The organism is Streptomyces sp. NPDC046821 (assembly GCF_040645335.1).
Lineage (GTDB): Bacteria > Actinomycetota > Actinomycetes > Streptomycetales > Streptomycetaceae > Streptomyces.
Genome location: NZ_JBEYYB010000001.1, coordinates 55,268 through 277,388 on the forward strand (window position 1 = coordinate 55,268; position 222,121 = coordinate 277,388).

A 222,121-nucleotide genomic window follows, 5' to 3' on the forward strand; every position below is an offset into this window, starting at 1 on the left:
GTTCTGGACGACGCCGAGCAGGAGTACGCCGGTGAGGGCGCCGAACATGGTGCCCTTGCCGCCGTCGAGGCTGATGCCGCCGATGACCGCCGCCGCGAACACGGTGAAGATCATGTTGTTGCCCTGGTTGGCGCTGATGGCGCCGACGTAGCCGGTCTGCATGATCCCGCCGACCGAGGCGAGGACTCCGGCGACGACGAACACCCCGAGCATCACGCGCTCGACGCGGATGCCGGCGGCGCGGGCCGCGTCGGGGTTGCCGCCGATCGCGTACAGGGCGCGTCCGACGCGGTGGTACTTGAGGACGAAGCCGGCCACGCCGAAGGCGATCGCGGCGAGCCACACCGACATCGGGACGCGCAGGAACGTGGTGGTCGCGAGGGAGAAGAACGCGTCGGGCATCCCGAACAGCGTCTTGCCCTTGGTAGCGCCGACGAGCAGGCCGCGCAGGACGATCAGCATCGCGAGGGTCACGATGAAGGCGTTGAGCTTGAACTTCACGACGAGGATGCCGTTGAAGGCGCCGATGACCGCGCCGACGGCGAGGATCGCGAGCAGGGCGAGGACGGTCGGGAACTCGGTGCCGAAGCCGGACTGGGCGGCGGGCAGGACGAGCAGGGCTCCGAGGGCGGGCGCGATGCCGACGACCGACTCCAGGGAGAGGTCGAACTTGCCCGTGATGAGGACCAGCGACTCGGCGAGCACGACCATCGCGAGCGCGGCGGACGCCCCGAGGATGGAGATGAGGTTGCGCTCGGTGAGGAACGAGTCGTTGAGGACCGCTCCGAGCACCATGAGCAGCAACAGGGCCGGTACGAGGGCGAGTTCACGGGCCCGGCGCAGCAGGACGTTCTTCGCGGGGCTCGCGCCGGTCAGGCGTACGGAGGTGGCGGGCGAGGCAGACGGGGCCTTGATGTCAGCCATGGTCCACTCCTTCGATGGAGGCGATCAGCTCGTGGTCGTGCCAGCCGGCCGCGTGCTCGGCGACGACCTTTCCGTGGAAGAGGACGAGGACCCGGTCGCAGCGGCGCAGGTCGTCGAGCTCGTCGGAGACGACGAGGACGGCGGTGCCGTCCTCGCGGGCGCTGTCCATGCGGGACAGCAGGGACTCCTTGGACTTCACGTCGACGCCCGCGGTGGGGTTGATGAGGACGAGGAGGCGGGGGTCGGAGGCAAGGGCGCGGGCCATGACGACCTTCTGGGCGTTGCCACCGGAGAGGTCGGACACGGGCTGCTCGGGGCCCTCGGCGTGAATGTCGAGGCGCTGGATCAGCTCGGCGGCGAAGCGGCGCTTGCGGTCGGTGGCGACGAAGCCGTACCGGCCGAGCCGTCCGAGGACGCTCATCGTGGCGTTGTCGCCGATGGTCATGCCCGATACGAGTCCCTGGTCGTGCCGGTCGCGGGGTACGCAGCCGACGCCGGCCGCGAGCGCGGCGCCCACATCACCGAACGGGAGCTTCTTGCCGTCCAGTTGAGCCGTTCCGGCGGTCGGGGTGTGCAGGCCCGCGAACGCCTCGGCGAGCTGAATCTTGCCGCTGCCGCTGGATCCTGCGAGCCCCACGACCTCGCCGCTGCGGACGGTCAGGTCGACGTCGTCGTACGCCTCCGAGGTGAGGCCGCGGGCGTCGAGGAGGACGGCGGCGTCGGGCTGGTGTTCCGCGGCGGCGCGGGCGGCGGCCCGCTCCTCGGCGATGACCTCGCCGGCCATCGCCTCCACCAGGGCGGCGCGCGGCAGTTCGGCGACGGGAGCCGTCGTGATCCAGCGGGCGTCGCGCAGCACGGTGACCGTCTGGCAGACCTCGTACACCTCCTGGAGGTGGTGCGAGATGAACAGGAACGTGACGCCGGATTCCTGGAGTGCGCGCATCCTGGTGAAGAGGCGTTCGATCTCGCGGTTGTCGAGCTGAGCGGTGGGCTCGTCCAAGACGATGAAGCGGGCGCCGCCGCTCAACGCCCGTGCGATCTCGACCATTTGGCGGTCCTCGACCTTGAGGTCCGCGGTGCGGGCGCCCGGGTCGACGTGGATGTCCCAGGTGTCGAGGACGCGCGCGGCCTCCTCCTGGAGAGTCCGCCAGGAGAAGAACCCGCGGCGGCTGCCGGGCTGCCGGTTGATGAACAGGTTCTCGGCGACGGTCAGTTCGGGGACGACGGTCGGCTTCTGGTAGACGCAGGCGACCTTGGCGCGCCACGCATCACGGTCGCCGAGCGGGGGCGCGGGCTCGCCGTCGAACAGGACGGTGCCCGCGTCCGGCGCCTGGAGTCCGGTGAGGACCGTCACCAGGGTCGACTTGCCCGCGCCGTTGCGGCCCACCAGGGCGTGGGATTCGCCGGGCAGGACGGTCAGCCGGCCGTCGCGCAGGGCGACCGTGGGTCCGTACCGCTTGGCGATGCCCGACGCCTCGACGAGGGGGGTGGTCACGGGTGTGCTCATTTGACCGTGTTTCCCCAGAGCTTCGGGTCGTCGACGTTGTCCTTGGTGACGAGCGGCGCGGGCAGCTGGTCCTCGAGGATGCCGCTCGGCAGCTTGACGATCTCGGAGTCGTGGTCGGTGGGACCGGGCTTGAACGTCTTCCCCTGCATAGCGGCCTTGATGTAGTACATGCCGTACTTGGCGTAGGCGTCGGCGGGCTGCGAGACGGTGGCGTCGATCTGGCCGGCGCGGATCGCGGCGAACTCCTGCGGGATGCCGTCGTTCGAGACGATCGCGATGTGGCCCTTCTCGCCCGTCTTCTTGAGCATTCCCTTCGACTTGAGGGTCTGGAGGGTGGGAGCGAGGTAGACGCCGCCCGCCTGCATGTAGATGCCCTTGATGTCGGGGTTGGCATTGAGGAGGGTGTCCAGCTTGGACGCGGCGGTGTCGGACTCCCACTTGGCGGGGATCTCCAGGACCTTGAGGCCCGGGTACTTCTTCTTGGCGCAGTCGCGGAAGGCCTGCGAGCGCTCGCGGCCGTTCACGGAGGCCAGATCGCCCATGATCTGCACGACCTTGCCGGTCTTGACCTGCCCGCCGAGGTAGTCGCAGGCCTTCTCGCCGTACGCGACGTTGTTGGCGCGTACGACCATCGCGACCTTGCCCTTCTCGGGCGCGACGTCGACGGCGACGACGGGGACGCCCTTGCGTTCGGCCTGGTCGAGGCCCGCGGAGATCGCGGCGCTGTCGAGGGGCGCGACGACGAGGCCCTTGACGCCCTGGTTGAGCTGGTTGTTGATGTCGGTGATCTGCTGCGAGGGGTCGCTGTTGGAGTTGACCGTCTTGAGCGCGTCCACGCCTTCCGACTTGGCCATCTTCGGCACGTAGTCGTTGTACGACTGCCAGAACGGCGAGGTCAGGAGGGGGAGGACGACACCGACCTTGCCCTTTCCGTCGCCGCCCTTGCCGCCGGAGGCGACGTCGTCCTTCGTGCTGCCGCACGCGGTGAGCACCAGGGCGGCGCACGCGGCCACCGCCGCCGCGCCCACGATCCGCGACCTGTTCCTCATGCGCACTGTTCTGCCGGCCATCTGACGGCTCCTCATCCAGCGGGATCGAGCGACTTCTCGTACCTGATGGCGAAGATATTTATCAGACCACTTGGCGCCCACAACACCCCTCGTCGCCAACTTTTCCGCGTTTCCGGCCGTAGTGGTCCGACCACTTCTCTGGCTAGACTGCGGCGCACCCGGCACTATTCGAGGAGCGTCCGTGGAACAGACCGCCCCCCAGAAGGGCACCGTGACGCAGCGGGCCATCGAGCAGATCAAGGCGATGATCGGCGAGGGCCGCCTGGAGCCGGGCCAGCGCCTGCCGACGGAGCGGGACCTCGCCACCCAGCTCGGCATCTCGCGCAGCTCGATGCGCGAGGCGATCAGGGCGCTCACGGTCCTGGGCGTGCTTGAGGCCCGGCACGGCTCGGGCATCTACGTCACGCAGCTGGAGGCCGGGGATCTCCTGGAGACGTTCGGCGTCGTCGCCGACCTCTCGCGCGGGCCGCGTCTGGTGGAACTGCTGGAAGTGCGCCGGGTCCTGGAGTCTACGGCGACGGCGCTCGCGGCGGCCCGCATCACCCCGGATCAACTCGCCGAGGTGGAACTGCACTTGGCGGCGATGGCCGCGACGGACGACCCCGAGGAGATCCTCTCCCACGACCTCGCGTTCCACCGCGCGATCGCGACAGCCGCGGGCAACGAGACGATGGCGGCGATCCTGGAGGGCCTGTCCTCACGGACGTTCCGGGCCCGCGTCTGGCGCGGCTACCAGGAGGAGGGCGCCTTCGAGCGCACGGGCCGCGAGCACGCCCGGATCCACCGCGCCCTGGTCGACCGCGACCCGGAGGCGGCACGGGCCGCGGCGGCGGCTCATGTGGGCGAGGTCGAGACGTGGATGCGGGGGCAGTTGGATGCGGGGCCGGTCTGATCCAGCCGGTCTGACCCCGATGAGCTCGCCGGGCCTCCCGACGCACCCCGCGCCCCCGCATAGGCCGACCCGGCAAGTCGGCGCGACGCCCCCACATTGGCCGGCCCGGTAGGTCAGCGCGACGTCCCCAGGACCTGGCAGGTCAGCGCGGCGCCCGCGCACAGGCCACCCCGGCGCGCCCCCCGCGTAGGCCACCCCGCCAAGTCAGCCCGCCGCCCGCGCCACCAGCGCATCAAGCAGCAACCCCAACGCCGTCTCGAACGAGTTCTCCCCCATGAGCGGCAAGTACTCGCGCACGGCGGCCAGTTGAGGATGAGCGTCGGCCGGCAGTGACTGGTACGTGTCCCGCCAGGCGCCGTCGTCCCGGGCCCGCCGCTCGGGCGGCAGCGCCAGATGGGCCGCGTCGAGCGCCGCGTGCCCGAGCGCCGTGTCGACGAACGCCGCGTAGTACCGCACCGCCGTCGCCTCGTCGAAGCCCGCGCCAAGCAGCAGTCCGATCCCGGTCTCCACGGCCCTGACCTCGTGGACGCGCCGGGTCACCCGGTACGCGGCCAGCGCGGCGATCCGCGGGTGCTCGCGGTAGCCGCGGTGGATGCGCCGGGCCATGTCCCGCAGGTCCGCGACCCAGTCGTCGCTGCTCCGGAACCCGGCCATGCTCTCGCCGATGACCCGGTCGGCGACGGCGAGGAGCAGGTCGTCGGTGTTGTGGAAGTACCGGTAGACGGCGCTCGGGTCGCAGCCGAGAGCGGCGCCGAGCCGGCGCACGCTCAGCGCGTCGGGCCCGTGCTGCGCGACCAGGCGCAGCGCGCAGTCGACGATCATGTCACCGGAGAGCACCACGCCCGACTTGGTCGGTCTGCGCCGCTGCCGCTCCGCCGGAATCCGTCCCTCAGCCATCGCAGATCCCCTCATTTCGCTGCCCGCCCCTTCCGCGCGCCCCGCTATGTCAACACCATTGACGCAACATGACAAGGCCTGTTTGATCGCACCCTCCCTCCCCTCCTCCGGTCTCAGGAGTGTCCGCATGAGCAGCGAACCACCAGGCCTGCGCCGTTCTCTCAACGTCGTCGACGGCGTCGCCATCGCCGCCTCCAGCACGGCCGCCACCACCAGCATCGGAATCGGCATGGGGGCGCTCGCCGCGACCGTGGGCCTCCAGGCCCCGGCGATCCTGCTCGTCGCCTTCATTCCGATCCTGGGCATCGCCGCCGCGTACGCCCGCCTCAACCGCGACGAGCCGAACATGGGCAGCGGCTACGTCTGGGTCGGCAAGTCGCTCGGCCCGTGGCCCGGCTTCATCACGGGCTGGGTCACACTGGTCGGCACGGTGATCTTCATGGCGTACACCGGTGCCGTCACCGGTTCGGTCTTCCTCCAGTTCGCGAACAAGGCGGGCCTGCACGAACTCGCCGGGCTCGCCCTAGACCCGAACTCGACGGCGCTGAGCACGCTGGTCGGCCTGGTGATCCTGGCCGTCGTGACGTACACCGCGATCACGGGCGTGCGCCAGGCCACCCGGCTCCAGACCTGGCTGCTCGTCTTCGAGTACGCCGTCCTGCTGGTGTTCTGCGGCTGGGCCCTGGTCTCCGGCCACCACGCGTTCCAGTGGTCGTGGCTGAACCCCTTCGCGATCAGCGACGGCACGGCGTTCGCGCAGGGTCTGGTGCTCGCGGTGTTCTTCTTCTGGGGCTGGGACGCCGCGTTCAGCGTCACCGAGGAGACCAAGGACATACGCGACGCCGGCCGGGGCGGCTTCATCGCCCTGTTCACGATGCTCGCGATGTTCCTCTACGGGGCCGTGGCCTTCCAGCGCGAGATGAGCCTGCCCGAGCTGATCGCCCAGGGCCCGCAGGGCCTGACCCACCTGGGCGCGAAGCTCGCCGACGAGCCCTGGGCCACGCTGCCGCTCCTCGCGCTGCTGTTCTCGGCCGTGGCCTCGCTCCAGTCGAGCGTCATCCCCACGGCCCGTGGTCTGCTCGCCATGGGCCGCGACCGCACGATGGGCCAGGTGTGGACGAAGGTCAGCCCGCGTTACGAGTCGCCCGCCGTGGGCACCGTCCTCATCATGTCGATATCCGCCGGCGTCTCCCTGCTCGCCCTGGTCATCCCCCAGCTCAACCAGATGATCCTCGCCGCCGTGAACTCCATCGGCCTGGTCGTCGCCCTGTACTACGGCCTGACGGCGCTCGCCTGCGCGGTCCGCTTCCGCGAGGCCCTGCGCGGGCCGGTGTCGGGGGCGCTGCGCGCGGTCGTGGCACCCGCCGCGAGCGGGATCGTGCTCCTCGTCATCGGCGTGTACCTCGCCTACTCGTACCTGACGATGAGCGACCACTTCGAACTGAGCCCGGACAACGGGTGGTTCATGCTCGCGGTGCCTGTCGCGATCGTCGTCTCCGGCCTGGTGATGGCCGCGTACGCCCAGCGCGTGCGCCGCTCCCCGTACTTCGTCACGGGCCGCGGCACGCCCCCCGAGCCCGAGGCGGTCCCGCTCACCGCCGACCGGACCTGACCACCCGCTCCTACGAAACTCCTCCGCACCGAAACACAGTCAGGAGTCACACCCCATGTCCGACACCGCCCCCGCCGATCTGGTCTTCACCGGCGGCCCGGTCCACACCCTCTCCCCCGCCCGTTCGCGCGCCACCTCGGTGGCCGTGCGCGGCGAGCACATCGTCGCCGTGGGCCACGACGAGGTACGCGCACTCATCGGCCCAGCCACCGAAGTCGTCGACCTGGCAGGCAAGTTGCTCATCCCGGGCTTCCAGGACGCGCACGCGCACCCGGTCGGCGGGGGCATGGAGATGGGCCAGTGCGACCTGAGCGGCGCGACGACGCTCGACGAGTACCGGCGCATCGTCAGCGCGTACGCGCGGGCGCACCCCGACGACGAGTGGATCACCGGCGGCGGCTGGTCGATGGAGACGTTCCCCGGCGGTCTGCCCACGGCCGCCGAACTCGACGCCCTCGTGCCCGACCGTCCGGTCTACCTCGTCAACCGCGATCACCACGGCGCCTGGGTCAACTCCCGTGCGCTGCAAGCCGCCGGGATCGACGCCCGTACGCCCGACCCCGCCGACGGCCGTATCGAGCGTGACGCCGACGGCACACCGACCGGGATGCTCCAGGAGGGCGCGGCGAACCTGATCGGCCGGCTGCTGCCGCCCGTCACCCTGGAGCAGAAGATCACGGGGCTCCTTCGCGCGCAGGAGCTGATGCACTCGCTCGGTGTCACCGCGTGGCAGGACGCGCTCCTCGGTGAGCACGCCAATCTCACGGACCCGACGGACGCGTATCTCGCGGCGGCCGGGGACGGGCGGCTCACCGCGCGGGTCGTCGGTTCGCTGTGGTGGGACCGGGCGCGGGGCATCGAGCAGATCGACGAGCTGGCGGCGCGGCGCGCGGCAGGCACGCGCGGGCGGCTGCGCTGCACGACGGTGAAGATCATGCAGGACGGCGTCGCCGAGAACGGTACGGCGGCTCTCCTCGGCCCGTACCTCGACGGCTGCGGCTGCGCCTCCGACAACAGCGGCATCAGCTTCGTCCCGCCGCTCGACCTCCAGAAGTACGTGACCGAGCTGGACGCGCGCGGCTTCCAGGTGCACTTCCACGCGCTGGGCGACCGGGCCGTGCGCGAGGCGCTTGACGCGGTCGAGGCGGCGCGGCGCGCCAACGGGTTCACCGACACCCGCCCCCACCTGGCGCATCTCCAGGTCGTCCACCCCGATGACATCGGCCGGTTCCGGGAGCTGGGCGCGACGGCGAACATGCAGGCCCTGTGGGCGGCGCACGAACCACAGATGGACGAGCTGACGATCCCGTTCCTCGGGCCGGAACGGAGCGCGTGGCAGTACCCGTTCGGCGATCTGCACCGTGCGGGAGTGACGCTCGCGGCGGGCAGCGACTGGCCGGTGAGCAGCCCGGACCCGATCGAGGCCCTCCACGTCGCGGTCAACCGCGTCCTGCCCGACGCGGACCCGGGCACCCCGGTGTTCCTGCCGGGTCAGCGCATCGGCCTGGACGCGGCGCTCACCGCGTACACGGCGGGCAGCGCGTACGTGAACCATCTGGACGACGTGACCGGTTCGATCACCCCGGGGCGCCTCGCGGACCTGGTGGTCCTGGACCGCGACCCGTTCGCGGCGCCCGAGGACGAGATCGGCGCGACGCGCGTCCTGGAGACGTTCGTGGGCGGCGAGCGGGTGTACGCGGCCGGGTGACGGGGGGTGTGGGGCGGCCCGCTTTTCTGCGGGCCGCCCCTCTCTCACACCCGGGAGCGGTAGAGGCCGAACAGCGAGATGTGCGGGTCGTTGCGGTACTGCGTGAGGCGCATCCGCCAGACGCGGGCCGTGACCGGCGCCGGCAGGACCAGGACACGGCTCGCGCCGATCGTGCCGGCCCGCGCGACCTCGGTCCAGGCGCCGTCGACCTGTGCCTCGACGACGACCTGTTCCACCTGCTGGCCGTGCCGGATGTCCTCGGCGAGCCTGATCCGGTCGACCTCGCGCGCGGTGCCGAGGTCGACGGTGCGGGTGCCCTCGCCGTCGTCGCTCACGCGGCCGCCGGCCGCCAGGTTCTCGGGCAGTTCGCGGTCGATGCGGTCGCGGAACTCCTTGAGGCGTGCCACGTCCTCGGCGGGGAGCAGACCGTTCTTGTCCGGCGGGATGTTCAGGAGGAGCACGGAGTTACGGCCGACCGAGCGGAACCAGATGTCGGTCAACTGATCGACACTCTTGGGGTGTTGGTCCGCGTGGTAGAACCATCCGGGCCGGATGGAGACATCGCACTCGGCGGGCCACCACTGCAGGTACTGGGCCACGGAGCGCGACTGCGCGAGAGCGTCCCGGCTGCCCTGGTCCGGCCCGTTGTAGCGGAGCGCGTAGTCGATGCTGCCGTTGCCCGTGTCCTTGACAGGGATGACGCTCCATTCGTTCTCGCGCGCGAGCCCGCCCTCGTTGCCCACCCAGCGCACATCGGGCCCGCGCACGGCCACGGTGGCATTGGGGGCGAGCTCGCGGATCACCGCGTACCAGCTGTCCCAGTCGTACGTCTCGACCTTGCCCTCCGGGATGCGGCCCTGCGAGCCGTCGAACCACACCTCGTCGACCGGCCCGTACTCGGTGAGCACCTCGTAGAGCTGGTTGAGCATGTGGGCGCCGTAGTCGGTGGCGTCGAGCGTGAACGTCCGCAGGGCGCTGCCGGCGCGGTCGTCGCCGTCGACGAGGGTCGGGATGGTACGGGTGGAGCGCTTGCTGCCGTTGGCGTAGACGCCGTCGGCGTACTGGTTCTCGTCGGCGGGCGAGATGTAGACGCCGACCTTGATGCCGTACTTGCGCATGGAGTCGGCGAAGGAGCGCAGCACGTCGCCTCTGCCCTGGCGCCAACTGCTCGACGCCACACTGTGGTTGGTGTAGCGGGAGGGGTAGAGGACGAAGCCGTCGTGGTGCTTGACCACGAGGATGGCGAGCTTGAAGCCGCCGTCGCGCAGCGCGCGGGCCCACTGGTCGGTGTCGAGTCCCGTCGGCTGGAAGATGTTCGGGTCCTCGTCGCCCGTGCCCCATTCCAGGCCGGTGTAGGTGTTCACACCGAAGTGCAGGAAGGCGGTCTGCTCCAGCTCCTGCCAGGCGATCTGCCGCTTCGTGGGCCGCACGCGGGCCGCCTTGGCGACGAGCTGCTCGGGCGTGTCGTCGGGGCTGATCGGGATGCGGTAGTTCGGCTCGGCGGGACCGGAAGCCCCGGACGGCGCCGCGTAGGCGAGGGACCCACTCGATACGGCGGCGGCCGTGGCGACGGCGGCCGCGAGGAAGACACGACGGTTGACGGTGTGCTCAGCCATTCCACTCCACCCTCAGATTCATCGGACGTCTGATGATGGAGCGGGGCTGCGATGGCGTCAATGGGCCGAACCGAGGCGAGAGTTAAGAGAGTGATCCGATGACCTCTCGGCGGCGGTGACGCGTCTACGCAGGCAGGCGCGTGACCTCGGCATGTTACTTGCGGGCTGCGAGGAGGACGCCGATCTGGCTGCCGCGGTGCGCCTGCGGGAGGCGATCTACCACCTGGTGCTCGCCTCCGCCAGCGCCTCCCCGCTCGCGCCGGAAGACTGCGCGGTACTCAACCGCGCCACCACCCGCAGCCCGGTGCGCCAGGAACTGCGGCCCGACGGCACGGTGGTCCGGCACGGCACGATCGCCGCCGTGCTGTCGACGCTGGCCCGGGACACCGTGGAACTGCTCACCCAGCCGGCCGGTCAGATCAAGGAGTGCGCCGCACCCCGCTGCACCCGCCTCTACGTGGACCGCTCCCACCGCGGCTCACGCCGCTGGTGCGACATGACGCGCTGCGGCAACCGGGCCAAGGCCGCGGCCCATCGCTCCCGCCACCACGCCTGACCGCCGGACGTCACACGTCACAGCGAGCGGTACATGATGTGCAGCCCCACCCGACCGTGCCGTGGGTGGTCGAAGGCGTCCGGGACGGTGCCGAGGATCGTGAACCCGAGGGAGGTCCAGAGGCGGACGGCGGGGTTGGTCTCGACGACGGCGTTGAACACCATGGCGCGATAGCCGTCGGCCTTCGCGCGTTCGAGGACGTACTCAGCGAGGGCGCGTCCGATGCCGCGACCGGCGTGCGCAGGGTCGACCATGAAGCCCGCGTTCGCGATACTCGCGGCGGGCCCGCCGTAGTTCGGCTTCACGTAGGCCGAGCCGACGACGACACCGTCGAGCTCGGCGACGTACACGCGGCGGCCGGGGCCCATCCAGAGGGTCCGGGCCTGCGGCTCGGGGGTCTGCGGGTCCCACCCGTAGGTCTCGCCGGCCTCGACGATCTGCCGCCAGAACGGCCAGATCCGGGCCCAGTCACTGTCGTTCGCGTCCCTGATCAGCATGGGGCCGAGTGTGGCAACTGCCCTGCCGGGAAGCCAACGGATAGCGATAGCGGCATGACGCCAGGCGTCGGAGTCATACCGGAAAACGGCGAAGCCCCAGGCCGGGGGCGACCTGGGGCTTTCGACTTAATCAGTCCACGCTGGGCAGGATGTGCGGCTCGGCGAGGTCGTCCTCGTAGCCGGCGAGCCTGATCGGGGCCGAACGGGCCCAGACGTCGAGGCTGCCCAGCTTCTCGGGCCGCCGCCTGGCGCGTTCCTTGCGTTCGCCGTGGCGCTGCTCGCGATTGGTCTTCTCTGGTGTCACCGCGCACTCCTTGTGTGTCGGGTAACCCTTCCGGCGCTGCCGGCCCGGCGTTCCCGTCGGGCGTCCGGCGCCCGGTCGGGCTTGGTTTCTTTACCGGTTCGGGCGCGGTGGCGCCGATTTCCTGCATGTTCGACCCGTGGTGACCGGGTCGTCCCGTGACGGACCACGGGTGCTGGTAGCACCCCGTTGTGCTGTCCGTCCGCTACAGAGTACCCATATGAGCAGGCCCCCGCTCGATGGCGCCGAATCCTGGGATGCGTCCGAACGTCACCAGGTGTTCATTTGGCCATCGGCCGCATGACACCCAAATGGGAATGAACGCGGACAGATCGGTCGGTCTCGGGTGATCGACTACTCCGAGTCGGTGATGCGCCCGACGGCCGAACAGCACGTCCGATCAGGTGAATTGAGGAATCCGGCCCCACTCGGGGTGTCCGGATGAGCGGCGCGCAACCGAATCGGGCAGTACGGCGCGAATCGTTCGCCCCAATGTGACGGAGGTCTCAGCCCCAGATGGTTTGGGCGAGCGAGATGCCCGCGAAGGCCGCACCAAGCCCGACGGCGACGCTCGCGACCACATTGGCCACGGCGAACACCCTCGCCCCGTCCTCACCAAGACGAAGCGTCTCGTACGAGAACGTCGAGTACGTCGTGAGCGCCCCGCACAGCCCCGTACCGATGAGCAGCTGGACGTGCGAGGAGGCGGCGCCCTCCGCTACGGCGCCGGTCAGCAGGCCGAGCACGAGACAGCCGCACATGTTCACCACGAACGTGCCCCACGGGAACACGCTGTCGTGGCGGGTCTGCACGGCCCGGTCCGTGAGATAGCGGAGCGGGGCGCCGACCATCGCGCCGGCGATCACGAGCAGCCAGTTCACGCCTTCGCCCCGCCGTCGTCGCGGCCCACGTACCGGATGACCTCGCAGTCGTCGAGGATGACCAGGCCCTCGGACACCAGCTCGTCGAGCTGCGGCAGGAACGCGCGGACCAGCTCCTCGGTGTCGACGATCACGACGGCCACCGGCAGGTCCTCACTGAGCGAGAGCAGCCGCGAGGTGTGGATCAGCGAGGACGCGCCGAACCCCTCGATGCCCCGGAAGACGCTCGCGCCCGCGAGCCCCGCCTTGTGCGCCCGGTGCACGATCTCGCTGTACAGGGGCTTGCGGTGCCAGGTGTCGTGCTCGCCGATGAAGACCGTCACGCGCAGGGCCCGGCCCGTCAGTCGTGTCATCGCATCCTCCACGCCAGTACGCGGCGCGCCAGCGCCACCGCGAGCCACACCGCGGCGAGCGCCACCAGGAGCGTCACCGCGAGATAGACCAGGCCCGCCCGGACCCGGCCGCCGTCCACCAGCCGCTGGATGTCCACCGCGTACGTGGAGAACGTGGTGAAACCGCCCAGGACGCCGGTGCCGAAGAACGGCCGCACAAGGCGGTGCGCCGCCCACACGTCGGTGATGACCACCATGAACACACCGATCACGAAACAGCCGAGCGCGTTCACCCACATCGTCGTCCAGGGGAACGCTCCCGCGGCCGTCGGCCACAGCAGCGCGGCGCCGTAGCGCGCGCTCGCCCCGACGGCACCGCCGACGGCCACCACCGCGACGACCGGGCCCTGCTCGCGCAGCCTCGCGCGGTGACGGACGGGAACCCTCAGACCGGCGCCAGGGTCCGTCGGCTCGTTCACCGTCGGTGGCTGCCGGCGCGTCATCCGTGTGTGTCTCCTACTCGGCCCAGGGCCGCCCCACCAGCGGGATCATGGCCCGCGAACCAGCCTATCCCGGTCCCGCGAGCGCCGTTCACGTGGCGTTGGCTCCGGCGCAAGACGGCCATGTTGTCCTGCGGGGACACCGTCATCCGGAACCCGGGAGGAGTCACCCATGACACGGGTCGAGCTGCACGACGTCGACGAGCTGATGGATCTCCTGTACGCGTGCCGCGGCGCGTGGGACACCCCTGACCGCAGCGGCGACCCCGTCGACCTGCACGAGCACGCGCTGCAGACCGCCGCGCTGCTGCGCCGGTCCCGCCCCAGCGACAAGGAACTCCAGCTCGCGGGCCTCGTGCACGACATCGGCCACCTGCTGCGTCCGGGCGACGACGCGGGGCACGCCGACACCGCGGCGGACGCGGTGCGCCGGCTGCTCGGCGGGCGCGTCGCCCGTCTCGTACGGCTGCACGTCCCGGCGAAGCGCTATCTCGCCATGTCGGACCCGCTGCACGGCCTGTCACCGCAGAGCGCCCGCACCCTTGAGGCGCAGGGCGGGCCGATGACGCCGCACGAGGCGGCGGCGTTCGCACAGGATCCGCTGGCCGAGGACGCGGTGACGCTCCGTCAGGCGGACGACGCGGGAAAGGTCGTGGGCCTGGACGCCGGGATCCTGGAGGACTGGCGCCCGGTGGCGGAGCTGGTGGCCGAACGGGTTCGCCACAACAGCCTGGAGCGGGTCCACTCCGCGAGCCATTAGCGTGTCCGCACCGCCTAGGAAGACGTCACCAGCTTCACACCATCCCTACGCACACGACCGCGACAGCTGACGCCCCGTCATGAGACCTTACGCGCATGGATACTCAGCGCTCGCTCGCGGGCAGGGTGGCCGTCGTGACCGGGGCCTCGCGTGGGATCGGCCAGGCCGTCGCCGTGGCGCTCGCGGAGGCCGGGGCCCGGGTGTGCGTCACGGCGCGTGACCCGGAGGGTGTGCGCGAGAGTGTCGACGCGCTGCGTGCTGCCGGTGCCGAGGCCACCGGGGTCGCCGGTTCCGTCGCGGATCCCGCGCATCTGTGGGCGGTGACGGAGCGCGCCATGGAGGCGTACGGGCGGCTCGACATCGTGGTGAACAACGCGGCGACGAACCAGCCGTACGGGCCACTGATGGAGGCGGATCCGAAGGTCTGGCGCGAGGCGTTCACCGTCAATGTGGAGGCGGCGCTGCGGCTCGTGCAGTGCGCGTGGCGGGCCTGGATGTCCGAGCACGGCGGCGCGGTCGTGAACGTGTGCACGGAGGGCGCCACCCACGTGGGCCGCAACCTGGGCGCGTACTGCACGAGCAAGGCGGCGCTGCTGCATCTGACGCAGCAACTCGCGGGCGAGCTGGGCCCGTTGGTGCGGGTCAACTCCGTGTCGCCCGGCCTCGTCCGCACGGAGATGGCGCGCTTCGTGTGGGAGCGCGCCGAGGAGTCCGTGGCGGCGGGTCTGCCCGCGGGGCGGATCGGGCAGCCGGAGGACGTGGCACGGGCGGTGCGCTGGCTGGTGTCGGACGAGGCGTCCTGGGTCACCGGTACGGACCTGCTGGTGGACGGCGGTACGCGGGTGCGCGCCGCGTCAGCGGGCGGCGCCGCTCACGCCGTCCACCAGCCGGGGTCCTACCACTTGCCGGGCGCGTAGTCCTTCAGGAAGACGCCGTACAGATCCTCGCCGGCCTCGCCGCGGACGACAGGGTCGTAGACGCGGGCCGCGCCGTCGATCAGGTCGAGCGGGGCGTGGAAGCCCTCGTCGGCGAGGCGCAGCTTGTCGAAGTGCGGGCGCTCGTCGGTGATCCAGCCGGTGTCGACGGAGGTCATGAGGATGCCGTCCGTCTGGAACATCTCCTGGGCGCTGGTCCGGGTCACCATGTTCATGGCGGCCTTCGCGGCGTTCGTGTTGGGGTGACCCGCGCCCTTGTAGCCGCGGCCGAAGACGCCCTCCATCGCCGAGACGTTCACGACGTACGCGCGACCGCTCGCCGCCTTCTTCGCGGCGTCGGCCATGGCCGGGCGCAGCTTGCTGATCAGGATGAACGGCGCCGTGTAGTTGCACAGCTGGGTCTCGAGGAGCTCCACCGGGGAGATCTGCTCGATCGTCTGCACCCACGTGTTGCTGTCGACGACGTCCGGGACGAGGCCGCCCGCGTCGATGGCGCTGCCGTCGCGGTGCCGGGCGATGGAGGCGTTGCCCGCGACCAGCGCGAGGTCGGCGACCTGCTGGGCGTCGATGCCGGAGATACCGGCGGGCAGCGCGGCCAGGCCGTCGACCGCTCCGGAGTTGAACGCGCCGATCACGTGGTGGGCGGGCAGCTCACCGGCCGGCAGCGGCGCGGTCTCGCCCTCGACGAGCGCGGCGTACGCGGAGGGCAGCCGGCGTACGGTCTGCGTCGCGTTGTTGATCAGGATGTCGAGCGGGCCCTGCTCGGCGATCTGGTCGGAGAGGGCGACGGCCTGGGCCGGGTCGCGGAGGTCGATGCCGACGACCTCCAGGCGGTGCATCCAGTCCGCCGAGTCGTCCATCGCCTTGAAGCGGCGGATGGCGTCCTTGGGGAAGCGCGTCGTGATCGTCGTGTGCGCACCGTCACGGAGCAGTCGCAGCGCGATGTACATGCCGATCTTGGCGCGGCCGCCGGTGAGCAGGGCGCGCTTGCCGCTGAGGTCGGCGCTGACGTCGCGCTTGGCGCGGTTCAGGGCGGCGCACTCGGGACAGAGCTGGTGGTAGAAGTAGTCGACTTCCACATACCGGGTCTTGCAGGTGTAGCAGGAGCGCGGGCGCTGGAGGATGCCGGCGAGCTTGCCCTCCTCGACGCTGGAGGACGGCAGGAGGCCTTCCGTCTCGTCGTCGATGCGCTCGGCGGAGCCGGTGGCGGTCGCCTCGGTGACGGCCTTGTCGTGGGCGGTCTTCGCGGCGCGGCGATCCTGGCGGCGGCGCTGCTTCACGGTGCGGTAGATACCGGCGGTGGCGCGGCGGACCTGGATCGCGTCCGGGTGGTCGACATCGAGCTTGTCCAGCTCGTCGAGCACGCTGAGGCAGACGGCCAGCCGCTCCGGGTCGATCCCGGGGCCGAACGATTCCGATCCCTCGGTGGCCACCACGTCGTCCGTGGCGCCCGTCGGGGTGTCCTCTGTCATCGTCATGCCGGTGCGTTTCCTCGCGTCACTCGGACCGCGGCGTGCTGTGAGTGACCGCGGAAGCTCCCAAAAGGCGGAACCTTACGACCCCCGTCGACACTCCGCCAAGTGGGTAGTTTATCCCGCTCACGGGCCCGGCCAGGAGCGTCCGGCCTCGGACCTTGGTCACAGCGGCCGGACCTTGGTCACAAAAGCGGGACCTTGGTCACAAAAGCCGGAGGGCCCGCCGGACGGTCCTGGTACGTCGGTCATGTACCCGGTCTTCGTCCGGCGGGCCCGGGGCCCTTCAGGGTGCGGCCCGCTCAGGGGCCGGGTCAGTCCTCCCAGCCGCACCACATGTCGGGGCATCCCGAGTTGTAGGCGTCGGTCAGGGTCTCGGTGAGCGCGGCGCCGGTGGCGTCGGTGGCGGTGGTCTTCAGGGAGACCTTGGCGGTTCCGGCGGCCGGGACGGTCACCTTCCAGCGCCCGTCGGCACCGCGGACGGCGTCGGCCTGGTGCCAGGTCGTGCCGTCGGTGGCGTACGAGACCTTGAGCGAGGCGAGCGGAGCGGTGCCCTTCGCCGCGCCGACCGTGTAGGTCAACGCCTTGTCCTCGTCGACCGAGTTGGTGCCGCTGAGGGGCAGGTCGTAGTCGAGGTCGAGGAGCTTGGCCGGTGTGGCGTGTGCCACGTGCTCCGAGCGCAGGCGCCACTCGCTGGTGACGCGGGTGCCGAGCATCCACGTCACCGGGTCGCCGCCGTCACGCTGAGCGTCCACGGTGAGGCGGTACCAGCGGTCGGCGCGCGGCAGGTCGAACACGGCCTTGCCGGGGCTGTCGTTCTTGTCGATCACCGTGCCGTCGTCGGACGCGAGGACCGTCGTGCCCGTGTCGGCCTCCGGCGCGTAGTCGGACTGGTGCCCGGCCGCGTCGGAGAACACCGGGAGCGAGACGCGCAGCTTGTCGCCGTCACGCACGACGTTCGAGTCGCCGATCGCCGGGTTGAACGGCGCCGACATCCAGTCGTCGGAGTAGGCGCGGTCCGCGCTGTACACGGTGGGCGCGGTGAGCTGCGTACCGAGCGGGAAGACGCGGTCGTGGACGTCGTACTGGTAGTGGAAGGTCGCCGTGGTCCACGGCACGCCGGGCGTCACGTAGACGTCCTGCTCGGCGGGGACGCGGTAGCGGGTCGTCTGCTGGGCGAGGCGCAGGCCGTGCGAGCTCGTCCAGGCGTACAGGTCCTTCGGGTCGCCGGGGTAGCCGTGGGTGCGCTCGATGGTGTGGATGCGGGCGAGGTCGGCCTTGCGGTCGTACCAGTCGGCGCCCGCGGGGAGCGCGCCGTCAGTCTTGTGGAAAAGGAAGTACGCGGTCGGGGAGGTGTCGACGCCCTCGACGGTGAGGGTCAGCGGGCCCTTGGCGAGGCGGTCCTTCAGGAGCGGCATCGACTCGTCGCTGACCTGGGCGATCGGGGTCGGCTTGTAGACCGAGATGCCGTAGCCGCGGTAGAGGATGAGAGAGACGCCCGCGTCGGTGAGCTTCTTGTAGATGGGGTCGTTCTTGTCGCCCCAGACGCTGGTGGCCTTCCAGAGCACGATCGCGCCCTTGAGGTCCTTGCCCTCCAGCTCCGCGTCCGTGCCGCCGCCGATGTCGACGACCTTGCCGGTGACGCTGCCGGTCCAGCGGTAGATGCTGTACTGCGAGAGCTGGAGTCCGAGGTCCTGCGGGGTGCCGCCGGGTTCGTGCGCGTCGATCTCGCGCTGCTGCCACGAGGTGGTGCCGAACATGGTCAGTCCGTCGTAGTTCTGCCCCTCGGGGGTGGGGACCACCTGCACCTCGTACGGGCCCGCCGCGCTGGTCGCGATGAGGCCGGTGTCGCCGCCGCCGACGGAGGAGACGAGGCCGGTCCCGCCCGCCGTGGTGATGCGCGCGCCCGCGTCGTCGACGCCCATGCGGACAGGCTTCGCGCCGTCCGTCGAGAGCTGCACGGAAGCGTTCTCGCCGACGGTGACGCGTCGCACGGAGTGGATGGCGGTCTCGCCCACGGTGGTGTAGCCGACCGTGTTGTACTCCCAGGTGGTGACTAGGAGGCGGTAACTGCCGCGCGGGATCGTCAACTTGCGCGAGGTGGTGTTGTTCACGCCGGTGAGCCAGGAGTCGCCGGTCTTCTCGTTCTGCAGGACGACGGTGGTCGACGTCTGCTGGGCGCCGGCGCGCGGGGCGGGGCCGGTGAGGGTGAGGACGCCGGTCTCTTCGGCCGACGTCACGGACACGGGGACGCTGACGCTGCCCTTGCCGGGCCAGTCGGCGATGACGCGTCCGCCGGTGGAGGCGCCGGGGCCGACCTGGGCGAGGGCGAGCTTGACGGTGCTGGTGGCGGTGCCGTTCGCCGGGACGGTGACCGTCGCCTGACCGGTCTTCACCACGTCGCCCTGGGCGGAGAGTTGAAGGGTGACGGGCTTGGCCGTGGTGTTCGTCCAGGTGATCTCGCGGCTCTCGTCACTGCCCGACGCACGGGCGGCGAGCGTGCTCGGCGTGGCCGTCACACTCGCGTCCATGGCGGCCGGTACGTCGGTGAGGCCGCCGCCGGTCTGGTCGACCGTGGTGCCCTTGACCTCGCTCGCGGTACCGACCAGCGCGGCCTTGAGCTGCTGCCCGGTCCAGTCGGGGTGCTTCTGCTTGAGCAGCGCGGCTGCGCCCGCGACGTGCGGGGTCGCCATCGACGTACCGGACAGGGAGGCGTACGAGCTGTTGACCGCTGCGTCGGCGAGGGTGCCGGCGGCGCGGGCGGCGACGATGTCGCTGCCCGGGGCGGCGATCTCCGGCTTGACGGCCCAGCGGCCCTGGCGCGGGCCGCGTGACGAGAACGACGACAGTTCGCCGGACTTCGTGACGGAGCCGACGGTGAGCGCCTCGTCGGCGGCACCGGGTGAACCGATGGTCTGGTCACCGGTGTTGCCCGCGGCGATCACGAACAGGGTGCCGTGTTCGCGCGAGATGCGGTCGACGGCGGCGGACATCGCGTCCGTGCCGTCGGACGCCTGGCTGCCGCCGAGGCTCATGGACACGATGTCGGCGCCCTGGGCTGCCGCCCACTCCATGCCGGCAAGGATCCAGGAGTCGTATCCGCTGCCGCTGTAGTCGAGGACCTGGCCCTCGATGAGGTCGGCGCCGGGGGCGACGCCCGCGTAGCGGCCGCCGGAGGCCGCGCCGGTGCCGGCCACGGTCGAGGAGACGTGGGTGCCGTGGCCCTGCTCGTCCTGGACGCCTCCGCCGTCGCCGGTGAAGTCCTGTTCGGCGACCACCCGGCCCTTGAGGTCGGGGTGGCCCTTGTCGTAACCGGTGTCCAGGACGGCGACCTTGACGCCCTTGCCTGTGACGCCGCGCTTGTGGGCCTCGTCGGCGCCGATCTGCGGCACGGACTCGTCGAGGCTGGCCTTCACACGGCCGTCGAGCCACACCTTGCCGATACCGGCGGAGCGCGCGGCGGCCGACGCGGTGGCGAGCTGCCGCCAGACGGCACCCGTCTCCTTCTTCGGCACGCTCAGCACGGCGGACTTGGCGATGTCGAAACGGTCGGCCACGCGCGCGTGCTCGGGTGCCCTCGGGCCGCCCGCGACGGACGGCGCGTCCCCGACGACGAGGCGCAGCGTGCTCGCGTCCTGGTCGTTGTAGCCGTCCGCCGCGAGTTCGGTCACGTCGAAGAGCCGCTGGTCGACCCGTCCGCTCGCGATCTGCTCTGCGGCGTCGATCGGTACGGCGTACTCGTGTCCGTCGACGTGGTGGCGCGTGAAGCCCATGCCCTCACGGCCCTCGCCGGGCACGATGCGGTCGATCTGGAGCGAGTCGCCCTTGCCGCTGTAGGTGACGACGTCACCGGTGAGCAGGGTGACGGTGTGGCGGCCGGTCGGGGTCGCCCGGGCGCCGGGGTCGGTGAATACGGGGCCTTTGGCGCCGTCGGGCGGTACGTCACCGGCCGCGGTCGCGGGCATCGCTGCGCCGACGAGAAGGGCGGCGAGCACCGCGGCGCCCGCCGCCGACCATCTCGCGCGCCGCGCGGAGCGTTCTGTTCTGTGTGTCGGGTCGTGGGGTATCGAGGGTCGCGCGGAAGGCGCTTTCCACGAAGAGGGCACTGTCCAACTCCCTTGTCCACCGGGTCGGTTGGACGGAAGGATTCCAGCGCGGGGAGCGGGGCGGTGCCCCTGGGAACGGGCGGAAACGCGCCGTGGCGACTTGCCGCCATGGGGGACGTCCTGTCGGGGCGGGTCGTATTGGCATCGGCCGCGGGCGGCCGGGGGCCGTCAGCGGGGCCACGTGCGCCTGGCGGCCGGACGATGGGCATGGACACCGGTGCCGGGCGGCTGGGCGGCACCCCGGCCAACCCACTTGAGCGGGCCAGGCCTGATCGCGGTGCGGCTGACATGAGCGGATGCGCCGGCGCGCGGGCTGCCCGGCCGCAGAGGGGTTGGTCGAGGTCCGGTCCGCCTGAGGTCAGCCGGGCCACAGCCATGCGCACCCGTCAGCGCGACCGCGTGCACAGCAGCCCGCTCCCGTCAGCCAGACCGCTCCCCCGGCCCCGACGCCACCCCGTCAGCCAGACCAACTCGCCCAGCCCAGCCAGCACCCCCGTCAGCCGGACGGCTCCCCCACAGCCGACACCCCCCTCAGCCCCGCCCCTCCCCCGCCTCGCACACCCGCACCAGATCCGCGAGCTCCTCCCGGATCCCCGTCGCCAGCACGTCCAGGTCAGGGACCGCCGCTGCGTCGGCGACCAGGCCGTAATGCACGCTCCCCCGGTACGTCGAGACCGCGACCGCGAGGGACTGGCCCTGGGCGAGAGGGGCGAGGGGGTAGACCTCGGTGAGGGGGCAGCCGCCGAGGCGTAGGCCGAGGCTCGGGAGGGGGACGCTCGTGACGAGGATGTCGAAGAGAAGGCGGGCCGCCTGGGCGACGACGGGTCCGCCGATCCGGTGGCCGATCGGCGGTACGTGGTCGGCGAGCAGGGCGACGGCGCCCGCGCCGCGCTGCGGTCCCGCGTCCTTGTTGTGGTCCATGGCCGTACGGACGGTGCGCAGCCGCGCGAGCGGGTCGCCCTCGTCGACGGGCAGTTTCACCAGATAGCCGGACAGCCGGTTGCCCTGCGGGTGGGCCGTTCGGGGCCGCCGCCGCGACACGGGGATCAGGGCGCGCGGCCGTACCCCGTCGCTGCCGTCCCCGCGCTCGTCGAGCCAGCGCCGCAGCGCTCCCGCGACGACGGCGATGAGGACGTCGTTCACGGTGCCGCCGACCGTCTTGCGGACCCGGTGCACGTCGTCGAGTTCGAGGATCACGCCCTCGGTGCGCCGGGTGCCCGTGGCGCGCGAGGAGAGCGCGGGCGAGGTGCGGACGTCCAGGGTGGCAGCCACGACGGAGGCGCCGATGTCGAGCGCCATGGCGGCGCTGGACGCGGTCTCGCGCACCAGGCCGGGCAGCTTGCGCGGGTCGAGGTCGCCGAGGTGGAGGTCGATGATGCCGGGGAGCGGCAGCCGGGGTCCGCGCGACGCCGGGGCCGGTGGCGCCGACCGCGAGACGGGCAGGTCCATCGGGTCCATGACGCCGGCGGCGAGCGTGAGCGCCCGCAGCCCGTCGGCCAGCGCGTGGTGGAACTTGAAGAGGACTGCGAACGAGGCACCGTCCTCGCTCGGCAGCACGTGGGCCTCCCACGGCGGCCGGGACCGGTCGAGAGGCCGTTCCATCAGCGCGCCGGCCGCCGCGTGGAAGTCGGCGACGGGCTCCGCGAGCCGCACATGCCTGACCGGGTCGAAGTCGGGTACGGGTTGCCGGGCCGCACCGCCGACGGGAATCCGGACTCCCTTGATCCGCATCCGCAGACCGGGCACACCGGCGGCGCGCGCGGCAAGGAGTTCGGCGGCGTGCCGGGCGTCACCCGGCGAGCCCGCGGTGAACACCCCCAACGCCCCCAGGTGCATGGGGTGTTCGGCGGTCTCGATGTTCCAGAACGCCAGGTCGAGGGGGGCGAGGAGGTCCGGGCTCTGCGCGGGCCGAACCTGCTGAGGCTGCGATGAGTTCTGAGACTTCACTGGGGCCGCTCTCACGTCGACGACGGGATGGGGGCAGTCAACCGTTGGCCGGTGATTACGGTCAAGTACGATCAAGCTACGCACAGTAAACAACAGATGAAGTCCCGCCGCCGGGGTGGACATCGACGAGGCGGCGGGGTCGGCATCGGCCAGGCGGCGGGCACCCGTTCGCGCGTCAGGCGGCCACGCGACAGCCCTTCCCCAGCGCGATCACGCCACCCTTGGACACCGTGTAGAGCTCGGCGTCACGCTCCGGATTCACGCCGATGGTCGCGCCCGGAGGGACGTCGACGTTCTTGTCGAGGACGGCGCCGCGCACCACGGCCCCCCGGCCGATCCGGACGTTGTCGTGCAGGACGGAGCCCTGGACGACGGCCCCCTCCTCGACCGTCACCCCCGGCGAAAGGACGGAACGGGTGACCTGCCCCCGGATGACGCAGCCGGGACTGACGATGGACTGGCCCGCGATCCCGCCCGCGAGGAACTTGGACGGCGGCAGCTGCCCGGGGTGCGTGTAGATCGGCCAGCGCTGGTTGTCGAGGTTGAAGGCGGGCTTGTCGGAGAGCAGGTCGAGGTGGGCCTCGTAGTACGCGTCGAGGGTGCCGACGTCCCGCCAGTAGCCGTGCTCGTACGGACTCTCGCCGGGGACGTGGTTGCCGTCGAAGTCGTAGAGCTGGGCGACGCCCCGCTCGGTGAGCATCGGCAGGATCGAACCGCCCATGTCGTGAATGGAGTTGGGCATCTCCGAGTCCAGCTGCAACGCGTCGATCAGGGTCTTCGTCGTGAAGATGTAGTTGCCCATCGACGCGAAGACCTGGTGCGGCGAGCCCGGGATGCCGGGCGGGTCGGCGGGCTTCTCCAGGAAGCTCTCCACGCGCGTACCGTCGCCCGCCGGGCTGATGATCCCGAACGCCGAGGCGTCCGCGCGCGGGATGCGGATGCCCGCGACCGTGACCCCGGCGCCGCTCTCGATGTGCTGGCTCAGCATCTGGCGCGGGTCCATGCGGTACACGTGGTCGGCGCCGAACACCGCGATGTAGTCCGGCTGTTCGTCCTGGACCAGGTTCAGTGACTGCAGGATCGCGTCCGCGCTGCCGAGGTACCAGCGGGGGCCGAGGCGCTGCTGCGCCGGGACGGGTGTGACGTAGTTGCCGAGCAGGCTCGACATGCGCCAGGTCGTCGTGACGTGCCGGTCGAGCGAGTGCGACTTGTACTGGGTCAGGACGCAGATCCGCAGGATGTCCGCGTTGACGAGGTTGGAGAGGACGAAGTCGACGAGGCGGTACGTGCCGCCGAACGTGACCGCTGGTTTGGCCCGGTCGGCGGTCAGTGGCAGCAGCCGCTTGCCCTCTCCGCCGGCCAGCACGATCCCGAGCACCGAAGGTCCACCGCGCATCCCAGCCCCCAGATTCACGTTGACGATCTACTTCGCTTTGGCGTCTACCTCGCCTTGAGTCGCTTTTGGCGTCTACGTCGCCTTGAGGATCTCGTCGTACACATCGGCCGTACGCCGGGCCACCGTGTCCCAGCCGAACTCGCGCCGCGCGCGCTCCCGGCCCGCCACCCCCATGCGGGCCGCCTCGGCGGGGTCGCCCACCAGCCGGTTCAGTGCCTGCGCGAGCCCGCGCTCGAACGCGTCCGGGTCCTTTTCCTCGTACGGCACGAGCAGCCCCGTCGACCCGTCGGCGACGACCTCGGGGATGCCGCCGACGGCGGAGGCCACGACGGCGGTGCCGCAGGCCATCGCCTCCAGGTTCACGATGCCGAGCGGTTCGTACACCGACGGGCACACGAACGCCCTTGCGTGGGTGAGGAGTTGGACCACCTCGGTACGCGGCAGCATCTGCGGGATCCAGTGCACTCCGTCGCGCGTGGCGCGCAACTCGTCAACGAGGGTGCGGAATTCCTGCCCGACGGCGGGGGTGTCGGGCGCTCCGGCGCACAGCACGAGCTGCGCCGCCGGATCGAGCCCCTTGGCCGCCCGCAGGAGATGCGGCACGCCCTTCTGCCGCGTGATGCGCCCGACGAAGACGACGTACGGGCGGTCCTGGTCGAGGCCGATCCGGTCGAGGACGTCGGTTGCCGGGTCTGGGCGGTAGAGGGCGGAGTCGATGCCGTTGTGGACGACGCGGACCTTCTCCGGGTCGATCGCCGGGTAGCAGGCCAGGATGTCGTCGCGCATGGCTCCGGAGACGGCGATGACCGCGTCGGCCGCCTCGACCGCCGTGCGCTCGGCCCAGCCGGACAGGGCGTAGCCGCCGCCGAGTTGCTCGGCTTTCCAGGGGCGCAGGGGTTCGAGCGAGTGGGCGGTCACCACGTGCGGGATGCCGTGCAGCAGCTTGCCGAGGTGGCCCGCGAGATTGGCGTACCAGGTGTGAGAGTGGACGAGTTCGCGGCCTTCGAGGGCGGCGGCGATGGAGAGGTCCACGGAGAAGGTGCGTAACGCGTCGTTCGCGCCGTCGAGGGCCTGCCAGGGGCGATGGCGTCTCAGCCCCTCGGAGCGGCCCTCGCCCCACGTATGGACGTCGAGGTCGACGAGAGGGCGTAACTCCCTTGCCAGGAACTCGACATGGACGCCCGCTCCGCCGTAGACGTCCGGCGGGTACTCACGGGTCAGCAGGCCTACCTTCATGCAGAACCACCGCAATCCGTCGGTTCCCCGGCCACGAACCCTCATGGTCACCCAGAAGCGGCCGGTGGGGAAGAGTGCTGCGGGGGCCGCCCGAAGCAGCAGTCGCCGCAGAGTCCGCCGCCGGGGGCGCGGTAGTACAGGCAGCAGCTCGTGCGGCGGAAGGCGGACCCGGTGCGCGTGCCGGTCGTGGCGAGGCGCGGGTCCTCGAAGAGCTCGGCGGTCAGGAGGCGGGCGCGGGTCGCGACGTCGGGGCGATGGGCGCCGCGTGCCCAGCGGCTGATCTCGCGGGCGGCACCGGCGAGCGCGGACCCGGCGTTGCCGCGCAGCAGCGGGGCCGAGATCCGGTGGCGGGCGCGGAGGGCCGCCGACAGGGGCTCCAGGTGACGGTCGAGGACGAGGGCGCAAAGGGTTTCGGCGTCGGCGGGCAGGTCGCTCGGACCCATGGCCAGAAACAGGTCATCGGGCGCGCTCGCGTCCGGGTTCCAGTGCAGCCGCTCGGGGGCGAGGTCCGGGACGCGTCCGAAGAGGGCCGCGCTGCCGAGCGCCACCGACCACAGGCGTGCCGCGAGTCCGAGTTGGGCCACCGACACGGCGACCCGCGCCTCGGACACGGAGAGTGCCCGCGCGACCTTCGTGACACGGAACTCCAGGGCGTCGCGGCCGACGCGTCGGTACGCGTCCCCCAGCGTCACAAGGTCACTTTCCGTGTCGCTCGCGTCACTCGCGTCACGCAGAGCGAAAAATCCTCCGAGGGACCCCAGTTCGCGCAGGTCGATGGGTGCTGTCACCGGATCAGTACAGCAAGTGGGCGTCCGCAGGTCATGGGTGGGGTGCCGGCGGATCAACCATGGGGCGTAGGACCGGCACGGGTCGTACTCCATCGGCAGTAGGAACCGGTGCGGCCTCTGGTACGACGACGTGAGCGCGAGAAAGAGAGATCGTAGAGGTATGGAAGAGGATCGTCCGCCGCGCCTCGCAGTGCGCCGCGCCGTGAGGAGCCGCTCATGAGCGCCCTCACCCTGGCCGTGCTGCTCTCCCTCGTCTCCGCCGTCGCGTACGCGGCCGGGGCGATCCTGCAGGAGCGGGTCGCGGAGTCCACACCCGAGCACGCGTACGCGCCCCTGCACCGCCCGATGTGGTGGTGCGCCGTCGCGCTCAACGGCCTCGGAGCGCTGCTGCACGTGGCGGCTCTGGCCTACGGCCCGCTGAGCCTCGTACAGCCGCTGGGCGCGCTCACGATCGTGTTCGCGTTGCCGATGGCGGCCCTGTTCGTGCACCGCAGGGCGGGCGCGACCGCCTGGCGCGGCGCGATGATGGCGGCGGTGGGTCTCGCGGGTCTCCTTGCCCTCACGGGATCGGCGACCGACCACTCCTTCGAAGGGGCTGAGCGGTTCCTTGTGGCCGTCGTGACCGCCGGCACGGTCGTCGCCCTGATGGCGCTCGCCCATGCCGTGCACCGCCACCCTGTCGTGCGCAGCGTGCTGCTCGCGGCGGCGGCCGGTGTCGCGTTCGGCATCGCGTCGGTGTTCACGAAGTCCGTGGCGGTGGACTGGCGGGAGGGCGGCTCGCTGGTGCAGTTCTCCAGCTTCGTGGTGATCGCGGCGCTCGCCACGTCCGGGCTGCTTCTGTCTCAGGCCTCGTACCGGGGTGCGGGTCTCGCGGCGCCGCTGTCGACGGTGACGGTCGTGAACCCGGTGGTCGCGGCGGCGGTCGGGCTCACGCTGTTCGGTGAGTCGTTCCGCTACGGCGTGACGGGCACGGCGCTCGCGCTCGGCTGCGGTGTCGTCGCTGCGGGTGGCCTGATCCTGCTGACGACGGAGCGGATCAGCGGGGACCGGCAGGGGGCCGGGGAGACGGCCGCCGCGACGATGCCCGCCCAGTCGTCACCCGCGGTCACCGGCGACGAGCCGCTGACCCGGCGCGTCGAGGCTCCGCGAAAGGACGCCGCGTCCCGCCGCGGCCACAAGAAGACCGGTCATTACGAGGAGTGGCGCCGGCCCCGCGACAAGCGATCACGGGACGAGCGCATCAGATCCTGACGCCGTGCGCCCGCAGATACGCCAGCGGGTCGACGTCCGAACCGAAGCCGGGCCCCGTCCGCACCTCGAAGTGCAGATGCGGGCCCGTGCTGTTGCCCGTGGAGCCGGACCGGGCGATGCGCTGGCCCGCGACGACCCGCTGCCCCGCCTTCACACTGAGCGCCGAGAGGTGCCCGTACTGGCTGTACTTGCCGTCGGCGTGCCGGATCACGACCTCGTAGCCGTACGAGCCGCCCCAGCCCGACGAGACGACGTGACCGGCGGCTACGGCCCTGACCGTGGTACCGGTGGACACTTCGAAGTCGACGCCGGTGTGGTAGCCCTTCGACCAGGAGGAACCCGACGCGCGGTACGGGGTGCCGATCCCGGCGGAGACAGGGGCGATGACGTCATGCGTGACAGCCGGCGCCTGCTTCTTCGGGTGGTGCGCGGTGGCGGTCCGCTCGGGCTTCGGCTTGGGCTTTGGTTTCGATGTATGCGGGGGCGTGGCTGCCGACGGGCGCAGGGTGAGCCGCTGGCCCGGCAGGATGAGGTCGGGGTCCGGGCCGATGGTGCGGCGGTTCTTCTCGTACAACTGCCGCCAGCCGCCCCGCACTTCACGGGAGTCGGCGATGGCCGAGAGGCTGTCGCCGCTGACGACGGTGTACATCTCGGCGGTGCCGGCCTTCGACTGGGGCGTGGTCTCGGGCTTGACGTCCTTGATGGCCCCCTGCGGACTCTCCCCGGTGGCGCGTGCCGCCTGCTCCGCTCCGTCGTATGCCTCCCAGGTCGCCGCCTGCGCCGCTCCCGCGCCGATGAGGGGGATCGCGATGCCCGCGCCGCCCGCCGTGACGGTGAGCGATGTCCGGTTGATCAGGTTCCGCTGATGCCGGCGATGCCTGCCGTGTTCCGTCATGGAAGCCCCCCTCACACGCCTCGGAAGCGGCAAGCTAGCGCTCCCGCGTACGCGTGACAAGACGCGTCTCAGCCACGCAAGTGCCGTGGCAGCCAGTCGAGTTGGGCGGCCTGGTGGAAGTAGCCGCCGCCCTCGTGATCGTTGAAGGCGTACACCTTGATCGCCTTGTCCGGCCCGGCGTAGGCGTTGAACGCCGCGAAGACCGTGGAGGGCGGGCAGGTCTGGTCCTCCAGGCCCACCGAGAAGAGGGCGGGCGCGGTGCCACGGGCCGCGAAGTGCACGCCGTCGAAGTACGAGAGCGTACGGAAGACCTGCTCGTCGGCGCCGATGTGCGTCTTGAGGTAGTAGCCGATCTCGCGGTACGGGTTGCGTTCGGTCAGGGTGGCCGCGCGGGGGAAGTGGCACAGGAACGGCACGTCGGCCGCGACGGCGACGAGGTCCGGCACGAGCCCGCCCACCGCAATCGCGATGCCGCCGCCCTGACTGGCGCCGAGCACGGCGACGCGCGAGGCGTCGACCAGCGGGTGCGAGCGGGCCGCCTCGACGGCACGCACACCGTCGGTGAAGACGCGCCGGTAGTAGTACGCGTACGGGTCTTCGACGCCGCGCGTCATGAAGCCGGGGTGCGAGGGCCCGCTGCCGACCGGGTCCGGGGTGTCCCCCACCAGGCCCGCGGAGCCCTGACCCCGGGTGTCCATGACGAAGTGCGCGAACCCGGCGGCGGCCCACAGCAGATGCGTGTGCGGCAGGCCGCGGCCGCCGCCGTAGCCGATGTACTCGACGACGGCGGGCAGCGGCCCGGTCGCACCGGCGGGCAGGACGAGCCAGCCCTTGACCGGCTGCCCGCCGAACCCGGCGTACGTGACGTCGAAGACGTCGACGGTGGTCAGCGGCACGTCGACCGGCGTGAACGTCGCGTCGAGGTCGTGTTCGCGCGCCTCGGCCAGGGTCTTGTCCCAGAACGCGTCGAAGTCCTCGGGTTCCTCCAACACCGGCCGGTAGGTGCGCAGTTGGTCGAGGGGAAGATCGAAGTGGGTCACGGGCGGCTCCTTGTCGTGAAGGCCGGCGGGCGCCGCGCGGCGGCTTCCGCCCGGGTCTTCGGAGTGAGCGTGGAAGAGCTTCCGAACGAGTTGGTTCGGTGCGGTCACGGAGAGCGTCGAAACGTCACGCTACGCCTCACCGCGCTACAAATGAACAGGAACGATCACTCTGTACTTCAGGAACCACAGGAGCGACAGACATGAGCACTTCAGCCCAGATCGGCGTCACGGGGCTCGCTGTCATGGGGCGCAACCTCGCCCGCAACTTCGCCAGGAACGGCTATACGGTCGCCCTGCACAACCGCACCGCGTCCCGCACACATGACCTGGTGGCGGAGTTCGGCGGCGAGGGCGACTTCGTCCCGACCGAGACCGCGGAGGAGTTCGTGGCCGCGCTCGAACGTCCCCGGCGCCTGGTGATCATGGTCAAGGCGGGCGGCCCCACGGACGCGGTGATCGAGGAGTTCGCGCCGCTCCTGGAGCCCGGCGACATGATCGTCGACGGGGGCAACGCGCACTTCGCCGACACCCGGCGCCGCGAGCGCGACCTGCGCGAACGCGGCATCCACTTCGTGGGAACGGGTGTCTCCGGCGGCGAGGAGGGCGCCCTGAACGGGCCGAGCATCATGCCGGGCGGCAGCACGGAGTCGTACGCGGCGCTGGGTCCGATGCTGGAGAAGATCTCCGCGAAGGCCAAGGACGGCGCCCCGTGCGTGACGCACGTCGGCCCGGACGGCGCAGGTCACTTCGTGAAGATGGTCCACAACGGCATCGAGTACGCCGACATGCAGCTCATCGGCGAGGCGTACGAGCTGCTGCGTGATGTGGCGGGCTACTCCCCGGCTCAGATCGCCGGCATCTTCCGGACGTGGAACACGGGCCGGCTCGACTCGTATCTGATCGAGATCACGGCCGAGATCCTGTCGCACGTGGACGCGGATACGGGCAAGCCGTTCGTGGACGTGGTGCTCGACGAGGCGGAGCAGAAGGGCACGGGGCGCTGGACCGTGCAGATCGCCCTCGACCTGGGCGTTCCGGTGTCGGGCATCGCAGAGGCCGTCTTCGCGCGCTCGCTGTCGGGGCACGCGGATCTGCGGGCCGCGTCGAAGGGCCTGCCGGGCCCGACGCCGACCACGCTGAGCGGGCCGGAGGCGGCGGCCTTCGCCGACCGGGTCGAGCAGGCGCTGTACGCGTCGAAGATCGTGTCGTACACGCAGGGCTTCCACGAGATCGCGGCGGGCAGCGAGGCGTACGACTGGAACATCGACCTGGGTGCCGTGGCCTCCATCTGGCGCGGTGGCTGCATCATCCGGGCCGCGTTCCTCGACCGGATCACCGCCGCGTACGACGCCCGGCCCGACCTGCCGAGCCTGCTCTCGGACAAGACGTTCGCCGAGGAGATCGGCGCGGCGCAGGACGACTGGCGTGCCGTCCTGGTCGCCGCGACGACGGAGGGCGTACCGGCACCGGGCTTCGCGGCGGCGCTCGCGTACTACGACGCGCTGCGTGCGGACCGCCTGCCGGCGGCGCTGACGCAGGGGCAGCGGGACTTCTTCGGAGCACACACGTACCGGCGCACGGACCGCGAGGGGTCGTTCCACACGCTGTGGGGCGGGGACCGGTCGGAGGTTCGGGTGTAGGGCGTAGATCTTGCCGCTTTGGCAAGCCGCTCTGGTCTCTCCGGCCTACGCGGGTGAGGGCTGGGGCTCGGGAGCGGACGGTTCCGGGTCCGGGTTCGGGGGGCTCGGGACGGGGGGTGGTGAGGGCTTCGGTGTCGGTTCCGGGGCCGGCGGCGGGGGCGTCGGGACCGGAGGGGGGAACGGCCCCGGATCCGGGACGTCGGGCCCTGGTGCGGGCGGGGTGACGGGGTCGGGGATGGGGTGCGTCATCGGGATTCCTCCAGAGGGTCGGCGGCCGGCCGCGCTCCGGCGGGGCATTGGCCGGTCCCTGCCACTGTCTCCCGGCTCGCGTGCCCACGCCCGCCGGGTCCACTCCTCCCCCGGCCCGGCGCTCAGCCCTGGATACGGCTGAGGCGTACGACGGGAATGTCCCGCTCGGTCTTCTTCTGATAGCCCTCGTACGGGGCGAAGGTCTCCACCAGATGGGGCCATACGCGGGCCTTCTCCTGCGGTGACAGGGTCTCGGCGCGGGCGGCGAACCGCTCGGTCCCGACGCGCAGCCGGACCTCCGGCTCGGACCGGAGGTTCAGGTACCACTGGGGGTGCTGGTCGGCGCCGCCGTACGAGGCGACGATCAGGTAGTCGTCGCCGTCCCGGTCGTAGATGAGCACGGTGCGGCGCCACTGCCCCGTCCGGCGCCCCCGGTAGTCGAGCAGCAGGCAGGGCGCGCCCTGGATCGTGGTGCCCTCGGTGCCGCCGGACTCCTCGTAGGTACGGGCCTGCTCGGCCACCCAGCCGGTGGGGCTGATGACGACGTCTCCGGTGCTGTCCTGGGTCATGCGGCGCTCCTCGCTCACGGGCTTGCCGGGGGCAACTCGACTCAGGGTAGGCCGACTTATGGGCTGCCGCGCGGGGGCCGGGGCGAGTCTGGGGCCGGGCCGGGGCCCCCAGGCCGAGCCGGGGCGGAGGGGCGACGACATCGCCATCACCCCTCCGCCCCGGCTCGGCCTACGCGGTCACCAGCGGTGGGGGTTCGCCACGATGGCACGCTTCGCGGCGGCCATCAGCTCGGGCGGGGCGACGGGGGCCTCGCCCGGGTGACGCGCGGCCCACTTCACGACGAACGGGCACAGCGGCGCGACGGCGATGCCCTCGCGGGCGGCCATGGAGTACAGCTCGCGGGCCAGCGATCCTGCGATGCCCCGGCCCTCGTTCTCGGGCTCCACGATGGTGTGCACGGGTACGAGGGCGGTCTCGGGGGCGTCGAGGACGAAGTACTGGATGTACCCGAGGGCTTTCCCGTCCGGCTCTCCCGCGGTGTGGGCCTCGAGGAGGCCCTTGTCCCGAAGGTCTCGGATCTCGATGTCACTCATGGGCTGGGCTCTCCTCGCGTCTGTGACGGGACGGTCAGACCGTGGCGGCCGCCACCGCCTGGGGGCTACGCTCCTGGTCCCCGCCCGGCACGGGCTCGGACGGGTCGGCGCCGAGGGCCACGATCCGGTTCTCCCGGTCGACGTGCACGACCTGGGGCCGCAGCGCACGCGCCTCGGCGTCGTCGACCTGAGCGTAACTGATGATGATCACCAGGTCACCGGGGTGCACGAGGTGGGCCGCGGCCCCGTTGATCCCGATGACACCGCTCCCCCGCTCCCCGTCGATGACGTACGTCTCCAGACGGGCACCGTTGTCGATGTCGACGATGTGCACGAGCTCACCGGGCAGCAGATCGGCGGCGTCGAGCAGATCCCGGTCGATGGTGACGGACCCGACGTAGTGCAGGTCGGCCTGGGTGACGGTGGCACGGTGGATCTTGGACTTGAACATGGTACGCAGCATCGAGCTACTCCTGGACCTAGGCTCCCTGCCTGCGTTTTTGCAGGTCAAGGGCTGTTTCCACACCTTACAACGAGTCGCAAGTCCGGGCAGCTTCCGCCAGGTTTTTCAGGACTGATGCTGACCACTTGCTGACCTTTCTGGCACTCCATCAGATGAACTACGGGCCTGTACCGACCACACGGCTCGCTGACGCAGCGACGCTCGTAGCGTACTCAGCTCCCCCCGATCGATGTCCGTGATCACCGTCACTCCACGGCCCACGGAAGCGCGATCGTCACCTGGGGCGACCGCATATCCGCAAGCAGCGGCGCAACCAAACCGGCTGCCGCCACGACCATGAGGCCCGTGCCCAGCAACAGAACCCTGAGCTCCAATCTCAGACCGTCTCGAGGAGCCTCTCGCCAATGGAATCGCAGCCGAATCCCGCCCAGCCCCATTCAGACGTTGCCGCGCCATCCAGGCACCTCCCCGTCGAACCCGTCCTTATGGACACTTCTCAGGTGGCCACAATGCTCAGCATGTCCACGAGCTGGGTCTATCGAGAAGCATCGAAGCTGGGTCTCAAGGGATACAAACTCGGCCGCGGGCGGAATGCCAAGGTGCTTTACAAGAGGTCCGAGATCTTCAAACGGCTGGAACAGCAGAGGATCCGCTAGAAGGCTCCCGACGACTCCCCGACTCGGCCCAGACTTCGCGCCACACAGCCGTGCGATAACGGGTCAACGACGTCCCGGAGCGGGGCCCAGCTAGGCCGCTTGCAGCAGTCCCGAGCGGGACCAATCGATCAGAAGCCTGACGCACGGCTCACACCGGTTCCGGTGGCGCTGCATTCGCGATGCACGCCGCGCCGAACGGTCGCTCGGCGCCGAACGCTCGCAACGAGCCGGACGACGGGCCCTCAGGTCGTGGGGTCCTCAGGCAGCGGGAGCGTGCTCCAGGCCGTCACTGCGGTCGGCATGACGACCACCGCGTCCGTCTCCGCGGCTTCGGTGCGCATCCGGTTGAGCAGGGTGTCGATGTCGCCGATGGTCGCTGCGCGGTCGCCGGCGTCGGCGTTTCCGGGCAGAGCCGCCTGGGACAGCGCGCGGTAGGTCTGGGCGACGAGAGGGAGAACGGTGTCGTGTTCGGCGCCACCCATCGGTGTCGTCGCCGACAGACCGGGCACGGCCAGGCCCGCCCGGCGGAAGAGGCCGTGTAGGCGCACTCCTGTTCCGAGGCTGTTGCCGTTCACCGTGAGGGCGGCGGCGATGGCCTGGAGGACGGCGCCGGTGAGCGGGATGTGAGGTTCCACGCGAAGCGGGAAGTTGTCGAAGTCCTGGAAGGCGATGAGTCCGCCGGGTCGTACGAGCCGGGACAGACGGCGCAGCGCCGTCACCGGGTCGGGAAGGTGGCCCAGGACCAGGCGGCCGATGACGGCGTCCACCCGCCCCCCGAAGTCGACGTCGACGTCGGGCAGGGTCATCGGACGGAACGTCACCGTCGCCTCGCCTCCTCGGGAGAGGGCGCGAGCCCGTGCCACTTCCAGGGCGCGTGGCGCCGCGTCGACTCCGACGACCGAGCCCGCCGACCCGACGATCTTTGCCGCCAGGAACGTGACGTCGCCGGCTCCGCAGCCGACGTCGAGGACACGCATACCTGGGCGCAACCCCGCGGTCAGCAGGGCCTGTTCGGTGATCGGGTCGTACAGGCGGGCCTGCAGCACGAGCCGGTCGGTCTCCGTGGATGAGTGACCGAGCAGGTATGCCGAGTCCGGCCGAGCTGCCGCGGTCATCGCTTCTCACCTCCGGCGGTAAGTGCCGGATCGGTGGTCTCGGACTGGCTGAAGAATGTGTTCCATCCCTTGATGAGCGACACCAGATCTCCGCAGTAGCTCCGCTCGGCCTTGATGTACGTTCCGCTTCCCGACCCGAACGACCAGGCGACGGCGTTCATCTCCTCGGGGTCGAAGGAGGGGGCCTTCTCGAAGAACATGGTGAGACGGTCGCCGACTGTGGGACGACTCCCCTCGGGAAGCTTCAGGGCGTAGAAGGCGACCCGCTCGATCGCCCCGTCGCCGGGCGAGAGCGTCACGGAGAACGTGTACGCGCCCTGGGAGAGGAACGTGGCCATCTCCCCGTAGAGACGGCGGTCCGGAGGTGCGGCACCGGCCAGTGCGGTGAAACTCCGGCACTGGTCCTCGGTGAGGGGGCCGCGAGCCCGGAAGTAGAGGTTGACCGTCCCGTTGTCGTAGTCCACGCAGACGTGCCGTACGAAGTCCAGTCCCAGGCTGTGGAATAGCGGGCCGCGTTCCCGGATCGGTAACGGCACGGGCTCGACAGCGAGCACATCGCCGACCGGCCGGGTGCCGCCCAGGTAGAGCCACGTCTTGGTGAGCCCACGGGCGGCGTCGAAGTCACACGACTGCTCGGGGGTGCCGTCGTACAGCGTGTTCCACGCCTGCACCAGGTCGCCGAGCCGGTCGTCCGCCGCGATGAACCCCGCGCGCCTGGCCACCGCGACGGTGTCCGTGGAACGGCGTGCGTAGAAACGGTAGTTGAGGTCGCCGCCAGGACGGTCAGTGGCCCGCCACAGAACGGCCCCCTCCGCGAACATCGGGCCGTAGGCGTCGAGCACCGCCTGCGTCGCGGCCTCGGAGTAGGGTGCGCCGATCGCCTCGGCAGTGGCACGGACGTGTTCCAAGAAGTGCGGTGCGGAGAACTGCTGAGGATGCACGGTGAGGTCCTCTTTCCAGGCTGCCAGGGACAGCACGGTAAGCCGGGCCGGCACACGTGTCGATATGGCCTCGAACAGGGCCACGCGGCCTAGGCCGTGCCCAGCCACGCCTCAGAGTGAATCTGATCCAGGACGGCATTGAAGTTCATCAACTGGACCTCGACAGCCGGCGACTCCCCTCTCATCAAGGTTTCCTCCCGTGGCTCGCCAGAAAACGAGCCGGCGTGACACAGCGAAATGCCACGCAAGGCAAAGCCCCTGACAACCAGAGAGTGGACTCGGCCGCCAGGGGCTTCAGAACCCACGCCCTCCGAATGGGACGTGGTGTCGGCGTGTTGTGAGGTTTAGTTGGCCTGCCACCAACAGGTGACGACCTCTGCGTACGGGTCGGGAGCTTCCTCCCGCGCGAAGTGCCCGGCATAGATGATGTCCAGCTTGCTGACCGGCAGCCGATCGTGGAGGAACTCGGCGTTCTCCACCGGCACCACCTCATCGTCGCGACCGATCAGAATCTGCACAGGCGTCTCGGCACCCGGCAGCAACCCGCTCAGAACTGGCAACTCCGCCGGATACGCCCGAACATACGCCAGCTGCTCGACGAACCGCTGCTCCCCCATATACGCCGCCGGATCGTCCTCACGCAGCGGCGGTCACCCACGCGGCTGACGATGAGCATGGTGATCCGCTCGACCAACGCGTGCGGCAGGTCGAGTGCGGCAGGGTGGGGAACCAACGGGGCTTCTGTGCCAACGGGTTGGGACTTCGAACACCCCCAACGACACAGGAGCCTCGTGCGCTGCGGGTCCCGCCGCCGTGAGGCGAGCGGTCAGTCACACACCTGGCGCGGCGGCACTTCCGCCACCGACTGCGGGAGGGTGTGTCACAGGCCCGGCAGCTCATTGGATCAGGTCGGTGTGCGGATGCTCGGGGGAGGCCGGGCAGACGTAGATCTGCATGTTGTCGGTGCTGCCGACTTCGACCCTGGTCGGCTGCGAGGGGTCCTGGCCACAGCAACGACCGGCAGTTTTGACGGCGATGGCGACGGCCTGTTCTTCGCAAGGCGCCCAGCTGTGTCCCTCACCGCCGTCCCATTCGAAGGAAGCGATGGTCAGCAGCGGGACCATCTGCACATCACAGACAGTGCAGCATCGGGGGTTGGGGTCGGTGCGGCCCCACGGAGGCCAGCCGCCGACCTTCCATCCGGGCGCGTCAGCCAGATGGACGTCATAGAAGTCCCGCGGATATTCCGCGTAGGAGCTGTCCACATCGGCGCCGGCTGCCTGCCATCTGCTCCAGTCCTCCACCATCAGCAGCATCTGCGGGCTCAGATCGAGGCTGGCGGGGTACTCGGTGATCGCTTCCGGTGCCAGCACGCACGGTTCCGGCATATAGCCCGGATAGTTCACCTCGTACGGCTCGGGCGGTGTGGCGAGGATGTCGACGACCTCGGCCGCGGACCGCCAGAACAGCGCGGTCGCCGGCTTCCAATCCGGAACGTGGTCGTAAGGGCACCACAGAACCTGGAGCAGATCGGCCTGTCCGGGCGGCCGCAGCAGGGGTACGTCGCGCAGATACAGCTGGGCCACGGGCAGCATGGGGACCGGGCAGTCCGCGGGCAACGGGGGACCGGCAGCGAATCGCTCCGCGAGCCTCACGGTGTTCCGCTCCTTGATCGCCGCCTCCTCTGGCGTTGCCCCACGGCCATTGTGATCACGATGCCACCGGGCCTGCATGTGTCTCTTGAGCCGCACGTCGTCCGGCGACTTACGGAACCCACTGTCACGGTGCAGGTGCGAGGCTTGGCAGTGCGGCCACGGCTCCCCAGCCGGCCACAGCAACGGCCCCCCGACCGAGCTCTCCCCGACCGAAGGTGCCCCGGGACGCGGGTGCAGCCGAACCGCAGGACGCGCCAACGGCGCCAGCTCGGGAAAGACCGCGGTCACGTCCACGGGCCGCGGCGGAGTAGTACGTAGGAAAACCATGTCGGTGATCCTGTCACCAGCCACTGACAACCCCTGGCCACCTCAACCAGCTTCGGTGGCACCGGTGTTCAGGTGGTCGAGTCCAACGCATGCAGCCTCGGCCACAGCGACAGCGACAGCGACAGCGACAGCGACAGCGACAGCGAACCTTCCTACGTTGATCCCGGCATTGACAGGAAGGGAAGCGAGCAGAGGCCCTCGAGCCGGCCCTGACAAAGTCCGGGCATGTTGGCGGTAGCGGATCGCGACCCTCATGCCCGGCACAGTGGGAGCCATCACAGACCCAACCGTGACGCCGCAACGTCGCCCCTTCCGGTGACTCGCTCGGCCGCAAACGTTCGCCCCACCCGGAGACACCAACGGCCGGTCTTCCACGCTCGTTCTGCCGTCGCCACCGTCGGCCCCGAATCAATCACAGTCCAGCCGGGTAATCCGCGGCGCCAGACCACTGACGCCGCCAAACGCGTTCCGTACCACCTCACCCACGGCGACGAGCGCGACGCTCAAGGCGGCCGGCTCGTCGCACTCGACGCCTCCCAGATGCGCGAGGCCATCGACCGCTCCGTCGCCACGATCGAGATCTGCGACAGCCGAATGGTCAACTCGGACGTCTGCCTCGGCGACATGGTCACCGAAAATGCCTCGGCCGGCTGCTACACCCTCGGCACACAGCAGTGGGTGTGGAGCACTTCGCGCGGCACACCCGAACTGGCCTGTGCTGCGACCCTTGAACAACCGGGCACAGGGAAGACGGAGTGTTGTGCCTGACTGACCGACCGCCGGCCCCGGAGTGTTCTTTTTCGTACCGCGAGGCACTCGGCACCGCTTCCGCAGCCGCGGTTACCACGCGGCCAAGATGATCTTCTTCTTCACCCCGGGTGGCATGGAGGAACTTCTCCTCGCGGGCGCCACACCCGCCGAGCCGGGAGTGGCACCGCCCACCCGGGACCTGAGCCTCGGGAAGCCCCCGACGGAGCTGATGGGGCGCTACGCCACCGAGAACCTCCCCGACCTCAGTTAGCTCCTCCCCACGGTGCCGCTCATGGGCGAATGCCGAACGGGCCGAGTTGTCCGGCGTCGATGCGCAGCGATTCGAGCAGTGCGAAGGCGTTGTCGGCCGTGAAGACGTCGGCGGCGGCCAGCGATCCGCTGTACTTGGCGATCACCGGGTCGGCCGCCTGCTGGGCGACAGCTTCGAGGTAGGTCTTGAAGACGGCCCAGGAGTTCCCGGACGGCCCGTACTTCTGGAAGTAGGGCGTGGGGTCCACCGTCGACGAGGCCTTGCGGACGGAGGCGTCGAGGTCGGCCATGTACTGCCGCTGCGTGTCGCCGTCGGCGCGGACTCCGAGGCGTCCGAGGTGGCCGCCGACCAGGGTCTGCCACGGGTAGTCCATCGCCACGTCCTGCGCCTTCACCCAGGCTGGTATGTCCTGCGAGACGGCGAGGTTCTGGAACGGCACCCAACCCGGGTACAGCACGTCCACGACCATCAGCGTCGCGTGGTCGGGGGCGTGGATGAAGATGTTGTCGGGCGAGTGGTTGGGACCGTGGTAGGCAAGTTCCAGTCTCTCGCCGCCCACCTTCAGGACGTAGCGGTCGTCGAAGGTCACCGTCGGGGCAGGCCTGTTGGGGTCCCTGTCCAGGCGCAGCAGACGGCGGGTCTCGGTGTGGCCGATGCGCACCACGTCCTTGCCCAGGATGACCGAGGCCCCGATGTGATCGGCGTGGGAGTGGGAGTACACCAGGTGTGTGACCTTGCCAGGCATTCCGTTGGCCCTGGTCACCTGCTCGATGGCGCGCAGCAGGCTGTGTCCGATAGTGGGCGGCGCGTCGACGAGCACGACGCCCTCACGGGTGGTCAGGAACATTGCCTGGTAGTAGGAGTCGGTCACCCAGTAGAGGTTCCTCGTGATCGGGCCCACGAAGTAGCCGTCCGCGTTGAGCGCGGGACCGACCGAGGCCGAGGGGACCGGCGCGTAGTCCGGCAGGGCGGACGCGTCTGCTGCGGCTGCGGTGCCGGGCAGCGCGCCCGCGAGCAGAGCGGCCGCGGCAGGCGCGGCGGCGGCGACCGTCGTTCCCTTCAGGAACGTACGGCGACTTGATCTGTGGGGTTCCGTGGACTTCGTTGCCATGGGCTTTCCTTCGTGACGAGGGTCTTCGGCCGCGGTGGGATCAGGACGTCGCCTCGGCCGCCTCGACGATCAGTTCGGCGGTCCGGTCCGGGTGCGACACCATGACCGCGTGCGAGGCACCGTTGACGGTGACCGTGTGGGCGTGGGCACGTCGCGCCATGAACGCCTCGGCGGCCGGGGGAATGGCCTTGTCGGCGCCGGCGACCAGGTACCAGGACGGGAAGGTCTTCCACGCGGGCGCGCCGCTCGGCGCCGCGAGCGCCGCCACGCCCACCGGACGCTGTGTCGCCGCCATGTCGGCGGCCGTCTCGGCCCGCACATCCGCGGCGAACACCCACCGGAAAGCCGACTCCTTGACGACGGCTTCCGGTGCGCTGCCGCCACCGGGCAGCGGGTACGGGTGGATGTTCAGGTTCGCACCGAGGCTGCTGCCGGGGAACTTGCCGGTGAGGTCGAGCGCGGTCTCGTCCTGATCGGGGGCGAAGGCAGCGACGTACACCAGGGCCCTGACGTTCGCATGGCCGGCCGCGGCGTTGGTGATGACCTCGCCGCCGTACGAGTGCCCGACGAGAATCACGGGTCCCGGGATGGTGTCCAGGACGCTGGAGACGTACGCCGAGTCGCCGTTGAGGTCGCGCAGCGGGTTGGCCGGGGCGAGGACCGGGTAGCCCTGGCCCCGGAGTCGCTCGATAACTCCGTCCCAGCTGGACCCGTCGGCGAACGCCCCGTGCACGAGGACGACGGTGGGCTTGGGGGCTTGACCGGTCGACACCGTCACGACCTTCGCCGGCAAGGGGTTCGCACCCGCCGAGGCCGTCACAGTGAGAAGGGGGAGCAACAGCCCGGTGAGGGCAAGTCCTGTCGCTGCGTGCATCTTGACCGGAGCGATGTCATGACCTTCCGTTCAGGAAGTCGAGCAGGGTCCGCGTGAGTTCGGCCGGGTGTTCCTCGTAGATCCAGTGGCCGGAGGCGGGGACGACGACGCCGGTGACGTCGGTGGCGTACCGGCGGACCTGGTTCGCCACCGCGTCGCCGAGGCTGTGGTCGGCGCCGATGGCCAGCACGGGCATAGGGAGCTTCGTCCTCGCGTAGACGGCGTTGTCCGCCATGTCCTGCGGGAAGGCGCGGAACCAGGCGAAGCTGGCGTTGAGGTGTGCGCGGTCCTCGAGGTAGCCGGAGTAGACCGATACGTCCTCCGGAGTGACCGAGCCTTTCTGGACTTCGAGTTGGTCGATGAAGCGGTCGGTCCAGGTCCTCTCGCGGCCCACGACCATGTCTTCGGGGAGGCCGTTGGTGACGTTGAAGAACCCGAAGTTCCAGACTCCGGGGCCGTTCGGCGTCAGTGCAGGGAACTGGTAGATGCCCGGATCCGGGATCGGTGCCTCGCTGAGCACGAGCTTGGTGACATCGGCGGGGTGCGCGGCGGCGTAGGAGTAGGCGACCATGGTGCCGATGTCGTGGCCGACGATCCGGACGTCGTGGTCGCGGCGGAGGCCGACGAGGAGTGCGTGGATGTCCTCGGCCATCGTCTTCTTGTCGTAGCCCGCCGCGGGCGCGTCGCTCTTGCCTGCGCCAGGCAGGTCGGGGGCGATGACGGTGTAGTGCTCGGCCAGCGCCGGCATGATCCGGTGCCACTCGTACCAGGTCTGCGGATAGCCGTGGATCAGGACCAGGGTCGGTCCGTGGCCGCCTATGACGTAGTGGAGTCTGAGCGAGCCCGCGTCGGACTTGTGCTCGCTGAAACCGGCGGGTATCTGCTCCACCACGTGCTTCGTAGACGCGGAATCGGGCACGGCCGCGACCGTGGTGCTCATGGTGGCGGCGCCGAACACCGCGGCGACAGCCAAGGCCAGTACGGCCCGTCGCCGCAGGAAGGCAGGTATGAACTTCACAGGACGCTCCAGTGATCAGGAGTGGGGTGGTCGCCCCGGACGCCTCCGCGTCACAGGGTCTTGATGAGACCGCCGTCGATGACGAAGTCGGCGCCGGTGATGTTTCCGGCGCTCTCGCCGGCCAGGTACAGAACGAGGTCGGCCACTTCTTCGGGTCGTGTGAAGCGGCCTGTGGCGGAGTCGGCGGTGGCCCGCTTGGTCACTTCGTCGGCGGCCATGCCCGACGCCTGTGCGACCGTGGCCGCGACGCCTGACTCACCGAGCCACAACGGGGTGGCGACCGGGCCGGGGCTGACGGTGTTGACGCGGATGCCGCGCGGCCCGACCTCCTTGGACAGGGCCTTGCAGAAGTTCGCGAGCGCCGCCTTGGCCGCGCCGTAGTCGATCACCAGTGGGTCGGGCAGGACGGCGTTGACGGAGCATACGGTGACGATGCTTCCGCCTCCGTTCTCCAGGAGTGACGGCAGCGCTGCTCGCGTGGCGCGCACGGCGGACAGGAAGTTGAGGGTGAACGCCGAGGTCCAGTCCTCGTCGGTCACCTCCAGGAATCCGCCGGTCCGCGGTCGCACTCCCCCGACGTTGTTGACCAGCACGTCCACACCGCCGAACGCGGCCGTGGCGGCGTTGATCAGCTTCGCGGGGCCGGACGGCTCTGCCAGGTCGACCTCCACCGCTACGACCTGGCTGCCGGCGGCGAGCTCCCCGAGTTCGGCGGAGATCGACCGGGAGCCGGCCACCACTTGCGCGCCGGCGCCGGCCGGCGCGCGGGTGATGGCGAGGCCGATCCCCCGGCCGGCACCGGTGACGACCGCGGTCTTGCCGGCGAGTCCGAGTTCCATTGGCAGATCCTTTCGAGTCCGCCCGCTTGCTACAGGCCCTGCCTGCGCAACCAGGCCAGCGCGGTGTCGGCGACCTCGCGCCAGCCGCTGTCGATGGTGAGCGAGTGTCCCCGGTCGGGGAATTCCTTGATGTCGGTGACGGCATCGGAGTGGCGGTACTGCTTGAGCGTGGCCCGAGTCACGGACTCCGGCACGGTGTGGTCCTTGCCGCCGCTCATCAGCAGCAGGGGCCCGCGCTGAGCGTTGGCGGTGTCGACCTCGGCGGGCGAATGCGGGTTGAAGTTCGCCAGCGCGGCCTCGAACAGCGGCTTGCCCGGCGCGGGGATCGACCAGCGTTCGTACAGGTCGTCGGACTCTGCCTCGGACAGTGCGTTGCCGAAGGCGAAGCGGAACTGTTCGGCTGTCAGGGACACCGAACGGTGCTTGTTGGCGGGGTTCTTGAACACTGGCAGGGTGGCCCGCAACGCGGACAGCGGGACGGGAAGGACGCCCTTGATCTGGGCGGCGTCGATGGCGACCGCCGCGGCGGCCAGGTCCTGGCCGAGGAGCTTCTGGGCGATCATGCCGCCGAAGGAATGGCCGATGACGATCGGGAGCCCGTCCATCCCACGGATGATCGCGGCGTAGTGCTCGACGGCGTCGTCGATGCCGCGGTCGGCGATGCTCTCCGGGTTGGCGCGGGCCTCGGGGACCGTGTCGGGCTCCCCCGGCCAGCCAGGCGCGGACGCGGTGTAGCCCTCGCGCTCGAACATCTCGGTCCACGGGCTCCAGGACGTGGCGTGCAGCCACAGTCCGTGGATGAACAGGACGGGCATCGGTGTGGTCATGGCCGCCTTCTCCGGGGGTGCCAGGGTTTTGTTGTCGGCATCAACACACCATGGGCGGTGCCTTCTTCGAACCGGGGGAACACCCCAGTCCTTCGAGGTGCGGGCCGGAGAAGGGAACTGCGGTCAGCCGTCGGGGCACGCGCTGACCGGCTCCCGGGATCCCGTTGCCGGGCCCCGGTGCCTGCGTCGAACGCTACTGTCCGGCCGTCGGCTCGCCCGGCTCCGACACGATCACGGCGACCCGCCTCGGCGTCAGGTCTCGTCGTCGTGCAGGACGGACCGCAGCCGGCGCCGCGAGGAGATGTCGAGCTTCCGGAAGATCTTGTTGAGGTGGTATTCGACGGTCGACGCGGTGATGAACAGCCGCGCGGCGATCTCGGCGTTCGTGGCTCCGTCGGCGGCGAGTCCTGCCACCCGCCGCTCCTGGGGCGTGAGGACGTGTTCGGTCTGCGCGGTGCGGTTGCGGACACGTTCACCGGTGGCGAGCAGCTCGATCCGGGCCCGCTCGGCGAACCCTTCGGCTCCGATCTTCGTGAACGTCTCGTGTGCCGCCCGCAATTGGTCCCGCGCGTCGGAGCGGCGCTTGCGTCTGCGCAGCCATTCGCCGTACAGCAGGTGAGAGCGGCCCAGCTCCGCCACCACGCGCGTCCGGCTGAGGTGTGCCATGGACTCGGCGTAGAACTCCTCCGCCTGGTCGTCATCGGCCATCAGAGCCCGGCAACGAGCCAGCAGGCCCAGCGCCCAGGCCGTGCCGCTGGCCGGCGCGCGCTCCTCCAGAAGGGCCAGGGCCGCCTTCGCGGCCTGGTGGTCGCCGCACCGCGTACCGGCTTCGACGATCTCGTGTAGCGCGCGGGTTCCGGTGCTGGGGTTGTCCTTCTCGAACGGCACGCGCGCGCAGGCCAGTGCCTCCGCATAGCGCCCGTGGCTGTTCTCCAGCACCGCAAGGCAGTTCATCGCCCAGTCGCCGTAGTTGTCGTTCCCGTACTGGCGTACCCAGACGTCCGTGATGACGTTCACGGCGGAGCGCAGTTCGGCCTCGCGGCCGCTCCAGGCGAGCAGTTCGATGCGGTGCACCAGGCCCTGCGACGGTACGCCGATGGCGACGGCCAACTCGTCCGACTCGTCCAGGCACGCCTCGGCCTCCGCGTACCGCCCGGCCCGCAGTTCCCAGATCGCCTGGCACACGAGCGTCATCTTCAGGGCGCCCAGCGCACCCATGTCGCGGTCGTGGGCCTCCAGCAGCTTCGACACCTCGTATCCGGCCACGTCGTCCCACAATTCTTCCGCCGCGACCATCGCGAGAACCGCGAGGGGCATGCCGCCCTCGGTGATCTCGCCGCCGCTCCTCATGACCCGCAACGCCTCCCGGAACAGCGGTACGGCGGAGGGGTGGTCGACGTGCAGGCGCGTGGCGAACCCTTTGAGGAGCAGGTCGGTGACGGTACGGCCCGCCGACCGCATCGCCGGTGAGCTGAGTACCGCGCCGGCGAACTCTCGCGGTGTCGTGCCGACGGTGCTGCTCGATCCCTGGAGCGCCGCCTCGATTCCGGCGGACAGCAGCCGGCGGGCCAGTGGGGGGTCGAGTGCCGCGATGGGGCGGGCGGCGTCCAGCATGAGCGTCGGTATGCCGCCGAACCGCGCGAAGTACAGGTCGATGGTGGCCCGGGTGTGCCGGGCGTGTGCCTGCAGAAGGCGGTCGCCGGATCCCAGCGCGGGCTCGGCCCGGTCGAGCATGGCCTGCGCGGACGCCGGATCCCCCAGGACGAGGAAGGCACGCGCCGCCTCGACGAACCGGATGGCCCTGTCGGTGACGGACAGTTCGGCCGCTCTGGACAGGAACGCCGCCTGCTCGGCGTAGCCACCGCGGGCCCGTGCGCGTTCCGAAGCCGTTTCGAGTTCCGCGGCGACTGCCTCGTCGAGCCCGATGGTGGCCTCCGCCCGGTGCCATGCCCGGCGGTCGGGGTCGCGGACGGGATCGCTGGCGACAGCGAGCGCCTCGTGCACCCGGCGTCGGTCCGCGGCTTCCGCACCCCGGTAGACGGCGGACCGGATCAGCGGATGCCGGAACTCGAACGACCGGTCATGGGTGAGGATGCCCGCGGACACCGCGGCGTCCGCGGCCCGCGCGGGAACTCCGAGATACCCGGCCGCGAGCCACAGGAGCATCGGCTCTTCGGGGGGCGCGGCCGCGAGGATCAGCAGCAGTGCCTGGGTGTCGGCGGGAAGGGCTCGGATCCGGCACAGGAAGTGGGCTTCCAGGAGCCGTCCCGCCGGCAGCGGTGTGCTCAGCGGCGCTGTGCCGGCGAGGTGTTCCGGTGTCAGGCTGTCGGCGATCTCGATGAGGGCCAGCGGATTTCCACCGGTGTCGCGGACGATCCGGTCGGCCACCGCCGGGTCGAGGCGTCCGCTGACCATCGCCGAGAGCAGATCCCGCGCGTCGGCCTCTGGCAGGCCGGTCACCGCCATGGCCAGGAATCCGTCGAACGGGCTGGGCCCTTCAGGGTTGTCGCGGCCCGCGAGTACGAGGCCGATGGTGTCAGCGTGAAGTCGGCGTCCGACGAAGGCGAGGACCTCGGCCGACTCGCGGTCCAGCCATTGCACGTCGTCGACCAGACACAGCAACGGCTGGTCCCGGGCGGCGTCGCCGAGGAGCGTGAGCGTGGCCATGCCGACGAGACAGCGGTCCGCGGGGGTTCCGGCGATCATCCCGAATGTCGATTCGAGGGCCTCGCGCTGTGGCACCGGAACGGCGTCGAGGCGCCCGAGGAAGGGACGGAGCAGACGGTGCAGGGCGGCGAATGCGAGATGTGTCTCCGACTCCACTCCGGCGATCCTGACGAGGCGAAGATCCTCGGAGGTCTCCGCCACGTGGTCCAGCAACCTGGTCTTCCCGATGCCCGGCTCGCCGAGCAGTGCCACCGCGCAGCTCATTCCTTCACGGACGCCGGCCAGCAGGTCCGAGACGACCCGCAGCTCCTCCGACCGGCCCATGAGCGGAGCCTGGCGGGCCCGGGCCCCGACCGGTATGTATCCAGCCATCATTGACCGCTCTCTGGAAACCGAGTCGAAGATGCGGCGCGATGGTGGGCGCCTCGCTCAGGAGAACACCTGCCCCTACCGGAGGCACTAGGGATGGACCCTAGTCATCGCGTTTGGCAGAGAGGGCCGGCTGCCGGTGCTGGTCACGGCCTTGTCCCGTGCCCGCGAAGGGCTTCGGCAAGCTGGCGGCGGGAGGAGATCCCGAGTTTTCCGTAGATGCGGGACAGGTGGTACTCGACGGTCTTCTGGCTCACGTAGAGCTCTGCGGCGGCTTCCTGGTTCGTTCGCCCGCTCGCGATCAGGTGCGCTATGGACAGTTGGCGGTCGGTCAGCGCCAGCAGGTCGTCGGGGGCGGCTTCTGGCGCGGTGAGTCCACTCGTGGCCAGATCCGCCTCGCAGCGCTCGATGAAGGGTGCGGCTCGTAGCGCGGTGAAACGGCCGTGAGCTGTCCTCAGCCACTTGGCGGCATCGCGCCGTGGGGCGGAACCGGTGGCCAGAAGAAGCCTTCCATAGGCGTGTTCGAGCATGGCCCGGTGCAGCGGGGAGGTGTCGCCGTCGGTTTCCTCTGCCGCGAGGGCCGCAGTCGCCTGCTCGTAAATGGCGAGAGCGTCGCGTGGACGGTTTTCGGCTTCCGCGAGCAGACCGGCGAGCCGGGCCGTCACGACCCGGAGGTAGCCGACGCCATCGAAGTTCTCTTGCAGGTCACGCAGGGCGCCGGCAGCAAAATCGAGTCGCCCGGAACCCGTCAGAGCCTCGACGAGCAGCGACTGCTGCCACAGCCAGAAGGGCTTGTACCGGAGCCGGAAGGAGCCGTCCTCGGAATCCGGCGGATCGTCGAGCAGAGGCCTGAGGGAGCGAAGCATCGCCTCGAAGTCGGCCCGGGCTTGCGCAACTGTCGCTCCGGCCATGGCGGAGTAGACGATCTCCACCGGGGCGCCAAGGGTTTGCGCAAGCTGCGAAAGGGTTTCCAGGTGTTGCTGGGCGCTGTCCCACTCTCCGCGGCCTGCCTCGACACAGACTGCGGCGAAGCGGGCCGCCGCGTCGCCCATGAGCTGATCCTGGGTGGCGGCGACGGCCAGAGCCCGGTCTGCGGCGGACTCACTGGCGTTCCAGTCACCGGCGAGATAGTGGACCACGGAGAGCAGCGAGAGCGTCAGCGGGCTGAATTTGGATCCGGCGCCCTGCTGGTCGCGTTGGACCACGGTCCGGAGATCGGCACGGGCCGGGGTGAGTTCTCCGAGGAAGAGCCGCAGCACTCCGCGCGTGGCGAGGGTGTCGAGATGGTGGTTCGGTACGGCGGCGCTTTCGGCCGGCAGATGCGTGAGGTCCCGCAAGGCCACGCGTGGACCCTGGTGCCAGAGCCGCCCGGTCGCCAGGGCCGCCCTGACGAAGTCGGTGGTGGCCGGGTCGAGATCGCCGATCGCCAGGGTTCGGCGGGTTATCTCCACCGTCTCGGCACCCCGGCCGTTCCACAGCGTGATGTTCGCCAGGAACGTGCCGGCCAGGACGGAGACCCAGCCGGACTCCGCACGCGACAGAGCCTCCTGCCATGCCTGGCGCAGATGTGCCTCGGCGACGGGGAACCGGCCCGCCATCATGTCCATGCCCCCTAGGACGCAGCTGCGCAGCGGCCCCGGCGAGCAGTCCTCGACCTGTGGCCGCTGCTTCGCGGCCCAGACCGGCTGCATGGTGAGCAGCGACTGGGCGCAGGCGGTGAGCAGTCGGCGTTCGCAGTCCTCGCGGTCCTCGGACAGCGACGAGGCCCACAGGAGGCGGGTCGCGGCCAAGGCATTGCGGCCGTTCGCGGCCTCGCTCATGCCGGACTGTTCGAGCTCGTCGGCGAGTCGGGGGTCCGTGCTGGTGGCCGCGGCGACCCGGTGGGCCCAGCCGGCGGCTGTGCTCACGACGCTCACCGCGCCCGCGTGCAGGGCACGGCGTCGTTCCGGGGCGAGCCCGTCGTAGACGGCGTCGCGCTGGAGGGCGTGCACCAGGGCGACAGGGCTCTGGGGTTCCGACGGCCACCACAGGGCGAGTCCGGCGGTCAGCGCGGGCCCGAGCGCGCGGCCCGGGTCCACGAGCCCGGCGAGCCGGCCGGCCGTCGACAACGGAACCCGTGCGTCCAGGACGGCCATCGCCTCCAGCAGGTCCACGGATTCCTGAGGGAGTCGGTCCAGCTGGGCCCGGATCCCGACCCGGAGCGACCTGGGTACCGGCCACCGCTCCGGCGACCCGTCACGCAGAGCGTCGGCGGGAACCTCCGCCAGCACGGTGCGGACGTACAGCGGATGTCCTCGGGTGTACGCGTACAGCCGGTCGATGAAGCCCTGTGCCGGCCGACCCTCGACCATGCCCCGGGCCAGCCGCGCGACGTCCGCGTCGTCGAGCCCGCCGAGTTCGATTTTCGCCGCGCGGTCCAAGGAGCGCAGCAACCTGTCGAGGGCTTCGGCGGAGCCCTCCGCATCCGGCCGGGTCATCAGGATCGTCAGGACCCGGTCCGCCCACAGTCGGCGCAGGGCGAAGCTCAGCGCCTGCACCGAGAGTTTGTCGGCCCACTGGACGTCGTCCACCACCACGGCTACCGGTTTTCCGGACTCCTGGAGCGCGCCCAGCAGGAGCAGCAGCTGCCCGCCGACCGCGTGCGGAGCCGCCCCGGCAGGTGGGTCCTCCGTCAGCAAGGGGTACTGCTCCAGCAGCTCGCGGTCCACGCCACGCACCAGATGGCCGATCACACCGCCCGGGAGATCGGTCTCCGAGGGACAGCCTGTCGCCCACAAGATCGTGAAGTCGTCCAGAGACGCGGCGAACCGGCGCACGAAGGCGCTCTTGCCGATCCCGGCCTTTCCCTCGATCACCGCCAGCCAGGACTCGCCGTCCTTCGCCCCTGCCGCGTAGTCCCGCAGCCGTTCGGTTTCCGGCGTGCGGCCCACGAACAAGTCGTCGGAGACGCCGCGAACCACGCGCGTGGCACTCACAGCGCCGTGCCCGTAAGCACTGACATACCCGAGCCTCCAAGGACTGGACCGGCCTCGTCGCTCTCGACGCCGACACGGATCATTCTGAACCGTTCCTCCCCAGTACAGGCAAGGGGCCGGGCCCTGAACCGCCGCACGGGGACACGTGATTCGGCGCCGCACCACACCCTCCCCCGCCGCAGTCACACCTCAGTCGAATGACCTCCGTAGCCCCCACCTGTCCAACCGCAGTCACACGACCGATGTGGCCTGCCTGTCTCGACGCCGACACTCAGCGAGAGACGAAACAAGGACAGCATGAAAGGTACGGCGATGAGTGAGAAGAAGCAGCCCATCTTCGACGCCTCGGAGACCGCTCTGGCTCTGATCGACTATCAGGACGGGGTACTTGACCTGATCTTCGAGCAGGACCGCAGGGTCATCGAGCTCAACACCCGCTACCTGGCGAAGTTCGCCCAGGCCATCGGTGTCCCCGTGGTGCTCAGCACCGTCGGCGTCGAGATGGGTGTCAACGGGCCCACCATCAAGACGATCCGGGCCGAGCTTCCCGACGTCGAGGAGATCGACCGGTCCCAGATGAACGCCTGGGAGGACGCGAACTTCGTGAACGCGATCAAGGCGACCGGTCGCAAGAAGGTCGTGATGGCGGGCATCGTCACGTCGGTGTGCCTGACCTTCCCGGCGATCGACGCGATCGCCGACGGGTACGACGTCGCGTTCGTCGCGGACGCGGTGGGCGACGCTACCAAGGAGATCCATGACACCTCGGTGCTCAGACTGGTCCAGGCGGGCGCCGTGCCGGTGACCACGATCGCGCTGATGGCCGAGTGGTTCCGGGACTGGAAGTCACCACTCGCAGACGCGGCACGCGAGCTGTGGGTGCCGTACAAGGAGGAGTGGGCGGCGCTCAAGCGGGACCCGCAGTTCGTGGAGCCCAAGGGACTGGTGTGACGTCAGGTCCACGTCGTCACCCGCTCATCCGGCCCCCGGACCGAGACCGTTCCCGTATCCCGCAGACAGAGGAAGCGCACATGTTCCGGAACATCGTCGTCGCCGTCGACTCGAGCCCCACGCGGCACTGCGCGACACGCGCGGCCGCTGAATGGCCCGGCTGACCGGCGCCAAGGTCCACATCGTCCACGTGGCCGAGTCGGCGATCGCCTGGGACACCGTCGTTCGGATCGAGGAGGACGACGCGGCCGGCGAGATCCTCGGGGAAGCCCTCGCGATGGTGCGTGACATGGGTGTCGCGGCCACGGGCGAGGTCTTCCCCGTCGCGCCGGCGCAGGTTCCCCGGGCGATCTCCCGCGCCGCCGAGGACGTGGGAGCCGACCTCATCGTCCTCGGCCCGCACCACCGCGGCTCGGTAGCCGCCTTCTTCAGCCCCCGGGTGAGCGACGCGGTGTCGCACACGAGCCGTATCGCCGTACTGCTCGCCCCGGAAGGTGGTGGCCCTGGTCAGAGCTGATGACGGTCATGCGGGATCACGCCGGGCCGTCCAGCGCGGTCAGTGCGTCGCGCAGGGCGGCCCGGGTGGTGATCCCCAGTTTCGGATACACCTTGTACAGGTGGGCGCCCACCGTCCGGTGCGATATGTAGAGCCGCTCGCCGATCTGCTTGTTGCTCAGCCCCGAGGCGGCAAGGTGCGCGATCTCCAGCTCCTGCGGGGTCAGCAGGGGCGGGGTCGCCGTGGGGAGGGTCGGCTGGCCGGTCGCCCGCAGTTCCGTACGGGCGCGTTCCGCCCAGGGCGCGGCGCCGAGGCGGGAGAAGGCGTCCAGTGCGGCCGTAAGGGGAACACGGGCCGAGCCCCTGCCACCGGAGCGGCGCAGGCGTTCGCCCAGGGCGAGGCGGATCCTGGCCGCTTCGAAGACCCAGCGCTCCGCGCCCGGCACCGACAGCGCCTGCTCGAAGTGCGCGACGGCCGTGGCATCGTCCGCTTCGCACAGGCCGGACGCCCCCGCGACGAGCATCGCGTACCGCTCCGACAGGCGGTCGACCCGGAGCTCGCGCAGGGTACTCAGGTGCGCCGCGGCCTCGGCGTCGCGGCCGGTACGGACAGCGGCTTCGACCAGGTCGTAGACACCCCACAACGCGTGCGCGACGTACGGGGCCATGGTCCCGGCCGGGGTGAGCGCGGTGGCATGGCGGTAGGCGGCTTCGTAGTCGCCGGCGCCCAGGCACACCAGCGTCCGCGCCTGGTGCGCGAAGGCCACGGCGCTGCCGACACCACGCCGTACACCCCAGCGCTCCATCCGCTCGGCCAGAGCCTCGCCGGCCTTCGTCTCGCCTCTCGCCCCGTGCAGGAGTACCTGGTTGTACTGGAAGTACCAGGCGAAGAAGGGGTATTCGGTCTCGCACAGAGCCGCCCCTTCGTCGGCGAGCCGCTGGGCCTCGGCCCACTCGCCGGTCAGGAAGTCCTCCATGCACAGGTGCATCAGCGCGCCGAGATGGCGGCGTACCTGTCCGCTGCCGTCCCTGCCCTGGCGCACCAACTCCCAGAGTCGGTCGCGCAGTTCACCGACCCGGTCGATGTACACCGTCGCGGTCGCGCCTCGCACAAGTACGGTCGGATCGGTCGTGCGGAGCAGCAATTCGCGGACCTGCCTCACATCGCTCAACGCCTCGACCCCTGTGCGCGCCGGATCGGGGAACGTGCGTGCCGCCATGGCGAGTACGGGTGGCGGTGACGGCTTCAGGCGGCCCACGGCGTTGACGAACGGGGCCCACAGATCGGCGCGACCGCTCCACCAGCAGACCAGCTGGAGGGTGTGCAGCGCGTCGATGAGTGCGGGGTCGTCGGCGTCGTAGTCCGGTCCGGCGGCTTCGATGGCGCCGACCAGCAGCCGGTAGGCGGTGATGAGTTCGGCCTCGGTGTTGATGAGGACGTAGACCGCCGCTGCCGCCGCGTACAGTGCGGCGCTCGAACCGGGCTCGGCGGCCTGCGCCCGTTGCAGCAACTCCGAGGCTCCGGCCACGTCGCCGGTCGCCTCGGCTCCGAGGTAGGCCGCTTCCGCGAGCCGCCGCGCCCGGTCGTCGGCCACGGGGCTGAGTTCGGCGGCCCGGGTCAGGGCCGCGACGGCTCCGATGGCGTCGCCACGGTGGAGCACGGAGTGGGCCGCGTCCTGCAGTCGTAGGGCGACCTGTTCGTCGGGCTCGATGGCGGCCTCGGCGAGGTGCCAGGCCTGTCTCTCCGGGCGTTCGGCGAGGGCTGCCGCCAGCGCCTGGTGCGCCGCTCGCCGCTGGGCCAGCGTGGACGCTTCCACGACTGCCGAGCGGATCAGTGGGTGGCGGAACGCCACGCGACGCGTGGCACTGTCGGTCCGTACGAGACGTTCCTGCTCGGCGGGCGCGAGGTCCTCCAGGACCGCCGCGTCGGTGCCGACGGCCCGGTGGAGTACGCGCAGATCGCCCGTGCCGTCCAGAGCGGCCAGCAGCAGGAGCCGGCGTGCGTCCGCTGTCAGGGCGGCGACCCGGGTGACGAACAGCTCGCGCAGGCGCTCGCCCAGCGGCAGCACCATCGGCAGGTCTTCCTGTGCGGTCCGCTGGGACGCGGTGAGTTCCCTCGGCAGCTCCATCAGGGCCAGTGGGTTGCCGCGGGCCTCGGCGACCACCCGCGCCCGCACCCGGGCGGCCAGGCCCGGGTAGCGGGCGGCGAGCAGGAGATGCGCCGAGTCGTCGTCGAGCGGCTCCAGTTCGGTCTCGTACAGACCGCTGTGGTCGAGCAGGTTCGCCCCGCCGGCGCGTGAGGCGGCGAGGAAGCCGACGGTGCCGCCGGAAAGGCGGCGCGCGACGAAGCCCAGGATCACCGCGCTCGCCCGGTCCAGCCAGGGAAGGTCGTCAACTATCAGGAGAAGTGGCCGCTCGGCCGCGAGCTGCCGCAGCAGCGTGAGGGTCGCGTTGACCAGGAGCAGCCGGCCCGGCACGGGACCTGCGCCGAAGCCGAGTGCGACCAGGAGTGCTTCGCGGTACTCGGACGGCAGCCGCTCGATGTCGTCCAGGACCGGGGTGAGGATCTGGTGGAGTCCGGCGAACGAGACGTCGGCCTCGAATTCGACGCCGTTGGCGCGCAGTACGCGGCAGTCCGCCTCGCCCACCGCCTCGGCCACCGCGTCGAGCAGGGTGGTCTTGCCGACGCCGGCCTCACCGACGATGTGCAGGCCGCGGCCGGAATCGCCTTCGAGGAACCGGCACACCCACTGCACGTCCTGGATACGGCCGACGATCTGCGACCGTCGATGCGACGGTTCACTGTCCTTCATGGCTGGCGCCTCGCCTCCCCTTGTCCACAGGTCAGCGTGCTCGGCCTCCCCCGGTTTGCCGCCCGTAGTGAGCCCTGGACTTGTCGTGGGCACCCCCGGGAGTGCCCACGCCACACCCCTGACACGTACGCGTCAGGCGCTCTTGCCGCTGATGGTGTCCAGGAACCGGCCGAAGTTGCCCTCGGACCAGTGCTCGACGGACTGGCGGCCCGCGACGCGGTCGATGGAGATCCCGGTGAGGGACACGGTGCGACCGGACGGCGGAATCCCCAGGATGGTCCCGGTGTGGACGCCGCCGATGCGCCAGCGCGTGACAACCTTGTCGCCCTCGACGATCTGGTCGAAGACGTCCATGTGGAACCCGGTGAGCGACGACTGCAGTTCGAGGTCGCCGGCGACCCAGGCGTCACGGGTGTTGGGGCCGTCGAAGCCGTGGAGCACGAGGTCCTTCGAGATGTACCGCTCGAAGCCGGCGGCCAGGTCCCCGTTGTACGTGGCGTAGAACTCGGCCATGAGGCGGCGGGGCGAGGCGCTGTCGAGCGAGTCGGCGTTGCCGTCCTGGCCGTCCGCCATGGCGGGAGTGGCCACCGCGGCGAGGGCCGCGGCGGAGCCGAAGGCGGTCAGGGCGCCGATCATCCTGCGCCGGCTGGGAGCCGATACCGCGTCGGCGGACTTCTGTACGGACATGGCTGTCTCCTCGTATGTGCGGGTGGGCGTGGTCAGTTGGCGCGGAGCGGCGCGAGGGCGTTGGTCCAGGCGATGACCTGGTCGAGCGTGGTGGTGAGGGTGGCGCTCTGGATGTCGAGGGGCTTGAAGTCGCTGAAGTTCTCGAAGTCGTTGAAGAGGGAGAGCGCGACCTGCGAGCGCACGTCGGCCATCTGGAGTTCGCCGGCGATGAGTCGGAGGTGCTCCACGGCCCGTGTTCCGCCGGTCGCCCCGTAACTGACGAAGCCGACGGCCTTGTTGGTCCACTCGCCGTAGAGGAAGTCGATGGCGTTCTTGAGCGCGCCGGGGACCGAGCGGTTGTACTCGGGCGTGACGATCACGAAGCCGTCGAACGAGGCGATCTTCTGCGCCCATTCCTGGGTGTGCGGCTGGTCGTACTGTCCCATGGACGGCGGATAGATCTCGTCGAGCAGCGGCAGCTTGAAGTCCGCCAGGTCGACGAGTTCGAACTCGGCGTCGGTGCGCCGGGCCGCCTGCTGGTACACCCAGTGCGCGACGGCCTCGCCGTTGCGGCCGGGGCGGGTGCTGCCGAGGATGATGCCGATCTTGGTCATGGTGGTCCTCTCCGTTTGGTTCACGAGCACCGAACAAGTGCTTGCCGCGTCAAGCATTTCCTTGACGCAGCAAGTACATGAGAGATTCCTTGACGTGTCAAGTAGAAGTCGGGGGTTTCCTTGCGCAGTCAAGGAGTTACAGTGAAGCCATGCCCACCGCCCCGAAGCAGCCGCAGCGCCTGGAACCTCTCAGTCCGACCGAGGACGCGTTCGTCCGTGAGCTGAGCCGGGTGATGGTGGCTCTGCCGCGCGTGGTCGACGCCGACATCGCGCGCGAGGCTCAGCTACCGCTCTCCGAGTACACGCCGCTGATGCACCTGTCCGAGGCTCCGGGCAAGGCCATGCGGATGAACGAACTCGCCGCCGCCTGCAGTCTCTCGCTGAGCGGCATGACCCGCGTCGTCATTCGCCTGGAGAAGCAGGGATGGGTCGAACGCACCAAGAGCGACCAGGACAAACGCGGCTGCAACGCAGTCCTGACCGACGAAGGACTCGCCCGCCTGGAGCGCGCCTGGCCGACGTTCCTGTCCAGTGTGCGCCGCAACCTGGTCGACCATTTCGAGGGTCATGATCTCGACAGCCTGACGGCCGCCCTGCGCCATGTGGCGACCCCGGGGGACACATCCGGCTGATGCCCTGTGTCGCCGAGGGCAGCTCAGCCTCCGGGCTCCTTGAGGAGCGCTCTCTTGGCGGCCGCGCTGAGCCATTCCTCGGCGTCGTCGAAGCTCCACCGCCGGTGGCCGACCAGGCTGAACCAGGCGTCCTGACCGAGATGGAACCAGAGCAGGTCGACAGCGCGCGGATGGTCCAACTCGGCGCGCAGCGCGCTGAGTTGACCGAGTCGCTCGACGATCGCCGCCAGTGCCTTCACATAGTCGGCCGTGGCCTCTTCGAGGGCGGCCGCGGCGGCCGGCTCGGAAGGACACTGGGGAATCACCGCGGCCAGCGTGGGCCAGTGCAGCTCGTGGGCCACACGCGTGCCCCGGGCAGTGATGTCGATGACCTCACGCGGGTCGTCAGTGGCGGCGATCGCCCGCTGGGCGATCTCGACGTGAGGGTCGCTCACCGCGGGAAGCAGCAGTTCCCGCAGCATGTCAGCTTTGCCGCCGGCACTGGCGTAGACGGTCTGGACCGCGACCTGGGCAGCGTCCGCGATCTGAGCGACGGTGACACCGGTGTAGCCGTGGCAGACGAACAATTCCTCCGCCGCGGCCAGGATGGCCGCCCGCGTCGCGGCAGCCCCTTCGGCCCGAAGACGAGAGCGGTAACTCCTGCTGCCCACCGTTCACCTCACGCAACGCCCCGCCTGGTCGCTTCCGACTCTATCGGCCCCGGCCTTTCCAGAAGCTTCGGGAAGTGAGGGGCCGTACGCACGCATCACCGCAGCCGGGATCAGCGTGATCCGCCGGTGGCGAGCCGCATGAGGTCGGTGGAGAAGTCGACGTCGGCGACGCCTCGTTCGGCGCGCGTGGCACTGCCGCCGAACTGGTGCTGGTATCCGTCCCAGCCCCCGTCGGCGATGGACCGGCCGACGCCCGCACGCAGCAGGAGCACCAGCTCAGTAGCCGCCCGTTCGATCCGGCGGCCCAGAGCGGAGTCGCCCCAGTCCTCGGGCGCGGCGAACAGCGACGTAGGCGTCGGCAGGGCACGCAGGAAGGCGAACAGCGGGCGCAGCTGCTCGTCGACCACCATGGCGTGGCGAGAGGTTCCAGCGGTGGCCGCCAGGATGACGGGTTTGGCGATGAGCAGGTCGTTGTCGAGGATGTCGGCGAACGACTTGAAGAGTCCGCTGATACCGGCCTTGTACACGGGCGTACTCGCGATGACGCCGTCGGCGGCGGCCAGGCGCTCGATCGCGGACTGCAGACGCTCACCGGGAAAGCCGGACACGATCGCCTGGGCGATGTCGACGGCGAGGGGACCGAGCTCGATGACGCTCACGGTCGCCTCGGCTCCGGACGCCCGGAGCAGGTCGACGGCCTTCTGCGCCGTCCGGCCTGCGAGCAGCCGGGTCGACGAGGGGTCGCTGACGCCCGCGCTGACGACCACCAGTTTCACGGAGGTGTCTTCAGCGGGTTCAGGCAAGGACAGGTCGCTCGACGTCATGGAGGATCCCCTTTCGTTCGCGGCGCGCAAGTTGTCGGCCACGGTCACACGACCTGCGGGAAGCTGGCCGGCGCGTTCGGGTCGCTGTCCTGGTACGGGGACGTGCCGGACAGGTTGTCCCCGCGGTTCGGGTTCGGACGCGGGCGCCGCGGTTCCGCGTCCCCGTACTTCGCCCTGACCAGGGTGGCGTGAGTGGGAGCGTCGGGCACGTGAGCAGCGCGCCGGGATTCCATTTCCTTGCGGAGCACGGGCACGACCTCGGTGCCGAGGAGTTCGACCTGTTCGAGAGCCATCTCGACGGGCAGGGCCATGCCGTCGACCGAGAAGAGCTGCCGCTGGTAGTCGCCGAACCCTTCCTGGAAGGTGAGGACCTTGTCAATAACCTGCTGGGGGCTGCCGACGGTCAGCGGTGTGCGCACCATGTAGTCGTCGAGCGAGCTGCCCTTGAAGACCGGATACTCCTCGAAGTACGGCCGGAACGTCCTGATGGCGTCCTGAGAGCGGCGGGCGATGAACGCCTGGCCGCCGAGACCGACGATCGCCTGCTCCTTCGTGCCGTGCCCGTAGTGCTCGAAGCGGGCGCGGTAGAGGTCCACCAGCGGCTTGAAGTGCAGGTTCGGCGCCAGGATGTGATTGGCGAAGAAGCCGTTGCCGTAAAACGCGGCCTGTTCGGCGATCTCGGGCGAGCGGATCGACCCGTGCCAGACGAAGGGAGGTACGTCGTCCAGGGGCCGCGGGGTGGCGGTGAAGCCCTGGAGCGGGGTGCGGAACTCGCCTTCCCAGTCGACGACGTCCTCGCGCCACAGGCGGTGCAGCAGGTTGTAGTTCTCCAGGGCCAGGGCCACCCCCTTGCGGATGTCCTTGCCGAACCACGGGTAGACCGGCACGGTGTTGCCGCGCCCGACCATGAGGTCGAGCCGCCCCTTCGCCACGTGCTGCAGCATGGCGTAGTCCTCGGCGAGTTTCACCGGGTCGTTCGTGGTCACCAGTGTCACGGCGGTACTCAGGATGATGTTCTCGGTCAGCGCTGCGATGTGTCCCAGCAGAGTGGTGGGCGAGGACGGGATGAACGGGGGGTTGTGGTGCTCGCCGAGCGCGAACACGTCGAGGCCCACCTCGTCGGCCCGCTGGGCGATCCGCACCAGGTTGCCGATGCGTTCCGCCTCACTCTGGGTGTGGCCGGTGACGGGATCGGGGGCGATGTCGCCGACCGAGAAGATTCCGAACTGCATGATGCTTGCCTCTCTCGGTGGTCAGAGTTTCCGCGCGGCAACGCGACCGCGTGTGCGTCCTCGGTCAGGAGGACAGCCGCCCCCGCTTGATCAAGGAGGCGAACTCGACGGCGCGCCGGGTCTGGAACTCCATCGCGGCGAGTTCGACCTCGCCGGGCGGCTCCTCACCGGTGGCGGCGACGTGCCCGGAGCCGTACGGGTTGCCCGACCGGAACTGGATCGGGTCGGCGTAGCCGGGCGGAACGATGACACAACCCCAGTGGTAGAAGGTGTTGTTGAGGGCGAGGATGGTGGACTCCTGGCCGCCGTGCCGGGTGCTCGTGGCCGTGAACGAGGACGCCACCTTGTTCATCAGCAGGCCCTGGGCCCAGAGCGGTCCGGTGGTGTCGATGAACTGCTTCATCTGTGAGGCGGGCAGCCCGTAGCGAGTCGGCGCTCCCAGCAGGATCACGTCGGCCCAGGCCAGGTCGTCGAGCACGGCCTCCTTGACGTGCTGGGTGACTTCGAGGTGCGCCGACCAGCCGGCGTTGGCGGCGATCGCCTCGGCGGGGGCGAGCTCGGGCACCTTGCGCAGGCGCACCTCGGCGCCGGCCTTCTCGGCGGCGGTGGCCGCCGCCTTGGCCAGGGCGAAGACGGTGCCGGTTGACGAGTAGTAGATCACCGACACGTTGACGGACGCGGACAGCTCTGCACCGACGGTTTCCATATCAACTCCGCTTGTTTCTTGGGGACTTCTGTCAGGGGTCGGCCACAGCACGGTGGCGCGCCGCCCGGTTCACGTGCCCAGCGTCGGTGCCGCGGCCGGCCGTCGGCATCGGTCATGCGACCACGGTTCCGACGGCCGGACCGGGGCAGTCATCCGACTGAGTTCCAACCCCGCCCCAGGGCCTCCTCACCATTGGATAGAGGGGTCTCCATCCATTAGGGTGCCGACCATGGAGCTCCGGATTCCCCCGACGAGCGCGCGGCGCCCCGAACTCGTCGGCCGGACGGAAGAACGCGATGCGTTGTCCGAGCTGCTCGAAGCCGCGTGTGCCGGGAAGAGCCAGGCCCTTGTGGTGCGCGGCGAGCCAGGCATGGGCAAGTCGACCCTGCTCGACCATCTGACGAACCGGGCCGACGACTGCCGTGTGCTTCGCGTCGTCGGAATGCAGTCCGAAATGGAGCTGATCTTCGCGGGTCTGCATCAGCTCTGCACTCCCCTGCTCAACCGACTGGACCGGCTGCCGCCACCACAACAGGCCGCGTTACGAACGGCGTTCGGCCTGTGCGAGGGCCCGCCGCCCCAACCTCTCCTGATCGGGCTCGCGGTGCTCAGCCTCCTGTCCGAAGCCTCCGGTGACCAGCCGCTCATGTGCGTGGTCGACGACTTCCAGTGGCTGGACCGGACGTCGGCCCAGACGCTGGGCTTCGTCGCCCGGCGGCTCTCGGCGGACCCGGTCGCCATGATCTTCGGTACACGGACCGTGTGCCAGGAACTGGAGGGCGTCCCCGAACTGCTCCTGGCCGGACTGCCTGCCCCGTACGCGCACGAGCTTCTGGACTCCGTACTGACCGGCCCGCTGGATGAGCGGGTGCGGGACCAGATCGTGGCCGAGTGCGGAGGGAATCCGCTCGCGCTCCTCGAATCGCTGCGCGGTGCGACGCCGGACCGGCTGGCCGGTGGCTTCGGCCTGCCGGCCGCGGTGTCGCTGTCCGGCCGGCTCGAAGAGAACTTCCGGCGCCAGTTGGCGCAGATGCCCGCCGCCACCCGACAGCTGCTGCGGCTGGCCTCCGCGGACCCGTCAGGTGACGCGCTCCTGCTGTGGCGCGCAGCCCGCACGTTGGGAATCAGCCTCCACGCGGCGACGCCCGCGGTCGAAGCGGGCCTGGCGGAGTTCGGTACGAGGGTGCGGTTCCGCCATCCTCTGCTGCGCTCGACGGTCTACCGGTCAGCGACGGAGAAGGAGCGGAAGGAGATGCACCTGGCCCTGGTGGCGGCCACCGATCGGGACGTCGATCCCGACCGCCGGGCCTGGCACCGCGCACAGGCCGCCGCCGAGCCGGACGAAGACGTAGCGGCGGATCTGGAGCGGTCCGCCGACCGTGCCTACGCCCGCGGCGGGCCGGCCGCGGCCGCCGCGTTCTTGGAGCGGGCGGCACTGCTGTCCGCTGATCCCGTGCGGCAGACCGAGCGGAATCTGGCGGCCGTCCAGGCCAATGTGCAGTCCGGGTCCTACGAACGTGCCCTGGAGCTGCTTGCCGCCACGGAAGCGGAGCGCCTCGACCCGTTGCAGCGCGCTCGGGCGGAGCTGCTGCGCGGCCACATCGCCTTCGCATCGGGCCTTGGCAACACCGCCCCGCGGATCCTGCTCGAGGCGGCCGGCCAACTGGTGCCGCTCGACGTGGGCCTGGCCCGGGAGACGTACCTGACCGCGTGGATGGCCGCCGTGTGCGCGGGTGGCCTCGCCACCGAGGGAGGAAGTGTCCCCGACATCTGCCGCGCCGCTCAACGGGTTCCCCGCTCACCACAGCCGGACAAGGCCGAACTGATCCTCGACGCGATCTCCTCGGTGGTCACGGACGGCCCGGCGGCGGCCGAGCCGGCGCTGCGCCACGTGGTGAACGCCTTCACCGCGGCGGAGACGACGACCGAAGAGACCTTGCGGTGGGGCTGGTTCGCGCACGCGGCGGCCATCGCTCTGTGGGACCACAGTGCCTGCCGCTCCATGCTGGAGCGGGAAGCCGAGGTGATGCGGACGGCGGGAGCGCACAGTCTCCTGCCCATGGCTCTGTCCATGCTGGCCACCGTGACGGCATGGAGCGGGGACTTCCCCGAGGCGGCGACCATGATCGCGGAGGCGGACATGGTGTGCGAGGCGACCAGGGCACCCGCCGCGCTGTTCGCTCCGATCGTCCTCGCGTGCCTGCGCGGCGACGAGACCACCGCGCTCCCCCTGATCCAGGCGTCCGTCGCCGACGCCCGAACCAGCGGAACGGGCGTGTTCCTGACCTACGCCGACTGGGCGGCCTCGATCCTCTACAACGGCCTGGGCTGTTACGAGGACGCGCTGGCGTCCGCCACCCGTTCCCGCGACAGTGCGCCGTACCTCTTCGTCGCGAACTGGGCGCTGCCCGAGCTGATCGAGGCGGCCGTGCGCTCCGGACACCCGGACTTCGCGCACAGTGCTCTGGAACAGCTGACGGCATCGGCCGCCCCTGGCGGCACCGATGTCGGCCTCGGTCTGCTGGCCCGCTCGCGCGCCCTGCTCAGTGACGGCGAGAGCGCCGAATCCCTCTACGGCGAGGCGATCGACCGCCTGAGCCGGACCCCGCTGCGCCCCGAACTCGGCCGCGCCCACCTGCTGTACGGGGAGTGGCTGCGCCGCGCGGGCCGCCGCACGGACGCCCGCGTCCAACTGCGCACCGCCCTCGGCCTGTTGGCGGGCATGGGAGCCGAGGCGTTCGCCGAGCGGGCCCGCCGCGAGCTGCTGGCCACCGGTGAACGGGTGCGCCGCAACAGAGCCACATCGGTCGACTCGCTCACCTCGCAAGAGGCGCTGATCGCGCGCCTCGCCCGTGACGGCCTCACCAATGCCGAGATCGCGGCGCAGCTGTTCCTCAGCCCGCGCACCGTGGAATGGCATCTGCGCAAGGTCTTCGGGAAACTCGGCATCACCTCGCGCCGCGAACTCACCTCGGCCCTGACCCGCGCAGGCGAGGTGCTCACGGCAGTCGAATGACCGATGTCAGCCGTTCCTGGGGACGGGAGGCTGAAGGAGAGGCGGCACCCGGCCCGCCCCCTGCGCGAGCAGACCTCCGCATGAGGAATCGCCATGCCCCACATCACGATCGGCCCTGACATCGGCGGCACCGTCGAGCTCCATTACGAGGACCGTGGCACCGGCCGGCCCGTGGTACTGGTCCATGGCTACCCGCTCGACAGCCGAAGCTGGGACAAACAGGTCCCGGCCCTGCTGACAGCCGGATACCGGGTCATCACATACGACCGCCGTGGCTTCGGCCGCTCGTCACCCGCTTCCGACGGCTACGACTACGACACACTCGCCGCCGACCTGAACTCCGTGCTGGACGAACTGGACTTGGGCGATGCCGTCCTCGTCGGCCACGCGGCGGGAACCGGGGAGATCGCGCGTTATCTCGGGGAGTACGGTTCGGCGCGCGTGGCCAAGGCGGTCTTCCTCGCCCCGCTGCCGCCCTTCCTGCTCCGGACGGATGAGACGCCGCACGGTGTCGATCTCACCTTCTTCGACGAGTTGATGGCCAAGGCTCGGAGCCGGGACAGAGGTGCCTACTTCACCGAGCTGTGCGACCTGTTCCTCAACACGGCCAAGACGGCCGGCACGGGGTGGGACGGCGCCGGGGAGACGTTCCTGGACATCGCCGCCTCGACATCCGCGCGCGCGTGCGTGGCGGTGATCCCCGCCTGGATCACCGACTTCCGCGCCGACATCGCTTCGATCGACGTACCGGCCCTGATCGTCCACGGCGCCGGTGACCGGCTGCTCCCCGTGGACGCGACCGGCAGACCACTGCGCACGCTTCTGCCGCGGGCCACGTACATCGAGATCGCCGACGCCCCGCACGGCCTGCTGTGGACCCACGCGGACGAGGTCAACGAGGCCGTGCTGGCGTTTCTGGGGGACACGGAGAAACCCCGCACCTGAGGTGGTGCGGGGCGGGTGCTCCCGTGGGTGGCGGTGAGGGGAGAGCGGGCCGACAGGGCGGCTCTACATGAAATCGGGTGCCTTGACGACGCCCGCGGTGACCTGGTCCATGACGTAGTCGGTGTACATGGCCGCGGTGCCACCGCGCCGCGCCATCACGGCGTTGATCTTCTGCTTCTCCGGGCGGGTGTAGTCGGGGGCCCACTCGGCGGCGACCGCGACCCAGTTGACGGGCTTGGCGCCGGCCATCACGAGCCGGGTCTTCGCGTCCTCGTGCGCCTCGGGCGTCACACCGGCCGAGGCGTCGGTCACGAAGTACACCTCGTACCCGTCCTTCAGCGCACCGAGAACGGTCTGCGCGAGGCAGACGTCCGTCGACAGGCCCGCCATCACGAGCTTGCGGCGACCGGTGGCCTCGACAGCCGCCCGTACCTCGGGGTGCGACCACGCGGCCGTGGTGGTCCGGTCGATAGGGGTGATCTCCGGGAAGGCCGCCCTGATCTCCTTGAAGATCGGGTCGACCAGCGGGCCGCCGGTCGCGCCGACCGTGGTGAGCACCGTCGGCACGCCGAGCGCACTGGCGGTCTCGGCCAGCCCGGCCACGTTGTTGATCAGGTCCGCGGGCGACCGCGGCGTCGTCATCAGCGCGACCCCCGGCTGGTGGTCGATCAGGACGACGGCGCAGTTGTCGATGGTGAGTTCGTTCGGGTTCTCGCTCACGGTTCTCGTCCCCTCGGTGGATGCGGTGGCTTTCGCTCCTGCTGAGAACCGAGTTTCGTGAACGGGGGCCGGCACCACATCGGTCAAGTAACTGGAGGTGTGGACGTACGCAGCCCGCAGTCATTCGACTGACGTGTGACCGAGGCCGCCGGCCGGCCCGTCACCCGTAGAGCGAGCGCGCTCCCGGGCTGCCGGCCTTGAAGCGCTGCCCCGCTGCGATCTCCTCGCCGACCACCGACCAAACGGTCTCGTCGTCCTGGAAGGGGAGCGAGTCGATACTGCTCGTCTCCTGCTGGATTCGTTCGACCTCGCTCGCCAGGCGCTCGAAGTCTGCTTCCTCCTCGTCCTCGTCGCCGCTGAAGGTGAACTCGTCGAGCAGGCGCTGGAAGCGGAGGGTGACCTGGATGAGGGAGGAGGCATCCGTGTGGAGTTCGACCACGGTCTCCTCGTCAGGGTCGAAGGCGTGCACCTTGCCAGACACGGAGTCGAGGGCGACGTGGGCGTTGAGGAGCCAGCCGATGACGGGCCATTCGCCCGCGTCCTCAGGGGCGTCCTCGAAGTCGTCGGTGTCCACGACGTCCTGGACGAGGGGCAGTAGGCCGTCGTCCTCGTCGGGCTCTCGCAGAAGAAACGTCCCGGTAGGTACGCCGACCGTCTGCAGGAGACGCGCGCCCTCGGTGTCCGCGGCTGAAGAAGGGAAGGCGGTGGCGGGCAGGGTGGCGAGCCGGTCCTCACCGAAGATCTCGACGAGTTCGCTGCGAGTGACGTCGAAAAGCACTGGCGGAACTCCGAACTCGGCGGCGGATCGCGCGCCGTTGGACTCTCAATGGACGGAAACGGTCACTACAACACCCTTGCGGATCAAGGCGCTTCCGGCGACTCCGATTCCACCCCGCCCGCTCACCCGCCCTCTTACGGAACGAACGTCCCTCGGCCTTGGCGCCGCTGATCGCCGCCGTCATCACGGGGACAGCTCGCGGCTGGTCGCCACGCAGACTCGAAACCATCGTCACTGTGAAGGGTGCGGCGCGGGTCCTGGGCGCGCCAGGCGATGTGGTCCCACAGGGTGCTCGTCGCCGCCTGGGCGAACCAGCCCCAGCACAGCTTCCTCAACGGGTACGGTCGGCTTTGTGGAGGCATCGACCACATGCCGCCGTTTCGGTGCCGCGACGGAGAGGCTGTCAGCAACCAGGAGGGTCAACGCGCCCACGATCAGCTCGCGCGTCTCCGGCTGAGCTAAGGGAGAGACGTCGCGCCAAACGGGAGAACTCGAACAGCCGCCGCCCGCGAAAGCGCGGGGCACAATGCCCTTCCCGATCATCCTCAAGCGGTGTCGACTACCTGCACAGCTCGATCAGTTCGCCGGCCAGCCAGCCACCGGGCCGCGACCTCAGTCAGGTCGAGCAGGGGCTCGTAGCCAGCCGCATCATCGGTGATGTGACGCTTGGCCAGTAACTGGCCGCTGTCGTCGACCAGGGCGATGCCGTGCGTGCGTTCCGCCCAGCCGATGCCGCAGTAGGTCGGGATGTTCCTCCCCTTGTTGCTGTTTGCGCTGGTCATGAGCTCATGCGGAACGACTCAGTAGCTGTTCGTGGGACCAGCTCACGCCACGGGCCTCGGTCTGTGTTGGAGCTGAACCAGCTCGGGCATCACGCGGGGTCGCCGTCAGGCACGCTCGCACCACAGACGCCAACGAGTCATCAGGCAAGCGGTGTTGACGCTGGTGGCGGTCGCGAGGGCGCCGGATCTCGCCGCTCTGGGTAGAGGAACCAAGTGCCCGGACTTCTCAAGGCGTCAGCCCGGCGCACACGTGATCGCCCGGTGCGAGCCGCGGCGGGGCGCGGTCTGCACGGCGCGGTCAGCGCTGGTGAGCACGACGGGCTGCCCGGCCTGCACGGGGTGCGCGGTATCGCGCTCCACCAGGCCGATCGCTTCCAGGCGCTGCAGCTGGGCGTAGGGGATGCGAGTGCGTGCGGGAGTCGCCACCGCGAGGCGATGGGCGACTAGTTGCTCGTGTAGCTTGGCGCCCTGGGCGATGGTGGAAGGGCCACGATTTCCTTCGTCGCGATCTGTCGGGACGCCTGTCGAGGGGCTTCGGCCTCAGCAGCCACGACTCCGACGTGTGGTTGCCGGGTCGGGTCTTGAGCGGCCGTCGGTGTTGTCCCACGACCGGGTTGATGGACCAACGGGGAGGCCGTGTGAGTGCCGGGCTGATGGGTCGACAAGCCGAACGGGCCGCGCTCAGTCAGTTCGTCGAAGCCGTCCGGCGTGGTGAGGGCCGCGCCATGGTGGTGCGCGGTGAGGCGGGCGTCGGCAAGACGGTCCTGGTGGACGATCTGGCCCGGCTGGCATCGGGTTCCGGATGTCAGGTGATCCGTGCGGTCGGCGTGCAGTCGGAGATGGAGCTGGCCTTCGCGGGGCTGCACCAGCTGTGCGCGCCGGTGCTCGACCAGGTCAAGGGGATCCCGGGACCACAGGACCATGCGTTGCGAACGGCCTTCGGACTGGCGGACGGCCCACCGCCGGACCGGTTCCTGGTGGGTCTGGGCGTCCTGAGTCTGCTGTCGGAGTTGGCAGGTGAACGGCCGGTCATCTGTGTGGTCGACGACGAGCAGTGGCTGGACCGGGCCTCGGTGCAGGCCCTGGGGTTCGCGGCCCGGCGCCTGGCCGCCGACCGGGTCGGGCTGCTGTTCGCGGCCCGCGAGCCCGGCGCGGAGCTCGTCGGCCTGCCGGAGCTGGAGATCGGCGGGCTGCCCGCCGACGACGCGCGGGCGCTGCTGGCGACGGCGCTGGCCGGCCCGCTGGACGAGCGGGTCCGGGAGCTGATCATCGCTGAGACCCGGGGAAATCCGCTGGCCCTGTTGGAGCTGCCGCGCGGGTTGAGCCAGGCGGAGTTGGCGGGCGGATTCGGCCTTCCCGGCGTGACGTCGCTGGCGGGGCGGATCGAGGACAGTTTCACCCGTCGGCTGGCGACGCTGCCCGCCCCGACCCGGCAGATGTTGTTGGTGGCCGCGGCCGACCCGTCCGGGGACCGGGCGCTGGTGTGGCGGGCGGCCCGCCGGCTGGGCATTCCCGTCCAGCACGCGGACGCGGCGGTCCAGGCCGGGCTGGTGGAGTTCGGCCTACTCGTACGGTTCCGGCATCCGCTGGTCCGCTCGGCCGTCTACCAGTCCGCCCGGGAGTCGGACCGCCGGGCGGCGCACGCGGCCCTGGCGGAGGTCACCGACCCGGAGCTCGATCCCGATCGCCGGGCCTGGCACCGGGCCCAGGCCGCGGACGGGCCGGACGAGGACGTCGCGGCGGAGCTGGAGTCCTCCGCCGGCCGGGCTCAGGCCCGCGGCGGCATGGCCGCGGCGGCGGCATTCCTGGAGCGCTCCGTGCTGTTGACCGCCGACCCGGTGCGGCATACCGAACGCGCGCTGGCGGCGGCCCAGGTCAACATGCAGGCCGGTGCGTTCGGCCAGGTCCTGGAACTGCTGGACCGGGCCGACGCGGCGTCGCTCGACGAGTTCCAGCAGGCCCGGGCCGAACTGCTGCGTGCCAATGTGGCTTTCGCGTCGGGCCTGGGCAACGGCACCGCGGAATTGCTGCTGAAGGCGGGCCGGCTCCTCGAGCCGTTCGACCTGAACCTGACCCGCGAGACCTATCTGTCCGCCATGGGCGCGGCCTTCGTGACCGGGCAGCTGTCCGAACGCGGGGTGCTGTCGGAGATCTGTCGTGCCGCCGAGGCCCTTCCGGTGTCGCCGGGTGAGCCACGCCCCCTGGATCTGCTCCTGCACGGTCATGCGGTACTGATCATGGACGGCCACGCAGCCGCCGTCCCGATCATGAAACAGGCGGCGAAGGTACTCACCGGCATTCCCGTCGAGGATGTGCTGCGGTGGGGCTGGATGGCCACGAACGCCCATCCCATCGTGTGGGACTTCGAGGGGTTCCGGGGCATCTGCGAGCGGCAGGTGCGACTCGTGCGGGAGGCCGGTGCGCTGGCGCAGTTGCCGCTGTACCTCAACCAGCTGGGCATCGTCTGTCCATGGATGGGCGACCTGGCCGGCACGGCCGCGCTGGTCGCGGAGACCGAGAGCGTGGCGACGGCGATCGGGAGCCCGATCGCCCCCTTCACCCTGATGCGGTTGCAGACGCTCCAGGGACGGGAAGCCGAGGCCTCCGCGCCGATCACGAGCGCGATCGAGCAGTCCGCGGCCGGCGGGCAGGGCATCGCGACGGCGTGGGCACACTGGATGGCGGCCGTGCTGTACAACGGACTCGGCCGCTACGAAGAGGCGGCGTCCGTCGCCGGGCTGGCGGTGACGGAGAGTCTTGACCCCCACTTCATGGCGATCTGGCCGTTGCCGGAGCTCGTCGAGGCCGCGGCCCTGTCCGGCGACCTCGAGTCGGCCGGCCGGGCGATGGAGCGGTTGACCGCCTCGACCCGACCGGCCGGCACCGACTGGGCACTGGGTATCGAGGCGCGGTGCCGCGCCCTGCTGAGCGACGGTGCGGACGCCGAAGATCTGTACACCACGGCGATCACCTGCCTGGGACAGACCGAGGTCCGCCCAGAACTTGCCCGCGCCCACCTGCTCTACGGCGAGTGGCTGCGCCGGGCCAGGCGCCGCACTGATTCCCGCGCCCAGCTGCGGACCGCTCATCGACTGTTCGAGGAGATGGGCATGGAGGCGTTCGCCACCCGCGCTGCGCGGGAGCTGCGGGCCACCGGCGCGACGGTGACCAAGCGCGCGGTCACGGCCCCCAGCACGCTGACCGCGCAGGAGGCGACCATCGCCCGGCTCGCCCGCGACGGCCACTCCAACCCCGAGATCGGCACCCAGCTATTCCTGTCGGCTCGCACGGTGGAGTGGCATCTGCGCAAGGTCTTCACCAAGCTGGGCATCGGCTCCCGGAACGAACTGCGCGCCGCGTTGGTCCGGCACGGTCTGGACAGTCACTAACGAGCTCGTGCATGGTTGGCGGTGGCGCGTCGACACCTTGATCGTTGATCATGATCCGTGTGGTGGGGAATCGGGCCCGTGCAGCGATCATCCGTAGCCGGCGGATCACCGGGCTCACGCCCGAAGTGATCGCCGAACTCGTCGCATAGATCGGCCCGTTGTGGCACGAGCGCCACCAGACGACACTCGCGGCGCGACCTCAACGCAGAGCCGCGATGTTCTGGTGATCAAGGTGGCAAGAGCCGTGTAACGGGAGACTGTTACGCACGGTTCTTTGGGAGCCCGGGGGTGAGATTCCCCCGGGCGACCCGACATCTACTGAGTTCATGGCGCACAACGGACATTCCCCCGACATCGTGCAGTCTCAGCGCGAGTGCGGGTGTGAGCAGTTGCGGTACAGGAAATCCCGGTGAGAACGATCATGGTCGGCCAGCACACAGGATGCGGCTGCTGCTGGGGTTCGCGGAAAGCCGCCGGTTGCTCGTCGCCGCTGGCTACGGTCCGGCTCGTGCCGGTGGAGTTTCTGACTGATGAGCAGGCCGAGGCGTACGGGACGTTCACCGCGGCGCCCACGCGCCCGGAGCTGGAGCGGTTCTTCTTCCTCGACGATGACGACCGCGATCTGATCGCGCGGCGTCGTACGGATGCGCACAGACACACGACGGCCGTACGAACCTTGAGCTGAGCGGGACGCTTGAGGTTAATTATCTGAGTCCGACGGGCCGGCGATACCCCGTGCTCAGGACGGTGGCGTCACCACTCGTCGTGGTAGCGGATCACCCGGAAGCTGCCCACGACCCCGTCGTCGACGAAGGGGGTTCCCCAGCGGCTCCCCCGGTCGCTTTGGGTCGCGACACCATAAGTGGCGCCGTAGGGGCCGACCGTGGCCACCGGCCCACCGTTGTCGCAGCTGAACCCGCGGTAGACCTCGACGATCGCGTCGCTGTCGTTGTCGATGCTGAAACTGGTCGAGCCCAGTCCACTGGCAGCGGGGACGCAGCCCTCCGCGAGGGCGGAGTACGTGCGTTCGTTGAATTGGATTCTTCCCTCCTTCTTTCCGTCGTAGCCACGGTCGCGGTCCTCGTGGCCACGACTCTCGTTCCCCCCGCCGTCGGTACGGTCGGTACCGGCGCGAGCCGCCGCGGGGGCGGCCTGCTTGGCGGGCGGGGCGGCCCGCTTGGCCGGTGGTGCGACGTGCTTGGCCGGTGGTGCGACGTGCTTGGCCGGCGGGGCGGCCCGGGTCGATTCGGACTGCGCGGCATAGGTGATGCCGGTGGTGGCAAGGACCGCTGCGCCCACTGCGGCGGCGGACACGACAAAGATTCGCGTGGGCATGTCACTCCTCCCTCTTTCAGAGACGCCGGCTGGACAGCCGACCTGCGACGAACGTAGTAATCAGCTCATCAGCTGTCATTTCAGGACGGTTCAAGGTGTGGCATCAGGCTGCTGAGCGAGTGGAATCCCTGCGCGCAGTGCATATTTCGGGGCTTTCTGGCATGGCGCCAGAATCCGGGTCCAGGCGAGGTCGCGGTGTGGCCGAGCGGGCGGTCGCGGTGCGGCCAGGGCGGCGGTACGGCCGGGCGGCCGCACATCTGGCGGCGGCAGGCCCCGTCCGGAGGGAAAGCGGCTCACCCGGTGGGGCGGTACGAGCGCTGCCGTCGGCCGTCGTGCACCAGGATGCCCTGGGCCTCCATCCGGCGAAGGTGGTACAGCACGCTCGAGGGGCTGCTGAGTCCGACCGCACCTACAAGGCGCTCGCCGACGCTCCGGCGGGCAGCAACACGCGGCTGCGGCGGCAGCTGATCGACCTGTCCTTGCGGCTGGTGCGGGATGTACCGCGGGAGCGGCGCGAGGACCTGCGGCGCCGGGCCGGGCGGGAGGAGCCGTGACCCGGGTCCGGCGGTCCTGGGACGTCACCGAGCGGCAGCGGTCGATCCTCGCGGCGATACGCGCCCACATCGCCGATCACGGCGAAGCACCGACCGTCCGGGAGATCGCCACGGCGGTAGGCCTGTCCAGCCCTTCGTCCGGGCTGTACCAACTACGCCGCACGGAAGAAGCGGGCGACCTCCGGCGCGCCCGCGGCGCCGGCCCACGGGACTATCGCCTCGGCTGATGTGAGACGAGACCCGTCGGCTGAGTGCCCTCGTCGTCTTGGGCTTACGAGCTCGTGCATGGTTGGCGGTAGCGCGTCGAAGGCCGCGGGAGGGCCGCTGTGTTCACCTTCGCGTACCGCTCGCCGTCGTGGCAGCTTGCTGGTGGGAGAGTAGTCCGGCGACGGCTTGGATGATGTCGCTCATGTGCTCGCGGCGGCCGTGGTGGCAGGCGAGGGACCGCCAGTTCTTCAGATGGCCGATCCCGTGCTCGACCCGGATACGCCGTGAGGAGTGGGCCTTACGCTGACGTTCATGCATCTCCTCGTACCACTCGGGCGGGTTCTTCTTGAACTTGCGGTGTGGTGGCGTCACCACACGGCCGCCTGTCTGGGCACCCAGTCCCTGGTAGCCGGCGTCGGCCATGATCTCTACGGCTGGGCCGTCGGCCAGGAGCTTGACCAGGCCCAGCTTCCGGGCGTGCGTGATATCCGCGGTACTGGCCGGCTCGGCCGGACTGCAGAACAGCAGCCGCCCTGCGGCGTCCGTGACGACCACGGACTTCACGGCGTTCTGCTTGTTCTTCCCAGAGGTGAACTTCTCCCGGTCCTTGCGCCCGGCGGCGGGGCGGCGCACCCGGACCTCGGTGCCGTCGATGATTCCGGTGCGTCCTTCGGAGCCTGGGTAGTCGATGACGTCGGCGAGGCCGCGAAGCCGCTGGCCGGGGGCGACGGTGCAGCCGCGTTCGGCCAGCAGGGGCCGTATTTCACCAATCGCACGCGTGATGGTGGAGCGGTCGACGTTGAACCAGCAGGCCAGCACGTCGTGTGTGGCGCCGTGCCGCAGGTGCACCAAGGTGGCCAACAGTCGGTCCGCGAAGACCAGTTTATGTTTGGCGCCGGCGCCCACGGCTCTGCGCCGAGGTCGCGCCGCGAGTGTCGTCTGGTGGCGCTCGTGCCACAACGGGCCGATCTCTGCGACGAGTTCGGCGATCACTTCGGGCGTGAGCCCGGCGATCCGCCGGCTACGGATGATCGCTGCACGGGCCCGATTCCCCACCACACGGATCATGATCAACGATCAAGGTGTCGACGCGCCACCGCCAACCATGCACGAGCTCGTTAGGCCTCGACGGATTCCACAGCCTCAACGGACGTCGTCGGCGTACCAGATGGTGCCGGTGCGGCCGGGCGAGGACTCCAGATACAGCACGCCCTCGACCGCGTCGCCGAACCCTGAGCCGCCGTCGTGCCGCGCCCTAGCGGGCACTACGGCGTTGACGCGGACGTCGTAGTCGGCGTATTCGGCGGCCGCCGCCCTGGTGGCCGCGGTCAGACCACCGACGGCCAGCGAAGTCAGCACTCCGTGCGCGCTGCCCGCCTCCGCCGGGGCGGTCACGACGTTGACGACGTGACCGCCGTACCGGACGGCCAACTCGCTGATCGCCCGGTGTGCCAGCCGGATCAACCCGGCCAGCGTGCCGTCGAAGACAGCGAGAGAGGCCGGGGTGTAGTCGGTGAACGGTTTTGCCGTGCCGACACTCGCGGTGCCCACGACCGTGTCGATGCGGCCGAACCGGTCGAGCGCTGCGTCCACGACAAGGTCGGCCGTGTCGCGTTCGGCGACGCCGCCCTCGATGGCGAGTACTCCCGGGTCGTCGGCCGGCCCGATCGTCGGAGCGCTGGCCACGACCGACCAGCCTCGCGCCCGGTAGGCGGCCACCAGCCCGGCGCCGACGTTCCCGCGGGCATCGGCGACGATGGCGACCTTCATGGGTACTCCAATCGCGGGTGGCGCTCACCTGACGATCCCCGACCGGGCCCGCCGCTTCGCACTCGTGACCGCGTCCGGCCCTGGTTGATGCCAGGGCGGGCCGCCGGCCGTCGGCTGCCGCGGTCGAGCATGGCCGGTGGAGGCAGGTGGAGGTGGGGGCCGCCAGGTCAGTCCGCCTGCTGCCGCAGCGTCCCGATCGTCGTTCCGAGGTCGGTCTCCACGCCGTCCGGCTGCTGAAGTCCGTGCTGGAAGAGCAGCTTGGCGAACCCCGCGTTCTCCGGGCGCCCCGCCGTGGCGAAGAACGCCCGCAGCCCGGCCGCGAATTCGTCGTCGGCCGGCATGGTGGCGACGTCGACCAGCTCCTTGATACCGGTCAGGGCCTCCTTGTCGAAGGCAGCGATCCGGCGGGCGAAGGCGTCGGTGACGTCCGCGATCTCGGCGTCCGGAACCACCCGGTTCACGTAGCCGTACTCCGCGGCCAGGGCGGCCGGGATGTCATCGCCGCCGAGCAGGATCTCCAACGCGCGGCCCCGGCCGGCCAGTCGGCCGAGCCGCGCCATCGGGCCGCCGCCGGGGACGGCCCCGACGCCTATCTCGAACTGACCCAGGACCGCCTTCTCCGACGCGAAACGGATGTCGGTGGCGAGCACGAACTCACTGCCCGCGCCCCGGGTGCGCCCGCGGATCTCCGAGATCGTGGCCACGGGCAGCCTGCTGAGCCGGATGAAGTTGTCGACGTAGGGGTTCAGGCCGGTCGGGCCGGGCGCCATCCCCGCCACCCGGGCGTTGTCGGCCAGGAAGTCCCAGTGGGCCATGAAGTAACCCGGCTTGTCGCTGCGGAACACGACCACGGTCAGGTCCGGGTCCTGCTCGACGCGGTCGATGAGCGCGCCGAGCTGGTCGACGGTGTCCGGGTCCAACAGATTGACCGGGCCGTTGTCGAACGTCACCCGCCAGTAGGTCGGCGAGACCCGGTCGACGTGGAACTGCTCTGCGGTACTCATGACTTCGACTCCTGAGTGTGGGTGACGTCGGTGCGGCGGGACTCTTCCGATGACGACGGCTCCGGGGCAGGCCCGCCGGTCGCGGCGTCGACGCGGGCGCCGAAGCCCGGACACAGCGCCGTCATGTGGTCGCGGACCGGTCCGGACCGTCCCGCCGGGAGCGGGAGCGGGAGCGGGGCCCGGGCCGGGGCCGAGGTCGGTCTGACGAGGACGCGGGCGGCGGCCACGAACCCGATGCCGATGCCCAGCGCGAAGATCAGCAGCGTCACGCGCGGGCCGAGATGCTGTTCGAGGAGCCCGGCGCCGACCACCGGCAGCGACACGCCCAGGTAGCCGGCGGTGAAGAAGGCGGCCAGTGTGCCGGCCCGGTCCTCCGGGCCGGTGATGGAGATCGCCACGCTCAGGCTGCCGCGCAGGACCGCGCCTTGGCCGGCGCCCGCGACCAGGCTGGAGACCAGGAAAAGCGCCAGTCTCGGCGGCGACGTCCAGACCGACGCCACCAGCAGGCACAGGCCCGCGAGGACCAGGACGATGCCCACGGCCACCAGGTGGTGCGCCGACCAGTGGGTGGTCGTGGTCTGCACCAGGACCCCCGCGCCGAACGTCAGGAAGATCGCCAGGCCGGTCAGCGCGGGGTTGGAGTGGTGGAAGGACGCGGCGAGCAGCGTCCCGGTCAGCCCGGCGAACAACCCGCCGACCGCGAACGACGCGAACGCCCCGGTGACGGCCGCCATGAACGGCCCGCGGGCGTGCGCCGGCGCGGAGATCCGTTGCGGACGGTACTTCGGCCGCGGGTGGACGGCCGCGCGGGTTTCCGGCGTCAGGCCCACCATGGCGAGCGCGGCCAGGAGGAGGACAAGAAAGATGATGAACGGGAGGGTGAGCCCGTGCACGGTGTAACGGGCGATGAGCCCCGCGATCAGCGGGCCGCAGGCCAGGCCGCCGACGTTCGCAGCGGTGCTCACGATCCCGGCCCGCCGGCTAGGGATTCCGTCCGGGCCGGCGTCCAGGTCCGCGATGAAGGCGGTGGCCGTGGCGACGACGCCGCCGACCGCCAGGCCTGTGAGGACCCGCGCGACGAGCAGGCCCGGAAGCGAAGTCCAGGTCAGGAAGACCACTGCGGCGGCGACTGCCACGGCGACAGCCGGCAGCAGTACCGCCCGCCGGCCGTACAGGTCCGACAGATGCCCCGCGAGCAGCAGGCTGATCACGATGCCCGCCGCATAGACCGCGTAGACGACCGTGATCGTGAGCGGCGAAAGATGATCACGGCGATCGTAGAGGGCGTAGAGGCTGCTCGGCACGGTCGAGAACGCGCTGACGGCCAGAAAGGCGAAGGCCACCGCCCACCGGGCCGAGTGCCGGGACAGCTGGAGGAACGACCGGCCGGACGGTGACCGGGACCCATCGGTGACGTGGTGAACTGCCATCTTTCGATGGTCGGCGCCACGCGCGGCGCGTCGCACCCGGGCAAACGACTGGTCGAGCACCCGGGCCCCCGGCGTACCGGGACGCGGACATGCCGCCGCGCAGTCGCTTCCGCCTCCACCGGCTCGCCCTGACAAGTCCAGGGTCCTGCACCAGTGGGTTCATCGGCGCCCCCGGCCTTCCACGGCGGGACAGTCGAGTGGAATCAACGGGAGGTAGGGCATGTGCAGTAACGACCCTTGGCCGGCACTGCTCGGACGGCAGGACGAATGTCGCACCTTGAGCCGTCTCTTGGCGTCCGTCCAGTGCGGCCACAGCCAGGTCCTGGTACTGCGCGGCGAGGCCGGGATCGGGAAGACAGCTCTGCTGGAGTTCCTGGTGGGCCGGGCCGCGGGCTGCCGAGTGGCCAGGGTGGCCGGGGTCGAGTCGGAGCTGGAGCTCGCCCACGCCGGCCTGTACCAGCTGTGCAGCCCTTTTTCAGACCGGATGGGGAGCCTGCCGGGCCCCCAGCGGGCGGCGCTCGACACGGCGTTCGGGCGGCGGCCGGGCAACCCGCCGGACCGCTTTCTGCTGGGCCTGGCGGTGCTGTCACTGCTCTCCGAAGTGGCCGAGGAGCAGCCGCTGATCTGCGTGGTCGACGACGCCCAATGGCTGGACCAGGCAACAGCGCAGACGCTGGCATTCGTGGCCCGGCAGCTCGCCGCGCAACCGATGGGGCTGGTCTTCGCGGTGCGGACGACCGACGGGGAATCGCAGCTGGCCGACCTGCCCGGGCTCGAAGTGCGCGGTCTGGGCGTCGACGACGCGGCCACACTGCTGACCAGCGCGATGCCCGCGACCCTCGATCTGCGGGTACGCAACCGCGTCCTCGCCGAATCCAACGGCAATCCGCTGGCCCTGCTGGAGCTGCCGCGGGCGCTGACGGCGGCGGAGGTCGCGTTCGGCGCCGACCCGCGGTCGGGCGGAGCCGCCGCCAGGTCGACGGCCAGTCGCCTCGGGCACGGCTTCGTCCGCCAGTTGGAGACACTTGCCGACCTGCCCCGGCGCGTCCTGCTGCTCGCGGCCGCGGAACCCGTCGGGGACATTCCGCTGTTCCTGCGCGCCGCCCGGCGCCTGGGTATCAAGGCCGACGCAGTAGCCGCCGCCGAATCCGCGGGCCTGATCGAGCTCCGTGACCATGTCCGGTTCCGGCATCCGCTGGTCCGCCCGGCGCTCTACCGATCGGCGACAGCGGCGGAACGGCGGACAGTGCACCGGGCGCTGGCCGACGCGACCGACCCGGATCTCGACCCGGACCGCCACGCCTGGCACCGGGCCGGCGCCGCGCTGGGTCCGGACGAGGACATCGCGGCCGACCTCGAGCACTCCGCCGACCGCGCCGCCGCCCTCGGCGGGCTCGCGGCCGAGGCCGCCTTCCTGGAAGTGGCAGCGAGGCTGACGGCCGACCCGACGCACCGGGCTCGGCGCTCGCTCGCCGCCGCCCGGGCCAAGGCGACCGCGGGCGCGTTCAACGCCGCGTTGGTTCTGCTGGCGGGCGCGGAAGCCGGACCGCTAGACGAAGCCGGGCAGGCTCGTCTTGCTCTGCTGCGGGCGCAGATCTCCCACAATTCCAGCCATGGGAACCGGGCTCTGCCCGGTCTGCTGGCCGCGGCCCGCCGGCTCGAGCCGCTGGACGCGAAGCTGGCCCAGGACACCTACTTCGACGCGCTGGCCGCCGCGCTGTTCTCCGGACGCCTGGCCTCCGGTCCCGCCTCGGGGATGCGCCAGGTGGCCCACGCGGCCCGGACGGCGCCCCGGTCGGAGCCGCCCGGCAAGGCCGACCAGCTCCTGGACGGGATGTCCGTGCTGTACACCGACGGGTACGCGGCATCGGCACCGTTGCTGCGCGATGCCGTGCGGGCCTTCGGCCGCGAGGACATCACCCGCGAGGAGGCGTTCCGGAGCGTCTGGGTCGCGGCCGTGGCCGCCCTCGACCTCTGGGACGACGTGCACTGGGGCGTGCTGAGCCAGCGGCATCTGGAAGTCGTCCGCCAGGCCGGGGCGGTCAGCCTGTTGCCCGTCGCGCTCGCCACCCGCGCCCTCTACGACATCCACAGCGGTGATCTGGCCGCGGCCGCGGCCCTGGTCGCGGAGAGCGAGTGGGTGGCCGACGTGACCGGCGGCGAGAACGTCCTGACACCGATGCCGGCGGCGTGGTTGGCGGCTCTGAGAGGGCACGAGAAGGAGGCCGAGCAACTGATCCGGACCACCTTGGACGCCGCCGTCGGCGTGGGTCAGGGAGGCGCGTTGAGCATGATGTACTCCGCGCGCGCCACCCTGTACAACAGCCTCGGCCGCTACGAGGAGGCCTTGGCCTCGGCACGGACGGCGGCCGCCGATCCGCTGGAGCCGGGTGCCACCAAGTGGGCGATGGCCGAGCTCGTCGAGGCGGCTGTACGCAGTGGCGCCCTCGAGGACGCCGCCGACGGCTTCGAGCAGTTGTCCGCCATGACCCGGGCGAGCGGTACCGAACTGGCGCTCGGCGTCGAGGCGGCCCGAGGCGCGCTGTTGCACGACGACGACAAGGCCGAGGACCTCTACCAGGAGGCGTTGGAGCGGCTCGGCCGAACCACGATCCGGGTCGAGCTCGCCCGCGCGCGTCTCCTCTACGGGGAATGGCTGCGCAGACGGGGCCGTCGGGTCGATGCCCGGGCGGAACTCCGTACGGCTCACGAGAGCTTCACCGCGATGGGGTTGGAGGCGTTCGCCGACCGCGCTCGACGGGAACTCTCGGCCACCGGCGAGAAGGTCAGCAGACGCACGATGGAGGCCCAGGTCGACCTGACGCCGCAGGAAACCTACATCGCCCGGCTGGCCGCGGCCGGGTTGAGCAACTTGGAGATCGGCGCCGAGCTGTACCTCAGCCCGCGAACCGTCGAGTGGCACCTGCGCAAGATCTTCACCAAGAAGGGGGTCCGCAGCCGGCGCCATCTGCGGCGACTCGTCGACCAGTAGCGACGTTTCGGAAGACTGCACGGGGCGGTCCCGGCCAGCGTCTGGCCGGCGTTGTCAGCGGTCGGTGCCGGGCGTGGAGCGGGCCGGAGGAGTGGACAAGGCCTCGACGATCTCGCGTGTGGTGACGACCGCGCTGGCGTATCTCGGCAGGTTGACCACGAGCGCGGCGTGCATCTCATCGTCGGTGAAGCTGGCCGTCGCGTCTTTGACGACCGTGACGTCGTACCCCAACTCGGCGGCGAAACGCGCCGTCGCCTCGACACAGGTGTTCGCGACCAGACCGATGATGATCACGCGGTGGATGCCATGGGCCTTCAGCTGCTGATCCAGATCGGTGTTCGCGAAGCCACTGGAGCACCAGTGTTCGTGGGCGACGATGTCACCCGGCTGCGGTTCGAACTCCTCGCGGATCTCGCCGCCGAACTTGCCGTACTCGAAGCCCTTGGAGCGCCAGGTCGCCTTCTGGATCGGCGCGATGTACTTCCAGGTCTCGTAGTCACCGGGCCGGTAGCGGTGATGCAGCGCGTAGAAGACGCGCACACCGGCATCGCGCGAGGCGTCGATGACTTCCCGCATGTGGGGCACGCAGTTGTTGGCTTCGGCCACTCCTTTCAGACGGTCCCAGAACAGCCCGCCCTCGGAGATGAAGTCGTTGTAGGGGTCGACCACGACAAGAGCCGTGATCCCGGCGTCGTAGGACAACGAGGTCATGATCGCTCCGATCCGGCCCGGGCCCGCGCGTGCCTTTCGATGCTCTTGGCGAATCCTGGCGTCTCCTCGCGGTTGTGCGCCTCGGAATTGGGCCGCCGGGCGGTCCGGAAGGTATCGAAGTCGAGTCCTTGTCCAGCCAGGAAGTCGAGCATCTCCGGCGGCGCGGAGCTGCGGAAGCGGTTCGTGAACTGGCAGGTCCGATCGTCGATCCGGGTGACCTTCAGTTCCCAGGTCACGTCGATCTTCGTCCGGCCGGTCGAGGTGAACAGGTCCGAGTGCGACACGAGCCGGAGGTGATCGGGCTCGGCGATGTCCTCGACGTAGTGCTGGACGATGATGGTGCCGCCGACCACTTCGACGTTGATCGACATCCGGCGGCCGTCCGGCGCCGTCGTCGAGCCGGCCGCGTAGTGCGCGTGTGAGCAGGCCTGATAGTCGGCGTCGGCGAGCGAGAAGCACCACGCGGGGATGTCGACCTGCTCGATCGGCGCGTCGATCGTGGCTGTGCAGCTCGTGTCCACCAAGGTCGTGTCGTCGGTGGCGGCGGCCACGGACTCGTCCGTCGTGAGGGACATGCCGGCCTCCTTTCAGGTTCTTTGATGTCACGCAAACTATTCGTCCGGGCCACGAGTCGCGCCCGTCGAAAACCCTGGCCGCCGGATCGGTGATCGCGGTCCAGGGAAATCGACCGGGGCGATGGACCCGGCGGACGCGGGACTGTGGCGGTAGATCAGTGCAGCCCGAAGACGCACTCGGCTGCCGGAGGGCGACGCTGCCCGACTACGCCGTCCAGACCTCCATCGACAACCTGCCCGTCCTGGCGATCGGCGGCATGGAGAGCCAGGCGGACGGGCCGGCAAAGGCGATGAGGGCGCGGCGTCGCACGTCCAGGAATTCGTCCGTCCGGTCGGCCACCGGGTGATGGAACAGGCACCCGACTCCATGCTGGACGCGCTGACCGAGTTTCCTCGCGCCGTACCGGAAGGAGAAACACAAGGGTTCACTGGCCGCCGCGCACGGCTGGCGGACACCGAAGCGGTCGCCCTTGGCGACGCGGGTGACGTCAAGGATCGCGCCGCGGTACTCGGTCGCGTCGTGGTCGCTGCGACCGCGATCGACCTCGGATCACGCCTGTGCCGCTCGCACGCCTGATCCGGTCCATTCACCAGCCCAGGGCAGAGGAGATCCCATGAATTTCGAGACACTCACCGAACGTCAGGAAGGGGCCGTCCGCTTTGTGGAGATCGCGGCCCCGCCGATAAACCTGCTGGGACCCGAACTGATCCGCGATCTGGTATCGGTCATTCAGCGAGCCGAGGCCGACGACGGCACCCAGGTGCTCGTGTTCACGAGTGCGGACCCTGACTATTTCATCTCGCACGTGGACGTGATCCGGGTGGCCGACGGCCAGGCGGAGGCGGCGAAACTGACCGGCGAACCGTCCATCTCCATGGTCTTCCGCCACCTGAGCACCAGCCGTCTGGTGACCATCGCGCAGATCGAGGGCCGGGTGCGCGGTGTCGGCAGCGAGTTCGTGCTGGCGTGCGACATGCGGTTCGCCGCGCGGGAGTCAGCCGTCTTCGGCCAGTTCGAGCCCGCGTTCGGGGTGATTCCCGGGGGTGGCGCCGCGCAGCATCTCACGCGTCTGATGGGCCGGGGGCGGGCGCTGGAGGTGATGCTGAGCGCGCAGGACTACGACGCGGACCTCGCCGAACGGTACGGCTGGATCAATCGGGCGCTGCCGGCCGACACGATCGGGGAGTTCGTCAGTGCGCTCGCTCATCGGATCGCCGGATTCCCGGCCACCGGTCAGGTCGTCGTGAAAAACCGGGTCAACGCGATCGCGCTCGCGCCCGCCGACGAATTCCGTCGCGACGCCGAACTCTTCGTGGAGGGTGTCGGCACCCCCGAAGTACAGGGCCGGATCCAGGCGGCGCTGAAGGACGGTCTCCAGACCAGGGAACCGGAAATAGACCTGGCTGCGTTCTTGACGAGGTGAAGGCCGGCCGGTTCCGTCAGGATCCAGCCGGCAGTCGCGTGCCGTCGTCGTCGATGTCACAAGGCAAAAAACGGCTGTCCGCCGTCGATGTCGTAGGTGGCCGCGGTGAGCAAGGTGTTGGCCATGATGTGGCCGGCGAGAACGGCGACGTCCTCGGAACCGACGACGCGGCTGATCGGCAGGTTCGCCCGCAACTCGACGCGGCGCGCGTCGAGTTGGTCTCCGGGCAGCCTTGCCGACAGGGCGCCGACGTAGCCCGGCCGCGGTGAACACCGGAAGCGCCGTGGTCGCAGCCAAGGCTATTCCCAGGCTTCTGCTGGTTCGGCGCCCATGGTGTGGAAACTTCCTCCTTGGCCGTGTCGGTGTCGTGCCGACCGGCGCGCCTAGGCCCCCGACGGGAGGGCGCCTTTCCGGGGGTCTCCCGCCGGGTGGGGTGTCAGGACCTGGACGTCGAGCTCACGTGTGAGTTTTCCGTCCAGCGCCGCCAGCAGTCCGGTGAGGGCGGGGCGTTTCGCGTGTTCCGCCTGGGCCTGCGCCGACTCGTACTTCTCGATCATCATCAGGCGGTCGTCGCCTTCGAGCAGTGCGTAGAACTCGACCCCCGGCTCCTCGTGGACCTGGAGGATCGCCTTCTCCACGGCGCTGACCACCTCGGCCCGGTGCTCCGGTCCGGGGAAGATGGTGACGATCACAACGACGCTCATATCCGGTTCCATCCTTCTCGGGTCACTGCGGCAGTTCGGAGCCGGCCTGTTCGGCGGCGATGTACTTGGCGTACCAGTCCGGCCAGTTCGGGTCGGCCGCGCCGATCCGCTTCTCGTGTTCGCCGTGAGCCGTCGCCGCACGCTGCATCGCCTTCGACAGGTCGTCCACGGAGTGGAACGACGTCATGCCGGTGTCGATCCGCCCTGGCAGCCGTGTCGTGATCTCTTGCAGGATCCACGTGTTGCCGTCCGGGTCGTTGAACTGTGCGCGTGAGCGGTAGGTCCGGCGCTCGGGGTCCAGGCCGGGGGTCAGGCCGTCCGCGCCGAGGTGGAAGAACTCGCCTACCTCGACGCCTGCGGCGACGAGTGCGTCGCTGGCGGCGACGATGTCGGACACCACCAGGTATCCCTTGGCCGAGCCCGGCGCCGCGTCCGTCAGCGTCTTGCCGAACTGGATCGAGGCCGCTGACCCGGGCGGCGTGATCTGCACGACGCCGGGCGGTGTGACGTCCAGCCGCCAGCCCAGCCGGGCGGTATAGAACTCCTTCGCGCGCTCGACATCAGCGACCGGGATGATGAGGACTTCCACCTTCATGTCGATGTCCATGACCATGACGGACTCCTTGTGTGTGTCGGCAGCGCTGTTGAACGACGGGCAGGGCCGGAAAGTCACCGTTCGCAGGACCACGCGGTGAGCGGCATCGCCGAGGGGCCGCTTACGGGAGCACCTCCAGCAGTCGTTCCGCGAGAGCGGCTGCCGACGCCGGGTTCTGCCCGGTGTACAGATTGCGGTCCACCACCGTGAACGGCTTCCACATCTCGCCCCGGACGAACTCCACGCCCAGCTCCTTCAGTTCGTCCTCCAGGAGCCACCGCGCCCGGGAGGCCAGGCCGACGGCGTCCTCCTCGTCATTGGTGAACGCCGTGACCCGGTAGCCGGCGAACGGGGACACGCCGTGGATCCGGGTGGCCAGCAGAGCGGCCGGGGCGTGACAGACCACGGCGAGCGGCTTGCCGGAGGCGAGCGCGGCGGTCAGCAGCCGGCCGGCGTCCGCGTCGCCGCACAAGTCCTCCATGGGGCCGTGGCCGCCAGGGAAGTAAACGGCGTCGTAGTCCTCCAGCCGGGCGTCCGCCAGCTGGATCGGACGCCGGATCTCCTCGGCGGAACGGATGACCGCCTCCAGATCGAGGGCGATCCGAGCGCTGCCCGCCATCTCCGGCCTCAGGCTCATCATGTCCACCATCGGCGTGACACCGCCCGGTGTCGCGACCACGACCTGGTGGCCGGCCTCCGTGACCGCCTTGTAGGGGGCTGCGAACTCCTCGGCCCAATAGCCCGTCGCGTACCGGGTGCCGTCTTTGAGAGTCCAGTACGTCGCTCCGGTCAGAACGAACAGGATCTTCGCCATCGTCGATCACTCCTGACTTCCGGGATCGGGAACCGATGCCTCCACAGTCGCCCAGATCGCGCTCCGAAGACCCAGGCAGACTCACTGGTTCACGAAGGTCGGGGGTCCCGGGCCGCTTCGCTCAGGCTGTGGCGGTGCGGACCATCTGGCCGGGGCGGACTGAACCTTCGCTCCTATGTCCCGGGTCCCGGTTCATACGCGGCGCCCGGGACATGTGGGCATCTTCCGAATACGGCAGAAGGGGCGGGACGCACCAACGGCGCGCTGTCCGGGCTCGATGCGGGGCCGGTCGTCGCCCTTGTCGATGCTGCGGACGCCGCCTGGGACGCGTTGGAGTGGGCGGCCGCCGAAGCCGCCTGGCGGGGGCCGAGTTGCGGATCGCCGTGCCGGCCCGTCGTGTTCCGCCCGGTCGGGTGACCGATGCCGGATCCGCGGTGTCTCGATGCCGCCGCGGCGCAGGCCCGTGCGACGGTGTTCCACGCGCGGCCTGGGGTGGTGGGACTGGGACACCCGCGGCCCCCGTCCGCCCAGGGCGGCGGCCAGGGAGGATGCCTGGGGCGTCGTTCCGGAAACGCGCTGAGACTGACGGCATCACGTCAACTTCGGCCCAGGGAGGGGAAGATGCTCCGCAGAACAGACTTCAGCCGCCGCCGTTTCCTAGGCACTGCGACAGCGACAGCGGCCGCCGCCCAGCTCGCCGCCGGGACCTCGGCGAGAGCGGCTTCCAGAGAAGGTCGCAGGCTTGGCGACACCGCCGTGCGGCCGTTCCGCGTACGCGTCCCGGGCAGGGACCTGTCGGACCTGCGCCGCCGCATCGCGGAAACCCGCTGGCCGGACCGGGAGACGGTCTCCGACACCACGCAGGGTGTACCGCTCGCGCTGATGCGGGACGTCGCGGGCTACTGGGGCAAGGCGTACGACTGGCGGAAGGCGGAGGCCGTACTCAATGCCCTGCCGCAGTTCCTGACCGCGATCGACGGTCTGGACGTCCACTTCCTCCACATCCGCTCCCGGCACCCGCACGCCCTCCCTCTGATCGTGACGCACGGCTGGCCCGGCTCGGTGATCGAGCAGCTGAAGATCATCAAGCCGCTCACCGACCCCACCACGCACGGCGGGACCGCGGCGGACGCCTTCCACCTGGTGATCCCCTCGGTCCCCGGGTACGGGTTCTCCGAGCGGCCGACCGAGACCGGATGGGGCCCGGAACGGGTCGCGAAGGCCTGGGTGGCGCTGATGAAGCGCCTGGGCTACGACCGGTTCGCGGCCGCCGGAGGCGACATCGGCGCCATCATCAACCTCGCGATGGCCCACCAGGCACCGCCGGAACTGCTCGGCATCCACACCAACCTGCCCGGCACCGTCCCCCCGGACATCGCCCGGGCCATGCTGGTCGGCGACCCGGCGCCGGCGGGCCTGTCGCCCGATGAGCGCAGGGCGTACGAGAACCTCGCCGACCAGAGCGCCAAGCACCTCGGGTACTACGGCGAGATGGCCACCCGCCCGCAGACGCTGTACGGCCTGGCGGACTCCCCGGTCGCCCTTGCGTCCTGGCTGCTCGACCACGGCGACCACGACGACCAACCGGCCGCGGCGATCATCTCCGCACTGCGCGGCACGCACGAGAACCTCACGCGCGACGACGTCCTCGACAACATCACGCACTACTGGCTGACCAACACCGGGGTGTCGGCGAACCGCTTCTACTGGGAGAACAAGACCCGGGTCACCAACGCCGCCGACGTCTCCATTCCGGCCGCGGTGAGCGTCTTTCCCGGCGAGATCTACCAGGCGCCGCGCAGTTGGACGGAACGGGCCTACCACCGACTCGTCTACTTCAACACCGTCGCGAAGGGCGGCCACTTCGCCGCGTGGGAGCAGCCGGAACTCTACGCCGCCGAACTCCGGGCGGGTCTCCGCACGCTGCGGCAGGGCTGACGGGCGGGCGGGCCGGGTGGGATCGTCCCGCCCGGCCCGCCGCCAGTGGTGCCGGCGTAGCCCGCCAGGCGTTCTGGCGAAGCTCCCCGCTCACATAGCCGTACGCGGCCGCCGTCTCGGCCGTCAGTTCGTCGCCTCCGAGCGGGATCTCCAGCGCCCGCTCGGAGGCGAACCGGATGTCGGTGGCCGGCACAAGCTCGCTACGCGCTCATGCGCCCACGGTCACGCCGGTACCCGGGGTTACGCCAGGACATTGTCGAGTACGTGGCGAAGCTCGCGGCGCGAGCTGATCTGGAGCTTGGCGTAGATGTTCCGCAGGTGCCACTCGACCGTGCGGGCGCTGATGAACAGCTGCGTGCCGATCTCCGGGTTGCTCCGACCTTGGCGCGCGAGGCGGGCGATGAGCATCTCCTGTCCGGTGAGCGCGCTGCCGGCCACGGCCGCCGCTGCCTGGACGCGTTCGCCGTTGGCCTGCAGCTCGCGCCGGGCACGCTCGGCGAAGGCTCCGACGCCGATCGCGGCCAGCAAGTCGTGGGCCTCCTGCAGGTGCGTACGGGCGGCGGTGCGGCGGCCCTGGCGGCGCAGCCACTCGCCGTACAGCAGGTGCGCGCGGCCCAGATCGGGCCGGTAGTTGGTGCGGGAGAGGCGTTCGATGGCCTCGCGGTAGAGCTGGTCTGCGCTTTCGCCGTCGCTGAGGAGCGCGCGGGAGCGGGCCTCGATGCCGAGGCCGAAGTCGGTACCACCGGCCCGGGTGGAGTGCGCGAGGGTGGTCATGGCCTCGGTCGCGAGCGAGGGGTCTCCGCTGCGTACCGCCGCCTCGATCAGCTCGGGCAGTGCCCAGAGGGAGACGTAGAGCGCGCCGAGGGCGTCCTCTCCGGCCTTCCTGGCCGCTTCCAGTGCTTCGGTGTAGCGGCTGAGCCCGTTGTAGAGGATCGCGGTGACCCAGTTGGCGTACCCGACGGTGAGGCCTTGTCCCCCGGCGGTCGCCGCGGTGATCGTGGCCTCGATCAAGGGGAGCGCGGCGGCTTCGTCGCCGCGGATGGCGGGCAGCATCAGCGCGGCGAACGGCGGCGCGCGGGTGCCGGTGGCCTCGGCCACGGTGTCGGCCTCGGTGATGAGCCCCGCCGATGCGGCCAGGTCCCCGGCCCACGTGGTCGTGGCGCCGAGCCCGACCAGCACGACGGGGAGCAGGTCGAGGGCCCCGGCCGCGCGGACCACCGCGGCCTGCCGCTCCACCAGCGCGCGCCAGGCGTCCATGTCCCACAGGGAGATGGCGGCGGACTGCGCGTACGACCCCAGCCGCATGTGGTCGGCGGGGTCGACGTCTGCGGCGGAGAAAGCGTCGACCGCAGCCCGCAGCCTGTCTTTGGCGGCCACCGTCCCGTCGGTGACCAGCAACGTAAGGGCGTCCAGCACGAGTTCGGCCCGGCCCGGCCGCGACGACCAGGGCAGCTCGCGGGCGGTCCGGCATACCTCCAGCAGGTTGCCCACCCCCGCCAGGCGGCCGGCGAACACCGCCGCGACCCACGCGGTCAGATAGGTCTCGCGGGCCAGGTCGAGGTCGAGCGCCTCCAGCCGGCGAGCGGCCTTGAGCAGCAGCGGGGGCGCGTCGTCGCCCATCCCCGAGAAGAAGGCGACCTGCCCGCGCAGGAGGTCGGCCCGGGCGCCCTGCAGATCGTCCGACAGCCCTTTCTCCGCTTCGGCCAGCAGTTGCAGGACCTGGTCGTACGCACCGGCCCGCAGGCCGGCCCGGGCCGCGGCGAGGATCCGCTCGGTGCGCCGGGCGGGTTCGGCGGTCAGCACCACGGCCCGCTCCAGGAACGCCGCAGCCGCGGCCGGCCCGCCGCGGGCCTGCGCCCGGTCCGCCGAGCGCTCCAACTCGGCGGCGATGTACTCGTCCGGCCCGTCCGCGGCCTGGGCCCGGTGCCACGCCCGCCTGTCCGGGTCGGCGTCCGCGTCGGTCGCCTCGGCCAGCGCAAGGTGGGCTGCCCAGCGGTCTGCGAGCGCGGCCGAGCGGTAGGCGGCCGAGCGCAGCAGCGGATGCCGGAACCAGACGCGCGCGCCGAACTCCGCCAGCCCGGCGGCGACCGCGGGCCGCGCCGCCGACAGCGGGATGTGTATGTGCCGGGCGGCCCGCCACACCAGCGCCGTATCACCGGACGGATCGGCCGCCGCCAGCAGCAGGAGCCGTCGCGTGTCCTCGGGCAGCGCCTGGAGCCGGCGGGTGAAGCTCGCCTCGATCCTGGCCGACAGCGACACCGCGTCCGTCAGCCCGTACCCGCCCGCGAGCCGGGGCCGGGGCAGGCCGCGCAGCAATTCGAGCAGCGCGAGCGGATTGCCGCCTGTCTCCATCAGGATCTGGTCCCGTACCCGCTCGTCCATCGGCCCGGGGAGGGCCGACCCCAGCAGCGCCCGGGCATCCTCCCGCGGCAGGCCGGGGACGACCATCTCCGGCAGACCCGCCAGCTCCTCCCCGGTGGTGCGGGTCCCGAACACCAACCCGATCGGCTCCGCGGCCAGGCGCCGGGCCACGAACCCGAGCGCCTGCGCCGAAGCCCGGTCGATCCACTGCTGGTCGTCGATCACGCACAGCAGGGGCCGCCGCTCCGCCGCCTCCGACAGCAGGCCGAGCACAGCCAGCCCGATCAGGAAGCGGTCAGGCACCGGCCCCGCGTCCATGCCGAACGCCACCCGCAGCGCGTTCGTCTGCGGGGCGGGCAGGCCGTCGAGGCGGTCGAACATGGGGGCGCAGAGCTGGTGCAGACCGGCGAAGGGAAGCTCCATCTCCGTCTGTACGCCGGTGACCCGGACGACCTGGCAGCCCTCCGCCCGCTCCGCGAGGAAGTCCAGAAGCGCCGTCTTGCCGATCCCCGGATCGCCGCGCACCACCAGGACCTGGCTGCCGCCGGCCGCGATGGCGTCCACCAGCCGCAGCAGCACGGCGCGCTCGTCGTGCCGGCCCAGCAGTACGGCAGCTCCACCGGTACGCCACGGACCCTCAGCCATCAGGACCCCCACCCCACACCCCCGCTGGTCCGCCCAGGCGGAACGGGAGGACGACTTCCCGATCTTGCCACGTGGTCCCCGGCCGGGGCCAGGGCGCGGGCCAGGGTGCGTCCCGGGGGTGCCGGGCACCCCTCCCGCGCGATGGTGGGACCAGTCATCCTTCGAAGGAGGTTCCCATGAGTCCATCGTCGGTCCCGGAGAGCAGCGACTGGGCCGGGCTGTCGCGACGCACCCTGGTCGGCAGTGCGGCTGGCGTCGCGGCCTCGCTGGCCGTCGGGCCGGCGACGCCCGCCGCCGCGGCAACGGGTCCGCGGGGCCCCGGTTCGGTGTCCGGAGTGCCGCGCCTCCCGGCCGGGTTCACCCGCACCTTCAAGAGCGTCCTCGTCGATACGGGCGCTGTACGCCTGCACGCGGTGGTCGGTGGCTCCGGCCCCGCACTCCTGCTGATCCACGGCTGGCCGGAGAACTGGTACGCCTGGCGCCTGGTGATGCCGGAACTGGCCCGGCACTTCCGGGTCGTCGCCGTCGACCAGCGCGGCATGGGGATCTCCGGCAAGCCGGCCGACGGGTACGACACGGGCACACTGGCCGGCGACCTGGTCGCGCTCATGGACGCCCTCGGCCACCAGCGGTTCTCCGTGGTCGGCCACGACACCGGCATGGTGATCGCCTACGCGCTGGCCGCGGACCACCGCGACCGGGTCGACCGGCTGGCCGTCGCGGAGACCACGCTCCCGGGCGTCGTGCAGGGGCCGCTGCTGTTCGTCGACGCGCCGACCAATGACGTCATCTGGCACATCCCGTTCAACCGGATCCACACGACCAACGAACTGCTGGTCCGCGACCGGGAGGACATCTTCTTCGGTTTCGAGTTCGCGCACCGGACCGTGAAGCCGATGCCGGACTACGTCCTGGACTATTACATCGGCGGCTTCGCCGCGAGCCGGGACGCGCTGCGCGGCAGCTTCGAGTTCTACCGGGCGATCGACGCCACCACCGCGCAGAACAAGGAGCGCGCCAAGCAGATGCTGACGCTGCCGGTGCTGGCGATCGCCGGCGGCATGAGCTCCAAGGACACGGTGTTCAAGACGATGTCCGCCGCCGCATCCGATGTACAGAGCCTGATCGTCCCCGACTGCGGGCACTTCGTCGCCGAGGAGAAGCCGGACGCGCTGCTGGCCGGGCTGCTCCCGTTCCTCGCCCCGTGACCAGGACGGACAATCAGGCCCCGCCGAGCCGGGCGTCGATGCCGGAACTTCGCCCGGGGGCCGAACTCGACGAGCCCCGCTTCGACCCCCAGTAATCCCGTCGATGACCGCCGCCGAATGTCAGACGGACGCAGTCAGCGGCTCATGCACCTCGCCGGATGGCGACTGCGGCCGGTCGTCCGAAAGGCGCGCGGTCACCGGCTCACGCTCCGCGCCAGATGTTGTCGAACGCGGCATCCTCGACGGACCTGCGTTGGCGCTCGGCCTCCAACTCCAGCTCCGCGCCGCCGACCGCCGCCAGCACCGCCACCACCGGGTCCGACAGACCCGAGACATCGACGGCCGGCTCCTCTCCTCGCCGGAGAGCCGCGGCCAGGGCCAGGAGGACCGGTTCGCCCTCCTTCCAGCGGGCGGCCGCGACCCGGCGCGCCTCCGACTCAGCGGTCTGCGGTGGGCTGGGCATCAAGCGGTGCGGCTTGCGGGCGAGCAGGCCTTCGCCTTGCAGCACGGACACGTACTCCGCGGCCAGACCACTCCCACGACGCCACAGCCAGTCGTCCACCAGCTCGTACGGCTCCGCACGCACCAGCAGCGACACAGCCTGGCTCAGCATGTCGTCGCCGTGCGCGGCCGCGAGTCCCGGCACGATGCGCTCGCCCTGCACGGCGAGGGCTTCCATGTTCATGAGGTCGATGAGCTCCGCACCGGCGAGCGCAAGCGACAGGGCCCCCTGGTCCGCGGGAACTCCGTGTTCCCTGTCCAAGGAGATGAGCAGCAGGTCACGTGCGGTATTCATGAGCGCTCCCACTGAAGATGTCGGTAAGCGTACGAGGCCGCGTCCCAGTTCGCTCAGGAGACGCGTCGCAGTACGGGATTCGACCGGATGCCCCCCGCGTTACCGCGATTCGGCGTCTGCCGGCCCCGTGAGTGCAACGCGTAACCCGGTCTCCCGCTTCCCTGGCCCCGCGTGCCTGACAGGGCTCCCTACGGAGGTCACGAACCGTGGTCGCTAGCAGCGCCATCGAGCAGTTGTACTGGGCGCTGGTCACGCGCTGCGAGGGCCGCACCCGCCGGTGGGCGGGGGTGGCTCTCGTCGTGTCAGGCGGAGGTCACCAGCCCGCGACGTCGACGACAGCCTTGGCGAACCCCCGCGGATCCTCCTGCGGAACGTTGTGCCCGACGTCGAGCACGCGATGGTCGTACTTGCCGGTGAACATGCCGCGGTAGGCGGAGCCGTTGCCGGCCGGCGTGAACGGGTCGTAGCGACCGTCGATGGTGATCGTGGGCACGGAGATGGTCGGCGCCTGCTGGAGAACGTGCTCGTAGCGCTCGTACTCGGGCTCGCTCGGGGCCAGGCTCTGCCGCCAGCGGTAGTTGCCGATCACGATGTCGACGAAGTCGGGGTTCTCGAACGCCGCGGCTGTGCGGTCGTAGGTCTCCTGGGAGAAGTCCCACGTGGGTGAGTTGAACTTCCAGACGAACTGGCCGAAGTCGTGGCGGTACTGGGTGAGGCCGGCGACGCCGCGTTCCGTGGCGAAGTAGTACTGGTACCACCAGGCGTTCTCGGCGGCGGGCGGCAGGGGTTTGCGGTTGGCGGCCAGATTGGTGATGAGGTAGCCGGTCACCGAGACCAGGGCTTGGCAGCGGCGTGGCCACAGCGCCGCGATGATGTCTGCGGTCCGCGATCCCCAGTCGTAGCCCGCGAGAATGGCCCGCTTGATCCGGAGGGCGTTCATGAGCTCGATCGTGTCGAGCGCGAAGGCGACCTGGTCGACGTTCCGCCGGGTGTCTTCCGACCGGAACCGAGTGGTTCCGTAGCCGCGGAAGTACGGGACGATCACGCGGTAGCCCTCCCTCGCCAGCAGCGGCGCGACCTCTTCGTAGCTGTGGATGTCGTACGGGAAGCCGTGCAGCAGGAGCACCGGGCGGCCGTGCGCGGGGCCGAGTTCGACGTAACCGATGTTCAGAACCCCGGCCTCGATCTGTTTCACCGGCCCGAAGGGCCCGGCCGCGGCGGACCGCGTACCGGTCGTCCGAGGCGCACCCGGCTGCGCGGCGGCCGCGGCAGGCGTGGCGGAGCCGAGCGGAGCCAGTGCCGCGGTCCCCGCGGCCATGCTCAGGAAACGCCGTCGATCAGGATGGGAACCCATCAGTGACCTCCTCGGGTCGGGTTCGCTGGTGGTGGACCCCACCCTGCTGTCGCGGGCCGCGCGTCGCACCCGGGTACCACCCGGGTCAGCACCCGTGCGCGGGCGAGGGTCTCCGCGGGTGCCGGGTGATCGACGGGGTGGCACTGCTTTGTCATGCCCGAGGTCGAAGAGCAGCGAGCTCCCCCTCTCCGTCCCTTGGTCGGCCGAGACCCTGACGAACGGCATCGCCCCGCCACGCCTCTGGAGCTGCTGTACGACCTGAGTTCGTCGTCGCGTTCGGTACCGCTGCGGACCAGATGACCCGCTATCTGGCAGCAGGACAGATCTGCACCGCGATCGCGGGACCCCGCATCGCGGTGACCGCGGTGGTCGTGGCGTGGACCGACTACTCCTGGTTCGCGTCGGCGTTCGATGGTTCCGGACGGTCACGGTGATCGGCCACGAGACCGTCGGACACCGACACCTGGCGGATGTCTTGCGCCAGTCCTGAGCGGTCCCGGTCGGGGGGAACATGGCGACTCGCTCACTCCGGTAGTTCGGTGCCGGCTTGCTCGGCGACCATGTAAGCGGCGTACCAGTCAGGCCAGTTCGGATCAGCCTCGCCGGTGCGCTTCTCGTGCTCACCGTGGGCCCGAGCCGCCCGTTCCAGCGCGGCCTTCAAATCGTGGACCGAGGTGTAAGAGGTGACGGTCGGGTCCACCCGTCCCGGGAGCCTGGCCGTGATCTCCTGCATCACCCAGATGTTGCCGTCCGGATCGTTGAAGGTGGCGCGGCCCCGGGCGGCGTGGCGTCGAGGCGCCATCCAATGCGCTGGTAGAACTCCGTGGCGCGGTCGGTATCCGCGACGGGGATGATGACCACCTCGACCTTCTGGTCGAACGTCCCGACATCCTCTGACCGGCCTGCTGCTGCGTTCTGGGTATCCGTCGAACTCATCCTGGCGCCTTCCTCGGTGGTGGGTGGGTCTCCACCACCACGGTCGTCCACGGAACGCCGCCATGCACCAGGGTGAGGCACCGGCTGTGCCACTGGGGTGAGCCTGCCCGTGGCTGGACCCGCTACTTCGAGTCGAGTCGCTCGACCGCGACGAGTGCCGCATCGTCGCCGAGATGACCGCCCACGTACTTCTGGAGATCAGCCCGCAGATGGCCGAGCAAGGTCGGCGGGTCCTCCCCCGCCCATGCCGAGAGCCGCTCCTGCAACGGGTAGAAGGCACGGGCAGCGTCGCGTGCCTCGACGACTCCGTCCGTGTAGAGCAGCAACACATCGCCGACATCGAAGGGGAAGGTCTCCACGGTCACATCAGGAGTGACGACGTCGGACAGCCCCAACGGCGGCCCCGCATCGACAGTGTCGAGAGGGATCACCCGCCCCTGCCTGAGAAGCAGCGGTGGCGGATGTCCACAGTTCACCAGTCGTACGACCGGCTCGCGGTCGGGGATGTCCAGCACGAGAACGGTGACGAAGCCTTCGTCCACCATCTCGGCCGTCTCATCGTCATCAGGCCACTCCCCCGTCTCCCCTGCCATGCCTGCAGCGCCCTCCGCCACCGAGCCGACTCCTGCCTCCAGATGACCGACGAGTTCCGGCAGTTCCTGCACGCGGTTGGCGGTTACCCGGAATGCGCCCAGGACGAGCGATGCCTCACTGATCGCGTCGAGCCCCTTGCCTCTCGCGTCTCCGATCAGGAGCCGGGTTCCGGATGCCGTACGGGCCGCCGCATACAGGTCCCCTCCCATCTGCGCCTCCTCCTCGGCCGCCAGGTAGACCGAGGCGATACGCAAGGGCCCCGCCCTGTCGGGGAGCGGGCGCAGGACGACACTCTGGGCGGCGTGAGCGATCGAGCGCAGCCGCCGCACGGTGTTCTCGTCCCGCTCACGCAGATAGGCGAAGAACGTCACGATGATCGAGATCAGGACCAGCGCGACGACCTGGTACAGGTGGTTGAGGTCCGTGAGACTAGTCCGCGCGACCGCCACCACCGACTGCGCGACCACCGCGACCGCGCCCACGAACGCAGTCATACGCGGCCCCGCGAACGACGCGGTCAACGCCGGCGCCGCCACCAGGAACGGCCCCAGATGGACGTCGGGAGGCGCCAGAACGTCCACCAAGGTCACGACCGCGATGAGCACGAAGGGCGCGGCGATCAGCAGCCGCCCGCCACGCCGGGAGAGGTGGGGGTCGAAAGCTCGCCGGCGGTGCTCCATGGGAAAGACTTACATCACCTGAACGCACCTGTCGTGTTGACCGGCCCAAGGGCGCACCACGTCCCACTCGGGCGCCCCCGCGGGTGGAACTCAGGTCGACAATGTGCTTCCGGGACCAGCGCCGCGATGGCATCAACCTCGTCGGAACGGAGCCGGATACGACCGGCGACGAGGTTCTCCTCCAGGTGGCGGACGCCGGTCGTGCCTGGGATGGGCAGCACATGCGGACCGCGGTGCAGCTGCCAGGCCATGGCGATCTGGCACGGGGCGGCCCGGTGGGCGGCCGCGATCGGGGTGATCGCCATCGCGGTGCGGAGTTGTTCGGCGCTGACGTCGGACATCCCGATGTGGCGGATGAGGCCGCTCCGCCGCATCTCCGCGAGCGTGCCGATGATGTCCTCGAGCGGTACGTCGGTCATGGCCGGTGTGTGCGGGTAGTACAGGTCGATGTGGTCCAGGACCAGGCGGCGCGAACTCATGTGGGCCGCCTGACGGAGGTAGTTCCGGTTGCCCACCGCGCCGATGCGCTGCCGCTGTCTGGCGCAACCTGGACCCCACGACAACATAGAAGCCCAAACCAAGTTGTCCGGAAGGCTGCGCTGACACACCGTGCCCTACCCGGGATTTCAGCGAACTGGGGCCCACACACAGCGAGTTGGATAGCCACCCCTCACACCCCGGCGAGCTCTTTCCACCTCGCCCTCGCCCCACCCCGCTTCCGGGACGCCGGCAAGAACGGGATCTGCCAACGCTTCCGGGAGCGGCATCAGCCCGCCGTGCCGTACCTGAGTCCGTCCAAAGTGAGGTCGAGGAGGCGTTCGGCCTGCTCGCGCTGTTCGGGCTTTCCCGAGGCCAGGGCTACGCCGGTGAGGGCGGCGAACATGTCGGCCGCGCTGATGTCGGACCGGATCGTCCCGGCGGCGGTCGCGGCATCCAGGAGCGACGCAAGGGCGGTCATCATCAACTCGCGGCTGTGGGCATACGGATTGACGCCCGAGTCGACGACGGCGCGCAGCGCCTCGGCCATCCCCAGTTTCGCGGTGGCGTAGTCGATGAAGCGCCCCATCCAGGCGCGCAACGCCTCACGCGGCGGCATGGCCGCCAGGAGCTCAGGGGCGGCGTCACACAGCCGACTCAGCTCGTTGCGATAGGCAGCCTCGATCAGCGCCTCACGCGTCGGGAAGTTCCGGTAGAGGGTGCCGGATCCCACGCCCGCCTCCTTGGCGATGCGCTCGAGGTGCGCGTCCAGCCCCTCCTCGGCGAAGACCCGCACGGCCACGGACAGGATCTTCTCCCGGTTACGCCGTGCATCGGCCCGCATCGGCCGCCCCGTACCTGCGCTCATCAAAAAGGCTCCTCCCTCGCCGGCATTGCTAAGTGGAGGCATCTCCGGTTACGGTTTTCTGGAACCGGCGGCGCCTCCACTTACTGAGTGTAGGGCACCCACCGCTGCGTACGCATGGCGCGTGAACACCCACTCAGAGGAGAAAACGATGAGCCTCCCCCTCGAAGGCAAGGTCGCCGTCATCACCGGCGGAGCGTCCGGCGTCGGACTGGGAATCGCCCACGAATTCGTCGACCAAGGCGCCCAGGTCGTCATCACCGACCTGCGGCAGGAGGCGCTGGACAAGGCCGTCGCCACGATCGGTGCGAACTGCTCCGGCATCGTCGCCGACGTCACCCAGCTCGCGGACATGGAAGCCGCATACCAAGAGGTCATCGCACGCCACGGACGCCTCGACGCCGTCGTGGCCAACGCCGGCATCGGCGCCCACGCCCCACTCGGCGCCATCACCGAGGAGCAGTTCGACCGGACCTTCGGCGTGAACGCGAAGGGTGTCCTGTTCACCATCCAGCCCGCGATCCCGCTGCTGCCGCCAGGCGGCACCGTCGTCATCATCGGCTCGACCGCCTCCATCCAGCCCCCGGCCGGCATGGGCCTCTACGGCGGCGCCAAGGCCGCGGTGCGCGCCTTCATCCGCTCCTGGATCCAGGACATCAAGGGCTCCGGCATCCGCATGAACGTCCTCAGCCCCGGCGCCGTCGACACCGAATCCCTGCGCAGCGCCCTCGGCATGGCACAAGGCTCCGACGCGGTTCCCGCAGCGGTACGGAAGATGGGCGAGGGCAACCCCACCGGCCGCATCGCCGACCCCCGCGAGATGGGCAAGGCCGCAGCTTTCCTCTCCAGTGACGCCTCCAGCTTCATCACCGGCGTCGAACTGTTCGCCGACGGCGGCATGGCCCAGGTCTGAGGCCCTGGAGGGGCGGACCGGCTGCCGCCCGTCAGATGCCTCGCCCCAGGCGCCAGGTGATCGAAGGACAGATGGCCCGTCACCATGTCGGTGACGGGCCATCAGGCTACGTCCCGGCTGTTCAGAACGTTTCTGGAAGCTTCGCAGGACCGATTCCTCGACGCAGTACGAGAGACCACACACCCGCCGCTCACTGGCCTCCGTTCCTGCTCAGGGCACCGAGTACGTGGCCCAACTCATTCGGCATCACGGCAATGAGAACAGTGCCTTCGACGAAGTGCACTCAACAATCGTGGACCCACCATCGATCCGGGAGTGATACGCAGCCGAACCGGCTCGGCTGCGGGACTCCCAAGCCATCACGGAGGGGCTGATCGATTCGGCCCCGCAGCCACCGGCCTTCAAGCGCGGGATGCATAAGCAAGCAGGAAACCCGGACGCTACGAGTAGACCCACCAGTTCGATCACCGGAGCGTTGAAGCAGCGCTCAAATCCGCGTAGCCCCTCAACGGCCGCCTCCTACAAGCAGGTTCGCTTTCGGTCGGCCTCCAGAATCTGCGGGTTGAGGCTGCTCCGACTCGGCGACCAGCCGCACGGCCCGTAGCCCGTGCGCGCAGGCTTGAACGCCTTAGCCGGTGAGTTGCTGGCCTCCGTCGACGTCGTAAGTCGCGCCCGTGAGCGCGGTGTTGGCCATGAGGTGCACGGCGAGCGCCGCCACGTCGTCCGGTACGACCACACGGCCGATCGGCAGCGTGGCGCGCAGTTCCTCGCGACGGGCGTCGAGATCGCCACCGAGCAGCCGGGCCGACAAGGGTGTGTCCACGAAGCCGGCGGCGATCAGGTTCACCCGGATCGGCGCGAGTTTCGAGTGCGAGGCTGGCCGTGAACGCGGGCATCGCGGCGGTGACCGCAGGGGCAACCCCCATCGCTGCTCGGATCCGGCGGGCTCCCGTACCGCCCATGAGCAGCAACGTGCCACCCGGCCGCACGACGCCGGCGCAGTGGCGCGCCACCTCGAGTGCGAGCACCATGTGCCCGGTGATCGCCTGGCGTGCCTGCTCGGCATCCATGTCCAGGAGCGGGCCGTACGAGGGGCTTCCCGCAGTCACCAGCACGTGGTCGACCGGCTCCGGCAACTCCTGGAAGAACCGCTCCAGTTGCGTCGAGTCGTGGGCGTCGAACGCCGCGGTGCTGGCCGCATCGGCCTCCTTGGCCGCGGTGCGCAGCCGTTCCGGGTCCCGTCCGGTGAGGATCACCGAGGCGCCCTGATTGCGGGCGAACCGTGCGGTCGCCAGCCCGATGCCGGAGCTCCCGCCGATGACGACGAGTGTCTGCCCGAGCAGGGGCAGTCCGCCGCCGCTACTGCTCCCCCCAGCCGCTTCGGAAGTCATGAGTCCTCCTGTGCTGTGGCGTGCGTCGTGGTCCCGTCTGGCGCTGTGGCGTGTGTCAAAGTCCCGTCCGGGTTCCCGTCCAGGCTCGCTCACCGTTGGAGTGGTTGCGCCAGGTCACCCTTGACATGCCTGGTGCGCTCGTCGGCGAGGACCTCGACCCGGTCGTTCGCCAGGGCGTCCATGGTCTGCTCCGCCACGTCCGCCGCACTGATCTTCGGCGCATCGGTGAAACTGCTGAGATCCGTCTGCACGAAACTGGCGTGGACCCCGACCACGAGCGTTCCCTGCTCGCGCAGGCCCTCCCGCAGCGCACCCGTCAACGACCACTGGGCCGCCTTGGAAGCCGCGTACCCCGGGTACTCCGGCCGGGAGACCCACGAAGCGGTCGACAGCATGTTCACCAGGGCGCCGCCGCCGTTGCGGGCCAGCACCGGGGCGAAGGCGCGAGACACCGCCCACGTGCCGAAATAGTTGATCTCCATGGCCTCACGCGCACCACCGAAGGAACCCGTCAGCAACTTGGTCTCAAAACCCCCGACACCCGCATTGTTGACGACGATGGTGACGTCACTGGCGGCCGCAGCCGCCGCGGCGACCTCATCCGGTGCGGTGACGTCCAGGCGCAACGGAGAAAGCTCCCCGTCGCTCACACTCGCCGGATCGCGGACACCGGCGTAGACCTTCGCGGCTCCCCGCTCGAGCAGCGCACGAGCGAACGCCTGGCCGATGCCACGATTGGCCCCTGTCACCAGGGCGACCGATCCTCTGATCTCCATCGCGCTTCCTTCCCGCTGCGGCCTGCCGGCTGCCGAGCACGGCAGGCACCTGGGTGAGGGACGATTGCCACACGGGGTACCCACGTAGAGGGCCTTCTTCAACACCATGCATCGAACGCCGCAGCGACGCATGTGAGCCGACCCTCGAGCAGGACCCGGTTCGCCGTCGGTTGTGCCCGTCACCTTCGTTCCGGCCATCTTCGAAAACGACGCCTGGTTCGGTGCCGCGTGCGGATGCTTCGGCGAGCACGACGCCAGATCCTGTGCGTCAGTCGGTAGACACCGACGTTCCCGGCACACGCCGGTTCAGCCGGTCGGCAACCGTCTTCAGCAGCTCGTCGGAGAAGTCGCCGTCGGCCACCGCGCGGGCCATCAGGGTGGCCCCGACCATGGCGCTCAGGGCGACCATCGCCTCGGCCCGGGCATCCTCGGAGTCGCCGTCGAGACCGGCGAGCAGGTCCAGGTAGGTGCGGACCTGACGCTCGTACGCCTCCTTGAAGTGCTGGTCACCACGGCCCGCGGCGGCGCCGAGGGTGACCAGGGCGCAACCTGTGCCCGGTGAGTCGCGGTGCCGCTCGGCGAGATAGGCGTCGACGACACCGGCCCGCGGCGCCTCCTCGCTCTCCCGCGCGGTTTCCTCCATCTTCGCCGTGCCCTCGGTCAGGGCCAGTTCGGTGGCCTGGGCGATCAGCTCGTCGCGGGAGGCGAAGTGCTTGTAGAAGCCGCCGTGCGTCAGCCCCGCCTCCTTCATGAGGTCCGCGATGCCGGGGCGGGTCACGCCTTCCTCCCTGACCTTGCGGGCCGCTATCTCCAGCACCCGGTCCCGGGATGCCGCCTTGTCGGCCTTCGAGTGCCCCATGGCGGGCTCCTTCGGATGGATCGCTTGACTTTCTGGATGATGAGGATAATCCTCAAGGTGGATGATGTCCATCATCCAGAAATTCAGGCACCAGAAGCCGAGCGACAGATTCGAGGAGCCATGTCCGAGACGTACGACCCCCGACACACCGCGGTCCTGCTGGTCGACCCGTACAAGGACTTCATCTCCGAGGGCGGCAAGGTGTGGCCGCGAGTGGAGCCGGTGGCCGAGGAGGTGGGCCTGCTCGACCACCTGCGCTCGGTGGTGGCCGGCGCACGCGAGGCCGGCGTTCAGCTGGTGTTCGTCCCGCACCGCCAGTGGGAGCCGGGTGACTACGACACCTGGAACCACCCCAACGCCAGCCAGCTCAAGATCTCGGAGCAGCACACCTTCGCCCGCGGCACCTGGGGCGGGGAGTTCCACCCGGATTTCCAGCCGCAGCCCGGCGACATCGTCGCCCACGAGCACTGGGCGCAGAGCGGGTTCGCCAACACCGACCTCGACCTCCAGCTCAGGCAGCACGGCATCACCCACGTGGTGCTGATCGGTCTACTGGCGAACACCTGCATCGAGTCCACCGGCCGGTACGCCATGGAGCTCGGCTATCACGTGACGCTGGTGACCGACGCCACCGCGGCTCTCCTCCCCGAGATGATGCACGCCGCCCACGAGCTGAACGGCCCCACCTACGCCCACGCCATCGTCACCACCGACGAGATCACCACCGAGTTCAAGGGAGCCGTACAGTCATGAAACTGACCGGAGAACTGCTGATCGGAGCTGCTTCCGTGCCCGCCACGGCGGGGACGATGAAGGCGCTCGACCCCGCCACCGGGGAGCACCTCGAACCCGACTTCGCCTTCGGCGGGGCGGCTGAGGCCGACCGGGCCCTACGCCTGGCCGACGAGGCGTTCGACAGCTACAGCCACACCGGCCTGGCCGAGCGGGCCGCGTTCCTCGACCTCGTCGCGGACAAGTTGGAAGCGGTCAAGGGGGAACTCGCGGCCCGCGCCTCGCTGGAGACCGGCCTGCCCGCCGCCCAGTTCGAGGGCGAGATCACCCGGTCCGCAGCGACGTTCCGCAAGTTCGCCGTCGTCGTCCGCCAGGGCCGGTTCCTCCAGGCGACGGTCGATCCCGCGCAGCCGGACCGGCAGCCCACGCCGCGTATGGACCACCGTCTACAGAAGGTGCCGCTCGGCCCGGTGGTGATCTTCGGTGCGAGCAACTTCCCGGTCTCGTACTCGGTCGCGGGCGGCGACACCGCGTCGGCCCTGGCCTCCGGCAGCCCCGTGGTCGTCAAGGCCCACAACGCCCACCCCGGCACCTCCGAGATCCAGGGGCGCGTCATCCAGGAGGCCGTAGCCGAGTCGGGACTGCACGAGGGTGTGTTCTCGCTGATCCGGGGCGCCGGCAACGAGATCGGTGAGGCGCTGGTGGACCACCCGCTGGTGCGGGCCGTGACCTTCACCGGCTCCGAGGGTGGCGGCATGGCCCTCTACCGCCGGGCCCAGCAACGACCCGACCCCATCCCGGTGTTCACCGAGATGACGAGCGTCAACCCGACCTTCGTCCTGCCCGGTGCCCTGGCGGCCCGGGGAGCGGAGATCGGCGCAGGCATCGCCTCACGCGCGCAGTACAACGTCGGGCAGGCCTGCCTGAAGCCCGCGATCCTGCTCGCCGTGGACGGCCCCGGCTTCGAGGAGTTGCGTGCGGCCGCGATCGCCGAGGTGGAGAAGACGGCCGCGCGGACCATGCTGACGCCCGCCATCCACGACACCTACGTCCGCAACGTCCAGCGACTGGAGGAGAACGGCGCCACCCGAATCGGCGCCGGACCGACCCCGGTGCGTGGGTGGGACGGTCAGTCCCTGCTGTACGAGACCACCGGCGAGCAGGTGCTGGCCGAACCGTCTCTGCGCGAGGAGGTTTTCGGCCCCTCCGTCCTGCTGGTCCGAGTGACCGACGTGGAGCAACTGCTCGCCGTGGCCCGCGCGTTCAGGGGGCAGCTGTCGGCCACGATGCACGCCGAGCCGTCCGACCGCGCCGCCGCGTTGCGGCTGCTGCCGATCCTGGAGCGCCGTACGGGACGCATCGTGGTCAACGCCTTCTCGATGCCGCAGGAGGTGTCGTACGGAACCGTCCACACGGGCCCGTTCCCTGCCACCTCGGACAGCCGCTTCACCTCGGTCGGGATGAATGCGATCGACCGCTTCCTGCGGCCGGTCACCTACCAGGGCTTCCCGGACGACCTGCTGCCCGAGCCTCTACGTGAGGGCAACCCGCTGCACGTGTGGCGCCTGGTCGACGGTGAACCCACCCGCGACTGAAGAAGGAAGTGCTGAAATGTCAACTCACCTATGTACAGCGGAAGTTGACGAACAAGAGCCGGACCGCGAAAAGGTACGTGACCGCCTACTCGGCGCGTGGGAACTCGTTTCCTACACCGCGACCGCGGCGGACGGCGAGGTCGTCCACCCGCTCGGCCCTGACCCTCACGGCCTGATCGTCTACACCCCGGACGGATACATGTCCGCCCAGCTGGGCCGCGCCGACCGCCCACGCGCGGGATCCGACCGCCTTGAGGAGACTACGAAGGACGAACTGGCGCAGGCGACGAAGACCTACGTCGCCTACGCCGGCTCGTTCGAGGTGGTCGATCCGGTGACCGTCGCGCACCACGTCACCACCAGCCTGTTCCCGAACTGGACCGGAGGGACGCAGACCCGGACGGTCGCCTTCGATGGCGAGTTCCTGAATCTCGGCATCACCACTCCCGTCCGCCTCTGGGGTGCGGACCGCACGGCCGAACTCATCTGGCGCAGGCCGAACTGAGCCATCGGCGAAGCCTGCGACAACGAATGCGATGAAGGAGTAACCATGGAAATCAAGGGATCAGTCGCCCTCGTGACGGGCGCCAACCGCGGGATCGGCCGTGCCTTCGCCCGCGCTCTGCTCGACCGCGGCGCGGCGAAGGTGTACGCGGCGGTCCGTGACCCGGAGAGTGTGCTCGATCCGGACCTGGTGCCACTACGCCTGGACGTCACCGACCACGAGCAGGTCACCGCGGCGGCCGCGGCGGCGGGTGACGTGTCGATCGTGATCAACAACGCCGGGACCGGGGGCGCGGGATCCGGGCTCCTCGGCGGCACCTTCGACGGGGCGCGCCAGGCGATGGAGGTCAACTACTTCGGCACCTGGGCCGTGTCCCAGGCCTTCGCCCCGGTACTGGCGCGCAACGGCGGCGGCGCGTTGGTCAACATGCTCTCGCTGGCATCATGGGTCGGGCGGCCGGATTTCCCGGGTTACGCGGCCTCCAAGGCGGCGCAGTGGTCCCTGACGGACGCCCTGCGGCAAGGCCTGCACGAGCAGGGCACCCTGGTCGTAGGCGTGCACGCGGGCTTCGTCGACACCGACCTGAGCGCCTGGACGAACGAGCCGAAGATCAGCGCCGAGACCGTGGCAGAGCTGACCATGGAGGCACTGGCGGGCGACCAGCCGGAGGTCCTCGCCGACCCGGAGACCCGCAAGGCCAAGGCCGCCCTGTCGCTCCCACCGAACGCCGTGCCGGCGACCTGACGCAGCGGCCTGAACCCGATGAAGTGCCCCGGACCCTACAGCGGTCACGCATGACGACACACCACGCCGGCCGCCCGCCCTTCATCAGCCGCCCGCCCCACGGAGACCCGTGGGGCGGGCGGCTGTTGTCATTGCCGGAACGTACGGCTACCCGGCCAGCCTCGCGACAGCGGGCCGGTCGCCGCGCGCCGCGTCAGGGCGCGCAGTTCTGGTCCAGCAGCAGGATGTCTCCCCTCAGCGCCCAGCCGGCCTCGCCCGTGTAGTTGGGCTGGTCGACGAACCTCTGGGCGTCGGCACGGACGTCCTGCCAGGCCGTGTGCTCGGTCGGAGCACCGGCCTCGATCAGGTGCCTCTGGGTCTGCGCGACTGCGTTGGCGCAATCGTTCCCGACGCCGGCGGAGGCCGGCACCGTCTGCGCCGTACAGAGCAGGGCAGCCAGCGACAAGACGCTGAGCATGGCGGTGGTGAGTTTGCGAGGTGCGGCGTTCAACTGAAACGGCTCCTTCTCTGGTGGTACGTCACCTGCCGGCCACCGTAGGAACCGATACCTCCGTTCCAGTGACACCACGCCATCGCCCCGGGCATATTCACCCTCGCCCCGCGCGGGCCGAGCAGACAGACGACACCCCCCGAACCGGACGCGGATCGGGGGGTGTTCGTCGGCGTGTTCGGACGGCACACGCGGGCCGGTCACTGCAGACGGGAGACCTGGTAGTGGGCGATGGCCCAGTCGCCGCCGGTGCGTCGCAGCAGGACGCTGAGGTTGACGTGGACGGTGGGCCGGTCGGTGAAGGCGAAGTCGACCTCGAGGTAGCCGAGGATCAGGTCCTCGGCCAGGCGCCGGGTCTCCAGCACGCGGTAATCGGCGGTCAGGCCGAGCGGCTGGGACTCGTAGTACGCGGCGACGCCGGGGCGGCCGACGCTGTAGGGGTGAAGGCCCTGGAAGATGGCGTCCTCGGTGAACTGGGCTGCCACCAGGTCGGGTTGATGGCCGTCGACGGCGGCCTTCCAGCGGTCGAGGACGGTGCGCAGGGTGGTCTCCTCCTGCGTGGTGGTCGGGTTCATGGCGGTGTCTTCCGGAAGTCGGAGGGATGGGGTCAGTGGCCGGCGCTCATGCCGCCGTCGACGTGGAGGATCTCGCCGGTGACGAAGGGGGCGTTCTCCAGGTAGAGGACGGCGTCAACGATGTCGCTGATCTCGCCGAGGCGTCGCACAGGGTGGAGGCCGGCCAGGTAGTCGTGGGTCTCGGGTGCGTGCATGGGGGTGCGGATGGTGCCCGGGGAGACGGCGTTGACGCGGATGCCCCGGGTGGCGTACTCGACGGCCAGGGACTTGGTGGCGGACTGCAGGCCGCCCTTGGTGAGGGAGGCGAGTACGGAGGGGACGCGGGCGTCGGCGTTGTCGACCAGGCTGGTCGTGATGTTGACGATATGCCCGCTGCCCTGGCCGAGCATCTGGCCCGCGGCGAGTTGGGTGAGGTGGAAGAAGCCGGTCAGGTTGACACCGGTGACGGCGGCGTAGTCGTCCGCCGTGTAGTCGGTGAAGGGCTTGGCGACGAACAGGCCGGCGTTGTTGACCAGGCTGTCGACGCGGCCGAATCGTTCGATGGCCGCGGAGACGACGCGTTCGGCGGTCGACGGGTCGGCGATATCGCCTGGGACGGCGAGGATGCCCGCGTCGTCGGACGGCTGGATGCCGCGCGAGGTGGCGACGACGGCGTGGCCGAGCTTGCGGTAGGCCTCGACGAGCGCGGCTCCGATGCCCTGGGAGGCTCCGGTGACGACGGCGACCTTCTGCTCGAACATGGACATGACATACCTCCGGATGACCGCATGGCCGCGGTCCGATGATGAGTGTGGGTGAGAGCGTCACCGGCCATGGACCAGGCCCTGATCCGGGGCTTCGGCGTCCTGTTCCGGCGACTCCTCGAAGGTAGGCCGCACGCCACGGCGCGGGCAACGCCGAAACGCCCCCTCGCCGGGACCGGCTCTCTCCCTCTTGGTAGCCGCAGCCTCCCAGCCCAGGTCAGCGCCTCGACGCTAGGCGGATCGCGGTCTTCCGCCGGGCAGCCACGCGTCGGAATCCGGCAGCCCATGCCAGTCACCCGCGTCGCCTACCTCGGCGAGCGCGTCGACGACCGCCAGCACGGAGGCCCGCTGCTCATCGGCGCGCCGGACCAGGAACCACGGCCAGTGCACCTCTGGTGAGACCACGGGGCGGCGCACCAGATCGGCCGGCAGCGTGGCGGTCTGGCCCTTGGGGCAGTTGAGGACCGGCCGCCCGAGCCGGCGGACGTGGTCGAAGAACGCCGGGCCGGTGATCCCGTTGTCGGAGATCCGTTCCACCGGCGCGCCCGTGGCGCTGATCAGCTCCTGCGCGTACACGTTCCACGACGCCCACGAGATGACGTCGTCATCCAGCAGCACCACCGTGTCGTCGGCGCGTACCGGCCCTGTGGCGGTCCCGGTGGAGACGGCGTACAGGCGGTCCGAGCCGAGCAGCTGGGTCTTCAGGCCGAGCTGCTCCAGGTCCGCGTCCGGTACCCAGCACACCGCGAGGTCCAGGCTGCCGTCGGCCACCCGGGCGGCCTGCGTGTGCGAGGGCGCCACCCATGCATCTACGTGCATGGTGGCCACCGCCGACGTCCGGGCGGAGAAGTCCCGTGGCAGCCAGTTGACGTACCCCACCCGGACCGGATGCGCGGACGACAGGCGCCCCGCCCGGTGCCGCAGGTCGTCCGCCCGCTCCAGCAGCGCGCGCACGTGCGGCAGCAGGGCGGTACCGGCCGAGGTCAGGGCCACCGAGCGGCGGTCCCGGTCGAACAGCACAACCCCGAGGTCGCGCTCCAACGCCTTGATCTGCTGGGACAACGACGGCCCCGCGATCAGCAGGCGGGCGGCGGCCCGGCTGAAATTCAGCTCCTCGGCGACCGCGACGAAGTACCGCAGTTGGCGCAGCTCCATGATCCGCATATTACGGCCAGTAAGAGGCTGCGCCTATCAGAACGGAGGATGCCGGTCGTGGCACCGGACGGGCGGCGGACCGACGATGGAAACACAGCGCGTCATGAGTCACCGAGACCCTTCACACCCCACGAGACGCAGAGACGGAGCCGGACCATGAAGGACTTCCTGGTCGAGATCACCACCGACGTACCGCAGGACGTGTCCGCCGAAGAGGTGGAGCGCAGGCGCGCCACCGAGAGTGTCCGCGCCCGTGAACTGGCCACCGCTGGAAGGCTGTTCAGGCTGTGGCGGCCCGTCGGCGAGAAACGCAGCATCGGCATCTGGCGGGCCGAGGACGAGGAGCGGCTGCGCACCGATGTACTCGGCACCCTGCCGCTGTGGCCCTGGATGACCGCCGTGGTGACCCCGCTGGAGCCGCACCCGAATGACCCGGGTACGCCTGCGTGAGCACGGATGGACCGCTCGCCCGACGGGCGGGCGAGGCCCTACCTCGTACGCCCGGCAGTTCGACGCTTCCGAGAGGGACTTCTGATGAGCCGTCAATTCACTGACCTCGGTGCCGAGATGCCGGTGCTGGCGGCACCGATGGCGGGCAGCCCGACCACGCCGGAACTGGTCATCGCGGCTGCTCGCGCCGGCAGCCTCGGTTTCCTCGCCGGTGGCTACAAGACTGCAGAGGCCCTGGGCGAGCATGTCGTCCGCGCTCGCGTGGCGGGCGTCGGATTCGGGGTCAACCTGTTCGCTCCTCAACCGGTGCCGGTGGACCGGAGAACCGGATCGTCGAGGACGACGACCACTGGGCGGACAAGATCGACCTTCTTCTCTCCTCCCCCGTCCCCGTCGTCAGCTTCACCTTCGGCCTCCCGGACGAGGCCGTCGTCGCGGCCTTGCGCAAGGCGGGAACACTGGTGGTCCAGACGGTCACCGCACCGGCGGAAGCCCGCGCCGCCGCAGAGGCGGGCGTGGACGTACTCGCCGTCCAGAGTTCAGCTGCGGGCGGCCACTCAGGAACCTGGACCCCGCAGCACACACCCACCGCCACTCCCCTACCTGAGTTGCTGACGGCCATCCGGAACGAGGTGTCTCTGCCGCTCATCGCCGCAGGTGGCATCGCCACACCGGTCGCCGTGACCGAGGCACTTGCGGCTGGGGCAGCGGCAGCCATGGTGGGTACGGTCCTGCTGCGCGCCGACGAGGCGGGCACCTCCGCCCCGTACAGGGCCGCGCTTGCCGACCCGGCACCCCGTCGGACCACGATCACGCGGGCGTTCACCGGCCGCCCCGCACGAGCACTGACCAACGACTTCACCGACCGGTACAGCGGCCTCGCACCATATGGCTACCCGGCTCTGCACCACCTGACAAGCCCGATGCGCCAGGCCGCAGCGGCGGCGAACGACCCCGAACGGATCAACCTGTGGGCCGGAACGGGCTACCGCCACGCGGCCGCGGAGCCCGCCGAACGGATCCTGCAACGGTTGGCCTCGCAGGTGTGACATACCCGGCCACCGCGCGGCCGAGAACGCCGTGCCTGGGGCCGGCCACCCATGCAGGTGACGCACAGTCCCGCATCAGTAGAACGCGGGTACCTACTCGAAAACGTAGAACCGGAATGAGGAGGAAGACGGACATGGCCAAGGTGCTTTTCATCGTGAGCGGAGCCACGTACTGGGTGCTCAAGGACGGTACGAGGTACGCGACGGGCTACTGGGCCGAAGAGTTCGCGGTGCCGTACAAGAAGCTCACGGACGCCGGACATGAGGTGGTCGTCGCCACACCCGGGGGTGTGACGCCGACCGTCGACATGATGAGCCTGCGGCCCTCGATGGCGGGCGGTGAGAACGGGGCCCTCGAACTGGAGCGGATCATCCGCTCAGCCGAGGCGATGCGGCGCCCGCTCCAACTGGCCAACGTCAGGCTCGAGGACTACGACGCGGTCTACATGCCCGGCGGCCACGGCCCCATGGCAGACCTGGCGTTCGACGCGGACTGCGGTCGGTTGCTGACAGCGCAACTCCTCTCGGGCAAGCCGCTCGCGATCGTCTGCCACGCCCCGGCCGCACTGCTCTCCACCCGGATCCACGGCGTCTCGCCCTTCCAGGGATACGAGGTCACGGCCTTCACGGACGAGGAGGAGGAAGCCGTCGGACTGGCCCCCAAAGCAACGTGGCTGTTGGAGACGGAGCTGAAGGACAAGATCGGCGTCAAGTTCAGCCGAGGTCCGATGTGGGAGCCGTACCGGGTCGAGGACCGCAACCTCATCACCGGACAGAACCCCCAGTCGGCAGCCACGGTCGCGGATCGCCTGCTGGAGATCCTCAAGTAACGACGGGGCGCTGCATGGCAGAACGGAACGGCTGAAGAAAGCCCGTCACCGTTACGGTGACGGGCCCATCAGGACTCTTACCGCGTCATGGTCCAGCCGCACCAGTTACGACGATGACTCGTAACGCTTCCCTGCCGCGATCACGGCCGTGACCTTCTTCAGCGCCTCCAAATCCGACAGCGGATCTCCCTCTACGACAAGCAGGTCCGCGCTGTAACCGCTGCTGATCTGCCCCGTCAAATCTCCGAGGCCGAGCGCCGCTGCCGCCTTCGAGGTGGCCATGGTCAGGATCAGATGCCGAGACAAGCCGATGTACTCGTAGAAGGACAGACTGGCCGCAAGGCCTTCAAAGCCGGCTCGCTGGACCCCGGCGTCTGTGCCGGCGATCAGGCGGGCACCCGACTCAGCCATGCGCCGCACCGCGCCGAACATGGCCTCCGCCCGGTCGGCTCCGAAGACCTGGGGCAGCATCGGCCAATTCGGGCTCACTGTCGGGCAGATGTAGATGCCCTTCTCGATGATCTGCGCCAGCACGTCCTCCCGTACCTCGAATCCGGTGGGCGTCATCCAGGTGCAGTGCTCAAGGGAGTCCACACCCGCCTCGACGGCGGCGGCGATGCCGTCGACGCCGTGGGCGTGTGCTGCGACCGGGAGGCCGGCCTGGTGTGCCTCGTCGACGAGGGCAGCCAGTTCCTCCGGAGTGAACTGCGACTCCCAACTCTTGGCTCCGCCCTTGGTCAGGCCGCCACCGGTCTCCATGACCTTGATGACCTTGGCGCCTGCCTCGATGTTGCGCCGCACCAGACTCCGGATCTCCTCTGCACCGGACACTTCTCCGCCCAAGAACCAGCAGTGTCCGCCGGGCGGGGTGACCGGGGTGGCCGCGGAGACGATCCGCGGGCCGACAGCCGCCCCAGCGACGATCTGCTCGGCGAGCCGCAGGGCAAGGCCGTTCCGGTCTCCGAGATCGCGGGCCGTGGTGACGCCAGCGTTGAGGAGTTGTTCGGCGTGCGCCTTCATGTCGGCGAACAGAGCGTCGTCGTCCTGGTCCTGGAGGGTGGCGACGGGATCCACTCCGCCGTCGAAACACAGGTGGACATGGGCGTCGATCAGGCCCGGGAGCACCGTCGCTCCGTGGAAGATCAGACGTGTCTCGTCCGGCGCGGCGTGCCGCTGCACTTCTTCTCGTGGGCCGACGCAGGCGATGAGGCCCTCCCTGACCAGGACGGCGCCATCGTGGATCGTGTGGGCCTCAGGCCCCGCCAGGACTCGGTCCGCGGTGATCAGCATGTTCAACTCTCTTTCTTTCAAGGCGGGTTGGACTACCTGCTGACGCGGAGCGCATCTGCAAGCGTGAGCAGTTCCTGTACGTCGGCCTCACGGCCATGCTGTCGCGGGATACCGACGGGCCGCGCAGGCAAGGGCTTGGCGGCAGCTGTCCGCCTGGCCTGAACTGCGGCGCGCAGTCGGCTCGCCAGGAGTTCGGGCGTATCGCTCGGTTGGTGGTCGAGGTGGGCGCTGATCTGGACGAGTCCGTCTCTGCACTCGACGACGCGCCGGTGGTAACGGCGGTGCACGCCGCGGGCCCGCCACCGGGCGCGGCGAGAAAGGGAGGCAGTGGGCAGTACGGAGTGAGGGAAAGCCTCAGCCATGATCACCCACAGGGGTTCCAGGCGGCGGTGTGCGCGCCGGTGCTGGGACCAGAGGCGAGTGCCGGCGGCTCGTGCGCGGGCGGCCGGGTAGGTGATGCCGAAGACGAACAGCGCGGTGGCCACGGCCAGGAGCAGCGCCATCGCTGACACAAGAGCCTTGGGCACCTCATGGCTTTGGACTCGGGCGGCCACCATCACGGCGCGAACGGCGAAGGCGAGCGCCATCGCGAACATGCCCGTGGCCGCGATCCAGAGCCCCGTGGAATGTGGTTTGAGTGAGGTACGGGCAAAGCGGCGAGTCCATATCGCTGCCGAGGTCAGCGCGTACATCAGGTACGTGCCGGCCACGAGGTAGAACACTGCGGCCTGCGGAACGGTCATGTCAGTAGTGGCGAAGCTCCCGGCGAGGACCTGATGGGGCACGGTCGTCGCGGCAACCGTGATGGTCGCGGCGACGAGCACGACGAGGATGCCCTCGCGCCGGGCCCGACGGCGTCCTTCCTGCCCGTCGGCAACCGAGTACAAGTAGAAACACATGAGGAAGTACACGGCGGCGAGGAGCAGCAGGTTCTGCATCAGCTTCGCCGCGCCGTGGCCGGCCACGGCGCCGAGTCCCGAGCTACCCCCGGGCATGGCCAGCGGGTAGGACAGCGCGGCACAGGTGAGGCAGAGGGTGACCGATCTCAGGGGTTTGTTGTGCGGAGACCTTGCCAGTTGACACAGCTTCCACACGACTGCGGCGGTCAGTCCGGCCAGGTAGAACTCGGTCATCAGAGCCAGCCCCTGTGGTCGCCCAGGGCGGACACCACTCTTTGCGTCGCGGCGTCGTCCTCGTCCTCGTCCTCGTCCTCGTCCTCGTCCTCGTCCAGCGTCGGGGTGACGTGGTCCAGGACGGAGGCCCATTCACCGATGATCGTGGCCACCAGCTCTGCTTCGTCTTCTTCGTCCGTGCCGTACGTGCACCGCTGCAGCACCTTCTGGATGGCTCCAGTCTTCAGCCCGTGAAGCACCCGGCCTCACCCAGGACGAGGTCGCCTCCCTGACCGGCGTTGCCGGATCCTGGTACCGCCAGCTCGAAAGCCCGCGCCCTCGTCCCGTGTCCGAACAATTCGTCAAGCGTCTGGCCCAGGTCCTGCGCCTCGACGAAGCCGAGCGGGTGATCCTCTAGCGCCTCACTCTCGGACAGATGCCACTGCCCGAGATGCCACACGGCGATCTCGACACGGGCGGGAAATTTCAACCCTTCCTGGACTCACTTCTGCCGAACCCGGCTTTCCTGTCCAACCTCTGGTGGGACATCCTGGCGCACAACCACCCCCTGGAGAACTGGTTCCCCTGGCTTCCGGACGAACGCAACCTGATGCGCTTCGTCTTCCTCCCCCCGGAAGCACGCGAGTATCTCGTCAACTGGCACACCGACTGGGCAGCGCCCTCCCTCGCCCAGTTACGTTTCGCCCTCGCCACGCACTGCGACCCGCAGGGTCTGATCCAGCTGATCGACGAGATCTTGCAGGGCAGCGAGGAGGCCCGGCAGCTATGGGCGATGAACGAGGCACGCGTTCATTCCGACGGCGACGTCCGACGCCTACGCCTACCGGCCCATCCCGACGAAGAGATTCAGATCCGGATCATGTCCTTCGCTCCGCTCAGCAACTGGGACCTGCGCGCGATCGTGCTCGTGCGACTCAGCCCATGAGACGGGGTGGCACCTCGAAGAACACGCTTGGCCTGCTGCCTGGGAGTCAGCGCAGCACGGTCCGAGGTCTTGGACGCTCACAATTGGGGAGGCACGTCGCCGCCGAGGAGTGTGATCAGGTGGCCAAGTCGCGTGTCGAAATCGCGGCCGGTCTCGGCGATTTGTGGGCTGTCGTAACTGTCGAACAACAGGCTGGGCTGCTCGACGGCGAGTTTGGTGTCACCGTCGGGATCGGCGTAGATCAGGGCCGGCAGTTGTGCGTGCAGCGCGGCCGATGCGTCTTCGCGGAATGCGTGTTCGGCGAGGATGTGGTTGCCGATGAGGTACTGGGTGGCCTTCCAGAGAGACTTCGAGCCGGCCATGAGGGCGCAGACGTCGCTGCGGTAGTAGTGCATGAACCCGTGTGGGGCGTTGATCTCGGCGAGTTCGAGGGTTGCGTTCCAGGAGCCGAGTTGGAAGAAGCGGGAGAGGTCGGCCCTGGGGACAAGAGTCTCGAAGTGCTCGCACGCGGCGTCGTAGGGGCGCGGGAGCGTCACGACGAGCCGCCGGACCGCATGGTCCGTGGAGGCGTTGTCTGTGGTCATGGCCGTACCTGTTCGTCGTCGGAGCGGATGAGCTCAACGCCGTGGACGTCGACCGTGATGGAGGGGAAGTTGAGGTTGACGCTGTCGTCGGGGTTGCGGCGGAACATGCGTCGTCGTGTCGGCATGACCAGCCCGTCGAAACTTTGGTGGTGGCCGGTGTAGTGGCCGACAAGGAAGCTGTTGTTGATCTCGGCGACGTAGTCCATGCGGCGTTGCATGCCGAAGGCGTCGTAGTAGAAGACCGCGTTGGGGCTGTGGGTGGCGATCTCGGGCGGGAAGCGTACCTTCAGACGCCGCCAGGTCTGTCCTGCCTCGTGCCATGGTTCGATCTCGTGGGTCCGCACGCCTGGATAGGTGAAGAGGAACGGGCTGGTGAAGTAGTTCCAGCACGCGTAGCCCAGGAAGTAACCGAGGTGTGGGGCGTCCCAGTCGGTGTTCCGCAGCATTCCTTTGAAGGAGGCTCGGGCGGGGGCGAGAGTGTCGACCGGTTCCCCTTCGAGTGTCCGCACAGTGACGCTGTCGGTGGCGGCGTCGAAGACCATCTCCCACTCGGGGCGGGTGAACGGGGTGAACACTATGTGTTCTCTGGCCGTGTCGACCGTCAGGACCTGGTCGAAGCTCGTGCCCGGTGGCCAGCCCTTCAGGCCCCACACCGGGCCGCCGATGGATACGTCGGCCTTCAGGCCACGAACGGTGTCCCAGAGTTCTTCACCGCCGGCGGCGGCGATGGCCAGATCGAGGAGTTCAGTGCTCATGGCCGTGACGCTTTCCTCGCGAATGCGTACCTGGCCAGTGTCTCGCGGTGGAGGAGACGGGCAACTCGCACGAACGCGTAGGCCGCCGTCGCGGGGAAGCCGCTGCGCTGGAGCGGTGCGGGGCGCATGCTGGGAGGGAGGCCTTGACGGTTCTGTCTTCTCGAACCTAGGAGCAGGTCATGCCATCCCTGCATTTTCATCTGACCTCTTCGATGAGTCCCTCCGAGGTGATGGGGGTTCTGACCGACTTCGGGCCCTCGCGGGTCGAACGGTGGCCGTCCATCGACGCCGAGCATTTCCAGGTCCTTGAACGGGGCGACACGTGGGCCGAGGTCACCGAGGGGAACGACAAGTCGTGGGAGCGCGCACGCTACGAATGGGCGCCGTCACAGAACAGGGTCACCGTCACCACGCACGACTCGGTACCGTTCGGGTCGGGCGGATGGAACTTCCAGATGACGCCCACGGACGGCGGCACCCGCATCGACGTCCGGCTCGAGCGGCATCCCAGCTCGCTCAAGGCGAAGATGCTGTCTCCGATCATCCCCTTCGCCGGGCCTGTGTTCCGTAAATCCTTCAAGGAGCCGCTGAAAACGGTGTAGTTGGCCTGTCGGCGGCGGGAGCCGTGGGTGCTGCACCGGGGCACGGGTGCTCCAGTTCGCGGTCGCACGTGGGGGGTCAGGCTTGCGGTGTGACCGTGATCAGCAACTCGACTTGCGATGACGTCGCTGGTGAAACAGGACAGGGGAAGACGTCGTGCGTACACCGTTGACCCGGATGACTCCGCTTGCGGCAGTGGCGGCCGGCCTGTTGGCAGGGGCCGTAGGGACCGTGTGCCTGGACGCCGTCCACTACCTGAAATACCGCCGTGGCGGCGGCACGGACAGCCCTGTGGCGTGGGAATTCGCGCCGGTCGAGGGGTGGGAGAAGGCACCGGCCCCCGGGCAGGTGGCCAAGCGGGTGATCGAGGGGTTCACTCAACGTGAACTCCCCGACCGCACGGCTTGGCTCGTCAGCACCGTGGCGCACTGGGGCTACGGATCAGGGCTGGGCGCCGCGTACGGCATCGTGGCCGGATCGCTGCCGGTGCCCCGCCCCACGTACGGGGTGCCGTTCGGCATCACAGCGTTCGCCGGCGACTACGTTCTCCTGCCAATCGCCGGTCTCTACAAGCCGATCTGGGAGTACGGAGCCAAGGTGGTGGCCGTGGACCTCGGAGCACACCTTGCCTATGGCGCGGCCGTCGGCAGCGCGTTCTGGTTGCTCGCCACGGCGATGGGGGCATCCGCCACCGCATCGCCCGCAAGGGCATCGAGTCGTCCACCCGACTGGGCCGCCATCGGTGGGTCACCGAAAGGATAGTGTCCTGGCCGGCCGGGTGCCGAGCACTTCCTTGCCTTCGTCGGTATAGCCGCGGCCCTCACCAACTACCTTCAAATACCGTCGACTTACTACGTAGACAGGACTATGATCTACGGCGACATCGCGTGTCGGTCACCGGCTGGGTGAGGCATGGAGGTGTCAGGACATGCCTTCGGAGGCATTCCTTGTCAGTCAAGTTGAACCACACGATCGTCCACGCCCGGGACAACCGGGAGTCCGCAGAATTCTTCGCGAACCTGCTGGGCCTCGAGATCACCGCCGAGTGGGGGCCGTTCATCGCGGTCGAGCTGAGCAACGGCGTCACGCTGGACTTCGCCACCATCCCCGCGGACAGCATCACCCCCCAGCACTACGCCTTCTTGATCTCCGAGGAGGAGTTCGACGCGGCGTACGCGCAGATCACGCAGCGCGGCATCGAGCACTACGCCGACCCCCACCGGAAGCACCCCGGCGCAATCAACCACAACGACGGCGGCCGCGGCGTGTACTTCATGGACCCGGCGGGCCACGCCATGGAACTCATCACCGTGCCGTACGGCGGCTGGACCTCGTAACCACATGCGCTGAGGGCCGCACTCCTGACGCGGAGTGCGGCCCTCAACCGCTGCTTGCGCCCCATGCGTTCGCAGCCGGCGCCCCGCGCAGCAAGCGTCCTCAGCGGGTGCCGGACAGCGGGATGCGCACCTGCTTGATCCATTCCCGGCGCATGAAGTCGCGTGCTTTGACGGTGACCCAGCGCGGCCCGGCCTCGATCTGGAGGCCCTGGTTGAACCCGCCGGTCACGACCTCCCCGACGCCGTCGGGGTTGTCGAGCCAACCCGTCTCGATCGCACCGGTGTTGATGGTGTGGAAGCCGTCGAGGTTGGCGGTTCCGGGTACGACGCGACGCACATACCAGTCGCCTGTTTCGAGCGGCCGGTGGGTGTGGCCGGTGAAGAAGAACACGTCGGGGTGCCGGCCCAGGACCTGGAGCAGCCGGTCGGCCTGAAGGTAGTCGTTCATGAAGCGCCGGTTGCGAGTGGAGGTGACTGTGTCGGGCAGCGGGTGGTGGCTGATCACCATGACCGGGCGCTGTCGGCGGCGCCAGTACCATAGGCGGTCCTCCAACCACGTGAACTGCTCGTCACTCATCCACACCTCGTCCCACAACTTCGCGTCGTGGTAGTGCATGTACTTCTCCGTGCCGATCATCAGCACCGGGATCCCGCCGAACGACTGCTCGTTGTAGACCTTGTTGCGCCCGGCGAAGTTGTAGAAGCTCCTGAAGAGCGAGTCCTCGGTGGCGCCGTTCGGCCAGGTCGACTGCGCCAGCTTGTCGGGGGCCGCCCACTTCGGTACGTAGAACTCGTGGTTGCCAATCGCCCAGGCCGTCTCAGTGGCGTGCGGATTGGCCGCGAAGGTGCGGGTGACCTGGACGTACTCAAAGTCGTAGCCGCGCGGGGTGATGTCTCCTGCGATGGCCAGACCGGTGCTGCGGGGGTTGATCGCGGCGATGTCCTTGAGCGCGGCGGCGAAATCGTTGAGGTCGCCCTGGATGTCGCTGATGATGTTGAAGACGTTGGTCGAGCCGTCGGTGGCGGCAGACGGACCGAGGTCCGGGCCTTCAGTCACTGCGGCGGCCGGGCCTGCTGCCCAGACCGCGGCTCCGGCGGCAGAGGTGGAGAGAACAGTACGGCGGGAGATCATGACTGATCCTTCGTCGAGGGGAGAGAGCCCCGGACCGCGAACAGCGGCTGGGACGCGCCGCTCACCGTACGGAGCGCAGCGGAACGGCCCATGAATCACGGACGAGGGTTCGGTATACCAGGAGCTAGCGGGACGGTGTACCGACCGGTCACAAGCCGCCCTGAGTTGAAGCAGGGACGCCCCGCGGCAGAGCGGCGCGCCAACCGGCGCCCCGACGACCGCGTCTGGCACCTCACCAGCAGAATGAAATGGTTCGGCAGGAGACCTCGGAGGGCCCGCAGCTTTGACCGCGGCAGCAGACGACTGTGGGTGACTGATGCAGCCCTTGGTTCGCTCGCCCGGCTCCGAGAGTTGAGTGCAGACCTGCAGGCGAGAGCTGCTGGACCGGCGTCGCAGAAGAGCACTTGGGGCGATGCGAGCTGCGAGGCCTCGATCATGCGTGCGCCAGCGAGGTAGGGCGCGGACGGCGGGAAGCGTGGCCCCTTTTGCTTTCAGGGCCAAGGTGAGTGAAGGCCCCCTGGAGTACGGGGGGTCTCCAGGGGGCCGTCACATCTTCACGCCACGGCTTTGGCGGCGCGTCCGAGTTCGCCTCGCCAGCCACCGCGCGAAAGGTGCACAACTCCGTCACCCGTGACTCTCAACGTGGCGCCGAGGAGGGGTAGTTGGCCCTCGTGATTCAGGCGCTTGCGGATGCGTTCGAGCTGCCACCACAGACGCTGAGGGCCTCCCTCTCGCACACTCAGCTGGTAGCCGGCCACCTGCCGCAGGCGCGTTCCAGCCTCCTTGCCGCCCTCGACCAGCTCGACGACTCCGAGAAGCAACGATCCGTACTCCTCGGCGACTTGGCCTCGGTCGAGGCAGCATCCGGCAAACCGGAGGCCGCGTGCCGGTACGCGGCCCAGGCCCTCGATCAGTTGGAACGCACCTGGTACGCGACCAGCATGGACCGGGTCACCGAGGTGCGGCGCGCGCTGGCTCCGTACCAGAACGAGCCGTGCGTCCGTGACCTTGACGACCGGCTGTACGGGTGGTCGACGACGGTCAGTGCGCTTGCGCGTTGAACTCGGCAATCTTCGGGGACAGTTCGAGGAGGCTCTCCACACGGAACGTCGGGAGCTTGTGGGCTTCGTCGGTGTTCCACTGGATCGACGCCCACGGCCCGCGGCGCACGAGCGCGGTCTGCATGCCCGCTTGTGCGCCAGGTCGGAGATCGTTGTCGACACGGTCGCCGACGTAGAGGATCTCTTCTGGTGCGTACGGGACAACCTCGGCGACTCGATGGAAGAACTTGATATCGGGCTTGCTGGCACCCCAGTCGTCCGAGGTGCCGATCAGTTCGACGTCATTACTGAACAGTTCACGCAGGATCCTCCCCGGCGCGTACGGTCTGGTTTCCGGCAATTCCGAGCCACAGGCCGTCAGCGCGCAGGGTTCGCAGGCAGTCGCGGACGTCCGCGTACAGGTCTTCCTCGCCGAAGTGCTCGGGGTGTCCGGCCTCCGCGCTTCTCGCGCTCGTCATACAGGTCGAATCCTGGCCGGAACTTGTGGCTTTCTTTGTAGCGCGGGCAGCGCAGCTCCCGGCTTTTGGCCTTGTGGGTGGTGACCGGGGTGGCCGGCCTGGGCCGGAGCGGTCGGGTGCACGGTGCGCAATAGGCGGCCACTCATGAAACGACTGTGGCCGCGCTGGCACTACCAGTCGTCCGGTGAGAGGTGGCTGGATTCTCCACCGACCAGGTCCACGATGCAGGCGCGCAAATGCAGAGCTTCGTGGAACCAGATGGCGCCTGCCAGGAGCCAGCCGAGGTCGTACAGGGTGCTGCTGTGGAGGAATCTGTGCACGAGCAGGGCGATCGCTCCGGCGAACTCGCTCGCCGGGGTCCGGTCCGCCCCCGGGCAGCCCGGGTCGTCGTCGTGGACCCGGGCGCCGGTGATGTACTGAGTGATGGCGCAAGCCGCCCCCGCCGGTGCCGGGAGTGCAGCGTGCACTACAGCGCCCCAGGAGGGTAGCCGACCGCAGCGGTCGCACCGGTCGTGGTCGCCTGTCGACAGCAGCCCGTCACGCCCGAGCCGGTCGTACGCCCGGTCACAGAGCTCCTGCTCCACCGCAGCCCAGTCGTCCCGGTTGGCCTGGAGTGCCGGCCAGCGGCGTGCGACCCAGTCGCGGGGCAACCCGGCTGCCCGCTGCGGGATGCGGTGACGCCCGTTCGCGGCCTGCCATACCGAGGTCCACGCCGCTGCCTGGGCAGCCGGGGTGTTCGGCCTGCTTCTGGCAGCTGCCAGAAGGGAGCGGGAGATCGCCCGGTATACGGCCTGTGCCCCGGGCCGGCCGGGGATCGCTTCGAGTCCCGCGCCGACCAGCAGGCCGTTGCTGATCACGCGGTGGCGCAGGTCGCTGCCCAGGTCGCTGTACCCATTGAAGACCTGGGCCAGCGCGGTGTCGTCCAGGGACTTCTCGTCGGCGTCGTGCTGCAGGGCGAGATGGGGCACGGTGCTGTCCACGGTGAGGAACATCTGTCGTTCCGCGTTGCTCATCACGTCGTAGCGTGGCACCTCGTGATGGCCGCCCGGCCGCTGCTGGGCCGTTTCGCTGAACGCCATCCACACGCCCTCCAGGGCGAGGGCGACGGCGGATTCGCGCAGGCGTGGATCCCCGGCCCAGCGCAGCATCTCCTGACGCTCGGCCGCGGCATGAAGTTCTCCACCGGGGCCCGCCAGCGACGCCTTGGTGATGTGCACGTCCTCTTGGTAGGCGAAGATCGCAGTGCGGCTTGCTCCAATAGGGTCACCGTCCACTACCAGCCGCCAGCACGGGGCCATGGTCACCACCGGGACCCCGTGCACGCGGGAAGCGAGCGGACCCTGGAAGTCCCACACTGCGACGGCGTGTCCCCACAGTCCGCCTTCGTGCTGCGGTGGGCGGGTCTTGGTCGCGTCCAGGGCGCGCGCTGCGATGCCCCTCGACCGCGCCGCGCGTATCAGAGCCGACTGGGTGGCCGACCGTTCCAGCTCGTCCCAGGTCAATCCTGGCTGGATGGACGGCGGATGGGCGGCGCACCATGCCGACAGGCAGGGCTCGTCAGCGGTGCAGCCGCAGTCGGGGGCGGGGGCGGGGCGCTGCCGGCCGGTGTTCGGGTGCCGGTGCCAGCGGGCGACCGCGCGCCGACCGGGGCAGGAGTTACCTTCCGCGTCGGCGGCGGGAGTGGGGGCGTCGTCAGGGGGCTCCGCCCCTGGGCCGGGTGTCAGCGCCCGGAGCATGGCCCGCCCTGCCCGTTCGAACAGCCCGGCGATGCCCTGGTCGTCGTCGGCCGGCGCCTGCATAGCCCCCACCAGCAGTGTCATACGCCGCTGCCACGCTCTTGTTGCATCATCGTCCCGTAAGGCGGACGAGTTGGCGTTCTCGATCGGCGCCGGCGCTTCAGCGGGGTAGCTCAGGTACACCCGCGGCTCTGTCGTTCCGGGGTCCGGGAGCGGGGTCAGGACTCGTTCGGGGCCGCGGAACTCCGCGACATCGTGCAGCGGAGCGGCCGGTGCCGCCACAACGTGCTGGTACAGCGTCACGCACGAGGGCTCCGGCTCGGCCCCTGACGTCTCCAGGCAGTCGTGCTGTTCTGTCCCCACGATCTCCGCCACGGCGTTCCCCTTCCAGGGGCGGGTTGAACGCTGTCAGGAGACCACGATCACGAAGGCAGCGAAAGACCTCTTGGTAGCAAGGCCCTTAATGACATACCGAAGGCCACAACGTCTTGGCACACGGCGTCGTACTTCTCGGCCTTGCCGGGCTCGGGCAGGGGACCGCAGGACTCCGTCCCGGCGGGAGCGGATGATGGGGGCGACCGTGGAAATCGATGTGCTCGCGCACCACCGTGGCACTGCTCATCCGCTCCCACGCTTTCTTCGCCGCTCACGGCATCCACCTGTCGTGCGGGTGGTCACTGACAACAGGCGCCAACTATGGTCAGCAATCCGGAGCGAAAATCAGCGTGGCACAGCCTCCAAACGAGAGTGTGCCACGGCCAATTCACCGAAGGCCTGCGCTCAACCTTGGCGGGCCTTGTAGCGCGGGTCGCGCCGGTTCAGTACAAGGGTCTGGCCCCGACGGCGAACGGCTTGGACTCCGGGCTTTTTCAGGGCGCGAAGAGAATTGCGCACCTTCGTTCGATCGCCCTTCCTCGGCTCAACACGGCAGACGGCGTCGCGGCTAACACGACACGATGAGCCCAAGGCTTGTTCCTCTTATGGCAAGCCAGTCGGCTCAGCAAGCGTTAAGGACTTCCTCATGCCCGTAGACCGCATTGGTTTGGTCGTTCACCAAGGACGTCCCGAGGCCCTACGGGCGGCGCACACCGTAAGGGCCTGGGCTGAGCGGCACGGCATCCCTTCCACGGACATCGACGTCTGGTCAGACGACAGCCGGCGCCGGACCGGACGGGAGGAGGCTCACGCCGCCGGGGATCCCGACCTGATCGTCACCCTGGGCGGCGACGGGACCTTCCTTCGCGGCGCCCGGATCGCCGTCAAGACCGGCGCGAGTGTGCTCGGCGTCGACCTCGGCAAGGTCGGCTTCCTCACCGAGGTCCGCGTCGGCGACGTCGTCACCGCACTCGACGCCGCCCATACCGGGCAGGCCCTGGTGGAGGAACGCATGACGCTGACCATGCGCGCCTCCAGACCACCGGAACTGCCTGCGGAAATGGAGACCTTCCTCTGCTACGGGCGCGGCCCTGCCCTCCCGCCACCACCCGTACGACCGGAGAGCCCAGCGGGCGATGGCTGGGGCCTGGCCCTGGATGTCAACGCCCTCAACGACGTCGTCGTGGAGAAACTGGCCCGCGACCGTCAGGTCTCCGCCGGCGTCTACATCTCCGGCCGGCTACTGGCCGCCTACTCGGCCGACGCCCTCGTCGTCGCCACACCCACCGGCTCCACCGCCTACTCCTTCGCCGCCGGCGGGCCCGTGCTCTCGCCACACACGGACGCAGTCGTCTTCACACCGATCGCACCCCACATGACGTTCAACCGAACCGTCGTCGCCGCCCCCGACGAACCCGTCGCGCTGCGCATCCTCCCGCAGTCCGGCCGCGCCGCGGTCAGCATCGACGGCCAACCCCGCGGAGTACTCGACCCCGGCGACTGGATCGGCGTCTACCGCGCCCCCCAACGCGTGCGGCTGCTCCGCCTCCATCCCACCGACTTCTACGGCCGCCTACGCGACCGGTTTCACCTCACCGACGCACCCGCCACCGGCACCGGCGCCGATGGCGACACGGTCCCCTTCTTCCGCCCCGACTGCCCCATCCCCCCGGACCTGGCCGGCCTCCGCCTGCCACCAGGCACCACGGCCAGTCGCTGAACCCCCACTTCGCGATGGAGGATGACCGGCAGGAAGCAACCTGAATGTGCACGTGGCCCTGTGGGATGTATCGACGCCCACGGCCTGATCACCTGGGACCTCGACGTCGACTCCACCATCGTCCGGGCCCACCAGCACGCGGCTGGGACAAGGAAAAGGGGGATCTACAAAAGGAACCGCCCGGCATCAACCGGCTGAAGCGGCACCGGGCCGTCGCCACGCGATACGACAAACTCGCTGTCCGCTACGAAGCGACATTGCTGGTCGCCGCCATCAACGAATGGCTGTGAGCGGCATTCGACCACGTCTCAAGCCCACACCGCTCTGACCACGGTGTGGCCTGCTGCAGCCGCCCGCCCGTAGAACCTTTGCAGGCCCCTGTGATAGTCGAGGAACTCCTGCCTGACCTGCGCTTCGTCCCAGCCGGACCAGACGAGCTTGGCACCGGCGACGTTCCACAGTTCGTCGAACGAGACACGTGCGAGGAAGCCTGCGGCCTGTGACACCCCAGGCGGCTCCAGAATCCCCAGGGGCGGGTTGGAGGAGTCGGCATCGGCGCTGTGTGCCACGGGGCGCCCGCCGTAAATCGGCAGCTCCCAAGAGTCGTCGGCATCCGCATCGAGGACATTGGCAGCGGCATACAGGTCATTGACGGAGCCCCAGACCTTGTCGATCGACTCGGCGATGCCCGCTGCGTACTCGTCGGGGTGGTTCTCCCAAGCCTCCCGCATGAACGCTGCAAGCCAGGTGTGGTCGTCCCGGATCTCGGATTCCGTGACGGCGCGCATGTGCATGTGGATGCTCACGGCGACGAGTCCTCCCAGTTCAGCGGCCCGCCTGTCGGGCCGAACGGAGAGAACCTACTCGACGGCACTGACGGCGCGATGCCCGTCCCTCAACGCCGATATGCCCGGCTAACGCCAGGATGCCCGGCTCTGCCAGGACGCCCTCCGACACCCGAGCGCCGCGTGTCGTCGAGATCGAGCACTGCGGACAGGTGCACATCCGCACGGACTTTCGCAACAGGCCCTAAAGCGTGTTGCAGAAGGTCGTGTCCGGGCAGGTCAGGGCCGCTTGGGGGGTGCTCTGGTCACGTCGCGAGGGCGAGGTTGTGCATGTGGGCGACGGCCTGGACAGCGTGGTCAAGGCCGTTGCCGCGCTGGCGGCAGTCGCGGAGGATCTTGTAGTGCTTCATGCGGGCGAAGGCGTGCTCAACACGGGCCCGCACCCGTCGATGCTCGGCGTTGTCTTCCTCCTCGCCGGGCAACAGGGCTCTTCCCGGGCGTTGGCGGTGCGGGACGACGAGCCCGGTATTGATGTAGGCGCCGTCACCCAGCACGGTCATGCCTTCGCAGTGCTGGGCCAGGCCGGAGTTACGCCATGCCCTCGCGTCAGCGGTGTTCCCGAGAACGGGCCGGGCCGCAGCGACCACGAGTTTGGTGTCCGCGTCGATGATGACCTGCACGTTCGCCGAGAACCGGTAGTTGCGTGAGGAGGCGCCGACCTTTCGGTCGCGGACCGGGATCAGGGTGCCGTCCACGATCCGCAGTCGCTCGAGTGCGTCCGCGGGACGGGCGGCGGGCTCGATGGCCAGGAACGGTCGCAGCCGCTGAATGACCCGGCACACGGTTGCCGGCGAGCAGCCGAACAGCGGCGCGAGCTGCCGCATGGTGAGGTTCGTGCGGCAATACACCGCCACCAGCAGCACCCGGTCCGCCAGCGGCAGGCACCACGGGCGGCCGCCACCGGGCCCGTTCCCGCCCCGCTCCCGCACGACCTTCAGCAACCGCTCAAACTGCCGCATCCGCAGCCCAGTGAACGTCTCCACCCACAACGGCTCAGCCCTCAACACCCCACCCATACAAGGGAAATGCCCGAATCAAAACCTTCCGCAACACGCTTTAGGCTGCACCCGACCAGTAGAATTGCTGGTAATGCAGCAGTGTTACCCCGTCGCACCCTTGACGTCGCGAAGAACATCATGAAATGCCACGCCGACGTCCGGACCGGCCCTCATGGCGTCGCCGCCCTCCCGCTGCTCATCAGCGGAAGGGCAGACGGTGCCCCCTCTCCAACTGCCCCCAGCCTCTTCGGCAGGCGTCGTCGCTCCGGTCCGGGTGATCGACCTGTCGGCAGACGAAGACCAACAATCACATCAGGCGGCCGCCGACAGTCCTGCGTCCAAGATGCGTGCCGCCTTAGTGATGCTGCCCGGCATCAAGTGCCGGTACGTGCGATAGGTCTCCTCGATGCCGTCAGGGCCGACCGCATGGCCGCCCGGCCATCGTTCGCCGGGCGGCAAGGTGCGTGGGCAGGTAGGTCAGCCGTCGGCGCCGGCCGGGGTCGTGGTGGGGGTGAAGCCCTCCTTCTTGTTGGCGTTCAGGGCGAACTCGTTGGTGAACGTCTTGCTGAAGTCCACCGGTGTGGTCACCGTGCCGACCAGTTTCTCGGTGGCCAGCGCGGTCTTCGGGCCGCCCGCCGGCATGATTCCGTCGGGCAGGAACTGGCCCTTGTCCTCGTTCAGGGCCGTGATGTAGTCCGCCTTCGTGACCAGCTGGTTCTGCACGTACGACGCCGGCATCTTGTCGGCGATCTGGGCCGCGCTGTGCGTGTGGATCCAGTGCATGGTGGCCACGAGCGCGTCGACGACCCTCTGCACCGACTCCTTGTGCGAGTTCACCCAGTCGGTGCGTGCGAGCACGCTCGCGCCCGGGAACGCGCCTCCCAGCGCCGACTTGGCGCCGTCCGTGGTGGCCAGGTCGACGGCCGAGGTGCCGACCCCCTTCTTCTCGATCGCGGCGACGGTCGGCTGCGTCGTCATGACGCAGTCGGCCTTGCCGTTCTGCAGCGCGGCGACGGCCGTGGAGCCCGCGCCGACCGCGAGCCGGTGGAACTGGCTGGTCTTGACGCCCTTCGCCGCCGCCATGAACTGGGTGAGCGTGTCCGTGCCCGAGCCCAGGTCGGTGACGCCGAGCGTCTTGCCCTTGAAGTCGGCAGCCGACTTGACGCCACTCTTCTTGGTGCACATCTCCCGCTCGCCGGGCGCACCCGACAGCTGGACGACGTCCTCGACGGCCTTGCCCTTCGCCTGGAACTCGATCGTGTGGTTGTACCAGGCACCGGCCATGTCCACCTGGCCGGAGGCCATGGCCTCCTCGGCTCCGACACCGCCGTTCTGCTCGGTACTCAGCTCGACCTTGACGCCGTACTTCTTGTAGAAGCCGAGGCTCTCGGCGAGTTGGTAGGGCAGGTAGATCTGCTTGTCGATGCCGCCGACCATGAGCTTGACGGTCGGGGTGCCGCCGGAGCCGGACGAGGAGCCGCCGGCTCTGCCGGAATCGCCGGACTTCCCGGAGGTGCTGGAACACGCGGTGGCGGTACCGAGGGCGAGGGCGGTGATGACCGCTGCGGTGAGGGTTCGCTTGAGCATGGCGAGGCTTACACCTTTCGGGATTGCTGGTGCCGGTTCGGGATTGCTGGTGCCCGTTCGGGAATGCGAGGACGGAATTCTGGGCGGGAGGGAATTCTTGGAGCGGGGAATTCGGGAGAAGTGGGCCCGGGTCAGAGGGTGTTCGCCTCGGACGGGGCTGGCGGGCGCCAGGACAGCAGCCGGTGTTCGAGCTTGCCGATCAGCCACTCCGCGCCGAGCACGATCACCGCGATGACGAGCATCGTGGCGAACACGCCGTTGGGGTCGAAGTTGTTCTGCGCGGTCTTGATCACCAGGCCGAGCCCGCTCTGCGCACCGAGGACCTCGCCGACGAGCGCGCCGACGATGGCGAAGCCGAAGGCACTGTGCAGGCTGGCGATGATCCACGTCAGTGCGGAGGGCAGGATGACGTGCCGGGTGGTCTGCATCCGCGAGGCGCCGAGCACCTTGACGTTGGCGAGGACGTTGCGGTCGACCTCGCGTACGCCCTGGAAGGCGTTGAAGAAGACGATGAAGAACACCAGCACGGCGGCCAGCAGGATCTTCGGGGTGACACCGATACCGAAGGCGACGATGAAGATCGAGCCGAGGACGATACGCGGGATCGCGTTGACCATCTTGATGTACGGGCCGAGCACGTCGGAGAGGTAGCGGCTCTGCCCGAGCGCGACACCGAACACGATCCCGGTGAGGGAGCCGATGACGAAGCCGACGAGCGCCTCCTGGATGGTGGTCCAGATGTTGGCGTAGAAGGAGCCGAACTGGGTGCCGTGCTGGAAGAGGTCGATCAGCCGTTGCCAGATGCCCGACGGCTGCCCGAAGAAGAACGGGTCGACGATGCCCCAGGTGGTGAACGCCTGCCAGCCGCCGATCACGAAGACCGCGAGGCCGATACGGCCCGCCCACACCCGGGCGACACGACGCCGCGCGGCACGCTGCGCGTCACTCACGCCCGGACCCTTGCCGCCGTCGGACACGGGCACCGCCGCAACGGTGGACGTCGTACTCATTCCTTGCCTCCTGCGGTGAGTGCGTAGGCGCGCTCCACCTCTTCGCGCAGCGTGTCCCAGATCTGGTGCTGGAGTTCGATGAAACGGGGCTGGAAGCGGATCTCCTGGACCGAGCCGCGGGGGCGGGGCAGGTCGATGTCGAAGACCGCCTTGACCGAGCCGGGGCTGGAGGTCATCACGACCACCCGGTCGGCCAGTGCCACCGCCTCGTCCAGGTCGTGGGTGATGAAGATGACGGAGGGGCGGATCTGCTCCCACAGGCTCAGCAGCTCGGTCGACATGATCGCCTTGGTCTGCACGTCGAGGGCGCCGAACGGCTCGTCCATGATCAGGATCTTGGGTTCGTTGATCAGGGCCGCAGCCATCGCCACGCGCTTGCGCATACCGCCTGACAGCTGGTGGGGGTAACGGTCCTCGAACCCGGTGAGGCCGACCCGGCGCAGCCAGTCGCGCGCCGAAGCCTGTGCCTGCTGCTTGGGCACCCCACGGAAGACGGGGCCCATCAGCACATTGCCGAGAACGGTCTTCCACGGCAGGAGTGCGTCGGCCTGGAACATGAAGCTGACGCCGTCGGTGATGCCGTCCACCTCGCGGCCGCCGACCTTGACCGAGCCTTCGCTCGGCCGATCGAGACCGGACACCAGGCCCAGCGTGGTCGACTTGCCGCAGCCGGTGGGACCCACCACGGCGCAGAACTGGCCCGGCTCCACGGCGAACGACACGCCTTGCAGCGCGGTGAACACCTCTCCGGCAGGGGTCAGGAATCGCTTGGTGAGTCCGGAGATCTCGATGCGCGCGTCCGCATGGTCCGCCGCACCGGCGCCCGGGCTCGTCGCGACATCATTTCGCGAAGCCATGTGGGGCCGCTTCCTTTCGCTTCTCGGATTTCCTCGGGAATACGCCGGAGGCCCTCTCGGGGGGAATTCCCGGTGGCCTCTCGGTTCGAGGAATGCAGACGCTAGAGGCAGCCACGTATGACGTCGACGTTTCCGAGCTATCTCGCGATGGTTGCGTAAAGGGGGCTTCTGCTCGTTCTGCTCAGCACACGGCCTATGGGCAGCGTCTCGGGCATGAGGCACAATCACGCCACCCGGGCATCAGCGTGGCCGGCCCGGCATCTCGCACCACCGGCACGAAGAGGCACCCGTGAGACCCATGCGATTGTGGACGGACCGCGGTGGAAAGCAGAGGCTCTCCACCCGGATCTTCGCCAACCAGCTGGTCATCCTCGCGCTCACCGGACTGATCGGCTACGTCCTGTTCGCCTTCGCGCAGCGGGCCGAACTCGACCGCTCCTACGAGCAGCGGGCCCTGGACATCGCCCAGACCACGGCCGCGGAGCCGCAGGTCAGGCAGGCGATGGAGGACGGAGGCGGCGGAGACGTCGTACAGACGGTCGCTGAACGGATCCGCCGGGCGTCCGGGGCCTCGTACGTGGTCGTGATCGACCTGCGCGGCGTACGGCACTCGCACCCCATCCCGGACCTGATCGGTGACCCGGTGACCGAACCGGTCGTGGTGAAGGACGGCCGCACGCACGTCGGCACCGATCAGGGCGCGACCGGACGATCGGCCAACGGCAAGGCTCCCCTGTACGGGCCGTCCGGCGCGTTGATCGGCGAGGTGTCGGTGGGCCTCCCGGAACACGACGTGCTCGGCGAGCTGTGGCACGAGCTGCCCACGTTCGCGCTGTACGCCGCGATCGCCACCGCGATCGGTGCGGCAGCGGCCTTTCTGCTGGCGCGGCGGTTGAAGCGGACCACGTTCGGCCTGGAGCTGGAGGAGATCGCCGGCCTGTTGCAGGACCGCGAGGCGATGCTGCACGGCATCCGGGAGGGCGTCGTCGCCTTCGCCCCCGACGGCAGAATCACCGTCGTGAACGACGAGGCCCGGCGGCTGCTCGGCCTGGGCAGCGCGCTCGGCCACCGGCTCGAGGAGGTGCTGCCCGACGGCCGGCTGCGCCGCGCCCTGGACGGCACCCTGACCGGCAGCGACGTCAGCGTCCTGACCGACGATCACTGCCTCGTCGTCAACCACATGCCGGTCGCCCTGCAAGGCCGTGAACTGGGCGCCGTGGTCACCGTACGCGACCGCACCGAGCTGATCGGCCTGCTGCGCGAACTCGACTCCGTACGCGGACTGACCGACGCCCTGCGGGCCCAGCAGCACGAGTTCACCAACCGGATGCACACCGTGGCCGGATTGCTGGACATCGGCGAACACGAGTCCGCGTACGAGTACGCCATCGACACGGCCCGTTCCGGGCAGGCCCTGACCGAGGCCGTGCGCCAGCACATCGGCAACCCGCAGATGGTCGGGCTCATCGTCGCCAAGACCACCGTCGCCGCCGAACGCGGCGTTCGCATCTCCCTCACCGACGACTCCGCTCTCGGCGACCACCCGCCACACCTGCGGCGCCTGCTGACCATCGTCGGCAACCTCCTCGACAACGCCATCGACGCGACGGCCGAGGCACCACCCGCCACCGAGGGACGCAGGATCCGGCTGACAGTGACCGAAGGCGACGAGCTGATCGTCGTCCGGGTCGCGGACAACGGTCCCGGTATCGATCCGGGGACCGCTCAGTCGATCTTCGAAGACGGCTGGTCCACCCGCCCCGAACGGGACACCGCACGCCGCGGCCTGGGGCTGGCCCTGGTGCACCGCCTCGTGCAGCGGCACGGCGGCACCATCACGGTCAGCGAAGGACCGGGCGCGGTCTTCACGGCCCTACTGCCACAGCCGGGCATGTCACCGGCACCCCAGGCCGCACTGTTCACGGCCGCGTTCGCCGAGGGAGGCGACATCCGGTGATCCGCACCCTCGTGGTGGACGACGACTTCCGGGTCAGCCACATCCACAGTGACTACGTACGCCGGATCCAGGGCTTCGAAGTGGTCGGCGAGGCGGCGAACCTGGCCGAAGCACTGACAGCGGTCCGCACCCTGCGCCCGGACCTGCTGCTGCTCGACATCTTCCTCCCCGACGGCAGCGGACTCGATGTCCTGCGCCGGCTCAGTCAGGACGAGGACGGCACTCGCCCCGACGCCCTGATGATCACCGCCGACCACGACATCACGTCCGTCCGCGCCGCGATGAAACTCGGTGCGGTCGGCTACCTGGTGAAACCGTTCGGCTCCGCCGACCTCGCCGAACGACTGGGCGCCTACCGTCAGCTCCACGACCGCGTCGACGCCCTGAGCCGGACGAACACTGCCGAACAGGCCGACGTGGACGCCCTGTTCAGCGCCGCACGCCCACCCGCTGTCCCCCGGATCCCGGCCAAAGGCCACTCCGCGCCCACCCTCAGCACGATCCATCAGGCCCTGCGCACCGCCGGCAGCGCCCTGTCGGCCGCCGAAGCCGCAGAGGCGACCGGCGTCTCCCGCGCCACGGCCCAGCGCTACCTGTCCTACCTCGTCAAGGAGGGCACGGTCTGCCTCGAACTCCGCTACGGCACCAACGGCCGCCCCGAACACCGGTACCGGATGCGGGGCTGACGAGGCGACAAGGCGCAGGTCCGTGGACGGCTACGCACTCTCCGCGCTGTACGCGGCCGGGCCTATGCCACTCGGCGCGGCGCGCACCCCTGGGTCGACGAGGTCGAGCCGCGGCGACGCGGGGAGCTTGCGCTTGCCGTCCACCCGCGCTTCGACAGCGTCCGAGGGGCCGACCCGCACCCCCCGAGGGGCGAGCCTGCCTTTCGGCTTACGGCTTACGGCCTACGGCTGTTCTGTCGTCCATCGAAACCCGTTCTGTCGTGGTCCGCGCGCCGCGTGCCTGCCGGGAGCACGACCGTTGGTCACTCCAGCGCATCAGACACCTCAGCCGTCACACGCGGCTCAGCGGATGCCTCACCCAGCGTGTTCCAGGCAGTCCGCCACGACGTTCTTGTCCAGGGCTGCCCGTACCAGCGCCGAGGCCAAGGACGCGTTCGTCGTCGCGTCATCGGCGATCCGGACCAGCTCCGAGGCCCGCGGGGGCAATCCGAGCCGCTCGGCGCCCTGGAGCGCCTTGGAATCCACGAGAGGGCCGAACTCCGGCCATGCATCCTGGACTTCGCGGAGGAAGATGTCCGCTCCGACGGGGCCGATCCCGGGCAGTTCCGTCAGCAACCGCCGCAGCTCGTCCGCGTCGCCGTCCGCCCGCTCCCGCATCCTGCGCAAGTCTCCGGCCCAGCGGTCGATGAGGATCTGGGCGCCCTCACCCAGCTGGGTGGCCGTGCGTTCGTCGTAGCGGCGATATCCGCCCTGCCCGAGGGCGTCGACGCGCTGCTGCCAGGTGGCCTGGGTCATGCGTTTCGGGTCGTTCAGTCCGGCCTCGTACAACGCCCGCGACGTCGCCACCGCGACGGAGGCACGGATGCGAGCGCTGAGCAGATGCGCGAGCACGAGCGTCCGGTACAACGGCTGGGGCGTGTCCTTCAGGCGGATGCCCGCCTCCGCGGCATAGGTCTGCCCATGCCGGCTGAGCAGTTCCCGCATCACTTCCTTGTTCCTCGCGCTGCTGGTCATGGCTCCGCTGCTCCAAAGCGTGACGGCTCGGCCCGTAGCCGGCTGTCTCGCTCCCCGGGTGACCCTGGAGGGCTGGGCTATTCCTGACCGAGTAACTCGACCTCCCTCCGCTCGATGTCCGTGATCACCGCCACTCCACTCGCAGTGTGTCGTCCCGGGCGGCAGGCCGGGCGGGGGAAGACTGTCCCGGACGCCCCCGGGTGAGAAGGGAATGCACCATGGCCGAAGATGCTCGACCAGGACCCGTTCGGATTCTGGTGTTCGGCGCCGCACTGCGCGCCGGCTCGACCAACGCGCGGCTCGCCTCACTGGTGTCGAAGGTGATCGCCGAGACCGGTGCCGAGGTCGACCTGGCCAAGATGCGGGATTTCGACATGCCGCTCTACGACGGTGATGCGGAGGCCTCCGAGGGACTGCCCGCCGGCGCCCTGGCCCTGTGCGAAAGGATCAAGCGGTGCGACGCGTTCGTGATCGCGTCGCCCGAGTACAACGCCTCGGTTCCGGGAGCGCTGAAGAACGCCATCGACTGGGTCTCCCGGGTGCGACCGCAGCCGTTCAAGACCAAGCACGCGCTGCTGGTCTCCGCCTCTCCGTCGATGATCGGCGGGAACCGCGGTCTGTGGTCGCTGCGCGTCCCGCTGGAACACCTCGGGACACGCGTGTACCCCGACATGTTCAGCCTGCCCCGGGCGCACGAGGCCTTCGCCGAGGACGGCCGCCTTGTCCACTCCGGCTCTCAAGAACGGCTCACGGAGACCATCTGCGGGTTCATGCGCCTGGTACGTGCCGACGTGGAGTTCGTGTGCTTGCAGCGCCGCTGGTACGAGTTCCCCGGCGATCGCACCGACGCACCGGTCACCCACCGGAGCGAGGAATGACCCGCTCCGCTCGGTTCACCGTATTGGCCAGTTGGACGCGCGACTGGACGCCGAGTTTGCTGAAGGCCATGCGCAGGTGTGTGCCCACCGTATGTACCGAGACTCCGAGTTTGTCGGCGGCGGATCTGTTGGAGTGTCCGTCGGCGATGAGCAGAGCGACGCGCTGCTCGGCGGCGGTGAGGGAGGCCCATCCGGTCCTGGGTCGGGTGACGGCTCGGGGCCACTTCTTGCGGCGGGCGCCGGCCTCGCGCATCGCGTGCTGCACGCCGTCACGGTGGACTCGTGCGTCCATGCGGTGGTAGTCGCCCCATGCCCGGTCGAGCAGTTCGAGCCCGAGGTCGCGCTGCCCGTCAGCCAGGAGTGCGCGGCCGTAGCAGTCGGCGCCGAAAGCGCGCAGGATCGGCCGTGGGCTGCGGGCGAGGACCGCAGAGCTCTCGGCGAGCGTCGGCAGGTCGTGCTGCTGGCGCCCGCGAAGACTCAGGGCCACGCCTTCAAAACTGGCCACCCCGGGGTTTCGTTCGGCGGCGAGTTCGGCGACCTGGACGACGGTCTTGGTGAAGTCGCTGTCGGCCCCGGCGGTGCCGATCTCGAAGAAGAGGCCCATCCAGCACGGCCACATCGGCCAGTAGCTGCAGGAGTTGGTGGCGCCCGAGGCCACCGGCCCGAGCAGGTCGACGGCCTCCGCGGGCCGGCCCTGGGCGAAGGCGAGCCACCCGCGCATGACGGTCAGGCCGGGCCTGCGGACCTCGTCGTCCGCCTCGCTGAGGCGGTCGGCCTGCGCCAGGAGGGCCGCGGCGGCCGCGGTGTCGCCGCGGAGCAGCTCCAGGGAGGTCTGGACGATGATGGCGTCGAATACGTATACGCCGCTGCCGAGTTGCCGGCCGAGTTCCTGCAGTGTCTTCGCGGTGGAGTCGGCGTCGTCGCTGCGGCCGAGGTTGAAGTCCTGCCACATCTGGGCGGAGATGAGGGCGGGCAGGATCGAGCGGGTGCTGTTGCTGAAGTCCGATCTCACTTCGTCGAGCAGCAGTTGGGCGTGGTCGTAGCGGTCGAGGAACTGCAGAGCGGTGATCTCTTCGGCGAGTTGGTGGGGGCCGGCGAGGGCGCGCAGCTGGCGGAAGCTGACCAGGGCATCCTGGTGGCGGCCCTCGTTACGGGCGGCTTCGCCGACCGCGTGCAGGGCCATGGCGAGCGCGTCCTTGTCCCCCGTCGCCCTGGCGAGTTCGAGCGCGCCCGCGGCTTCGCGCGCGGCTTGTTCTCCCGTTCGTACTCTGGTGCCGGCCAGGGCCCGTGCGGCGGTGAGGCGCGCTCCTACGGCGGGGGTGAGGGTGCGTGTGGTGAGTACGGGTTCGTTGCGTGCGAGCAGTTCGTCCAGGCGGCCGCCGAGCCACAGGGCGCGAGCGGCCTCGCTCTCGATGGCGCCGATCAGGTTGGCATCGTCCACGTGGGCGAGGATCACGTCCGCGGCGGCCAGGGCTTCTCCGGCGCGCTGGGTCCGGCGCAGCACGGACAGGCAGCGCCGGCCGACGTCGAGCCATTCCGGCTGCTGGGGGCGGACGGTGCGGAAGGCGAGGGCGGCCAGGTCGCCCGCGTCGTCCGGGCCGGCGGTGGCCAGTTCCTCGGCGGCCGCGATCAGGATCAGCGCGCCGGCCACGTCTCCGCTGGTGGCGGCCGCGCGGGCGTGCGGTGCGGCCAGGAGTGCCTGCCCGGCGTGCAGGTGGTGTTCGGCGAGCCGTCGGCGCAGGGTGCGTACGGCCCGGTCGGGCAGGGACACGTAGACCGCCTCGCGAACCAGGTCGTGGCGTGGTGTGAGGTTCTGGTCGGTTGAGGTGATGAGCCCGGATTCGAGTGCGGTCGCGAGCGCGCTGTCGCGCCCCGGGCCGGTCGGCTGCTCGGCCAGGCGCACGGCCTCTTGAACGGTGATGGTGCTGCCGCAGACGGCCACGAGTTCGACGAGGGCGCGGGCGCCTTCGGGGAGGTCCGCGAGCCTACGTGTGATGGTGGCGCCGAACTCCTCGGGAACGGTGTCGGGCTCTCCACGCGCGGCCGCTCGCGCGAGGTTGTCCAGGACGTCGATCGCCAGGAGCGGGTTGCCGGCCGATGCGTCGAGGAAGCGGCGCGTGCGTTCGTCGGGCAGCCGGCCCAGGCGGTCCTGGGCGATGGCCGCGAGGTCGGAGGAGGCCAGGGGCGTGAGCCGGATGCGCTCCAGACGTGCGGCTACGGAACCGAGGACATCGGCGTCGTCGTCGCGTGTGGCCAGCAGCCAGATCACGGGCAGGCCGAGCAGACGGGGGAGGAAAGGCCAAGCCGGGCGCGCAAGTGGTCCGCCGCCGCGGGAAGACCTTCGTCATCAACAAGCGGGACCCCCGGTTCAAGGCCCGCCAGGGATGACACCCGCTCGGGAGGCCCCGGACGGCGCGCGATCACCACGCGCCGTCCGGGGCCTTCAGCCTTCGCCGAGCCGGTCGGCCCAGTCTGTGGGCACCCGGCCGGCCGGGCCGGGGACCGGCTGATCGGCGGGGTGGCTCGTCGGCGCGGCCAGCTCGGGGCCACTCTCGAAGTACTCGGACGTGGCGAAGTTCCAGAACCACTCCTCACCGGGCTCGAAGCTACGGATCACCGGGTGCCCGGTGGACTGCGCGTGCGCAGTGCCGTGCTTGGCCAGGGAGTCGTCACAGCAGCCGATGTGCCCGCACAGCGCACAGCGCCGCAGATGCACCCACCATCCACCGGCCTCATCGCACTCGACGCAGCCCGTGCCACTCGGCGGAACCGACGGATCGACAGCGTTCTCGGGAATCATGAGCTCTCCTTCAGGAGGGGTCTCGCCGGCTCACCTTCGCGCCCCGCGAACCAGGGCCGAAGACCGACAGTGCCATCGTCGCGCGCTACTACGGGGCGCGGCATCACCTGAATACATGACCGGGGCGGCTCAAGCCTCGCCCGGACGCCAACTCAGTGCCCACAAGGCAATCCAACAGGCTTCTGGCTGCCGTGCCGACCCCCTCACCTGTTCGCGTGATGGCGAGACATGGCGGGGAGGTGGTGGCCTGGATACAGCGTCGCGGATGAAAGGCCGGTTACGGCGTCCGCGAGGGAGCGCGGGAGGTGCGGCCGTGAGTGACCGGGGCGCGCAGACACAGTCGACCCGTGAGGGCGCCGGGCGCGGCCGTTCCGCGTCGGCGCACCTGATCGTGCTGCCCGGCGGCGGTTACGCCATGCACGCCGCGCACGAAGCGGAGCCGATCACGGCCTGGCTCGCCGGGCTGGGGCTGTCGGCGAGCGTCTTCCGGTACCCGCTCAACGTGCGGCATCCCGAGCCGCTCGTGGCGCTGAGGGCGGAGATCCGGCGCCGACGTGAACTGGGCGCCGACCGGATCGGGCTGGTCGGCTTCTCGGCCGGCGGCCACCTTGCCGGCCTGGCCGCTCTCTCACCCGGCGGCGACCCGCGTGAGTCCGTCGATTTCGCCGTCCTCGGCTACGCGATCACGTCGATGGAGACGGAGACGTACCGGCCCGCGCGCATCGTCCTGCTGGGCGAGGACGCAACGCCCGACCTGCGCCGGGCGACATCGCTCGACGCCCTCGTGACCGCAGCGTCACCGCCCTTCTTCATCTGGCACACCGCTGAGGACATCTATGTCCCTCCGGAGCACACCTACCGCCTCGCCGCGGCCCTGGCAGCGCACGATGTCCCGCACACCGTGCACGTGTTCGCCCACGGTCCGCACAGCCTCGGTCTGGCCGAAGGCAGCGGCGAGGCCGCCAACTGGACCAGATTCGCGGCGGCCTGGATCTCCGAGCAGATCCGCTGACCAACGGTCAGCCACACGTCCGGGCCTGCGCTCTCCTCCCCCATCACCCTCCCTTCCCGAAAGGTGCGAACCATGTCCGAGTCACCGACAGTCGTCTTCGTGCACGGTGCCTTCGCCGACGCGTCCGGCTTCGGCGGCGTGGCGCGCGAGCTGGGCGCCGCCGGCCATGACGTCGTCGCGGCACCGAACCCGCTGCGCGGCCTCGCCTCCGACGCGGCCGCAGTGGCAGAGGTCGTACGGGCGACCGAGGGGCCGGTCCTGCTGGTGGGCCACTCGTACGGCGGCGCGGTCATCTCCCATGTCTCGGCGGCGGTGGACAACGTCGTCGGCCTGGTCTACCTCGCTGCCTTCGGCCTCGACGTGGGCGAGAGCTGCGTGAGCGTGCAGGAACCGTTCCGTACCCCGCTGCTCGCGACCACCTCCACCCCCACCAAGTACGACGCTCCCGGAGCTGCCGGTGGCCCCGACCTCTACATCAGCCGGGACGGCTTCCGCGAGACGTTCTGCGCGGACGTGCCGGTCGGCACCGCCGAGGTGATGTTCGTCGCCCAGCGGCCGGTCGCGTTGGACGCGCTGCTGGCGAAGGCCACCGACGCCGGGTGGAAGGACAAGCCGTGCTGGTATCTGCTGTCCGAGGACGACAACGCGATCGCGGCCGAGGCACAGGCGTTCATGGCCGAGCGGATGGGCGCGACGGTCCTGTCGATGGCCGGCTCACACACCACGTTCATCGCGCGGCCGGTCCCCGTGGCGCGCTTCATCCTTCAGGCACTGGCCGCGACCGCCTGAGCGGCCCGCGACGATCCGAACTCGAAAGGGGATTCTCATCATGGCGATCACCGGGTTGGCCGGACACTCCCCGCAGACCAGAACGGTGGACGGGCTGGCGATCCGCTGCGTGGACACGGGCGAGCGGTCCGGGCCGACGCTGCTCATGACGAGCCCGTGGCCGGAGACCCTCTTCGCCTTCCGCCGGATCTGGGAGCAACTGGCTCCGGTGGCCCGGCTGGTGGCCGTCGACCTGCCCGGATTCGGGCACTCCGAAGGACGTACCGAGCTGTTCACGCCGTCGGCGATGGCGGAGTTCCTGCGCAAGCTGATCGGCGGCTGGGGTCTGGACGCGCCGCACCTGCTGGCCCCGGACGTCGGGACCGGCGCGGCGCTGCTCCTGGCCGGCCGCCATCCCGGGTCTGTGGCCTCGGTCATCGTCGGCAGTGGCGGCGTCGCGTACCCGCTGGAGGTGTCCGGGGTCCTCGCCGACATGATCGCGGCTCCGACCACCGATTTCCTGCGTGACTTCGACAGCCGCACCACGGTGGGCGCAGCGGTGGAGTCGGTGGCGCCCCGGGCGCAGGAGCCGGAGGTCTGGGAGGACTACGTCAGCGCCTACGAGAACGGCAGGTTCGCGCAGTCCGCGCTCTATGTGCGCTCCTACCCCACCGAACTTCCCGTGCTGGCCGAGCTGTTGCCGTCCATCACCACTCCAGTGCAGGTGATGACCGCCGAACACGACGAGCTGGTGCCTCCGTCCAACGGCACGTATCTGCACCGGCGCCTGCCGAACAGCCGCCTGGCGAGCTTCGACTCCGGGCACTTCCCCTGGGAACAGAGCGCGGACGAGTACGGGGCGGTCATCGCCGGTTGGATCACCGGCGAGTACGCCCGAGTGGCCTCGGTGTGACGCGGCCCCCGGCGCCTCACCAACACCCGCACGGATGGGAACGGCAATGGATCAGAACCTCACATACCTGACCGTAGACACCTCCACCGTCGAGGGAGCGAACGGAGTCACGTACGCCTACCGGCGCCTCGGTCCACGGGGTGGCCGCCCGTTGGTCCTCCTGCAGCACTTCCGCGGCAATCTCGACAACTGGGACCCCGATCTCATCGACGCGCTGGCCGCATCGCGCGACGTCATCGCTTTCGACAACGTAGGAGTGGGCGCGACGACGGGGACCACGCCCTCCACGTTCGCGCAGATGGCCGACGACGCGATCGTGTTCGTCGAGGCGCTCGAGCTGGACCGTATCGACCTGCTCGGCTTCTCGATCGGCAGCTTCGTCGCCCAGGAGATGACGCTCACGAGGCCGTCCCTGGTGGCGAGGGTGGTCCTGGCCTCGACCGCGCCGCAGGGTGCTCCGGGTATGCACGGCTGGGCCCCCGACATCATCGGAGCGGTCGGCGAACCGACGACCGGCGCCGAGGACATGCTGCACGCGTTCTTCACCGCCTCCGCGGTGAGCCAGACAGCCGGGCAGCAGTTCCTGGGCAGGATCTTCAGCCGTACCGAGGGGCGAAACGAGCCGACCAGCTGGCAGACCCGCAACGCCCAGTACGACGCGGTCCTCAAGTGGGGGACGCCGAACTTCGGGCTCCTGCAACGCCTCTCGGCCATCGAGCAGCCGGTGTTCATCGCCAACGGCGACGACGACCGGATGATCCTCCCCTGGTACTCCCATCTGACCGCCGGCCTGATCCCCGACGCGCAGGTGAAGCTGTACCCGGACGCGGCCCACGGCTTCCTCGACCAACATGCGCGGGAGTTCGCGGCCGACGTCCACAAGTTCCTCGACGCCTGAGCCCCGCCGTCATGAAGCCCACGAAGCCCTTGAAGCTGGGCAGTAGCCCGCCATGGCCCGACTGACAACGGCGAAGGGCGCGGTGAGCGCGCGGTCCGCCGACGAGAGTCACCGCGCCGCGACACCGCTGGAACTTCTCTTCGACCTGTGTTTCGTCGTGGCGCTCGCGCAGGCCGGGCGGGAGTTCTCGACGGCGGTGATCCACGACCAGATCGGGCACGGTCTGCTCTCCTACGCGACGATCTTCTTCGCGATCTGGTGGCCATGGATGAACTACTCGTGGTTCGCCTCCGGGTTCGACCCGGACGACGGGCCGTTCCGGCTGGCGACATTCGCGCAGATCACCGGGGTGCCGCGTGCGGGAAGCCGAACGGGAGCCGGCGGACTGAGGTCCGCAGAGACGGTGGGGTGTCGCGGCCGCCATCAGGTACGGGCGGGTGTGACCAGCCCGCCGCCGACAAATGTGTGAGTCGGGGCGAGGTCACGCAGAGCCTCGTCCACGCAGAGCCCGGGATCCCGGTCCCAGACGGTGAAGTCCGCGAGCCGCCCCGGAGTGAGCCTCCCCCGCAGGTGCTCCTCGCCGTTCAGCCGGGCGGCCTGCGTCGTGTGCAGGGCGAGCGCCTCGGCGTAACTGATGGCGTACTCAGGCCCCTTGACGCCGATCACGGTCTGACGGGTGGTCATGCCCCAGACGGAGCGCATCGCGCCGAACTGGCCCACGGGGAAGTCGGATCCGGCGCTGACCTGGGCGCCCAGGTCGACCCAGCCGCGCGCCGGGAAGATCCTCGCAACCCGTTCAGGGCCCCAGAAACCCTCCTCGACCTCGGCGGTGTCGTGCAGAAGAGGTTGCTGGATGGTGACGGGGATGCCCAGCTTCACCGCACGGGCGCGTTGCTCGGGCCCTGCCAGACCGCCGTGCTCCATCACCAACATGCCGGCGGGCAGGCCAGGGTTGCGCTCAAGGACACGTTCGTACACGTCGAGCAGCACACGCACGGCCCGGTCGCCGTACGCGTGTGTGCCGACCCGCCACCCGCGCCGGACCACCGCCTCGACGGCAGCCACCAGGGCGTCCGGCTCCCACATCAGCGTGCCGGAGAAGGTGTGGTCACACGCATACGGCTCCTCGGTGGCCCCCGCCTCGAGCCCGCCGTCGAGGCCGAACTTCACACCCCACACACCCAGCCACGGATCGCTCCCATAACGCCACTCCTCCATGGCGTCGAGCAGGTCCTCCGCCTGGCCCGCGTCCGTCAGCCCGAGTGCGGAGATCAGGGCCCGCACCCTGATGTTCAGGGCTCCTGCCTCGCGGGCGGCGAGGAGCACCCGGTAGTCGTCGGGGGTGACGGCGCAGTCCCGTACGGTGCCGATCCCGGAGGCCGCGTACTGGGCGCCGGCCAGACGCAGTCCGTCGATGCGCCGGGCCTGGTCAGGTGCGGGGAGCAGCCGCTCCACCAGAGGCAGGGCGTTGTCGATGAGCCGGCCGTCCAGGTGGCCATCTGCATCCCGGCCGATCACTCCGCCCGGCGGCACGGGGGTGTCCTCGGTGATGCCCGCGAGGCGGAGCGCGTAGGTGTTGACGACGTCGTTGTGGCCGCCGCGCTTGACCAGGACGGGGTGGCGGTGGGTGGCCCGGTCCAGTTCGCGGGCGGTGGGCATTCGGCGCTCGGCGAGGTTGAGTTCCTGCCAGTTGGTGGTGGTGCGGATCCACTCTCCCTCGGGTGTGACGGCGGCTCGCTGCCGGATCAGGTCGAGGAATTCGGGGATGGTGCGGGCCTGGTGGACGGGGACGTCGTGGGCCGCGTGTGCGGCGAAGACGAGATGCGTGTGGGTGTCGTCGAACGCGGGCAGCACGGTGGCGCCGGGCAGGTCGTGCACCGCGGTGCGTGAACTCGCCATGGGGTCAAGGCCGTTGAGGTCCTCGGACACGGCGACGATGCGGTCACCCCGGACCGCGAGCGCCCGTTGCGGCGCCATGCCGGGCACCAGGGTGTGTACCGCGCCCGCCCGGATGAGCAGATCGGCTGCGTGATCGGTCATCGTCTTCTCCCGTCACCATGTCCGGGTCCGCGGACCCGCCAAGTCCCTCTGACACGGACCGTTCTACGGCACGGGAACCGATCTACGTCCTTGCAGCGGCTGGCGGTGCAGGAATCACGTCACGGACACGCCCTACGATGCAGATCATGCGCCAGCCCCTGGACGAGACGGAACGGCGAATCGCCGCCGCCCTCCTGGCCTCACCCCGGGCCTCATGGCGCGAACTCGCCCGCTGCCTGGGCCTCTCCGAACGTACCGTCGTACGCCGCGCCACCCCGCTGTACACGGACAAGACCCTGCGCGCGACAGCCGTCCGCAACCCGGCACACCTCCCACGGGTGATCCCGCTCGCCCTGCGCATCCGCTGCCGCCCCGCCAAGATCCGCCAGGTCGCCCAGGCGCTGGCCCGGCGGCGCGACACCATCTGGGTGGACGTCCTGGGCGGTGGCGATGAGATCTCCGCGGTGTTCTTCCTAGACGGCGCCGACTCCCGTAACAACCTGCTGCTGCGCGACCTCCCTGCCACCGAGGCCGTCCACTCCTGGACCGCGTACACGCTCCTCAGGGTGTTCCCCACGGCATTCCGCTGGACGGCCGGACTCCTGTCACCCGCGGAGCTGACGCTGCTCGCCCCCGAACCACCGTCCCCCGACCGGCCGCCGACACCCCTCGCCTCCGACACGGCCCTGATCGCGGCCCTGACGGAGGACTGCCGGTCCACCTACACCGACCTGGCACGCCGCACCGGCACGACGGCGCTCACGGCACGCCGGCGCCTCGACACCCTCCTGCGCGGCCAGGTGCTGCGCCTGGCGACGGAGGTCGACCTCGCCCTGCTCGGCGCCCATGCCGAAGCGCTGCTGTGGATCACCGTGCGACCGGGAGACCTGCAGGCAGCCGCGCAGGCCCTGAGCACCCACCCGCACGTCCGGTTCTGCGCCGCGACCACCGGGCCCGCCAACCTCGTCGTAGCCGTCGCCGCGACCGACCTCGACGCCCTCTACACCTTCCTCACGGGTTCGGTGGGCCCACTGGACGGCGTCACAGCGATTGACGCGACCCCGCTCCTCGCCACGGTCAAACGCACCGGCCTGGTCCGCCGATGACATGCGATCTCGAAGCGGACGCTCTCTAATCTGATGCGCGTCTTGTCTCCAGGGGCGAGCTTCGATCTTCCGCCCCGCATCCGGTTGCCACGAAGGGAAGGCGGGACACCGTGAGCAGTCCAGTGAAAGCACGCAACGTCGTCCTCGTACACGGCGGGTTCGTCGCGAGCCACTACCTGGTCGCCACCGACGACCACATGATCCCGCCCCCGGCCCAGCGGATCACGGCGGAGCGCGCGGGCGCGACCGTGGTGGAGACGAGCGGCAGCCATGCCGTGTACGTGCCCAAGCCGCAGGAGGTCGCCGCACTGATCAGACGAGCGGCAGGTTGACGGCGACCGGCTGACGAGAAGCCGGCCGAGGAATCCGTCCCACCGGGTCCACTCTGCCGACAGCGCCGTCGCCCGGGAAGCGTCCATCTCTACGCGCCAACTCCCGGGTGGCATCAGCAACTTGGTTCTCCCGGCCCAGGTCTGAAGCCCTGGACGGCCGTCTGCCACCCCGTCAGACTCCTCGGCGCAGGCGTCAGGTGATTGAGCGGCAGATGGTCCGCTACCGAAGCCCTCCAGACCGGCGACTACGTTCGATTCTCCAGCTCTCACCGCGCACGGCGTCAGAGCACGGCAGCGGCCCGGTTTTGCGACGCCCCGACGGGGTTAGGCGCTCCAACCCCCGCAGCTGACGGCCTGGAAAATAGGGTGCGGTCGACTGAACTGGGGTGATACGTAAGCGATGTGACAGAGAGTCTTGAGTATTCCGCCCTGCTGCAACTGATCGACGAGCGGTCGGCCGCGTTCCGGAGTGCGGTTGCCGCCGCGCCCGGCCTTGATGCGCCGGTGCCGTCCTGCCCCGAGTGGACGGTGTTCGATCTGGTGCGGCACCTGGGTACGGGCCAGCGCTGGTGGGCCGCGATCGTCGCCGCGGGCCCGGCCGAGGCTCCGCCGGCCAAGGCTGCCGCGGAGGCACCGCGCGAGCTCGAGGCGCTGCTGGACTGGTACGCCGAGTCGAACGAGCTGCTGCTGAGCACGCTGCGCGAGGCCGGCCCGGACCGCGAGTGCTGGACGTGGTGGGGCGCCGGCGTGTCGCCGGCGAATGCCCGGGGCGTTGCCCGGCGCCGGGTGCACGAGGTGCTGGTGCACACCTACGACGCCCAGCTCGCCGCAGGCGCCGTGCAGCCGATGCCGGCGGACGTCGCGATCGACGGCGTGGCCGAGTTTCTCGACACCTGCAACTCCACCCCGGCGGCCTGGCCGCACAAGGCCGCCACCATCCACTACCACGCCACCGAGGGCCGATCCTGGCTCCTCGCGCTGGACGGCACCGGCGCCTGGCCCGCACCCCTCACGGACGACGCCGCGCCCGCCTCCGCTTCGGCCACAGGAACGGCCGAGCAGCTGCTCCTCTTCGTCTGGGGCCGCCTGACACTGAGCGACCTGAAGACCGAGGGCGACCAGCAGGTGTTCGAGCAGCTGATCGCCTGGGAGCCCGAGGAGTAGCCGGTCAATACCGCCGGCGAACGGCCTCGATGACGTCCGCGTCGGTGCCGGCAGTTCGAGACCAGAGCCGTACGGAAACTCCCCGACCGCGTCGTCGACCACCACGTCCGCGTCCTCGCGTCCCGGCGCGACGCGACGGCGGGCAGCTTCGGCTGGTACCGCGCGCTCGACGCCACGATCGCGCAGGACGAGCGACGCATGGAACGCCCGCTGACCCTGCCCGTCCTGGCGATCGGCGGCGAGGGAAGCCTCGCCGACAATGCCGCCGACACGATGAGGCGCGTCGCATGTGACGTGCGGAGCGTGGCCATTCCGGGAAGTGGCCACGGAGTGGCCGAGGAAGCACCCCAGGAAATGCTCGCGGCGCTGACCACGTTCTTCAGCCGACGAGTTGTCGGCCTCCGTCGACGTCATAAGTCGCGCCCGTGAGCGCGGTGTTGGCCATGAGGTGCACGGCGAGCGCCGCCACGCCGTCGGGTACGACCACACGGCCGATCGGCAGCGTGGCGCGCAGCTCCTCGCGGCGGGCGTCGAGGCCGCGGTGCGCAACCGTTCCGGGTCCCGTCCGGTGAGGATCACCAAGGCGCCCTGATTGCGGGCGAACCGTGCGGTCGCCAGACCGATTCCGGAACTCCCGCCGATGACGACGAGGGCCTGCCCGAGCAGGGGCAGTCCGCCGGCGCTGTTCCCCCCCAGCCGCTGCGGAAGTCATGAATCCTCCTGTGCTGTGGGCGTGCGTCGTGGTCCCGTCCCGCTGTGCTGTGGTGTACGTCAGCAGCCCGCCGGTTTCCCGTCCAGGCTTCCTCACCCTTGGAGTGGTTGCGCCAGGTCACCCTTACTGCCACTGAAAGCGTGAGTCGGGCGGGCCTACCGGGCGCGGCGCTGCGTGACTCGAGTCTCGGGCTCTCAGTCTGGGCCAGAGGATCCGCAGAGACCGGTCACCAACTCGGCGATCGCCGAGCACGAATCAGGAGATCATCATGTCTGTCGCCGTCATCGGTACGGGGAACATCGGCTCTCGGGTGGCGCGCCGGCTCGCGCAAGGCGGTGTCGACGTGACGGTCGCCGCCGGCAGCCTCGCCAGCGCGCAGGAGGCGGCCGGGAAGATCGGCAGCGGCGTCAAGGCCGCCGAGGCCAAAGATGCCATCGCGGACGCCGACACGGTGGTCCTCGCGACCTGGTTCGAGGTCATCAAGCAGCTCCTGGCCGACAACGCCGAGGCGCTCAAGGGCAAGGTCGTCGTGGACCCCTCGAACAACATCGCCCCTGACGGTGACGGCTTCAGGAACCTGAACCCGGAGGGCGTCTCCGCCGGCCAGCAGCTGGCACAGCTCATGCCGGCGGGGGCGCACTATGCGAAGGCGTTCGGCACGGTAGGTGCCGAGGCACTCGACGCGACGCGGACTGAGCACGGAGACAGGATCGCGCTCTACTACGCGACGGACGACGAGGCAGCCGGCGAGACCGTCTCGGACCTGATCACCAAGGGCGGCTGGGCGCCGGTGCGGGCCGGCGGCGTCGCCGCCACAGCCCGTATCGAAGTCTTCGGCGACCTCCACCAGTTCGGCGGACTGGCAGGCCGCCTTCTCAGCAAGGGTGAGGCGCAGGCGGAACTCGCACGCTCCTAGCAGGCAAGGAGCCGGATGCGCCCCCGGGTGCGCGGCATTGCAGTAGGCGACCAGGCGCCACACAGGAGCGGTCTCCCAACGGCAGGCCGGCCCATGAGCCGGAACGGCCGGTCAAGGGTGGCCGACGGTCAGCCGGCGTTGGACAACAGCGCGCTGTCCGTTGGCGGTGCGTCGCCTGGGGCCGGGGGCAGAAGGGTGACCGCCATCAGCAATCCGTCCGGTGCGTCCTCAGTGCGGAAACGTAGCAGCCTGGCTTCCGCGAGCCGGTTCAGAGCAGTACGGACGACTACGGGCGAGACTCCGAGGGCCCGGGCGGCGGGACTCAACGGGAAGACCACCGTCGGGGAACCGTGCACGCTGCGCGGATCAGCCGCGAGATCGACCAGAAGCCCGGCGACGACCGCGCCGTGGGAGACCTTCCTTGCGCTGACCGCCCAGGAGAGCGCCCAATGATCGAACGGAAGTCCTTCCACTCAGCACTCCCTTGCCATCACTTGAGCTTGCTATCGCTTCAACTTGCCATCGCTTGAAATTGCCATCGCTTGGCCAAAGTCGGTCTGCCCCCCCCCCGAGGCCTCCCTCACAACGCTCGACGCTCATCTCCCGCACAGCGACTGGAACTGGGCCAAAGCGGTGGCAGGACCGAGGCCCCGGTCAGCCGGCGTTCGGGAGCCTCAGATCGCCCGGCAGCCGCAGGGGGACGAGCCAGCGCTGTTCGACGCTGCCCAAGACGTCACGCGCTCACGGACGTCACGCGCTCCAGTTGATCTCCGGATCGCCGCCCGTACGTGACGCGCCCGGTTCAGTTGTCCGGACAACCTACCCATTACCTTCCTCAGCGTTCAGGCAGGCATAACCGGCCACGGCCGGGATGCACATCTGCCGTCCCGATGGTGTGCGTGGTCACCGCTCCACCCCCCTCCCCGGAACGCTCGAAGGACGACGCCATGCACCGTCACCTCCGTATCCCCCTCGTTGCCGCGGCAGCGCTGTTGCCGTTCGCTCTCACGTCCTGCGGGACGAGTGCCGCCGACGCCGGTTCCAAGGGGGACGGGCGGGACCCCGGCACCCTCGTCGTCGCGGCGATCCCGTCCGAGGACTCGAAGTCGCTGGCGCAGGACTACGCCCCGGTGATCAAGCTGCTCGAGGCCGAGACCGGCAAGAAGGTCCAGATGCAGAAGGCCACCAGCTACGCGGCCGTCATCGAGGCTCAGCGCGCGCACAAGGCCGACATCGCCATCTACGGTCCGCTCTCCTACATCGTCGCCAAGGACAGCGGCGTCGGCGTGGAGCTGGCCGGCGCCGCGGTGTCCGCGAAGGGCGCGAAGCCGGGTTACAAGTCGTACGGCATCACGCGCAGCGACAACAAAGCCATCAAGAGCCTCGCCGACTTCAAGAAGCACAAGGTCTGCTTCGTCGACCCGACGTCGACCTCCGGTTACCTCTATCCGCAGGCCGGTCTCATGAAGGCCGGGCTGAAGCCCGCCGACTACACCAAGGTCATGGCCGGCGGCCACGACGCCTCCGTCCTCTCCGTCGCCTCCGGTGACTGCGACGCCGGTTTCGCCTACGACGACATGGTCGACAATGCCCTGATCAAGCAGGGCAAGATCAAGAAGGGCCAGATCAAGGTCGTCTGGAAGTCCGACGAGATCCCCGGCTCCCCCGCCGCCGTCTCCACCGACCTGGTGCCCGGCCTGCGCAAGAAGATCGTCGACACCTTCGTGAACAAGGCCAACGCCGACTACATGAAGTCCAAGGGCTACTGCACCGGCGACGGTTGCATGGTCGAGGGCAGCTGGGGCTACGTCAAGGTGAACGACTCCGACTACGACACCGTCCGCGCGGTCTGCGACGCCACGAAGGACGCGCAGTGCAAGGGCGGGTCGTGACAGCCCCGGTCTCCGCCGCCGCCGGCTCCCCGCTCACCGCCGCCCAGCCGGCCGGTGACGGGGAGCCGGTGATCCGGCTGAACGGCCTCACCAAGCGGTTCGGCAGCGGCGGTGACTCCCTGCTCGCCCTGGACGATGTCTCCTTCGACGTACGGCCCGGCGAAGTGGTGGCCCTCCTCGGGCTCTCCGGCTCCGGCAAGTCGACCCTCCTCGCCCATCTCGACGGCCTCCAAGCACCCACCTCCGGCGGCGGAACCGTACTCGGCACCCGCCTCGCCGGCGCCGGCCGCGCCGACCTCCGCGCGCTGCGCCGCCGGATCGGCTTCGTCTTCCAGCAGTTCCATCTCGTCGGCCGGCTCACCGTCCTGGAGAACGTCTGCACCGGCGCCCTCGGCTCCCTGCGCGGCCCCCGGCTCGGGCTGCCGACGTACCCGAAGGCCGTACGCGAGCTGGCACTTGACGGTCTGGAGCAGGTCGGGCTCGCCGCGCACGCCTTCCAGCGGGCCGACACCCTCTCCGGCGGTCAGCAGCAGCGGGTCGCCGTCGCCCGCGCCCTCATGCAGGAACCGGCGCTGCTCCTCGCCGACGAGCCCGTCGCCTCCCTCGACCCCGAGTCCTCCGCGCAGGTCATGCGGCTGCTGGCCAGGGTCGCCGAGGAGCGCGAACTCACCGTGCTGTGCAGCCTCCACCAGGTCGACCTCGCCCTGTCCTGGGCCCACCGGATCATCGGCCTCCGCTCCGGCCGGGTCGTCATGGACATCGCCACGCAAGGCATCGACCGGTCGACGGTCATGCGGCTCTACGAAGAGGTGGGGGCCGCAAGCGAGGTCACCGGGTCGGCGGCCGTCGCCTCGGCGCCCCCTGGCAAGGGGGCCTGAGTGGCCGTCATCCAGCAGCCCCGCCAAGCGGCCGCCCCCGCTCCGAGGCCCGGCACCGGCCTCCCCCGTGCACCTCACCGCACCCTCGCCCGCCCGACGCCGCGCGGGCTCAGCGCGGCGGCGGCGCTCCTGGTCTGCGTAGCCGCCGGCGTATGGGCCTTCGTCTCGCTCCACCTGAACGTCGCCACTCTCGTCGACAGCGCCGGCAACGCGGCGAACTTCGCTTCCCGGATGCTGCCGCTCGACTTCCCGCCCGTCGGCGAACTGCTCTCGCTGACCTGGCAGACCCTGGCCATCGTTCTCTGCGCGACCCTGCTCTCCGTCGTCCTCAGCATCCCGCTCGCCCTGCTGGCTGCACGCAACACCACCCCCGGCACCGCCGCCCGCGGCGTCTCGCGCACGGTCATCGTGCTGTGCCGGGCGGTGCCCGAAGTCGTGTTCGCCATCGCCGCGTTCAGGGTCTTCGGCCTCGGCGGCATGACGGGTGTCGTCGCGCTCGGCGTCCACTCCGTCGGCATGGTCGGCAAGCTGTACGCCGACGCCTTCGAGCAGACCGACGAGGGCCCGCGTACGGCACTGCGCGCGACCGGCGCCGGGAGGCTCCAGCAGATCACCGGTGCCGTGCTGCCGCAGGCGCTCCCGTCCCTGGTGGCGACCGCGCTGCACCGCCTCGACATCAACCTCCGGGCCTCCGCCGTCCTCGGCTTCGTCGGCGTCGGCGGCCTCGGCTACGCACTGGCCACGGCCATCGGCACGCTGGACTACCGCCGGGCGATGGCGCTCGCGCTGGTGCTGCTGGTGCTGTGTTTCGTGGCCGAGACCGTGTCTGGTGCGATTCGTCGCACGCTGCTTCAGGACGTGACGACGGCGGGTCGGCGGCCTGGACTCGGGCGACGCCGTCAGGGCTCGCAGAAGGTGGCTGCACCCCCGGCCCTGGCCGCGCCCCCCATCTCCGCACCAACCGCCCCCCGCCGCACCCTCCCCCGCTGGGACCCCCGCCGCATCCGCCGCACCGCCTGGCTGCTGCTCACCCTCGCCCTGCTCGCCGCCTCAGCGGTGCGTTCGGACCTGTCGTGGGCGACGCTCGAACGCGGTGCCGAGTCACTGTTCCCGACCCTCGGCGACTTCCTGCCTCCCAGCACCGGCGGAATCGCCGGGCAGCTCGTGGACGATCTATGGGTCACCGTTCAGATCGCGTTGGCCGGCACGCTCATCGGACTCGTACTGGCCCTGCCGCTGGGCGCCCTCGCCGCGCGTAACGTCGTCGGCTCGCCCCGCGTATCCCGGTTCTTCCGCACCCTCGTCCTGATGGTGCGGGCGGTACCGGAACTGGTGCTCGCGATCGTGTTCGTCGTGGTCACCGGCCTGGGCGCGGTCGCCGGCGCGCTCGCTCTCGGGATCGGATCGGTCGGTCTGCTCGGCAAGCTGGTGGCCGACTCCCTGGAGGAGACCGACCCCGGCCCGGCCCGCGCCCTGATCGCCACGGGCGCCCGCAGGCACCAGGTGTTCTTCGGCTCGATCCTGCCCCGGGCCTGGCCCGCGATGGTCGGACATCTGCTGTACCAGCTCGACGTCAACGTCCGTTCGGCGACGCTGCTGGGCATCGTGGGCGCCGGCGGCATCGGCTACGACCTGCTCAACGCGGCCCGCGTACTCCAATTCCCGGTCGTCACCATGGCGGTGCTGATGGTGCTTGCCGTAGTCCTGCTCATCGAGGGCCTGGCGGTCTGGGTACGCAAGGTCTACGCCTGACGGATCCCACGTGTACGTGTATGAGGCCGCCGCCCCCTGCGGGACGGCGGCCTCAGGTGTTCCCGGAGGCATACAGGCAGCGCGGCAACAACTGCTCCCACTGTTCACCTGCCGACCCCGGAATCGTCCATATCGCCAACCTGTCCGGACAGCTTCCGCGGTCAGAGTTCCCACGTGCCCAGTCGAAACCGCTACATCGAGATCGCCGAGGTACTCGCCGCGGAGATCGCCGACCAGCCGGCCGGCACCCGGGTCGCGAGCGAGCACGAGATCGCCGCGCGCTTCGGCGTCAGCCGGTCCGCCGCACGGTCCGCACTGCAGGAACTGGCCGGCCGCTATCTGGTCCGCCGGGTCCGGGGCGCGGGCACCTTCGTCAACCGCCCCCTGGACTACGTACTGTCCCAGAGCCGCGCCCCCTCGATGCACCAGACCATCCGCGACGCGGGCGGTGAGCTGCGCACCGTGGTGCGTGACGTCAGGACCGTCGCGGTCACCGGCGTCATCGCCGAACGCCTGGAGCGGGAGGAGGGCAGCGCGGTCCACCTGCTGACCCGGCAGTCGTACATCGACGGGCTGCTCAACGGCTGGTCCCAGGAATGGATCCCGGTGGACATGCTCCCGGAGCTGGACGCCGCCGTGCACGCCGTCGAGTCGCTGGACACCATCCTGCGGCAGATGTGCGGGGTGGCTCCGGTCCGCGCCTGGTGCCGGGTGAGCAGCGTGCTGCCCGACCGGCGCGTGTCGGAGGGCCTGGAGACGGAGTACAACCGGCCGGTGTGGCTCGTGGAGAGCCTGAGCCGGGACGCGGTCACCGGCCGCACGGTGATGTGCAGCTCCGCCTGGACCCGGCCGGACAGCACCCGGATCATCGTCGAACTCGACGGCCCCGCCACACCCTGATCTTTCCCTCAACTCACCTGTTCCGCCGACCACTTGGCTGCTGTCGGCGCCTCTCGTCTCCCCCTGGACAAGGAGTCCCCGTGCCCTCCCCTGCCACCCGTGAACGGCGGTGCGAGCTGCTCGCCGCCGCAGGACACGACGACGTCGTCCCGCTCGCCGAACGGCTGATCGCCGGGTCGGGCGGACCCGAACCCACCGTGCTCAAGGGGCCCGAGACCGGAATGGTCGTCCTCCAGGTCCGCGAACCCGTCGAGGAGACCCGTTTCTACCTGGGCGAGGTCCTCGTCACCGAGTGCTCGGTCGAGGTGAACGGGATCCCCGGCTGGTGTATGCGCCCCGGCGACGACCGCGTGGCCGCCCTCGCCGGCGCCCTCCTTGACTCGCTGGCCGAGGCCGGCGGGCCCGCCGCCGCCGAGATCGACGCGCTCTGCGCCGAGGTGGCGGCCCGGCTCGCCGCCGAGGAGGCCGCCGAATGGGCCGACGTCACCGCCACCACCGTCACGTTCGAGGAACTCGTATGACCGAGACACCCACCCTCGCCCCGCCCGCCCGCGCGGGTACGGATCTGTCGCCCGCCGACCGGATCCGCGCCCTGCGCCGTACGTCCCGTGCCTCGCAGCGCGACTTCGGCGTGCTGCTCGACGTGCTCGCCCGGCCCGGCCGGGTCCGCAGCCTGGAGGTGCCGGAGGGCACACCCGCCGCCGCGGTGGCCGCCTGCGGGCTCCTCGACGTCGAGGTCCGCACGCACGTACTGACCGGTCCCGGCGACACGGAATGGGGAGCCGCCCTGCACTCCGCCACCTCCGCCCCGCGCGCCGAACTCCCCTTCGCCCGCACGGTAGTTGCACTGCGCCCGGTCACCGCCGGGGACATCGCCACCCTCGCCGTGGGCACGCCGATCGCGCCCGAGGACGGCGCCCGCCTGTTCGCCTCCGTCGACGCCCTCGACGGCGACGGCCCGCACGACGTGGACCTCCTGCTGTCCGGCCCGGGCGTGCCCGACGGCACCGAACGCCGGTTGCGCGTACGGGGATTGGAGCCCGCCGTGCTGGACGCGCTGGCCCGCGCCAACTCCGCCTTCCCGTGCGGCGTCGACGTGTTCCTGGTCGCCCCCGACGGCCGGATCGCCGGGCTGCCCCGGACCGCCCGGGTCCGCGCGGCGGAGGCCGGCTGATGGGGTACGCCGGAGTACGCGGCGGCCAGGAGGCCATCGCCGCCGCCGAACGCCTGGTGCGCGCCGCCCGCTACGGCGGCGAGAGCGACTGGCTCGAACTGGACCAGATCACCGCGTGGCTGCCGCTGGCGGTGGACCGGGTGATGGGCGAGGCGGGCCTGTGGGCGCCGGAACTCGCCGCCCGCGCCGTCCGCCAGTCCCAGGGCGACCTGCTGGAGGCGGCACAGCTGCTGCGCGCGCACCGGTCGACACTCCCCCGCCTCGGCTACAGCCGGCCCGCCGAAGCCGCCGCCGAACTGCTTCCCGTACGACGGGTCACACCGGTCCAACACACCTCGCGCTACGGCCAGTTGTACGGCTACGGCGACCGTCACGCACCGCGCGTCCTGGACCTGGCCCCCGAGGAGACGCTGCGCCGCCGCGCTCGTACGCACGCCACGCGAGCAGCGGACTCCACTCCTCAGCGCCCAGAACCCTTCGACCCCGGCCTGGAGGCTTCCGGCCTGCTCGCCTCCCGGCGCGACCCGACCGACCCCGAGCCGTACGACATCACCCGCGCCCCCGCCCGCCCCGGCACCCCGCGTTCGGCCCGGCTGAGTGCGCTGGCCCGCGCCGAGACCGGCTCGCTCACCCACCTCTGGTACACGACCACCCGCTCTCCCCGGCACAGCGCCTCCGACGCGGCCCTTGAGGTGCGGCGCGGACGGCTGCCCGTACGGATGCCGCACCCGGTGACGGGGCGCCCGGTCACCGTCGCCCACGTCACCGTCACCGAGGCCCGCACGGTCCGCCCGGACGACCGGCCGCGCACCAACGGGAGCCGCTTCGACGCGGGTTACGGGCTGTGCCTGGGCGACGGCGAGGCCAAGGCGCTCGGGATGGCGGCGCTCGACCTGATGGTGCACCGCGACCCGGCGACCGACCGACTGGAGCAGAACGTGCTGATCTCCCTGGACGGCCCGGAGGCGTCCGGCTTCCTGGAACACCTCAAGCTGCCGCACTACGTGGACTTCCGCTCGACGCTCGACCGCATCCGAGCCGTGCACGCCACCGCGCCAGCGCACTCGCCCGTGCCGTCGCCCTCGCCCTCGCCCTCGCCCGAGCAGACGGAGGCGGCCCGATGACCGTGACCGACGCCCCTACACCGGAACGGGATTGGCTCGGCCTCGACCAGATCCTCGAACGCCTCCCCCTCGCCGTCGACCGCGTGATGGCCGAAGCCGGTCTGTGGGCGCCGGAGTACGCGGCGCGGGCCCTGCGCCAGGCCGGCGGCGACCCCGTCGACGCGGCTCACCTGCTGCGTGCCCACCGCACCGCCCTGCCCCGGCTCGCCGTCTCCGACCCGGTCCCCACCGCCGAACTGCGGGTGGCCCGGCGCATCAGCTCGGCGTTCCGTAACCCGCCCGGCGGCCAGGTACTCGGCCGCACCCTGGACTACGTGGGCCGCCTCCTGGACCTGCTCCCGGAGGACGAGGGCCGTGAACGCCACCAGGAGGCACACGCCCCTGGTCAAGCCGAGCCGCACACACCGGAGACACCGGAACCCGTGGTACAGACCCCCGCCCACGTCCTGTCCGTCTTCCGCGACATGGGCGTCGTCGCCCCCGCAGAACCCCACGACGACCCCGACCCGTACGACATCACCCGGCACCCCGTCCGGCCCGGCCTCCCCCGCTCGGCCCGGCTCCAGACGATGGCCCGCGCCGACACCGGCTCGCTCCTGCACCTCTGGTACGGCTCCGACCGGCGCCCCGCGGGCCACGAGGTACCCGGCGAACTCCGGCACGGCGCCCTCCCGGTCCGCGTCGCCCACCCCTTCACCGGCCGGCCCGTCCGGGTCGCCGGCGTGCGGGTGAGCGAGGTGCAGACGTTCCACAGCCTGCCGAAGGCCGGTGAGCTGCCGAGCCACCTCGACGTCGGTTACGGCGTGTGCCTCGGCCACAACGAGCGCAAGGCGATCTCCATGGCCGGACTCGACCTGCTCCTGACCCACCACGAGGGCACGGCGGACCTGCCGGACCTGGAGCACGAGGTGCTGCTCACCCTCGACGGGCTCGACGCCACCGGCTATCTCCAGCACCTGCTCCTGCCGCACCACGTCGAACACCGCTCGGTCGTCGACCGCGCGGAGGCCGCCCGGTCCGCGCATCGCCCCCGACCCGAAGGACCCGCATGACCACCGCACCCGCAGGCCCGGCCGAGGGGTTGACCTCCCGCCTCGCCGGCCCCGCGCCCCGGCCCGGCATTTTCGACGAACTGTCCCGGCGCGAGATCCGCCGCTCCATCCTCACCGCGCTGGCCGTCCCCGGCTATCAAGTCCCGTTCGGTTCAAGGGAGATGCCGGTGGCGCGCGGCTGGGGGTCCGGCGGCCTCCAGGCCACCCTCGCCCTGGTCGGCGAGGGCTCGAAGCTCAAGGTGATCGACCAGGGCGAGGACGCGGGCGTCAACGCGTCCAACCTGCGGCGCCTCGTCACCGAGCACGTGGGCTGCGAGGAGGAGACGGACACCCGCGCCGCCGACGTCATTCAGTCCCGCCACCGCATCCCCGAGGAACCCCTGGCGGACGGTCAGGTGCTCGTGCTCCAGGTGCCGGGCGCCGAGCCCCTCGCCGGGATCGTCAAGGACATGGGCGAGCAGCGCCGTATGCACGCCGAGGCCGACTACTCCAAGATGTGGGTCCGCCTGTACGAGGACGTCGTACACAACGGCGTGATCACCGAGGCGGCCGGCTACCCGGTGCTCGTCGAGGGCCGGTACGTGATGACGCCGAGCCCGATCCCGCGCTGGGACGTGCCCAAGCTCAACAACTCGGACGCGGTCACCGTGCTGTCGGCGGGGCGCGAGAAGCGGCTGTTCGCGGTGCCCCCGCACACCCGGGTGGAGCCGCTCACGTTCGAGGACCGCCCGTTCGAGGTGGAGTTCACCCCCGGCGCCACTTGCCGGCTCTGCGGCAGCGCCGACACGTACATCGTCCAGGAGCCCGGCGACGACGGCACGTTCAGCACGTGGGTCTGCTCGGACACCGACTTCTGCCGCCGGCGCAGGTCCGGCGACGCCCCCGATCCGATTCCCGGTCGGGACTGGATCCCCGTAACCGTGAGCGACGTAGCCGAGGCCGACGGCCCGCACCCGGCCGAGGCCCGGCCGCCGTACGACGAGGAGCAGCACGCATGAGCACCCCCGTATCCGTTGTGCCCCCGTGGGCGCTGAAGGTCAGTGGCCTCGGTCGTGTCTACGGCGATCCCGGCCCCACGTCGCTGGCCGGCACCGGGCCGGAGTTCGGCACCGCCGTCTCCCCGCGGACCGGCGCGGTCGTCGCCGCCTGGGACGTCTCCTTCGACGTGGCGCCGGGCGAGGCGCTCGGCATCATCGGCGAGTCGGGTTCCGGCAAGTCGACCGTGATGCGGTGCGTGGCCGGTGACGAACGGGCCACGGCCGGCACGATCCGGCTCAGGAGCGTCGCCGCCGGCGCCGTCGACCTGGGCACCCTCGACCCGTCGGACCGGCGCCGGCTGCGGCTGCGCGACATGGCGGCCGTCTACCAGGACCCGGCGGCCGGGCTGAACCTGGACGTGACGGCCGGCGGCAACATCGCCGACCCGCTCACGGCCGTGGGCCGGCGCCGGTACGCGGACATCCGGGACCGGGCGGCCGCCCTGCTGGAACGCGTCGAGGTGCCGCTGAGCCGCATGGACGACCTCGTACGCACCTTCTCCGGCGGTATGCGGCAGCGCGTGCAGATCGCCAAGGCGCTCGCCAACGAGCCGCCGGTGCTGCTCCTCGACGAGCCCACCACCGGTCTGGACGCGTCAGTCGCGGCCGGGGTCCTCGACCTGCTGCGCGGACTGCTTGAGGAGACGGGCGTGGCGGCGGTCGTCGTCTCGCACGACTTCGGCGTCATCGACATGCTCACCCGGCGGGTCCTGGTGATGCAGCACGGCCGGGTCGTCGAGGCCGGTCTCACAGACCAGTTGCTGGAGGACCCCCAGCACCCGTACAGCCAGCAGCTCGTATCGGCGGCCCGAGGATGATCGCATTGAGCCCCCTTCTCACGCCCCTGGACGCGGTCCCCGACGACGCCGTCCTGTCGGTACGCGGCCTGCGCAAGTCGTTCACCCTGCACACCGTCGACGGCCGGACCGTGGGCGCCCTGCACGGGGTCGACCTCGATGTGCGGCCCGGCGAGCACGTGGCGCTCGCCGGCACGTCCGGCGCCGGCAAGTCCACGCTCCTGCGCTGCGTCTACCGCACGTATCTTGCGGGCGGCGGCGCCATCTGGTTCCGTACCGGCGCGGGCGCGCTGGTCGACGTGGCGGCGCTGCCCGACGCGGAGGCCGCCGAGCTGCGCGGCCGCGAGATCGGCTACGTGTCGCAGTTCCTGCGTCCGCAGCCGCGCCGGTCCGTCATCGACATCGTGGCTTCGTCCGGCACTGCCCGGGGCATGGACCGGGACACCGCCCGCGACGCCGCGGCGAACGCCCTGCGCCAGGTGGACATCGCCGAGAACCTCTGGGACATGCACGCCACCGTGCTGTCCGGCGGCCAGAAGCAGCGCGTCAACATCGCGGCCGGCACGATCGCCCCGCCCCGCCTGCTGCTGCTCGACGAGCCCGTCTCCGCCCTCGACCCGGCGAACCGGGAGGCCGTCCTGGAGCTGATCGCGCACCTCGAACACACCGGCACCGCCGTCCTGTCGGTCTTCCACGACCTGGACGCCATCGAACGCCTCGCGACCCGCGTGGTGGTGCTCGGCGGCGGCCGCGTACTCGCCTCGGGAGTGCCCGGCGACATCCTGCACGACCCGAGCCTGCCGCTGGAGGTGGCCCGATGAGCCGTCATGTCTTCGCCCACGCCCGAGCCGTACTGCCCGACCGCACCGTGGACGACGCGCTGCTGGTCGTCGAGGACGGCATCGTCGTCGAGGCCGGTCCCGCCGTGCCCGGCAAGGTGCCGTCCGAGGCCCAGGACCTGCGCGGCGCGCTGGTGATGCCGGGCGTCGTCGACACCCACAGCGACGCCCTCGAGAAGGAGCAACGCCCGCGTCCCACCGTCGAGTTCGCGCCGGAGTTCGCGGTGTCCAGCTTCGAGGGCCGGGTGCGCGCGGCGGGCGTCACCACGATGTACCACGCGGTCAGCTACCAGACCAACGTGTACAAGGACCGCACCCTCGCCCGTTCCATCGCGCTGGCCGAAGCGGTGCGCGAGCGCGCCGCCTCCGGCCAGGCCCTCGTCGACCACCGCCTGCTGCACCGCCTCGACGCACGCGACGCCGAGGCCCTGAAGATCCTGGAGGCCGTCCTGACCGACCGGCCGGACCGGGGTGTGCCGCCGCTGGTGAGCTACGAGGACCACACCCCGGGGCAGGGCCAGTACCGCGACCTGGACTCGTACCGCGTGATGATCCAGGAGTCCGAGAACCTCGACGCGGCGGGCGCCGAGCGGTACGTACTCGAACGGATCGCGGCCCGCGAGCCCGGGATCGCCCAACGGGCCCGCACGCTGGACCAGTTGGGCTCCTGGGCCCGGAGCGGGCGGGTGCGGCTGCTCGCGCACGACGTGGAGAGCGCCGAGCAGGTCGCGGAGGTGCGGGGCGCTGGAGCGGCGGTCGCGGAGTTCCCGACCACGGTCGACGCGGCACGCGCGGCGAAGGCGGCCGGTATGCCCGTCGTGGCGGGCGCCCCGAACGTGCTGCGCGGCGGCTCGCACAGCGGGAACGTCTCCGCCGAGGAACTGGTCCGGCTCGGCCTGGTGGACAACCTCTCCAGCGACTACATGCCGACGACGCTGCTCGCCGCGGTCCTGGGCCTCGCGGAACGGGGAGTGGTGCCCCTGCACCGCGCGGTGTCCCTGATCACCTCCGGCGCGGCCCGCACGGCCGGGCTCGAAGACCGGGGCTCGCTGGCGCCGGGACTGCGCGCCGACCTGATCGTCCTCACCCTCCACGGCGGCCAGCACACGCTGCGCATGTCACTGCTCGCGGAGGAGACCCGGGACGCGGCGGAGGCCCCGCTGTCCTTCGCCCGCCTGCTCGCCGGGGCGGTGTCCCGATGACGAGTACGCACGAGGACGCTCACCCGGCACTGATCGCGGCGGCCGACGCCGCCCTCGCGGCATACACCAGGGCCAGAGCCGCTCACGGTCGGGAGGAGCTGGCGGAGACGGTGGCGGAGGGGGCCGACGGCACCCCGACCATGCGGATCGACCGCCTGGTGGAGGACGCGGTCCTGGCTGCCCTGGCCCCGTATCACGTCAACGTCCTTTCGGAGGAGTCCGGTTGGATCGACGACGGCTCCGAGATCTCCCTCGTGATCGATCCGCTGGACGGCTCGGCGAACGGCGCGGCGGGCGTCCCGCTGACCGCGTTCGCCGGGGCGGTCTCGGTGGCCGGGGAGTTCACGGAGGCGTTCACGGTGTGGCTGGACACCGGCCGCTCCTGGTGGGCGCACCGCGACCGTCCGACGCCGTACCGCACGTCGGGCCGCCGCGAACTGACCGGCTCCGCCATCTCGATGCTGCGCCCGCACACCGCGAAGCCGGGCCCGGCGGCGGCCTGGTGGGCGGCCGCCTCACGCGCCCATCGGGTACGCATCCTGTCAACCACCTGCCTGGAAGCGGCACTTGTGGCGGAAGGCGCGGTCGACGCGTTCGCCGACGCCTGCTCGGACACGCACCGCCTGGTGGACCTCGCCGCCGCCGCGGTCATGCTCCCGGCGGCGGGCGGCACGGTGCTCGACGTCAAGGGGCGTCCCCTCACCTTCGACACGGACCTGACGCGTCGCTGGTCAGGCGTGGTGGCGGCGACACCGGAGCTGGGGGCGGAACTCGTGGCGGTACTGGCGGAGGCGGCGGACACGACACCAGGGAGGTGAGCGGACCCGGTAAGTGCCCTCCGTCCGCCCGCGCACTCGTGGCTGTTTGCGCTGTCGACGAGTTGCAGGACTGGGTCGACGAGTTGCAGGACCAGGCGGTGTTCCTGGTTCGGGTCGGGGGGCAGTCAGCACAGAGGCGCTCATGCAAGGAAGGGTGCGGTCAGGTTCGTGGTGAGTGCTGCCAGCCGGGCGCGGGCTTGCGCATCGTATGCCTGGGCGTGTGCGGGCTTTTCGTCGAACTGGTCGAAGTACCGTCCGGTGACGGAACCCAGCGCGGGGTCCGTGATGAGTCGCAGCGTCGCCTTGGCACCGTCGTCCGGGCTCGCGGCGGGGGTGAAGCCGCTTTGCCGCACCATGGGGGTGTTCATCAGGTGGGCCGGGTGCAGCGCGTTGATGGTGACCTTGTGCTGTGCGGTCTCGGCTGCCAGGTCGAAGGTGGCCATGATCAGGGCCAGTTTGCTGCGGCAGTAGGCGTGCACCCCTTCGTAGTCGACCTCCAGCATCACGTTGTCGAAATCGATGGGCGCCTGCCCGGCCGATGCCACGTTGACCACTCGCGCGGGCGCTGAGGCGGCAAGGAGAGGGAAGAGCCGGCGGGTGAGAACGTAGGGCGCCAGGTGGTTGACGGCGAACCGCAGTTCGTGGCCCTGGCGGCTTGTCTCGCGCGCAGTCGGGTCGCTGCCGCCGCCCACAGCGGCGTTGTTGACCAGCACGTCGATCCGTGGCTCGGCGGCGAGGACGGCGTCGGCCAGCGTGCGCACCTGCTCAAGGTCGGCCAGGTCGGCCCCGTAGGTTCGCACCGCCGCGTCCGGGGTTTGTGCCCGTATGTCTTCGGCGACCGCGGCAAGCCTTTCCCGGTCACGTCCGTGGAGCAGCAGCGTGGCACCGCGGGCCGCCAGGAGGTGGGCGAGGTGGCGCCCCATTCCTTGGGTGGCCCCGGTCAGCAGGACCCTCTTTCCGTGCAAGTCGTCCGAGACAGGCGTGTGTTCATGCATGACGCCCTGTATATCAAAGCCTTTATACAAGTTCGAGCCTTGATTATTCTCAAGGGTTGATAGGGTGGACGGATGGAGATGCCGCCGGAGGTCCGGCTCGGTCTGGACATCAAACGGGCCGAGCAGTCGTTGATGACCGCCAAGAGCAGCGCCGTGCGCGTGGCCGACCTGACCGTCGCGCAGTACGCCACACTTCTCGCCCTCGCTCAGCACCCCGGCATCTCCGCCGCCGCGCTGGCCCGCGCCTGCCTGGTCACGCCGCAGGCCATGACGGCGATGCTCAAGACCCTGCAGGCGCGCGGCCTGATCGAGCGGTCGGCACACCCCTGGCACCAGAGGGTCCTCGAGACCCGGCTCACCGAGGACGGCCAACGCGCCTTGACCTGCGCCGACAAGGAGGCGGTCCGCATCGAACGCCGCCTCGCGGACGAGTTCACCGCCGAGGAACAAGACATGCTCCGCGCCCTGCTGGCCCGCTGCGTTCAGGCGATCGAGCGCGACCACTGAGCTTGCCGCGCAACCTCTCCGCATGGCTCTGCTTCGGCGGCAGCGCCGCCCGGCGGAGAGGTGGACCTTACTGGTCAGCCCGCCGCGCGAGCGGCCAAGCCGAGCAGCCTTCAGACGGGCCCGGCGCATCAACCGGAGTCGTCGCCGCTCGTCCCGCCGGGGGGGGCATCGGCCGCGCCGTCGGTCGCGGCTCGCGGTGATGTACGCAGACGAAGAGCGCTGCGGACTGTCTGAGATGGCCTGTTGATCCCCGGCACCCGCAGTCGCGCCCACCTGATCGAGAACCTGGGGGCGGCTTCCCTGGTCCTCGACGACGACGCTCGAAGCCTGCTTCACGTCCCCGGAATCTCCTGAAGTCCCCGGGTTCGCTTCGGTGACTGGTTCGCCGAGGTAGAACGTCAACAGCCCACCCCTGACCCGCCCCCAGCACTGAACAACCGAACACACCACAATGGAGCGGACCAATGAGTGATCGTGTGGCGCTCGTCGCCGGAGCGGGCGGCGCGCTGGGCAATGCGGTGGCCGTGAAGCTCGCTGCCGCCGGATACACCGTGGTGGGCCTCGACCGCGACGAGGCGGGCCTTGCCGAACTTCCCGAAGGCGTCCGCCGCGTGACCGGCGATCCGACCGATCCCGTGGTCCCGAAGGCCGCGGTCGACCGGATCGTCGCGGAGGTTGGTGCTCCGGAGGTGCTGGTGAACACCATCGGCGCGTTCGTCATGGGCGACGCGCTGGCCGTCCAGCGGCCGAACCGACCAGCGGCCTGGCCGCCTACAGCATGTCGAAGGCGGCGCTCTCCCACCTGGTACGGATCCTGGACCTCGAGCTTCGCCCGCAAGGCATTCGCGTCAACGCGGTCGCCCCGCAACTGATCAGCACACCGAAGAACAAGGCGCTCCTGCCGCCGGAGGCGCTCGCCCACGCTGTGTCACCCGAGGCCATCGCCGAACTCATCGCCTTCCTGGCCAGTGATGCGGCGGCTCCGGTCAGCGGAGCTGTTCTTCCGGCTTGCGGTGCCTAGCCAGGGCAGCCCAAAGCCATGCCGCTCTCCTCGCCGGCACGGTCACGCTGGAAGGCGCCTGGCGGGCTGAATGCCTGCTCAGGCGCCTGTTTTGATGGTTACTCACCGGGGCCCGTTCCGTGCGGGACGGGCCCGTCGGCCGCGGGTCAGACTCGGTCGGCGGCGATCAGGACGTACTGGAACGAGCCGTCCTTGTAGGAGTTGATGAACGCCTCCTCGATGCCGGTGACCAGCGAGGACGTTGCCCGCAGCTCCCAGTAGGGCAGGGTGGCGGGGGTGAGGTCGATGACGGCCTGCGGCACCAGGCGGTTGTCGGCCATGGCGCGCAGGTACTCCCGGCGCGAGTGGATGTTGCACTCGAAGTGCGCGTTGATCTGGGAGACCCACTTCGACGGCTGGCCGTACCGCGGGTTCCAGCAGCCGGTGATGGTCACGTAGCGGCCGCCGACCTCAAGGATGCGGGAGTGCTCCGCGAAGAGGTCCTGCAGGTCGACGTACATGCTCGACTCGTTGTTCCACGAGGCCGCGGCCTGCCCGGTCTCGAAGGGCGTGGAGAGCATGTTGCACACGCGGGCGCGTACGTGGTCCTGGATGCCGAGTTCGTTGGCTCGCCGGTTGGCGAAGTCGGCCTGCTTGGCCGACAGGGTGACACCCTCGACCTTGCAGCCGAAGCGCTGGTGCGCCATGACCATCGAACCGCCGCGTCCGCAGCCGGCGTCCACCAGAGTGTCGTCGCGCTTGATGTCTCCGAGGTTCTCCAGGAGGACGTCGGTCTGCGCCGACTCCAGTCGGTGCAGCTCGGCGATGAGCTTCTTCTCGCTCTCGCTGTCCTCGGGGTCGCCGAGTGCGGCGTGGTCGACGTCGCCGATGCCGTAGTGGTGGTGGTACAGACCGTCGACATCGCCGAGACGCAGGTTCACGGGCCTGGCTTCCCCGTCCCAGTAGCGGGCGATGTCGCCCTGGTAGGGAGTCGCCGGGCCGGGGATGAGGAGGGGGGCGGCGGTGGCGGTGATCTCGGTGCTGGCGGTGCTGGTCACAGATGAGTCCATTCTTCCTACCAGAAGTCAGGCAGGCTGTAGCGATAGGTGTTGGTCTGGTGCCAGTGGTGGTTTCCGTCGACCCAGGCGGCCACGCCTCGCAGGAAGCGGTGCACGGTCGGGACGGGGCAATCGGCGGCCAGGGCCGCGGCGTTGCTCTCGAAGTCGCGCATGAGGTCGTTGTGGACCTCGACCGACTTCAGATAGGCGTCCCTCTCGGACAGGCCTTCTCGTTCGGCGATCACGACCGGCAGGTTCAAGTGCCGTCCGGGAGCGTCGAGTTCCTTGGTGTACGAGTACAGGTCGTTCACGATGGTCGTCGCGTTTCCCGCGAGCGCGATGACCTTCTGCATGGCGGGCTGGGCGTGCAGGTCGGCCTGCAGTTCGTAGCCGCCGACGGTGTCGGTGATGGTCGGGCAGGGGCGGAAGTTGTTGAACTGGCGCATCGCCAGGTACTCCCACACCTCGGGTACGTGGTCCATCTGGGACCAGGCCGCTTCGGCGAGATACCCCAGGTGGAGCCGGGCCATGTCGTGCCGGTACCGGTCGGTCTGGGAGGGGCTCGCCGCCTGGTTGAAGTAGGCCATGGCGGAGCGGTAGGCGCGCCGGGGCGCGTCCGCGTGGAGCGACTTCGCCCAGGGCGCCTGGTATTCCTCCGTCGTGTACACGGGGTCGAGTGCGGTGTGCGCCAGGAGCAGGCGTTCGCCGAGGCCGTCGGGCGAGCCCCCGTGGTCCTCGCAGTAGCAGTCGTCCACCGCGTTCTCGGCCACCATCAGGCGGGTGGCGATCATCAGGTGGTCGATGGTGGGTGCGTCCGGGTGGCAGACGGCCATGTAACGGCCCACGGAGAAGCCGTCGAACTGGTCCTCCCACTCCTCGGGGAACAGGGAGACCTCGTCCAGCGCCCAGGACTTGATCCTGCGGCTGACCTCTTCGACCCGCACCGGGTCGGGCTCGGCCACCGGGTGGTAGTAGAGGCCCGGGATAGGCATACCTTCCGCCGCGGGTGCCGTCGGCTGAGGGTCCGTCGGAATCTGCGGGCGCGAGGCCAGGCTCAGGCCCGCCGTGCCCAGGCCGCTGGGGCCGCGCAGGACCCGCTCCAGGTCTCGGACCGGTGCCGGCACGGTCGGCACCCCGGCTGTGGGGGCATCGGCGGGTCGCGGTGCCGGAACCGAAACCTTGGGCGGCGCCGGAACCGAAACCGCAGGCGCTACCGGAACGGAAGCCGGAGGCGGTGCGGGCACGGAAACCGCAGGCGGTACGGGCACGGCCGGTGCGCCGGTCGGCTCGCCGGTGACGGTCTTGATGTCGCGGGCTCGAGCAGCGGCTTCAGCGAGGAAGTGCGCCGTGGAGTGGGCAGCGGCCGCCGGCAGGCTCGACTGCGGAGGTGTCGTCTCAGGCGCGGGCATCGATGGCTCCTTCGTGGGGTGGGCGGCTGTCCCGGGGCCCTTCCGGCATGTATGTCAGCCCTTCCGGCGGGTGCGGCCGGCCCGAGTGGTCCGGGCCGGCCGCACCGGCCGTGCGGGCCGGGCCCGCTACCTGGGCCAGTGCGCGATCTGCACGTTCTCCAGCACGCCGACCGCGTCCGGCACGAGGATGGCGGCGGAGTAGTAGGTGCTGACGAGGTAGGACGTGATGGCCTGCTCGTTGATGTTCATGAAGCGGACCGACAGACCCGGCTCGTACTCGTCCGGCAGACCCGTCTGGTGAAGACCGATGACGCCCTGGTTCTCCTCGCCGGTACGCATACAGAGGATCGAGCTGGTCTTTTCCTTCGTGATGGGGATCTTGTTGCACGGAAGGATCGGAACCCCGCGCCAGGCCGGGACCTGCTGACCGCCGAGGTCGACGTGGTCCGGGTAGAGCCCGCGGGCGTTGAACCCACGCCCGATCGCCGCGATGGTCTTCGGGTGCGCGAGGAAGAACTTCGACCCGCGACGGCGGCAGAGCAGCTCGTCCAGGTCGTCCGGGGTGGGCGGGCCCGAGTGCGTCTGGATGCGCTGCTTGAAGTCGGCGTTGTGGAGCAGGCCGAACTCCTTGTTGTTGATCAGCTCGTGCTCCTGGCGCTCGCGCAACGCCTCGATGGTGAGCCTGAGTTGCTCCTTGGTCTGGTTCATCGGCTCGTTGTAGAGGTCGGCGACCCTGGTGTGGATCCGCAGAATGGTCTGGGCGACCGAGAGTTCGTACTCGCGCGGATTGAGTTCGTAGTCGACGAACGCGCCGGGCAGCTCGTGCTCGCCGGTGTGGCCGGCCGACATCGCGATCTCCGCTTCGCCGCGGTGGTTCTGCCGCTGCTGGGGAAGCGAGGTGAACTGGGCGATGTGGTCCCGCAGGGCCGGAGCCGTGGCGAGCACCGCCTCGAAGTCGGCGCGCGACAGGGTGAGCAGGGTGCCCGACGTCTCGGCGGTGGCGGTGTGCTCCCAGGGGCCGCTTCCGTCCAGCAGAGCGTGGTCCCCGAACCGGTCACCATCGGCCAGTACGTCCAGGCGGACCTCGTCGCCGTACTCGCCGACGGTGGTCTGGTTGATGCGGCCGTGGGCGATGAGGTGGAGCTTGTCGGCGCTCCCGCCGCGCTCCACGAGTGTCTCGCCGGCCCGGAAGTCGCGCTGGACGCAGCGTTCGGCGAGTGCGGTCAGGACCTCTACGTCGTCGAAGCCGCGCAGCATGGCCAGTTCACCGAGCTCGCGGGGGATCACCCTGACGTTGCCGCCGTCCTGGATGAAGTCCACGCGCCCGTCGCCGACGGTGTACGTCAGACGACGGTTCACCCGGTAGACGCCGCCCTTGGTCTCCACCCAGGGGAGCATCCGCAGCAGCCAGCGAGAGGTGATCTCCTGCATCTGCGGGGCGGACTTGGTGGTGGTGGCGAGGTTGCGCGCCGCCGCCGTGCCGAGGCTGGATTGCTGAGGTGACTCCGGCTGTACTTCCGGGCTCGAGTCAACAGTCATCGGGGCGAGCTCTCCTTGTTCAGGGCGGTGATGGCACGTCTTCGGGCGTCATCGGACAGGCGGGCAGGAGGGAGTGGAGAAGGGGGCTGTGCGAATGGACATCCGTCCAGGTCCACGTCGACGCTAAGGGCCGTTCCGCCTGGTGGACGAGGGAAAGCCGGGGGCATTAACTCGATTTGTTGATCATCGCTTCTGCGATGTTTACCTGGGTAACAGCGGGATTCGGCCTTGCTTCGGCAAACGTGTCCCAGGCGCCGGCCGATCGGCTTCGGGCGAGCGGGGAGGCCAGCCGAGGGTGTGGAAGCGTCCTATTTTCAGTCTGACTTGGGTGGTCTGGTCGGCAGGGGCGCCCGCCACTGTCCGCCGGTGCCGCGGCCGGCACTTCGCCTCACGGCGTCGAAAACGCGCCAGGACTCAGTCGGGGCGAGGCCACGGCTGAGAGGAGGGTTCGGTATAGGGAACCGAAGCGTAAGAAGCGCGCCTCACCGACGGTCGGTGGCCGCTGCGCAAAGGGCAAGGGCGGCGCTCGACGCCGTGTGAGAGGTCAGGCCCGGCGACGCGGCTTCATTTCACAAATCGTTTACCGGGCAACGCTCAGCGCTGGGTCAGCGCGGCAATGATGACGGCGACGATGCCAAGGACGATGAGCCAGCGTGTTGCCGAACCGCCCTTATCACTCTCCCGCTCTCGCGCTTCTCGCTCTTCTTGCGCTCTCCGCCCCTCGGCCGCGTAGACGTCCTGGACGGTGATACGTCCGTCCTTGCCGCTCCCCTTGAGCTGGTCGAGGTCGACGTCCTTCTCCGCCGCTCGGGCGCGGGCGGCTTCGGTGGCCTGTGGAGCGGAGGACTTCTGCTGGACCACCGTCTCCCGGTCGGCGATGACCTCGGTCTGCTTCGGAGGCGTGTCGAGCAGGCGGAGCGCTTCGGCGATCGTGGGACGGCGTCGCGGGTCCTTGTCCAGGAGCACAGTGATCAGGGGAGCGAGCGGCCCCGCGTCACGGGGTGCCGGCGGCGGGTCTCCGAGCAGAGCCGACAGCGTCGCGTTGGCGTTGGCTCTGCGGAACGGCGAGACACCCTCAGTCGCCTGATAGAGCGTTGCCCCCAGAGAGAACAGGTCTCCGACGGGTAGGTCCTGCCCATCGAAACGTTCGGGTGCCATGTACTCCAGTGAGCCGATGACCGCCCCGGTGTCGGTCAGCGAGGTGTCAGCGGCGTGGACGGCGATGCCGAAGTCGGTGAGCAGATAGTCGCCGTCCTCGGTCATCATGACGTTCGCCGGTTTGACGTCGCGGTGGACGATCCCGGCTTCGTGCGCGGCGGCGAGGGCGCGGAGCAGGCACCGGGCGGCGTGCACGGCCTGCTGGACCGACAACGCGCCCCGGGTGGCGAGGTGTTGTTCGAGGGAGTGACCGTCGACGAGACGCATCACCATCCAGGGCCGGTCGTCCTCAGTGATCATGTCGTGCACGGCGACGATATGCGGCCGGTCGCGCAGGGCGGCTGCGTTGCGCGCCTCCCTGCGCGCCCTGACCAGCCGGGCCGAATGCTCCTGCGGTGATGTGGCGGGCGGCAGATACACCTCTTTGACGGCGACGCCCAGCTCCAGCTGGAGATCACGGGCTTTCCACACGACGCCGAAGCCGCCGCGGGCAAGCGCCTCGTCGAGCCGGTACCGTCCGCCGATCACCCTGCCCGGCCTCGTCTCGATCACCAGCATCACCCACCCGTCACCCGTCGCCCCGTATTGGCGAGTGCCACTCTCCAAGGGATTGTAGGGATGCAACCGCCTCAGGAAATGGTCTACGCCGCACATCTCCACAACCGAGGCGGGGCATGGTGCGGCGCCGAAGTGTCGTCGTTCTCGCGCCGCTTCTCGACTGTCGTATCCGTCCTTGACCCTCGGGGGGCGTGGTGCCAGCATGGCCGAACACCCCTACCAAGCATTTGCTTGGTGAGCCTGAGGAGGAGTCCCTTGCCGCAGATTGCGTCTGGCGCGTCGGTCACCTTGAGTGCTGCCGAGAAACTTCTTGCGATCGAAGAGATCAAGGCGGTCTTCTCGGAGCGGCTTCGGTGCATGGACACCAAGGAGTGGGATGTCTATCCGACGCTCCACACCGACGATGTCGTGAGCGAGACCTGGGGTGGTCTGCCCTCGGACAAGCAGCCCGAGACGGACGGCGAGCGCAACCGCATCGTCGGGAAAGACCATCTCGCCAAGGCGATCCGCAACATGCTGGACGGTTCCACCCGCATCACTTCGGTCCATCACGCCCACACACCGATCATCGAGCTGACCTCCGACACCACCGCGCGGGGAATCTGGGCGATGGAGGACAAGCTGTGGTGGACGAACGGCGACCATGAGGAGCACCTGCACGGGTACGGCCACTATCACGAGGAGTACCGCAAGGTCGACGGCAGTTGGCTGATCAGCTATCGCCGGCTCAGCCGCCTCCGTGAGGACCTCACTCCCGGGTTCTTCGACTTCCTGAAGAAGCAGCTTTGAGCGCCGGTACGCAGTCGTCGCTGGACGCACTGTTCGCACCTTTGACGATCCGGTCTCTGACCGTGCCCAACAGGGTCGTCATGTCCCCCATGACCCGGGAGCACTCCCCGGGCGGCGTTCCCGGAGCAGACGTCGCCGCGTACTACCGGCGGCGGGCCGAGGGCGGCACCGGGCTGATCATCACCGAAGGCGTGGCCATCGATCACCCATCGGCCGTGGACAGCCCCGACGTTCCCCGCCTGCACGGAGCGGAGGCTCTGGAGGGGTGGCGAGACGTTGTCGCCGGCGTCCACGCGGCGGGCGGGAAGATCATCCCCCAGCTGTGGCATGTCGGCCCCTTGTGGGGAGCCATGGCCGAGGTCGACCCGTCGATCGCGCCCATGCGCCCTTCCGGCCTGTGGGGAGGTCCGGGGCACACGTACTACCCGAGTGACTACGTCGAGCGGGCCTCGCGCCCCACGGCGGCGATGACGGACGATGACATCGAAGCGGTCATCGCCGCCTTCGCACGCTCCGCCCGTCACGCGATGGAGGTCGGGTTCGACGGCATCGCCCTCCACGGCGGCCACGGCTACCTGCTCGACTCGTTCCTGTGGGCGGCCACCAACACGCGTGACGATCACTGGGGTGGCGACGTCTCGGGCAGGACCCGTTTCCCGGCCGCGGTGATCGATGCGATCCGGGCCACGGTGGGGCCCGAAGTCCCCATCTTCTTCCGCTTCTCCCAGCACAAGCAGCAGGACTACGCGGCCCGCATCGCGGACACCCCAGATGAGCTGGCGGTCATTCTCAACGCGCTGGTCGATGCCGGCGTAGACGTTCTCGACGCCAGCGTCCGCAGGTTCGACGCGCCTGCCTTCGAGGGCTCGACCCGGTCGTTGGCGGGCTGGGCGAAACACCTCACGGGCGCGGTGACGATGGCGGTCGGAAGCGTCGGCCTCGGCACGACGTTGCAGGAAAGCCTGAGCCAGGGCCAGGCCGGCGCTCTCGACAACATCCCGGAGCTGCTCCGCCTACTGGGGAGAAGCGAATTCGACCTCGCCGGGGTCGGCCGCCTGCACCTCGCGGACCCGTCACTCACGCGCCGCCTGCGCGACGCGTCGCCCCTCCCCGAGTTCGACAAGCAACTCCACCAACTACGGCTGCACTGAAGGCCGGTGGGGCGCCGGGACCCTTGTAGCGGCCGTAACAGCCAGGCGGGCACAGACCTCCATTGATCGCGGAGCGTCGTAACTCCGTGATCGCGGAGGCCTGTGCCCATGCACTCCAACCGCACAGACGCTGCGGCCTCAGGCCGCCAGGCAACCGCGTCAGAGCCCTCCCCGTACGAGCCCCACGATCTCGTCGTCCGTCAAGCCGAGCGCTCGGCCCTCCGTGACGAGCAGTCTGACCTTTTCGGCGAGCCGGGCTCGTGCCGCCGTCGTCGCGCCGTCGAGTACCACCGCACCCCGCCCCCGGCGCAGTTCGATGACCCCGTCGTCGCGTAGTTGCTGGTAACCACGCAGCACCGTATGGAGGTTGACGCCGAGGGAGTCCGCGAGGGCTCGGGCCGAGGGCAGGCGGTCGCCCGGTGCCACGTCCCCTTCGGCGATCGCGCGGCGCACCTGCGCGGCGATCTGGTCGCCGAGCGGTGTCGACGACCCCGGGTCCACGCGGATCAGCATGCCGTCTTCCGCCCTCCCGCGCGTGCGACAAGGGAGTTGAGCAGCGCCGCGGCCGTCGCCGCGTCGTCCACCGTGACCACGAAGTCCTTGCCGTTGTCGCGCCGGACGACGAGCGCCTCGCCGGACCGCAGGACGACGCCGGACGCGCCGGGCCGGATGCGGTAGCCCCAGCCGCCGAAGTCGCCGATCGCGCTGATGTGCCGCAGCTCCGCGCTCTCGATCCGTTCCAGCGGGATGCGGACGCGCGGCCAGCGCAGCGTGCCGGTCGACACCACGACGCCCTCGGCCCCGGCCAGCACCTGGACCCGGGTGAAGCACAGCATCAGGAGCCCGGTACCGACGAGCACCAGGCCCCACCACCCGGCGGTTACGACGGCCACGGTGCCGCAGAGCAGCATGGCCACCGACACCACGGTGAGCGGCCAGGACACGGCCCGGTGCACCCATACGGCGTTCTCGCCCGCGTCGAGCGGGAGCGTCGGCCGCTCGGGCGAGTCCCCGACGGGCCCGTCCGGCCAGCCGCGCGTGAGCAGCCACCCGAGGGCGCCCGTCACGACGGCCACCCCGCAGCCGGCCAGCAGGTGCCACCACGGCAGTCTGACGTCGTGCGCGTTTGCGACATGCGCGTTGACCAGCAGCGACGACGTCAGCACCGAACCGAGCAGTCCGGCCGTGCCCCAGGCGATGACCCCGCCCCAGCGTGCGGCGGTGGCCCGCTGGATCCCCACCGCGCCCGCGCAGACCGCGCCGGTCCCGAGGATCACGATGAGCGCGACGACCAGAAAACTCCCGGCGGACGAGAAGCCGTCGGGCGCGCCGCTGCCGGGGAAGTGCGTGGCCATGGGATCCGGCAGCGCGCTCCGGACGGAGGCGTAGACGCCGCCGACGACACCGGCGGCCGCGATGAACGGGGCGGCGCTGACGGCGACGCGCAGAGCGCGTGAGTGCGGCATGGGGACCTCCGAATGTGCTCGCATTGTTAGCGTCATAGTAGAACAACTTTGTCGGCGTGAACATGCCCACCCCCAGCCCACGCCAGCCCACCTCAGCCCACGCCAGCCCACCCGGGGTCGGCTGGGGTCGGCCGGGGACGGCCGATACGCTCCGGCGATGCGCCTCATCCCCGACGACCCGTTCCCCGAGACCGGCCACCCGCTCACGGTCCGCGTGAGCGCGGACGGCCGCTGGCTCGCGGTCGGCTGCGCCCCGGGCGGCCACACCGGGGGGCGCGGCCGAATCGCCGTCTACCGCACGAGCGACCTCTCCCTGTGGGACGAACTCCCGTTCCCGCAGGGCCTGGAGGCGAGCGCCTTCCACCCCGCCCTTCCCGTGCTCGCCGTCGGCACGGAGGACGGCGACGAGTTCGAGCTGCGCGGCGGGCTGCACCTGTACGAGCCGGAGACCCGGCGCCGCACGGACGTCACCGTGGCAGGGGCCGGGGTCGCCGACCTGCGCTGGCTGGACGAACGCCGCATGGAGGTGACGTTCGCGCGTCCCGTGATCGACTTCGAGGACCTGGGCCACGTCACGTACACCCGGACCGTCGCCGCGCACGACGACTGGCGCGCGGTCACCGCCGACGTACTCGCGGCGCGTGTCTCCTGGCCGCAGGAGCCCGTGGAGATCGACTGGCACGCCCGCCCGAAGCCGACCGTCACGGACCCGCGGGAGTACCTCGCCGGCCTCGCCGCCGAACGCGGTCGCTCCTGGACCCGGCGCCCCGCCGTGGTGGTCGCCGAGGCGCTGCGCGACGGCCGGACCCTCGTGGCGCGCCGGAGCGACACCCTGCTGGAGTGCTGGTCACCGGACGGCACGCTCCAGTGGTCCGTCCCGGAGCCCGAGGACACCTTCCACCGCAGCGGCTGCCGTCTGTACGTGACCCCGGACCAGGAGAGCGTCTGGATCACCGTCCGAGTCGGCACCAGCGAGAACCTCCGGACCCGGCTCTGCCGGTTCGCATTGGCCGACGGCGCTCAACTGGCCGAGATCGGCCTCGACTTCCCGGTCGCCCTCGCGTCCCGTACCGACGGCGCCTGGGCGGCCAGGGATTCCAGGGAGCTGTTTCCCGGTCCGCTCTGGCCGCCGTATCCCGGTGTCGTTCTCACGCCCACCGGGCGGCAGTTGGCGACGCTGCCGCTGGGAGAGAGCGACAGCTCGTACGACTTCCCGGTGCGTCGCTCGCCCCAACTGCTGTTCCTCCAAGGCGCAGGTGGCAAGGACGTGCGGACGGAACTGCGGGAGAAGTGGGTCGTGCGGGCGGGCCCCGACGGGATCGAGCGGCTGTTCCCGTTCGCCTGGCGCGACGCGCTCGGCCCCTGCCTGCGCGGCGGCCCGGCCGTGTACGTGGACGACGCCGCGGGGCCGGGACTCGTCCACACCTGCACCGCACGCGACGGCACCCACCTCGTACGCCGCGCCTACCCGGACGGTGCCGTGATCTGGGCGCACCGCCTGGGCGAGCCGATCACCGGGCTCGACGTCCACGGCGCGCACGTCCATGCCGTGCTCGCCGGTGGGGCCCGCGCCCTGCTCACGCTCGACGCGGCGGACGGTGCGATCGTCCGGCGCACGGAGCTCGCCCTCGGCGGACACGTCTACACGCCCACGTGCCTGAGCGCCGCCCCGGACGGGGACCTGGTGATCGGCACGGTGGAGGGGCGGCTGATCAGGACGCCGTAGCCGCACAACAGGCCGGCGGCCGACCGGAGTTCGAGGGGTTACGAGTCGGACCGGCTCACGCGTTCCCGTCCCGCGCCCGGTTCCGCTGCTTCAGTTCGATGATGGTCGCGACGGCGCGCAGCCAGGTGGCCGCGTTGTCGTCGGCGGCGAGACCGCCCTTGAGTTCGGTGCCGGCCGTCAGCCACTCCCGTACGAGGTCGGCCGCCTCCCGGCGCGGCAGGGGTTCGGGCAGTTCCGCGGCGAAGGCGAGGCCGCCCGCGCGCACCGTGTCGGCGAGGAAGGCGACCGAGCGCGGTTCGGTGCCGAGGCGGTCGAGGATGACGGCCGCGCCCACGGCGCCGTCGCCGAACAGGGCGGTGCGCCGGCTGCCGGGCTCGGCGGTGAGGCCGTAACGCAGGAGAACGGTGATGTCGAGCCGGGCCAGCTCGTCGTCCGTGCGGTCCGGCGAGTACGGGGCATCGTTCATGGCGGGCCTCGGGGGTCTCGTTTCGCTCAGCTGACGGTGACGGTGTAGGTGATGCGCTCGGGGGCCTTGGAGGGGGTGGCCGCTCCCGTCGGGGTGGCGGAGGGGCCGGTCGTCTCCGGGGGCCAGGTGGAGGTGTTGCCCTGGCAGGTGGTGAAGGTGCAGTGCAGCAGCGTGAACCGGGTGGTGCCCTTTCTCTTGGCCTCGAAGGTGAAGGTGAGCCGGCCGCCGGCGCCGGGCGCCGACTCGCCGCCGGAGTCCGACGCGTGCTCCCGGCCCCGGCTGGCGAGCACCGAGCTGTCGGGCTCGGGGGCGACGAGGTACCAGTACTCGCGGGTGGAGGCGTTCTGGTCGACGGTGAGCGTGAAGCGCTCGCCCGGCTCGGCGGTGATGCTGGTGTCCTTCACCGGGTGGCTCGTCGGACGGTTCGCTGTGGTCTTGGAGCCACCGGCCGGTTCGCCGGTGCCGCAGCCGGTGGCGAGAGCGAGGAGCGTGGCCGCCGCGATCACGGCACCGCCCCTGCTACCGCGGAAGACAGACGCTGTACGCGTTGGGGAGTTCACCGGTGGATGCCTCGGGCCTGGCTGGTCAGGCCTGCTGTGACCTGGTGGCCGTCAAAGCCCATCGCGCCTCCCCCGTACGCAATCGATCATGACTTCGGGCAGGTTAACACGCGCTGTTCATACGGAGAATGACCCGTTCTCGGCCGTGCACCACTCCTCCACATCACTTGTCCGACGGGCCGCCGAAAGCAGTCAACAGGGCGTCCAGCACTGCCTCTTGACGCTGTGCCGGCAGGCCCGGGGCGAGCAGGGCACGGGTCTGGAAGCCGATCAGGGTGGTCAGCAGGGAGTCGATCACGACGTCGTCCAGAGCGTCCGTGGTGATCTCGCCGGTCGCCCGCGCCTGGAGGAGATGTACCTTCATCCGCTCACGCCACTGGGCGATCGCGGATCGGAACACCGTGGCCATGTGCTCGTCGTACAGGGCACGGTCCCAGAAGGCGACCACGACGCGGGCCTCCACCATGCGGTTCTCGTCGAGCGGCATGATCTCCCGGCACAGCCGGCGCAGCGCGGTCAGACCTCCCGCGTCGCCGATCGCTTCCTCCGCCCTGTCGTTGGTGCTGTCGAAGGCGTACTGGAACGCCGCCTGGAGGATCTCGTCCTTGTTGCGGAAGTACGGCGCGAGGGCGCCGTTGGCGTAGCCCGCCTCCGCCGCGAGGTCGCGCATGGTGACGGCGTCGAGGCCTCGGCGGCCGATGAGGCTCCATACGCTCGCCACGATCTGCCGGCGCCGTTCCGCGTGGTCGACGATCTTGGGCATGGCTCTCCTCGTTCTCCTGTCACATCGGCCTCACATCGGCATACAGGCCATGCCGACCATCATGAGCACCCCGCCCGTCTCGTCGAGCAGGCGCTTCGGGACGGATGATCGCGCGCCACGCGGACTCGGCGTGTTCCTCAACTGTCGGACGAGCAGGGCGCCCGCTCTCAGCACCAGCCGGCAGGTCACGAAGAACACCGCGAGTCCCGCCGTGTACCAGTAGGGCGAGCCCGAGTGGTGGCTGTGTCCGCCGTGCGCCCGCAGCATCGCCGCCGTCAGCACACTCATCATCAGCAGATCGGCCCTTCGCCCGGGGCGCTGCGGGCAGCGCACGACGAGTGTGCCGGTCAGCGCGGCCAGGGATGCCAGGCAGGCGAGGAACACTTCCCGGTGCGAGGCGCCCGGTGCCATGAGTGCCATCGCCCCGAGGGCGACGGCACTCGGCAGCCAGCTGCGGACCGAGGTGCGTACGTGCGCCGCCAGGCACAGGGCCGAGCCGGTCAGACCGGTCAGCCACAGCACGTCGTACACGGGTCAGCCCTCGTGCCGCGCGGACCGGCATTCTCGCCGGGCATCGACGCCCAGTGCGGCCCGGCACCCCCGCCACGCATCGACGCCCCGTGCGAACCGGCGCTCACTCATGGCAGCCGCCACCCGTACCGCAGGCCCCGTGGCCGCCGGCGTTCGGCGGGACGTCGAGCGTGGGGTTGCGGTCGAAGAAGCCGAAGGGCTTGAGCGTGAAGCCGGTGTGGTCGACCGGCATGATCGGCCAGTCCTCCGGGCGCGGGGCGTGGGTGAGGCCGAAGGTGTGCCACACGACGAGGGGCTGCCCGTCGATGTCGCGGTCGGCCGCGGTGTACGCCGGGAGACCCGCGCCGCCCGGGTGCTGGTTGACGAAGTCGCCGGCCGGGTAGCGCTCGTCCGGGTGGGAGCGCGTGACCCACAGGTGCTTGGTGGCGAAGGCGGCGCGGGCGGCGGCGGAGGACGCGGGGTCGGCGAGCAGCGTCGGCTTGCCCTCGGGGAAGAGCGCGTAACCGACCGGCCGGCCCAGGTGGTTCAGGGACTCGGGGTTGGTGATGTGCCAGGTGCGGTCCACCGAGTTGTCGGCCTCGCGCTGGGCCCCGGACTCGGTGGTCAGCGGGGCGCGGCGCAGGGTGAAGGCGTTGCCGCGCGGGTTCTCGGGCCCCATCGGGACCCGTACGGCGTCGACCTCTTCGACCCGGTTGGTCAGGCCGTCGATCGCCATGTCGAGGCGGGCGCAGAACAGGTGCTGGTGGAAGGGGGCGCCCAGGCCGGGTGCGATCTCGGAGCGGAACCGGTCGTCCCCGGTGTACGCGGCGGTGAAGACGACGCCGGTGGCCTTGGCCTCGAACTCGATGGTGCCGTCGAGGTACAGGTACCAGTAGAAGCCGTAGTCGTAGTTGCCGATGGTGGTGAAGAAGGAGATGACCATGCGGCGCTGGCGGCGGGTCTCGGCGGAGCCGGTCCACAGGTCGGTGTGCTTCCAGAGGATGCCGAAGTCCTCCTCGTGCAGGCAGACCGCGTTGCGCAGGGTCTTGGGGTTGCCGAAGTCGTCGGCGATGACGGCGTCGAGGTAGGTGATGTCGCCGACGCAGTCACAGCCCAGTTCCAGGGCGTTGGCGTAGCGGCCGACGAGGTACTCGCCGGTGTCGAAGTAGTTCTGCCAGGACCGGACCGGTGAGGGGTCGGAGTACGGGACGACCATCTCGGCGATCGAGGCCCGGTGGATGATCGGACGCTTGCGCCCGGTGTCGCGGTCGTCGAACGCGATCTGGTGCAGGACCAGGCCCTCGCGGGCGTCGAAGCCGATGCCGAGCGACCAGTTCTCCCACTCGAGGCGGTTGCCGTCGAGGGTGAAGCTCGGTCCTTCCGGCTGGGTGATCTCGATGGGGCGCTGGGTGGTGCGGTGCGGGCCGGTGACCGCGGGGTCGTCGAAGTTGCCCGAGCCGGTGGGGATCGGCACGGGGCCCAGGTCGATGACCCGGTCCACGGTGCGGTCGATGACGTCGACGTAGCCGACGAGGCCGTCGATGGGGTGCGCCCAGGCGTGGTCGGTGTCGTGGTCCTGTACGAAGGCCAGGCCGCGCAGGATGCGGCGGCCGCTCTCCAGTGGGTACTCGTCGGCGTAGACACCGGCGGAGAGCGGGGCCACGCGGACTCGGTCGACGTCCAGGCCACGCTCCTTGAGCGCGGAGATCCAGCGTTCGTCCGCCGCGAGGATCTGCTCCACGAGGCCGAACTCCTCGTCGAGTACGGGGAGTTGACCGTCGACGACGGGGTCGAGGACGCGATCGGAGATCACGGCGTTCCGGGTCAGGGAGACCACGACGTCGTGGGCGGGCGCTCCGGCGGTGTCCTGGAGCTGGACGCGCACCCGGCGTTCGGCCGGGCCTGCCGTGTCCTCGTCGAACAGTTCCTCCTTGGCCGGTTCCTCCAGGCCCAGGTAGGCGAAGCGGGTGGTCTCGGCGACCAGGCCGGCGGACCTCAGGGTGTCCCGCGCTGCCTGGATCTCCTCGGCCGTGACGGGGGCCAGCGGGTCGTGTCGCTCGGTCATGGCTGCTCCAGGGGATCTTTTGCTCTACAACCGTAGAAAATCGTCGGCGTGCGTGTGCACGGCCGTCCGGCACGCGGCGTCCGGTGGGGCACACGCGGCGGCTCGCTGGAACGGAAACGTAGAGGCTGCGGGGCGGGGCCCACAGGGCAACGCGTGCACGGCCGTCCGCCATCGCGTGCACGCCCCGCGCGGGACGGCGGGTCTCGTGCATTTCCTGGTGACTGTCCGTGCACCCAACGGCGCTCCGCGGGCCTCCGGCCGGGTCAAGGTCTCCTCGTCCCGTCCCGTTCGGTACGGGTAGCGGATCGCAAGGAGAACGTCGATGAGCACGTTGATGAGCCGTCACCACGAGCACCTCTACATCGGCGGCCAGTGGGTGCGGCCCGCGACCGGGCGCCTCATCACCCCGGTCAACCCGAGCACCGAGGAGCCGCTCGGCTCCGTGCCGGAGGCGATGGAGGAGGACGTCGACGCCGCGGTCGCTGCGGCGCGTGCCGCGTTCGACTCCCCTGGCGGCTGGGCGAGTTGGGAGCCCGCGCGCCGGGCCGAGGTGATGGAGCGGTTCGCCGCGGAACTCGACGCGCGGGCGGAGGCCATCGCGACCGCCGTCAGCAGCCAGAACGGAATGCCGATCGCCATCGCCCGGCAGCTGGAGGTGGGTTACCCCGGAGCGGTACTTCGCTACTACGCCGGCCTCGCCCGCACCACGGAGTTCAGCGAGACCCGCGACGGGCTGCTCGGGGGTTCGGTGGAGGTCCGCAAGGTGCCGGTGGGCGTCGTCGGGGCCATCGTGCCGTGGAACTACCCGCAGGTCCTGGCGACGTTCAAGATCGCCCCTGCGATGGCCACCGGCTGCACCGTGGTCCTCAAGCCCTCGCCCGAGGCGGTGCTCGACTCGTTCCTGGTGGCCGAGGCGGCGGAGGCCGCGGGCGTACCGGCGGGTGTGCTCAACATCGTGCCCGGCGGCCGGGAGGCGGGCGCCCATCTGGTGTCCCACCCCGGAGTGGACAAGGTCGCCTTCACCGGTTCGACCCCGGCCGGCCGGGCCATCGCCGAGGTGTGCGGGCGGCTGCTGCGGCCGGTGACGCTGGAGCTGGGCGGGAAGTCGGCCGGCATCGTGCTCGACGACGCCGTCCTGGACCCGGCGGAGATCGGCGAGGAACTGGTCCGGGCGACGCTCACCAACAACGGCCAGACGTGCTTCCTCAGCACCCGCATCCTGGCGCCCCGCAGCCGCTACGCCGAGGTCGTGGACCTCGTCACGGCACTCGCCCGCTCCCTGCCCGTCGGCGACGCGCTGGACGAGCGGACCCTTGTCGGCCCGCTGGTCAGCGCGCAGCAACGGGACCGGGTGGAGGGCTACATCGCGAAGGGGCTCGCCGAGGGCGCCCGGCTGACCACCGGCGGCGGGCGGCCGGCAGGGCTGGAGCGCGGCTTCTTCGTGGAGCCCACGGTCTTCGCCGACGTCGACAACCGCTCCGTCCTCGCCCAGGAGGAGATCTTCGGCCCTGTGCTGTGCGTGGTGCCGTACGAGGACGTGGACGATGCCGTCAGGATCGCCAACGACTCCGACTTCGGTCTCGGCGGCACGGTGTGGACGGCGGACCCGGAGCGTGGCGCGGCCGTCGCGCGCCGGGTGCAGACGGGCACGATCGGCGTGAACCGCTACCTGCCCGACCCGGCGGCACCCTTCGGCGGGTTCAAGGCCAGCGGCCTCGGCCGTGAGCTCGGCCCCGAGGGGATGCAGGCCTACCTGCAGACGCAGTCGCTGTACCGCTGACGTCCTCACACACGAAGGGGCTCCGGCCATCCCGTGATGGTCGGAGCCCCTTTCGCGTCGTGACGGGCCGTCAGCGCATGTACAGGCCGCCGTTGGCGTCCCAGCACGCGCCGGTGACGGTGTCCGCGTGGTCCGAGGAGAGCAGGACGACCATGTCGGCGATGAACTCGGGGCGTCCGAGGCGGCCGACCGGAATCATGGCCTCGGTCTGCGCCAGCTTCTCCGGGTCGACGGTCTGCCGGACCACCGGAAGGTCCTGCGGGCCCGGGGAGATCGCGTTGACGGTCACTCCCCGCGGGCCCAGGTCACGGGCGAACACCTTGGTCAGCGTGGCGACACCGCCCTTGGCCGCCGCGTAGTGCGCGCCCGTCGCCGTGCCGCCGTTCTGCCCGGCGAGCGAGGCGATGTTGACGATGCGCCCGTAGCCGCGCTCGGCGAAGTACCCGCCGAAGACCTGGCAGCCGTAGAACGGGCCGTTGAGGTTGGTGTCGACCACCGCGGAGAAGCTCTCCGGGGTGATGTCCATCAGGGACTCGATCTTGGAGTGTCCGGCGTTGTTCACCAGGACGTGCACGACACCCCACCGCGCGACGAGTTCGTCGCGCGCGCGGGCGAAGGCGGCCTTGTCGCGTACGTCGAGGGCCAGGCCGACGGCGTTCTCCCCGGTCGGGTCGAGTTCGGCGGCCGCCTTGGTGGCGGTCTCGGCGTCCAGGTCGGTCAGGGCGACCCGGTAGCCGTTGGCGTACAGCCGTGCGGCGATGCAGCCTCCGAGGCCGCCTGCCGCACCGGTGACCAGAGCGACGCGGCTCTCGTCCCGGTTCTCCTCAGGTGCCTCGGGGCTCACCGGGTCACGTCCGGGAGGGGGCGGCCGACGCGGGCCTCGATCTTCATATAGCGCCACAGGCCGTACTCGCCGACCTGCACGGTGCGGAAGAGGTTGCACGCCGCTGCGACCGTCGCCTGGTCGGCGCAGTCGGCGAGGACGTAGCAGGTCCAGGGCCAGCCGTCGGACGGGCCGACCATGTGCTGGTCGTCGTCGATCGTGCCGATGACGTCGACCCCGGGCAGCTCGTGCAGCTGCTTGAGCATGTTCACGGTGCCGTCCCAGACGGTCTTGTGCTGCCCCGTCGGAAGGTCGAAGAAGTTCTGGTTGACGCCGATGCAGAACAGCACCCGCAGGGGCGCGTCGGTCGAGCTGGACATGTCTGTCTGCCTTTCGAAGAGGTACGGGAGAGGGACGGGCCGGATCAGATGTAGCCGGGGAACGGCTGGGTGCCCATCAGGACGGAGCCGGCGCCGTCGTACATGCCCTCCTGGAGGAAGGCGTGCTGCGGCACCACGGAGGCGTCCCGCAGGTACCGCTGCATGGGGCTGCCGTCGGCGATGGCCCGGATGCCGGCGAGCTGGTAGGCGGACCGGACGACCTCGAAGGACGTCCTGGCGAGGTGGGCGGAGGCGAGCCGCAGGAGGCTGGCCTGCTGCGGGGTGGCCGCGTCGCCCCGTCGCACGGTCTCCCACACCTCCTCCGTGATGTCGTAGAAGAAGGCGCGTACGGACCGCAGTTGGGCCTCGGCCTGCCCCACCGAGATGCGGTACGAGGCGCGCTCGGCGGCGACGGGTCCTCCGGTGTAACTGGCCCGTCCGCCCTCGTCGATGACCTGGTCCAGGGCCGCGCGGGCCACGCCGAGGCCGACGACCGCCAGCACCTGCGCGGCGTAGGGGACGGCCGGGTAGCGGTACAGGGGCTCGTCGACAGTGGGCTCACCGCCGCGGACGAACGTCCACTCCTCCGGTACGACGACACCGTCGACCGCGAGGTCGTGGCTGCCGGTCCCCCGCATACCGATGACGTCCCAGTTCTCGACGATCTCGACCTGCTCGGGCCGCAGCAGCGCGGTGAGCGGGCGGCCCGCCCGGTCCTCGCCGGCCTTGATGCCCACGCCGAGGACGTCCGCGCCCTTGCAGCCGCTGGCGAACTTCCAGCGCCCGGACACCTTGAGACCGCCGCTGACCCGCTCGGCCGGCTGGACGGGGAACAGGCCGCCGGCGAAGGCGACGTCGGGGCCGTCCGCGTACAGCTCCGCCTGGGTGTCCAGGGGCAGTGCCGCGAGGTAGATCAGGGACGAGCCGAAGCTGGCGACCCAGCCGGCCGAGCCGTCCACCACGGAGATCCGCTCGATGAGCCTCAGGAACTCGGCCGGCGGCAGCGAATTCCCGCCGAACCGCGTGGGTGCACTGGCCCGATAGATGCCGGCCTTCTTGAATTCGGCGATCATGTCGCGGGGGACGTGCTGCTTCTCCTCGAATTCCTGCCGCCGCTCCGCCACCAGGTCCAGAACGCGCTCGAACTGTCCTTGACCTGGGCTTTCCTGCACGGCACCGAGCTGCGGGGATGTATCCAGCGTATGCGTCATGAATATGTCCTCTGGCGACGGCCGGGCGATGATCTGATATCGCCTCACCCCTGAAAACTATGCGGGGCGCCGTTCAGCGACAATTGGGGATCCGATGTCCCGTGTAGGGGTTTTCCTTAGGGCGCAGCGGCAGGCGGAAGCGGAACACGGCTCCTCGGGGCGCGTTGTCACCGGCTTCGATCTCGCCGTCGTGGCGGGTGATGATCCGGTGGCTCAGCGCGAGTCCGATGCCGTGGCCGTTGCCCTTGGAACTGAAGGCGCCGTCGAAGATCCGGCCGAGCTGCGCGCCGGGCAGCCCCTGACCGGTGTCCCGTACCTCGACCTCGGCGTGGCCGTCGCGGCGGCGCGTCGTCACCACCACTGTCCGCTGTCCGGCGGGCCAACGGGCCATCTCCTCGATGGCGTTGAAGGCCAGGTTCATCACGACCTGGCCGATCAGGACCTTCTCGCAACTCACGGGCAGGTCCTCGTCCGTGCGCTCCCAGCGCAGCTCGACGGAGTGCTGCTGGGCCCGCACGTCCACGAAGTAGGCGCAGTCGGCCACGATGTCGTTGAGGTCGGCGAGTTGTTTCGACTCCTCCAGGCGGACGACGTACTCGCGCAGGCTCCGCAGGATCAGGGCGGCGCGGTCGAGTTGGCGGGTGGCGTGCTCCAGGCCCCACTTGAGGTGTTCGGGGGCCGGGTCGCCGTCGAGGCGGCCGCGTACCCCGGCGACGAAGTTGTGGGCGGCCGCGATCGGCTGGCTGACCTCGTGCGCGATGGCCATGGCCATGTCGCCCATGGCGTTGTAGCGGGCCAGGTGGTTGAGGTACTGCCCGTCGCGCCGGTGCTCCTCCTCGGCGCGCACCGTGGCGGTGATGTCGTGGAAGAGGAGCAGCAGGCCCTTGAGGTCGTTCTCGATGTCGATGTGGCGGCAGCGGGCGGCGAACCACCGGTCGGGTCCGCCCGTGCCGTCGGGCACGACCAACCGGTAGCGGGCGTCGGTGGGTTGGCCGCCGCGGGTCGCGGTGGACAGGGCTTCGCGCAGCACGGTGGCGGAGTCGGGGGCCAGGAACGCGGCGAAGTCGGTGCCGACGAGCGCCTCGGGGTCCCGGCCGAGCAGGGTGCCCGCCGACTCGCCCGCGAACAGCACGCCCCCGTCGTCGTCGAGGACGACGATGCCCTCGTCGAGGTTGCGGAGGAACGCCTGGAGCCGTCCCTCGGTGCGGCACAGGTCGAGACGGGTGGCCTTCTCCTCGGCTATGTCACGGAACTGGACCATGACGACCGGGCCGCGGGCGAGGTCCACGCGCACGGCACGGGCCTCGCTCAGGATGTCCACGCCGGCTTTGGACCGGTAACACCACTCGACGACGCTCCGTCCCTCGTCGACGGCCCGCTGGAGCCAGGCGACTCCGATGGCGCGGTCGTAGGGCCGGGCGTGCGAACTCATGTCGTTCGCCTTCAGCGGCCGCAGCTCGTCGAGCGTGAAGCCGAGGGCGGAGCAGGCGGCCGGGTTGGCCCAGAGGATCTCCTTGGTCCGGGCGTCGTGCACCAGGACGCAGTGTTCGAGCGCGGCGAAGAGCAGGGCCAGGTCGGACGCCTCGAAGTCGGCCATGGGCGCGGCGCACGCGGCGGGTTCGGCAGTACGGGTCATACGGCGTCACACCTCTGACTGGTGGAGGCCGCAGCGCATCATGTCGCCGATCAGGGAACCCAGGGTGTCGGCCGCCGTCTTCTCCCGGATCCTGGCCCGGTGGGCGTCGACCGTCTTCAGGCTGATGCCGAGCCGCTTGGCGATCACCTTGCTCGGTACGCCGGCGATCACCTGCCGGAGGATCTCCCGTTCGCGCGGGCTGAGCGCGGCGAGCCGGTCGACGACCTCGCGTCGTTCGGCCCGCTGCGCGTAACGCTCGCCGGCCACGCGCAGGGCGGCCTGCACGACGTCGAGCATCCGCTGGGGGTCGTACGGCTTCTCCAGGAAGTCGACGGCTCCCTGTTGCAACGCCCTGACCGTCATGGGGATGTCTCCGTGGGCGGAGACGAACACGACCGGCAGCACCGCGTCATGGGCGTTGAGCAGTTCCTGGACGTGGAAGCCGCCCATGCCCGGCATCCGTACGTCGAGGACCAGACAGGCGGGGCGGTCCGGGGCGAAGGCGGCGAGGAAGGAGTCGGCGTCGGTGAAGCACTCGGTCCGCACGTGCACCGACTCCAGCAGCCAGGCCAGGGACATGCACAGTTCGTGGTCGTCGTCGAGCACGTAGACGAGGTCGGCAGGCTCCGCTGCCGGCCTGACGTCAGAGGTCTGGGACAGCGGGCCGGCGGTCATCGTTCCTCGATTCCGAACAGGTGGTGTCCGGTGAACACCACACCGCGGGGCGGCACTCTGCGACGCGGTGGTGCCGATGACGTTAGGCGGAGCCGTTCGGGCGGTTCCGCCATTCAGTGCACGGGAAACCGCCAGCCCGTGCACCGGCCGCCCGCCGCTGGGAGCGGCCGTCAGGCCGACGCGGGCACGTCGTCCACCGAGGCGGCCGGGACGTCGTCCGGCGCGCCGGGGACGGCGCCGTCCCGCCGGACGTACCCCAGCACGGCTCCCCCGGCGAATACCACGACCACCGTGAGTTCGAGGACGACGGCGGTGGTGCCGGACGCGGAGATCAGTGTCGTGAAGTTGCCCAGGGCGAGGCCCGTCGCGCTCAGCAGCATGGCGATGGACGCGAGCGGCGCGATCAGGGTGTTCCAGCGCCTGCGGTCAAGGCCCGTCCGGCGGAAGAACACGATGACCGAGACGGACGTGAGCAGGTAGAGGAGCATCAGGGCCAGCACGCTGACTCCGCCGCCCCAGGTCAGCAGGGTCAGCACCGGGTCCGCTCCGGCGAGGGCGAAGGGGACGATCAGTACGAGGGCGACGGCCGTCTGGAGCAGGCTTGCCGTGTACGGCGCTCCCTGGCGGTTCGTCCTGGACAGCCACACGGGCAGGACGCCGGCGCCGCCCAGGGAGTGGAAGTAGCGGTTGATCCCGTTGTGGAAGGCGAGGACGCCGGCGAGCAGCGAGGTGGCCAGCAGTACCTGCATGGCGTCGGTGGCCCAGGCGCCCAGCGTGTGGGTGATGGGGGTGAAGACGACCGAGGTGGCGTCATTGCTCTGGAGCGCCTTCAGCGCCACTCCCTGGACCTTGTCCGGGCCGTAGTAGCTGACGATCATCCAGGACACGAAGGCGAAGAACACCGAGATCAGGCCAACGGCGAGATAGGTGGCGCGGGGGACGGTGCGGGCCGGGTCCCGGGCCTCCTTGGCGTACAGGGCGGTGGACTCGAAGCCGAGGATGCAGCCGATCGCGAAGGTGAGGGCCACCCCGGGGGCGCCGTTGAAGAAGGCCGAGGGGCCGAAGGAACCCGCGATGTCCAGTCCTCGGGGGCCTCCGCCGGAGAGCAGTTCGTAGCAGGCGAAGACCAACAGCAGGGAGGTCTCCGCGACGACCAGGACGGCGAGGAGCTTCGCCCCGAACTCGATGTTGAAGGAGCCCAGGGCCTGGACCAGGAGGATGGTGGCGACGGTCCAGAACCACCACGGAAGGTCGAGTGAGGCGTACCTCTGGAACAGTCCCTGGACGACCACTCCGTAGAGGCCATAGAGCGCGGCCTGGGTCGCGCTGTAGCAGAGCACCGCGACCTGTGAGGCTCCGACGCCGAGGGTCTTGCCGAGTCCGCGGGTCACGTAGGCGTAGAAGGCGCCGGCGTCGGTCACATGGCGGCTCATCGCGATGAAGCCGACCGAGAAGAGGGCGATCATGACGCCGACCACCAGGTAGACGCCGGGGGCGCCGCCGCCGTTGCCGAGGCCGAGCGGGATGGGGAGGGTCCCGGCGACGCCGGTGAGGGGCGCCTGCGCGGACAGGACGAAGAAGACCATCCCGGCCACTCCCACGGCACCTCGGCGGAGGTCGGTGCGATGCTGCGGGCCTGAGGACTGCTGGGTCACGAGGACTCCCTGGGGTGCGGCAAAGCCGGGCACATGGCGCCTGGCGCTGCGGGGAGGGCTGGACGGGCGGACGAACGTGTCCGCGCGGCTACGGAGGCGAGCGGGCCGGGCTCGGGGAGGGCAGCGGTTCCGCCGGCTGCGGTGCGAGCCTTCAGGGGGCGTACTCGGCCACCCGGTGTGGAGAACTGTGCGCGCACCGCAGGTCCGCGAGGTGGAGCGGCGTGCACCCTTTCCCGCCATTTCATGCACGCGCGCAGGTGATGAGGCCTGTGACCTCCTCGTTCGCGCAGGCCTTTACGGATTCGTCCCCGGATGAAACATTCAGGCTCACCGTGGTGACACGGGGCGGACTACCGTGACCGAAAAACGGCTGGCAGGTGGAGTGCAGTATGGGTTCGTTCGTGACCACCGAGACTGTCGCCCACGCCGAACGGTTCGACCACTGGGCGCACGAGATGTCCAGGGTCTTCGGCGGCCTGGACAGCCGCCCCGCCTCCCACGGCCCGTTCCACGGGAAGGCGAGCAGCGACGCCCTTGGCCGGCTCCACCTCGCCTCGATCGACGCGGGGCCGCTCACGGTCCGGCGCACCGACCGCCTGGCGGCGCGGCACGAGGAGGACCACTACAAGGTGGCCCTGCAGGTCGCCGGCACCTGCGTGGTCGAACAGGACGGTGTCAGCGGCGAGTTGGCGCCCGGGGACATCGCCATCTGCGACACGTCGCGCCCGTACACGTTCACCTACGGCACCGACTTCCGCACCGTCCTGATGATGCTGCCGCGCCCGATGCTGGCGGTGCGTCCGGAGGCGATGCGGGCGCTCACCGCGCGGCGGATCGGCACGGACGGGGGTGTGGGGGCGGTCATGGGGACCTTCCTGCGGTCCCTGAGCGCGCAGAGCCGGGCCTGCTCCGACGTCGCCGCGCTGAGTCTCATGGACGGCGCGGTCTCGCTGGTGACTGCTCTGGTGTCGGAGGAACTCGCCGGGTCGGCGCCGACGGCTCCGCAGGAGGCGATGATGCTGCGTATCCGGACGTACATCGAGAACCGGTTGGCGCACCCGGACCTCGCGCCGGACTCGATCGCCGAGGCGCACGGCATCTCCCGCCGTTATCTGTTCAAGCTGTTCGCCGCCGAGGACCTGACGGTGGCCGCGTGGATCCGGACCCGCCGTCTGGAACGCTGCGCCCGTGACCTGGCCAGCCCCGCGTCGGCGGAGCAGCCGATCAGCATGATCGCCGCCCGGTGGGGCCTGCTCGACTGCCGCCACTTCAGCCGGGTCTTCAAGGCCGCGTACGGGGAGACGCCGCGGGACTACCGGCGCCGGGCGCTGGCCGGCGCCGCGGCCCGCCTCTGAGCGCCCGGGCCGCCGCCAGGCCGCCAGGCCGCCAGGTCACCAGGCCGTCAGGAAGGCTGCCTCACACGCTGATCCGGTGCAGCAGCACGTCGCGCACCAGGGTGCCCAGGTTCTCGGCCTCCGTCTTGGCCTTGATCCGGGCGCGGTGCACGTCGACGGTCTTGACGCTGGTGCCGAGGCGGCGCGCGATCGTCTGGCTCGGCAGGCCGTCGACGACCAGCCGGAGCACCTCGCGTTCACGGGGTGTCAGGCTCTCCAGCCGTACCTCCACCTGCTTCCGCCCGGCCCGGAGGGCGAAAGCCTCCTCGGCGGCGCGCAGCTGCGTCTGGACGACTTCCAGCATCCGCTGCGGCTCGTAGGGCTTCTCCAGGAAGTCCACGGCGCCGGCCCGCATGGCACGTACCGACATCGGGATGTCGCCGTGGGCGGAACAGAAGATGATGGGCGCGGGGTAGCCCCGCCTGGCCAGTTCCTCCTGGAGCTGGAAGCCGCTCAGTCCCGGCATCCGGACGTCGACGATGACGACGGCGGGCTCGTCCGGGTCGAACTCCTCAAGGAAACTGGACGAGTTGGGATAGGTGAGCGCCACTATCTCGACGCTCTGCAGCAGGAAGATCAGGGACTGCCGCACGTCCTCGTCGTCGTCCACGACATGGACGACGGCAGTGGTAGCGGATTCCGTCACGGTTCGTCCCCTTGTTGTGTGAGGCGTCGGGGCGAGTGGCCCGCGCCGCCGGCCGTCACGGCCGCATCAGTACCGACTTCGACGGGAAGCTGCCGGCGAAGTTCTCTGGCAGCGGCGCGATGAACACGTTCTCGGTACGTGTCCGGGTGATCTTCCATGTGCCGTCGATCCTGCGGAAGGTGTTGTTGAGGCGGCTGGAGCGCAGCAGTCCGGTGCCGTCCGAGTAGAGCCAGGGCTGCATGTGGATCCACTGACCACTGGCCTCCTCCCCGTCCACGTGGATCTGCTCCGAGGTCAGGTAGTGGGCGTTGAGGAGGAGCTGGGGGTCCTGCTTCTCCCCCCAGAATCCTTCGAAGTGGGCCCTGATCTCGGCATGGCCCACGGCACGGCCGAACTGGTTGTCGTAGTACTCGCCTACGCCCTCCCAGACGGCGTCCTCGGAGTAGAGATCCATGATGAGGTCGATGCGGTGGCTGTCGTCACCCACGCCGAACTCGGGGCAGGGGGTGTCGCACAGGAACATGTAGCGGGCCTGGATCCGGCGGATGTCGGCCTCGGCCTCCAGCACCTCGATGCGCTGGACGAGCGCGGCGATCGTGGCCTGGTCGGTCATGTGAGTGTTCCTTCCGTGAGTGCGGGCGCCGCCGGGCCTCCGCTTCGCCTCGCTCGCGGGCGGGCGGGGACGCGGGTCAGCCGGCGATCCTGATGCGGTACGGGGAGTCGGTGCGCGGGGCGGTGCCGGCGCGGCGGAAACCTCGGCCGATGTCGGCGGCGGTCGCCCACAGGGCGTAGACCAGCTGCTGTTCGTCGCGCCGGTCGACCGGGACCGTCGCGGACACGGCGGCGATCACGTGGTCGCTGCCAACGTACATGACCGGCACCGCGAAGGTCTTGAATCCGGCGACGCAGCGTTCCCGCTCCTCGGCCCAGCGGCGGGTGCGGATCGCCGCGAACTCGGCGCGCAGCACGGGTACTTCCGCCGGGCCGAAGGCCGGGGAGCCGTCGGCCGCGGTCGGTGCGGGCGCCGAGAGGACGGCCTCCTCGTCGTCTCCGTAGGCGATGAAGACCCGCCCCGAGGCGGTGAGCAGGCTGGGCATACGGCTTCCCACGGCCGAGACGAGGGCCGACTCCCGGCGTCCCGCGAGCCGTTCCAGGTAGACGCAGTCGCTTCCCTGGGGAACGGCGAGGTGGATCACCGCCCGGGTCACCGCACGCAGGTCGAGCAGCGCCGGGCGCGCCACGTCGCGCAGGCTCGCGGGCGTCCCCGAAAGGCTCGGGCGGGCGGCGGGCCCGCTCAACCGCCCGGTCCGGCCAGCGAACCGCCCCACGCTGTCGGCGCGGGGCGGTGTGCAGTGGGCGGGTCAGGTCAGCGTTCCCTCGATCCACGCGCTGCGGGCGAGCAGGTCGGCCTCGCCGCGCGCCGGGCCGATCACCTGGACGCCCAGCGGCAGGCCGGCCGCGTCGCGCAGGCCGGGGACCGCCACCGTCGGAAGGCCCAGGGCCTGCCAGGCCCGGCTCAGCACGGGGTCGCCGGTCGCCGCCAGGCCCGCCGGTGCGGCGCCCGGCGCGGCGGGGCCCACGATCACGTCGTACGACTCCAGGAGCGCGGCGACGCGGGCGCGCGCTGCTGCCACGGTCCGCCGGGCGGCTTCGTAGTCCGCGTCCGGGGTCGCGGCGCCGGTGCGAAGGAGCCGGGCGAGCGGCTCGCTCAGGCGGTCCGCGAGGGCGAGTTCGGCGGCGCGCTCACGGGCCGCCTCGTACGCCATCACGACCGGGTGGGCCGCCGTGGTCTCGGCGATGAGCCGCTCCTCGGGGAAAGCGTCCACCACGGCTCCGGCCTCGGTCAGCCGCTTGCGGAGCGTTTCGACGGCCTGGCCCATCTCGTCCTCGACCACACCGAGCGGCTCCGCCGTCCACAGCAGGACGCGCGGCGGGCGCACCGTTCCGGGAACGGGCCCGCCGCCGTTCAGAGCCGCCCAGGCGACCGCGAGGTCCCCGGCACCCGCCGCGTAGACGCCGTGGCTGTCCAGGCTGGGGCTGAGCCCGACCACGCCGTCGACGGAGAACCGGCCGTGCGTCATCACCAGGGACGCGACACCGCAGAACGCCGCGGGGCGGGTGACCGAGCCGGCCGTCTGGGAGCCGATGGCGAGCGGCACCTGACCGGAGGCGACGGCGGCGGCCGAACCGCTGGAGGAGCCGCCGGGTGTGTGGCCCGGGGCGGCCGGGTTGTCGGTCGGTCCGGGTGCGAAGAACGCGAACTCGGTGGTGACGGTCTTGCCGACGACGAAGGCACCGGCGTCGCGCCAGGCCCGTACGATCGGCGCGTCCGCCTGAGCGGCCGGGGCGTCCGCCCTCAGGGCCGTGCCGCAGCGGGTGGGGAAGCCGGCGACGTCGATGATGTCCTTGACGCCGAGCGGAACCCCGCCGAGCGCACCGGAGGCCGACGTGACGTCGGGCGACGGGTCCTGGACGACCCAGGCGGCCAGCTCCGGCTCGGTCTCGGCGATCCGGGCCCGCGCACGGTCGAGTGCGGCGGCCGGGGTCGTCGCGCCGGTGGCGAGATCCCCGGCCAGCTCGCGGAGGGACCAGGGTTCGTACAGGTTCATCGCTCGTCCCATTCTGCGTCGGCCTCCCAGTAGTCCATGCCGGCCGGGCTGACGCCGTGGCGCCAGTCCGAGGTGCGGCGGAGTGTGGGTTCCACCTTGCCGGTGACCGTGTCGGCGGCCTCGGGGCCGTCGGCGGGCACCGTCCAGTGGACCCAGTTGATCTCGTGGCCCTCGGCGTCGCGGGTGAAGAGATCCACGTGCCGCCAGCCGTAGTTGAAGGTGTCGTTGTAACAGGTCAGTGTCATGCGGGGGGCGTCGCCCACGGCAGGTGCTCCGCTCGTCACGCGCTCAGGGACGTGGGGATGGGGTGGAACCGGCGCTGGAAGTAGACCAGTCCGCCGCCGCATTCGTCCCCCGCGATCACCTGGTCCGCCTCGACGAACATGACGGTGTGCGAACCGCGTTCCGCGCTCCCCGTGATGCGCCCGAGGATCGACGCCGTCGACCCGCGCAGCACCGGCGCTCCGTGCGAGTGGTCCCACACACCTTCGGTGACGGTGAACCGTTCCTCGGCGGGCACGCGTCCGGCGAAGGCCATGGCCACGTCCTCGTGTCCGGGGCCGAGCACGTTGATGCACACGTTCTGGTTGCTACGGAAGATGTCGTGGCTGCGGCTCGACCGGTTGATGCACACGAGCATCGTGGGCGGCGCGTCCGTCACCGAGCAGACGGCGCTGACGGTGATGCCCGCCCGGCCGCCGGGACCGTCGGTGGTGACGATGTTGACGCCCGCGGACAGATTCGCCATCGCGTCGCGGAACATCCGCTGCGTCGGGGTCAGTTGGGTGAGGTTCTCAGCCACCGTTCCTCCTGCCGGGACCTGGGCACTCCGGGCGAACCCCGGGTACCGGTACTTCGAAGGTAGGCCGCCGCGTGCGCCGGGCGGTATCGAGAGTTCCTCCGCCCTCGCTGAGGATTTCCCCTACACGGGTTCCGCGAGAGGCAGCGCGAAACCGAAGACCGAGCCGTCGCCGGGGCGAGGCTCGCTCCAGATGCGGCCGTGCTGACGGGTGACGATCCGGTGGCTGAGGGCCAGACCGATGCCACTGCCGTGCGCCTTGCCGGTGAAGGACTCCGAGAAGGGGTCCCGGCGCAGACCCCGGCCACGGTCGGCGACGGTGAGGACACCTTGGTCCGTGCGCCGGTCCGTGGTGAGCAGCACGTGCCGTGCCGAGGCGTGGCACTCGGCCATCTCGTCGATCGCGTTGAAGCACAGGTTCAGCACGACCTGGCCGGTCAGGACGCGTTCGCAGCGCACCCGTACCGGCTCGGCGGACAGGTCGAGGTCGAGCCGCACGCCGACGGGTTCGGCACGGAGCCGGATGAAGGGCAGGCACTCACGGACAATGTCGTTGAGGTCCACGACCTGCTCGACGTGTTCGAGGTGTCCGACGAAGGCCCGCAGGGTACTGACGATCGCCGCCGCCCGGTCGATCTGGCGGCTCGCCCCGTCGAGCCCGTACCGGAGCTGACGGTCCAGGTCCCCGCCGGCCGGGGCGGCATCGACGCGTGCCCGCACACCGGCCAGGAAGTTGCCGGCGGCGGCGAGCGGCTGGCCGAGTTCGTGGGCGATGGCCATGGCCATGTCGCCCATCGCGTTGTACCGCGCCACGTGGTTCTCGCGACGCTGCTCCAGCTCCCGCAGCGCCTCGTCGCGGACCCGGTCGGAGACGTCGTGCAGGATCATCAGGTAGACGTCCGCCTCCTGCTGCGGCAGCCGCTCGACACTTCCTTCCAGCCACACCGGCTGCCCGCCCGGCCGGTCGATCTCGAGGCGGACGGGCTGGATCGGCTCGGTGCCGCGGGCGACGTCCTCCCATGACGCGGGGGATGCGCCGAGACAGATCGCGGCGAAGGACGTCAGCTCGTGCCGGACCGGGGACGTGTGCTGCCCGGTGAGGTGCAGATAGCCGAGTGCCGTGTCCGTGGCCGACACGACGACTCCCGTGGCGTCCAGCATGAACGCGACGGTCGAGGTGTGCCGGGTCAGTGTCTCTACGTAGGACTCGGCGAGGCGTTGCTCGGTGTCGGTGCGGCGCTCGCGCTCGATGTCCCGGTACTGCACCATCACCGCCGGTCCGCGCGCCAGTTCCACGCGGACGGCGAAGGCGTCGGTGGGTATGACCTGGCTCGACTTCGCTCTCAGGTGCCACTCGACCCGGCCGGCGCCGTGGTCGATCGCGTCCTGGAGCAGGGCGCGCGCCACGACCCGGTCGTACTGCTGCGCGGCGCCGCTGATGTGGTTGGCCCGCAGGGAGACGAGCTCCCCGAGGCTGAACCCGAGCATCGCGCGGGCGGCCGGGTTCGCCCACAGGATCTCCTTGGTCCGCGCGTCGTGGAGCAGGGTGCAGGTGTCCGACGCGTTCATCATGGCGACGAAGTCCGAGTCGACGAGTGCCGGCGCCTTCGAGTCGACGGTCATGGGCGTCAGGTTAGGGCGCCTGGCCGGGTGGTCGCATCGGCCGCGACCGGCGTCCGCCTGAAGAAATCCCCTACGTCCGGCGAGGCCATTCCCAATTGGCCGCCTCCCCGCGCGTGCCTAGCGTCTTGTGCACCGACCGACGAGGGAGCGGAGCAGCCATGCCACAGACGCTTGCCGCGGTGGCCACGGTGACCTGGGAATCGGTGCTCGCCGAACTGGCGGCGCGCCGCGGCGAGTTCCACTCCCAGGGCTACGTGCCACGCGACTTCATCGAGAAGTTCATCGAGCTCGGCGTCTACCGGGCGTCGGCTCCGCAGCGCTTCGGCGGCACGTCGATGCCTCCGGCGGAGTTCATCCAGATCGTCGAGCGGGTCGCCAAGGCCGACGGTTCGGCGGGCTGGGTGGTCGCCTTCGGCTCCGCGCTCACCTACCTGGGATCACTGCCTCTGGAGACGCAGGCGGAGATCTACCGCGACGGCCCCGATGTGGTCCACGCGGGCGCGCTCTTCCCCGTCCAGGCGGCGCAGCCGACCGGGAGCGGCTACCTGGTCGACGGCCGCTGGAAGTTCGCCAGCGGCTGCATGGGCGCCGACGTGATCAGCGTGGGCCTGCCTCCGGAGGACGACAGCGGCCGGCCGCGTGCCGCGCTGCTCCGCCGGGACCAGGTGCGGATCGTCCAGGAGTGGGACGTCACCGGTATGCGGGCGTCCGGCTCGTTCGACGTGGTCGTCTCCGGCGTGGAGGTGCCGCGGGAGTGGACGTTCGTCCGCGGCGGCACACCGACCGTCGACGAGCCGCTCTACCGCTATCCGCTCATCGGCTACCAGGCCCAGGTCCACTCGGCCGTCGGCCTCGGAGTCGCCCAGGCGGCCCTGGAGTTCGTCCAGGAGGCAGGGGCCCGTACGGGCATCACCGGGGCTCCGCCGCTCGCCGACCGCGCCTACTACCGCACGACGTTCTCGAAGGCGTACGCCGCCCTGAACTCCGCGCGTGCCTTCTCCCTCGACGTCGCCGACGAGGTGTGGCGAACCGTGGTGGCCGGGGACGAAGCGAGCCCCGAACAGCTCGCCCGGATCCGCCTGTCCGCGGCGAACCTCGCCGATGTATCCGCCCAGGTCGTGCACGACCTCTGCTCGATATCCGGGGCCGGGATCATCGGCAACAGCCATCCGATGCAGCTGCTGCGCCAGGACTCCCAGGTGCCGCAGCTGCACGCGACCCTCGGCCAGGCCGTGTACGACGGCGCCGGCGCGGTGCTCATAGGCCGGCCGACCACCATCCCGGGCTTCCTGTGAACCGGACTTCCCATGAACCGGGCTACCTGTGAACCGGGCTACCTGAGAGCCCGGGCTTCCCGCGAACCGGGCTTCCCGTGAGCCGAGCGACCTTCTCCCCCGATCCTGAAGGACCTTTCCATGACTGTTGAGTTCACCGCGGACAACGTCCACGGTCTCGCACCGGGTGACCTGGTGCGCGAGGACCGTGTGGCGGGACGGATGTACACCGACCCCCAGCTCTTCGACCTCGAGATGACGAAGATCTTCGAGCGGACCTGGGTCTGGGTCGCGCACGAGAGCGAGCTGCCGAAGGCCGGCAGCTTCAAGTCCACCTACGTCGGCCGGCAGCCGGTCATCGTGACCAAGGACCGCAAGGGCAGCATCAACACCCTGCTCAACCGCTGCCGCCACCGCGGCGCGAGCCTGTGCGAGAAGCGCACCGGCCAGGCCAACGGCTTCACCTGCCCGTACCACGCCTGGTCCTACAGCCTGGACGGCAAGCTGCGCGGCATCCCCTACCCGGAGGGCTACGAAGGCGTCCTGGAGAAGGGCGAGCTGTCGCTGCGCAAGCTGCGCACGGAGTCGTACGGCGGCATGGTGTTCGCCACCTTCGACGACGGCATCGAGCCGCTGGAGGACTTCCTCGGCGACGTGAAGCTGTGGATCGACCGCTTCATGAAGCAGGGCGGCGGCTACCCGGTCAAGGTGCTCGGCACCCACCAGTTCAAGTTCCACGGCAACTGGAAGATCCAGCTGGAGAACACCACCGACGGGTACCACTTCCCGATCGTGCACCGCTCCTGGATGGCGTCGGTGGATTCCGAGACCGCCGACATGATGTCGTTCATGACCGACCCGACGGCGGTCACCCACGACCTGGCCAACGGGCACAGCGTCATGCAGATGGTGCCCGAGCACTCGGACCTGGACGCCGACGACGGCACCGAGCCTCTCCAGGCCCGTTTCGCCACGCTCGTCACCGAGTTGAAGGAGGCCGGCCTCGACGACGCGGCGATCCGCAAGCTGGTCCGGGCCATGCACGGCACCGGGTTCAACCTGAACCTCTTCCCGAACGTGTCGATGTCGAACTCGTTCCTCCGCGTCCTGCGGCCGATCTCCGCCACCGAGACCCTCATCGAGCACGTGGCACTCGGTCCCGACGGACCGGCCGAGATCGTGGACCCCGTCAACCGTGAACGGCTGCGTATCCACGAGCACTTCCAGGGCCCGTTCGGCTTCGGCACCCCGGACGACGCGGAGGGCTGGGACCGCGTGCAGCGCGGCGCGCAGGCCGCCCCCGACATGCCGATCCTGGTCAACCGCGGCATGGCACGCGAGAACCCGAGCCCCGAGGGCTGGCCCACCTCCCATGTCACCGACGAGACCGGTATGCGCGCGGCGTACAACAAGTGGAAGCAGATGATGAGCGATGACTGAGACCCTCGTGACCCCCGCCGGCCTGCACCCCGGGCTGAGCGACCCCCGGGTGATCCGGGCGATCCAGCTGGTCTGGCACGAGGCCGACCTCCTCGACCGCAAGCAGTACGAGGAGTGGCAGGACCTCTACGCCGATGACGCCTCCTACGTCGTCCCGATCGACCCGGAGACGGAGGACTTCGCGAACACCCTCAACATGGTCTACGACGACGCCCGGATGCGGCGGATGCGGGTCACCCGGATGACCGAGGGCTACGCGATCGCCGCGGTCGACTCGGCCCGCACGGTGCGTACCGTCTCCCGGTTCGTGGCCGAGGACGTCACCGACGACGAGGTCACCCTGCGCTCGGCACAGGTGCTGGTCGCCTACAAGCGCGGCCGGCACGACCTGTGGGCGGCCGAGGTCACGCACCGGGTCCGGCTGTCGGACGACGGTGACCGGATCGCGCTGAAGGTCGTGCGGCTCGTGGACAGCGAGGACGCCGTCCCGGCGGCGGGGTTCCTGCTGTGAGCGCCGTCAAGGTCCGGGTCGCCGAGATCGTTTCGGAGACCGCCCAGATCCGTGCGCTGCGCCTGGTCCGCGAGGACGGCGCGCCCTTCACCCCGTACCGGGGCGGCGCGCACGTCGACGTGACGGGACCCACCGGTGTGCTGCGGCAGTACTCGCTGTGCAGCCCGCCCCAGGACTCTTCCTCGCTGCTCATCGCGGTGAAGCGGGAGCCGGCCTCGCGCGGCGGCTCTGCCGCGCTGCACGAGGTGGCCGAGGGCGACCGTCTCGAAGTGGGCGAGCCCCGCAACCTGCTGGCGGTGGCCGAGGACGCCGACCGGCACGTGCTGGTGGCGGGCGGCATCGGCGTCACGCCGCTGCTGAGCATGGCGTACGAACTGCACCGGCGCGGCGCGGAGTTCGTGCTGTACTACTTCGCCCGCTCCCGGGCGGAGGCGGCGTTCGTCGACCTGCTGGAGCACCGGGCGGAGTTCCGGGACCGGGTTCGCCTGGTGCTTGGCGTACCCCGTGCCGAGCAGCCGGCCGCGCTCGCGGCGGAGGCGGCCGCGCTGACGTCCGCGTCCCACGTCTACACCTGCGGTCCGCAAGGCTTCATGGACCAGGTGACGGCCGTGTTCGAGCCGGTGGTCGGCGCGGAGCACGTCCACGTCGAGAACTTCACGGCCACGGAGATCGACACCAGCGGTGACAAGCCGTTCACGGTCGAACTCGACACGGGTGAGGTCTTCGAGATCCCGGCGGACCGGTCGGTCCTTTCGGTCCTGGAGGACTCCGGGATCGAGGTCTTCAAGTCCTGCGAGGAGGGCATCTGCGGGTCCTGCGTCTCCGGCGTCCTCGAAGGAACCCCGGAACACCGGGACAACTGCCTGTCGGCGGCGGACAAGGCATCCGGCACGCAGATGGCGCTGTGCGTCTCCCGCGCGAAGTCCGAGAAGCTGGTCATCGAGCTGTACTGACGCGTCGCTGTGCTCTGCCGACGCGTCCGGCGCCCCCCCGTTCCGCGCGGGCACGCCCCGCTGCCGGGCGCCCAACTTCCCCTCTCCCACACGGAATTGAAGGAGACCCATGCCTCCCTCTCATGACGCGCCCCACTCGCCGAGCGTTCTGCGACTGGGCATGGCGGCCGGCGTCGGCACCTCGCTGGAGTTCTTCGACTTCTCGATCTACGGCACCGCGGCCGCCCTGGTCTTCGGCGAGGTCTTCTTCAAGACCGGCGACGCCTGGTTCGGCACCTTCATGAGCCTGACGACGTTCGCCATCGGCTTCCTGATGGCCCCCATCGGCGCCGCCCTGTTCGGCTCGATCGGCGACCGGAAGGGGCGCAAGGTGGCCCTCTTCGCGGCGTTCGTCCTGATGGGCGCCGCCACGCTGGCCATGGGCCTGCTGCCGTCCTACGCGGCCATGGGCATCGCGGCGCCGGTCCTGCTCGTACTGCTGCGGTTGTGCCACGGCCTCGCGCGGGGCGGGGAGAACTCGGGCGCCGCGGTCTTCGCCATCGAGCACGCCCCCGTACAACGGCGCGGTCTGTACGGCTCGTTCGTGGCGATCGGCTCGCCCGTCGGCGTGATCCTCGCCAACCTTGCGTTCACGCTGGTCCTGCTCCTGCCCGACCACTCGGTCACCAGCTGGGGATGGCGTATGCCGTTCCTGGTGGGCGGCCTGGTCATGGCGATCGGGCTGTGGATCCGCAAGGGAGTCACCGAGAGCCCCGCCTTCGAGGAGATGGCGGAGGCCGACGAGGCGCGCGAGGGTCCGGCACGGATGCCGCTGAAGGAGGTCCTGCGCACGAACTGGCGGCGCGTCGCGCTGACCGCCGGCGTCAACATCGGCCTGAACGCCACGACCTTCGCGCTGGCCACCTTCATGCTGTCCTACGCGACCGCGCCGGCCCCCGAGGGACTCGGCCTGCCGCGCCAGCCGATCGTCAACGGCAGCCTGATCGCACTGGTCTGCCATGCCTTCTTCAACGTGACGTCCGCCTGGCTGTCCGACCGCCTCGGCCGCAAGCCGGTGATGATCACCGGAGCCGTGCTGTCGCTCGCCTCGGCCCTGACCATGTTCCACCTCACCTCGGCGGGAACCGTCGCCGCGGTCAACACCGCCGTCGTCATCGGCTTCTCCGCCACCGGGATCCTGTTCGGGCCCATGTACACGTACTTCGCCGAGCTGTACCCGCGTGAGCAGCGCCAGTCGGGCCTCGGCCTCGGCTTCCACGTAGGTGCCGTTCTCGGCGGCGGGATCTCCCCCATGATCGCCAACCGGATCATCTCCGCGACGGGCGACGCCCTCGACGTCGGCTACTACCTGACGGCCCTGCTGGTCGTGTCCCTGCTGTGCCTGTTCGCCCTGCCGGAGACCGCGCCCGTACGTGTACGGCAGCCGGAGCCCGCCGCTCCCGCCCGGGTGCCGGCCGTCGACTGACCGGACCCTGGGTGACGTCGACTGACCCGCCCCTGGGTGACCGCTGGCCGGCACCGGTCCGGTGAACGGACCGGTGCCGTGTCCGCGGGCGGCGGAGATGCCAGCTTTGCCCCGCGGACCACCTGCGAGAAGGAGCAGACCATGCGGACCACCCAGCTACTCATCGGGGACGAGTGGGTCGACTCCTCCAGCGGGGCGACCGGCGTGACGGTCGACCCCGCGGACGGCGAGGTGATCGGCACCTTCGCCGAGGCGACCTCCGCCGATGTCGACGCCGCCGTCGACGCCGCCCGCGCCGGGTTCGAGTCGGACGCGTGGCGTTCGCTGACGCCCGACGCCCGCGGCCGCCTTCTCTGGCGGATCGCCGACCTTATCGAAGCCCACGGCACCGAGCTCGCCGAACTCGAGACGCGGGACCAGGGACAGCCGACGTTCGTCAGCACCGGCATCTCGGTACCGCTCGCGGCCCAGGTCTTCCGCTACTACGCCGGCTACGCCACCAAGCTGGAGGGCAAGGTGTCGCCGGTGTCGGTCCCGGACCAGCTGACCTATCAGCGCCGGGTGCCGCTGGGCGTGTGCGGGCTGATCACCCCGTGGAACTTCCCCCTGGGCATCGCGGCCTGGAAGCTGGCCCCCGCGCTTGCGACGGGCAACGCGGCCGTCCTCAAGCCGGCCGAGCAGACCCCGCTGTCCACCGTCCGGCTGGTCGAGCTGGTCCGCGAGGCGGGCGTGCCCGCCGGTGTGGTCAACCTGCTGACGGGCGGCCCGGACGTGGGCAGAGCCCTGGTCGCTCATCCGGGCGTCGACAAGATCTCGTTCACCGGGTCCACCGCGGTCGGCCAGGAGATCGTCCGCGCGTCGGCCCACGACCTCAAGCGCGTCGGCCTTGAGCTCGGCGGCAAGGCGCCCAGCATCGTGTGCCAGGACGCCGACATCGACGCCGCAGTGGCGGGCAACCTCCAAGGCGCCCTGTTCAACACCGGGCAGGCCTGCGGCGCCTTCACCCGGTTCTTCGTCCACCGCTCCCGGGCCGACGAGTTCACCGCCAAGATCGCGGCCGCCGCGGACGCGCTGCGGATCGGTCCCGGCGCCCACCCGCAGACCGTGATCGGCCCGTTCGTCTCCGAGGAACACCTCGAACGGGTAGCGGGGTACGTGCGCAGCGGCACGGAGGAGGGCGCCCAGCTCGTCACGGGCGGCGAGCGCGTCGACGGCGAGCTGGCCCGGGGCTTCTTCTACCGTCCGACCGTCTTCACCGAGGTCAAGGACCACATGAAGATCGCCAGCGAGGAGATCTTCGGCCCGGTGCTGTCGATCATGCCGTACGACGACCTGGACGAGGCGGTCGCGCGGGCGAACGCCACGGACTACGGGCTCGCGGCGGTGGTCTGGACGAAGGACCTCGTCACCGCGCACACCCTCCCGCCGCGCATCGAGGCCGGCACCGTCTTCGTCAACCAACTGCCGCTGATCGACCCCGGGGCGCCCTGGGGCGGCTTCGGGCTCAGCGGCTGGGGCCGCGAGCTGGGCGCCTACTCCATCGACGAGTTCACCGAGAGCCAGTCGGTCTTCATCAATCTGTCCTGAGACCTGTCCTGAGGCCTCTCCCTGTACGTCTCCCGATACCTCTCCTGAGATCTGCCCGCGCCGGACACACCGGCGGAAAGGAACCCCCCGTGCACAGCCCCCTGTTCGACGCCCTGACGGCCGACGAGATCCGGCGTGCGTCCGCCGCGATCCGCGGCGAGCACATCGGCGGGACCCGTCCCGGATTCGGCGCCGTCTTCACCGACGAGCCGGACAAGTACCTTCTGCGCAAGGGCGAGAGCGTGCCGCGCCGGGCCCGCGCCATGGTCCTCGACCGCGACACCGGCAGGACGTACGACGTGGTCGTCGACCTGGGGACGGACAAGGTCGTCTCCTCCACCGAGATGGCGCACGGCAGCGTGCCGATGCTGGAGCCGGAGTTCGAAGTCGTCGCCGAGCTGATCAAGAGCGACCCCCGGTACATCGAGGCCCTCGCGAAGCGGGGCATCACAGACCTGAGCCTGGTCCAGCTCGACCCGTGGGGTGTCGCCAACCGTGGCGAGTTCGAGCTGGAGGGCAAGCGGCTCTGGGGCAGCGTGTCCTACCTGCGGCACTTCCCCGACGACAACGGCTACGCCCACCCGGTCGAGGGCGTGCTCGCCGTCGTCGACCTGGTGGCGCAAGAGGTGGTCGCCGTGCACGACTTCGGGGTGCGTCCGATGAACTCCGAGGAGAGCAACTACACCGCCGACGCCAATCAGCCGATGCGCTCGGACGTGGCACCGCTGGAGATCACCCAGCCGCAGGGCGTCGGCTTCACACTCGACGGCGCCGAGATGACCTGGCAGAAGTGGCGCTTCCGCATCAACATGCACCCGCTGGAGGGCCTTGTCATCCACGGTGCCGAGTACCTGGACGACGGCGAGTACCGCTCGGTGATGCACCGCGGCTCGCTGTCCGAGATGGTCGTGCCGTACGGCGACCCGAACGCGGAGCACTTCTGGCGCAGCGCGTTCGACGTCGGCGAGTACGGTCTGGGCAAGCTCGCCAACTCCCTGCGCCTCGGGTGCGACTGCCTCGGCGAGATCGTCTATCTGGACGCGGTCCTGTCCGACGACAACGGCGAGCCGACGACGATCGAGAACGCGATCTGCATCCACGAGGAGGACGCCGGCATCCTGTGGAAGCACACGGACTGGGTCACCGGCAAGGCGGACGTCCGGCGCTCCCGCCGGCTCGTGGTGAGCTTCATCGCGACCGTGGGCAACTACCACTACGGCTTCTACTGGAACTTCTACCAGGACGCGTCGATCGAGGTAGAGGTCAAGCTGCTCGGCATCGTGCAGACCCGCGCCGTCGAGGACGGGGAACGGGCCGCGCACGGCACTCCGATCGCGCCGAACCTGGTCGCGACCTACCACCAGCACCTGTTCTCCTTCCGCCTGGACATGGAGGTCGACGGCTGGCAGAACTCGGTGTTCCAGAACGACTGCCACAGCCTGCCGGTGGGCGAGGCCAACCCGCACGGCAACGCCATCGGTGTCACCAGGACGCTCATCGCGCACGAGAACGACGGCGACTGGATCACCAATCCGCAGACGTCCCGCAACTGGACCGTGGTCAACCCCCACAAGAAGAACCAGTGGGGTATGCCGGTGAGTTACAAGCTGCTGCCCGGCTGGGCGTCGGCCACGATGATCGCGCAGCCACCGGCCCTGGTGGCGAAGCGCGCCGGTTTCGCCCATCGCAACATGTGGGTGACCCCGTACCGGCAGGACGAGATGCGTTCGGCGGGCGAGTACCCGAACCAGGACCGGTCCGGGGCCGGGCTGCCGGCCTGGACGTCCGAGAACCGGCACGTGCAGGACAGTGACGTGGTGCTGTGGCACACGCTGGGTGTCACGCACATCCCGCGGGCGGAGGACTGGCCGGTGATGCCCGTCGAGAAGGCCGGGTTCCACCTGTTGCCGGTGAACTTCTTCGACAAGAACCCGGCGCTCGACGTCCCGGCGAGCAAGTCCGCGTCCAACTCCGGTTCCGCTGACCGCTCGTCGTCCGACGGCGGGTGCTGCCACTCGGGGCAGTGACGGGCGCATGACGAAGGCGGGGCGGCCCCTGTGGGCCGCCCCGCCTTTCTGTCACGTCGTGGTTATCGGGAAGTGCTCGACACCGCCCGACGAAGCTCGCCCAACACCTCCCGGACCGCGTCCGGATCCTCCAGGGCCAGGTGCGCGCAGTCGGCGATCCGCAACGTGGCCTGCGGGATGCCGTCGGCGAGTTCACGTGCGTGCTCCACCGGCGTGGCCACGTCCCTCTTGCCACCGACGACCCAGGTGGGCGCCTCGACGCGCCGCAGTTCCTGACGCCTGTCGAACTCCGCGAGAGCGTCGCAGCAGGCCGCGTAACCGGCGGGATCCACCGCCGACAGAACCTGCACCAGGGAACGGCCGAGCTCCGACTCGGCCGTCCGCGGATCGCCGAACCACCGGGCGGGGCTGCTCTCCGTCAGTGGGGCCATGCCCTCCCGGCGCACCAGGCCGGCGCGTTCCAGCCACCCGTCCCGGCCGCCGAAGTGGGCCGACGTGCAGATCAGGGCAAGCGCGCCGACCCGCTCGGGATGTGCGAGCGCGAGCTGCGTGCCGATGGCTCCGCCCAGGGAGACACCCGCGAAGGCGAAGGTCTCCCGGCCCTGCTGATCCACCAGCGCGAGCACGAGTTCGGCGAGATCCGCCACCGTCGTACGTCCCGGAAGCGGGTCCCCGAGTGCCTGAGTGGGTGACGCGCCATGACCCGGCAGGTCGTAGCGGAGCACCCGGAACTCCGCGGTCAGAGATTCCATGTACGGGTCCCACAGCGCCACGGAGGTCCCCAGGGACGGGCCGAGCACCAGCAAGGGCCCGTCCTGGGGACCGGAGATGTCGTGGTGGAGCGGGGGGCGGTCGTCGGACGTGCTCACCACGTTGCCCGTCATGCTCCGACCTCACCGGCCGCGAGGTCGGAGGGGTGCTGGGCCAGGGGTGTGACCTCGATGGTCATGAAGGGGAAGAGCGGCAGGTTCCACAGGATGCGGTGCAGGGCCTCGTTGTCCTCGACGTCGAAGACGCTGAGGTTTGAATACTGGCCGACGCACCGCCAGATGTGGGCCCACTCCCCCGACTTCTGAAGTTCCTGGCAGTAGGCCTTCTCCCGGGCCACCAGATCCCCGCGGACCTCGGGGTCGAGGTCACGCGGGATGTTCACGTCCATGCGTACGGCGAAGAGCATGGCGGATCACGCCTTGTCGAGCACGAAGTCGTAGGTGACCTCGTGGTCGTCGCCGTGACCGGTGGGCTTCGGGTCCAGGATCAGCTCGGGCTTGACCGCCGTGGCGATGTCGTCGTCCACGTAATCTCCGCCCCGGAAGTACAGCTGGGTGGTGATCAGCTGGTGGCCGGGCGCGGAGGCCTTCAGGTGCAGGTGGGCCGGGCGCCAGGGGTGCCAGCCGGCCGCCGCGATGAGCTGACCGCAGGCTCCGTCGGTGGGGATCTGGTACGGCGCGGGCTGAATCGTGTGGATCTTGAAGTGGCCGGTCTCGTCGGCGATCACGGTGCCGCGCAGGTTCCACTCGGGCAGGTTCGGGGCGAACTGGGAGTAGTAACCCTCGTCGTCGGCCTGCCAGATCTCCACCTTGGCGGCCGGCAGCGGGCTGCCGTCCACCGCCCTGACCTGCCCCTGGAACAGCAGCGGCGTGCCCGCCTCGTCCTTACGCATCGGCAGGGTCGCCTCGGCGGACAGGGCGGGCGCGTCGGGCACGTAGTACGGGCCCTCGATGGTGCCCTTGGTGCCCTCGCGGTTCTCGTTCGCGACCTCCTCCACGACGTGCTCGGCCCACACGTCCAGGAACAGCGGCCACTCACCGTCCTCGCCGACCCGGATCAGCCAGGACTTCAGCGCGTCGTACTCGGCGTAGGTGACCTTGTGACGGCGGATGATGTCGTGGGCGGCCGTGAGCAGTTCGGTGACCAGGATGTCGACGCGCTGGGTGTCGACCGCGGTCTGCGACGACTTCTGCTTGCTGCGGAACTGCTCGGTGGCGGCGGCTCCGGAAGCGGCCGCGGTGGCCTTCTCGGTGGCGATGTCGGTCATGGTGTCCCGTCCCTTGTCGTTGATCTTCATGGATCGCGGTCCGTGCCCGGTCAGTGGTCCTGGCGGTAGCGGGCCAGCTTGTCGGGGTCGATGTGCAGGCCGAGGCCGTTGCCCTCGCGGACGCGCAGGGTGCCGGACTCGATGGCCAGCGGCTCGGTGAGCAGGTCGTCGGTCATGTCGAGGAAGTTCGACAGCTCGCCCGCGTTGCGCGAGCTGGATCGGTGGGCGGCGCCGAAGGCGACCGAGCACAACGTGCCGATCTGGCCGTCGATCTGATTGCCCATCACCACTTCCACCCCCAGGCCCTCGCACTCGTGCAGCACGCGCTGGGAGGCGGTGAAACCGGTGCGGGCGGTCTTGATGCTGACGGCGGTCGCGGAGCCGCCGAGGATCTCGCGGGTCACCTCGGCCGCCCGGGTGGCGCTCTCGTCGGCGATGAACGGCACCGGGCACCGCTCGACCAGCCAGCGCCGGCCGAGCACGTCGTCGGCCGGGCAGAGCTCCTCGGCGAAGAGGAGCCCGAGGTCGTCCATCTCCCGCAGGGCGCGCGCTGATTCGGACGCGGTCCATCCCCGGTTGCCGTCGATGTACAGCTCGACGTCCTCGCCGAGCGCCTCGCGCAGCGCCCGGCAGGCGGCCACGTCGTCGGTATAAGGGTGGCGGCCGACCTTCACCTTGAACGTGGTGATGCCGTACGTGTCCCGGATCCGCTCCGCCTCCGCCACCATCTCCTGGGCGGGCGCGAAGCCGACCATGTGGCTCACCCGCATCCGGTCGGTGTAGCCGCCGAGCAGCCCCGAGACCGGCATCCCGGCGGCCTGTCCGAGGATGTCCCACAGCGCCATGTCGACCGCGGCCTTGGCGGTCGGATTGCCGACCGTGCGGTCCAGGTTGGCGTGCACGACCTCGCGCTCCAGCGGGGTCAGGCCGAGGATCTGCGGCGCGAAGATCTTGTCGATCACCGCGACGATCGACTCCTGGGTCTCCCCGTACGTGTAAGGCCGCGGCGGTGCCTCTGCGGTGCCCACCAGGCCTTCGTCGGTGTGCACGCGGACCAGCACGTGATCGGCGGTGCGCACCTCGCCGCTGGCGAACTTCAGCGGCTTCTTATAGGGGATGGCGAAGGGGATGGCCTCCACCCGGACGATCTTCATGCCACTCCTTCGGGCTTCATGCCGGTCCTTCGAGTCCTTCGAGTTCTTCGAGTTCTTGGAGTTCTTGGAGAAACACGTCGTTGCGCTCCAGCACCTGGAGGAGATTGCGCAGCAGCGGCGAGTCGTCGTCCTCCCGCCAGGCCAGGTCGAGCCGCACGGACCGCGCGTCCTCGATGTCCCTGCACACCACGCCCTCGCGCGGGGCCGAGCGGATCGAGTCCGGCAGGACCGCGATGCCGAGGCCCGCGGCCACCAGCGCCAGGGCCGCTGAGGTCTCGGTGACCTCGTAGGCGCTGTGCGGGTAGTAGCCGGCGTCGAGGCAGGTGCGGACGACGGCGTCGTTGAGGACGGAGCCGAGTCCGGCGCTGTACATGATGAAGTCCTCGTGCCGCAGGTCCTGGGCCCGCACCGATTCGGCCTGCGCCAGCCGGTGTTGCTCGGGCACTGCCGCGACAAGGCGTTCGTCGGCGACGGGCCGGTGGGCGATGCCCTCCTGCCGCACCGGGGGGCGCAACAGGCCGATGTCGAGGCGCCGTTCGACGAGACCTTCCTCCTGCGCGGGCGTCAGCATCTCGGTGTGCACCTCCAGCATCACTTGGGGGATCTCGCGCTTCACCAGTCGTGCGAGCGCGGGCAGTTGTCGGTACGAGGCGGAACCCGTCAGGCCGATCCTCAGCACTCCCTCGACCCCGGAGGCGAAGCGCGCCACCCGGGCGACCGACTCGTCGACGGCCTTGAGGATGCGCTCCGCGTCCGTGTGGAAGACCTCGCCCGCGCCGGTCAGGGCGACCTGCCGGGTCGTGCGGGTGAACAGCTCCACCCCCAGTTCCGCCTCCAGGCGACGGATCGCCTGGGAGAGCGGAGGCTGAGCCATGTGCAGCTGTTCCGCGGCCCTGCCGAAGTGACGTGTCTCGGCCACGGCCGTGAAGTACCGAAGATGCCTGAGCTCCATCAGGCTGCCCCTTTCCTGTCAGGGGCCCTTGTCTGCGCCCCAGCGTATGGAGGCGATCCCATACAGCACAAATACTTGATGGAGTCAGATTAAGACGCCACGCATATGAGTTCTGCCGCTGTCGGTGTCGGGTCGCGGGGGCGCCCGGTCAGCCCAGCGCGCGGTCAGCCCAGCGCGCGGTCAGCCCAGCGCGCGGTCCAGGTTGAACGCCGCGCTGATCAGCGAGAGGTGCGTGAACGCCTGGGGGAAGTTGCCGAGTTGTTCGCCGGTGCGGCCGATCTCCTCGGCGTAGAGGCCCACGTGGTTGGCGTACGTGAGCATCTTCTCGAACGCCAGCTTGGCCTCCTCGTGGCGTCCGGCGCGGGTGAGGGCCTCGACGTACCAGAAGGAGCAGATCGAGAACGTGCCCTCGGCGCCGCGCAGGCCGTCCGGGCTGGCCTCGGGGTCGTAGCGGTAGACGAGCGAGTCGGAGACCAGGTCCGTGCCGAGCGCGTCGAGGGTCGAGAGCCACTTGGGGTCGGTCGGCGAGATGAACTTGGCCATCGGCATCATCAGCACGGAGGCGTCGAGCACGTCGTGGCCCAGGCCCTGGACGAACGCGCCGCGCTCGGCCGACCAGCCCTCCCTCATGATCTGCCGGTAGATCTCGTCCCTGGCCTGCCCCCAGCGGGGAACGTTGGCCGGCAGGCCTCGCCGCAGGGCCATGCGGATGCCCCGCTCGATCGCCACCCAGCACATCAGCCGCGAGTAGACGAAGTTCTTCCGGCCGCCCCGCGTCTCCCAGACACCCTCGTCGGGCTGGTTCCAGTTGTCGCAGAGCCAGTCGACCACGGCCCCGACCTCGTCCCAGTGGTCGCTGCTGATCGGCTGTCCCCACTTGTCGTAGAGGTAGATCGAGTCGATCAGCGCGCCGTAGATGTCCAGCTGGAGCTGCTTGGTGGCGGCGTTCCCGAGGCGCACCGGGGCGGATCCCAGGTGGCCTTCGAGGTGGCTCAGCTCGGACTCGGGCAGTTCGCTGCGCCCGTCGATGCCGTACATGATCTGCAGCGGTCCTGTGGGGCCGGTGCCGCGCATGATGCCGCGCTCGGACACGAAGCCCATGAAGGCCTCGGCCTCCGAGGTGAAGCCCAGGCGGAGCAGGGCGTAGACGCAGAAGGCCGCGTCGCGGATCCACACGTACCGGTAGTCCCAGTTCCGCTCGCCGCCGATGCGTTCGGGCAGGCTGGTCGTCGGCGCGGCCACGATCGCACCGGTCGGCACGTACGTGAGCAGCTTCAGCAGCAGCGCGGAGCGGTGCACCATCTCCCGCCACCGGCCGCGGTAGCGCGAGTGGCTCAGCCAGTTGTACCAGTACCGCGTCGTCGCCTCGAACTCGTCCTGCGCCTCGGCGCGCGGACAGGCCCGCGGCCGGATCTCGTCGGTGACGCGGTCGAGGGCGAACACCACGGACTCGCCTTCGAGCATCTTGAAGTGCGACCACACGTCCGTGCCGTCGGTCTCCAGCGGTGCGGTGGAGGTCAGCGCGAGAGAGATCGACGGGGCCTCGAAGACGGCTTCCTGGGCCTGTAGGTGCACCGTGTGTTTCTCGGCCCCGTAGCCGAAGCGGGGTGCTATCCGCGCGCGGAACGGCAGGGTTCCCCGTACGCAGATCACCCGCCGGATCAGGCGGTGCCGGGACGCCTCGCGCGACTCGTCGACGACGGGCATGAAGTCCTGGATCTCCGCCACCCCGTCGGCCGCGTAGAACCGCGTGATCAGGACGTTGGTGTCCGGGTGGTAGAACTGCCGCCTCCGCGACGGCACGTCCGCGGCCAGCTCGAACGATCCGCCCCGGTCGGCGTCGAGGATCGACGCGAACACACTCGGGGCGTCGAAGCGCGGGCAGCAGTACCAGTCGATCGTGCCGTTGGTGCCGACGAGCGCGGCGGTACGCAGATCGCCGATCAGGCCGTGCTCGGAGATCGGCAGATAGCGCGGGTTCCGCAGGCCGTCCTCGGGGCCGGATCCGTTCGCGAATTCCATGCCGCCCTCCCGACCGTTTCGTTAGGGGCAGGTGCGCGCGATGCGAGAGACCTTGCCTTTCATGTTAGGCCGCCCCCGGGTTCGGGCGCGGGTGCGGCGAACGGGGTGGTGATATCGGGGCTGGCCCTGCGGCCAAGAGCCGTTCGGCCGTCGGGTCGGGCCCGGTGGGCCCTGTGCGGCGGGGCGCTCGGGCCGCGAGCCTGGAGGAGGACCGTCCCGGACGTGCCCGCGCGCGAAGGAACGCACGCGAAGGAAGGTGAAGGCAGTGGAGCTGCCGCTGGTCGTGGGGGTCGACGGCTCGGAGTCGAGTATGCGCGCGGTGAGCTGGGCGGCGGACGAGGCCGCGCTGCGTGGGGTGTCGCTGCGCCTGGTGTACGCGTCGCTGTGGGAGCGCTACGAGGGAGCGGCGCTCGCCGAGACCCTCGGCAGGCCGTCGGAACCGGTGCCGGCCGACAACATCGTCGACGCCGCGGCCTGGGTCGCCCACCGGCGCGACCCGGATCTGAAGGTCGCCACCGAGGTCGTGTACGACGACGCGATCAGCACGCTCCTGGACGAAGGACGCAACGCCGGCGCCATCGTCCTCGGCTCACGTGGCCACAGCGGCGTCGCCGAGGTGCTGCTCGGGTCGGTCTGTCTGGCGGTGGCCGCCCGCGCGGACTGTCCCGTGATCGTGCTGCGCGGCAGCCATGACAACCAGGTCAGGTCACCGGTGCACGAGCGGATCGTCGTCGGAGTCGCGGACGCACAGCGCAACGCGCAGGCCGTTGCGTTCGCCTTCCAGGAGGCACAGCTGCGGGGCGCCGCGCTGGACGCGGTGCGGGCCTGGCGGTGTCCGGCCCGTGAGACGGTCGACCACCCACTGGTCGCCGAGGAGCCTGCCCGGTCGTACGAGGCGCGGGCGGTGGAGGTCCTGGAGGCCGCTCTGGGCGAGATCGTGGCGTTGTACCCGTCGGTCGATCTGCTCCGGGAGACCGTCGAAGGGCCGGCCCGCAAGGTGCTGCTCGGCGCCTCGGCGCGGGCCGACCTGCTGGTCGTGGGTGCCCGGCGGCGCCAGGGCCACCTGGGACTTCAGCTGGGGCTTGTGGCGCACACGGTCCTGCATCACTCGCGCTGTCCCGTCGCCGTCGTGCCGCAGCAGGGGTGACCACGTGGCCGGCACGGCTGTCGTACCCGGCGCGTTGCGAGATGTGGCGGCCGCGGTCTTCGACACCGACGGCGTGATCACGGACTCCGCACGGGTGCACGCCGCCGCGTGGAAGGCGGCCTTCGACCGGTTCCTGGACCCGCTGGGGCAGGCGCCCTTCGACGCGCGTGACGACTATCTGCGGTACGTCGACGGCAAGTCGCGCCTCGACGGCGCCGCCGCATTCCTGAACGCCCGGGGTCTCGGGCCGTCGGCCGCCGAGGTCCGTCACGTCGCGGCCGACAAGGAACAGCGCTTCAAGGAACTCCTGCGGACGGACGGGGTCGAGGCCTACCCGGGCACGGTCCGGCTCGTACGCGCCCTGCGGTCCGCCGGAATACCGCTCGCCGCCGCGTCGGCCTCCCGGCACGCAAGGGAAGTGCTCACAAACGCGGGCGTACGCGACCTCTTCGACGTCCTGGTGGACGGCACGGAGGCCGCGCGGCTCCACCTCCCGGGCAAGCCCGACCCGGCACTCTTCCTGGAGGCCGCACACCGCCTCGGCGTCCCCGCCCGCCGGACCGCGGTCGTCGAGGACGCGCTGGCCGGAGTCGAGGCGGGACGGCGAGGCGGTTTCGCCCTCGTCGTGGGCGTGGACCGCGCCCGTACCCCCGACACCCGGAGCGCGCTGCTCAAGCGCGGGGCCGATCTGGTGGTCGACGACCTCGCGGAGCTTCTCGGGGAGGACCGATGATGCGGGACTGGACGCTGGCGTACGAGGGTTACGAGCCCGCCGAGGAGAGCCTGCGCGAGTCGCTGTGCACCCTGGGCAACGGCTACTTCGCGACGCGTGGCGCGGCCCCGGAGTGTGCCGCCGACTCCGTCCACTACCCGGGCACCTACGCGGCCGGCTGCTACAACCGGCTCACCTCGGACGTGGCGGACCGCACCGTCGAGAACGAGGACATGGTCAACCTCCCCAACTGGCTGCCGCTCCGCTTCCGCACCGAGACCGGGAACTGGTTCACCCCCGACACCCACACGCTCCTCGACCAACGTCAGAGCCTCGACCTGCGCACCGGCACGCTGGAACGCGTCGTGCGGTACGAGGACGACGACGGCCGGCGTCTCGCCGTACGGCAACTGCGCGTGGTCCACATGGCCGATCCCCATCTGGCCCTGCTCCGGACCGAGTTGACCGCCGAGGGCTGGTCGGGGCCGCTGGAGGTCGAGTCGGCGCTGGACGGGGGCGTCACCAACGCGGGCGTCGAGCGGTATCGCGCGCTCGCCCACCGCCACCTCGCACATGTCCGGACCGGGTCACCGGCGGCCGACACCGTGTGGCTGCGCTGCCGCACCAGCACGTCACACATCAGGATCGCCCTCGCGTCCCGGACCGTCACGGACAGCCACGCCGAGACGGCGGTGTCGCCGGAAGACACCCGCGCCGTCCATGTGCTCAGGTTCGACCTGGCCGACGGACACACCGTGACCGTCGACAAGACGATCGCCCTGCACACCTCACGCGACCCGGCCATCAGCGATCCCCTGCACGCGGCACTCGACCGGGTGCGCCGGGCCGAGGACTTCGAGACGCTGCTGCGGTCGCACCAGGCCGCGTGGCAACTCCTGTGGCACAACGCCGAGTTGGCCGTACCGGACGACGTCGGGCCGGTGCTGCGGCTGCACCTCTTCCATGTGCTGCAGACCCTGTCCCCGCACACCGCGGACCTCGACGTGGGTGTGCCCGCCCGGGGGCTGCACGGCGAGGCCTATCGCGGACATGTCTTCTGGGACGAACTGTTCGTCCTGCCGTATCTGAACCTGCACTTCCCCGAGGTCTCCCGGGCTCTGCTCACGTACCGCCACCGGCGTCTCGCGCGGGCCCGCCGGTCCGCGCGCGACGCCGGGCACAGTGGCGCGATGTATCCGTGGCAGAGCGGCAGCGACGGACGTGAGGAGACGCAGCCGATCCACCTCAACCCGCGCTCCGGGCGCTGGCTGCCCGACCACTCACGGCTCCAGCACCACGTCGGCTCGGCGATCGCGTACAACGTGTGGCAGTACGTCGAGGCGAGCGGCGACACGGAGTTCCTGCACACCAAGGGTGTCGAGATGCTGGTGGAGATCTCCAGGTTCTGGGCCGGCAAGGCGGAGTTCGACCGGTCGCTCGGCCGCTACCGGATCCGTGGCGTGGTCGGCCCCGACGAGTACCACGACGCGTATCCCGGCTCCCCTGCGCCGGGGCTCGACGACAACGCGTACACGAACGTCACCGCCGCCTGGGTGCTGGCCCGCACGCTCGGTGTCCTGGACCGGCTGCCCGAACCGGTGCGCCGGGACCTGACCATGTCCATCGGCCTGGAGGCCACCGAACGCGACCGCTGGGACGACATCTCCCGGAGGCTGCACGTGCCGTTCCACGCGGGGGTCGTCAGCCAGTTCGAGGGGTACGGCGAGCTGGCGGAGCTGGACTGGCAGGCGTACCGGGACCGGTACGGCGACATCCGGCGGCTCGACCGGATCCTGGAGGCGGAGGGCGACTCCGTCAACCGGTACCAGGCGTCCAAGCAGGCCGATGTCCTGATGCTGGGATATCTCTTCTCACCCGCCGAACTCGCCGCGCTTTTCGACAGGTTGGGCTATCTGCTGGACGACGAGGTGTGGGGCCGTACCGTCGATCACTACCTCGCCCGGACGACCCACGGGTCGACGCTGAGCAGCGTCGTCCACGGCTGGGTCCTCACGCGGGCCCGGCGGGCGGACGCGTGGACGTACGTGCACGAGGCGCTGGCGGGTGACATCGCCGATCTTCAGGGCGGCACCACGGGCGAGGGCATCCACCTCGGCGCCATGGCCGGCACCCTCGACCTCGTGCAGCGCGGACTGACGGGCCTCGAAACCCGGGGCGGTGTGCTCCACCTCGACCCGGTGCCGCTGCCCGAGCTGTCCGAGTACGGCTTCGCGCTCCGTTACCGAGGGAACTGGGGTGTGCGCCTGAGGCTCGGCTCCGGCCGGCTTCGCCTCTCGGTGCCCCTGTCGGACGGGGACCCGATCGGCATCGCCCTCGCGGACCGCACCGTGTCGGTGGCGCCGGGCGAGTCCTGCACGCTCACCCTGCCCGACGGCGCCGGCTGAGCAGCCCGTAGGACCGCGGGCAGGAGCCCGTTCGGCGCCCTTAAGTGTGATGCCCCGCCCACCCGGACATTACGGTGATGAAGAGGGAAACTGGACCTAGCGGCCTGTCTGCCTGAGTCGGTCGGAGGAAGGGATGAGCGGGGAAGGGCGTGGGGGCGCCGAGCAGTATCTGCCCAAGCTTCGGCTCGACGACCTGCTGGGTGAACTGCAGGTCCGCATCGACGCGGCACGAGGCACGCAGAACAGGCTGCACGGCTTGCTGGAGGCGGTGCTCTCGGTGGGCCGGGGGCTCGATCTGCCGCATGTGCTGCGGAGCATCGTCGAGGCCGCCGTCACGCTGGTCGACGCGGAGTACGGGGCCCTGGGAGTGATCGGCGAGGACCGCAAGCTGTCGGAGTTCCTCACGGTCGGCATCGGGCACGAGCAGCGCGCTGCCATCGGCGATCTGCCCAGCGGCCACGGCATCCTGGGCGAGCTGATCCGGCACCCGGAGCCCCTGCGCCTCCCGGAGCTGTCCGAGCACCCGAACTCGCACGGCTTCCCGGCGAAACACCCGCCGATGCACTCCTTCCTCGGCGTCCCGATCCGGGTGCGCGACGAGGTGTTCGGCAACCTGTACCTGACCGAGAAGCGCAGCGACAAGGAGTTCGACGCGGAGGACGAGGCGGTGCTCTCCACGCTGGCGGTGGCCGCCGGTGTCGCCATCGAGAACGCGCGCCTCTACGAGGAGACCCGGCTCCGCGAGCGGTGGCAGCGGGCGAGCGGCAAGGTCACGAGCATGTTGCTGACCGGAGCGCCGAGCGAAGAAGTGCTGGAGCTGATCGCGGAGGAGGCCCGGAAGATCGTCTCCGCGGATGCCGGCATGGTCGCGGAGCGCGTGCAGAGCGACGAGGCGCTGCGGCCCGTCCTCGCGGTGGGCCTCGGCGCGGAGCAGCGCAACGGCCTGGTGATGTCGACCGAGGACGGCTTCGTGGGCGCCACGCTCAGCTCGGCCGAACCCGTGGTGACAGCCGACATCGAGCACGACGTGCGGACGAGGGGCGGGGAGGCGCAGTGGGCGGGCCTCGGCCCGGTGGCCGCCGTGCCGCTCAGTGCGGGCGGGAAGGCGCGCGGTGTGCTGATCCTGGGGCGCGTGCGGGGCGGGACGCTGTTCGACGACGTGGACACGGGACAGCTGCTCGGCTTCGCCGACCAGGCGGCGCTCGCCCTCGAACTGGCGGAGCGGCGGCGCGACGCGGACCAGATCGTGCTGCTCCAGGACCGTGACCGCATCGCCCGTGACCTGCACGATCTGGCGATCCAGCGGCTCTTCGCGGCCGGGATGACGCTGCAGAGCGCGCAGCGCTTCATGGAGCACCCCGAGGGCAGTGAACGTCTCGCGCGGACCGTCGACGACCTGGACGACACCATCAAGATCATTCGTTCCACGATCTTCGGCCTGCGGACGCACGGCGCCAGCGGGCCGGATGCCGCGGGTCTTCGCGGCCGGGTGTCGGACGGGGTGAAGGCGTCGGCGGCTTCGTTCGGCTTCCTGCCGGCGCTGCGGATCGAGGGGCTGGTCGAGACGGATGTCCCTGGTCACGTCGCGGATCAGGTGGTCGCCGTGCTGGGTGAGGTGCTGAGCAACGCGGCGCGACATTCCGGGGCGCAGTCGGTGGACGTGCGGCTGAGCTGCGGGGACGGCGAACTGCGGCTCGTGGTGACCGATGACGGGTGCGGGGTGCCGGAGGGCGTCTCGCGCAGCGGCCTGAACAACATCGAGGAGCGGGCGGTCGACCTCGGCGGCACGCTCACGATCGGTGCGCGAGAGGAGGGCGGGGGGACGCGGGTGGTGTGGCGGGTGCCGGTGCCGGTCTCGGGGTGAGGGCGTCCGCCTCCTGAACGGGACCGGACAGAGGGGCAAGCCCTCAACCCGTCGGATGCCCGCTCGCGTCCTGCTGTTCCAGCTGGGTCGCGAGGACCGCCGCCTGGACGCGGCGGTGGACGCCCAGTTTGGCGAGCAGTCGCGAGATGTGGTTCTTGACCGTCTTCTCCGACAGGTAGAGCTTCTTGCCGATCTCGCGGTTGGTCAGCCCGTCCCCGATGAGCGCGAGGATGTCCCGCTCGCGGGGTGACAGGCCCGCCAGTTCCGGGGCGAGCTCCGGGGTCGTATCGGGGTCGGCCCGCAGGGACCGCATCAGGCGGGCCGTCGTCGCGGGGTCGAGCATCGACTGTCCGGAGGCGACCGTACGTACCGCCGAGACCAGGTCGGAACCCTTGATCTGCTTGAGCACATAGCCCGAGGCCCCCGCCATGATCGCGTCGAGCAGGGCTTCCTCGTCGTCGAACGACGTCAGCATCAGACAGGCCATCCGCGGCATCTGGCTGCGCAGCTCACGGCAGACGGTGATGCCGTCCCCGTCGGGCAGCCGGACGTCGAGTACCGCGACGTCCGGACGGAGGGCAGGGCCACGGGCCAGCGCGTGCTCCACGTTCTCGGCGTCCCCGACCACCGAGATGTCCGCCTCCGCGTCCAGGAGGTCGGTCAGCCCGCGCCGGACGACCTCGTGGTCGTCGAGGAGGAAGACACGGATCGGGTTCTCCTCGGTGAAGGTACGTGCCTCGGTCATGACGACGCCTCGTTCTCCGCCGGAGTGCGGACCGCAGGTTTGGCCTGACGACGATCATTATCCCCCTGCGGCAGGGATGTCTCAGGGCCCGCCGGAGCGCCCCGGGCCTGTGACCTCGAACTCCACGTCGACGACGCCCTCCACCGCCCGGGTGAGACGGGCGGCCACCGGGACGAGGGAGGTGTCGCGGACGCGTCCGGACAGCGTCACGACGCCGTCCCGCACCCGGACCCGCACGGCCGACTCGGGCCCGCGGAAGAGGTAGGACACGATCTCCCTGCGCACCTCCTCCTCGATGTCGTCGTCCTCGCGCAGGAACACCTTGAGGAGGTCGCCGCGGCTGACGATCCCTTCGAGGCGGCCCAGGTCGTCGACCACCGGGAGCCGCTTGACCTTGCCCAGGGCCATGGCGCGGGCGGCCTGGGCGAGGGTCGCGTTCGCGCGGACGGTCAGGGCCGGGGACGTCATCAGCTCGTCGGCGGTCCGGGCGCCCGCCAGGTCGCGGCCGGGAAGGTCGACCGGCGACGCCTCGTCCCGGTCACCGCTGTCACGGCGCGCTTCGGTGTAGAGCAGGTCGGCCTCCGACACAACGCCGACCACCCGGTCCTCGCCCTGCAGTACCGGGAGCGCGCTGACGTTCCACTGCTCCATCAGCTGCACGATCTCCTTGAACTCCGCCGCACGGCCGACGGCGGCGACCGTGGGAGTCATGACATCGCTGACGATGTGCGGGCTGGGGTGCACGAAGCCTCCTCAGAGGGAGTGGCCGCTGCCGTAAGGGGCGTAGAGGTCGAGGAGCCGGTCTCTCATCAGCTGGAGCCGGTGGGCGACGATGGCGCCCACCCACTGGGCCACCGAAGCGCCGAGCGCGGGATCCTCCTGGAGCATGGTGCGCACGGCCGCGCCGTCGAACTCGTAGGCCCGCACCGGGCTGGTGGCCAGGGCACTCAGGTGCCACACGTGCGGGGCGAACAGCCAGGACCATCCGATGAGTTGGTTGTGGTTGAGCGTCTCCACGACGGCGGCCCGGCGGCCCGGTACATGGAGATCGAGAGTGACGGTTCCTGAGCGGATGATCCAGAACCGGTCGGCGCGGCCGCCCTCCCTGAACAGGCGTGCGCCCTGCGGGAACGACACTTCCCGGGCGATGCCCATCAGTCGTTCCAGGTGCTCGGCGGGCAGTGCCCGCACCATCGTGGTGGTGGGGGAAGCGTTCATCGTCCTGCCTCTTTTCGAGCTGGGCCTTCCCAGCTCCACCGTGCGCCCGAGGCAGGGCCTTTCACCATGGGCCACCCGGCCCTGCGGCCGGTCCGCCCGGCACCCGGCGGGTGCCCGGCAGGACGTGACCCGCGCGGCGCGTCAGGTCGAGTTGTGGCCGTGCGGCGATCCGAGCTGCTCCCACTCGCGGCCCCACTGCTCGTAGCGCCGCCTGTCCAGTCCCCACCGGGCGAAGCGGCCGCCGGCGAAGATCACGCCGCCGAAGGCGATCGCGGCCCCGGCTCCGAGCGCGCCCGCCTCGATGGCGGCGGCGCTCGCGGCGGGCGGCTGTCCGGTGAGCTGACCGTTGTTGTTCACCCAGACCTTGACCGGCGCACCGGTCTTGAGTCCGGAGTTCACGGAGGCGCCGCCGGTGTGCACGACGCCGTCGGACGCGGTCCACCGCACCTTCGTCAGGACATGCCCGTAGACGTCGGTCCGCCCCGCCTGTGCCGCGTGGGCGGTGCTCTCGACGAGTACCGCCTGGGTCTGGTGGCGGTCGCTGCGCAGCTGGTCGAACGACGCGTCGGCCGCCTGGGCCGTGACGATTCCGACCAGCGCCCCGCCCAGGGCGATGACGACCCACATGACCAGGATGATCCAGCTCTCGACGACATCGTCGCGCCGGCGCAGCGGATTGCTCCGCCACCGCCAGGACAACTGCCTCATTGACTTGGGTGTACGCATGGAGCGCACCTCCTCGTCACCTGTTCCCCCACAAGAAGGTCACACCCGGGAGGACGGCCGGCGTAAGGGGCCGGCCGGACCGGCATACGGGCCATGTGGTCCCCTCGCGCGTCGGGCAGGGGGCCGTGATGCCATGCGGTTCCGCTCGGCCGGCCTTTGAGGGCCGCCCGGCCCATGTGGAGAGAGTCGGTCACAGGCACGCTGGATACAAGAGGTGCGCACGGGGAAATCGACGGCACCGGAGGGAATCGTCATGAAGGCACTCGTGTTCCACGGTTCCGGTGCGTCCGCCTGGGAGGACGTCCCGGATCCCGGTATCCAGGATCCTGCCGATGCCGTCGTCCGCGTCGAGGCCGTCACCATCTGCGGAACGGATCTTCACATCCTCAAGGGCGATGTGCCCGAGGTGCGCCCCGGCACGGTCCTCGGGCACGAGGCCGTCGGGGAGGTCGTCGAGGTGGGCGCCGACGTGCGCAACGTCCGGCCCGGCGACCACGTCCTCGTCTCGTGCATCACGGCCTGCGGCCGCTGCCGCTTCTGCCGGGACGGCGTGTACGGGCAGTGTCTGGGCGGTGGCGGCTGGATCCTCGGCCATCTGATCGACGGCACCCAGGCCGAGTACGTCCGTGTCCCGCACGCCGACATGTCCACGCACCCGCTGCCCGGCGCGGTGGACGACAGGGCCGCGGTGCTGCTGGCCGACATCTTCCCCACCGCCTACGAGGTGGGCGTCCTCAACGGGCGGGTGGCGCCCGGGGACACCGTCGTCGTGGTGGGCGCCGGTCCGATCGGTCTCGCCACGATGGCCACGGCGGGGTTCTACTCCCCCGGGCGGATCATCGCCGTCGACCTCGAACCGTCCCGGCTGGACGCCGCGAAGAACCTGGGCGCCGACGCGGTGGCCCTCGCAGGGGACGAGGCCGAACAGCTAGTCGCGGACCTCACCGAAGGCCTCGGCGCCGATGTGGTGGTCGAGGCGGTGGGGGTGCCGGAGAGCTTCGAACTGTGCACGCGCGTCGTGCGGCCCGGCGGTCATGTCGCGAACATCGGTGTGCACGGGAAACCGGCGACGCTCCACCTCGAAGACCTGTGGACCAAGGACGTGACGATCACGACCGGCCTGGTCGACACACACTCGACCCCGACGCTGCTGCGCATGATGGCGGCCGGACGTCTGCCCGCGTCGGCCCTGGTCACGCACACCTTCGAGCTGGACGCCATGGAGGACGCGTACGACGTCTTCTCGCGGGCGGCCGACACGGGCGCGCTCAAGGTCGTCCTCGGAGAACCGCGTCATGACACGCTGACGGTCAGGGCGTCCTGAACATCCTGAACATCCCGGATGTCCTGACCGTACTGACAGGAAGGGGTGCTGCACGATGTCGGAGCACGACGGGCCGGACGCGGGTTCGCGGTCGGCGGCGCGCGGCGCGCAGGGCGACATCGGGCGTCGCATCGCCCAGCGGCGCGAGGAGCTCGGTCTCACGCGTGAGGAGACCGCCGCCAAGGTGGGCACCGCCCCGGGATACATCCAGTACCTGGAGGAGAAGTCCACCGCCATGCCGGGCATCGGTGTCCTGATCCGGCTCGCCGACGCGCTGGGCATCGACGTCGCGACGCTGCGCGGCGGCGAGGTGGGGCTGCCGCCCGGCATCGGCCAGGCGGCGGCGCAGCCCGAGCTGACCGAGATGAGCGTGGACGAGTGCTGGGAGCGGCTGTCGACGCACGGCGTGGGCCGGGTCGCGATCGACGCTCCGAACGGTCTGCTGGTCCTTCCGCTGAACTACACCGTCGTGGACGGCACGATCGCCTTCCGGACGGCACCCGGCGCGACGCCCGCCACCGCCGTCGGCCACCAGGTCGCCTTCGAGGTCGACCGGATCGACGAGGCGCTCAGCCAGGGCTGGAGCGTGCTGCTCCAGGGCCGCGCCCGGGTCGTGACGGACCCGGACACCGTACGCCGGCTCAACGCCCTCGCGTACAGCGGTCCTTGGGCGGGCGGTGAGCGCGACATGTGGGTGCGGGTCGAACCGGACAGCGTCAGCGGGCGCCGGATCGTCGTGGTGCGACGGGAGGACTGACGCCGACGGATGAAGACGGGGACGAGGCAGGAGAGTTGGGACCGTGGCAGGAGAGTCGAGCCCGGTTATGTACCCCATGGACGGCGTCCGTGAGCTGGACCGGCGGGAGTGCCTGCGGCTGCTCGGCACGGCACGTGTCGGCCGCATCATCCACACGCGCCACGCCCTGCCCGCCGTGCTGCCCGTCGCCTTCTGCCTGGACGCCGACTCCGCCGTGGTGGTGCGGACTTCGGCGCGGTCGCCGCTCGTGGGCGCGATCGACCAGACCGTGGTCGGCTTCCAGGCGGACGACGTGGATCCGGCCGAGGCGCGCGGCTGGAGCGTCCTGGTCACCGGTCGTGCGACCGCTGTGACCGACCCCGCCGAGTACGTGCGGCTGCGCCGGACCGGGCCGCGCGCGTGGCGGTCGTCGCACCATGACGTGTTCTTCCGGATCGAGCCGGTGCTGGTGAGCGGGAGCGCGCTCGGGGCGGGCGTCAGGGTGCCCAGGAGAGCGGCACGATCATAGGGCCTGGCGTCATAGGGCCTGGCTCATAGGGCGTGGCCGGGACTGCTGAAACGGTCAGGCGAACGGTCAGTCGAGCGGGACGACCGCCACCGGCGCCGGGCTGTGGTGGATCACCGCGTGGGCGACGTGACCGATGTGCGGGCCCATGCGGGGCCCCAGCGGGGGCCGCCTGCGCTGGCGTCCGACGACCACCAGTTCCGCGCCCCGCGCCGCGTGCAGGAGTTCGCCGGCCGCTGCGCCGACCACTGCCTTCTCCGTGACCTCGACCCCCGGGAACCTGGCCCGCCACGGCCGCAGCATGTCCGTAAGTCCCTCGGAGGCATGTTGTCCGAGCGCCACGCCGATGCCCGGGTCGGTGATGGCGGCGTACCCGTACGAGGCGGGCAGGGACCAGCTGTGCAGGACGCGCAGCATTCCGGAACGGCGGGCGGCCTCGGCGAACGCGAAGGCGATGAGCGGGTCGCACGGCTGGTAGATGTCGAGACCGAGGAGGACGGGGCGGACGGTTCCCGATTCCAGTTCGCCGGGGGCCGGTGGCCGCGCGCCCACCTCACGCCGTACAAGAACCACGGGCTCCGTGGCCGTGGCGACGACCGCGAGGGAGACCGAACCGATGAGGAAGCCGACCACGCCGCCGAGGCCACGCGAGCCGAGCACCGCCAGATCCGCCTCGTTCGCGGCGAGGGTCAGCTGCTCCCCGGCCCGGCCGTGCACATGCTGGGTCACGACGTCCAGGCCCAGGTGGTCCTCGCCCGCCTGGTCCGCCGCGTCGCTCAGCAGGCTCTCGGACCACGTGTCCGCCGACGGGGTGAAGGCCACCGGGACCGACGGCGTCGTGGGCCAGTCCTCCACGTGGACGAGGTGCAGCGGCACCTCCCGCAGCACGGCCTCCTGAGCGGCCCAGCGTGCGGCCGCGAGGCTTTCCGGGGAGCCGTCGACACCGGCGACGATGTACGGAGTCATGGCGGGTCTCCTCTCGCGGTGAGCCGGCAGTCCACGTCCACGACACCCTCGACACCCAGCGCCATGCGCTCGGCGAGCGGAATGCCGTCGGCGTCCCGCACCACCCCGGTCAGCGTCGCGACGCCGTTGACGACGACGATGTGGACGGGCTCCACCGGGGCCGGGAACAGGACGTCGACGACCTCGCGCCGTATCTCGTCGGCGAGGTCGTTGTCCGGGCGCAGGAACACCTTCAGCAGGTCCCCCCGGCTGACGACACCTTCGAGCAGGCCCTCCGTGTTCACGACGGGCAGCCGCTTGACGTGCCGGAGCGCCATGACGCGCGCCGCCTCGGCGAGCGTGGCGTCGGCGTGGACGGAGACGGCCGGAGTGGTCATCAGCTCCTCGGCGCACACCGCGCCGGCCTTGGCCATGTCGGCCATCCGGCGCAGCTGGGTGGAGCGGTCCGGATCGCTGTCCCGGAACTCCTCCTTGGGCAGCAGATCCGCCTCGGACACCACGCCGATCACCCGGCCGTCGCCCGTCAGCACGGGCAGAGCACTGATCCCCCACTCTTCCATGCGTTCGACGAGGTCCTTGAAGGATGTCTTCCTGCCTGCGGCGACGACGGAGCGTGTCATCACGTCGCTCACTCGGTGGGTCATTCCGGCTCCCCGCTGGCACCGCCGCTGCCGTAGGGCGCGTAGAGGTCTAGCAGCCGGGCTCGGGAGGCGCGCAGCCGGTCGGCGACCACGAGCCCGACCCAGACGGCGACGGCCCGGCCGAACTCCGCGTCCTGTTCGCAGAGCTCCCGCACGGCCTCGGCGTCGAACTCCCAGGCCCGCACCGGACTCATCGCCGTGGCACCGAGATGCCAGAGGTAGGGCGGGTAGTGCCAGGACCAGCCGACCAGTTCACCGTGCGCGATCGTCTCGACGACGGCGGGCCTGCGGCCGGGCACATGCAGGTCGAGGGCGACGGTGCCGGTCCGCAGGATCCAGAAGCGGTCGGCGCGCCCGCGTTCCTCGAACACGCGGTCCCCGGCCTCGAAGGACGTGTTGTGGGCGAACTGCATGAGCCGTTCGCGTACACCGGCGGAGAGCGCCGCGTTCATCGTGGTGGCGGTTGACATCGCACCGGCCCCCTTGGTCGCTCCGGCCCGTTGGTCTGTCGCTCGGCCCGTAGGTCGCTCGTGGTTCCAGCGTGGGTGCCGCGGGTACCCGGCACAACGGGCCGCACGGGCCCGGAGGAGGGCCGTTCGGCCTGGTTGCCGGTGCGCGACGGGGCGAGACTGGTGGCACGGGAGGTGCGTCATGTCGCACGTCGCAGAGTGGAAGGTCCGGCTCTACGTCTCCGAGGACGACCGGACGACGAAGGCCCGCGTCGAGGTGGACACCGGTACGAACAGGCTCACCGGTCACAGCAGTGCCCGCTGCGCTCCGCAGGACAAGGACGTGCCGGAGATCGGGGACGAACTCGCCGTCGGCCGGGCCATGGAGAACCTGGGCGAGCAGCTGAAGCGGACGGCGTACGGGGACATGCAGGCGCTGGGGTCGCCGACGCAGGAGGAATCCCTCAAGCCGTACTCGGGGTGGCTGGACATCGCGGCGACTTAGGCAACGTCGAAGCCTGTGCGGCGTCGCCATGACAAGGGCCGAACGGGGTACCGCGAGGCCCCGGCAGCCCTCGCACCGGCCGCCGCGCCGGTGCTTTGCTGAACGTGAGGAGGGGCCCGCCTTACAGGACGCGGAGAAGCGGTTTCGGGCCGCGCACCGCGCGATCAGGATCCGCGAGAAGCGGATAGCCCCTTCTCCCCTCGAGGGAACCGCACCGGCCTGGGGCCTCCATCTGTCCGTTGTCCGCGTTCGAGGCCACAGGCCGGGCCGGTCCCGACGGCAGCCGCCGGGCATCCGTGCCGTGCCTGCCGCGACGCCGTCGGCGTACGAGGTGTTGTGAGGTCGCGAAGGAGGAGCCATGACCAGCGAGACCCTTGCCCGGCCTGAGCTGGGCGACGTCGTCGTCGGAGTCGACGGCTCGTCCGCCGCGCGGACGGCCGCGCTCTGGGCCGCCGCCGAGGCCGATCAGCGCGGACGGACGCTGCGGCTCGTCCACGCCATCGACACACACCGGCACGCCCACATCGCCAGCGCGGAGATGCTCGATTCGGTACGCGAGGCCGGCGGCGAACTGCTGTCGTCGACGTCTCGAGCGGTCCACCAGTCCTTCCCCGACCTCGCCGTCACCACGGAACTCAGCCGTCACGAGGCGGTGTCCGGGCTCCGGGAGTGCGCCGGCCGGAACGGAACGATCGTCGTGGGCCATCGCGGCCTGGGCGGATTCTCCACCCTCATGCTGGGCTCCGTCGGCCTGGGCGTCGCCGCCCACACCGAGGTGCCCGTGATCGTCGTGCGCGGGGAGCGCGAACGCCCGGAGTCGGGCTCGGTCACCGCGGCCGTGTCCGGCCGGAAGGACCTGGGCTGGCTGCTGATCGCCGCGGCGGAGGCCGACGCCCGCAAGGCGGTGCTGCGCCTCGTCAGCGTCTGGAACGTGCTCGGCCAGGTCGGCACCGTCGCCACCATGCTGGACGATCTCGACGACATCGCCCACTCCCGGGTGCTCGAGCTGAAGGAGCTCGCCGACCGGGTCCGTGACCTCTACCCGGGCCTGATCGTCAGCCACCACGTGGAGACCGGCACGAGCGCCCCCGGCATCATCGTCGACGCGAGCACCGACACCGACCTCGTGGTGATGGGCCGTGGCCACAAGCGCCACTGGGGCGTCGGGCCGTCCCTGGGACGCGTCGCCCACTCCCTGATCCACCACGCCCACTGCCCGGTCGAGATCGTGCCGCCCGCGTTCGCGAGCGGCGACGAGTCGTCGTAGTCGTACGTCGTATGGACCGGGTCATTCTTGGACCGGGTCACTCGAAGGTGAGCACGTCCTCGGCCGGGCGGCGGGGTGTGGCCCGGCCCTTGGGACCGTAGCCGAGGCGGATCACCATGTGGATGTAGCCCGCCGTCGCTCCGGGATCCCGGGCGAGGGAACGGAGTTCGGGCCACTCCAGCGGCTGGGACATCAGTGAGGTGGACAGGCCGTCGAGGGTGGCCTGGAGCAGGACGCGGTGCAGTGCCTGGCCTGCCGCCAGCCACTCCTCGGGTGCGTCCCGCGAGGTTCCCAGGAGGGCGATCTGGGGGGTTTTCTCGAACCGGGCCGAGGTACGGCCGGTGGCACCGCGCCGGGTGTCGAAGTCACGGACGGGTGTGGTGACGTCGAACTGCCTCGGCCCGAACGCGTACGCCGGGATCCCCTCCTTCTCGTTCCCCTCCTCGGTCGCGCCGGTGCGCATCCACGCGGCGACCTCGGCGCGCACCGACGGGTCCGCCGATTCGAAGAGCTCGGACACGTGGACGAGGTCGAGGACGGTGTCTGTGTGCCACGCTCCCGGCACACCGAGCCGGCAGCCCTCCAGGAAGGCCGCGGCGCGCAGCCCGTCGAAGATCTCGGCGGGGACCCGCTCCTCGCTGAAGGGGAAGCGGCTGGTGTGCCGTTTGCGCAGTACGGGGTGGAGGTCGGACAGGGTCTCGTCCTCGTCGCCCGGCTCGACAACGGCGGGGCGGAGGCGGACGTCGGCCATGTGCCAGGGGTCACCGGGGTCCGGCAGCAGGTGTGCCCCTGCGTGCAGCCCGTGGTGCGCGGCGGCGACGCGCAGGCCGAAGAGGGCGGCGCCGCAGCCGATGTGGAGTGCGCGGTGGTCGGGGTCCTCGCGTGGCATGACGCGCGAGGGGTCTCCGTACAGCTCGACGGTGCCGGTGCCCACGCGGTGCACGAACCGCCATGGCTGTGCGTTGTGCATCGACGGTGCGGTGACGGCGTCCTCGACGAGCGAGGTGACTAGTTTGCGGGTCAGAGCGGTGATGGTCACGGTTCTCCCATTCCGGACAGACGAACGCTGAACCTCCCCTGCACCAGCCTCCGCCGCCCGCCCGCGCACCCGAAAGGGCCGAACGGTCCCACCTCCGGGCCCGTCGGCCGCCGCGGGGCCCACCACGCCGCGAAGCCCCCGCAAAAGGACCGGTCAGCACCCATATGGGCCCCGGACGGCCCTGGCCCGCCGGGGAAGGGGTACTCAGACTCTGTCGTGGGATCCGAGCGCTGAGGCCGGATCCGGGATTTCTGGAGGCGGGACGATGCACCTGCGTAGCGTCGGCGACGTGGCTGATCAGGGGTGGCGATGAGGCACCGCACAGTCGGTGAGCTGATGGCCGCGACGCCGGTCAGTGTCCGGGCCGGGACCCCGTTCAAGGAGATCGCACGGCTCCTCGACGAGTTCGACATCACCGCGGTGCCCGTCGTGGACGAGGACGGGCGTCCTGTGGGTGTCGTCTCCGAGGCCGACCTGCTGCACCGTCGCGCCACCGGGACCGGCTCCACCACCGCGGCCGCCATCATGTCCAGCCCCGCCATCACCGCCTCACCCGACTGGAGCGTCGTCCGTGCCACACGTGTCATGGGCCGGCACGCGGTCAAGCGGCTGCCCGTGGTCGACGCCACCGGCCGGCTCGTCGGCGTCCTGAGCCGCAGCGACCTCGTGCAGCTCTACCTGCGCCGTGACAAGTCGATCCGGGAGGAGATCGTCGAGGACGTCCTGACCCGCACGCTCCGGCTCAGCCCGTCGGCCGTGTCCGTCGAGGTCGACGACGGTGTGGTGACCCTCAGCGGCACGGTGGAGCGGCGGATGCTCGTCCCCGTCGTCGTGCGGCTGTGCCACAGCGTCGACGGAGTGGTGGACGTGATCGACCGGCTGGCCTACGAGCGGGACGACACCGTAGCGACGTAGCCGCGCGCGGACGCGCCGTGGCTGCGCGGAGACCCGAAGGAGCTGAGCACCATGCTGCCGAGCGCCCTGCACCCCGTCGTCGTCTCGGCCCGACTCGACTCGCCACTGTCCCGATGGCTGTGGCTGGTCAAATGGCTTCTGGCGATCCCGCACTACATCGTGCTGGCCTTCCTCTGGATCGGGTTCACCGTCGTGAGCGTGATCGCGTTCTTCGCGATCCTGTTCACGGAGCGCTACCCACGGCCCCTCTTCGACTTCAACGTGGGTGTGCTGCGCTGGTCCTGGCGTGTGTCGTACTACGCGCACAGCGCGCTGGGCACCGACCGGTACCCGCCCTTCAGCCTCGGCCGTGAACCCGACTATCCGGCCCGGCTCGACATCGCCTACCCGGAGCGGCTCAACCGCTGGCTGGTCCTGGTGAAGTGGTGGCTGCTCGCGCTCCCGCAGTACCTCGTGATCGGCATCTTCACCGGTGCCGTGCACACCGGCTGGTGGGGCGGCGGCCTCATCGGCTTGCTGTCGCTCATCGCGGTTGTCATC

The 222,121-nt window shown here is 70.2% G+C and carries 215 protein-coding genes and 11 pseudogenes (2 of these 226 cut by a window edge); 97 read left to right on the top strand and 129 right to left on the bottom strand.

Annotation, left to right across the window (positions count from 1 at the left end):
• The 3 genes in view from ABZ893_RS00290 to ABZ893_RS00300 are tightly spaced (each overlapping or abutting the next) and all read right to left on the bottom strand, a layout consistent with a single transcriptional unit that may run on beyond the window.
• Positions 1-924: the 5' portion of an ABC transporter permease gene (locus ABZ893_RS00290; protein WP_361394337.1), read on the bottom strand. 111 nt of this gene lie to the left of the window's left edge; 924 of the gene's 1,035 nt are visible here — the first part of the coding sequence; it begins with the start codon at positions 922-924; its stop codon lies off the left edge, out of view.
• Complete coding sequence (locus ABZ893_RS00295; protein ID WP_361394339.1) at positions 917-2,431, bottom strand: sugar ABC transporter ATP-binding protein; 1,515 nt, start codon at positions 2,429-2,431, stop codon at positions 917-919. The genes ABZ893_RS00290 and ABZ893_RS00295 overlap by 8 nt, the downstream gene beginning before the upstream one ends.
• Positions 2,428-3,501 carry a sugar ABC transporter substrate-binding protein gene (locus tag ABZ893_RS00300; protein ID WP_361394341.1) on the bottom strand — a complete coding sequence of 358 codons (1,074 nt, stop codon included), beginning with the start codon at positions 3,499-3,501 and terminating at the stop codon, positions 2,428-2,430. The genes ABZ893_RS00295 and ABZ893_RS00300 overlap by 4 nt, the downstream gene beginning before the upstream one ends.
• 181 nt (positions 3,502-3,682) lie before the next feature.
• On the opposite strand from ABZ893_RS00300, the gene ABZ893_RS00305 reads away from it, so the two are divergent.
• Positions 3,683-4,393: a FadR/GntR family transcriptional regulator gene (locus tag ABZ893_RS00305; RefSeq protein ID WP_361394342.1), complete on the top strand. Its 711-nt coding sequence runs from the start codon at positions 3,683-3,685 to the stop codon at positions 4,391-4,393.
• Between the two features lie 204 nt (positions 4,394-4,597).
• On the opposite strand, the gene ABZ893_RS00310 is transcribed toward ABZ893_RS00305, so the two are convergent.
• Positions 4,598-5,290: a TetR/AcrR family transcriptional regulator gene (locus ABZ893_RS00310; protein WP_361394344.1), complete on the bottom strand. Its 693-nt coding sequence runs from the start codon at positions 5,288-5,290 to the stop codon at positions 4,598-4,600.
• A gap of 127 nt (positions 5,291-5,417) precedes the next feature.
• Between ABZ893_RS00310 and ABZ893_RS00315 the strand changes: the two genes are divergently transcribed.
• Positions 5,418-6,902, top strand: a complete 1,485-nt coding sequence (locus tag ABZ893_RS00315) for an APC family permease (RefSeq protein ID WP_361394347.1) — start codon at positions 5,418-5,420, stop codon at positions 6,900-6,902.
• 55 nt (positions 6,903-6,957) lie between these two features.
• Positions 6,958-8,610 carry an amidohydrolase gene (locus ABZ893_RS00320; RefSeq protein ID WP_361394350.1) on the top strand — a complete coding sequence of 551 codons (1,653 nt, stop codon included), beginning with the start codon at positions 6,958-6,960 and terminating at the stop codon, positions 8,608-8,610.
• Between the two features lie 44 nt (positions 8,611-8,654).
• On the opposite strand, the gene ABZ893_RS00325 is transcribed toward ABZ893_RS00320, so the two are convergent.
• On the bottom strand, positions 8,655-10,226 hold the full coding sequence (locus ABZ893_RS00325) for an alpha-L-fucosidase (protein WP_361394352.1): 1,572 nt from the start codon (positions 10,224-10,226) through the stop codon (positions 8,655-8,657).
• Positions 10,227-10,338: 112 nt separating this feature from the next.
• Between ABZ893_RS00325 and ABZ893_RS00330 the strand changes: the two are divergent.
• Both ABZ893_RS00330 and ABZ893_RS00335 read left to right on the top strand, forming a co-directional pair.
• Positions 10,339-10,623 (top strand): annotated as a pseudogene (locus ABZ893_RS00330) (ABATE domain-containing protein); the annotation flags it as partial.
• Complete coding sequence (locus ABZ893_RS00335; RefSeq protein WP_361396015.1) at positions 10,615-10,782, top strand: CGNR zinc finger domain-containing protein; 168 nt, start codon at positions 10,615-10,617, stop codon at positions 10,780-10,782. The pseudogene ABZ893_RS00330 and the gene ABZ893_RS00335, both read left to right, overlap by 9 nt.
• A gap of 17 nt (positions 10,783-10,799) precedes the next feature.
• Here ABZ893_RS00335 and ABZ893_RS00340 read toward each other — a convergent pair whose 3' ends face one another.
• The 5 genes from ABZ893_RS00340 to crcB (ABZ893_RS00360) all read right to left on the bottom strand — a co-directional run bounded on the left by ABZ893_RS00340 (position 10,800) and on the right by crcB (ABZ893_RS00360) (position 13,296).
• Positions 10,800-11,279 carry a GNAT family N-acetyltransferase gene (locus ABZ893_RS00340; protein WP_361394355.1) on the bottom strand — a complete coding sequence of 160 codons (480 nt, stop codon included), beginning with the start codon at positions 11,277-11,279 and terminating at the stop codon, positions 10,800-10,802.
• Positions 11,280-11,409: 130 nt separating this feature from the next.
• Complete coding sequence (locus tag ABZ893_RS00345) at positions 11,410-11,583, bottom strand: hypothetical protein (protein ID WP_361394358.1); 174 nt, start codon at positions 11,581-11,583, stop codon at positions 11,410-11,412.
• 503 nt (positions 11,584-12,086) lie between these two features.
• Positions 12,087-12,461: a fluoride efflux transporter CrcB gene (gene crcB / locus ABZ893_RS00350; protein WP_361394361.1), complete on the bottom strand. Its 375-nt coding sequence runs from the start codon at positions 12,459-12,461 to the stop codon at positions 12,087-12,089.
• Positions 12,458-12,814: a DUF190 domain-containing protein gene (locus ABZ893_RS00355; protein ID WP_361394364.1), complete on the bottom strand. Its 357-nt coding sequence runs from the start codon at positions 12,812-12,814 to the stop codon at positions 12,458-12,460. Before ABZ893_RS00355 ends, crcB (ABZ893_RS00350) begins: the two co-directional genes overlap by 4 nt.
• Complete coding sequence (gene crcB, locus ABZ893_RS00360) at positions 12,811-13,296, bottom strand: fluoride efflux transporter CrcB (protein ID WP_361394367.1); 486 nt, start codon at positions 13,294-13,296, stop codon at positions 12,811-12,813. The genes ABZ893_RS00355 and crcB (ABZ893_RS00360) overlap by 4 nt, the downstream gene beginning before the upstream one ends.
• Positions 13,297-13,465: 169 nt before the next feature.
• Between crcB (ABZ893_RS00360) and ABZ893_RS00365 the strand changes: the two genes are divergently transcribed.
• On the top strand, positions 13,466-14,053 hold the full coding sequence (locus tag ABZ893_RS00365) for an HD domain-containing protein (protein WP_361394370.1): 588 nt from the start codon (positions 13,466-13,468) through the stop codon (positions 14,051-14,053).
• Between the two features lie 95 nt (positions 14,054-14,148).
• Positions 14,149-14,970, top strand: a complete 822-nt coding sequence (locus ABZ893_RS00370; protein ID WP_361394372.1) for an SDR family oxidoreductase — start codon at positions 14,149-14,151, stop codon at positions 14,968-14,970.
• On the opposite strand, the gene ABZ893_RS00375 is transcribed toward ABZ893_RS00370, so the two are convergent.
• From ABZ893_RS00375 to ABZ893_RS00400, 6 genes are all read right to left on the bottom strand, one after another.
• On the bottom strand, positions 14,949-16,466 hold the full coding sequence (locus ABZ893_RS00375) for an SDR family NAD(P)-dependent oxidoreductase (protein WP_361394375.1): 1,518 nt from the start codon (positions 16,464-16,466) through the stop codon (positions 14,949-14,951). The genes ABZ893_RS00370 and ABZ893_RS00375 overlap by 22 nt on opposite strands.
• Positions 16,467-16,774: 308 nt before the next feature.
• The gene (locus ABZ893_RS00380) at positions 16,775-20,455 is read right to left on the bottom strand and encodes a S8 family serine peptidase (RefSeq protein ID WP_361394378.1); all 3,681 of its coding nucleotides are present in this window, start codon (positions 20,453-20,455) and stop codon (positions 16,775-16,777) included.
• 642 nt (positions 20,456-21,097) lie between these two features.
• Positions 21,098-22,513 carry a wax ester/triacylglycerol synthase family O-acyltransferase gene (locus ABZ893_RS00385; protein ID WP_361394381.1) on the bottom strand — a complete coding sequence of 472 codons (1,416 nt, stop codon included), beginning with the start codon at positions 22,511-22,513 and terminating at the stop codon, positions 21,098-21,100.
• Between the two features lie 175 nt (positions 22,514-22,688).
• Positions 22,689-23,909, bottom strand: coding sequence for a glucose-1-phosphate adenylyltransferase (glgC, locus tag ABZ893_RS00390; protein WP_361394384.1), 1,221 nt, complete (start codon positions 23,907-23,909; stop codon positions 22,689-22,691).
• A gap of 72 nt (positions 23,910-23,981) precedes the next feature.
• A complete protein-coding gene (gene glgA / locus ABZ893_RS00395; protein WP_361394387.1) occupies positions 23,982-25,145 on the bottom strand; it encodes a glycogen synthase in 1,164 nt (387 codons plus the stop codon).
• A gap of 47 nt (positions 25,146-25,192) precedes the next feature.
• On the bottom strand, positions 25,193-25,837 hold the full coding sequence (locus ABZ893_RS00400) for a (2Fe-2S)-binding protein (protein WP_361396018.1): 645 nt from the start codon (positions 25,835-25,837) through the stop codon (positions 25,193-25,195).
• A 312-nt stretch (positions 25,838-26,149) separates the two neighbouring features.
• Between ABZ893_RS00400 and ABZ893_RS00405 the strand changes: the two genes are divergently transcribed.
• On the top strand, positions 26,150-27,184 hold the full coding sequence (locus ABZ893_RS00405; RefSeq protein ID WP_361394390.1) for a DMT family transporter: 1,035 nt from the start codon (positions 26,150-26,152) through the stop codon (positions 27,182-27,184).
• Here ABZ893_RS00405 and ABZ893_RS00410 read toward each other — a convergent pair.
• Entirely contained in the window at positions 27,174-28,079 is a 906-nt protein-coding gene (locus tag ABZ893_RS00410) for a peptidoglycan DD-metalloendopeptidase family protein (protein ID WP_361394393.1), read from the bottom strand. The genes ABZ893_RS00405 and ABZ893_RS00410 overlap by 11 nt on opposite strands.
• 68 nt (positions 28,080-28,147) lie before the next feature.
• Positions 28,148-29,119, bottom strand: a complete 972-nt coding sequence (locus ABZ893_RS00415; RefSeq protein WP_361394396.1) for an acetylxylan esterase — start codon at positions 29,117-29,119, stop codon at positions 28,148-28,150.
• Between the two features lie 200 nt (positions 29,120-29,319).
• Between ABZ893_RS00415 and gndA the strand changes: the two genes are divergently transcribed.
• Positions 29,320-30,759, top strand: coding sequence for an NADP-dependent phosphogluconate dehydrogenase (gndA, locus tag ABZ893_RS00420; protein ID WP_361394399.1), 1,440 nt, complete (start codon positions 29,320-29,322; stop codon positions 30,757-30,759).
• Between the two features lie 371 nt (positions 30,760-31,130).
• On the opposite strand, the gene ABZ893_RS00425 is transcribed toward gndA, so the two are convergent.
• The 8 genes and pseudogenes from ABZ893_RS00425 to ABZ893_RS00460 form a co-directional block, all read right to left on the bottom strand.
• Entirely contained in the window at positions 31,131-31,577 is a 447-nt protein-coding gene (locus ABZ893_RS00425) for a nitroreductase family deazaflavin-dependent oxidoreductase (RefSeq protein WP_361394401.1), read from the bottom strand.
• A 177-nt stretch (positions 31,578-31,754) separates the two neighbouring features.
• Positions 31,755-32,111 (bottom strand): GNAT family N-acetyltransferase, encoded by a 357-nt coding sequence (locus ABZ893_RS00430; protein WP_361394403.1) that lies wholly within the window; start codon positions 32,109-32,111, stop codon positions 31,755-31,757.
• A 34-nt stretch (positions 32,112-32,145) separates the two neighbouring features.
• Complete coding sequence (panD, locus tag ABZ893_RS00435) at positions 32,146-32,574, bottom strand: aspartate 1-decarboxylase (protein WP_361394406.1); 429 nt, start codon at positions 32,572-32,574, stop codon at positions 32,146-32,148.
• 898 nt (positions 32,575-33,472) lie between these two features.
• Complete coding sequence (locus ABZ893_RS00440) at positions 33,473-34,345, bottom strand: class I SAM-dependent methyltransferase (protein ID WP_361394409.1); 873 nt, start codon at positions 34,343-34,345, stop codon at positions 33,473-33,475.
• Positions 34,342-35,394, bottom strand: coding sequence for an aromatic prenyltransferase (locus ABZ893_RS00445; RefSeq protein WP_361394412.1), 1,053 nt, complete (start codon positions 35,392-35,394; stop codon positions 34,342-34,344). Before ABZ893_RS00445 ends, ABZ893_RS00440 begins: the two co-directional genes overlap by 4 nt.
• Before the next feature lie 236 nt (positions 35,395-35,630).
• The gene (locus ABZ893_RS00450; RefSeq protein ID WP_361396140.1) at positions 35,631-35,903 is read right to left on the bottom strand and encodes an alpha/beta hydrolase; all 273 of its coding nucleotides are present in this window, start codon (positions 35,901-35,903) and stop codon (positions 35,631-35,633) included.
• Between the two features lie 23 nt (positions 35,904-35,926).
• Positions 35,927-36,019 (bottom strand): annotated as a pseudogene (locus ABZ893_RS00455) (IS5/IS1182 family transposase); the annotation flags it as partial.
• Positions 36,020-36,182: 163 nt separating this feature from the next.
• On the bottom strand, positions 36,183-37,268 hold the full coding sequence (locus ABZ893_RS00460) for a hypothetical protein (RefSeq protein ID WP_361396021.1): 1,086 nt from the start codon (positions 37,266-37,268) through the stop codon (positions 36,183-36,185).
• Positions 37,269-37,808: 540 nt separating this feature from the next.
• On the opposite strand from ABZ893_RS00460, the gene ABZ893_RS00465 reads away from it, so the two are divergent.
• Positions 37,809-38,036 carry a hypothetical protein gene (locus ABZ893_RS00465; RefSeq protein WP_361394415.1) on the top strand — a complete coding sequence of 76 codons (228 nt, stop codon included), beginning with the start codon at positions 37,809-37,811 and terminating at the stop codon, positions 38,034-38,036.
• Positions 38,037-38,124: 88 nt separating this feature from the next.
• Entirely contained in the window at positions 38,125-38,289 is a 165-nt protein-coding gene (locus ABZ893_RS00470) for a hypothetical protein (RefSeq protein ID WP_361394418.1), read from the top strand.
• A 19-nt stretch (positions 38,290-38,308) separates the two neighbouring features.
• On the opposite strand, the gene ABZ893_RS00475 is transcribed toward ABZ893_RS00470, so the two are convergent.
• From ABZ893_RS00475 to ABZ893_RS00505, 7 genes are all read right to left on the bottom strand, one after another.
• Positions 38,309-39,400: an MBL fold metallo-hydrolase gene (locus tag ABZ893_RS00475; protein ID WP_361394421.1), complete on the bottom strand. Its 1,092-nt coding sequence runs from the start codon at positions 39,398-39,400 to the stop codon at positions 38,309-38,311.
• A 40-nt stretch (positions 39,401-39,440) separates the two neighbouring features.
• A complete protein-coding gene (locus ABZ893_RS00480; protein WP_361394424.1) occupies positions 39,441-40,172 on the bottom strand; it encodes an alpha/beta hydrolase in 732 nt (243 codons plus the stop codon).
• A 118-nt stretch (positions 40,173-40,290) separates the two neighbouring features.
• On the bottom strand, positions 40,291-41,292 hold the full coding sequence (locus tag ABZ893_RS00485) for an alpha/beta hydrolase (RefSeq protein WP_361394427.1): 1,002 nt from the start codon (positions 41,290-41,292) through the stop codon (positions 40,291-40,293).
• A 50-nt stretch (positions 41,293-41,342) separates the two neighbouring features.
• Entirely contained in the window at positions 41,343-42,131 is a 789-nt protein-coding gene (locus ABZ893_RS00490) for an SDR family oxidoreductase (protein WP_361394430.1), read from the bottom strand.
• Positions 42,132-42,160: 29 nt separating this feature from the next.
• The gene (locus ABZ893_RS00495) at positions 42,161-42,958 is read right to left on the bottom strand and encodes an alpha/beta hydrolase (RefSeq protein WP_361394433.1); all 798 of its coding nucleotides are present in this window, start codon (positions 42,956-42,958) and stop codon (positions 42,161-42,163) included.
• Positions 42,959-43,210: 252 nt separating this feature from the next.
• Positions 43,211-45,949, bottom strand: coding sequence for an AAA family ATPase (locus ABZ893_RS00500; protein ID WP_361394436.1), 2,739 nt, complete (start codon positions 45,947-45,949; stop codon positions 43,211-43,213).
• A gap of 191 nt (positions 45,950-46,140) precedes the next feature.
• Positions 46,141-48,969: an AAA family ATPase gene (locus ABZ893_RS00505; protein ID WP_361394439.1), complete on the bottom strand. Its 2,829-nt coding sequence runs from the start codon at positions 48,967-48,969 to the stop codon at positions 46,141-46,143.
• A 312-nt stretch (positions 48,970-49,281) separates the two neighbouring features.
• On the opposite strand from ABZ893_RS00505, the gene ABZ893_RS00510 reads away from it, so the two are divergent.
• Together ABZ893_RS00510 and ABZ893_RS00515 are read left to right on the top strand one after the other, a co-directional pair.
• Positions 49,282-49,920: an isochorismatase family protein gene (locus ABZ893_RS00510; RefSeq protein ID WP_361394442.1), complete on the top strand. Its 639-nt coding sequence runs from the start codon at positions 49,282-49,284 to the stop codon at positions 49,918-49,920.
• Between the two features lie 151 nt (positions 49,921-50,071).
• The gene (locus ABZ893_RS00515; protein ID WP_361394445.1) at positions 50,072-50,437 is read left to right on the top strand and encodes a universal stress protein; all 366 of its coding nucleotides are present in this window, start codon (positions 50,072-50,074) and stop codon (positions 50,435-50,437) included.
• A gap of 16 nt (positions 50,438-50,453) precedes the next feature.
• Here ABZ893_RS00515 and ABZ893_RS00520 read toward each other — a convergent pair whose 3' ends face one another.
• The 3 genes from ABZ893_RS00520 to ABZ893_RS00530 all read right to left on the bottom strand — a co-directional run bounded on the left by ABZ893_RS00520 (position 50,454) and on the right by ABZ893_RS00530 (position 54,508).
• The gene (locus ABZ893_RS00520; protein WP_361394447.1) at positions 50,454-53,228 is read right to left on the bottom strand and encodes an AAA family ATPase; all 2,775 of its coding nucleotides are present in this window, start codon (positions 53,226-53,228) and stop codon (positions 50,454-50,456) included.
• A gap of 132 nt (positions 53,229-53,360) precedes the next feature.
• A complete protein-coding gene (locus ABZ893_RS00525) occupies positions 53,361-53,915 on the bottom strand; it encodes an ester cyclase (RefSeq protein ID WP_361394450.1) in 555 nt (184 codons plus the stop codon).
• A gap of 32 nt (positions 53,916-53,947) precedes the next feature.
• A complete protein-coding gene (locus ABZ893_RS00530; protein WP_361394452.1) occupies positions 53,948-54,508 on the bottom strand; it encodes an NAD(P)H-dependent oxidoreductase in 561 nt (186 codons plus the stop codon).
• A gap of 149 nt (positions 54,509-54,657) precedes the next feature.
• Here ABZ893_RS00530 and ABZ893_RS00535 point away from each other — a divergent pair, with 149 nt between their 5' ends.
• Complete coding sequence (locus tag ABZ893_RS00535) at positions 54,658-55,140, top strand: MarR family winged helix-turn-helix transcriptional regulator (RefSeq protein WP_361394455.1); 483 nt, start codon at positions 54,658-54,660, stop codon at positions 55,138-55,140.
• A 23-nt stretch (positions 55,141-55,163) separates the two neighbouring features.
• Here ABZ893_RS00535 and ABZ893_RS00540 read toward each other — a convergent pair whose 3' ends face one another.
• The 4 genes from ABZ893_RS00540 to wrbA all read right to left on the bottom strand — a co-directional run bounded on the left by ABZ893_RS00540 (position 55,164) and on the right by wrbA (position 58,552).
• Positions 55,164-55,790: a helix-turn-helix domain-containing protein gene (locus ABZ893_RS00540; RefSeq protein WP_361394458.1), complete on the bottom strand. Its 627-nt coding sequence runs from the start codon at positions 55,788-55,790 to the stop codon at positions 55,164-55,166.
• A gap of 110 nt (positions 55,791-55,900) precedes the next feature.
• Positions 55,901-56,614, bottom strand: coding sequence for a CE1759 family FMN reductase (locus ABZ893_RS00545; RefSeq protein ID WP_361394462.1), 714 nt, complete (start codon positions 56,612-56,614; stop codon positions 55,901-55,903).
• Positions 56,615-56,658: 44 nt separating this feature from the next.
• On the bottom strand, positions 56,659-57,846 hold the full coding sequence (locus tag ABZ893_RS00550; RefSeq protein ID WP_361394465.1) for a CE1758 family FMN-dependent luciferase-like monooxygenase: 1,188 nt from the start codon (positions 57,844-57,846) through the stop codon (positions 56,659-56,661).
• A 64-nt stretch (positions 57,847-57,910) separates the two neighbouring features.
• Positions 57,911-58,552 carry an NAD(P)H:quinone oxidoreductase gene (gene wrbA / locus ABZ893_RS00555; protein ID WP_361394468.1) on the bottom strand — a complete coding sequence of 214 codons (642 nt, stop codon included), beginning with the start codon at positions 58,550-58,552 and terminating at the stop codon, positions 57,911-57,913.
• A gap of 229 nt (positions 58,553-58,781) precedes the next feature.
• On the opposite strand from wrbA, the gene ABZ893_RS00560 reads away from it, so the two are divergent.
• Both ABZ893_RS00560 and ABZ893_RS00565 read left to right on the top strand, forming a co-directional pair.
• Positions 58,782-61,568 (top strand): AAA family ATPase, encoded by a 2,787-nt coding sequence (locus ABZ893_RS00560; RefSeq protein ID WP_361394471.1) that lies wholly within the window; start codon positions 58,782-58,784, stop codon positions 61,566-61,568.
• A 93-nt stretch (positions 61,569-61,661) separates the two neighbouring features.
• Positions 61,662-62,513, top strand: coding sequence for an alpha/beta hydrolase (locus ABZ893_RS00565; protein WP_361394475.1), 852 nt, complete (start codon positions 61,662-61,664; stop codon positions 62,511-62,513).
• Positions 62,514-62,576: 63 nt separating this feature from the next.
• Here ABZ893_RS00565 and ABZ893_RS00570 read toward each other — a convergent pair whose 3' ends face one another.
• The 4 genes from ABZ893_RS00570 to ABZ893_RS00585 all read right to left on the bottom strand — a co-directional run bounded on the left by ABZ893_RS00570 (position 62,577) and on the right by ABZ893_RS00585 (position 65,219).
• Entirely contained in the window at positions 62,577-63,233 is a 657-nt protein-coding gene (locus ABZ893_RS00570; RefSeq protein ID WP_361394478.1) for an isochorismatase family protein, read from the bottom strand.
• A 160-nt stretch (positions 63,234-63,393) separates the two neighbouring features.
• Positions 63,394-64,011, bottom strand: coding sequence for an SUKH-4 family immunity protein (locus ABZ893_RS00575; RefSeq protein ID WP_361394481.1), 618 nt, complete (start codon positions 64,009-64,011; stop codon positions 63,394-63,396).
• Positions 64,012-64,556: 545 nt separating this feature from the next.
• Positions 64,557-64,793 carry a hypothetical protein gene (locus tag ABZ893_RS00580; protein ID WP_361396143.1) on the bottom strand — a complete coding sequence of 79 codons (237 nt, stop codon included), beginning with the start codon at positions 64,791-64,793 and terminating at the stop codon, positions 64,557-64,559.
• Between the two features lie 234 nt (positions 64,794-65,027).
• Positions 65,028-65,219, bottom strand: a complete 192-nt coding sequence (locus tag ABZ893_RS00585; RefSeq protein ID WP_361394484.1) for a hypothetical protein — start codon at positions 65,217-65,219, stop codon at positions 65,028-65,030.
• Positions 65,220-65,431: 212 nt separating this feature from the next.
• Between ABZ893_RS00585 and ABZ893_RS00590 the strand changes: the two genes are divergently transcribed.
• Both ABZ893_RS00590 and ABZ893_RS00595 read left to right on the top strand, forming a co-directional pair.
• Positions 65,432-68,182 (top strand): AAA family ATPase, encoded by a 2,751-nt coding sequence (locus ABZ893_RS00590; protein ID WP_361394487.1) that lies wholly within the window; start codon positions 65,432-65,434, stop codon positions 68,180-68,182.
• Positions 68,183-68,690: 508 nt separating this feature from the next.
• A complete protein-coding gene (locus ABZ893_RS00595; RefSeq protein WP_361394490.1) occupies positions 68,691-68,867 on the top strand; it encodes a DUF4158 domain-containing protein in 177 nt (58 codons plus the stop codon).
• Positions 68,868-68,935: 68 nt separating this feature from the next.
• On the opposite strand, the gene ABZ893_RS00600 is transcribed toward ABZ893_RS00595, so the two are convergent.
• A complete protein-coding gene (locus ABZ893_RS00600; protein WP_361394493.1) occupies positions 68,936-69,517 on the bottom strand; it encodes a hypothetical protein in 582 nt (193 codons plus the stop codon).
• Positions 69,518-69,885: 368 nt separating this feature from the next.
• Between ABZ893_RS00600 and ABZ893_RS00605 the strand changes: the two genes are divergently transcribed.
• On the top strand, positions 69,886-70,071 hold the full coding sequence (locus ABZ893_RS00605; RefSeq protein ID WP_361394495.1) for a hypothetical protein: 186 nt from the start codon (positions 69,886-69,888) through the stop codon (positions 70,069-70,071).
• Positions 70,068-70,298, top strand: coding sequence for a hypothetical protein (locus tag ABZ893_RS00610; RefSeq protein ID WP_361394498.1), 231 nt, complete (start codon positions 70,068-70,070; stop codon positions 70,296-70,298). The genes ABZ893_RS00605 and ABZ893_RS00610 overlap by 4 nt, the downstream gene beginning before the upstream one ends.
• A gap of 103 nt (positions 70,299-70,401) precedes the next feature.
• Here the strand turns inward: ABZ893_RS00610 and ABZ893_RS00615 are convergent, their stop codons facing one another.
• The 4 genes from ABZ893_RS00615 to ABZ893_RS00630 form a co-directional block, all read right to left on the bottom strand.
• Positions 70,402-71,337 carry a transposase family protein gene (locus tag ABZ893_RS00615; RefSeq protein WP_361394501.1) on the bottom strand — a complete coding sequence of 312 codons (936 nt, stop codon included), beginning with the start codon at positions 71,335-71,337 and terminating at the stop codon, positions 70,402-70,404.
• Positions 71,338-71,421: 84 nt separating this feature from the next.
• Complete coding sequence (locus tag ABZ893_RS00620) at positions 71,422-72,048, bottom strand: SDR family oxidoreductase (RefSeq protein ID WP_361394504.1); 627 nt, start codon at positions 72,046-72,048, stop codon at positions 71,422-71,424.
• 167 nt (positions 72,049-72,215) lie between these two features.
• Complete coding sequence (locus tag ABZ893_RS00625; RefSeq protein ID WP_361394507.1) at positions 72,216-73,052, bottom strand: enoyl-CoA hydratase/isomerase family protein; 837 nt, start codon at positions 73,050-73,052, stop codon at positions 72,216-72,218.
• Entirely contained in the window at positions 73,049-74,482 is a 1,434-nt protein-coding gene (locus ABZ893_RS00630) for an MFS transporter (RefSeq protein ID WP_361394510.1), read from the bottom strand. The genes ABZ893_RS00625 and ABZ893_RS00630 overlap by 4 nt, the downstream gene beginning before the upstream one ends.
• 220 nt (positions 74,483-74,702) lie before the next feature.
• Here ABZ893_RS00630 and ABZ893_RS00635 point away from each other — a divergent pair, with 220 nt between their 5' ends.
• The gene (locus ABZ893_RS00635; RefSeq protein ID WP_361394513.1) at positions 74,703-77,474 is read left to right on the top strand and encodes an AAA family ATPase; all 2,772 of its coding nucleotides are present in this window, start codon (positions 74,703-74,705) and stop codon (positions 77,472-77,474) included.
• 54 nt (positions 77,475-77,528) lie between these two features.
• On the opposite strand, the gene ABZ893_RS00640 is transcribed toward ABZ893_RS00635, so the two are convergent.
• From ABZ893_RS00640 to ABZ893_RS00650, 3 genes are all read right to left on the bottom strand, one after another.
• On the bottom strand, positions 77,529-78,185 hold the full coding sequence (locus tag ABZ893_RS00640; protein ID WP_361394516.1) for an isochorismatase family cysteine hydrolase: 657 nt from the start codon (positions 78,183-78,185) through the stop codon (positions 77,529-77,531).
• Entirely contained in the window at positions 78,182-78,760 is a 579-nt protein-coding gene (locus ABZ893_RS00645) for a hypothetical protein (RefSeq protein WP_361394519.1), read from the bottom strand. The genes ABZ893_RS00640 and ABZ893_RS00645 overlap by 4 nt, the downstream gene beginning before the upstream one ends.
• 205 nt (positions 78,761-78,965) lie before the next feature.
• Complete coding sequence (locus ABZ893_RS00650; protein WP_361394522.1) at positions 78,966-79,100, bottom strand: hypothetical protein; 135 nt, start codon at positions 79,098-79,100, stop codon at positions 78,966-78,968.
• Positions 79,101-79,127: 27 nt separating this feature from the next.
• Here ABZ893_RS00650 and ABZ893_RS00655 point away from each other — a divergent pair, with 27 nt between their 5' ends.
• Both ABZ893_RS00655 and ABZ893_RS00660 read left to right on the top strand, forming a co-directional pair.
• The gene (locus ABZ893_RS00655) at positions 79,128-79,337 is read left to right on the top strand and encodes a hypothetical protein (protein ID WP_361394524.1); all 210 of its coding nucleotides are present in this window, start codon (positions 79,128-79,130) and stop codon (positions 79,335-79,337) included.
• A 37-nt stretch (positions 79,338-79,374) separates the two neighbouring features.
• Entirely contained in the window at positions 79,375-80,184 is an 810-nt protein-coding gene (locus ABZ893_RS00660) for an enoyl-CoA hydratase/isomerase family protein (protein WP_361394527.1), read from the top strand.
• A gap of 56 nt (positions 80,185-80,240) precedes the next feature.
• Here ABZ893_RS00660 and ABZ893_RS00665 read toward each other — a convergent pair whose 3' ends face one another.
• From ABZ893_RS00665 to ABZ893_RS00680, 4 genes are all read right to left on the bottom strand, one after another.
• Positions 80,241-80,378, bottom strand: coding sequence for a hypothetical protein (locus ABZ893_RS00665; RefSeq protein WP_361394530.1), 138 nt, complete (start codon positions 80,376-80,378; stop codon positions 80,241-80,243).
• A 189-nt stretch (positions 80,379-80,567) separates the two neighbouring features.
• On the bottom strand, positions 80,568-80,888 hold the full coding sequence (locus tag ABZ893_RS00670) for an antibiotic biosynthesis monooxygenase (protein WP_361394533.1): 321 nt from the start codon (positions 80,886-80,888) through the stop codon (positions 80,568-80,570).
• 22 nt (positions 80,889-80,910) lie between these two features.
• Positions 80,911-81,501 (bottom strand): VOC family protein, encoded by a 591-nt coding sequence (locus ABZ893_RS00675; RefSeq protein ID WP_361394536.1) that lies wholly within the window; start codon positions 81,499-81,501, stop codon positions 80,911-80,913.
• Positions 81,502-81,604: 103 nt separating this feature from the next.
• Positions 81,605-82,297, bottom strand: coding sequence for a type 1 glutamine amidotransferase domain-containing protein (locus ABZ893_RS00680; RefSeq protein WP_361394540.1), 693 nt, complete (start codon positions 82,295-82,297; stop codon positions 81,605-81,607).
• A gap of 621 nt (positions 82,298-82,918) precedes the next feature.
• Between ABZ893_RS00680 and ABZ893_RS00685 the strand changes: the two genes are divergently transcribed.
• Positions 82,919-84,235: an epoxide hydrolase family protein gene (locus ABZ893_RS00685; RefSeq protein ID WP_361394542.1), complete on the top strand. Its 1,317-nt coding sequence runs from the start codon at positions 82,919-82,921 to the stop codon at positions 84,233-84,235.
• A gap of 240 nt (positions 84,236-84,475) precedes the next feature.
• Here the strand turns inward: ABZ893_RS00685 and ABZ893_RS00690 are convergent, their stop codons facing one another.
• The gene (locus ABZ893_RS00690; RefSeq protein ID WP_361394545.1) at positions 84,476-87,241 is read right to left on the bottom strand and encodes a BREX system ATP-binding domain-containing protein; all 2,766 of its coding nucleotides are present in this window, start codon (positions 87,239-87,241) and stop codon (positions 84,476-84,478) included.
• A 176-nt stretch (positions 87,242-87,417) separates the two neighbouring features.
• Here ABZ893_RS00690 and ABZ893_RS00695 point away from each other — a divergent pair, with 176 nt between their 5' ends.
• Positions 87,418-88,449 carry an alpha/beta hydrolase gene (locus ABZ893_RS00695; protein ID WP_361394548.1) on the top strand — a complete coding sequence of 344 codons (1,032 nt, stop codon included), beginning with the start codon at positions 87,418-87,420 and terminating at the stop codon, positions 88,447-88,449.
• Between the two features lie 202 nt (positions 88,450-88,651).
• On the opposite strand, the gene ABZ893_RS00700 is transcribed toward ABZ893_RS00695, so the two are convergent.
• The gene (locus tag ABZ893_RS00700) at positions 88,652-89,245 is read right to left on the bottom strand and encodes a GPP34 family phosphoprotein (RefSeq protein WP_361394551.1); all 594 of its coding nucleotides are present in this window, start codon (positions 89,243-89,245) and stop codon (positions 88,652-88,654) included.
• 313 nt (positions 89,246-89,558) lie between these two features.
• Positions 89,559-90,599, bottom strand: coding sequence for an alpha/beta hydrolase (locus ABZ893_RS00705; RefSeq protein WP_361394554.1), 1,041 nt, complete (start codon positions 90,597-90,599; stop codon positions 89,559-89,561).
• A 296-nt stretch (positions 90,600-90,895) separates the two neighbouring features.
• On the opposite strand from ABZ893_RS00705, the gene ABZ893_RS00710 reads away from it, so the two are divergent.
• The gene (locus ABZ893_RS00710) at positions 90,896-91,033 is read left to right on the top strand and encodes a hypothetical protein (protein WP_361394557.1); all 138 of its coding nucleotides are present in this window, start codon (positions 90,896-90,898) and stop codon (positions 91,031-91,033) included.
• Between the two features lie 89 nt (positions 91,034-91,122).
• Here ABZ893_RS00710 and ABZ893_RS00715 read toward each other — a convergent pair whose 3' ends face one another.
• The 4 genes from ABZ893_RS00715 to ABZ893_RS00730 all read right to left on the bottom strand — a co-directional run bounded on the left by ABZ893_RS00715 (position 91,123) and on the right by ABZ893_RS00730 (position 94,154).
• Complete coding sequence (locus tag ABZ893_RS00715) at positions 91,123-91,401, bottom strand: hypothetical protein (protein ID WP_361394560.1); 279 nt, start codon at positions 91,399-91,401, stop codon at positions 91,123-91,125.
• 256 nt (positions 91,402-91,657) lie between these two features.
• The gene (locus ABZ893_RS00720; RefSeq protein ID WP_361394563.1) at positions 91,658-92,809 is read right to left on the bottom strand and encodes a PP2C family protein-serine/threonine phosphatase; all 1,152 of its coding nucleotides are present in this window, start codon (positions 92,807-92,809) and stop codon (positions 91,658-91,660) included.
• 14 nt (positions 92,810-92,823) lie between these two features.
• Entirely contained in the window at positions 92,824-93,375 is a 552-nt protein-coding gene (locus tag ABZ893_RS00725) for an aldo/keto reductase (RefSeq protein WP_361394566.1), read from the bottom strand.
• A 200-nt stretch (positions 93,376-93,575) separates the two neighbouring features.
• A complete protein-coding gene (locus tag ABZ893_RS00730; RefSeq protein WP_361394568.1) occupies positions 93,576-94,154 on the bottom strand; it encodes a helix-turn-helix domain-containing protein in 579 nt (192 codons plus the stop codon).
• 148 nt (positions 94,155-94,302) lie between these two features.
• Here ABZ893_RS00730 and ABZ893_RS00735 point away from each other — a divergent pair, with 148 nt between their 5' ends.
• Complete coding sequence (locus tag ABZ893_RS00735; RefSeq protein WP_361394571.1) at positions 94,303-95,064, top strand: SDR family oxidoreductase; 762 nt, start codon at positions 94,303-94,305, stop codon at positions 95,062-95,064.
• A gap of 628 nt (positions 95,065-95,692) precedes the next feature.
• On the opposite strand, the gene ABZ893_RS00740 is transcribed toward ABZ893_RS00735, so the two are convergent.
• The 4 genes and pseudogenes from ABZ893_RS00740 to ABZ893_RS00755 form a co-directional block, all read right to left on the bottom strand.
• Positions 95,693-95,911, bottom strand: coding sequence for an SDR family oxidoreductase (locus ABZ893_RS00740; RefSeq protein ID WP_361394573.1), 219 nt, complete (start codon positions 95,909-95,911; stop codon positions 95,693-95,695).
• Positions 95,912-95,981: 70 nt separating this feature from the next.
• Positions 95,982-96,455, bottom strand: a pseudogene (locus ABZ893_RS00745) (SDR family oxidoreductase); the annotation flags it as partial.
• 89 nt (positions 96,456-96,544) lie between these two features.
• Positions 96,545-97,231, bottom strand: coding sequence for an SDR family oxidoreductase (locus ABZ893_RS00750; RefSeq protein ID WP_361394576.1), 687 nt, complete (start codon positions 97,229-97,231; stop codon positions 96,545-96,547).
• A gap of 268 nt (positions 97,232-97,499) precedes the next feature.
• Positions 97,500-98,090, bottom strand: coding sequence for a TetR/AcrR family transcriptional regulator (locus ABZ893_RS00755; RefSeq protein WP_361394578.1), 591 nt, complete (start codon positions 98,088-98,090; stop codon positions 97,500-97,502).
• A gap of 120 nt (positions 98,091-98,210) precedes the next feature.
• On the opposite strand from ABZ893_RS00755, the gene ABZ893_RS00760 reads away from it, so the two are divergent.
• Genes ABZ893_RS00760 through ABZ893_RS00775 form a run of 4 tightly spaced genes read left to right on the top strand, consistent with a single transcriptional unit; the run spans position 98,211 to position 101,666 of the window.
• The gene (locus ABZ893_RS00760) at positions 98,211-98,843 is read left to right on the top strand and encodes an isochorismatase family cysteine hydrolase (RefSeq protein ID WP_361394582.1); all 633 of its coding nucleotides are present in this window, start codon (positions 98,211-98,213) and stop codon (positions 98,841-98,843) included.
• Positions 98,840-100,417: an aldehyde dehydrogenase (NADP(+)) gene (locus tag ABZ893_RS00765; protein ID WP_361394585.1), complete on the top strand. Its 1,578-nt coding sequence runs from the start codon at positions 98,840-98,842 to the stop codon at positions 100,415-100,417. The genes ABZ893_RS00760 and ABZ893_RS00765 overlap by 4 nt, the downstream gene beginning before the upstream one ends.
• A 16-nt stretch (positions 100,418-100,433) precedes the next feature.
• The gene (locus ABZ893_RS00770; protein ID WP_361394588.1) at positions 100,434-100,922 is read left to right on the top strand and encodes a lipocalin-like domain-containing protein; all 489 of its coding nucleotides are present in this window, start codon (positions 100,434-100,436) and stop codon (positions 100,920-100,922) included.
• Between the two features lie 45 nt (positions 100,923-100,967).
• Positions 100,968-101,666 (top strand): SDR family oxidoreductase, encoded by a 699-nt coding sequence (locus tag ABZ893_RS00775; protein ID WP_361394591.1) that lies wholly within the window; start codon positions 100,968-100,970, stop codon positions 101,664-101,666.
• A 193-nt stretch (positions 101,667-101,859) separates the two neighbouring features.
• Here ABZ893_RS00775 and ABZ893_RS00780 read toward each other — a convergent pair whose 3' ends face one another.
• The 4 genes from ABZ893_RS00780 to ABZ893_RS00795 form a co-directional block, all read right to left on the bottom strand.
• Positions 101,860-102,156: a hypothetical protein gene (locus tag ABZ893_RS00780; RefSeq protein ID WP_361394594.1), complete on the bottom strand. Its 297-nt coding sequence runs from the start codon at positions 102,154-102,156 to the stop codon at positions 101,860-101,862.
• Positions 102,157-102,356: 200 nt separating this feature from the next.
• Positions 102,357-102,731, bottom strand: a complete 375-nt coding sequence (locus ABZ893_RS00785; protein ID WP_361394597.1) for an SgcJ/EcaC family oxidoreductase — start codon at positions 102,729-102,731, stop codon at positions 102,357-102,359.
• Between the two features lie 32 nt (positions 102,732-102,763).
• Complete coding sequence (locus ABZ893_RS00790) at positions 102,764-103,477, bottom strand: SDR family oxidoreductase (RefSeq protein ID WP_361394600.1); 714 nt, start codon at positions 103,475-103,477, stop codon at positions 102,764-102,766.
• A gap of 228 nt (positions 103,478-103,705) precedes the next feature.
• A complete protein-coding gene (locus tag ABZ893_RS00795; RefSeq protein ID WP_361394603.1) occupies positions 103,706-104,638 on the bottom strand; it encodes a LysR family transcriptional regulator in 933 nt (310 codons plus the stop codon).
• Positions 104,639-104,785: 147 nt separating this feature from the next.
• Here ABZ893_RS00795 and ABZ893_RS00800 point away from each other — a divergent pair, with 147 nt between their 5' ends.
• From ABZ893_RS00800 to ABZ893_RS00815, 4 genes and pseudogenes are all read left to right on the top strand, one after another.
• Complete coding sequence (locus ABZ893_RS00800; RefSeq protein ID WP_361394606.1) at positions 104,786-105,079, top strand: muconolactone Delta-isomerase family protein; 294 nt, start codon at positions 104,786-104,788, stop codon at positions 105,077-105,079.
• Between the two features lie 138 nt (positions 105,080-105,217).
• Positions 105,218-105,343: pseudogene (locus tag ABZ893_RS00805) on the top strand (nitronate monooxygenase); the annotation flags it as partial.
• A gap of 98 nt (positions 105,344-105,441) precedes the next feature.
• Positions 105,442-106,128, top strand: coding sequence for a nitronate monooxygenase (locus ABZ893_RS00810; RefSeq protein ID WP_361396023.1), 687 nt, complete (start codon positions 105,442-105,444; stop codon positions 106,126-106,128).
• A gap of 134 nt (positions 106,129-106,262) precedes the next feature.
• On the top strand, positions 106,263-106,958 hold the full coding sequence (locus ABZ893_RS00815) for a type 1 glutamine amidotransferase domain-containing protein (RefSeq protein ID WP_361394609.1): 696 nt from the start codon (positions 106,263-106,265) through the stop codon (positions 106,956-106,958).
• A gap of 105 nt (positions 106,959-107,063) precedes the next feature.
• Here ABZ893_RS00815 and ABZ893_RS00820 read toward each other — a convergent pair whose 3' ends face one another.
• Genes ABZ893_RS00820 through ABZ893_RS00830 form a run of 3 tightly spaced genes read right to left on the bottom strand, consistent with a single transcriptional unit; the run spans position 107,064 to position 109,620 of the window.
• The gene (locus tag ABZ893_RS00820; protein ID WP_361394612.1) at positions 107,064-108,248 is read right to left on the bottom strand and encodes an amidohydrolase family protein; all 1,185 of its coding nucleotides are present in this window, start codon (positions 108,246-108,248) and stop codon (positions 107,064-107,066) included.
• A 32-nt stretch (positions 108,249-108,280) separates the two neighbouring features.
• Complete coding sequence (locus ABZ893_RS00825) at positions 108,281-109,381, bottom strand: MAB_1171c family putative transporter (protein WP_361394615.1); 1,101 nt, start codon at positions 109,379-109,381, stop codon at positions 108,281-108,283.
• Entirely contained in the window at positions 109,381-109,620 is a 240-nt protein-coding gene (locus tag ABZ893_RS00830; protein WP_361394618.1) for a hypothetical protein, read from the bottom strand. Before ABZ893_RS00830 ends, ABZ893_RS00825 begins: the two co-directional genes overlap by 1 nt.
• Positions 109,621-109,649: 29 nt before the next feature.
• On the opposite strand from ABZ893_RS00830, the gene ABZ893_RS00835 reads away from it, so the two are divergent.
• A complete protein-coding gene (locus ABZ893_RS00835; RefSeq protein ID WP_361396026.1) occupies positions 109,650-109,778 on the top strand; it encodes a helix-turn-helix transcriptional regulator in 129 nt (42 codons plus the stop codon).
• An 18-nt stretch (positions 109,779-109,796) separates the two neighbouring features.
• Positions 109,797-110,306: a hypothetical protein gene (locus tag ABZ893_RS00840; RefSeq protein ID WP_361394621.1), complete on the top strand. Its 510-nt coding sequence runs from the start codon at positions 109,797-109,799 to the stop codon at positions 110,304-110,306.
• A 77-nt stretch (positions 110,307-110,383) separates the two neighbouring features.
• Here ABZ893_RS00840 and ABZ893_RS00845 read toward each other — a convergent pair whose 3' ends face one another.
• Both ABZ893_RS00845 and ABZ893_RS00850 read right to left on the bottom strand, forming a co-directional pair.
• On the bottom strand, positions 110,384-110,890 hold the full coding sequence (locus ABZ893_RS00845; RefSeq protein ID WP_361394624.1) for a hypothetical protein: 507 nt from the start codon (positions 110,888-110,890) through the stop codon (positions 110,384-110,386).
• Positions 110,887-111,645, bottom strand: a complete 759-nt coding sequence (locus tag ABZ893_RS00850) for a hypothetical protein (protein WP_361394627.1) — start codon at positions 111,643-111,645, stop codon at positions 110,887-110,889. The genes ABZ893_RS00845 and ABZ893_RS00850 overlap by 4 nt, the downstream gene beginning before the upstream one ends.
• Before the next feature lie 179 nt (positions 111,646-111,824).
• On the opposite strand from ABZ893_RS00850, the gene ABZ893_RS00855 reads away from it, so the two are divergent.
• The 4 genes and pseudogenes from ABZ893_RS00855 (at position 111,825) to ABZ893_RS00870 (ending at position 113,582) form a co-directional block, all read left to right on the top strand.
• The gene (locus ABZ893_RS00855) at positions 111,825-112,247 is read left to right on the top strand and encodes a hypothetical protein (RefSeq protein WP_361394629.1); all 423 of its coding nucleotides are present in this window, start codon (positions 111,825-111,827) and stop codon (positions 112,245-112,247) included.
• Between the two features lie 175 nt (positions 112,248-112,422).
• A complete protein-coding gene (locus ABZ893_RS00860) occupies positions 112,423-113,007 on the top strand; it encodes a hypothetical protein (RefSeq protein ID WP_361396145.1) in 585 nt (194 codons plus the stop codon).
• A pseudogene (locus tag ABZ893_RS00865) lies at positions 112,926-113,154 on the top strand (hypothetical protein); the annotation flags it as partial. The gene ABZ893_RS00860 and the pseudogene ABZ893_RS00865, both read left to right, overlap by 82 nt.
• Positions 113,155-113,192: 38 nt before the next feature.
• Complete coding sequence (locus tag ABZ893_RS00870; protein WP_361394632.1) at positions 113,193-113,582, top strand: VOC family protein; 390 nt, start codon at positions 113,193-113,195, stop codon at positions 113,580-113,582.
• 100 nt (positions 113,583-113,682) lie between these two features.
• Here the strand turns inward: ABZ893_RS00870 and ABZ893_RS00875 are convergent, their stop codons facing one another.
• Positions 113,683-114,714, bottom strand: coding sequence for a DUF4073 domain-containing protein (locus ABZ893_RS00875; protein WP_361394635.1), 1,032 nt, complete (start codon positions 114,712-114,714; stop codon positions 113,683-113,685).
• Between the two features lie 734 nt (positions 114,715-115,448).
• Here ABZ893_RS00875 and ABZ893_RS00880 point away from each other — a divergent pair.
• Positions 115,449-115,775: pseudogene (locus tag ABZ893_RS00880) on the top strand (transcriptional regulator); the annotation flags it as partial.
• Here the strand turns inward: ABZ893_RS00880 and ABZ893_RS00885 are convergent.
• The 3 genes and pseudogenes from ABZ893_RS00885 to ABZ893_RS00895 all read right to left on the bottom strand — a co-directional run.
• Positions 115,756-116,258, bottom strand: a pseudogene (locus tag ABZ893_RS00885) (HAD family hydrolase); the annotation flags it as partial. The pseudogenes ABZ893_RS00880 and ABZ893_RS00885 overlap by 20 nt on opposite strands.
• A 145-nt stretch (positions 116,259-116,403) precedes the next feature.
• Positions 116,404-118,344 carry a hypothetical protein gene (locus ABZ893_RS00890; RefSeq protein ID WP_361394638.1) on the bottom strand — a complete coding sequence of 647 codons (1,941 nt, stop codon included), beginning with the start codon at positions 118,342-118,344 and terminating at the stop codon, positions 116,404-116,406.
• Positions 118,345-118,749: 405 nt separating this feature from the next.
• Positions 118,750-118,863 (bottom strand): ribosomal protein bL36, encoded by a 114-nt coding sequence (locus ABZ893_RS00895; protein ID WP_361394641.1) that lies wholly within the window; start codon positions 118,861-118,863, stop codon positions 118,750-118,752.
• A gap of 127 nt (positions 118,864-118,990) precedes the next feature.
• Between ABZ893_RS00895 and ABZ893_RS00900 the strand changes: the two genes are divergently transcribed.
• From ABZ893_RS00900 to ABZ893_RS00910, 3 genes and pseudogenes are all read left to right on the top strand, one after another.
• The gene (locus ABZ893_RS00900; protein WP_361394644.1) at positions 118,991-120,064 is read left to right on the top strand and encodes an NAD(+)/NADH kinase; all 1,074 of its coding nucleotides are present in this window, start codon (positions 118,991-118,993) and stop codon (positions 120,062-120,064) included.
• A gap of 72 nt (positions 120,065-120,136) precedes the next feature.
• Positions 120,137-120,226: pseudogene (locus ABZ893_RS00905) on the top strand (IS5/IS1182 family transposase); the annotation flags it as partial.
• A gap of 23 nt (positions 120,227-120,249) precedes the next feature.
• Positions 120,250-120,354: pseudogene (locus tag ABZ893_RS00910) on the top strand (IS5/IS1182 family transposase); the annotation flags it as partial.
• Between the two features lie 18 nt (positions 120,355-120,372).
• On the opposite strand, the gene ABZ893_RS00915 reads toward ABZ893_RS00910, so the two are convergent.
• The 5 genes from ABZ893_RS00915 to ABZ893_RS00935 all read right to left on the bottom strand — a co-directional run bounded on the left by ABZ893_RS00915 (position 120,373) and on the right by ABZ893_RS00935 (position 125,361).
• Entirely contained in the window at positions 120,373-120,870 is a 498-nt protein-coding gene (locus ABZ893_RS00915; protein WP_361394646.1) for a DUF1877 family protein, read from the bottom strand.
• Between the two features lie 284 nt (positions 120,871-121,154).
• Positions 121,155-121,925, bottom strand: a complete 771-nt coding sequence (locus ABZ893_RS00920; protein WP_361394650.1) for a transposase family protein — start codon at positions 121,923-121,925, stop codon at positions 121,155-121,157.
• 459 nt (positions 121,926-122,384) lie between these two features.
• Positions 122,385-123,494 carry an ABC transporter substrate-binding protein gene (locus ABZ893_RS00925; RefSeq protein ID WP_361394653.1) on the bottom strand — a complete coding sequence of 370 codons (1,110 nt, stop codon included), beginning with the start codon at positions 123,492-123,494 and terminating at the stop codon, positions 122,385-122,387.
• Between the two features lie 131 nt (positions 123,495-123,625).
• A complete protein-coding gene (locus ABZ893_RS00930) occupies positions 123,626-124,504 on the bottom strand; it encodes an ABC transporter permease (RefSeq protein WP_361394656.1) in 879 nt (292 codons plus the stop codon).
• Complete coding sequence (locus ABZ893_RS00935; protein ID WP_361394660.1) at positions 124,501-125,361, bottom strand: ABC transporter ATP-binding protein; 861 nt, start codon at positions 125,359-125,361, stop codon at positions 124,501-124,503. Before ABZ893_RS00935 ends, ABZ893_RS00930 begins: the two co-directional genes overlap by 4 nt.
• Positions 125,362-125,659: 298 nt before the next feature.
• On the opposite strand from ABZ893_RS00935, the gene ABZ893_RS00940 reads away from it, so the two are divergent.
• Both ABZ893_RS00940 and ABZ893_RS00945 read left to right on the top strand, forming a co-directional pair.
• The gene (locus ABZ893_RS00940) at positions 125,660-127,318 is read left to right on the top strand and encodes a sensor histidine kinase (RefSeq protein ID WP_361396029.1); all 1,659 of its coding nucleotides are present in this window, start codon (positions 125,660-125,662) and stop codon (positions 127,316-127,318) included.
• Entirely contained in the window at positions 127,315-128,004 is a 690-nt protein-coding gene (locus ABZ893_RS00945; protein WP_361394662.1) for a response regulator, read from the top strand. Before ABZ893_RS00940 ends, ABZ893_RS00945 begins: the two co-directional genes overlap by 4 nt.
• 354 nt (positions 128,005-128,358) lie before the next feature.
• Here the strand turns inward: ABZ893_RS00945 and ABZ893_RS00950 are convergent, their stop codons facing one another.
• Positions 128,359-129,018, bottom strand: coding sequence for an endonuclease (locus ABZ893_RS00950; protein ID WP_361394664.1), 660 nt, complete (start codon positions 129,016-129,018; stop codon positions 128,359-128,361).
• Positions 129,019-129,236: 218 nt separating this feature from the next.
• Between ABZ893_RS00950 and ABZ893_RS00955 the strand changes: the two genes are divergently transcribed.
• Positions 129,237-129,896, top strand: coding sequence for an NAD(P)H-dependent oxidoreductase (locus tag ABZ893_RS00955; RefSeq protein WP_361394667.1), 660 nt, complete (start codon positions 129,237-129,239; stop codon positions 129,894-129,896).
• On the opposite strand, the gene ABZ893_RS00960 is transcribed toward ABZ893_RS00955, so the two are convergent.
• Positions 129,874-132,165, bottom strand: a complete 2,292-nt coding sequence (locus ABZ893_RS00960; protein ID WP_361394670.1) for a LuxR C-terminal-related transcriptional regulator — start codon at positions 132,163-132,165, stop codon at positions 129,874-129,876. The genes ABZ893_RS00955 and ABZ893_RS00960 overlap by 23 nt on opposite strands.
• A gap of 26 nt (positions 132,166-132,191) precedes the next feature.
• Between ABZ893_RS00960 and ABZ893_RS00965 the strand changes: the two are divergent.
• A pseudogene (locus ABZ893_RS00965) lies at positions 132,192-132,284 on the top strand (ribosomal protein bL36); the annotation flags it as partial.
• A 55-nt stretch (positions 132,285-132,339) separates the two neighbouring features.
• Here ABZ893_RS00965 and ABZ893_RS00970 read toward each other — a convergent pair.
• Entirely contained in the window at positions 132,340-132,696 is a 357-nt protein-coding gene (locus ABZ893_RS00970) for a UBP-type zinc finger domain-containing protein (RefSeq protein WP_361394673.1), read from the bottom strand.
• 313 nt (positions 132,697-133,009) lie between these two features.
• Here ABZ893_RS00970 and ABZ893_RS00975 point away from each other — a divergent pair, with 313 nt between their 5' ends.
• The 5 genes from ABZ893_RS00975 (at position 133,010) to ABZ893_RS00995 (ending at position 136,756) form a co-directional block, all read left to right on the top strand.
• On the top strand, positions 133,010-133,708 hold the full coding sequence (locus ABZ893_RS00975; protein ID WP_361394676.1) for an alpha/beta hydrolase: 699 nt from the start codon (positions 133,010-133,012) through the stop codon (positions 133,706-133,708).
• A 72-nt stretch (positions 133,709-133,780) separates the two neighbouring features.
• Positions 133,781-134,497 (top strand): alpha/beta hydrolase, encoded by a 717-nt coding sequence (locus ABZ893_RS00980; RefSeq protein WP_361394679.1) that lies wholly within the window; start codon positions 133,781-133,783, stop codon positions 134,495-134,497.
• A 40-nt stretch (positions 134,498-134,537) separates the two neighbouring features.
• Positions 134,538-135,389, top strand: a complete 852-nt coding sequence (locus ABZ893_RS00985) for an alpha/beta hydrolase (RefSeq protein ID WP_361394682.1) — start codon at positions 134,538-134,540, stop codon at positions 135,387-135,389.
• Between the two features lie 46 nt (positions 135,390-135,435).
• A complete protein-coding gene (locus ABZ893_RS00990) occupies positions 135,436-136,287 on the top strand; it encodes an alpha/beta hydrolase (protein WP_361394684.1) in 852 nt (283 codons plus the stop codon).
• Between the two features lie 52 nt (positions 136,288-136,339).
• A complete protein-coding gene (locus ABZ893_RS00995; protein ID WP_361394687.1) occupies positions 136,340-136,756 on the top strand; it encodes a low temperature requirement protein A in 417 nt (138 codons plus the stop codon).
• Here ABZ893_RS00995 and ABZ893_RS01000 read toward each other — a convergent pair.
• Entirely contained in the window at positions 136,711-138,327 is a 1,617-nt protein-coding gene (locus ABZ893_RS01000; RefSeq protein ID WP_361394690.1) for an amidohydrolase, read from the bottom strand. The genes ABZ893_RS00995 and ABZ893_RS01000 overlap by 46 nt on opposite strands.
• Positions 138,328-138,473: 146 nt before the next feature.
• Here ABZ893_RS01000 and ABZ893_RS01005 point away from each other — a divergent pair, with 146 nt between their 5' ends.
• From ABZ893_RS01005 to ABZ893_RS01020, 4 genes and pseudogenes are all read left to right on the top strand, one after another.
• Positions 138,474-139,433, top strand: coding sequence for an Lrp/AsnC family transcriptional regulator (locus tag ABZ893_RS01005; protein WP_361394692.1), 960 nt, complete (start codon positions 138,474-138,476; stop codon positions 139,431-139,433).
• 167 nt (positions 139,434-139,600) lie between these two features.
• Positions 139,601-139,765, top strand: a pseudogene (locus ABZ893_RS01010) (alpha/beta hydrolase); the annotation flags it as partial.
• A 402-nt stretch (positions 139,766-140,167) separates the two neighbouring features.
• Complete coding sequence (locus ABZ893_RS01015; RefSeq protein WP_361394695.1) at positions 140,168-140,929, top strand: maleylpyruvate isomerase family mycothiol-dependent enzyme; 762 nt, start codon at positions 140,168-140,170, stop codon at positions 140,927-140,929.
• Positions 140,930-141,909: 980 nt separating this feature from the next.
• Entirely contained in the window at positions 141,910-142,557 is a 648-nt protein-coding gene (locus ABZ893_RS01020; RefSeq protein ID WP_361394698.1) for an NAD(P)-binding domain-containing protein, read from the top strand.
• 128 nt (positions 142,558-142,685) lie between these two features.
• On the opposite strand, the gene ABZ893_RS01025 is transcribed toward ABZ893_RS01020, so the two are convergent.
• Positions 142,686-143,030 carry a hypothetical protein gene (locus ABZ893_RS01025; protein ID WP_361394701.1) on the bottom strand — a complete coding sequence of 115 codons (345 nt, stop codon included), beginning with the start codon at positions 143,028-143,030 and terminating at the stop codon, positions 142,686-142,688.
• 474 nt (positions 143,031-143,504) lie between these two features.
• Here ABZ893_RS01025 and ABZ893_RS01030 point away from each other — a divergent pair, with 474 nt between their 5' ends.
• The 13 genes from ABZ893_RS01030 (at position 143,505) to ABZ893_RS01090 (ending at position 156,022) form a co-directional block, all read left to right on the top strand.
• A complete protein-coding gene (locus ABZ893_RS01030; protein WP_361394703.1) occupies positions 143,505-144,449 on the top strand; it encodes a phosphate/phosphite/phosphonate ABC transporter substrate-binding protein in 945 nt (314 codons plus the stop codon).
• A complete protein-coding gene (phnC, locus tag ABZ893_RS01035) occupies positions 144,446-145,327 on the top strand; it encodes a phosphonate ABC transporter ATP-binding protein (protein ID WP_361394707.1) in 882 nt (293 codons plus the stop codon). The genes ABZ893_RS01030 and phnC overlap by 4 nt, the downstream gene beginning before the upstream one ends.
• Positions 145,328-147,079 (top strand): phosphonate ABC transporter, permease protein PhnE, encoded by a 1,752-nt coding sequence (gene phnE, locus ABZ893_RS01040; RefSeq protein WP_361394709.1) that lies wholly within the window; start codon positions 145,328-145,330, stop codon positions 147,077-147,079. It abuts the gene before it with no gap.
• A 174-nt stretch (positions 147,080-147,253) separates the two neighbouring features.
• Positions 147,254-147,979 carry a GntR family transcriptional regulator gene (locus ABZ893_RS01045; protein WP_361394712.1) on the top strand — a complete coding sequence of 242 codons (726 nt, stop codon included), beginning with the start codon at positions 147,254-147,256 and terminating at the stop codon, positions 147,977-147,979.
• An 80-nt stretch (positions 147,980-148,059) separates the two neighbouring features.
• Positions 148,060-148,500, top strand: coding sequence for a phosphonate C-P lyase system protein PhnG (phnG, locus tag ABZ893_RS01050; protein ID WP_361394714.1), 441 nt, complete (start codon positions 148,060-148,062; stop codon positions 148,498-148,500).
• A complete protein-coding gene (phnH, locus tag ABZ893_RS01055; RefSeq protein WP_361394717.1) occupies positions 148,497-149,153 on the top strand; it encodes a phosphonate C-P lyase system protein PhnH in 657 nt (218 codons plus the stop codon). Before phnG ends, phnH begins: the two co-directional genes overlap by 4 nt.
• On the top strand, positions 149,153-150,277 hold the full coding sequence (locus ABZ893_RS01060; protein WP_361394720.1) for a carbon-phosphorus lyase complex subunit PhnI: 1,125 nt from the start codon (positions 149,153-149,155) through the stop codon (positions 150,275-150,277). The genes phnH and ABZ893_RS01060 overlap by 1 nt, the downstream gene beginning before the upstream one ends.
• Positions 150,274-151,329 (top strand): carbon-phosphorus lyase complex subunit PhnI, encoded by a 1,056-nt coding sequence (locus ABZ893_RS01065; protein WP_361394723.1) that lies wholly within the window; start codon positions 150,274-150,276, stop codon positions 151,327-151,329. The genes ABZ893_RS01060 and ABZ893_RS01065 overlap by 4 nt, the downstream gene beginning before the upstream one ends.
• Positions 151,326-152,327: an alpha-D-ribose 1-methylphosphonate 5-phosphate C-P-lyase PhnJ gene (locus ABZ893_RS01070; RefSeq protein ID WP_361394725.1), complete on the top strand. Its 1,002-nt coding sequence runs from the start codon at positions 151,326-151,328 to the stop codon at positions 152,325-152,327. The genes ABZ893_RS01065 and ABZ893_RS01070 overlap by 4 nt, the downstream gene beginning before the upstream one ends.
• The gene (locus tag ABZ893_RS01075; protein ID WP_361394728.1) at positions 152,324-153,184 is read left to right on the top strand and encodes an ATP-binding cassette domain-containing protein; all 861 of its coding nucleotides are present in this window, start codon (positions 152,324-152,326) and stop codon (positions 153,182-153,184) included. The genes ABZ893_RS01070 and ABZ893_RS01075 overlap by 4 nt, the downstream gene beginning before the upstream one ends.
• Before the next feature lie 5 nt (positions 153,185-153,189).
• Positions 153,190-153,984 carry an ATP-binding cassette domain-containing protein gene (locus tag ABZ893_RS01080; protein ID WP_361394731.1) on the top strand — a complete coding sequence of 265 codons (795 nt, stop codon included), beginning with the start codon at positions 153,190-153,192 and terminating at the stop codon, positions 153,982-153,984.
• Positions 153,981-155,204: an alpha-D-ribose 1-methylphosphonate 5-triphosphate diphosphatase gene (locus tag ABZ893_RS01085; RefSeq protein ID WP_361394734.1), complete on the top strand. Its 1,224-nt coding sequence runs from the start codon at positions 153,981-153,983 to the stop codon at positions 155,202-155,204. Before ABZ893_RS01080 ends, ABZ893_RS01085 begins: the two co-directional genes overlap by 4 nt.
• A complete protein-coding gene (locus ABZ893_RS01090; RefSeq protein WP_361394737.1) occupies positions 155,201-156,022 on the top strand; it encodes an inositol monophosphatase family protein in 822 nt (273 codons plus the stop codon). Before ABZ893_RS01085 ends, ABZ893_RS01090 begins: the two co-directional genes overlap by 4 nt.
• A gap of 140 nt (positions 156,023-156,162) precedes the next feature.
• Here the strand turns inward: ABZ893_RS01090 and ABZ893_RS01095 are convergent, their stop codons facing one another.
• Positions 156,163-157,017, bottom strand: coding sequence for an SDR family NAD(P)-dependent oxidoreductase (locus tag ABZ893_RS01095; protein WP_361396032.1), 855 nt, complete (start codon positions 157,015-157,017; stop codon positions 156,163-156,165).
• A gap of 72 nt (positions 157,018-157,089) precedes the next feature.
• On the opposite strand from ABZ893_RS01095, the gene ABZ893_RS01100 reads away from it, so the two are divergent.
• The 3 genes from ABZ893_RS01100 to ABZ893_RS01110 all read left to right on the top strand — a co-directional run bounded on the left by ABZ893_RS01100 (position 157,090) and on the right by ABZ893_RS01110 (position 158,545).
• Positions 157,090-157,524 (top strand): MarR family transcriptional regulator, encoded by a 435-nt coding sequence (locus ABZ893_RS01100; RefSeq protein ID WP_361396035.1) that lies wholly within the window; start codon positions 157,090-157,092, stop codon positions 157,522-157,524.
• Between the two features lie 476 nt (positions 157,525-158,000).
• Positions 158,001-158,396 (top strand): SDR family NAD(P)-dependent oxidoreductase, encoded by a 396-nt coding sequence (locus ABZ893_RS01105; protein ID WP_361394740.1) that lies wholly within the window; start codon positions 158,001-158,003, stop codon positions 158,394-158,396.
• Entirely contained in the window at positions 158,303-158,545 is a 243-nt protein-coding gene (locus ABZ893_RS01110) for an SDR family oxidoreductase (protein WP_361394743.1), read from the top strand. Before ABZ893_RS01105 ends, ABZ893_RS01110 begins: the two co-directional genes overlap by 94 nt.
• Positions 158,546-158,691: 146 nt before the next feature.
• On the opposite strand, the gene ABZ893_RS01115 is transcribed toward ABZ893_RS01110, so the two are convergent.
• The 4 genes from ABZ893_RS01115 to ABZ893_RS01130 all read right to left on the bottom strand — a co-directional run bounded on the left by ABZ893_RS01115 (position 158,692) and on the right by ABZ893_RS01130 (position 164,240).
• Positions 158,692-159,594, bottom strand: a complete 903-nt coding sequence (locus tag ABZ893_RS01115; RefSeq protein WP_361394747.1) for a geranyl diphosphate 2-C-methyltransferase — start codon at positions 159,592-159,594, stop codon at positions 158,692-158,694.
• Positions 159,595-159,599: 5 nt separating this feature from the next.
• Positions 159,600-160,991, bottom strand: coding sequence for a family 2 encapsulin nanocompartment cargo protein terpene cyclase (locus ABZ893_RS01120; protein WP_361394750.1), 1,392 nt, complete (start codon positions 160,989-160,991; stop codon positions 159,600-159,602).
• A gap of 126 nt (positions 160,992-161,117) precedes the next feature.
• Positions 161,118-162,530 carry a family 2B encapsulin nanocompartment shell protein gene (locus ABZ893_RS01125; protein ID WP_361394753.1) on the bottom strand — a complete coding sequence of 471 codons (1,413 nt, stop codon included), beginning with the start codon at positions 162,528-162,530 and terminating at the stop codon, positions 161,118-161,120.
• 594 nt (positions 162,531-163,124) lie between these two features.
• A complete protein-coding gene (locus ABZ893_RS01130; RefSeq protein ID WP_361394755.1) occupies positions 163,125-164,240 on the bottom strand; it encodes a protein kinase in 1,116 nt (371 codons plus the stop codon).
• Positions 164,241-164,501: 261 nt separating this feature from the next.
• Between ABZ893_RS01130 and ABZ893_RS01135 the strand changes: the two genes are divergently transcribed.
• Positions 164,502-165,035, top strand: coding sequence for a nuclear transport factor 2 family protein (locus ABZ893_RS01135; RefSeq protein WP_361394758.1), 534 nt, complete (start codon positions 164,502-164,504; stop codon positions 165,033-165,035).
• A 41-nt stretch (positions 165,036-165,076) separates the two neighbouring features.
• The gene (locus ABZ893_RS01140; protein ID WP_361396038.1) at positions 165,077-166,186 is read left to right on the top strand and encodes a 12-oxophytodienoate reductase; all 1,110 of its coding nucleotides are present in this window, start codon (positions 165,077-165,079) and stop codon (positions 166,184-166,186) included.
• 159 nt (positions 166,187-166,345) lie between these two features.
• Here the strand turns inward: ABZ893_RS01140 and ABZ893_RS01145 are convergent, their stop codons facing one another.
• The gene (locus tag ABZ893_RS01145) at positions 166,346-166,699 is read right to left on the bottom strand and encodes a GntR family transcriptional regulator (RefSeq protein ID WP_361394761.1); all 354 of its coding nucleotides are present in this window, start codon (positions 166,697-166,699) and stop codon (positions 166,346-166,348) included.
• Entirely contained in the window at positions 166,693-167,652 is a 960-nt protein-coding gene (locus tag ABZ893_RS01150; RefSeq protein WP_361394764.1) for a DUF1648 domain-containing protein, read from the bottom strand. Before ABZ893_RS01150 ends, ABZ893_RS01145 begins: the two co-directional genes overlap by 7 nt.
• A 157-nt stretch (positions 167,653-167,809) precedes the next feature.
• Between ABZ893_RS01150 and ABZ893_RS01155 the strand changes: the two genes are divergently transcribed.
• Positions 167,810-169,378 carry a hypothetical protein gene (locus ABZ893_RS01155; RefSeq protein ID WP_361394766.1) on the top strand — a complete coding sequence of 523 codons (1,569 nt, stop codon included), beginning with the start codon at positions 167,810-167,812 and terminating at the stop codon, positions 169,376-169,378.
• Between the two features lie 55 nt (positions 169,379-169,433).
• Here ABZ893_RS01155 and ABZ893_RS01160 read toward each other — a convergent pair whose 3' ends face one another.
• From ABZ893_RS01160 to ABZ893_RS01180, 5 genes are all read right to left on the bottom strand, one after another.
• Complete coding sequence (locus ABZ893_RS01160; RefSeq protein ID WP_361394769.1) at positions 169,434-169,844, bottom strand: hypothetical protein; 411 nt, start codon at positions 169,842-169,844, stop codon at positions 169,434-169,436.
• 26 nt (positions 169,845-169,870) lie between these two features.
• Positions 169,871-170,350: a protease inhibitor I42 family protein gene (locus tag ABZ893_RS01165; protein ID WP_361394772.1), complete on the bottom strand. Its 480-nt coding sequence runs from the start codon at positions 170,348-170,350 to the stop codon at positions 169,871-169,873.
• 217 nt (positions 170,351-170,567) lie between these two features.
• Positions 170,568-171,167 carry a TetR/AcrR family transcriptional regulator gene (locus tag ABZ893_RS01170; RefSeq protein WP_361394775.1) on the bottom strand — a complete coding sequence of 200 codons (600 nt, stop codon included), beginning with the start codon at positions 171,165-171,167 and terminating at the stop codon, positions 170,568-170,570.
• A gap of 30 nt (positions 171,168-171,197) precedes the next feature.
• A complete protein-coding gene (locus tag ABZ893_RS01175; RefSeq protein ID WP_361394778.1) occupies positions 171,198-171,698 on the bottom strand; it encodes a hypothetical protein in 501 nt (166 codons plus the stop codon).
• A 103-nt stretch (positions 171,699-171,801) separates the two neighbouring features.
• Complete coding sequence (locus ABZ893_RS01180; RefSeq protein WP_361394781.1) at positions 171,802-173,742, bottom strand: primary-amine oxidase; 1,941 nt, start codon at positions 173,740-173,742, stop codon at positions 171,802-171,804.
• 322 nt (positions 173,743-174,064) lie between these two features.
• On the opposite strand from ABZ893_RS01180, the gene ABZ893_RS01185 reads away from it, so the two are divergent.
• Positions 174,065-175,522: an aldehyde dehydrogenase gene (locus ABZ893_RS01185; protein ID WP_361394783.1), complete on the top strand. Its 1,458-nt coding sequence runs from the start codon at positions 174,065-174,067 to the stop codon at positions 175,520-175,522.
• A gap of 70 nt (positions 175,523-175,592) precedes the next feature.
• On the opposite strand, the gene ABZ893_RS01190 is transcribed toward ABZ893_RS01185, so the two are convergent.
• The 6 genes from ABZ893_RS01190 to ABZ893_RS01215 all read right to left on the bottom strand — a co-directional run bounded on the left by ABZ893_RS01190 (position 175,593) and on the right by ABZ893_RS01215 (position 181,902).
• Entirely contained in the window at positions 175,593-176,366 is a 774-nt protein-coding gene (locus ABZ893_RS01190) for an SDR family NAD(P)-dependent oxidoreductase (protein ID WP_361394786.1), read from the bottom strand.
• Entirely contained in the window at positions 176,363-176,725 is a 363-nt protein-coding gene (locus ABZ893_RS01195) for a hypothetical protein (RefSeq protein WP_361394789.1), read from the bottom strand. Before ABZ893_RS01195 ends, ABZ893_RS01190 begins: the two co-directional genes overlap by 4 nt.
• A gap of 44 nt (positions 176,726-176,769) precedes the next feature.
• Positions 176,770-177,936: an acyl-CoA dehydrogenase family protein gene (locus ABZ893_RS01200; RefSeq protein ID WP_361394792.1), complete on the bottom strand. Its 1,167-nt coding sequence runs from the start codon at positions 177,934-177,936 to the stop codon at positions 176,770-176,772.
• Positions 177,937-178,009: 73 nt separating this feature from the next.
• On the bottom strand, positions 178,010-179,572 hold the full coding sequence (locus ABZ893_RS01205; protein ID WP_361394795.1) for an ATP-binding protein: 1,563 nt from the start codon (positions 179,570-179,572) through the stop codon (positions 178,010-178,012).
• 6 nt (positions 179,573-179,578) lie between these two features.
• A complete protein-coding gene (locus tag ABZ893_RS01210) occupies positions 179,579-180,247 on the bottom strand; it encodes a response regulator (protein WP_361394797.1) in 669 nt (222 codons plus the stop codon).
• A gap of 170 nt (positions 180,248-180,417) precedes the next feature.
• Positions 180,418-181,902: an APC family permease gene (locus tag ABZ893_RS01215; RefSeq protein ID WP_361394800.1), complete on the bottom strand. Its 1,485-nt coding sequence runs from the start codon at positions 181,900-181,902 to the stop codon at positions 180,418-180,420.
• A 401-nt stretch (positions 181,903-182,303) separates the two neighbouring features.
• Here ABZ893_RS01215 and ABZ893_RS01220 point away from each other — a divergent pair, with 401 nt between their 5' ends.
• Positions 182,304-183,257, top strand: coding sequence for a helix-turn-helix domain-containing protein (locus tag ABZ893_RS01220; RefSeq protein ID WP_361394802.1), 954 nt, complete (start codon positions 182,304-182,306; stop codon positions 183,255-183,257).
• A gap of 61 nt (positions 183,258-183,318) precedes the next feature.
• On the opposite strand, the gene ABZ893_RS01225 is transcribed toward ABZ893_RS01220, so the two are convergent.
• From ABZ893_RS01225 to ABZ893_RS01255, 7 genes are all read right to left on the bottom strand, one after another.
• Positions 183,319-183,942, bottom strand: a complete 624-nt coding sequence (locus ABZ893_RS01225; RefSeq protein ID WP_361394804.1) for a response regulator — start codon at positions 183,940-183,942, stop codon at positions 183,319-183,321.
• A gap of 55 nt (positions 183,943-183,997) precedes the next feature.
• A complete protein-coding gene (locus tag ABZ893_RS01230; RefSeq protein WP_361394807.1) occupies positions 183,998-184,555 on the bottom strand; it encodes a nuclear transport factor 2 family protein in 558 nt (185 codons plus the stop codon).
• A 76-nt stretch (positions 184,556-184,631) separates the two neighbouring features.
• On the bottom strand, positions 184,632-185,183 hold the full coding sequence (locus tag ABZ893_RS01235; RefSeq protein WP_361394809.1) for an IclR family transcriptional regulator C-terminal domain-containing protein: 552 nt from the start codon (positions 185,181-185,183) through the stop codon (positions 184,632-184,634).
• Between the two features lie 120 nt (positions 185,184-185,303).
• Positions 185,304-186,563 carry an amidase gene (locus tag ABZ893_RS01240; RefSeq protein WP_361394812.1) on the bottom strand — a complete coding sequence of 420 codons (1,260 nt, stop codon included), beginning with the start codon at positions 186,561-186,563 and terminating at the stop codon, positions 185,304-185,306.
• Positions 186,548-186,796, bottom strand: a complete 249-nt coding sequence (locus tag ABZ893_RS01245) for a hypothetical protein (RefSeq protein ID WP_361394815.1) — start codon at positions 186,794-186,796, stop codon at positions 186,548-186,550. Before ABZ893_RS01245 ends, ABZ893_RS01240 begins: the two co-directional genes overlap by 16 nt.
• Before the next feature lie 35 nt (positions 186,797-186,831).
• Entirely contained in the window at positions 186,832-187,353 is a 522-nt protein-coding gene (locus tag ABZ893_RS01250; RefSeq protein WP_361394817.1) for a flavin reductase, read from the bottom strand.
• Between the two features lie 120 nt (positions 187,354-187,473).
• Positions 187,474-188,973, bottom strand: a complete 1,500-nt coding sequence (locus tag ABZ893_RS01255) for a PAS domain-containing sensor histidine kinase (protein ID WP_361394819.1) — start codon at positions 188,971-188,973, stop codon at positions 187,474-187,476.
• A 158-nt stretch (positions 188,974-189,131) separates the two neighbouring features.
• Here ABZ893_RS01255 and ABZ893_RS01260 point away from each other — a divergent pair, with 158 nt between their 5' ends.
• The 7 genes from ABZ893_RS01260 to ABZ893_RS01290 all read left to right on the top strand — a co-directional run bounded on the left by ABZ893_RS01260 (position 189,132) and on the right by ABZ893_RS01290 (position 198,230).
• Positions 189,132-190,268, top strand: coding sequence for an acyl-CoA dehydrogenase family protein (locus tag ABZ893_RS01260; protein ID WP_361394822.1), 1,137 nt, complete (start codon positions 189,132-189,134; stop codon positions 190,266-190,268).
• 120 nt (positions 190,269-190,388) lie between these two features.
• Positions 190,389-191,687 (top strand): aromatic ring-hydroxylating dioxygenase subunit alpha, encoded by a 1,299-nt coding sequence (locus tag ABZ893_RS01265; protein ID WP_361394825.1) that lies wholly within the window; start codon positions 190,389-190,391, stop codon positions 191,685-191,687.
• Entirely contained in the window at positions 191,680-192,198 is a 519-nt protein-coding gene (locus ABZ893_RS01270; protein ID WP_361394829.1) for an aromatic-ring-hydroxylating dioxygenase subunit beta, read from the top strand. The genes ABZ893_RS01265 and ABZ893_RS01270 overlap by 8 nt, the downstream gene beginning before the upstream one ends.
• The gene (locus ABZ893_RS01275; protein ID WP_361394831.1) at positions 192,195-193,151 is read left to right on the top strand and encodes a PDR/VanB family oxidoreductase; all 957 of its coding nucleotides are present in this window, start codon (positions 192,195-192,197) and stop codon (positions 193,149-193,151) included. Before ABZ893_RS01270 ends, ABZ893_RS01275 begins: the two co-directional genes overlap by 4 nt.
• Before the next feature lie 109 nt (positions 193,152-193,260).
• Positions 193,261-194,616, top strand: coding sequence for an MFS transporter (locus tag ABZ893_RS01280; RefSeq protein ID WP_361394834.1), 1,356 nt, complete (start codon positions 193,261-193,263; stop codon positions 194,614-194,616).
• 141 nt (positions 194,617-194,757) lie between these two features.
• Positions 194,758-196,203 carry an aldehyde dehydrogenase family protein gene (locus ABZ893_RS01285; RefSeq protein WP_361394837.1) on the top strand — a complete coding sequence of 482 codons (1,446 nt, stop codon included), beginning with the start codon at positions 194,758-194,760 and terminating at the stop codon, positions 196,201-196,203.
• A gap of 89 nt (positions 196,204-196,292) precedes the next feature.
• A complete protein-coding gene (locus tag ABZ893_RS01290) occupies positions 196,293-198,230 on the top strand; it encodes a primary-amine oxidase (protein WP_361394840.1) in 1,938 nt (645 codons plus the stop codon).
• A 62-nt stretch (positions 198,231-198,292) separates the two neighbouring features.
• Here the strand turns inward: ABZ893_RS01290 and ABZ893_RS01295 are convergent, their stop codons facing one another.
• From ABZ893_RS01295 to ABZ893_RS01320, 6 genes are all read right to left on the bottom strand, one after another.
• The gene (locus tag ABZ893_RS01295) at positions 198,293-199,114 is read right to left on the bottom strand and encodes an alpha/beta fold hydrolase (RefSeq protein WP_361394842.1); all 822 of its coding nucleotides are present in this window, start codon (positions 199,112-199,114) and stop codon (positions 198,293-198,295) included.
• Positions 199,111-199,407, bottom strand: coding sequence for a muconolactone Delta-isomerase (gene catC, locus ABZ893_RS01300; protein ID WP_361394845.1), 297 nt, complete (start codon positions 199,405-199,407; stop codon positions 199,111-199,113). Before catC ends, ABZ893_RS01295 begins: the two co-directional genes overlap by 4 nt.
• Positions 199,408-199,413: 6 nt before the next feature.
• Complete coding sequence (gene catA / locus ABZ893_RS01305) at positions 199,414-200,268, bottom strand: catechol 1,2-dioxygenase (protein ID WP_361396041.1); 855 nt, start codon at positions 200,266-200,268, stop codon at positions 199,414-199,416.
• A 50-nt stretch (positions 200,269-200,318) separates the two neighbouring features.
• Positions 200,319-201,422, bottom strand: coding sequence for an enolase C-terminal domain-like protein (locus ABZ893_RS01310; RefSeq protein WP_361394848.1), 1,104 nt, complete (start codon positions 201,420-201,422; stop codon positions 200,319-200,321).
• Positions 201,423-201,438: 16 nt separating this feature from the next.
• Complete coding sequence (locus tag ABZ893_RS01315) at positions 201,439-202,374, bottom strand: LysR substrate-binding domain-containing protein (RefSeq protein ID WP_361394851.1); 936 nt, start codon at positions 202,372-202,374, stop codon at positions 201,439-201,441.
• 180 nt (positions 202,375-202,554) lie between these two features.
• Positions 202,555-204,396 (bottom strand): glycoside hydrolase family 15 protein, encoded by a 1,842-nt coding sequence (locus tag ABZ893_RS01320; protein WP_361394853.1) that lies wholly within the window; start codon positions 204,394-204,396, stop codon positions 202,555-202,557.
• Positions 204,397-204,661: 265 nt separating this feature from the next.
• On the opposite strand from ABZ893_RS01320, the gene ABZ893_RS01325 reads away from it, so the two are divergent.
• The 4 genes from ABZ893_RS01325 to ABZ893_RS01340 all read left to right on the top strand — a co-directional run bounded on the left by ABZ893_RS01325 (position 204,662) and on the right by ABZ893_RS01340 (position 210,524).
• The gene (locus ABZ893_RS01325; RefSeq protein WP_361394856.1) at positions 204,662-205,543 is read left to right on the top strand and encodes a universal stress protein; all 882 of its coding nucleotides are present in this window, start codon (positions 204,662-204,664) and stop codon (positions 205,541-205,543) included.
• 4 nt (positions 205,544-205,547) lie between these two features.
• Complete coding sequence (locus ABZ893_RS01330; RefSeq protein ID WP_361394859.1) at positions 205,548-206,276, top strand: beta-phosphoglucomutase family hydrolase; 729 nt, start codon at positions 205,548-205,550, stop codon at positions 206,274-206,276.
• Positions 206,276-208,660 (top strand): glycosyl hydrolase family 65 protein, encoded by a 2,385-nt coding sequence (locus ABZ893_RS01335; RefSeq protein WP_361396044.1) that lies wholly within the window; start codon positions 206,276-206,278, stop codon positions 208,658-208,660. The genes ABZ893_RS01330 and ABZ893_RS01335 overlap by 1 nt, the downstream gene beginning before the upstream one ends.
• 133 nt (positions 208,661-208,793) lie before the next feature.
• Positions 208,794-210,524, top strand: coding sequence for a GAF domain-containing protein (locus ABZ893_RS01340; protein ID WP_361394862.1), 1,731 nt, complete (start codon positions 208,794-208,796; stop codon positions 210,522-210,524).
• Positions 210,525-210,567: 43 nt separating this feature from the next.
• Here the strand turns inward: ABZ893_RS01340 and ABZ893_RS01345 are convergent, their stop codons facing one another.
• The 4 genes from ABZ893_RS01345 to ABZ893_RS01360 all read right to left on the bottom strand — a co-directional run bounded on the left by ABZ893_RS01345 (position 210,568) and on the right by ABZ893_RS01360 (position 213,195).
• Entirely contained in the window at positions 210,568-211,269 is a 702-nt protein-coding gene (locus ABZ893_RS01345) for a response regulator transcription factor (protein WP_361394865.1), read from the bottom strand.
• Positions 211,270-211,350: 81 nt separating this feature from the next.
• On the bottom strand, positions 211,351-212,013 hold the full coding sequence (locus ABZ893_RS01350) for a CBS domain-containing protein (RefSeq protein ID WP_361394867.1): 663 nt from the start codon (positions 212,011-212,013) through the stop codon (positions 211,351-211,353).
• Positions 212,014-212,022: 9 nt separating this feature from the next.
• Positions 212,023-212,487, bottom strand: coding sequence for a cyclic nucleotide-binding domain-containing protein (locus tag ABZ893_RS01355; protein ID WP_361394870.1), 465 nt, complete (start codon positions 212,485-212,487; stop codon positions 212,023-212,025).
• Positions 212,488-212,628: 141 nt separating this feature from the next.
• Positions 212,629-213,195: a DUF3592 domain-containing protein gene (locus ABZ893_RS01360; RefSeq protein WP_361394873.1), complete on the bottom strand. Its 567-nt coding sequence runs from the start codon at positions 213,193-213,195 to the stop codon at positions 212,629-212,631.
• 271 nt (positions 213,196-213,466) lie between these two features.
• On the opposite strand from ABZ893_RS01360, the gene ABZ893_RS01365 reads away from it, so the two are divergent.
• From ABZ893_RS01365 to ABZ893_RS01375, 3 genes are all read left to right on the top strand, one after another.
• On the top strand, positions 213,467-214,537 hold the full coding sequence (locus ABZ893_RS01365) for a zinc-dependent alcohol dehydrogenase family protein (RefSeq protein ID WP_361394877.1): 1,071 nt from the start codon (positions 213,467-213,469) through the stop codon (positions 214,535-214,537).
• Between the two features lie 55 nt (positions 214,538-214,592).
• Positions 214,593-215,294 carry a pyridoxamine 5'-phosphate oxidase family protein gene (locus tag ABZ893_RS01370; RefSeq protein WP_361394880.1) on the top strand — a complete coding sequence of 234 codons (702 nt, stop codon included), beginning with the start codon at positions 214,593-214,595 and terminating at the stop codon, positions 215,292-215,294.
• A 67-nt stretch (positions 215,295-215,361) separates the two neighbouring features.
• A complete protein-coding gene (locus ABZ893_RS01375; RefSeq protein ID WP_361396047.1) occupies positions 215,362-215,802 on the top strand; it encodes a pyridoxamine 5'-phosphate oxidase family protein in 441 nt (146 codons plus the stop codon).
• A gap of 66 nt (positions 215,803-215,868) precedes the next feature.
• On the opposite strand, the gene ABZ893_RS01380 is transcribed toward ABZ893_RS01375, so the two are convergent.
• From ABZ893_RS01380 to ABZ893_RS01390, 3 genes are read right to left on the bottom strand one after another with little or no spacing between them, the layout of a single operon-like run.
• Positions 215,869-216,765, bottom strand: a complete 897-nt coding sequence (locus ABZ893_RS01380; protein WP_361394883.1) for a universal stress protein — start codon at positions 216,763-216,765, stop codon at positions 215,869-215,871.
• Positions 216,762-217,409: a CBS domain-containing protein gene (locus ABZ893_RS01385; RefSeq protein WP_361394886.1), complete on the bottom strand. Its 648-nt coding sequence runs from the start codon at positions 217,407-217,409 to the stop codon at positions 216,762-216,764. The genes ABZ893_RS01380 and ABZ893_RS01385 overlap by 4 nt, the downstream gene beginning before the upstream one ends.
• Entirely contained in the window at positions 217,406-217,876 is a 471-nt protein-coding gene (locus ABZ893_RS01390; protein ID WP_361394889.1) for a cyclic nucleotide-binding domain-containing protein, read from the bottom strand. The genes ABZ893_RS01385 and ABZ893_RS01390 overlap by 4 nt, the downstream gene beginning before the upstream one ends.
• A 181-nt stretch (positions 217,877-218,057) precedes the next feature.
• Between ABZ893_RS01390 and ABZ893_RS01395 the strand changes: the two genes are divergently transcribed.
• Positions 218,058-218,360 (top strand): dsRBD fold-containing protein, encoded by a 303-nt coding sequence (locus ABZ893_RS01395; protein WP_361394892.1) that lies wholly within the window; start codon positions 218,058-218,060, stop codon positions 218,358-218,360.
• 358 nt (positions 218,361-218,718) lie between these two features.
• The gene (locus tag ABZ893_RS01400) at positions 218,719-219,627 is read left to right on the top strand and encodes a universal stress protein (RefSeq protein WP_361394895.1); all 909 of its coding nucleotides are present in this window, start codon (positions 218,719-218,721) and stop codon (positions 219,625-219,627) included.
• A 37-nt stretch (positions 219,628-219,664) separates the two neighbouring features.
• Here the strand turns inward: ABZ893_RS01400 and ABZ893_RS01405 are convergent, their stop codons facing one another.
• Complete coding sequence (locus tag ABZ893_RS01405) at positions 219,665-220,666, bottom strand: nitroreductase family protein (protein WP_361394898.1); 1,002 nt, start codon at positions 220,664-220,666, stop codon at positions 219,665-219,667.
• Between the two features lie 309 nt (positions 220,667-220,975).
• Here ABZ893_RS01405 and ABZ893_RS01410 point away from each other — a divergent pair, with 309 nt between their 5' ends.
• Together ABZ893_RS01410 and ABZ893_RS01415 are read left to right on the top strand one after the other, a co-directional pair.
• Positions 220,976-221,581: a CBS domain-containing protein gene (locus tag ABZ893_RS01410; protein ID WP_361394900.1), complete on the top strand. Its 606-nt coding sequence runs from the start codon at positions 220,976-220,978 to the stop codon at positions 221,579-221,581.
• Positions 221,582-221,632: 51 nt separating this feature from the next.
• Positions 221,633-222,121: the 5' portion of a DUF4389 domain-containing protein gene (locus ABZ893_RS01415; protein ID WP_361394903.1), read on the top strand. It continues 180 nt past the right edge of the window; the window shows 489 of its 669 coding nt (coding positions 1-489); its start codon is at positions 221,633-221,635; its stop codon lies off the right edge, out of view.

What these genes read in the sequence shown, in the direction of transcription:
- ABZ893_RS00295 (WP_361394339.1), bottom strand. Translation starts at nt 2,431, where the DNA reads ATGAGCACACCCGTGACCACCCCCCTCGTCGAGGCGTCGGGCATCGCC.
- ABZ893_RS00300 (WP_361394341.1), bottom strand. Translation starts at nt 3,501, where the DNA reads ATGGCCGGCAGAACAGTGCGCATGAGGAACAGGTCGCGGATCGTGGGC.
- ABZ893_RS00310 (WP_361394344.1), bottom strand. Translation starts at nt 5,290, where the DNA reads ATGGCTGAGGGACGGATTCCGGCGGAGCGGCAGCGGCGCAGACCGACC.
- ABZ893_RS00315 (WP_361394347.1), top strand. Translation starts at nt 5,418, where the DNA reads ATGAGCAGCGAACCACCAGGCCTGCGCCGTTCTCTCAACGTCGTCGAC.
- ABZ893_RS00320 (WP_361394350.1), top strand. Translation starts at nt 6,958, where the DNA reads ATGTCCGACACCGCCCCCGCCGATCTGGTCTTCACCGGCGGCCCGGTC.
- ABZ893_RS00325 (WP_361394352.1), bottom strand. Translation starts at nt 10,226, where the DNA reads ATGGCTGAGCACACCGTCAACCGTCGTGTCTTCCTCGCGGCCGCCGTC.
- ABZ893_RS00340 (WP_361394355.1), bottom strand. Translation starts at nt 11,279, where the DNA reads ATGCTGATCAGGGACGCGAACGACAGTGACTGGGCCCGGATCTGGCCG.
- ABZ893_RS00355 (WP_361394364.1), bottom strand. Translation starts at nt 12,814, where the DNA reads ATGACACGACTGACGGGCCGGGCCCTGCGCGTGACGGTCTTCATCGGC.
- crcB (WP_361394367.1), bottom strand. Translation starts at nt 13,296, where the DNA reads ATGACGCGCCGGCAGCCACCGACGGTGAACGAGCCGACGGACCCTGGC.
- ABZ893_RS00365 (WP_361394370.1), top strand. Translation starts at nt 13,466, where the DNA reads ATGACACGGGTCGAGCTGCACGACGTCGACGAGCTGATGGATCTCCTG.
- ABZ893_RS00370 (WP_361394372.1), top strand. Translation starts at nt 14,149, where the DNA reads ATGGATACTCAGCGCTCGCTCGCGGGCAGGGTGGCCGTCGTGACCGGG.
- ABZ893_RS00375 (WP_361394375.1), bottom strand. Translation starts at nt 16,466, where the DNA reads ATGACGATGACAGAGGACACCCCGACGGGCGCCACGGACGACGTGGTG.
- glgC (WP_361394384.1), bottom strand. Translation starts at nt 23,909, where the DNA reads ATGCGCGGTGGACCTTCGGTGCTCGGGATCGTGCTGGCCGGCGGAGAG.
- glgA (WP_361394387.1), bottom strand. Translation starts at nt 25,145, where the DNA reads ATGAAGGTAGGCCTGCTGACCCGTGAGTACCCGCCGGACGTCTACGGC.
- ABZ893_RS00405 (WP_361394390.1), top strand. Translation starts at nt 26,150, where the DNA reads ATGAGCGCCCTCACCCTGGCCGTGCTGCTCTCCCTCGTCTCCGCCGTC.
- ABZ893_RS00410 (WP_361394393.1), bottom strand. Translation starts at nt 28,079, where the DNA reads ATGACGGAACACGGCAGGCATCGCCGGCATCAGCGGAACCTGATCAAC.
- gndA (WP_361394399.1), top strand. Translation starts at nt 29,320, where the DNA reads ATGAGCACTTCAGCCCAGATCGGCGTCACGGGGCTCGCTGTCATGGGG.
- ABZ893_RS00425 (WP_361394401.1), bottom strand. Translation starts at nt 31,577, where the DNA reads ATGACCCAGGACAGCACCGGAGACGTCGTCATCAGCCCCACCGGCTGG.
- ABZ893_RS00430 (WP_361394403.1), bottom strand. Translation starts at nt 32,111, where the DNA reads ATGAGTGACATCGAGATCCGAGACCTTCGGGACAAGGGCCTCCTCGAG.
- panD (WP_361394406.1), bottom strand. Translation starts at nt 32,574, where the DNA reads ATGCTGCGTACCATGTTCAAGTCCAAGATCCACCGTGCCACCGTCACC.
- ABZ893_RS00440 (WP_361394409.1), bottom strand. Translation starts at nt 34,345, where the DNA reads ATGACCGCGGCAGCTCGGCCGGACTCGGCATACCTGCTCGGTCACTCA.
- ABZ893_RS00450 (WP_361396140.1), bottom strand. Translation starts at nt 35,903, where the DNA reads ATGGGGGAGCAGCGGTTCGTCGAGCAGCTGGCGTATGTTCGGGCGTAT.
- ABZ893_RS00460 (WP_361396021.1), bottom strand. Translation starts at nt 37,268, where the DNA reads ATGGTTTTCCTACGTACTACTCCGCCGCGGCCCGTGGACGTGACCGCG.
- ABZ893_RS00465 (WP_361394415.1), top strand. Translation starts at nt 37,809, where the DNA reads ATGCGCGAGGCCATCGACCGCTCCGTCGCCACGATCGAGATCTGCGAC.
- ABZ893_RS00470 (WP_361394418.1), top strand. Translation starts at nt 38,125, where the DNA reads ATGATCTTCTTCTTCACCCCGGGTGGCATGGAGGAACTTCTCCTCGCG.
- ABZ893_RS00475 (WP_361394421.1), bottom strand. Translation starts at nt 39,400, where the DNA reads ATGGCAACGAAGTCCACGGAACCCCACAGATCAAGTCGCCGTACGTTC.
- ABZ893_RS00490 (WP_361394430.1), bottom strand. Translation starts at nt 42,131, where the DNA reads ATGGAACTCGGACTCGCCGGCAAGACCGCGGTCGTCACCGGTGCCGGC.
- ABZ893_RS00495 (WP_361394433.1), bottom strand. Translation starts at nt 42,958, where the DNA reads ATGACCACACCGATGCCCGTCCTGTTCATCCACGGACTGTGGCTGCAC.
- ABZ893_RS00500 (WP_361394436.1), bottom strand. Translation starts at nt 45,949, where the DNA reads ATGGGCCGGTCGGAGGAGCTGCGGGTCGTCTCGGACCTGCTGGCCGGC.
- ABZ893_RS00510 (WP_361394442.1), top strand. Translation starts at nt 49,282, where the DNA reads ATGAGTGAGAAGAAGCAGCCCATCTTCGACGCCTCGGAGACCGCTCTG.
- ABZ893_RS00515 (WP_361394445.1), top strand. Translation starts at nt 50,072, where the DNA reads ATGGCCCGGCTGACCGGCGCCAAGGTCCACATCGTCCACGTGGCCGAG.
- ABZ893_RS00520 (WP_361394447.1), bottom strand. Translation starts at nt 53,228, where the DNA reads ATGAAGGACAGTGAACCGTCGCATCGACGGTCGCAGATCGTCGGCCGT.
- ABZ893_RS00525 (WP_361394450.1), bottom strand. Translation starts at nt 53,915, where the DNA reads ATGTCCGTACAGAAGTCCGCCGACGCGGTATCGGCTCCCAGCCGGCGC.
- ABZ893_RS00530 (WP_361394452.1), bottom strand. Translation starts at nt 54,508, where the DNA reads ATGACCAAGATCGGCATCATCCTCGGCAGCACCCGCCCCGGCCGCAAC.
- ABZ893_RS00535 (WP_361394455.1), top strand. Translation starts at nt 54,658, where the DNA reads ATGCCCACCGCCCCGAAGCAGCCGCAGCGCCTGGAACCTCTCAGTCCG.
- ABZ893_RS00545 (WP_361394462.1), bottom strand. Translation starts at nt 56,614, where the DNA reads ATGACGTCGAGCGACCTGTCCTTGCCTGAACCCGCTGAAGACACCTCC.
- ABZ893_RS00550 (WP_361394465.1), bottom strand. Translation starts at nt 57,846, where the DNA reads ATGCAGTTCGGAATCTTCTCGGTCGGCGACATCGCCCCCGATCCCGTC.
- wrbA (WP_361394468.1), bottom strand. Translation starts at nt 58,552, where the DNA reads ATGGAAACCGTCGGTGCAGAGCTGTCCGCGTCCGTCAACGTGTCGGTG.
- ABZ893_RS00560 (WP_361394471.1), top strand. Translation starts at nt 58,782, where the DNA reads ATGGAGCTCCGGATTCCCCCGACGAGCGCGCGGCGCCCCGAACTCGTC.
- ABZ893_RS00565 (WP_361394475.1), top strand. Translation starts at nt 61,662, where the DNA reads ATGCCCCACATCACGATCGGCCCTGACATCGGCGGCACCGTCGAGCTC.
- ABZ893_RS00580 (WP_361396143.1), bottom strand. Translation starts at nt 64,793, where the DNA reads ATGACCAGCGCAAACAGCAACAAGGGGAGGAACATCCCGACCTACTGC.
- ABZ893_RS00600 (WP_361394493.1), bottom strand. Translation starts at nt 69,517, where the DNA reads ATGCCCACGCGAATCTTTGTCGTGTCCGCCGCCGCAGTGGGCGCAGCG.
- ABZ893_RS00620 (WP_361394504.1), bottom strand. Translation starts at nt 72,048, where the DNA reads ATGAAGGTCGCCATCGTCGCCGATGCCCGCGGGAACGTCGGCGCCGGG.
- ABZ893_RS00625 (WP_361394507.1), bottom strand. Translation starts at nt 73,052, where the DNA reads ATGAGTACCGCAGAGCAGTTCCACGTCGACCGGGTCTCGCCGACCTAC.
- ABZ893_RS00630 (WP_361394510.1), bottom strand. Translation starts at nt 74,482, where the DNA reads ATGGCAGTTCACCACGTCACCGATGGGTCCCGGTCACCGTCCGGCCGG.
- ABZ893_RS00635 (WP_361394513.1), top strand. Translation starts at nt 74,703, where the DNA reads ATGTGCAGTAACGACCCTTGGCCGGCACTGCTCGGACGGCAGGACGAA.
- ABZ893_RS00640 (WP_361394516.1), bottom strand. Translation starts at nt 78,185, where the DNA reads ATGACCTCGTTGTCCTACGACGCCGGGATCACGGCTCTTGTCGTGGTC.
- ABZ893_RS00645 (WP_361394519.1), bottom strand. Translation starts at nt 78,760, where the DNA reads ATGTCCCTCACGACGGACGAGTCCGTGGCCGCCGCCACCGACGACACG.
- ABZ893_RS00655 (WP_361394524.1), top strand. Translation starts at nt 79,128, where the DNA reads ATGCTGGACGCGCTGACCGAGTTTCCTCGCGCCGTACCGGAAGGAGAA.
- ABZ893_RS00660 (WP_361394527.1), top strand. Translation starts at nt 79,375, where the DNA reads ATGAATTTCGAGACACTCACCGAACGTCAGGAAGGGGCCGTCCGCTTT.
- ABZ893_RS00670 (WP_361394533.1), bottom strand. Translation starts at nt 80,888, where the DNA reads ATGAGCGTCGTTGTGATCGTCACCATCTTCCCCGGACCGGAGCACCGG.
- ABZ893_RS00675 (WP_361394536.1), bottom strand. Translation starts at nt 81,501, where the DNA reads ATGGTCATGGACATCGACATGAAGGTGGAAGTCCTCATCATCCCGGTC.
- ABZ893_RS00680 (WP_361394540.1), bottom strand. Translation starts at nt 82,297, where the DNA reads ATGGCGAAGATCCTGTTCGTTCTGACCGGAGCGACGTACTGGACTCTC.
- ABZ893_RS00685 (WP_361394542.1), top strand. Translation starts at nt 82,919, where the DNA reads ATGCTCCGCAGAACAGACTTCAGCCGCCGCCGTTTCCTAGGCACTGCG.
- ABZ893_RS00690 (WP_361394545.1), bottom strand. Translation starts at nt 87,241, where the DNA reads ATGGCTGAGGGTCCGTGGCGTACCGGTGGAGCTGCCGTACTGCTGGGC.
- ABZ893_RS00695 (WP_361394548.1), top strand. Translation starts at nt 87,418, where the DNA reads ATGAGTCCATCGTCGGTCCCGGAGAGCAGCGACTGGGCCGGGCTGTCG.
- ABZ893_RS00700 (WP_361394551.1), bottom strand. Translation starts at nt 89,245, where the DNA reads ATGAATACCGCACGTGACCTGCTGCTCATCTCCTTGGACAGGGAACAC.
- ABZ893_RS00705 (WP_361394554.1), bottom strand. Translation starts at nt 90,599, where the DNA reads ATGGGTTCCCATCCTGATCGACGGCGTTTCCTGAGCATGGCCGCGGGG.
- ABZ893_RS00710 (WP_361394557.1), top strand. Translation starts at nt 90,896, where the DNA reads ATGACCCGCTATCTGGCAGCAGGACAGATCTGCACCGCGATCGCGGGA.
- ABZ893_RS00715 (WP_361394560.1), bottom strand. Translation starts at nt 91,401, where the DNA reads ATGGCGCCTCGACGCCACGCCGCCCGGGGCCGCGCCACCTTCAACGAT.
- ABZ893_RS00720 (WP_361394563.1), bottom strand. Translation starts at nt 92,809, where the DNA reads ATGGAGCACCGCCGGCGAGCTTTCGACCCCCACCTCTCCCGGCGTGGC.
- ABZ893_RS00725 (WP_361394566.1), bottom strand. Translation starts at nt 93,375, where the DNA reads ATGTTGTCGTGGGGTCCAGGTTGCGCCAGACAGCGGCAGCGCATCGGC.
- ABZ893_RS00730 (WP_361394568.1), bottom strand. Translation starts at nt 94,154, where the DNA reads ATGAGCGCAGGTACGGGGCGGCCGATGCGGGCCGATGCACGGCGTAAC.
- ABZ893_RS00735 (WP_361394571.1), top strand. Translation starts at nt 94,303, where the DNA reads ATGAGCCTCCCCCTCGAAGGCAAGGTCGCCGTCATCACCGGCGGAGCG.
- ABZ893_RS00750 (WP_361394576.1), bottom strand. Translation starts at nt 97,231, where the DNA reads ATGGAGATCAGAGGATCGGTCGCCCTGGTGACAGGGGCCAATCGTGGC.
- ABZ893_RS00755 (WP_361394578.1), bottom strand. Translation starts at nt 98,090, where the DNA reads ATGGGGCACTCGAAGGCCGACAAGGCGGCATCCCGGGACCGGGTGCTG.
- ABZ893_RS00760 (WP_361394582.1), top strand. Translation starts at nt 98,211, where the DNA reads ATGTCCGAGACGTACGACCCCCGACACACCGCGGTCCTGCTGGTCGAC.
- ABZ893_RS00765 (WP_361394585.1), top strand. Translation starts at nt 98,840, where the DNA reads ATGAAACTGACCGGAGAACTGCTGATCGGAGCTGCTTCCGTGCCCGCC.
- ABZ893_RS00770 (WP_361394588.1), top strand. Translation starts at nt 100,434, where the DNA reads ATGTCAACTCACCTATGTACAGCGGAAGTTGACGAACAAGAGCCGGAC.
- ABZ893_RS00775 (WP_361394591.1), top strand. Translation starts at nt 100,968, where the DNA reads ATGGAAATCAAGGGATCAGTCGCCCTCGTGACGGGCGCCAACCGCGGG.
- ABZ893_RS00785 (WP_361394597.1), bottom strand. Translation starts at nt 102,731, where the DNA reads ATGAACCCGACCACCACGCAGGAGGAGACCACCCTGCGCACCGTCCTC.
- ABZ893_RS00790 (WP_361394600.1), bottom strand. Translation starts at nt 103,477, where the DNA reads ATGTCCATGTTCGAGCAGAAGGTCGCCGTCGTCACCGGAGCCTCCCAG.
- ABZ893_RS00795 (WP_361394603.1), bottom strand. Translation starts at nt 104,638, where the DNA reads ATGCGGATCATGGAGCTGCGCCAACTGCGGTACTTCGTCGCGGTCGCC.
- ABZ893_RS00800 (WP_361394606.1), top strand. Translation starts at nt 104,786, where the DNA reads ATGAAGGACTTCCTGGTCGAGATCACCACCGACGTACCGCAGGACGTG.
- ABZ893_RS00815 (WP_361394609.1), top strand. Translation starts at nt 106,263, where the DNA reads ATGGCCAAGGTGCTTTTCATCGTGAGCGGAGCCACGTACTGGGTGCTC.
- ABZ893_RS00820 (WP_361394612.1), bottom strand. Translation starts at nt 108,248, where the DNA reads ATGCTGATCACCGCGGACCGAGTCCTGGCGGGGCCTGAGGCCCACACG.
- ABZ893_RS00825 (WP_361394615.1), bottom strand. Translation starts at nt 109,381, where the DNA reads ATGACCGAGTTCTACCTGGCCGGACTGACCGCCGCAGTCGTGTGGAAG.
- ABZ893_RS00840 (WP_361394621.1), top strand. Translation starts at nt 109,797, where the DNA reads ATGCCACTGCCCGAGATGCCACACGGCGATCTCGACACGGGCGGGAAA.
- ABZ893_RS00845 (WP_361394624.1), bottom strand. Translation starts at nt 110,890, where the DNA reads ATGACCACAGACAACGCCTCCACGGACCATGCGGTCCGGCGGCTCGTC.
- ABZ893_RS00850 (WP_361394627.1), bottom strand. Translation starts at nt 111,645, where the DNA reads ATGAGCACTGAACTCCTCGATCTGGCCATCGCCGCCGCCGGCGGTGAA.
- ABZ893_RS00855 (WP_361394629.1), top strand. Translation starts at nt 111,825, where the DNA reads ATGCCATCCCTGCATTTTCATCTGACCTCTTCGATGAGTCCCTCCGAG.
- ABZ893_RS00860 (WP_361396145.1), top strand. Translation starts at nt 112,423, where the DNA reads ATGACTCCGCTTGCGGCAGTGGCGGCCGGCCTGTTGGCAGGGGCCGTA.
- ABZ893_RS00875 (WP_361394635.1), bottom strand. Translation starts at nt 114,714, where the DNA reads ATGATCTCCCGCCGTACTGTTCTCTCCACCTCTGCCGCCGGAGCCGCG.
- ABZ893_RS00900 (WP_361394644.1), top strand. Translation starts at nt 118,991, where the DNA reads ATGCCCGTAGACCGCATTGGTTTGGTCGTTCACCAAGGACGTCCCGAG.
- ABZ893_RS00920 (WP_361394650.1), bottom strand. Translation starts at nt 121,925, where the DNA reads ATGGGTGGGGTGTTGAGGGCTGAGCCGTTGTGGGTGGAGACGTTCACT.
- ABZ893_RS00925 (WP_361394653.1), bottom strand. Translation starts at nt 123,494, where the DNA reads ATGCTCAAGCGAACCCTCACCGCAGCGGTCATCACCGCCCTCGCCCTC.
- ABZ893_RS00930 (WP_361394656.1), bottom strand. Translation starts at nt 124,504, where the DNA reads ATGAGTACGACGTCCACCGTTGCGGCGGTGCCCGTGTCCGACGGCGGC.
- ABZ893_RS00935 (WP_361394660.1), bottom strand. Translation starts at nt 125,361, where the DNA reads ATGGCTTCGCGAAATGATGTCGCGACGAGCCCGGGCGCCGGTGCGGCG.
- ABZ893_RS00940 (WP_361396029.1), top strand. Translation starts at nt 125,660, where the DNA reads ATGCGATTGTGGACGGACCGCGGTGGAAAGCAGAGGCTCTCCACCCGG.
- ABZ893_RS00950 (WP_361394664.1), bottom strand. Translation starts at nt 129,018, where the DNA reads ATGACCAGCAGCGCGAGGAACAAGGAAGTGATGCGGGAACTGCTCAGC.
- ABZ893_RS00955 (WP_361394667.1), top strand. Translation starts at nt 129,237, where the DNA reads ATGGCCGAAGATGCTCGACCAGGACCCGTTCGGATTCTGGTGTTCGGC.
- ABZ893_RS00970 (WP_361394673.1), bottom strand. Translation starts at nt 132,696, where the DNA reads ATGATTCCCGAGAACGCTGTCGATCCGTCGGTTCCGCCGAGTGGCACG.
- ABZ893_RS00980 (WP_361394679.1), top strand. Translation starts at nt 133,781, where the DNA reads ATGTCCGAGTCACCGACAGTCGTCTTCGTGCACGGTGCCTTCGCCGAC.
- ABZ893_RS00985 (WP_361394682.1), top strand. Translation starts at nt 134,538, where the DNA reads ATGGCGATCACCGGGTTGGCCGGACACTCCCCGCAGACCAGAACGGTG.
- ABZ893_RS00990 (WP_361394684.1), top strand. Translation starts at nt 135,436, where the DNA reads ATGGATCAGAACCTCACATACCTGACCGTAGACACCTCCACCGTCGAG.
- ABZ893_RS00995 (WP_361394687.1), top strand. Translation starts at nt 136,340, where the DNA reads ATGGCCCGACTGACAACGGCGAAGGGCGCGGTGAGCGCGCGGTCCGCC.
- ABZ893_RS01000 (WP_361394690.1), bottom strand. Translation starts at nt 138,327, where the DNA reads ATGACCGATCACGCAGCCGATCTGCTCATCCGGGCGGGCGCGGTACAC.
- ABZ893_RS01005 (WP_361394692.1), top strand. Translation starts at nt 138,474, where the DNA reads ATGCGCCAGCCCCTGGACGAGACGGAACGGCGAATCGCCGCCGCCCTC.
- ABZ893_RS01020 (WP_361394698.1), top strand. Translation starts at nt 141,910, where the DNA reads ATGTCTGTCGCCGTCATCGGTACGGGGAACATCGGCTCTCGGGTGGCG.
- ABZ893_RS01030 (WP_361394703.1), top strand. Translation starts at nt 143,505, where the DNA reads ATGCACCGTCACCTCCGTATCCCCCTCGTTGCCGCGGCAGCGCTGTTG.
- phnH (WP_361394717.1), top strand. Translation starts at nt 148,497, where the DNA reads ATGACCGAGACACCCACCCTCGCCCCGCCCGCCCGCGCGGGTACGGAT.
- ABZ893_RS01060 (WP_361394720.1), top strand. Translation starts at nt 149,153, where the DNA reads ATGGGGTACGCCGGAGTACGCGGCGGCCAGGAGGCCATCGCCGCCGCC.
- ABZ893_RS01065 (WP_361394723.1), top strand. Translation starts at nt 150,274, where the DNA reads ATGACCGTGACCGACGCCCCTACACCGGAACGGGATTGGCTCGGCCTC.
- ABZ893_RS01070 (WP_361394725.1), top strand. Translation starts at nt 151,326, where the DNA reads ATGACCACCGCACCCGCAGGCCCGGCCGAGGGGTTGACCTCCCGCCTC.
- ABZ893_RS01075 (WP_361394728.1), top strand. Translation starts at nt 152,324, where the DNA reads ATGAGCACCCCCGTATCCGTTGTGCCCCCGTGGGCGCTGAAGGTCAGT.
- ABZ893_RS01085 (WP_361394734.1), top strand. Translation starts at nt 153,981, where the DNA reads ATGAGCCGTCATGTCTTCGCCCACGCCCGAGCCGTACTGCCCGACCGC.
- ABZ893_RS01090 (WP_361394737.1), top strand. Translation starts at nt 155,201, where the DNA reads ATGACGAGTACGCACGAGGACGCTCACCCGGCACTGATCGCGGCGGCC.
- ABZ893_RS01095 (WP_361396032.1), bottom strand. Translation starts at nt 157,017, where the DNA reads ATGCATGAACACACGCCTGTCTCGGACGACTTGCACGGAAAGAGGGTC.
- ABZ893_RS01100 (WP_361396035.1), top strand. Translation starts at nt 157,090, where the DNA reads ATGGAGATGCCGCCGGAGGTCCGGCTCGGTCTGGACATCAAACGGGCC.
- ABZ893_RS01110 (WP_361394743.1), top strand. Translation starts at nt 158,303, where the DNA reads ATGTCGAAGGCGGCGCTCTCCCACCTGGTACGGATCCTGGACCTCGAG.
- ABZ893_RS01115 (WP_361394747.1), bottom strand. Translation starts at nt 159,594, where the DNA reads ATGGACTCATCTGTGACCAGCACCGCCAGCACCGAGATCACCGCCACC.
- ABZ893_RS01120 (WP_361394750.1), bottom strand. Translation starts at nt 160,991, where the DNA reads ATGCCCGCGCCTGAGACGACACCTCCGCAGTCGAGCCTGCCGGCGGCC.
- ABZ893_RS01125 (WP_361394753.1), bottom strand. Translation starts at nt 162,530, where the DNA reads ATGACTGTTGACTCGAGCCCGGAAGTACAGCCGGAGTCACCTCAGCAA.
- ABZ893_RS01145 (WP_361394761.1), bottom strand. Translation starts at nt 166,699, where the DNA reads ATGCTGATCCGCGTGGACCCGGGGTCGTCGACACCGCTCGGCGACCAG.
- ABZ893_RS01150 (WP_361394764.1), bottom strand. Translation starts at nt 167,652, where the DNA reads ATGCCGCACTCACGCGCTCTGCGCGTCGCCGTCAGCGCCGCCCCGTTC.
- ABZ893_RS01155 (WP_361394766.1), top strand. Translation starts at nt 167,810, where the DNA reads ATGCGCCTCATCCCCGACGACCCGTTCCCCGAGACCGGCCACCCGCTC.
- ABZ893_RS01160 (WP_361394769.1), bottom strand. Translation starts at nt 169,844, where the DNA reads ATGAACGATGCCCCGTACTCGCCGGACCGCACGGACGACGAGCTGGCC.
- ABZ893_RS01170 (WP_361394775.1), bottom strand. Translation starts at nt 171,167, where the DNA reads ATGCCCAAGATCGTCGACCACGCGGAACGGCGCCGGCAGATCGTGGCG.
- ABZ893_RS01180 (WP_361394781.1), bottom strand. Translation starts at nt 173,742, where the DNA reads ATGACCGAGCGACACGACCCGCTGGCCCCCGTCACGGCCGAGGAGATC.
- ABZ893_RS01185 (WP_361394783.1), top strand. Translation starts at nt 174,065, where the DNA reads ATGAGCACGTTGATGAGCCGTCACCACGAGCACCTCTACATCGGCGGC.
- ABZ893_RS01195 (WP_361394789.1), bottom strand. Translation starts at nt 176,725, where the DNA reads ATGTCCAGCTCGACCGACGCGCCCCTGCGGGTGCTGTTCTGCATCGGC.
- ABZ893_RS01200 (WP_361394792.1), bottom strand. Translation starts at nt 177,936, where the DNA reads ATGACGCATACGCTGGATACATCCCCGCAGCTCGGTGCCGTGCAGGAA.
- ABZ893_RS01205 (WP_361394795.1), bottom strand. Translation starts at nt 179,572, where the DNA reads ATGACCCGTACTGCCGAACCCGCCGCGTGCGCCGCGCCCATGGCCGAC.
- ABZ893_RS01210 (WP_361394797.1), bottom strand. Translation starts at nt 180,247, where the DNA reads ATGACCGCCGGCCCGCTGTCCCAGACCTCTGACGTCAGGCCGGCAGCG.
- ABZ893_RS01230 (WP_361394807.1), bottom strand. Translation starts at nt 184,555, where the DNA reads ATGACCGACCAGGCCACGATCGCCGCGCTCGTCCAGCGCATCGAGGTG.
- ABZ893_RS01240 (WP_361394812.1), bottom strand. Translation starts at nt 186,563, where the DNA reads ATGGGACGAGCGATGAACCTGTACGAACCCTGGTCCCTCCGCGAGCTG.
- ABZ893_RS01245 (WP_361394815.1), bottom strand. Translation starts at nt 186,796, where the DNA reads ATGACACTGACCTGTTACAACGACACCTTCAACTACGGCTGGCGGCAC.
- ABZ893_RS01255 (WP_361394819.1), bottom strand. Translation starts at nt 188,973, where the DNA reads ATGACCGTCGACTCGAAGGCGCCGGCACTCGTCGACTCGGACTTCGTC.
- ABZ893_RS01260 (WP_361394822.1), top strand. Translation starts at nt 189,132, where the DNA reads ATGCCACAGACGCTTGCCGCGGTGGCCACGGTGACCTGGGAATCGGTG.
- ABZ893_RS01265 (WP_361394825.1), top strand. Translation starts at nt 190,389, where the DNA reads ATGACTGTTGAGTTCACCGCGGACAACGTCCACGGTCTCGCACCGGGT.
- ABZ893_RS01270 (WP_361394829.1), top strand. Translation starts at nt 191,680, where the DNA reads ATGACTGAGACCCTCGTGACCCCCGCCGGCCTGCACCCCGGGCTGAGC.
- ABZ893_RS01280 (WP_361394834.1), top strand. Translation starts at nt 193,261, where the DNA reads ATGCCTCCCTCTCATGACGCGCCCCACTCGCCGAGCGTTCTGCGACTG.
- ABZ893_RS01285 (WP_361394837.1), top strand. Translation starts at nt 194,758, where the DNA reads ATGCGGACCACCCAGCTACTCATCGGGGACGAGTGGGTCGACTCCTCC.
- ABZ893_RS01295 (WP_361394842.1), bottom strand. Translation starts at nt 199,114, where the DNA reads ATGACGGGCAACGTGGTGAGCACGTCCGACGACCGCCCCCCGCTCCAC.
- catC (WP_361394845.1), bottom strand. Translation starts at nt 199,407, where the DNA reads ATGCTCTTCGCCGTACGCATGGACGTGAACATCCCGCGTGACCTCGAC.
- catA (WP_361396041.1), bottom strand. Translation starts at nt 200,268, where the DNA reads ATGACCGACATCGCCACCGAGAAGGCCACCGCGGCCGCTTCCGGAGCC.
- ABZ893_RS01310 (WP_361394848.1), bottom strand. Translation starts at nt 201,422, where the DNA reads ATGAAGATCGTCCGGGTGGAGGCCATCCCCTTCGCCATCCCCTATAAG.
- ABZ893_RS01315 (WP_361394851.1), bottom strand. Translation starts at nt 202,374, where the DNA reads ATGGAGCTCAGGCATCTTCGGTACTTCACGGCCGTGGCCGAGACACGT.
- ABZ893_RS01320 (WP_361394853.1), bottom strand. Translation starts at nt 204,396, where the DNA reads ATGGAATTCGCGAACGGATCCGGCCCCGAGGACGGCCTGCGGAACCCG.
- ABZ893_RS01335 (WP_361396044.1), top strand. Translation starts at nt 206,276, where the DNA reads ATGCGGGACTGGACGCTGGCGTACGAGGGTTACGAGCCCGCCGAGGAG.
- ABZ893_RS01340 (WP_361394862.1), top strand. Translation starts at nt 208,794, where the DNA reads ATGAGCGGGGAAGGGCGTGGGGGCGCCGAGCAGTATCTGCCCAAGCTT.
- ABZ893_RS01345 (WP_361394865.1), bottom strand. Translation starts at nt 211,269, where the DNA reads ATGACCGAGGCACGTACCTTCACCGAGGAGAACCCGATCCGTGTCTTC.
- ABZ893_RS01355 (WP_361394870.1), bottom strand. Translation starts at nt 212,487, where the DNA reads ATGAACGCTTCCCCCACCACCACGATGGTGCGGGCACTGCCCGCCGAG.
- ABZ893_RS01360 (WP_361394873.1), bottom strand. Translation starts at nt 213,195, where the DNA reads ATGAGGCAGTTGTCCTGGCGGTGGCGGAGCAATCCGCTGCGCCGGCGC.
- ABZ893_RS01365 (WP_361394877.1), top strand. Translation starts at nt 213,467, where the DNA reads ATGAAGGCACTCGTGTTCCACGGTTCCGGTGCGTCCGCCTGGGAGGAC.
- ABZ893_RS01370 (WP_361394880.1), top strand. Translation starts at nt 214,593, where the DNA reads ATGTCGGAGCACGACGGGCCGGACGCGGGTTCGCGGTCGGCGGCGCGC.
- ABZ893_RS01375 (WP_361396047.1), top strand. Translation starts at nt 215,362, where the DNA reads ATGTACCCCATGGACGGCGTCCGTGAGCTGGACCGGCGGGAGTGCCTG.
- ABZ893_RS01380 (WP_361394883.1), bottom strand. Translation starts at nt 216,765, where the DNA reads ATGACTCCGTACATCGTCGCCGGTGTCGACGGCTCCCCGGAAAGCCTC.
- ABZ893_RS01385 (WP_361394886.1), bottom strand. Translation starts at nt 217,409, where the DNA reads ATGACCCACCGAGTGAGCGACGTGATGACACGCTCCGTCGTCGCCGCA.
- ABZ893_RS01390 (WP_361394889.1), bottom strand. Translation starts at nt 217,876, where the DNA reads ATGTCAACCGCCACCACGATGAACGCGGCGCTCTCCGCCGGTGTACGC.
- ABZ893_RS01395 (WP_361394892.1), top strand. Translation starts at nt 218,058, where the DNA reads ATGTCGCACGTCGCAGAGTGGAAGGTCCGGCTCTACGTCTCCGAGGAC.
- ABZ893_RS01400 (WP_361394895.1), top strand. Translation starts at nt 218,719, where the DNA reads ATGACCAGCGAGACCCTTGCCCGGCCTGAGCTGGGCGACGTCGTCGTC.
- ABZ893_RS01410 (WP_361394900.1), top strand. Translation starts at nt 220,976, where the DNA reads ATGAGGCACCGCACAGTCGGTGAGCTGATGGCCGCGACGCCGGTCAGT.